Annotated in this window: 226 protein-coding genes, 2 tRNA genes and 4 pseudogenes; 102 read left to right on the forward strand and 130 right to left on the reverse strand. The window is 62.0% G+C overall.

Annotation, left to right across the window (positions count from 1 at the left end):
• Positions 1-422: 422 nt before the first annotated feature.
• From B5V02_RS18960 to B5V02_RS18970, 3 genes are all read right to left on the reverse strand, one after another.
• Positions 423-677, reverse strand: a complete 255-nt coding sequence (locus B5V02_RS18960; protein WP_167458563.1) for a hypothetical protein — start codon at positions 675-677, stop codon at positions 423-425.
• Positions 678-1,009: 332 nt separating this feature from the next.
• Positions 1,010-1,441 carry a YybH family protein gene (locus tag B5V02_RS18965; RefSeq protein WP_111545665.1) on the reverse strand — a complete coding sequence of 144 codons (432 nt, stop codon included), beginning with the start codon at positions 1,439-1,441 and terminating at the stop codon, positions 1,010-1,012.
• 103 nt (positions 1,442-1,544) lie between these two features.
• Positions 1,545-2,159: a hypothetical protein gene (locus tag B5V02_RS18970; RefSeq protein ID WP_146606093.1), complete on the reverse strand. Its 615-nt coding sequence runs from the start codon at positions 2,157-2,159 to the stop codon at positions 1,545-1,547.
• A gap of 90 nt (positions 2,160-2,249) precedes the next feature.
• On the opposite strand from B5V02_RS18970, the gene B5V02_RS18975 reads away from it, so the two are divergent.
• Together B5V02_RS18975 and B5V02_RS18980 are read left to right on the forward strand one after the other, a co-directional pair.
• Positions 2,250-2,531 carry a helix-turn-helix domain-containing protein gene (locus B5V02_RS18975; protein ID WP_111545667.1) on the forward strand — a complete coding sequence of 94 codons (282 nt, stop codon included), beginning with the start codon at positions 2,250-2,252 and terminating at the stop codon, positions 2,529-2,531.
• A 121-nt stretch (positions 2,532-2,652) separates the two neighbouring features.
• Entirely contained in the window at positions 2,653-3,015 is a 363-nt protein-coding gene (locus tag B5V02_RS18980) for a c-type cytochrome (protein ID WP_245446017.1), read from the forward strand.
• 18 nt (positions 3,016-3,033) lie between these two features.
• Here the strand turns inward: B5V02_RS18980 and B5V02_RS41150 are convergent, their stop codons facing one another.
• The gene (locus tag B5V02_RS41150) at positions 3,034-3,231 is read right to left on the reverse strand and encodes a hypothetical protein (protein WP_146606094.1); all 198 of its coding nucleotides are present in this window, start codon (positions 3,229-3,231) and stop codon (positions 3,034-3,036) included.
• A gap of 512 nt (positions 3,232-3,743) precedes the next feature.
• Between B5V02_RS41150 and B5V02_RS18990 the strand changes: the two genes are divergently transcribed.
• The 3 genes from B5V02_RS18990 to B5V02_RS19000 all read left to right on the forward strand — a co-directional run bounded on the left by B5V02_RS18990 (position 3,744) and on the right by B5V02_RS19000 (position 6,361).
• Complete coding sequence (locus tag B5V02_RS18990) at positions 3,744-4,151, forward strand: nuclear transport factor 2 family protein (RefSeq protein ID WP_111545670.1); 408 nt, start codon at positions 3,744-3,746, stop codon at positions 4,149-4,151.
• A 423-nt stretch (positions 4,152-4,574) separates the two neighbouring features.
• Positions 4,575-5,141 (forward strand): polysaccharide biosynthesis C-terminal domain-containing protein, encoded by a 567-nt coding sequence (locus tag B5V02_RS18995; RefSeq protein WP_111545671.1) that lies wholly within the window; start codon positions 4,575-4,577, stop codon positions 5,139-5,141.
• A complete protein-coding gene (locus tag B5V02_RS19000; protein WP_111545672.1) occupies positions 5,135-6,361 on the forward strand; it encodes a glycosyltransferase family 2 protein in 1,227 nt (408 codons plus the stop codon). The genes B5V02_RS18995 and B5V02_RS19000 overlap by 7 nt, the downstream gene beginning before the upstream one ends.
• 58 nt (positions 6,362-6,419) lie before the next feature.
• Here the strand turns inward: B5V02_RS19000 and rbsK are convergent, their stop codons facing one another.
• Genes rbsK through B5V02_RS19015 form a run of 3 tightly spaced genes read right to left on the reverse strand, consistent with a single transcriptional unit; the run spans position 6,420 to position 8,891 of the window.
• On the reverse strand, positions 6,420-7,349 hold the full coding sequence (rbsK, locus tag B5V02_RS19005) for a ribokinase (protein WP_111545673.1): 930 nt from the start codon (positions 7,347-7,349) through the stop codon (positions 6,420-6,422).
• Between the two features lie 4 nt (positions 7,350-7,353).
• Complete coding sequence (locus B5V02_RS19010; RefSeq protein ID WP_111545674.1) at positions 7,354-7,806, reverse strand: RbsD/FucU family protein; 453 nt, start codon at positions 7,804-7,806, stop codon at positions 7,354-7,356.
• Between the two features lie 26 nt (positions 7,807-7,832).
• Positions 7,833-8,891 (reverse strand): ABC transporter ATP-binding protein, encoded by a 1,059-nt coding sequence (locus B5V02_RS19015; RefSeq protein ID WP_111545675.1) that lies wholly within the window; start codon positions 8,889-8,891, stop codon positions 7,833-7,835.
• Positions 8,892-9,185: 294 nt separating this feature from the next.
• Between B5V02_RS19015 and B5V02_RS19020 the strand changes: the two genes are divergently transcribed.
• The 3 genes from B5V02_RS19020 (at position 9,186) to B5V02_RS19030 (ending at position 12,988) form a co-directional block, all read left to right on the forward strand.
• On the forward strand, positions 9,186-10,850 hold the full coding sequence (locus tag B5V02_RS19020) for an ABC transporter substrate-binding protein (RefSeq protein ID WP_111545676.1): 1,665 nt from the start codon (positions 9,186-9,188) through the stop codon (positions 10,848-10,850).
• Positions 10,851-10,943: 93 nt separating this feature from the next.
• Complete coding sequence (locus B5V02_RS19025) at positions 10,944-12,065, forward strand: carbohydrate ABC transporter permease (protein WP_111545677.1); 1,122 nt, start codon at positions 10,944-10,946, stop codon at positions 12,063-12,065.
• Between the two features lie 5 nt (positions 12,066-12,070).
• Positions 12,071-12,988, forward strand: a complete 918-nt coding sequence (locus tag B5V02_RS19030) for a carbohydrate ABC transporter permease (protein WP_111545678.1) — start codon at positions 12,071-12,073, stop codon at positions 12,986-12,988.
• A gap of 47 nt (positions 12,989-13,035) precedes the next feature.
• On the opposite strand, the gene B5V02_RS19035 is transcribed toward B5V02_RS19030, so the two are convergent.
• The gene (locus B5V02_RS19035) at positions 13,036-13,773 is read right to left on the reverse strand and encodes a creatininase family protein (protein ID WP_111545679.1); all 738 of its coding nucleotides are present in this window, start codon (positions 13,771-13,773) and stop codon (positions 13,036-13,038) included.
• A gap of 3 nt (positions 13,774-13,776) precedes the next feature.
• Entirely contained in the window at positions 13,777-14,343 is a 567-nt protein-coding gene (locus B5V02_RS19040; protein ID WP_111545680.1) for an SIS domain-containing protein, read from the reverse strand.
• A gap of 176 nt (positions 14,344-14,519) precedes the next feature.
• On the opposite strand from B5V02_RS19040, the gene B5V02_RS19045 reads away from it, so the two are divergent.
• Positions 14,520-15,542, forward strand: a complete 1,023-nt coding sequence (locus tag B5V02_RS19045) for an aldo/keto reductase (RefSeq protein WP_111545681.1) — start codon at positions 14,520-14,522, stop codon at positions 15,540-15,542.
• 94 nt (positions 15,543-15,636) lie between these two features.
• Here B5V02_RS19045 and B5V02_RS19050 read toward each other — a convergent pair whose 3' ends face one another.
• The 4 genes from B5V02_RS19050 to clpP all read right to left on the reverse strand — a co-directional run bounded on the left by B5V02_RS19050 (position 15,637) and on the right by clpP (position 21,128).
• Positions 15,637-15,909, reverse strand: a complete 273-nt coding sequence (locus tag B5V02_RS19050; protein WP_027143628.1) for an HU family DNA-binding protein — start codon at positions 15,907-15,909, stop codon at positions 15,637-15,639.
• 299 nt (positions 15,910-16,208) lie between these two features.
• Positions 16,209-18,620, reverse strand: coding sequence for an endopeptidase La (gene lon / locus B5V02_RS19055; RefSeq protein ID WP_111545682.1), 2,412 nt, complete (start codon positions 18,618-18,620; stop codon positions 16,209-16,211).
• 306 nt (positions 18,621-18,926) lie between these two features.
• Entirely contained in the window at positions 18,927-20,201 is a 1,275-nt protein-coding gene (clpX, locus tag B5V02_RS19060; RefSeq protein WP_111545683.1) for an ATP-dependent Clp protease ATP-binding subunit ClpX, read from the reverse strand.
• Between the two features lie 297 nt (positions 20,202-20,498).
• Positions 20,499-21,128: an ATP-dependent Clp endopeptidase proteolytic subunit ClpP gene (clpP, locus tag B5V02_RS19065; protein WP_111545684.1), complete on the reverse strand. Its 630-nt coding sequence runs from the start codon at positions 21,126-21,128 to the stop codon at positions 20,499-20,501.
• A gap of 331 nt (positions 21,129-21,459) precedes the next feature.
• Here clpP and B5V02_RS19070 point away from each other — a divergent pair, with 331 nt between their 5' ends.
• The gene (locus B5V02_RS19070; protein WP_111545685.1) at positions 21,460-22,050 is read left to right on the forward strand and encodes a hypothetical protein; all 591 of its coding nucleotides are present in this window, start codon (positions 21,460-21,462) and stop codon (positions 22,048-22,050) included.
• Positions 22,043-22,237 carry a hypothetical protein gene (locus B5V02_RS19075; RefSeq protein WP_111545686.1) on the forward strand — a complete coding sequence of 65 codons (195 nt, stop codon included), beginning with the start codon at positions 22,043-22,045 and terminating at the stop codon, positions 22,235-22,237. The genes B5V02_RS19070 and B5V02_RS19075 overlap by 8 nt, the downstream gene beginning before the upstream one ends.
• A 23-nt stretch (positions 22,238-22,260) precedes the next feature.
• Here B5V02_RS19075 and B5V02_RS19080 read toward each other — a convergent pair whose 3' ends face one another.
• Complete coding sequence (locus tag B5V02_RS19080; protein ID WP_111545687.1) at positions 22,261-23,364, reverse strand: NAD(P)/FAD-dependent oxidoreductase; 1,104 nt, start codon at positions 23,362-23,364, stop codon at positions 22,261-22,263.
• A 118-nt stretch (positions 23,365-23,482) separates the two neighbouring features.
• Between B5V02_RS19080 and B5V02_RS19085 the strand changes: the two genes are divergently transcribed.
• From B5V02_RS19085 to B5V02_RS19095, 4 genes are all read left to right on the forward strand, one after another.
• Positions 23,483-24,733, forward strand: coding sequence for a cytochrome P450 (locus B5V02_RS19085; RefSeq protein WP_111545688.1), 1,251 nt, complete (start codon positions 23,483-23,485; stop codon positions 24,731-24,733).
• 135 nt (positions 24,734-24,868) lie between these two features.
• On the forward strand, positions 24,869-25,555 hold the full coding sequence (locus tag B5V02_RS19090) for a hypothetical protein (RefSeq protein WP_245446019.1): 687 nt from the start codon (positions 24,869-24,871) through the stop codon (positions 25,553-25,555).
• Positions 25,556-25,665: 110 nt separating this feature from the next.
• A complete protein-coding gene (locus B5V02_RS41685) occupies positions 25,666-25,824 on the forward strand; it encodes a hypothetical protein (protein ID WP_245446021.1) in 159 nt (52 codons plus the stop codon).
• 34 nt (positions 25,825-25,858) lie between these two features.
• A complete protein-coding gene (locus B5V02_RS19095) occupies positions 25,859-26,575 on the forward strand; it encodes a transporter substrate-binding domain-containing protein (protein ID WP_111545900.1) in 717 nt (238 codons plus the stop codon).
• 69 nt (positions 26,576-26,644) lie between these two features.
• On the opposite strand, the gene B5V02_RS19100 is transcribed toward B5V02_RS19095, so the two are convergent.
• The 7 genes from B5V02_RS19100 to B5V02_RS19130 all read right to left on the reverse strand — a co-directional run bounded on the left by B5V02_RS19100 (position 26,645) and on the right by B5V02_RS19130 (position 31,712).
• Positions 26,645-26,989: a cupin domain-containing protein gene (locus B5V02_RS19100; protein ID WP_111545689.1), complete on the reverse strand. Its 345-nt coding sequence runs from the start codon at positions 26,987-26,989 to the stop codon at positions 26,645-26,647.
• Between the two features lie 6 nt (positions 26,990-26,995).
• Entirely contained in the window at positions 26,996-28,276 is a 1,281-nt protein-coding gene (locus B5V02_RS19105) for an O-acetylhomoserine aminocarboxypropyltransferase (RefSeq protein ID WP_111545690.1), read from the reverse strand.
• A 144-nt stretch (positions 28,277-28,420) separates the two neighbouring features.
• A complete protein-coding gene (locus tag B5V02_RS19110; protein WP_111545691.1) occupies positions 28,421-28,942 on the reverse strand; it encodes a CoA-binding protein in 522 nt (173 codons plus the stop codon).
• Positions 28,929-29,693, reverse strand: a complete 765-nt coding sequence (locus B5V02_RS19115; RefSeq protein ID WP_111545692.1) for a GNAT family N-acetyltransferase — start codon at positions 29,691-29,693, stop codon at positions 28,929-28,931. The genes B5V02_RS19110 and B5V02_RS19115 overlap by 14 nt, the downstream gene beginning before the upstream one ends.
• The gene (locus tag B5V02_RS19120; protein WP_111545693.1) at positions 29,690-30,466 is read right to left on the reverse strand and encodes an AAA family ATPase; all 777 of its coding nucleotides are present in this window, start codon (positions 30,464-30,466) and stop codon (positions 29,690-29,692) included. The genes B5V02_RS19115 and B5V02_RS19120 overlap by 4 nt, the downstream gene beginning before the upstream one ends.
• Entirely contained in the window at positions 30,466-30,888 is a 423-nt protein-coding gene (locus B5V02_RS19125; RefSeq protein WP_111545694.1) for a VOC family protein, read from the reverse strand. The genes B5V02_RS19120 and B5V02_RS19125 overlap by 1 nt, the downstream gene beginning before the upstream one ends.
• 2 nt (positions 30,889-30,890) lie before the next feature.
• Positions 30,891-31,712 (reverse strand): enoyl-CoA hydratase, encoded by an 822-nt coding sequence (locus tag B5V02_RS19130; RefSeq protein ID WP_111545901.1) that lies wholly within the window; start codon positions 31,710-31,712, stop codon positions 30,891-30,893.
• 218 nt (positions 31,713-31,930) lie between these two features.
• Here B5V02_RS19130 and B5V02_RS19135 point away from each other — a divergent pair, with 218 nt between their 5' ends.
• Complete coding sequence (locus tag B5V02_RS19135) at positions 31,931-32,377, forward strand: PaaI family thioesterase (protein ID WP_111545902.1); 447 nt, start codon at positions 31,931-31,933, stop codon at positions 32,375-32,377.
• Positions 32,378-32,428: 51 nt separating this feature from the next.
• Here the strand turns inward: B5V02_RS19135 and B5V02_RS19140 are convergent, their stop codons facing one another.
• On the reverse strand, positions 32,429-33,013 hold the full coding sequence (locus B5V02_RS19140) for a TetR/AcrR family transcriptional regulator (RefSeq protein ID WP_111545695.1): 585 nt from the start codon (positions 33,011-33,013) through the stop codon (positions 32,429-32,431).
• Between the two features lie 91 nt (positions 33,014-33,104).
• On the opposite strand from B5V02_RS19140, the gene B5V02_RS19145 reads away from it, so the two are divergent.
• The 3 genes from B5V02_RS19145 to rpsI all read left to right on the forward strand — a co-directional run bounded on the left by B5V02_RS19145 (position 33,105) and on the right by rpsI (position 34,736).
• Positions 33,105-33,506, forward strand: coding sequence for an SRPBCC family protein (locus tag B5V02_RS19145; RefSeq protein WP_111545696.1), 402 nt, complete (start codon positions 33,105-33,107; stop codon positions 33,504-33,506).
• Positions 33,507-33,787: 281 nt separating this feature from the next.
• Complete coding sequence (gene rplM, locus B5V02_RS19150) at positions 33,788-34,252, forward strand: 50S ribosomal protein L13 (protein ID WP_111545697.1); 465 nt, start codon at positions 33,788-33,790, stop codon at positions 34,250-34,252.
• A 1-nt stretch (position 34,253) separates the two neighbouring features.
• A complete protein-coding gene (gene rpsI, locus B5V02_RS19155; RefSeq protein WP_111545698.1) occupies positions 34,254-34,736 on the forward strand; it encodes a 30S ribosomal protein S9 in 483 nt (160 codons plus the stop codon).
• Between the two features lie 96 nt (positions 34,737-34,832).
• On the opposite strand, the gene B5V02_RS19160 is transcribed toward rpsI, so the two are convergent.
• Positions 34,833-35,732 (reverse strand): LysR family transcriptional regulator, encoded by a 900-nt coding sequence (locus B5V02_RS19160; RefSeq protein WP_111545699.1) that lies wholly within the window; start codon positions 35,730-35,732, stop codon positions 34,833-34,835.
• A gap of 91 nt (positions 35,733-35,823) precedes the next feature.
• On the opposite strand from B5V02_RS19160, the gene B5V02_RS19165 reads away from it, so the two are divergent.
• Positions 35,824-36,696 (forward strand): aldo/keto reductase family oxidoreductase, encoded by an 873-nt coding sequence (locus B5V02_RS19165; protein ID WP_111545700.1) that lies wholly within the window; start codon positions 35,824-35,826, stop codon positions 36,694-36,696.
• A 184-nt stretch (positions 36,697-36,880) separates the two neighbouring features.
• Here the strand turns inward: B5V02_RS19165 and B5V02_RS19170 are convergent.
• Positions 36,881-37,938: pseudogene (locus B5V02_RS19170) on the reverse strand (glycerophosphodiester phosphodiesterase family protein).
• Between the two features lie 205 nt (positions 37,939-38,143).
• Complete coding sequence (locus tag B5V02_RS19175) at positions 38,144-39,352, reverse strand: acyltransferase family protein (protein ID WP_111545701.1); 1,209 nt, start codon at positions 39,350-39,352, stop codon at positions 38,144-38,146.
• A 124-nt stretch (positions 39,353-39,476) separates the two neighbouring features.
• Between B5V02_RS19175 and speB the strand changes: the two genes are divergently transcribed.
• From speB to B5V02_RS19195, 4 genes are all read left to right on the forward strand, one after another.
• Positions 39,477-40,484, forward strand: a complete 1,008-nt coding sequence (speB, locus tag B5V02_RS19180; protein ID WP_111545702.1) for an agmatinase — start codon at positions 39,477-39,479, stop codon at positions 40,482-40,484.
• Positions 40,485-40,514: 30 nt separating this feature from the next.
• Positions 40,515-41,441 (forward strand): N-acetyl-gamma-glutamyl-phosphate reductase, encoded by a 927-nt coding sequence (gene argC, locus B5V02_RS19185; RefSeq protein ID WP_111545703.1) that lies wholly within the window; start codon positions 40,515-40,517, stop codon positions 41,439-41,441.
• Positions 41,441-42,280: an aminoglycoside phosphotransferase family protein gene (locus B5V02_RS19190; RefSeq protein ID WP_111545704.1), complete on the forward strand. Its 840-nt coding sequence runs from the start codon at positions 41,441-41,443 to the stop codon at positions 42,278-42,280. The genes argC and B5V02_RS19190 overlap by 1 nt, the downstream gene beginning before the upstream one ends.
• Before the next feature lie 78 nt (positions 42,281-42,358).
• Positions 42,359-42,682, forward strand: a complete 324-nt coding sequence (locus B5V02_RS19195) for a hypothetical protein (protein WP_167458564.1) — start codon at positions 42,359-42,361, stop codon at positions 42,680-42,682.
• Positions 42,683-42,701: 19 nt separating this feature from the next.
• Here the strand turns inward: B5V02_RS19195 and B5V02_RS19200 are convergent, their stop codons facing one another.
• Positions 42,702-43,793 (reverse strand): COX15/CtaA family protein, encoded by a 1,092-nt coding sequence (locus tag B5V02_RS19200; protein WP_111545903.1) that lies wholly within the window; start codon positions 43,791-43,793, stop codon positions 42,702-42,704.
• A 193-nt stretch (positions 43,794-43,986) separates the two neighbouring features.
• Between B5V02_RS19200 and B5V02_RS19205 the strand changes: the two genes are divergently transcribed.
• The gene (locus tag B5V02_RS19205; RefSeq protein ID WP_111545705.1) at positions 43,987-44,202 is read left to right on the forward strand and encodes a DUF2842 domain-containing protein; all 216 of its coding nucleotides are present in this window, start codon (positions 43,987-43,989) and stop codon (positions 44,200-44,202) included.
• A gap of 22 nt (positions 44,203-44,224) precedes the next feature.
• Here the strand turns inward: B5V02_RS19205 and B5V02_RS19210 are convergent, their stop codons facing one another.
• Positions 44,225-45,283, reverse strand: a complete 1,059-nt coding sequence (locus B5V02_RS19210; RefSeq protein ID WP_111545706.1) for a polysaccharide deacetylase family protein — start codon at positions 45,281-45,283, stop codon at positions 44,225-44,227.
• A gap of 91 nt (positions 45,284-45,374) precedes the next feature.
• Here B5V02_RS19210 and B5V02_RS19215 point away from each other — a divergent pair, with 91 nt between their 5' ends.
• Positions 45,375-46,604 carry a GNAT family N-acetyltransferase gene (locus B5V02_RS19215; RefSeq protein ID WP_111545707.1) on the forward strand — a complete coding sequence of 410 codons (1,230 nt, stop codon included), beginning with the start codon at positions 45,375-45,377 and terminating at the stop codon, positions 46,602-46,604.
• Positions 46,605-46,708: 104 nt separating this feature from the next.
• Here B5V02_RS19215 and B5V02_RS19220 read toward each other — a convergent pair whose 3' ends face one another.
• Entirely contained in the window at positions 46,709-47,422 is a 714-nt protein-coding gene (locus tag B5V02_RS19220; protein WP_111545708.1) for a GntR family transcriptional regulator, read from the reverse strand.
• A gap of 263 nt (positions 47,423-47,685) precedes the next feature.
• Between B5V02_RS19220 and B5V02_RS19225 the strand changes: the two genes are divergently transcribed.
• The 6 genes from B5V02_RS19225 to B5V02_RS19255 all read left to right on the forward strand — a co-directional run bounded on the left by B5V02_RS19225 (position 47,686) and on the right by B5V02_RS19255 (position 53,681).
• Positions 47,686-48,774 (forward strand): ABC transporter ATP-binding protein, encoded by a 1,089-nt coding sequence (locus tag B5V02_RS19225; RefSeq protein WP_111545709.1) that lies wholly within the window; start codon positions 47,686-47,688, stop codon positions 48,772-48,774.
• Positions 48,775-48,808: 34 nt separating this feature from the next.
• The gene (locus tag B5V02_RS19230; RefSeq protein WP_111545710.1) at positions 48,809-50,098 is read left to right on the forward strand and encodes an ABC transporter substrate-binding protein; all 1,290 of its coding nucleotides are present in this window, start codon (positions 48,809-48,811) and stop codon (positions 50,096-50,098) included.
• Positions 50,099-50,358: 260 nt separating this feature from the next.
• Positions 50,359-51,270 (forward strand): ABC transporter permease, encoded by a 912-nt coding sequence (locus B5V02_RS19240; protein ID WP_111545711.1) that lies wholly within the window; start codon positions 50,359-50,361, stop codon positions 51,268-51,270.
• Position 51,271: 1 nt separating this feature from the next.
• Positions 51,272-52,090 carry an ABC transporter permease gene (locus B5V02_RS19245; protein WP_111545712.1) on the forward strand — a complete coding sequence of 273 codons (819 nt, stop codon included), beginning with the start codon at positions 51,272-51,274 and terminating at the stop codon, positions 52,088-52,090.
• Between the two features lie 2 nt (positions 52,091-52,092).
• On the forward strand, positions 52,093-52,839 hold the full coding sequence (locus B5V02_RS19250) for an aspartate/glutamate racemase family protein (RefSeq protein WP_167458566.1): 747 nt from the start codon (positions 52,093-52,095) through the stop codon (positions 52,837-52,839).
• Positions 52,840-52,844: 5 nt separating this feature from the next.
• Entirely contained in the window at positions 52,845-53,681 is an 837-nt protein-coding gene (locus B5V02_RS19255; RefSeq protein WP_111545714.1) for a GNAT family N-acetyltransferase, read from the forward strand.
• A gap of 45 nt (positions 53,682-53,726) precedes the next feature.
• On the opposite strand, the gene B5V02_RS19260 is transcribed toward B5V02_RS19255, so the two are convergent.
• Entirely contained in the window at positions 53,727-56,036 is a 2,310-nt protein-coding gene (locus B5V02_RS19260) for a GumC family protein (RefSeq protein ID WP_111545715.1), read from the reverse strand.
• Between the two features lie 258 nt (positions 56,037-56,294).
• On the opposite strand from B5V02_RS19260, the gene B5V02_RS19265 reads away from it, so the two are divergent.
• From B5V02_RS19265 to B5V02_RS19280, 4 genes are all read left to right on the forward strand, one after another.
• On the forward strand, positions 56,295-56,858 hold the full coding sequence (locus B5V02_RS19265) for a polysaccharide biosynthesis/export family protein (protein ID WP_013532220.1): 564 nt from the start codon (positions 56,295-56,297) through the stop codon (positions 56,856-56,858).
• 11 nt (positions 56,859-56,869) lie between these two features.
• Positions 56,870-58,000, forward strand: a complete 1,131-nt coding sequence (locus B5V02_RS19270; RefSeq protein WP_111545716.1) for a glycosyltransferase family 4 protein — start codon at positions 56,870-56,872, stop codon at positions 57,998-58,000.
• A 96-nt stretch (positions 58,001-58,096) separates the two neighbouring features.
• Entirely contained in the window at positions 58,097-59,632 is a 1,536-nt protein-coding gene (locus tag B5V02_RS19275; protein ID WP_111545717.1) for an undecaprenyl-phosphate glucose phosphotransferase, read from the forward strand.
• Entirely contained in the window at positions 59,629-60,900 is a 1,272-nt protein-coding gene (locus tag B5V02_RS19280) for an O-antigen ligase family protein (protein ID WP_111545718.1), read from the forward strand. The genes B5V02_RS19275 and B5V02_RS19280 overlap by 4 nt, the downstream gene beginning before the upstream one ends.
• Positions 60,901-60,944: 44 nt before the next feature.
• On the opposite strand, the gene B5V02_RS19285 is transcribed toward B5V02_RS19280, so the two are convergent.
• Together B5V02_RS19285 and B5V02_RS19290 are read right to left on the reverse strand one after the other, a co-directional pair.
• Positions 60,945-61,247: a hypothetical protein gene (locus B5V02_RS19285; RefSeq protein WP_146606095.1), complete on the reverse strand. Its 303-nt coding sequence runs from the start codon at positions 61,245-61,247 to the stop codon at positions 60,945-60,947.
• Positions 61,248-61,326: 79 nt separating this feature from the next.
• Complete coding sequence (locus tag B5V02_RS19290) at positions 61,327-61,506, reverse strand: hypothetical protein (RefSeq protein WP_111545720.1); 180 nt, start codon at positions 61,504-61,506, stop codon at positions 61,327-61,329.
• A 188-nt stretch (positions 61,507-61,694) separates the two neighbouring features.
• Between B5V02_RS19290 and B5V02_RS41690 the strand changes: the two genes are divergently transcribed.
• Complete coding sequence (locus tag B5V02_RS41690; RefSeq protein ID WP_245446023.1) at positions 61,695-62,123, forward strand: hypothetical protein; 429 nt, start codon at positions 61,695-61,697, stop codon at positions 62,121-62,123.
• 77 nt (positions 62,124-62,200) lie between these two features.
• Here B5V02_RS41690 and B5V02_RS19300 read toward each other — a convergent pair whose 3' ends face one another.
• The 5 genes from B5V02_RS19300 to B5V02_RS19320 all read right to left on the reverse strand — a co-directional run bounded on the left by B5V02_RS19300 (position 62,201) and on the right by B5V02_RS19320 (position 64,921).
• Positions 62,201-62,662 carry a phasin gene (locus tag B5V02_RS19300; protein ID WP_111545721.1) on the reverse strand — a complete coding sequence of 154 codons (462 nt, stop codon included), beginning with the start codon at positions 62,660-62,662 and terminating at the stop codon, positions 62,201-62,203.
• A gap of 341 nt (positions 62,663-63,003) precedes the next feature.
• Positions 63,004-63,450 carry a c-type cytochrome gene (locus tag B5V02_RS19305; RefSeq protein WP_111545722.1) on the reverse strand — a complete coding sequence of 149 codons (447 nt, stop codon included), beginning with the start codon at positions 63,448-63,450 and terminating at the stop codon, positions 63,004-63,006.
• Between the two features lie 376 nt (positions 63,451-63,826).
• Positions 63,827-63,903: transfer RNA gene (locus B5V02_RS19310), tRNA-Pro, on the reverse strand.
• Positions 63,904-63,999: 96 nt separating this feature from the next.
• Positions 64,000-64,461, reverse strand: a complete 462-nt coding sequence (locus B5V02_RS19315) for a YbaK/EbsC family protein (protein ID WP_111545723.1) — start codon at positions 64,459-64,461, stop codon at positions 64,000-64,002.
• 175 nt (positions 64,462-64,636) lie between these two features.
• Positions 64,637-64,921 carry a helix-turn-helix domain-containing protein gene (locus tag B5V02_RS19320; RefSeq protein WP_111545905.1) on the reverse strand — a complete coding sequence of 95 codons (285 nt, stop codon included), beginning with the start codon at positions 64,919-64,921 and terminating at the stop codon, positions 64,637-64,639.
• Between the two features lie 283 nt (positions 64,922-65,204).
• Between B5V02_RS19320 and B5V02_RS19325 the strand changes: the two genes are divergently transcribed.
• Positions 65,205-65,819, forward strand: a complete 615-nt coding sequence (locus B5V02_RS19325; RefSeq protein WP_111545724.1) for a hypothetical protein — start codon at positions 65,205-65,207, stop codon at positions 65,817-65,819.
• A 188-nt stretch (positions 65,820-66,007) separates the two neighbouring features.
• On the forward strand, positions 66,008-66,205 hold the full coding sequence (locus B5V02_RS40130; protein WP_146606096.1) for a hypothetical protein: 198 nt from the start codon (positions 66,008-66,010) through the stop codon (positions 66,203-66,205).
• A gap of 176 nt (positions 66,206-66,381) precedes the next feature.
• Here B5V02_RS40130 and B5V02_RS19330 read toward each other — a convergent pair whose 3' ends face one another.
• From B5V02_RS19330 to B5V02_RS19360, 7 genes are all read right to left on the reverse strand, one after another.
• A complete protein-coding gene (locus tag B5V02_RS19330) occupies positions 66,382-66,684 on the reverse strand; it encodes a hypothetical protein (RefSeq protein ID WP_111545725.1) in 303 nt (100 codons plus the stop codon).
• Positions 66,685-66,778: 94 nt separating this feature from the next.
• Positions 66,779-67,318 carry a MerR family transcriptional regulator gene (locus B5V02_RS19335; RefSeq protein ID WP_111545726.1) on the reverse strand — a complete coding sequence of 180 codons (540 nt, stop codon included), beginning with the start codon at positions 67,316-67,318 and terminating at the stop codon, positions 66,779-66,781.
• 132 nt (positions 67,319-67,450) lie between these two features.
• Positions 67,451-67,774 carry an integration host factor subunit alpha gene (locus tag B5V02_RS19340; RefSeq protein ID WP_111545727.1) on the reverse strand — a complete coding sequence of 108 codons (324 nt, stop codon included), beginning with the start codon at positions 67,772-67,774 and terminating at the stop codon, positions 67,451-67,453.
• Positions 67,775-67,877: 103 nt separating this feature from the next.
• Positions 67,878-68,849 (reverse strand): beta-ketoacyl-ACP synthase III, encoded by a 972-nt coding sequence (locus tag B5V02_RS19345; RefSeq protein WP_111545728.1) that lies wholly within the window; start codon positions 68,847-68,849, stop codon positions 67,878-67,880.
• 9 nt (positions 68,850-68,858) lie between these two features.
• Positions 68,859-69,929: a phosphate acyltransferase PlsX gene (gene plsX / locus B5V02_RS19350; protein WP_111545729.1), complete on the reverse strand. Its 1,071-nt coding sequence runs from the start codon at positions 69,927-69,929 to the stop codon at positions 68,859-68,861.
• A gap of 113 nt (positions 69,930-70,042) precedes the next feature.
• On the reverse strand, positions 70,043-70,591 hold the full coding sequence (locus B5V02_RS19355; protein ID WP_111545730.1) for a YceD family protein: 549 nt from the start codon (positions 70,589-70,591) through the stop codon (positions 70,043-70,045).
• A gap of 3 nt (positions 70,592-70,594) precedes the next feature.
• Positions 70,595-71,137, reverse strand: coding sequence for a ubiquinol-cytochrome C chaperone family protein (locus B5V02_RS19360; RefSeq protein WP_111545731.1), 543 nt, complete (start codon positions 71,135-71,137; stop codon positions 70,595-70,597).
• 114 nt (positions 71,138-71,251) lie between these two features.
• Between B5V02_RS19360 and B5V02_RS19365 the strand changes: the two genes are divergently transcribed.
• Entirely contained in the window at positions 71,252-71,767 is a 516-nt protein-coding gene (locus B5V02_RS19365; RefSeq protein WP_111545906.1) for an outer membrane protein assembly factor BamE, read from the forward strand.
• Between the two features lie 223 nt (positions 71,768-71,990).
• On the opposite strand, the gene B5V02_RS19370 is transcribed toward B5V02_RS19365, so the two are convergent.
• From B5V02_RS19370 to B5V02_RS19445, 16 genes and pseudogenes are all read right to left on the reverse strand, one after another.
• Entirely contained in the window at positions 71,991-74,132 is a 2,142-nt protein-coding gene (locus B5V02_RS19370) for a sodium-translocating pyrophosphatase (RefSeq protein WP_111545732.1), read from the reverse strand.
• A gap of 239 nt (positions 74,133-74,371) precedes the next feature.
• The gene (locus B5V02_RS19375; protein WP_111545733.1) at positions 74,372-75,121 is read right to left on the reverse strand and encodes an ABC transporter permease; all 750 of its coding nucleotides are present in this window, start codon (positions 75,119-75,121) and stop codon (positions 74,372-74,374) included.
• The gene (locus tag B5V02_RS19380; RefSeq protein ID WP_111545734.1) at positions 75,118-76,056 is read right to left on the reverse strand and encodes an ABC transporter ATP-binding protein; all 939 of its coding nucleotides are present in this window, start codon (positions 76,054-76,056) and stop codon (positions 75,118-75,120) included. Before B5V02_RS19380 ends, B5V02_RS19375 begins: the two co-directional genes overlap by 4 nt.
• Positions 76,053-77,216, reverse strand: coding sequence for an ABC transporter permease (locus B5V02_RS19385; RefSeq protein WP_111545735.1), 1,164 nt, complete (start codon positions 77,214-77,216; stop codon positions 76,053-76,055). Before B5V02_RS19385 ends, B5V02_RS19380 begins: the two co-directional genes overlap by 4 nt.
• A 55-nt stretch (positions 77,217-77,271) precedes the next feature.
• Entirely contained in the window at positions 77,272-78,183 is a 912-nt protein-coding gene (osmF, locus tag B5V02_RS19390; protein WP_111545736.1) for a glycine betaine ABC transporter substrate-binding protein OsmF, read from the reverse strand.
• Between the two features lie 177 nt (positions 78,184-78,360).
• The gene (locus B5V02_RS19395; protein WP_111545737.1) at positions 78,361-79,578 is read right to left on the reverse strand and encodes an MFS transporter; all 1,218 of its coding nucleotides are present in this window, start codon (positions 79,576-79,578) and stop codon (positions 78,361-78,363) included.
• Positions 79,575-80,075, reverse strand: coding sequence for a transcription antitermination factor NusB (gene nusB / locus B5V02_RS19400; RefSeq protein ID WP_111545738.1), 501 nt, complete (start codon positions 80,073-80,075; stop codon positions 79,575-79,577). Before nusB ends, B5V02_RS19395 begins: the two co-directional genes overlap by 4 nt.
• Before the next feature lie 5 nt (positions 80,076-80,080).
• Positions 80,081-80,536, reverse strand: coding sequence for a 6,7-dimethyl-8-ribityllumazine synthase (gene ribH / locus B5V02_RS19405; protein WP_111545739.1), 456 nt, complete (start codon positions 80,534-80,536; stop codon positions 80,081-80,083).
• A gap of 231 nt (positions 80,537-80,767) precedes the next feature.
• Positions 80,768-81,069: pseudogene (locus tag B5V02_RS19410) on the reverse strand (type II toxin-antitoxin system TacA family antitoxin).
• A gap of 83 nt (positions 81,070-81,152) precedes the next feature.
• Positions 81,153-81,770, reverse strand: coding sequence for a riboflavin synthase (locus B5V02_RS19415; RefSeq protein WP_111545740.1), 618 nt, complete (start codon positions 81,768-81,770; stop codon positions 81,153-81,155).
• An 11-nt stretch (positions 81,771-81,781) separates the two neighbouring features.
• The gene (gene ribD, locus B5V02_RS19420; protein WP_111545741.1) at positions 81,782-82,900 is read right to left on the reverse strand and encodes a bifunctional diaminohydroxyphosphoribosylaminopyrimidine deaminase/5-amino-6-(5-phosphoribosylamino)uracil reductase RibD; all 1,119 of its coding nucleotides are present in this window, start codon (positions 82,898-82,900) and stop codon (positions 81,782-81,784) included.
• 2 nt (positions 82,901-82,902) lie between these two features.
• Complete coding sequence (gene nrdR, locus B5V02_RS19425) at positions 82,903-83,382, reverse strand: transcriptional regulator NrdR (RefSeq protein ID WP_111545742.1); 480 nt, start codon at positions 83,380-83,382, stop codon at positions 82,903-82,905.
• A 173-nt stretch (positions 83,383-83,555) separates the two neighbouring features.
• The gene (locus B5V02_RS19430; protein WP_425374408.1) at positions 83,556-84,191 is read right to left on the reverse strand and encodes a hypothetical protein; all 636 of its coding nucleotides are present in this window, start codon (positions 84,189-84,191) and stop codon (positions 83,556-83,558) included.
• 74 nt (positions 84,192-84,265) lie between these two features.
• Positions 84,266-85,579, reverse strand: a complete 1,314-nt coding sequence (glyA, locus tag B5V02_RS19435; protein ID WP_111545743.1) for a serine hydroxymethyltransferase — start codon at positions 85,577-85,579, stop codon at positions 84,266-84,268.
• A gap of 176 nt (positions 85,580-85,755) precedes the next feature.
• On the reverse strand, positions 85,756-85,977 hold the full coding sequence (locus B5V02_RS19440) for a hypothetical protein (RefSeq protein WP_245446025.1): 222 nt from the start codon (positions 85,975-85,977) through the stop codon (positions 85,756-85,758).
• Positions 85,978-86,046: 69 nt separating this feature from the next.
• Positions 86,047-87,300 (reverse strand): L,D-transpeptidase family protein, encoded by a 1,254-nt coding sequence (locus B5V02_RS19445; RefSeq protein ID WP_111545744.1) that lies wholly within the window; start codon positions 87,298-87,300, stop codon positions 86,047-86,049.
• A 373-nt stretch (positions 87,301-87,673) separates the two neighbouring features.
• Here B5V02_RS19445 and B5V02_RS19450 point away from each other — a divergent pair, with 373 nt between their 5' ends.
• Together B5V02_RS19450 and B5V02_RS19455 are read left to right on the forward strand one after the other, a co-directional pair.
• Positions 87,674-87,931 carry a hypothetical protein gene (locus B5V02_RS19450; protein WP_146606097.1) on the forward strand — a complete coding sequence of 86 codons (258 nt, stop codon included), beginning with the start codon at positions 87,674-87,676 and terminating at the stop codon, positions 87,929-87,931.
• A gap of 63 nt (positions 87,932-87,994) precedes the next feature.
• The gene (locus B5V02_RS19455; RefSeq protein ID WP_111545746.1) at positions 87,995-88,207 is read left to right on the forward strand and encodes a hypothetical protein; all 213 of its coding nucleotides are present in this window, start codon (positions 87,995-87,997) and stop codon (positions 88,205-88,207) included.
• Between the two features lie 120 nt (positions 88,208-88,327).
• On the opposite strand, the gene ldtR is transcribed toward B5V02_RS19455, so the two are convergent.
• The 3 genes from ldtR to B5V02_RS19470 all read right to left on the reverse strand — a co-directional run bounded on the left by ldtR (position 88,328) and on the right by B5V02_RS19470 (position 90,544).
• Complete coding sequence (ldtR, locus tag B5V02_RS19460) at positions 88,328-88,843, reverse strand: transcriptional regulator LdtR (protein WP_111545747.1); 516 nt, start codon at positions 88,841-88,843, stop codon at positions 88,328-88,330.
• Between the two features lie 238 nt (positions 88,844-89,081).
• The gene (locus B5V02_RS19465; RefSeq protein WP_111545748.1) at positions 89,082-89,504 is read right to left on the reverse strand and encodes a DUF6163 family protein; all 423 of its coding nucleotides are present in this window, start codon (positions 89,502-89,504) and stop codon (positions 89,082-89,084) included.
• Entirely contained in the window at positions 89,501-90,544 is a 1,044-nt protein-coding gene (locus B5V02_RS19470) for an enoyl-CoA hydratase/isomerase family protein (RefSeq protein ID WP_111545749.1), read from the reverse strand. Before B5V02_RS19470 ends, B5V02_RS19465 begins: the two co-directional genes overlap by 4 nt.
• A 1-nt stretch (position 90,545) precedes the next feature.
• Here B5V02_RS19470 and B5V02_RS19475 point away from each other — a divergent pair, with 1 nt between their 5' ends.
• The 4 genes from B5V02_RS19475 to B5V02_RS19490 all read left to right on the forward strand — a co-directional run bounded on the left by B5V02_RS19475 (position 90,546) and on the right by B5V02_RS19490 (position 94,045).
• The gene (locus B5V02_RS19475; RefSeq protein ID WP_245446026.1) at positions 90,546-91,193 is read left to right on the forward strand and encodes a pyridoxamine 5'-phosphate oxidase family protein; all 648 of its coding nucleotides are present in this window, start codon (positions 90,546-90,548) and stop codon (positions 91,191-91,193) included.
• A gap of 33 nt (positions 91,194-91,226) precedes the next feature.
• The gene (locus B5V02_RS19480; RefSeq protein ID WP_111545751.1) at positions 91,227-92,054 is read left to right on the forward strand and encodes a DUF2066 domain-containing protein; all 828 of its coding nucleotides are present in this window, start codon (positions 91,227-91,229) and stop codon (positions 92,052-92,054) included.
• A 99-nt stretch (positions 92,055-92,153) separates the two neighbouring features.
• Positions 92,154-93,185, forward strand: a complete 1,032-nt coding sequence (hemB, locus tag B5V02_RS19485) for a porphobilinogen synthase (protein ID WP_111545752.1) — start codon at positions 92,154-92,156, stop codon at positions 93,183-93,185.
• Between the two features lie 215 nt (positions 93,186-93,400).
• The gene (locus tag B5V02_RS19490; RefSeq protein ID WP_111545753.1) at positions 93,401-94,045 is read left to right on the forward strand and encodes a dihydrofolate reductase family protein; all 645 of its coding nucleotides are present in this window, start codon (positions 93,401-93,403) and stop codon (positions 94,043-94,045) included.
• Positions 94,046-94,109: 64 nt separating this feature from the next.
• On the opposite strand, the gene ppk2 is transcribed toward B5V02_RS19490, so the two are convergent.
• Positions 94,110-95,030: a polyphosphate kinase 2 gene (gene ppk2 / locus B5V02_RS19495; protein ID WP_111545754.1), complete on the reverse strand. Its 921-nt coding sequence runs from the start codon at positions 95,028-95,030 to the stop codon at positions 94,110-94,112.
• Between the two features lie 264 nt (positions 95,031-95,294).
• On the opposite strand from ppk2, the gene B5V02_RS19500 reads away from it, so the two are divergent.
• Positions 95,295-96,338, forward strand: coding sequence for an aldo/keto reductase (locus B5V02_RS19500; protein ID WP_111545755.1), 1,044 nt, complete (start codon positions 95,295-95,297; stop codon positions 96,336-96,338).
• Positions 96,339-96,482: 144 nt separating this feature from the next.
• On the opposite strand, the gene B5V02_RS19505 is transcribed toward B5V02_RS19500, so the two are convergent.
• Positions 96,483-97,454 (reverse strand): glycosyl transferase family 90, encoded by a 972-nt coding sequence (locus B5V02_RS19505; RefSeq protein ID WP_111545756.1) that lies wholly within the window; start codon positions 97,452-97,454, stop codon positions 96,483-96,485.
• A 196-nt stretch (positions 97,455-97,650) separates the two neighbouring features.
• Here B5V02_RS19505 and B5V02_RS19510 point away from each other — a divergent pair, with 196 nt between their 5' ends.
• Positions 97,651-97,803: a hypothetical protein gene (locus B5V02_RS19510; RefSeq protein ID WP_111545757.1), complete on the forward strand. Its 153-nt coding sequence runs from the start codon at positions 97,651-97,653 to the stop codon at positions 97,801-97,803.
• A 54-nt stretch (positions 97,804-97,857) separates the two neighbouring features.
• On the opposite strand, the gene B5V02_RS19515 is transcribed toward B5V02_RS19510, so the two are convergent.
• Complete coding sequence (locus B5V02_RS19515) at positions 97,858-98,091, reverse strand: DUF982 domain-containing protein (RefSeq protein WP_245446028.1); 234 nt, start codon at positions 98,089-98,091, stop codon at positions 97,858-97,860.
• A 129-nt stretch (positions 98,092-98,220) separates the two neighbouring features.
• A complete protein-coding gene (locus B5V02_RS19520; RefSeq protein ID WP_111545759.1) occupies positions 98,221-98,886 on the reverse strand; it encodes a GntR family transcriptional regulator in 666 nt (221 codons plus the stop codon).
• 183 nt (positions 98,887-99,069) lie between these two features.
• Here B5V02_RS19520 and B5V02_RS19525 point away from each other — a divergent pair, with 183 nt between their 5' ends.
• Positions 99,070-100,326 carry a multidrug efflux MFS transporter gene (locus tag B5V02_RS19525; protein WP_111545760.1) on the forward strand — a complete coding sequence of 419 codons (1,257 nt, stop codon included), beginning with the start codon at positions 99,070-99,072 and terminating at the stop codon, positions 100,324-100,326.
• A 42-nt stretch (positions 100,327-100,368) separates the two neighbouring features.
• A complete protein-coding gene (locus tag B5V02_RS19530; protein WP_111545761.1) occupies positions 100,369-100,743 on the forward strand; it encodes a DUF423 domain-containing protein in 375 nt (124 codons plus the stop codon).
• A 15-nt stretch (positions 100,744-100,758) separates the two neighbouring features.
• On the opposite strand, the gene B5V02_RS19535 is transcribed toward B5V02_RS19530, so the two are convergent.
• Entirely contained in the window at positions 100,759-100,908 is a 150-nt protein-coding gene (locus B5V02_RS19535) for a hypothetical protein (protein ID WP_111545762.1), read from the reverse strand.
• A gap of 62 nt (positions 100,909-100,970) precedes the next feature.
• Positions 100,971-101,114, reverse strand: coding sequence for a hypothetical protein (locus tag B5V02_RS19540; protein WP_111545763.1), 144 nt, complete (start codon positions 101,112-101,114; stop codon positions 100,971-100,973).
• Between the two features lie 157 nt (positions 101,115-101,271).
• Here B5V02_RS19540 and B5V02_RS19545 point away from each other — a divergent pair, with 157 nt between their 5' ends.
• Positions 101,272-102,351 (forward strand): LacI family DNA-binding transcriptional regulator, encoded by a 1,080-nt coding sequence (locus tag B5V02_RS19545; protein ID WP_111545764.1) that lies wholly within the window; start codon positions 101,272-101,274, stop codon positions 102,349-102,351.
• A 15-nt stretch (positions 102,352-102,366) separates the two neighbouring features.
• Here the strand turns inward: B5V02_RS19545 and B5V02_RS19550 are convergent, their stop codons facing one another.
• The gene (locus tag B5V02_RS19550) at positions 102,367-103,659 is read right to left on the reverse strand and encodes an OpgC family protein (protein ID WP_111545765.1); all 1,293 of its coding nucleotides are present in this window, start codon (positions 103,657-103,659) and stop codon (positions 102,367-102,369) included.
• Between the two features lie 201 nt (positions 103,660-103,860).
• Here B5V02_RS19550 and B5V02_RS19555 point away from each other — a divergent pair, with 201 nt between their 5' ends.
• Positions 103,861-104,532 (forward strand): alpha/beta hydrolase, encoded by a 672-nt coding sequence (locus B5V02_RS19555; RefSeq protein WP_111545766.1) that lies wholly within the window; start codon positions 103,861-103,863, stop codon positions 104,530-104,532.
• Positions 104,533-104,801: 269 nt separating this feature from the next.
• On the opposite strand, the gene sthA is transcribed toward B5V02_RS19555, so the two are convergent.
• A complete protein-coding gene (gene sthA / locus B5V02_RS19560) occupies positions 104,802-106,190 on the reverse strand; it encodes a Si-specific NAD(P)(+) transhydrogenase (protein ID WP_111545767.1) in 1,389 nt (462 codons plus the stop codon).
• A 210-nt stretch (positions 106,191-106,400) separates the two neighbouring features.
• Between sthA and B5V02_RS19565 the strand changes: the two genes are divergently transcribed.
• From B5V02_RS19565 to B5V02_RS19575, 3 genes are all read left to right on the forward strand, one after another.
• Positions 106,401-106,871 carry an RDD family protein gene (locus B5V02_RS19565; protein ID WP_111545768.1) on the forward strand — a complete coding sequence of 157 codons (471 nt, stop codon included), beginning with the start codon at positions 106,401-106,403 and terminating at the stop codon, positions 106,869-106,871.
• 140 nt (positions 106,872-107,011) lie between these two features.
• Positions 107,012-107,776, forward strand: a complete 765-nt coding sequence (locus B5V02_RS19570) for an arginyltransferase (protein ID WP_111545769.1) — start codon at positions 107,012-107,014, stop codon at positions 107,774-107,776.
• Positions 107,777-107,896: 120 nt separating this feature from the next.
• On the forward strand, positions 107,897-108,793 hold the full coding sequence (locus B5V02_RS19575; RefSeq protein WP_111545770.1) for a DMT family transporter: 897 nt from the start codon (positions 107,897-107,899) through the stop codon (positions 108,791-108,793).
• Between the two features lie 45 nt (positions 108,794-108,838).
• Here B5V02_RS19575 and B5V02_RS19580 read toward each other — a convergent pair whose 3' ends face one another.
• Together B5V02_RS19580 and parC are read right to left on the reverse strand one after the other, a co-directional pair.
• The gene (locus B5V02_RS19580; protein ID WP_111545771.1) at positions 108,839-110,053 is read right to left on the reverse strand and encodes an AI-2E family transporter; all 1,215 of its coding nucleotides are present in this window, start codon (positions 110,051-110,053) and stop codon (positions 108,839-108,841) included.
• Positions 110,054-110,332: 279 nt separating this feature from the next.
• Positions 110,333-112,585: a DNA topoisomerase IV subunit A gene (parC, locus tag B5V02_RS19585; RefSeq protein ID WP_111545772.1), complete on the reverse strand. Its 2,253-nt coding sequence runs from the start codon at positions 112,583-112,585 to the stop codon at positions 110,333-110,335.
• A gap of 327 nt (positions 112,586-112,912) precedes the next feature.
• Between parC and B5V02_RS19595 the strand changes: the two genes are divergently transcribed.
• The gene (locus B5V02_RS19595; RefSeq protein WP_111545774.1) at positions 112,913-114,103 is read left to right on the forward strand and encodes a hypothetical protein; all 1,191 of its coding nucleotides are present in this window, start codon (positions 112,913-112,915) and stop codon (positions 114,101-114,103) included.
• Positions 114,104-114,218: 115 nt separating this feature from the next.
• Here B5V02_RS19595 and aspS read toward each other — a convergent pair whose 3' ends face one another.
• The 4 genes from aspS to B5V02_RS19615 form a co-directional block, all read right to left on the reverse strand.
• The gene (aspS, locus tag B5V02_RS19600; protein ID WP_167458573.1) at positions 114,219-116,009 is read right to left on the reverse strand and encodes an aspartate--tRNA ligase; all 1,791 of its coding nucleotides are present in this window, start codon (positions 116,007-116,009) and stop codon (positions 114,219-114,221) included.
• 167 nt (positions 116,010-116,176) lie between these two features.
• Positions 116,177-117,457: a D-tagatose-bisphosphate aldolase, class II, non-catalytic subunit gene (locus tag B5V02_RS19605; RefSeq protein ID WP_111545908.1), complete on the reverse strand. Its 1,281-nt coding sequence runs from the start codon at positions 117,455-117,457 to the stop codon at positions 116,177-116,179.
• Entirely contained in the window at positions 117,457-118,443 is a 987-nt protein-coding gene (locus tag B5V02_RS19610; protein WP_111545776.1) for a tagatose kinase, read from the reverse strand. The genes B5V02_RS19605 and B5V02_RS19610 overlap by 1 nt, the downstream gene beginning before the upstream one ends.
• The gene (locus B5V02_RS19615; protein WP_111545777.1) at positions 118,440-118,628 is read right to left on the reverse strand and encodes a hypothetical protein; all 189 of its coding nucleotides are present in this window, start codon (positions 118,626-118,628) and stop codon (positions 118,440-118,442) included. The genes B5V02_RS19610 and B5V02_RS19615 overlap by 4 nt, the downstream gene beginning before the upstream one ends.
• A gap of 124 nt (positions 118,629-118,752) precedes the next feature.
• On the opposite strand from B5V02_RS19615, the gene B5V02_RS19620 reads away from it, so the two are divergent.
• From B5V02_RS19620 to rnd, 8 genes are all read left to right on the forward strand, one after another.
• Positions 118,753-120,072: an ABC transporter substrate-binding protein gene (locus B5V02_RS19620; RefSeq protein ID WP_378925362.1), complete on the forward strand. Its 1,320-nt coding sequence runs from the start codon at positions 118,753-118,755 to the stop codon at positions 120,070-120,072.
• Positions 120,073-120,108: 36 nt separating this feature from the next.
• On the forward strand, positions 120,109-120,276 hold the full coding sequence (locus B5V02_RS40655) for a hypothetical protein (RefSeq protein WP_167458567.1): 168 nt from the start codon (positions 120,109-120,111) through the stop codon (positions 120,274-120,276).
• Positions 120,277-120,312: 36 nt separating this feature from the next.
• Positions 120,313-121,083, forward strand: coding sequence for an L-iditol 2-dehydrogenase (locus B5V02_RS19625; RefSeq protein WP_111545778.1), 771 nt, complete (start codon positions 120,313-120,315; stop codon positions 121,081-121,083).
• 38 nt (positions 121,084-121,121) lie between these two features.
• On the forward strand, positions 121,122-122,132 hold the full coding sequence (locus B5V02_RS19630; protein WP_111545779.1) for a zinc-dependent alcohol dehydrogenase family protein: 1,011 nt from the start codon (positions 121,122-121,124) through the stop codon (positions 122,130-122,132).
• A gap of 154 nt (positions 122,133-122,286) precedes the next feature.
• The gene (locus B5V02_RS19635; RefSeq protein WP_167458575.1) at positions 122,287-123,294 is read left to right on the forward strand and encodes a LacI family DNA-binding transcriptional regulator; all 1,008 of its coding nucleotides are present in this window, start codon (positions 122,287-122,289) and stop codon (positions 123,292-123,294) included.
• 47 nt (positions 123,295-123,341) lie between these two features.
• Positions 123,342-123,761: a hemin receptor gene (locus tag B5V02_RS19640; RefSeq protein ID WP_111545781.1), complete on the forward strand. Its 420-nt coding sequence runs from the start codon at positions 123,342-123,344 to the stop codon at positions 123,759-123,761.
• Between the two features lie 112 nt (positions 123,762-123,873).
• Positions 123,874-125,118, forward strand: coding sequence for an MFS transporter (locus B5V02_RS19645; protein WP_111545910.1), 1,245 nt, complete (start codon positions 123,874-123,876; stop codon positions 125,116-125,118).
• 75 nt (positions 125,119-125,193) lie between these two features.
• Complete coding sequence (rnd, locus tag B5V02_RS19650) at positions 125,194-126,345, forward strand: ribonuclease D (protein ID WP_111545782.1); 1,152 nt, start codon at positions 125,194-125,196, stop codon at positions 126,343-126,345.
• Between the two features lie 221 nt (positions 126,346-126,566).
• On the opposite strand, the gene B5V02_RS19655 is transcribed toward rnd, so the two are convergent.
• Genes B5V02_RS19655 through guaB form a run of 3 tightly spaced genes read right to left on the reverse strand, consistent with a single transcriptional unit; the run spans position 126,567 to position 129,087 of the window.
• Complete coding sequence (locus B5V02_RS19655) at positions 126,567-126,986, reverse strand: MAPEG family protein (protein WP_111545783.1); 420 nt, start codon at positions 126,984-126,986, stop codon at positions 126,567-126,569.
• 24 nt (positions 126,987-127,010) lie between these two features.
• A complete protein-coding gene (locus B5V02_RS19660; protein ID WP_111545784.1) occupies positions 127,011-127,634 on the reverse strand; it encodes a hypothetical protein in 624 nt (207 codons plus the stop codon).
• On the reverse strand, positions 127,585-129,087 hold the full coding sequence (gene guaB, locus B5V02_RS19665; protein ID WP_111545785.1) for an IMP dehydrogenase: 1,503 nt from the start codon (positions 129,085-129,087) through the stop codon (positions 127,585-127,587). Before guaB ends, B5V02_RS19660 begins: the two co-directional genes overlap by 50 nt.
• A gap of 117 nt (positions 129,088-129,204) precedes the next feature.
• Here guaB and B5V02_RS40135 point away from each other — a divergent pair, with 117 nt between their 5' ends.
• Both B5V02_RS40135 and B5V02_RS19670 read left to right on the forward strand, forming a co-directional pair.
• Positions 129,205-129,474: a hypothetical protein gene (locus B5V02_RS40135; protein ID WP_146606098.1), complete on the forward strand. Its 270-nt coding sequence runs from the start codon at positions 129,205-129,207 to the stop codon at positions 129,472-129,474.
• 58 nt (positions 129,475-129,532) lie between these two features.
• The gene (locus B5V02_RS19670; protein ID WP_146606099.1) at positions 129,533-129,754 is read left to right on the forward strand and encodes a hypothetical protein; all 222 of its coding nucleotides are present in this window, start codon (positions 129,533-129,535) and stop codon (positions 129,752-129,754) included.
• Positions 129,755-129,987: 233 nt separating this feature from the next.
• On the opposite strand, the gene B5V02_RS19675 is transcribed toward B5V02_RS19670, so the two are convergent.
• Both B5V02_RS19675 and B5V02_RS19680 read right to left on the reverse strand, forming a co-directional pair.
• The gene (locus tag B5V02_RS19675) at positions 129,988-130,584 is read right to left on the reverse strand and encodes a hypothetical protein (protein WP_111545787.1); all 597 of its coding nucleotides are present in this window, start codon (positions 130,582-130,584) and stop codon (positions 129,988-129,990) included.
• Position 130,585: 1 nt separating this feature from the next.
• On the reverse strand, positions 130,586-131,197 hold the full coding sequence (locus B5V02_RS19680; protein WP_146606100.1) for a hypothetical protein: 612 nt from the start codon (positions 131,195-131,197) through the stop codon (positions 130,586-130,588).
• A gap of 555 nt (positions 131,198-131,752) precedes the next feature.
• On the opposite strand from B5V02_RS19680, the gene B5V02_RS40140 reads away from it, so the two are divergent.
• From B5V02_RS40140 to B5V02_RS19700, 3 genes are all read left to right on the forward strand, one after another.
• Positions 131,753-132,253, forward strand: coding sequence for an HK97 family phage prohead protease (locus B5V02_RS40140; protein ID WP_146606101.1), 501 nt, complete (start codon positions 131,753-131,755; stop codon positions 132,251-132,253).
• Positions 132,254-133,480: 1,227 nt separating this feature from the next.
• On the forward strand, positions 133,481-133,900 hold the full coding sequence (locus tag B5V02_RS19695; RefSeq protein ID WP_111545791.1) for a hypothetical protein: 420 nt from the start codon (positions 133,481-133,483) through the stop codon (positions 133,898-133,900).
• A 30-nt stretch (positions 133,901-133,930) separates the two neighbouring features.
• Complete coding sequence (locus tag B5V02_RS19700) at positions 133,931-136,645, forward strand: hypothetical protein (protein WP_111545792.1); 2,715 nt, start codon at positions 133,931-133,933, stop codon at positions 136,643-136,645.
• Between the two features lie 5 nt (positions 136,646-136,650).
• Here B5V02_RS19700 and B5V02_RS19705 read toward each other — a convergent pair whose 3' ends face one another.
• From B5V02_RS19705 to B5V02_RS19730, 5 genes are all read right to left on the reverse strand, one after another.
• Complete coding sequence (locus B5V02_RS19705; RefSeq protein WP_111545793.1) at positions 136,651-137,400, reverse strand: hypothetical protein; 750 nt, start codon at positions 137,398-137,400, stop codon at positions 136,651-136,653.
• Positions 137,387-137,992 (reverse strand): hypothetical protein, encoded by a 606-nt coding sequence (locus B5V02_RS19710; protein ID WP_111545794.1) that lies wholly within the window; start codon positions 137,990-137,992, stop codon positions 137,387-137,389. The genes B5V02_RS19705 and B5V02_RS19710 overlap by 14 nt, the downstream gene beginning before the upstream one ends.
• A gap of 450 nt (positions 137,993-138,442) precedes the next feature.
• On the reverse strand, positions 138,443-138,865 hold the full coding sequence (locus B5V02_RS19715) for a hypothetical protein (RefSeq protein WP_146606102.1): 423 nt from the start codon (positions 138,863-138,865) through the stop codon (positions 138,443-138,445).
• 601 nt (positions 138,866-139,466) lie between these two features.
• A complete protein-coding gene (locus tag B5V02_RS19725; RefSeq protein ID WP_111545797.1) occupies positions 139,467-139,910 on the reverse strand; it encodes a DUF669 domain-containing protein in 444 nt (147 codons plus the stop codon).
• Complete coding sequence (locus B5V02_RS19730; protein WP_111545798.1) at positions 139,907-140,716, reverse strand: PriCT-2 domain-containing protein; 810 nt, start codon at positions 140,714-140,716, stop codon at positions 139,907-139,909. The genes B5V02_RS19725 and B5V02_RS19730 overlap by 4 nt, the downstream gene beginning before the upstream one ends.
• Positions 140,717-140,834: 118 nt before the next feature.
• On the opposite strand from B5V02_RS19730, the gene B5V02_RS40145 reads away from it, so the two are divergent.
• On the forward strand, positions 140,835-141,170 hold the full coding sequence (locus B5V02_RS40145; protein WP_146606103.1) for a hypothetical protein: 336 nt from the start codon (positions 140,835-140,837) through the stop codon (positions 141,168-141,170).
• Between the two features lie 116 nt (positions 141,171-141,286).
• Positions 141,287-143,158 carry a primase-helicase family protein gene (locus B5V02_RS40150; RefSeq protein ID WP_146606104.1) on the forward strand — a complete coding sequence of 624 codons (1,872 nt, stop codon included), beginning with the start codon at positions 141,287-141,289 and terminating at the stop codon, positions 143,156-143,158.
• A 458-nt stretch (positions 143,159-143,616) separates the two neighbouring features.
• On the opposite strand, the gene B5V02_RS19750 is transcribed toward B5V02_RS40150, so the two are convergent.
• On the reverse strand, positions 143,617-144,048 hold the full coding sequence (locus B5V02_RS19750; RefSeq protein ID WP_146606105.1) for a hypothetical protein: 432 nt from the start codon (positions 144,046-144,048) through the stop codon (positions 143,617-143,619).
• A 660-nt stretch (positions 144,049-144,708) separates the two neighbouring features.
• On the reverse strand, positions 144,709-146,013 hold the full coding sequence (locus B5V02_RS19755) for a tyrosine-type recombinase/integrase (RefSeq protein WP_342633870.1): 1,305 nt from the start codon (positions 146,011-146,013) through the stop codon (positions 144,709-144,711).
• A gap of 90 nt (positions 146,014-146,103) precedes the next feature.
• Between B5V02_RS19755 and B5V02_RS19760 the strand changes: the two genes are divergently transcribed.
• Positions 146,104-147,528 carry a DHA2 family efflux MFS transporter permease subunit gene (locus B5V02_RS19760; RefSeq protein ID WP_111545804.1) on the forward strand — a complete coding sequence of 475 codons (1,425 nt, stop codon included), beginning with the start codon at positions 146,104-146,106 and terminating at the stop codon, positions 147,526-147,528.
• Between the two features lie 113 nt (positions 147,529-147,641).
• Here B5V02_RS19760 and B5V02_RS19765 read toward each other — a convergent pair whose 3' ends face one another.
• Both B5V02_RS19765 and B5V02_RS19770 read right to left on the reverse strand, forming a co-directional pair.
• On the reverse strand, positions 147,642-148,415 hold the full coding sequence (locus B5V02_RS19765) for an RlmE family RNA methyltransferase (RefSeq protein WP_111545805.1): 774 nt from the start codon (positions 148,413-148,415) through the stop codon (positions 147,642-147,644).
• A 58-nt stretch (positions 148,416-148,473) separates the two neighbouring features.
• Entirely contained in the window at positions 148,474-149,823 is a 1,350-nt protein-coding gene (locus tag B5V02_RS19770; protein WP_111545806.1) for a Ppx/GppA phosphatase family protein, read from the reverse strand.
• A gap of 378 nt (positions 149,824-150,201) precedes the next feature.
• On the opposite strand from B5V02_RS19770, the gene B5V02_RS19775 reads away from it, so the two are divergent.
• Both B5V02_RS19775 and B5V02_RS19780 read left to right on the forward strand, forming a co-directional pair.
• Positions 150,202-151,134, forward strand: coding sequence for a lysylphosphatidylglycerol synthase domain-containing protein (locus B5V02_RS19775; protein WP_111545807.1), 933 nt, complete (start codon positions 150,202-150,204; stop codon positions 151,132-151,134).
• A 174-nt stretch (positions 151,135-151,308) separates the two neighbouring features.
• Positions 151,309-151,382: transfer RNA gene (locus B5V02_RS19780), tRNA-Gln, on the forward strand.
• A 161-nt stretch (positions 151,383-151,543) separates the two neighbouring features.
• Here the strand turns inward: B5V02_RS19780 and B5V02_RS19785 are convergent.
• Positions 151,544-152,371: a hypothetical protein gene (locus tag B5V02_RS19785; RefSeq protein ID WP_111545808.1), complete on the reverse strand. Its 828-nt coding sequence runs from the start codon at positions 152,369-152,371 to the stop codon at positions 151,544-151,546.
• A 734-nt stretch (positions 152,372-153,105) separates the two neighbouring features.
• Here B5V02_RS19785 and B5V02_RS19795 point away from each other — a divergent pair.
• Positions 153,106-153,546, forward strand: a complete 441-nt coding sequence (locus B5V02_RS19795) for a hypothetical protein (RefSeq protein ID WP_146606106.1) — start codon at positions 153,106-153,108, stop codon at positions 153,544-153,546.
• 8 nt (positions 153,547-153,554) lie between these two features.
• Here B5V02_RS19795 and B5V02_RS41695 read toward each other — a convergent pair whose 3' ends face one another.
• Positions 153,555-153,890, reverse strand: coding sequence for a hypothetical protein (locus tag B5V02_RS41695; RefSeq protein WP_245446033.1), 336 nt, complete (start codon positions 153,888-153,890; stop codon positions 153,555-153,557).
• Between the two features lie 639 nt (positions 153,891-154,529).
• Entirely contained in the window at positions 154,530-154,790 is a 261-nt protein-coding gene (locus B5V02_RS19805) for a hypothetical protein (protein ID WP_111545811.1), read from the reverse strand.
• A 348-nt stretch (positions 154,791-155,138) separates the two neighbouring features.
• On the opposite strand from B5V02_RS19805, the gene B5V02_RS19810 reads away from it, so the two are divergent.
• Positions 155,139-155,309: a Flp family type IVb pilin gene (locus B5V02_RS19810; protein WP_111545812.1), complete on the forward strand. Its 171-nt coding sequence runs from the start codon at positions 155,139-155,141 to the stop codon at positions 155,307-155,309.
• Between the two features lie 147 nt (positions 155,310-155,456).
• Here the strand turns inward: B5V02_RS19810 and B5V02_RS19815 are convergent, their stop codons facing one another.
• A complete protein-coding gene (locus tag B5V02_RS19815) occupies positions 155,457-155,678 on the reverse strand; it encodes a DUF768 domain-containing protein (RefSeq protein ID WP_111545813.1) in 222 nt (73 codons plus the stop codon).
• Between the two features lie 769 nt (positions 155,679-156,447).
• Between B5V02_RS19815 and B5V02_RS19825 the strand changes: the two genes are divergently transcribed.
• From B5V02_RS19825 to B5V02_RS19845, 6 genes and pseudogenes are all read left to right on the forward strand, one after another.
• Positions 156,448-157,635: a hypothetical protein gene (locus tag B5V02_RS19825; protein WP_146606107.1), complete on the forward strand. Its 1,188-nt coding sequence runs from the start codon at positions 156,448-156,450 to the stop codon at positions 157,633-157,635.
• A 57-nt stretch (positions 157,636-157,692) separates the two neighbouring features.
• Positions 157,693-157,803 (forward strand): annotated as a pseudogene (locus tag B5V02_RS42915) (sunset domain-containing protein); the annotation flags it as partial.
• The gene (locus B5V02_RS19830; RefSeq protein WP_146606108.1) at positions 157,800-158,153 is read left to right on the forward strand and encodes a hypothetical protein; all 354 of its coding nucleotides are present in this window, start codon (positions 157,800-157,802) and stop codon (positions 158,151-158,153) included. The pseudogene B5V02_RS42915 and the gene B5V02_RS19830, both read left to right, overlap by 4 nt.
• A 371-nt stretch (positions 158,154-158,524) precedes the next feature.
• Entirely contained in the window at positions 158,525-158,995 is a 471-nt protein-coding gene (locus B5V02_RS19835; RefSeq protein ID WP_111545816.1) for a nucleoside deaminase, read from the forward strand.
• Positions 158,996-159,271: 276 nt separating this feature from the next.
• Positions 159,272-160,951 (forward strand): hypothetical protein, encoded by a 1,680-nt coding sequence (locus tag B5V02_RS19840; RefSeq protein ID WP_111545817.1) that lies wholly within the window; start codon positions 159,272-159,274, stop codon positions 160,949-160,951.
• A gap of 39 nt (positions 160,952-160,990) precedes the next feature.
• The gene (locus B5V02_RS19845) at positions 160,991-161,266 is read left to right on the forward strand and encodes a hypothetical protein (protein WP_167458569.1); all 276 of its coding nucleotides are present in this window, start codon (positions 160,991-160,993) and stop codon (positions 161,264-161,266) included.
• 18 nt (positions 161,267-161,284) lie between these two features.
• Here B5V02_RS19845 and B5V02_RS19850 read toward each other — a convergent pair whose 3' ends face one another.
• Positions 161,285-161,971: a D-lyxose/D-mannose family sugar isomerase gene (locus B5V02_RS19850; RefSeq protein ID WP_111545913.1), complete on the reverse strand. Its 687-nt coding sequence runs from the start codon at positions 161,969-161,971 to the stop codon at positions 161,285-161,287.
• 291 nt (positions 161,972-162,262) lie between these two features.
• Here B5V02_RS19850 and B5V02_RS19855 point away from each other — a divergent pair, with 291 nt between their 5' ends.
• Complete coding sequence (locus tag B5V02_RS19855) at positions 162,263-163,321, forward strand: D-TA family PLP-dependent enzyme (RefSeq protein ID WP_111545818.1); 1,059 nt, start codon at positions 162,263-162,265, stop codon at positions 163,319-163,321.
• Positions 163,322-163,354: 33 nt separating this feature from the next.
• Here B5V02_RS19855 and B5V02_RS19860 read toward each other — a convergent pair whose 3' ends face one another.
• The 8 genes from B5V02_RS19860 to hutI all read right to left on the reverse strand — a co-directional run bounded on the left by B5V02_RS19860 (position 163,355) and on the right by hutI (position 181,294).
• On the reverse strand, positions 163,355-164,110 hold the full coding sequence (locus B5V02_RS19860) for a heme ABC transporter permease (protein ID WP_111545819.1): 756 nt from the start codon (positions 164,108-164,110) through the stop codon (positions 163,355-163,357).
• A gap of 142 nt (positions 164,111-164,252) precedes the next feature.
• Positions 164,253-166,034 carry a glucan ABC transporter ATP-binding protein/ permease gene (locus B5V02_RS19865; RefSeq protein ID WP_111545820.1) on the reverse strand — a complete coding sequence of 594 codons (1,782 nt, stop codon included), beginning with the start codon at positions 166,032-166,034 and terminating at the stop codon, positions 164,253-164,255.
• A gap of 516 nt (positions 166,035-166,550) precedes the next feature.
• A complete protein-coding gene (locus B5V02_RS19870; protein ID WP_111545821.1) occupies positions 166,551-175,139 on the reverse strand; it encodes a glycoside hydrolase family 94 protein in 8,589 nt (2,862 codons plus the stop codon).
• Between the two features lie 266 nt (positions 175,140-175,405).
• A complete protein-coding gene (locus B5V02_RS19875; protein ID WP_111545822.1) occupies positions 175,406-175,993 on the reverse strand; it encodes a HutD/Ves family protein in 588 nt (195 codons plus the stop codon).
• A gap of 11 nt (positions 175,994-176,004) precedes the next feature.
• Positions 176,005-177,675, reverse strand: a complete 1,671-nt coding sequence (hutU, locus tag B5V02_RS19880; RefSeq protein ID WP_111545823.1) for a urocanate hydratase — start codon at positions 177,673-177,675, stop codon at positions 176,005-176,007.
• Positions 177,676-177,702: 27 nt separating this feature from the next.
• On the reverse strand, positions 177,703-178,521 hold the full coding sequence (gene hutG, locus B5V02_RS19885; RefSeq protein WP_378925293.1) for an N-formylglutamate deformylase: 819 nt from the start codon (positions 178,519-178,521) through the stop codon (positions 177,703-177,705).
• Entirely contained in the window at positions 178,521-180,062 is a 1,542-nt protein-coding gene (gene hutH, locus B5V02_RS19890) for a histidine ammonia-lyase (protein WP_111545825.1), read from the reverse strand. Before hutH ends, hutG begins: the two co-directional genes overlap by 1 nt.
• On the reverse strand, positions 180,059-181,294 hold the full coding sequence (gene hutI / locus B5V02_RS19895) for an imidazolonepropionase (RefSeq protein ID WP_111545914.1): 1,236 nt from the start codon (positions 181,292-181,294) through the stop codon (positions 180,059-180,061). The genes hutH and hutI overlap by 4 nt, the downstream gene beginning before the upstream one ends.
• A 98-nt stretch (positions 181,295-181,392) precedes the next feature.
• Here hutI and B5V02_RS19900 point away from each other — a divergent pair, with 98 nt between their 5' ends.
• Together B5V02_RS19900 and hutC are read left to right on the forward strand one after the other, a co-directional pair.
• Positions 181,393-182,745, forward strand: a complete 1,353-nt coding sequence (locus B5V02_RS19900; protein WP_111545826.1) for a formimidoylglutamate deiminase — start codon at positions 181,393-181,395, stop codon at positions 182,743-182,745.
• Positions 182,742-183,482 carry a histidine utilization transcriptional repressor HutC gene (gene hutC, locus B5V02_RS19905; protein WP_111545827.1) on the forward strand — a complete coding sequence of 247 codons (741 nt, stop codon included), beginning with the start codon at positions 182,742-182,744 and terminating at the stop codon, positions 183,480-183,482. The genes B5V02_RS19900 and hutC overlap by 4 nt, the downstream gene beginning before the upstream one ends.
• 160 nt (positions 183,483-183,642) lie before the next feature.
• Here hutC and B5V02_RS19910 read toward each other — a convergent pair whose 3' ends face one another.
• Positions 183,643-183,987, reverse strand: coding sequence for a RidA family protein (locus B5V02_RS19910; protein ID WP_111545828.1), 345 nt, complete (start codon positions 183,985-183,987; stop codon positions 183,643-183,645).
• A gap of 238 nt (positions 183,988-184,225) precedes the next feature.
• On the opposite strand from B5V02_RS19910, the gene aztA reads away from it, so the two are divergent.
• From aztA to B5V02_RS19940, 6 genes are all read left to right on the forward strand, one after another.
• Entirely contained in the window at positions 184,226-185,044 is an 819-nt protein-coding gene (aztA, locus tag B5V02_RS19915) for a zinc ABC transporter ATP-binding protein AztA (RefSeq protein ID WP_111545829.1), read from the forward strand.
• Positions 185,044-185,919, forward strand: a complete 876-nt coding sequence (aztB, locus tag B5V02_RS19920) for a zinc ABC transporter permease AztB (protein ID WP_111545830.1) — start codon at positions 185,044-185,046, stop codon at positions 185,917-185,919. The genes aztA and aztB overlap by 1 nt, the downstream gene beginning before the upstream one ends.
• 42 nt (positions 185,920-185,961) lie before the next feature.
• Positions 185,962-186,903 carry a zinc ABC transporter substrate-binding protein AztC gene (aztC, locus tag B5V02_RS19925; RefSeq protein ID WP_111545831.1) on the forward strand — a complete coding sequence of 314 codons (942 nt, stop codon included), beginning with the start codon at positions 185,962-185,964 and terminating at the stop codon, positions 186,901-186,903.
• A gap of 153 nt (positions 186,904-187,056) precedes the next feature.
• Positions 187,057-187,479 carry a YeeE/YedE family protein gene (locus B5V02_RS19930; protein ID WP_111545832.1) on the forward strand — a complete coding sequence of 141 codons (423 nt, stop codon included), beginning with the start codon at positions 187,057-187,059 and terminating at the stop codon, positions 187,477-187,479.
• Between the two features lie 4 nt (positions 187,480-187,483).
• Complete coding sequence (locus tag B5V02_RS19935; RefSeq protein WP_111545833.1) at positions 187,484-187,921, forward strand: DUF6691 family protein; 438 nt, start codon at positions 187,484-187,486, stop codon at positions 187,919-187,921.
• Between the two features lie 68 nt (positions 187,922-187,989).
• A complete protein-coding gene (locus B5V02_RS19940) occupies positions 187,990-188,328 on the forward strand; it encodes a protein tyrosine phosphatase family protein (protein WP_111545834.1) in 339 nt (112 codons plus the stop codon).
• A 101-nt stretch (positions 188,329-188,429) separates the two neighbouring features.
• Here the strand turns inward: B5V02_RS19940 and B5V02_RS19945 are convergent, their stop codons facing one another.
• Complete coding sequence (locus B5V02_RS19945) at positions 188,430-188,897, reverse strand: Lrp/AsnC family transcriptional regulator (protein ID WP_111545835.1); 468 nt, start codon at positions 188,895-188,897, stop codon at positions 188,430-188,432.
• Positions 188,898-189,036: 139 nt separating this feature from the next.
• Between B5V02_RS19945 and hppD the strand changes: the two genes are divergently transcribed.
• Positions 189,037-190,149, forward strand: coding sequence for a 4-hydroxyphenylpyruvate dioxygenase (gene hppD / locus B5V02_RS19950; RefSeq protein WP_111545836.1), 1,113 nt, complete (start codon positions 189,037-189,039; stop codon positions 190,147-190,149).
• Positions 190,150-190,200: 51 nt separating this feature from the next.
• Here hppD and B5V02_RS19955 read toward each other — a convergent pair whose 3' ends face one another.
• The 5 genes from B5V02_RS19955 to hmgA all read right to left on the reverse strand — a co-directional run bounded on the left by B5V02_RS19955 (position 190,201) and on the right by hmgA (position 194,330).
• The gene (locus B5V02_RS19955; RefSeq protein ID WP_111545837.1) at positions 190,201-190,743 is read right to left on the reverse strand and encodes a DinB family protein; all 543 of its coding nucleotides are present in this window, start codon (positions 190,741-190,743) and stop codon (positions 190,201-190,203) included.
• A 4-nt stretch (positions 190,744-190,747) separates the two neighbouring features.
• Positions 190,748-191,041 carry a hypothetical protein gene (locus B5V02_RS19960; protein ID WP_111545838.1) on the reverse strand — a complete coding sequence of 98 codons (294 nt, stop codon included), beginning with the start codon at positions 191,039-191,041 and terminating at the stop codon, positions 190,748-190,750.
• 4 nt (positions 191,042-191,045) lie between these two features.
• On the reverse strand, positions 191,046-192,059 hold the full coding sequence (locus tag B5V02_RS19965; protein ID WP_111545839.1) for a fumarylacetoacetate hydrolase family protein: 1,014 nt from the start codon (positions 192,057-192,059) through the stop codon (positions 191,046-191,048).
• 91 nt (positions 192,060-192,150) lie between these two features.
• A complete protein-coding gene (locus B5V02_RS19970; RefSeq protein WP_167458577.1) occupies positions 192,151-193,005 on the reverse strand; it encodes an MBL fold metallo-hydrolase in 855 nt (284 codons plus the stop codon).
• Positions 193,006-193,016: 11 nt separating this feature from the next.
• Positions 193,017-194,330 carry a homogentisate 1,2-dioxygenase gene (gene hmgA, locus B5V02_RS19975; RefSeq protein WP_111545841.1) on the reverse strand — a complete coding sequence of 438 codons (1,314 nt, stop codon included), beginning with the start codon at positions 194,328-194,330 and terminating at the stop codon, positions 193,017-193,019.
• 100 nt (positions 194,331-194,430) lie between these two features.
• Here hmgA and B5V02_RS19980 point away from each other — a divergent pair, with 100 nt between their 5' ends.
• The gene (locus B5V02_RS19980; RefSeq protein WP_111545915.1) at positions 194,431-194,868 is read left to right on the forward strand and encodes a MarR family winged helix-turn-helix transcriptional regulator; all 438 of its coding nucleotides are present in this window, start codon (positions 194,431-194,433) and stop codon (positions 194,866-194,868) included.
• 8 nt (positions 194,869-194,876) lie between these two features.
• Here B5V02_RS19980 and B5V02_RS19985 read toward each other — a convergent pair whose 3' ends face one another.
• The 3 genes from B5V02_RS19985 to B5V02_RS19995 are packed head-to-tail and all read right to left on the reverse strand — an operon-like array spanning position 194,877 to position 197,802.
• Positions 194,877-195,494, reverse strand: a complete 618-nt coding sequence (locus tag B5V02_RS19985) for a DUF4304 domain-containing protein (protein WP_111545842.1) — start codon at positions 195,492-195,494, stop codon at positions 194,877-194,879.
• Between the two features lie 33 nt (positions 195,495-195,527).
• Positions 195,528-196,562, reverse strand: coding sequence for an L-threonine 3-dehydrogenase (tdh, locus tag B5V02_RS19990; protein ID WP_111545843.1), 1,035 nt, complete (start codon positions 196,560-196,562; stop codon positions 195,528-195,530).
• A gap of 52 nt (positions 196,563-196,614) precedes the next feature.
• Positions 196,615-197,802 (reverse strand): glycine C-acetyltransferase, encoded by a 1,188-nt coding sequence (locus B5V02_RS19995; protein ID WP_111545916.1) that lies wholly within the window; start codon positions 197,800-197,802, stop codon positions 196,615-196,617.
• A gap of 309 nt (positions 197,803-198,111) precedes the next feature.
• Here B5V02_RS19995 and B5V02_RS20000 point away from each other — a divergent pair, with 309 nt between their 5' ends.
• Both B5V02_RS20000 and B5V02_RS20005 read left to right on the forward strand, forming a co-directional pair.
• Positions 198,112-200,181: a putative bifunctional diguanylate cyclase/phosphodiesterase gene (locus tag B5V02_RS20000; protein WP_111545844.1), complete on the forward strand. Its 2,070-nt coding sequence runs from the start codon at positions 198,112-198,114 to the stop codon at positions 200,179-200,181.
• A 63-nt stretch (positions 200,182-200,244) separates the two neighbouring features.
• Positions 200,245-200,988 carry a polysaccharide deacetylase family protein gene (locus B5V02_RS20005; protein WP_111545917.1) on the forward strand — a complete coding sequence of 248 codons (744 nt, stop codon included), beginning with the start codon at positions 200,245-200,247 and terminating at the stop codon, positions 200,986-200,988.
• A gap of 156 nt (positions 200,989-201,144) precedes the next feature.
• Here B5V02_RS20005 and B5V02_RS20010 read toward each other — a convergent pair whose 3' ends face one another.
• Entirely contained in the window at positions 201,145-201,573 is a 429-nt protein-coding gene (locus B5V02_RS20010) for a MarR family winged helix-turn-helix transcriptional regulator (RefSeq protein ID WP_111545845.1), read from the reverse strand.
• Between the two features lie 115 nt (positions 201,574-201,688).
• Between B5V02_RS20010 and B5V02_RS20015 the strand changes: the two genes are divergently transcribed.
• Positions 201,689-202,096 (forward strand): hypothetical protein, encoded by a 408-nt coding sequence (locus tag B5V02_RS20015; RefSeq protein ID WP_111545918.1) that lies wholly within the window; start codon positions 201,689-201,691, stop codon positions 202,094-202,096.
• A gap of 132 nt (positions 202,097-202,228) precedes the next feature.
• Here the strand turns inward: B5V02_RS20015 and B5V02_RS20020 are convergent, their stop codons facing one another.
• On the reverse strand, positions 202,229-204,274 hold the full coding sequence (locus B5V02_RS20020) for an oxidoreductase (protein WP_111545846.1): 2,046 nt from the start codon (positions 204,272-204,274) through the stop codon (positions 202,229-202,231).
• Between the two features lie 193 nt (positions 204,275-204,467).
• On the opposite strand from B5V02_RS20020, the gene queF reads away from it, so the two are divergent.
• Entirely contained in the window at positions 204,468-204,929 is a 462-nt protein-coding gene (queF, locus tag B5V02_RS20025; protein ID WP_111545919.1) for a preQ(1) synthase, read from the forward strand.
• A 29-nt stretch (positions 204,930-204,958) separates the two neighbouring features.
• Here queF and B5V02_RS20030 read toward each other — a convergent pair whose 3' ends face one another.
• Genes B5V02_RS20030 through B5V02_RS20045 form a run of 4 tightly spaced genes read right to left on the reverse strand, consistent with a single transcriptional unit; the run spans position 204,959 to position 208,845 of the window.
• Positions 204,959-206,143, reverse strand: coding sequence for a mandelate racemase/muconate lactonizing enzyme family protein (locus B5V02_RS20030; RefSeq protein ID WP_111545847.1), 1,185 nt, complete (start codon positions 206,141-206,143; stop codon positions 204,959-204,961).
• A gap of 7 nt (positions 206,144-206,150) precedes the next feature.
• Complete coding sequence (locus tag B5V02_RS20035) at positions 206,151-206,759, reverse strand: hypothetical protein (protein WP_111545848.1); 609 nt, start codon at positions 206,757-206,759, stop codon at positions 206,151-206,153.
• 4 nt (positions 206,760-206,763) lie between these two features.
• Positions 206,764-207,243, reverse strand: coding sequence for a DUF3828 domain-containing protein (locus B5V02_RS20040; protein ID WP_111545849.1), 480 nt, complete (start codon positions 207,241-207,243; stop codon positions 206,764-206,766).
• 33 nt (positions 207,244-207,276) lie between these two features.
• A complete protein-coding gene (locus B5V02_RS20045; RefSeq protein ID WP_111545850.1) occupies positions 207,277-208,845 on the reverse strand; it encodes a trimethylamine methyltransferase family protein in 1,569 nt (522 codons plus the stop codon).
• A 92-nt stretch (positions 208,846-208,937) separates the two neighbouring features.
• Between B5V02_RS20045 and B5V02_RS20050 the strand changes: the two genes are divergently transcribed.
• Together B5V02_RS20050 and mutL are read left to right on the forward strand one after the other, a co-directional pair.
• Positions 208,938-209,840, forward strand: coding sequence for a LysR substrate-binding domain-containing protein (locus B5V02_RS20050; RefSeq protein ID WP_111545851.1), 903 nt, complete (start codon positions 208,938-208,940; stop codon positions 209,838-209,840).
• 65 nt (positions 209,841-209,905) lie between these two features.
• Positions 209,906-211,774, forward strand: a complete 1,869-nt coding sequence (gene mutL, locus B5V02_RS20055) for a DNA mismatch repair endonuclease MutL (RefSeq protein ID WP_111545852.1) — start codon at positions 209,906-209,908, stop codon at positions 211,772-211,774.
• Between the two features lie 188 nt (positions 211,775-211,962).
• Here mutL and B5V02_RS20060 read toward each other — a convergent pair whose 3' ends face one another.
• Positions 211,963-212,856, reverse strand: coding sequence for a DMT family transporter (locus B5V02_RS20060; RefSeq protein ID WP_111545853.1), 894 nt, complete (start codon positions 212,854-212,856; stop codon positions 211,963-211,965).
• Between the two features lie 91 nt (positions 212,857-212,947).
• On the opposite strand from B5V02_RS20060, the gene B5V02_RS20065 reads away from it, so the two are divergent.
• A complete protein-coding gene (locus tag B5V02_RS20065; protein WP_111545854.1) occupies positions 212,948-213,874 on the forward strand; it encodes a LysR family transcriptional regulator in 927 nt (308 codons plus the stop codon).
• 1 nt (position 213,875) lies between these two features.
• On the opposite strand, the gene B5V02_RS20070 is transcribed toward B5V02_RS20065, so the two are convergent.
• Complete coding sequence (locus B5V02_RS20070) at positions 213,876-214,262, reverse strand: cupin domain-containing protein (RefSeq protein WP_111545855.1); 387 nt, start codon at positions 214,260-214,262, stop codon at positions 213,876-213,878.
• A gap of 79 nt (positions 214,263-214,341) precedes the next feature.
• Positions 214,342-214,935, reverse strand: a complete 594-nt coding sequence (locus B5V02_RS20075; RefSeq protein WP_146606109.1) for a hypothetical protein — start codon at positions 214,933-214,935, stop codon at positions 214,342-214,344.
• A 125-nt stretch (positions 214,936-215,060) separates the two neighbouring features.
• Between B5V02_RS20075 and B5V02_RS20080 the strand changes: the two genes are divergently transcribed.
• Positions 215,061-215,294 carry a DUF2093 domain-containing protein gene (locus tag B5V02_RS20080; protein ID WP_111545857.1) on the forward strand — a complete coding sequence of 78 codons (234 nt, stop codon included), beginning with the start codon at positions 215,061-215,063 and terminating at the stop codon, positions 215,292-215,294.
• Between the two features lie 58 nt (positions 215,295-215,352).
• Here the strand turns inward: B5V02_RS20080 and lpxK are convergent, their stop codons facing one another.
• The 6 genes from lpxK to B5V02_RS20110 all read right to left on the reverse strand — a co-directional run bounded on the left by lpxK (position 215,353) and on the right by B5V02_RS20110 (position 220,957).
• Positions 215,353-216,378, reverse strand: coding sequence for a tetraacyldisaccharide 4'-kinase (gene lpxK / locus B5V02_RS20085; RefSeq protein ID WP_111545858.1), 1,026 nt, complete (start codon positions 216,376-216,378; stop codon positions 215,353-215,355).
• 1 nt (position 216,379) lies between these two features.
• Positions 216,380-217,696, reverse strand: a complete 1,317-nt coding sequence (waaA, locus tag B5V02_RS20090; protein ID WP_111545859.1) for a lipid IV(A) 3-deoxy-D-manno-octulosonic acid transferase — start codon at positions 217,694-217,696, stop codon at positions 216,380-216,382.
• Positions 217,693-218,484: a lysophospholipid acyltransferase family protein gene (locus tag B5V02_RS20095; RefSeq protein WP_111545920.1), complete on the reverse strand. Its 792-nt coding sequence runs from the start codon at positions 218,482-218,484 to the stop codon at positions 217,693-217,695. The genes waaA and B5V02_RS20095 overlap by 4 nt, the downstream gene beginning before the upstream one ends.
• Positions 218,485-218,489: 5 nt before the next feature.
• Entirely contained in the window at positions 218,490-218,735 is a 246-nt protein-coding gene (locus B5V02_RS20100) for a DUF4170 domain-containing protein (protein WP_111545860.1), read from the reverse strand.
• Positions 218,736-218,811: 76 nt separating this feature from the next.
• On the reverse strand, positions 218,812-219,627 hold the full coding sequence (locus B5V02_RS20105; protein WP_111545861.1) for a 3'(2'),5'-bisphosphate nucleotidase CysQ: 816 nt from the start codon (positions 219,625-219,627) through the stop codon (positions 218,812-218,814).
• Positions 219,614-220,957: a TldD/PmbA family protein gene (locus B5V02_RS20110; protein ID WP_111545862.1), complete on the reverse strand. Its 1,344-nt coding sequence runs from the start codon at positions 220,955-220,957 to the stop codon at positions 219,614-219,616. The genes B5V02_RS20105 and B5V02_RS20110 overlap by 14 nt, the downstream gene beginning before the upstream one ends.
• A gap of 76 nt (positions 220,958-221,033) precedes the next feature.
• On the opposite strand from B5V02_RS20110, the pseudogene B5V02_RS20115 reads away from it, so the two are divergent.
• A pseudogene (locus B5V02_RS20115) lies at positions 221,034-221,270 on the forward strand (VOC family protein); the annotation flags it as partial.
• Positions 221,271-221,282: 12 nt separating this feature from the next.
• On the opposite strand, the gene B5V02_RS20120 reads toward B5V02_RS20115, so the two are convergent.
• Positions 221,283-222,533, reverse strand: a complete 1,251-nt coding sequence (locus tag B5V02_RS20120) for an NAD(P)/FAD-dependent oxidoreductase (RefSeq protein ID WP_111545863.1) — start codon at positions 222,531-222,533, stop codon at positions 221,283-221,285.
• Between the two features lie 10 nt (positions 222,534-222,543).
• Positions 222,544-223,932 (reverse strand): aminotransferase-like domain-containing protein, encoded by a 1,389-nt coding sequence (locus B5V02_RS20125; protein ID WP_111545864.1) that lies wholly within the window; start codon positions 223,930-223,932, stop codon positions 222,544-222,546.
• Positions 223,933-223,937 lie beyond the last annotated feature (5 nt).

Raw genomic sequence — 223,937 nt, forward strand, 5'->3', positions numbered from 1 at the left:
GCCGGAAGGGCCTGTGTGCAAGTTTCCGGCAGCGCCCGACACAAACGGCGCGGCTGGAGGTTGGTTCCCTGATCAAATAAAAAAGCCCGCCACGGAGGAGTGATAGGTTCCTGACAAACCAACCAAGCCAGTGGATCAAACCTGCGACGGACGCGAGCGCCTAAGCCCGGGAGGTTCCGCGATCACACCATAGGCGTCTGCATCTCGGTTATATTAGCTAGTGCTTGTGGCGGACCTTTTCTGCGCCTTGGGCCGGCATCCCTACATCCCAACACCCTGCCCAACAGCGAGCCGCCGGGAAGTGAGGAGGCATGAGCAGCTTAGGCTTATGGGTCGTACTCGTGACAGCGACCATGGCGATCCTTTACCTGTTGTCGTATGTCGAGATCAGGATGTAGGGGCAGCAGCGCCAGGCGTGTGACTTAACTGCGCGGCGCTACCCAGCCGTAGGAGGCCGCACCGGACCCGTCAGACCATTGAATGAACGGCGCATCCTTGCCGGTGATGTCCTTGACCGTCTTCAACAGCGCCTCATGGGTGCTTTGCAGCGCCCGGTAATGCTCGCTGGTAGGCGATAGAAGCGGCTGGACGATGCTCTTGTGAAGGCGTTCCGCCTCCGCGAGGAAGCGCTCGATTTCAGCCTCTGAAAGCTGCTTGGAAAGTTTGGTTCTGGCCATTTGGCGATCTCCGTTGAAGGGGTTCGCCGCAACGAAAGGATTATATTCCTGATATCGGTGGCGCCGGCAAGTGCCGTCCTATTGAGGCTGCGGAAATAGAAGGAAATGCGTCAGGTCCGCTGCCGGGGAGACAGCGGACTCAAACTAGGGCCAAGAGGGGCAAGGCCCTATATGATCCCTGTGCGGGGGATCATCGTGATAACACCGGGCGAGATACAAACGTTCCGTCGGCTGAAAGATATATCGGCGAGGAGGCGAAGCCGGCATCATCGAAAACAACGAAATGTAGCGGCGCCCTTGCGGGGGCGAAGCTTTTGCGCACTTTGGTCTTTCTACTCCCCGACAATGGACGTCGGCGGGCGTGCCGAGGTTATCGGATCGGCATGACGAAGGACGATCCTCCACCCGCCTTCCTCCCGCCGGAATATGGTGGTGACTCGAAGCGCAATCGGCACCAGTTTGTTGCCACCACCGACCTTGGATTGGAGCCGCTCGACCTCGATGATGTATCCCAAGTCGGCCGTCGCATACTCCGAGATGCGATCAAAGCCGATGGCCTTGCCGTGCCGGTAATTGGTGGCGGCCCGTTCCATGATCTCTGCGGCCTTTCTCCATCCCTTCGCCGGCGGGCCAAAGGGATTGGCAATAATGACGTCGTCCTGTCGCGAGTAGAGGTTTTTCAAGGGCTCAGGATCGCCCTTTACGAAGGCATCCAGAGCCAGATGATCCTGCTCGATAAATTTCGTTAGGTCGGAGGCTAACATCGGTTCCTCCTGGAAAATCTTGCCGTTTTCGGCGGCGAAACAGCATACTCCTGCACGCTGACGCAAACAATCGGGGGATCCGACGCGACAGGCGCAGCGGCGTTCATACGACACCCCGTTTCCCGGCGACACGCGCTATGTCGTCCATGATGAAGTTGAAGTCCTGCCCGTCGTATTCCCAGACGCGATGCACCCGAACCTTGGCGGCAAGGTCGTGAAGCGTCGCGGCCGGACAGCGAAGGAGCGCGCTGGCCGCGTCCGAAGTGCGGTGCGTGGCCTTCGCATATGCTTTATCGAGCTTGCCAAAGCCCGTCTTGCGGCGAGCAGCAGCATCGGCCTTGTTATAGGCGCGAAGGGCCTCGGCATGTTCTACGCTGGCGCGGCTCGGTGGCATCTTTGCGAGATCAGCGACAGCGGTCTTGCGAAGCGTTTCGAGTTCCTCCGCTGTCATCTCGCCCATGACGGGTCGCTTACTCCTGACAGCCATATAACGTAGCTCGGCCGCATTCAGCGCCGGCTCCAAGGAGCGGAGCGTTGCCCATTCGGCATGGAATGCGGCTTCGAGTTCGGCAACCTGGCTGGTAGGTGCGGCGACAGATGGCTTCGTAGCCATTGCAGTTGCGGCGAGAGCGAGCCCCGCCCCGGTCAGATTGAGCAGGCGGCGGCGGTTGATATTGGGCATGCCTTCGGCGGCAGCCCGAACAGATGTGTTCGGCATGGGTTGAACTCCCTAATGGTGATATTTACACCACTAACGGTATTACCGGGGACTGTTGATGTCAATGACTTTTGGTGATAAAAACACCACATGAAGCCAGTTCAATGCCGTATGGGGCGCGCAGCCCTCAATTGGAGCACCCTCGACCTAGCCAAAGCGGCCGGTGTCGGAGGCAACACTGTCAATCGCTTTGAAGCTGGCCAGGACGCCCGTGTAAGCAGCGTGGAGAAGATCCGCGCCGCCCTCGAATCTGCCGGCGTCGAGTTCATCCCCGAGAATGGCGGCGGCGCTGGGGTGAGGCTAAGGAAGTCGGCGGCGCCCGCCGTCCTGCCCGACGGCGAGGCCGGCATCATCGAAAACAACGAAATGTAGGCGCGATTGCGGAGTATATCGTTTTACACAATCCCCAATTGCTGGACTCGCGCGATGCACCGGCAGTTAATTTCTGCGTCACGCCAAAGGGGAAAAGGCCGCGAACTGTGGGAGGACTTCGATGATCAAGAAACTTACTCGACACGTCCGGGCGCATAGTATGCGTGGTTTGATCCTTGGCCTGGCTGCCCTCGTGGTCACCTCGTCATTTGTGCAGGCAGCAGGCGACAGCATCGCCGGCCAGAAAGTCATGACGCAATGCCAAGTGTGCCACGGCAAGGATGGCATCGGCAAACTGTCTTACACGCCCAATATCTCCGGGCAGAAGTACGAGTATCTCGTCCACTCGCTGATGGCTTACAAGATCGGACAGCGCAAGAGTCAAATGATGTCGTCGGTCGTCAAGAACCTGAGCGATGAAGACATCGCCAATGTTGCGGCTTACTACGCCGCGATCAAGATTACCGTCGAAGCTCCGCAGTGACTGACACAACGTAGGTCGTCACCGGTCTGATTCCTCAAGTTGCGCGCGGCGCTTTTGATATCTGTTGGCGTGGCGCCCAAACCATCGCTTCCGTACCACCCGGTGTTGCCAGCCAAAGCGGCAAAGTTGAAAGATCACTGCGATGGCAAGGCCAATGAAGGGCAGAGCCATCAGTATCAATGCGATTTGAGCACCAGGCAGGGCCTCGGGCATCATCGGGCGTCCCTCCACCAGAGCCGCCGGGGGGCTAACCCCCAACACTTCCACCACCTGGCGACTCCCGTACCGGCAAAAGCCGGCGATGATCAGATAGCAAGAGCTGTGCCGGAAAGACGATGTTCCGAAATGGCACGCTGGCAAGGAGCCCCCCGACCAATTGGCTATCTCAGAACATCAATTTGCAATTGCGGAAGATTTCGAGCCACGCGGTCCCAGGGGTTCGGCTGTGTCGATTCCGCAAGGCCCCCCGGAGGGCCGCCAATGCGCGTTTCTGCCGGCCCGCTGTCCTACAGCGGAGAGACGCCTCGCGCTTCCTGGCGCCTCCTCGCTGGCCTGGATTAAGCGCGCCATCGCCCTTGCATGGGCGCAAGGTTGCCAGCCGGCTTCTGTTTCATGCACCACGTAGCGTCCGCACCGTGTCGGGGTGTATGTTGCTGATATGAGTTGGGCCGACGCCCTTCAGGCTCTCACGCGACCCAGCACGCTTGGATCAGCAACGGGAGGAAGTTATGGCAGACGTGACGCCAGGAAATCAGAACTCCGACCTCGTACGGCGCGGTTATGCGGTGTTCAACTCAGGAGACAAGGACACGCTCACGCAAATGATCGACGAGTCCTGCATATGGCATAGTCCGGGGAAGAGTTCGTTCGCCGGAAACTACAAGGGCCACGAAGCGATTTTTGGCTACTTCGGCCGGTTGGGGAGCGAAACTCGCGGGACCTTTAAATCCAATCTCTTGAACGTAACGGAGAGCGAGGACGGATCGGTGGTCGCCGTCCATCGCGATACCGGGGAGCGGAACGGCAAACAGATGGATGTGCTCTGTTGCATCGTCTTTGACATCAAGAACGGCAAGGTGATGGAGGGCCGGGAGTATATCTACGACCTCTACGCCTGGGACACATTCTGGGCATAAAGCCTCGAAAGCGACCCAGGCGCTTCCCCTTTCCTACACCTCCGAAGCGCCTCGCGCGTCCTGGGCGCTTCTAAGCAGCGGAAAGAGGTTCTGACCTGCCCTGTCACGCCGGAGGTCGCGGGTTCGAGCCCCGTCACTCGCGCCATTTCTCCCAAGGGTAACAAGCCCTTGGCTTTGGAGAAATGTCGACGTTGTTGTCAAAAAATCTTCCTGAATGAGGAGACTTGGATTGTTCGAATCCAAGTCCGATGGTTTGTAAGGCGACCTGACGCTGCCCGTGCGTTGGCCCGGAAGACGTATGGTATCCATGTGTCTGAGCACCAAGGAAACTCGTGCCTCGACTGTAAAAAATACCTCGGCTATGGAGCGTGCTCTCCAGTCACGACGATCCGATCCCAACCGGCCAACCTGCGGGAATCATTCATGAGCCACGATACGGATGCCCATCCAAATATTCTCGAATCCACACTTGCCGCGGCTCAGCAGGATCAACGCACTCTCGACGAGCAGCGGCAAAGCACTGCGCCTCTGGTAGACGGCATGTCGTTTTTCGACAGCATCCGACACAATGATGACCGCGGCAGCGTCACGGAGGTCTATGACCCGCGCTGGGGCTGGCATGCCGACCCGCTCGTCTTTTCCTACATCTTCACAATTCGCCCCGGGCTGGTGAAGGGCTGGGGCCTGCACAAGCTGCACGAGGATCGCTATTTTGTCGTCAGCGGCGAGTTGGAACTGGTCCTTTATGACCCTCGCCCCGAATCCAGCACATACGGCAAGATTTCGAAGGTTTACCTCTCCGGCGATCGTCCACGCCTGGTCAATGTTCCAAAGTTTGTCTGGCATGCCGACCGAAATATCGGAACGTCCGAAGTGGTCGTCATCAATTTTCCAACGATACAGTACGACCATTCAAATCCCGACAAATACCGACTGCCCATCGACACCGATCTCATTCCCTATGATTTCGGCAGTGCGAAGGGATGGTGAGCAAGCCGCGCATTTCCATCCTGATGCCGACGCATTCGCGCGTCGACGTCATCGGCTTGGCCATCCAGTCGGTGCTGGATCAGACTGTCGAGGACTTTGAGCTCCTGGTTGTCGGCGACGGCTGCGCGCCCGGCACGGCCGAGGTGGTCGACGCTTTTCAGGACGCCCGCATCCGCTTCTTCGATTTGCCCAAGGCGCCGAACTATGGCTACGCGAACCGCAATATCGCACTGCGCGAGGCACGCGGCGACCTGATTGGCTTTGCGGCCGACGACGATCTCCTGTTTCCGGATCATTTTGAGATCCTGGCGGATGGTCTCAAAGGTGGGGCTGCCATCGCGTACAGTCAGGCGCTGTGGGTTTCCACCGATGGCATCGCAGCACCTTTCCTGACCAATCTGGAGCTGGCCGACGAGTTCAGGGTGTTCACGGAGGTCGGCAACACGATACCTGCCAGTTGCTTCCTGTATCGGGCTGATTGCCTGCCTTCGCGAGATGTGTGGCCGGAAGACGTCGCATCGGCCGGGGATTGGCAATTATGGCGGCGACTCATGCGCGAGAACCCGCGCAATCCCCTCATTTATTGCCGCGTTCCAACCGTCCTGCATTTCAGCGCCAAGTGGAAGAACTCGCGTCACTCCCAGGCATCGCAACTGGCCACGTTTCTCGACATCGCCGACAGAGCGGGCTGGTGGCCTTCAGCCTTGCGCGTCTGGATACCGAACGCCAGCAAGGAACAATACGAGTATTCGCGCCTCATGCGCGCCGACCCCGCAGCCTGGAGCGAGCAGATTCGCCGTGCCGTCTGCGATCTGGTGGCACGGCTGGCCTGGGAGGATGTCCAAACGATGCGACCGATGCTTGCAGGCGCTGAGGCCGAGAAAGCGACGTTGCAGTCTGAAAACGCGAGGCTGCGCAATGAGCTGCGGTTGGCTCAGCAAGGCAATGCCGAGCTACAGCGGGCCGCTTCGGACGCGAGCAACAAGGAAGCTGCGTTGCAACCGGAAATCTCGAGGCTGCGCAATGAGCTCGATCTGGCTCACCAAAGCAACGCCGAGCTACGGAGCGCCGCTTCGGGTGCAAGGAATGAGAAGGACGAGATCGAACAAACGCTGCAAGCATGCCAAATGAAAATCGCAGCGTTGTATCAGTCCAGAAGCTGGCGCATCACGGGGCCCTTGCGCAGGATCTCCACAAGCTTGCGTTCGCAAAAATCATAGGGCTCAAAGTCTTAAGCACAGCTTGGTTTGACAGCGTCAGCGATCCACCAAGCCGATCTCACCCCTTGGCCAGCAGCGCCTCGACTTCTTGCAGCGTCGGCATCGACGGCGCGGTGCCGGGTCGCGTCACGGAAATACCGGCGACGGCGCAGGCGAAACGCACCGCCTGCAGCGGCTCCACGCCTCGCGACAGCGCGGCGGCGAGGCCACCGTTGAAGGCATCGCCCGCCCCTGTGGTCTCGACCACCGGGCCTGCATTGATGACGGGAACGTGCTCGGAGCGATTCTTCGAGTGCAAAAGCGCACCCTTGTCGCCGAGCGTGACGATGACGGTGCCGACGCCCTTTTCCAGCAGCTTTCCGGCGGCGGCGCGCGCCTCATCGATCGAGGAGACCTTCATCCCGGTCAGTTCCTCCGCCTCCGTCTCGTTGGGCGTGAGATAATCACACAGCGTGTAGATGCGGTCGGGAAGTCTTGCCGCCGGGGCCGGATTAAGGATGGTCGTCACCCCTGCCCCGCGTGCGATCTCCAGCGCCCGCAGCGCGGCTTCGATCGGCTGTTCGAGCTGGGTGACAAATACGCCGGCACTGCCGATCAGCCCGGCATTGGCTTCGATATCGGCTGGTGAGATCAACATCGCCGCGCCGGGGCTGACGATGATGGCGTTGTTGCCGGTCGTCTCATCGACGAAGATGTAGGCGGCACCGGTATAGCTTTCCGGCGTGTCGATGACGGCATTCTTGACGCCCGCCTGCGCCCAGGTTTGCCTCGCCATGTCGGCGAAAGGATCGACGCCGAGGCGGGTGAGGAAAGTGACGTCGGCGCCGAGCTTGCCGGCGGCGACCGCCTGGTTCGAGCCCTTGCCGCCCGGACCCAGCTTGAATGAGTTGCCGAGGATCGTCTCGCCCATGCGCGGCTGGCGATCGGCGCGATAGGCGGTGTCGGCGACGAACACACCAAGGATGACGACAGGCTTGCTAGAGGCCATGCCGCTACTCCGCGTCCGGCGGCACAACGCCCTTGCGGAAGGCGAAGCAGCCATAGAAGCGGCGCTCACCGGTCTGGATGACGCAATAGGCCTGCTTGGCACGCTCGTAGAAAGCGTAGCGCTCGACCGCAAGCATCGGCCACGATTTGCCTTCGGCCTTGTCGATTTCCTTCTGCACTTCCTTCTGCACGGGCGGAATCTCGTCCGGCTTGCCGACAACCTCCATGCGCGCGGCGGAGTCATCGACGAATGTATCCAGCGGGTAAAGCGACAGCACCGCCTTGACCACCTCGGCGGCCGGCGCATCGATGCGCAGCAGGCGGCCGAGCGCCGTCTGGCGCGCCACCGAATCGGACGGGAAGTTGGTGTCGGCGATGATCAAATCATCGCCATGGCCCATCGCCCGCAGTGCCTGCAGCACATCGGCATTGAGCAACGGATCGATCCCTTTGAGCATGGTATTCCTCGTAAAGTCGTTTGAGATCAGAGACGCTTGCCGGTCTCGGCGTCGAAAAGATGGATCTGGTCGAGCCGCGGCTTCAGCTTGAGCGTGTCGCCAGGCTTGAAGTCGTGGCGCTCGCGAAACAATGCCACCATCTCGCCTTCGCCGAAGCGCAGGAAGACCAGCGTTTCCGAGCCGGTCGGCTCGACCACCGAAATCTTCGCCGGCACGCCATCGGGATGGATCTCGAGATGTTCCGGCCGCACGCCGTAGACGACGGCCTGCCCGTCCTGCGCTCCATTGTCTGGTGCAATCGGGAACAGTGTGCCGGCGATCTCGACACCGGCTTTGTCGCCCTTGCGCATGACGCCCTTGAGCAGGTTCATCGAAGGCGAGCCGATGAAGCCCGCAACAAACAGATTGGCCGGCCGGTCGAACAGCTCCAGCGGCGCGCCGACCTGCTCGATGCGGCCGTCGCGCATGACGACGATCTTGTCGGCCATGGTCATGGCCTCGATCTGGTCGTGGGTGACGTAGATGGTGGTGGTCTTCAGCCGCTGGTGCAGTTCCTTGATCTCGGTGCGCATCTGCACGCGCAGCTTGGCGTCGAGATTGGACAGCGGCTCGTCGAACAGGAACACCTGCGGATTGCGCACGATGGCGCGGCCCATCGCCACACGCTGGCGCTGGCCGCCGGAGAGCTGCCGGGGATAGCGCTTCAGATAGGGATTGAGGTCGAGGATGTCGGCGGCGCGCTTGACCCGCTCGGCGACCACGGCCGGATCGGTTTTCCGCAGCTTGAGGGCAAAGGCCATGTTCTGTTCGACCGTCTTGTGCGGATAGAGCGCATAGTTCTGGAACACCATGGCGATGTCGCGCTTGGCCGGCGGCAAATGATTGACGATGCGGTCGCCGATGGCGATCGTGCCACCCGAGATGGTCTCCAGCCCGGCCACCATTCTGAGCAGCGTGGACTTGCCGCAACCCGAAGGGCCAACCAGCACCACGAACTGTCCGTCGGCAATGTCGACGCTGACTTCGTGCAGAACCTTGACCGTTCCAAACGCTTTGGCCACCTTGCTGATTGCGACTTGAGCCATATCTCCCCCATCGGCTCCATCGGCCGTAGACGCAGAAGCTAACCAACGCGACCGGTCAGGGCAAGTCAGTCTCTTATAGATAAAAACCTGTTCTCGTTGACACGGCGTTTGGTTGTGAGAATAGTGGTGGGCGCTGGTCCGAAAGCTGGTTGCCCGATCCGCAAAATCGGAACTTCAATCAAGCAGGTGGGGTCCTGCGTAGTTCGTTTCCGAGCCGGGAGAATCGTTGGCGCTCCAGCGTCCGACAAGGTTGGCCATATCCATTCACGCAGATGTTTCTGGGAGGAATAGTCGATGAGAACAGGTCTTTACGATAAACTGGTCCGTGCCGGCGCCACGAGGCGCGACATATTGAAGGGTGCGGCCAGTATGGCCGCAATCGCGGCCGCATCCGGCGCCGGGCTCGGCGCCTTGACGCGCCCTGCTTCCGCGGCAAGCGAACTGCGCTCGAAGATCCTGCAGATCCCGGGCGTTGGCAAAGGGCAGCCGACCGACGCCGATTTCCAGAAGGTCGGTGAACTCTGCCTCGAGGCGACCAAGGCCAACGTCAAGGAAGGCGAATTCGCCGGCGTCGAGCTGACCTTCATGGGCCTCAACAACCAGAACCTGCACAATGTGCTGTTCCGCGGCTTCCTGAAGCCATGGGAAGCCTACACCGGCGCCAAGATCAGCTGGATCGATCTGGCGCAGGCCGACTACAACGCCCGCCTGCAGCAGTCGATCGCTACCGGCACCGTCGATTTCGACATCATCGAGATGGGCGCGCCGTTCGAAGGCGATGTCTGCGGCAAGGGCCTCACGTCCGAGATGCCCGACTGGGTCAAGACGCAGATCGATTTCGACGACCTCGTCAACTACCTCAAGCCGCCCGTCGGCACCTGGGACGGCAAGCAGTATCGCGTGACGATTGACGGCGACGCGCACAACTTCAACTACCGCACCGACGTGTTCGCCGACGCCGACCTCGCCAAGGCCTGGAAGGATGGCGGCGGTGAAGGCGAGTGGGGCGTGCCGAAGACCTGGCAACAGGTCCAGACGGTCACCAAGTTCCTCAAGGGCAAGAAGTTCAAGGGCCAGGACGTTTACGGCTATCTCGATGCGCCCAAGCCCTGGGGCGGTTTCGGCTTCTACTTCCTTGGCAGCCGCGCCTCCGCCTATGCCAAGCATCCCGATGACAAGGCCTGGCTGTTCGACGCCGACACGATGAAGCCGCGCATCAACAATCCGGCCTGGGTGCGCGCCATCCAGGATGTCATCGACGCCTTGCCTTCGGAACCGGCCGACCAGATCAACGCCGACCCGAACACCACTGGGTTCCAGCAGTTCCTGGCCGGTACCGGTTCGATGATCCCCTGGTGGGGCGACATCGGTTCCAACGTCAAGACCAACGATTCCTCGGTCATCGGCGACGTCACCGGCTTCTCGATCCTGCCGGGTTCGGATGACGTCTATAATTCCAAGACAGGCGCCTGGGACAAGCTCGCCAGCGGGCCGAACTACTCGCCGAACTGCGCCTATCTCGGCTGGGGCGTCTATGTCATGGCGCGCGTCGATGCCGACGAAAAGAAGAAGAAGGCGGCATGGTCCGCTGCCGCCCATCTCGGCGGCAAGGACCTGTCGATCTGGACGGCCATGTATCCGTCGGGCTTCCAGCCCTACCGCAACTCCCACTTCGACATTCCGGAATGGGTGGCGGCAGGTTACGACGAGGCTTTCATCACCTCGTACCTCAAGTCGGAGGGCGACTCCTACAACCATCCCAACGCGGCGATCGAGCCACGCATCCCCGGCATCTTCCAGTACTACAGCGCCGCCGAGGACATCCTGGCCAACACCTTCGCCGGCAAGATGAAGGCGCAGGAAGGCGCCGATGCCATTGCGGCGGCCTGGGAGAAGCTGACCGACCAGATCGGCCGCGAAAAGCAGATCAAGCTCTACAAGGCGTCGCTCGGCATGTAGGCTGATACTATAGTGAACCAGGGTCCGGCGGCTCAGAGCCGCCGCCGGACCCTGACCGGCCGGCAAAGGGCCTTCTGTGAACGGACGGGACGCGTGGCTAACCAGACTTTGCCCACCAATGCGTGGCCGGCGGACGCCGCCCCTTACGATCTGATTTCACCGAGCCGCAAACGCTTTGGCTGGGCTTTGATGGCTGCTGCAACTCTCGGGCTGCTGGCGGTGATCGCGCTGGAGATCCTGTACAAGACCGAAGCCGACACTGTCGGCTTCGAAACCTGGCGCCCAGTCGTCTACGCCTATGTGCTGTGGGGCGTGGCAATCGGCATCGGCCAGGTGCTGACGCGCGGCGAGGATGGCCAGCGAGCGCTTTTCCTGCTGCCGGCGCTGTTGTTCACCATTGCCATGGTGATCTTCCCGACGCTGTTCGGTTTCTACATCGCGCTCACCGACTGGAACCTCAGCTCCTTCAGCGGCCGCAAATTCAACGGGCTCGCGAATTTCTGGCAGATGCTGAGCGATCCCTACTATCGCAATGCGCTGTTTAACATGGTGCTCTATGTGCTTGCCGTGCTGGTCGAATACGTGATTGCCTTCGGATTGGCGCTGTTGCTCAACTCGCAGATCCGGGCGCGCAAGTTTTTCCGCGTCGTCTTCCTGATGCCACTGATGCTGTCGCCGGTCGCGGTGTCGTGGATGGTCGGCAAGTCGCTGATGGAATATCGCTTCGGGCCGGCTTCTACACTGGCGCGCTATCTCGGCTGGGAAAACCCGGCCTTCTTCAGCGACCCGATCATCGCCCGTATCTCGATCATGGTGCTGGATGCCTGGACCTTCATCCCGTTCATGATGATCATGCTGCTGGCCGGCCTGCAGGCAATGTCGCGTGAGATACTCGAAGCGGCGCGGGTTGACGGTGCCAATGCGTGGCAGACCTTCTGGCAGGTCACTTTTCCGCTGATGCTGCCGGTGTCGGTGACGGCAGTGATCCTGCGCATCATCTTCAAGCTGAAGCTCGCCGACATCATCATCACGGTGACGTCGGGCGGCCCGGGCGGCGCCACTGATTCCGTGTCGAGCTTCATCTATCGCGAATATCGCGACCGCTCGAATGTCGGCTACGGAACCATGCTGGCGATGGTGTACCTGATCATCATCGTCGTATTCGTCACGTGGCTGCTAAAGTTCGCCAGCCGTTTCGTCCGCAATGTGAATTGAGCCAGATGAGCGTCCAGACCACCGAATACGTTGCATCAGAGATCCGCTCGCCGGCGAGCTTCTTCGCCAGCCGCGTTTTCATCTATGGCGCGCTCGTCTTCTGGGCGTTCATCTGCCTGTTCCCGATCTACTGGACGATCACGACCTCGTTCAAGACAGCGGTCGACGTCACCCAGGGCCATCTCATCCCCTTCGTCGACTTCCAGCCGGACTGGAAGGGCTGGCGCTCGCTCGGTCTGTCGCCGGACTCGATCTTCCAGACCTCGACCGTGCGCGAGGAATTCCTCAAGCGCTTCATGAATTCGGTGATCACCTCGGTCGGCGCATCGAGCCTCGCCATCGTCATCGGCAGCCTCGCCGCCTACGGGCTTACCCGCTACCGCTACCATTTCGCCTGGTTCAAGAACGAGGACATCTCGTTCTTCTTCCTGTCGCAGCTGATCCTGCCGCCGGTGGTGCTGGCTTTGCCCTTCCTGGTGCTCTACCGGGAAGTCGGCCTGCTCGACACGCGCGTCGGGCTGATCCTGCTCTACACGCTGATGGTGCTGCCGATCGTCATCTGGATCATGCGCGACCAGTTCAATTCCATACCTGTCGAGCTCGAGGAAGCGGCGCTCGTCGACGGGCTGTCGATCTGGGGCGCTTTCTTCCGCATAGTCATGCCGATCGCACTTCCGGGCATGGTCGCCGCCTTCATCCTGGCGATGGTGCTGTGCTGGAACGAGTATTTCTTCGCCGCCCTTTTGACCTCAACCGACGCCAAGACAATTCCGGTCATGGTGGCAAGCCAGACCGGCTCGCAAGGAATCAATTGGTGGTCGATGGCAGCGCTTGCCACGGCGGCAATAGCGCCATTGGCCGTCATCGGCATCGCGCTCGAACGTTATCTGATCATGGGCATGACTGCCGGAGCGGTGAAATAAACCGCTCCGTCTTCCCTTCTCCCCCTGTGGAAGAAGGGGGAGCCACACTAAGCCAAGAGCGTCGCGCGCAGATGATCCATGATCATGGCGACGCCCTTCTGCCCGAGCTCGGCAGAAGCATCCTTGGCGGTCGCCGTGTACCAGCTTTTGTTGTCTTCGAAGTGACTGGCATCGACAGCCTCCGGGCATAACGCCAGCATCAGCGAGGTCTCGCCGATGCCGGCATGGTCGAAGGGGTACTTCATTGCCGCCGACATCAGCGGATGCACCTGCACCCAGTTGAAGAAATTGCCGCCCTCGGCGTGCTCGGCATAGTAGCTGGCCATCGCCTCCGAGCCCCACCAACCCTCGCCGCGTTCCTTTTCAAGGAAGCGGAAGATAGCTTGCCGGCCGGCGGTCTTGAAGGCGAGATCGGTCGGCATGCCGGCGGCGAAATTCTCGGTCTGGTGGTGGATGATCGCGTGGATGTTGCGAAAGCCGATGCGCAGCAGGCTGTAGAACAGCTCTTCGCCGAAGGACGCCAGCGCGTTGCCGCCGACCTGCACCGAGCCACTGCCCTCCGGCGCCGCCACCGCGTAGCTCGCCGCGCCATAGTAGAAGGGCGGCAGGATGACGATGTCACGCTCCTTCTCGAACAGCTCCAGCATCTTGATGACGGCCAGCGTGTCCATGCCGACGGCCATGTGCTCACCGTGATATTCGAGCACGCCAAGCGGCAATGCGACCGGCCAGTTCTCGGCGATCGCCTTGCGGATCTGGTGTGGCAGCATCAGTTCGTAGCGCATGATCTATTCCATGTTGGTGTGGCGGGCGCGCATCGCTTCCGGCGACGCGCCGATCAAATCCCTAAGCTTCAGCACCATCACCTCGAACAGCAGGAACAGCGCGCCCTCGAACACCGAGCCCATTGGCAGCACCGACGTTTTTTTGGTCCCCTGGTCGTTGGCCATGGTCTGCGCCGGGATGAGCAGGCTGAAATCGGCGCGCTTTGCCGCGCTGCTTTCGGCTTGGGCGGTCAGCAGCAGGTTGATCGCGCCGGCGTCGTGCGCGACCTGCATCAAGGTCAGCACGGTCGAGGTTTCTCCCGGCCCTGAACTGGCCAGAAAGACATCGCCAGTCCCCAGCGGCGGCGTGTTCATATCGCCGACCACCGAGACCGGCAGGCCGAGATGATAGAGCCGCATGGCAAAGCCCTTGACCTGCAAGGCTTCACGCCCACAGCCATAGACGACGATCTGCCTGGCGTCGGCCAGCATCTTGCAGGCAGCGTCGATCCGGCTCTCGTCGACGTGTGCCAACACGCTGCCGAGTTCGCCAAGCGCGGTCTTGAACGGGTTTTCGTTGTTGCCGCTCACCGCAAACCTGCCATCGAAACCACCCTGGGGATTGCCGCTCTTGCTTCCATGAACAGCTTGATTTTGCTCATGCTATCAATCGCGAAAATACGTGTCCAACGGTCCGCGACGCTTTTGCCGAGCCAGAGGCATGATAGTGTCATGTCAGACAAATCAAGTGAGGCAAACAGCAGGATATGAAGACACGGCATTTCGACCGCATCGGCAATGGCGGCATCACTTTTACCGAGCTCGGCTTCGGCACCGCGCCGCTCGGCAACCTCTACCGTGCCGTCTCAAACGAGGACGCCAACGCCACGTTGGAGGCCGCCTGGGCGACCGGCTGCCGTTACTACGACACCGCGCCGCTCTACGGGCTCGGCCTGTCGGAAACGCGGCTCAACCCGTTCCTGCGCACCAAGAAGCGCGATGACTATGTGCTGTCGAGCAAGGTCGGCCGTATCATGCGCGCCTGCCCGCCAGAAGAGCGCACCGGCATCGGCAAATTCTTCGACACGCCGTCGCGTCGCGAAGTTTACGACTACAGCTATGACGGCGTCATACGTTCGTTCGAAGCCTCGCTCGAGCGCCTCGGCGTCGACCGTATCGACATCCTCTTCGTGCATGATGTCGACATCTTCACCCATGGCAGCAAGGAAGCGTCCGACCGGCGCATCGAGGAGTTCATGCGCTCGGGCTATTACGGGCTGCTGGCGCTTCGCGACCAGGGCGTGATCAAGGCGTTCGGTGGCGGCATCAATGAGTGGCAGGTTGCCCAGACGCTGGCCGAGCGCGGCGACTTCGACCTGTTCCTGCTTGCCGGGCGCTATACGCTGCTGGAACAGGAGGCGCTGGCATCCTTCCTGCCGCTCTGCCAGGCGCGCGGCATCGGCATCGTTCTCGGCGGACCCTATAACTCCGGCATCCTGGCAACCGGGCCGAAGCCGGGCGCTTACTACAACTACTCCGAGGCGCCACAGGATATCATCGAGCGCGTTGCCCGCATCGAGAGCGTCTGCAAGCGCCATGGCGTGAGGCTGATCGAGGCTGCCTTGCAATTCCCGCTACTGCACCCCTCGGTGGTCTCGGTGATCCCCGGTGGCCAGCGGCCTAGCGAAGTCGAGAGCAACCGTTCGTTGCTCAATGCGAAGCTGCCGTCGGCACTCTGGGCCGATCTCAAGCAGGAAGGCCTGATGCGCACCGAGGCGCCCACCGCATAGCTTGCTCCGGGGCGCGCGACCGCACGTCCCTCCGGGCACAAAAATGAAAAGCCGGGCAAGCCCGGCTTTTCAGGTCTCTGAAAGAAAAAGGCGCTTAGTTGACTGCGTCCTTGAGGCCCTTGCCGGCCGAGAACTTCGGCACGGTGCGCGCCGGGATCTGGACTTCGGCGCCGGTCTGCGGGTTGCGGCCGGTCGAAGCCGCACGCTTTGACACGGTGAAATTGCCAAAGCCGACAAGCCGGACATCGCCGCCCTTCTTCAGTTCGCCGGAGATCACGGAAAATACCGCATCGACCGCCGACTGCGCGTCACCCTTCGAAATGCTCGCGGCGTCGGCGACAGCGGACACCAGTTCGTTCTTGTTCATAAAAATTCCCTTCCATGAGAACACCGGAACTAACGACTCATCCGGCAGGAAACGGACTTTAGAAAGAAGCGTTGCCGCAACCAAGTCGAAAAGCCGGGAAAAAAGCGGAAAAAGCCCGGAATTCCGGGGTTTTTCACATGAAAAAGCCGGGCGCGAAGCCCGGCTCTCTGTTTGTGCACTGCAACTTTAGCGAAAACTAACGCACGGCCCCGAAAACCGCAGTCGGTTTTCGGAAAGGACCATGCGCAAGTCTCAAGTGTTAGAGCGTCCTTTGCGCGTCCAAGTGGACGCGCGGCGCTCTAATGTGCAAGCGTCTTGCCGGCATCATCCGTGCTGTCCGTCGTGACCGGAGGATTGACCGGTTCGACCCACTCGATCGGCTCCGGCATACGCACCAGTGCATGGCGCAACACCTCACCGACCCGTCCGACCGGAACGATTTCCATGCCGTTCTTCACGTTGTCCGGAATCTCCGCCAGATCCTTGGCGTTGTCTTCCGGGATCAGCACCTTCTTGATGCCGCCGCGCAAAGCGGCAAGCAGCTTTTCCTTGAGGCCGCCGATCGGCAGCACCCTGCCGCGCAGCGTGATCTCGCCGGTCATCGCCACATCGGCCTTGACCGGAATGCCGGTCAGCACCGAGACGATCGCGGTCGCCATCGCCACGCCAGCCGACGGTCCATCCTTGGGCGTCGCACCTTCCGGCACGTGCACGTGGATGTCGCGCTTGTCGAACAATGGCGGCTCGATGCCGAAATCGATGGCGCGCGAGCGGACATAGGAGGCCGCCGCCGAAATCGATTCCTTCATCACGTCGCGCAGGTTGCCGGTCACTGTCATGCGGCCCTTGCCGGGCATCATGACGCCTTCGACCGTCAGCAGTTCGCCGCCGACTTCCGTCCAGGCAAGCCCGGTAACGACACCGACCTGATCGTCAGCCTCGACCTGACCGAAGCGGAAGCGCGGAACACCGAGGTAATCGGCGAGGTTCGCCGCCGTGATGTTCACCGTCTTCTTCTTCGTCTTCAGGATCTCGGTCACCGCCTTGCGCCCGAGCTTCATCAGCTCGCGCTCCAGACTTCTGACGCCCGCTTCACGGGTGTAGGTCTGGATGATGGCGCGGATCGCGTCCTCGCCGACGGAGAACTCCTTCGGCTGCAGGGCATGGTCGCGCACCACCTTCGGCATCAGGTGCCGCTTGGCGATTTCGATCTTCTCGTCCTCGGTGTAGCCGGCGATACGGATGATCTCCATGCGGTCCATCAAGGGCGCAGGGATGTTCAGCGTGTTCGCCGTCGTCACGAACATCACGCTCGACAGGTCGTATTCGACCTCGAGGTAATGGTCCATGAACGTCGAGTTCTGTTCGGGATCGAGCACCTCGAGCAGCGCCGACGACGGATCGCCGCGGAAGTCCTGGCCCATCTTGTCGATCTCGTCGAGCAGGAAGAGCGGGTTGGACTTCTTCGCCTTCTTCATCGACTGGATGACCTTGCCGGGCATCGAGCCGATATAGGTGCGCCGATGACCACGGATCTCGGCTTCGTCACGCACGCCGCCGAGCGCCATGCGGATGAATTCGCGACCGGTCGCCTTGGCGATCGACTTGCCGAGCGAGGTCTTGCCGACGCCGGGAGGGCCGACGAGGCACAGGATCGGCCCCTTCAGCTTCTTCTGGCGGCTTTGCACGGCAAGGTACTCGACGATGCGGTCCTTGACCTTGTCGAGACCGAAGTGATCGGTGTCGAGCACGTTCTGCGCGAAAGCCAGGTCCTGCTTGACCTTGGAGTTCTTGCCCCACGGGATCGACAGGATCCAGTCGAGATAGTTGCGCACAACGGTCGATTCCGCCGACATCGGCGACATCGTCCGCAGCTTCTTCAACTCGGCTTCCGCCTTTTCGCGGGCTTCCTTGGAGAGCTTGGTCTTCTTGATGCGCGCCTCGATCTCGGCAGCCTCGTCGCGGCCGTCCTCGCCCTCGCCGAGCTCCTTCTGGATCGCCTTCATCTGCTCGTTGAGGTAGTATTCGCGCTGCGTCTTCTCCATCTGGCGCTTGACGCGCGAACGGATGCGCTTCTCCACCTGCAGGACGGAGATTTCGGCTTCCATGAAGCCCATCGCCTTTTCCAGCCGCTCCTTGACCGAGAGCGTGGCCAGCATCTCCTGCTTTTCAGGAATCTTGATGGCGAGATGCGAAGCGACCGTGTCGGCGAGCTTGGAATAGTCGTCGATCTGGCTGGCGGCACCCACCACTTCGGGCGAGATCTTCTTGTTCAGCTTGACGTAGTTCTCGAAGTCGGTGACGACCGAGCGCGCCAGCGCCTCAACCTCGACCTCTTCCTCTTCCGGCTCGACCAGCGCCGTGGCGCGGGCCTCGTGGAAGTCGGGGCGGTCGGTGAACGAGACGATTTTCGCGCGCGAGGCGCCTTCGACCAGAACCTTGACGGTGCCGTCGGGCAGCTTCAGCAATTGCAGCACATTGGCGAGCGTGCCGATGTCAAAGATGGCATCGGGCTCGGGATCGTCGTCGGCGGCATTCATCTGGGTGGCAAGCAGGATCTGCTTCTCCTGACCCATCACCTCTTCCAGCGCCTTGATCGACTTTTCACGCCCGACGAAGAGCGGAACGATCATGTGCGGAAACACCACGATGTCGCGCAGTGGGAGGACTGCGAAGACGCCGTCGCTGGGAGCCTTGGATATTTTGGCCATTGTCCAACCTTTCATGTCGCGGCCGCCAATCAGCCAACCGCGAATCTTATATTAACGACCGGGGATCGTTCCGCCTACCACCGTTTGTGACGGGAGTTTTACAGCACAGAAATCGGGCACCTCGGCCTTCTCCAATTAGTTGGATGCACGATCCACAAAGATCAAGGGGCCAGTACAAATCCACTCCTCCAACTTGCCCGTAAGTGACACATTTGCGACGGCAAGACCGGGCGCAGCCGCAAAACCCTGCGCGACAGCAAAACGGCGCCTTGCGGCGCCGTTTCAGAATTCCGCTGCGGGCTCATGTCAGGCGCTGACATTGCCCTTCTTTTCCTTCTGTTCGGAATAGATGTAGAGCGGCCGGGCGCTGCCGGTCACCACCTCTTCCGAAATCACCACTTCGCGCACGCCTTCGAGCGCGGGAAGTTCGAACATCGTGTCGAGCAGGATCGCTTCCATGATCGAGCGCAGGCCGCGCGCGCCGGTCTTGCGCTCGATGGCGCGCTTGGCGATCGCCGACAGGGCGTTCTCGTGGAAGGTCAGGTCGACATTCTCCATCTCGAACAGCCGCTGATACTGCTTGACCAGCGCGTTCTTCGGCTCGGTCAGGATCTGGATCAGCGCCGGCTCGTCAAGATCCTCCAGCGTCGCCAGAACCGGCAGACGGCCGACAAATTCGGGGATAAGGCCGAATTTCAAGAGATCCTCGGGCTCGACCAGGCGGAAGACATCGCCGGTGCGGCGATCCTCGGGAGAAGCGACGATGGCGCCGAAGCCGATCGAGGTTTTTCTGCCGCGATCCGAGATGATCTTGTCCAGCCCGGCGAAGGCGCCGCCGCAGATGAACAGGATGTTGGCGGTGTCGACCTGCAGGAATTCCTGCTGCGGATGCTTCCTGCCGCCCTGCGGCGGCACGGAGGCGACGGTGCCTTCCATGATCTTCAGCAGTGCCTGCTGCACGCCCTCGCCCGACACGTCGCGGGTGATCGAGGGATTGTCGGACTTGCGCGAAATCTTGTCGATCTCGTCGATGTAGACGATGCCGCGCTGCGCCCGCTCGACATTGTAGTCGGCCGACTGCAACAGCTTGAGGATGATGTTTTCGACATCCTCGCCGACATAACCGGCTTCGGTCAGCGTCGTCGCATCAGCCATGGTGAAGGGCACGTCGATGATGCGGGCCAGCGTCTGCGCAAGCAGCGTCTTGCCGCAACCGGTCGGGCCGATCAGCAGGATGTTCGACTTGGCCAGCTCGACATCGTTGTTCTTGCCGGCATGCGCGAGGCGCTTGTAGTGGTTGTGGACCGCCACCGACAGCACGCGCTTGGCGTAGGGCTGGCCGATGACATAGTCGTCGAGAACCTTGAGGATCTCCTGCGGAGTCGGCACACCCTCGCGCGACTTCACCATCGAGGTCTTGTTCTCCTCGCGGATGATGTCCATGCAGAGCTCGACGCACTCGTCGCAGATGAAGACCGTCGGACCGGCGATCAGCTTGCGCACTTCGTGCTGGCTTTTGCCGCAAAACGAGCAGTAGAGCGTGTTCTTGGTATCGCCGCTGTTGTTGCCGACCTTGCTCATTTTCCTGTCCTTTCATGGCCGCCCGCCGATGGTCTGGCTGAAAGGGCGCATACTCTATCTATCGCGGGAATCCGCCGCCACCAGTCTCCCGGCTTTCCCGCAACGCATTCCGTACGAAACACAAATCAGAAAACGTGGCAATGATTCGCGACAGCCCCGCATAAAGCTAAGCCGCCGAAACTCAACATAGCCTTAACGTAGGCAATCCTGTCCGCCGAGGGAACAGCCAATTGTGGCCGAAATGCCGCAAGATGCGCCAAAAGCGCGTGATGCCGCCATCCAACTGCCAACTAGCCCTTATGCCACAGCGCTTTCTGCCGCCTCGCGCGACGAAATGACCTTGTCGATCAGGCCGAAATCCCTGGCTTCGTCGGCGGTCATGAAATGGTCGCGGTCGAGAGTCTTCTCGATCTCTTCGTAGCTTTTGCCGGTGTGCTTGACGTAGACCTCGTTGAGGCGACGCTTCAGCTTGATGATGTCCTGGGCATGGCGCTCGATGTCGGACGCCTGGCCCTGGAAGCCGCCGGAAGGCTGGTGAACCATGATGCGGGCGTTCGGCGTGGCGAAGCGCATGTCCTTGTGGCCGGCGGTCAGGAGCAGCGAGCCCATCGAGGCCGCCTGGCCGATGCAGAGCGTCGACACGGCCGGCTTGATGAACTGCATGGTGTCGTAGATCGCCATGCCCGAGGTGACGACGCCGCCCGGCGAGTTGATGTAGAGGTTGATTTCCTTCTTCGGATTCTCGGCTTCGAGGAACAAAAGCTGCGCGCAGACCAGCGTCGCCATGCCGTCCTCGACCGGACCGGTGATGAAAATGATGCGCTCCTTGAGGAGGCGCGAGAAAATGTCGTAGGCCCGCTCGCCGCGATTGGTCTGTTCGACCACCATCGGAACGAGGTTCATGTAGGTTTCGACGGGGTTCTTCATGGATTGTCTCTTATCTCGCGGTGGGATTCCGGCGCCGGGAAGACAGGCAGATCGGGCAGAATCGGTTCTGGATCGTTGTTCTGTAAATAGGATGTCGGCTCATCCTTGTGCAAGGCCGACCCCTCCTAGCCATCTGGGTAAGTCGAATCAAGGTTACATTCGCGGGATTCATCGACCCCGCGTCGTCATCGTTCGGCGACGTCATCACGATCCGTAGCAATTTCTTAACCGCATTGCTTAACGAAATGCGGCAAATTCCCTTCCCCCAGACACCGCTTCCCCTACAATCCAACGTTGAACCGTCATTGTGCCGTTCAACAGGGGGAGTGTCATGTTCAGGAAAACCGCATGCTTCACCATTGCCGGGCTGACCATGCTCGGCACGATTTCTCAAACGGCGGCCGGCGGCCGCGCCGTCGAATGCTATGAACCGGTCCGCACGCCGGCTGTCTACGACACCGTGTACGAAGACGTGCTGGTCAGCCCGCCCGGCCAGCAGGTCGACTATGTTCCCGCTATCTATGGCACCCGCGAACGCGTGGTGATGACGGTTCCGGCACAAGTGACCTACGAGGTCGTGCCTGCCGTCACCCGCACCGTCTACCACACGGTCCAGGTCGATGATGGCGGCTATTCCTGGGAATGGCGCGTCATCCATGGCCGCAAGGTGCTGTGCAAGATCTGGCACAAGGCGCGCTACGGGCGTGTCGCCGAGACCGTGGTGATACAGCCCGAACGGACACGACGCATCGTCACCCCGGCACAATACGACAGCATTGCCGAGGAGGTGCTGGTGCAGCCGGAGCAAAGGCGCATCATCAATGTTCCCGCCTCCTACCAGACCGTCGCGCGGCGCGTGGTGGTCCGCGAAGGTTCATCCGGCTGGCGGCGCGTGCATATTCCCAGGCACTGCAATGGATAGCCTCGGCTGGATCGCCATCGCTTTCGGTGTTGCGGCGGCTTATCTCTTCCAGCGGTACAATCTGTACGATGCGGCGGCGCTAAGATGGAAAAGCCCGTCTGGACCCGATGAGTACTACGCTTATGCGGCGTTCTTCTTTTTTCTGACGATCGCGGGGGTAGCGCTTTTCTTTTACGCCTCCGGCTAGCGCGCTGTCTTACGAGGCTCCGTTCAGGCCACCTCCGCCCGCAGCCATGCCTTCAGGCCGGCGATGTCGCCATCACCAATGGCGGCGGCAACGCGCCGGCCGACCGCCGCGCCGAACTTGTAGCCATGGCCGGAGCAGGCCGAGACGATCAGGCATCTGCCCTTCTCATGCGCCAGGAATTTCTCGTCGGCGGTGAAGGTGTAGGCGCAGGTGACGACCTCGGCCACGTCGTACTCATCGATGCGGGCGATCGGCGGTGAAAACAGGTTGCGGATCGCCTCGCCCTCGCCCGGCACCGGGTCACGGTTCCAGTCGGCGTCGCTGGTCGGCACCCTGTGCAGCCCGGAACCGAATTTCATCCCGGCGCCGCCGGAGGGCGGGATCACGTAGCCGTCGACCGTGCCGCCTATATCGAGGACGACCGGTGCTGCCTGCCAGGCCGCCTTGAGGTCGGCCGGCGGTTCGACATAGGCAAGTGCTGTCCGATAGGTCTTCAACTCGCCGTCCAGTTCGGGGAACAGTTTCAACGCCCAGGCGCCGGCAGCGACGACGATGCGATCGGCCTGCATCGTTTCGCCGCTTTCGAGCACGACGTGACCGGCTTCGGTATCGACTTCGACGACCTTGCTGTTTTCGTAGACATTGGCGCCGTTGGTCCGCAGCCATTTGGCGAGGCCGGAGGCGATCTTGCGGCAATGCAGCGCGCCGCCCTCGGTCGAAAAATAAGCATAGCGGAACGAGCCGTCTTCAAGGAACGGCCAGCGTTCCACGGCTGCATCTGGCTCCAGCAATTCGAACGGAAAATTACCCTCCTCCAGGCCCTCGCGGTATTCCTCGGCCTCGTCGCCCGGCTCGCGCGAAATGCAGACAAAGCCGCGCGCATCGAGGTGGCTTTCGCCGAGATCGGCCCACATCTCGTCCCAGGCCTGATACGCCTCGGTGATCAGCCGGCCATAGCCGGTACCGGCCCGATAGGCACGGCGAATGATGCGGTGATGGTCGCCCGATGCCGCCAGCGGATTGGGGATCGGCCCCTGCTCGACGATGGAAACGCTGTGGCCGGCCTTGACCAGCGACCATGCGGTGGAAAGACCGGCAATGCCCGCGCCGACAACGATCACATTCATCCGTTCAGTCTTTCCGCAGCCGTATCGGCTGGCTCAACGCATTGGGCCGCCAACATTAGTTCATTGGCCGCAACATACGGTCTGGAACCAGGCTGGCAAGCCGCGCTATTGGTCCGGCATGACCAAATTGACGCCCCCCACCCTGGCCTTTGATCCAGCCACTCGCCACCTGAGGCTCGACCCGCATGAGCCGGCCTTTTTTCAAAATCCTTACGAGGCCTATGCCTTTCTGCACGGCGCATCGAATGCATTCTTCTGGGAAGAGTTCGGCTTCTGGTGCTTTGGCGGCTTCGACGACGTCAACCGGCTGCTGCGCGACCGTCGCTTCGGCCGCCAGAACCCGGCCGGCATTCCGGACAGGCGCGGTATCGGACAGGATCGAACCCATCTCAGGGCGTTCGACGGCATCGAAGCCAATTCGTTGCTGGAGCTGGAGCCACCGGTGCACACGCGGCTGAGAACATTGGTCAACCGTGCCTTCGTCTCGCGCCAGGTCGAACGGCTGCGGCCGCGTGTCGAAGCGCTCGCCAACGAACTCATCGACCGTTTCGAACCGCACGGAGCCGTCGACCTCCTGCCCGCCTTCGCGGCGCCGCTACCGATCACCATCATTGCCGAAATGCTCGGCGTGCCGGTCGAGATGGGGCCGCAACTGCTCGACTGGTCGCACCAGATGGTCGCCATGTACATGCATGGCCGCACACGCGAAACCGAGGAGACGGCCAACCGCGCCGCAGGCGATTTTGCCGATTTCCTGCGTGGCTATGTCACCGAGCGGCGCAAGAACCCCGGTGATGACCTGCTGTCGCTGCTGATCTCGGCGCAGGAGGACGGCCAGAAACTGTCGGAGGACGAGATGGTATCCTCGGCGATCCTGCTGCTCAATGCGGGCCATGAAGCGACCGTGCATCAGACCGGCAATGCCGTGCGCTCGATCCTGGCGCAAGGTGGCGATCCGCGCCGCTTCTTCGGCTCACCCGAAGCGACCGCGGCGACAGTCGAGGAATGCCTGCGCTTCGATGCGCCGCTGCATATGTTCACGCGCTACGCCTATCAGGAGATCGAAATCGCTCCCGGCATCGTCGTGCAGCCTGGCCAGACGATCGGGCTGCTGCTTGGCATGGCCAATCATGACCCACGCGCCTTCGCCGAACCGCTCGCCTTCAGCCCGGATCGGACGGACCAGAAGAATGTGTCCTTCGGCGCCGGCATCCATTTCTGCATCGGTGCGCCGCTCGCCCGGCTCGAATTGCAGGTGTCGCTGAAAACTTTGTTCGACCGCCACCCAAAGCTCCATCTTGCCGAACAGCCGCGGTTCCGCGACACTTACCACTTCCATGGGCTGGAAACGCTCGCCGTCGGCTTCTGACGATCGCGGGCCTGGGGCTGCGATATGAGGGTGTTCTCGAGACCGGCGACGGCGTTCGCGGTGGCATTGCTTTGCGCATGCCTGGGGGTGGCGCACGCCCAACAACAGCCGGAAAACATCCCATGGGAAAACAGCGTGGCGATCGCCCAGAAAATGGCGGCCGGTCTGCTGGAGCGGCAGACCGGATCGAAGGGCTTCCCGCCGACATCCTTTGCGGTCGAGGTTGATCTCAACCTCGACGGCTTTCCGGAGATCTTCGCCTATCGCCATAAACCGGACTGCGACGGCGTCCATTGCGGCAACTTCCTGTTTGTCCTCGAAGGCGACAGCTATCAGGAGGTCCTCGGCGACATTCCCGGTGCAAGACTAGTGCCGCAGGACAAGATCGGGCTCAGCGCCTTCAAGCGAAACGGTTTTCTCGACATCCAGTCCGACCAGATGATGATCGGTTGGGACGGCAAGCGCTATGTCGACGCCTCCACATTTCCTGCCTCGTCGCTCGATGGCGCCGCCTTCATGGCGGCTTGCCGGAAAAGCAAATCCAACGAGCAGCCGGCGGAAGGCGAAGCGGAACGCGTGAGCGCTGCCTGCGAATGCCAATTCAACCGGTTTCAGGTAACCGGCTTCACGCAGCCCGATCTCGACACGTACACCGCGTCGCTGGGCGAGAATTTCGAATATCCGACGGGCGCGAAAGAGATTGCCTGGCAAGCCCTTCTGAGAATGCCGAGGATGTCGGCACCGGCTGCGATGTCGCCAGCGGCAAGAGCCAATGGCCGCCGGCCTATTTCAATCATGGCGACCAGCCGCAGCAGAAGCTGAACTTCGAGGGCTTCCTCGATGCCTATCCGGCACAGGATTTCATCCTCACCAACCATAAGATTGGCTCACCGGACCGTGCGCTCAGCCTTTGCGGCTGCCTTGCGCGCGAGATGCCCCCCCAGGGCATCAGCCAGGAGGGGCTCGATCTCCTGGTGCAGTATTATCGCAACGAGATTTCCGACGCCGAGATCGAGGCACAGGACGCCGAGGTCCTGACCTTCCACGACAAGGCGTCGGAGGCTTGCCTCAGCCAGTTCCCGGCGAAATAGGATGGCGACGGTTGTCCAAACATATGACCGAGACATGACTGCGTTGAAATTCGCCTTCCTGGAAGAGCCGCCATTCTGCTTTACTGGTGCGTTGGGCGAGGTCTCAGGCTGTGACGTCGAGCTTGCGCGCAGGCTCGGTGAAATGCTCGGATTGGCGAGCTTCAAGCCGATCGAGACCGAATTCGCTGAATTGCTGCCAGGGCTGGTCGAGGGCCGCTGGACCATGACGACCGGCTTGTTCGTCTCCGAAGAACGCAAGCGGCTTGTCGACTTCACACGGCCGATCTGGGCGCTGCAGGATGGGTTGCTGGTCGCGAAAGACAATCCGCGCGGCTTTCGCGGCTACCAATCCATTGCCAGGGACCGGACGGCGTTGCTTGGCGTCATAACCGATCAGGTCCAGCATCTCACGGCGCTTCACAACGGAATTGCGCCTGAGCAGATCAGGATGTTTGCAACGCAGGCCGATGCGGCGGACGCAGTGGCCAACGGCATGGTGCACGCCTATGCCAGCGTTGCGATGGCGCATCGGGGCTATCTGACCCGGCGGCCCGAAATGCCGCTTGGCCTTGTCGGGGTTCCCGCCAGCGAAAAACAGCCATCGGCCGGTGCCTTCGCGATCGCCAAGGGCAACAGCGCCCTGCTCCGGAGCATCGATGCTTGCCTCGATGCATTGCTGGGCGGCGACTGGCACCGGCAGATGATGGCGCGATACGGATTTTCGGACAGCGATATCGATCGCGTCGTCTGATCCGCCCTGGAAGCCTGTTTTTATGCATGTCGTTCTCCCAAAACCGGGGCCACTTTTGGGCGACATGCATTAGAGCTTGATCACATACTCCTTGCGCGTCGTTTCAAGCACTTCCCAGCTGCCCTTGAAGCCGGGCCTGAGCACAAAGCTGTCGCCGGTTTTGACGGTGCGCGCCGCGCCGCCTTCTTCAGTGACGACCGAAACGCCGGACAGGATGTGGCAGAACTCCCATTCGTCATAGACGATGCTCCATTTGCCCGGGGTCGATTCCCAGACGCCGGCATAGAGGCCGCCGTCCCGCTCCTCGACATTCCAGGTGCGGAATTTCGGATCGCCCGAGATCAGCCGGTCTGGCGCCGGCGCGCCAGATTCGGGTTCGACGTTTTTGGTGTCGACGGAAAGAAATGCGGTCATGATCGATCAGACCTTGGCAAGCGCCTGTTCGAGGTCGGCGACGATGTCGTTGACGTCCTCGATGCCGATGGAAAGCCGCACCGTGTCCGGACCGGCTCCGGCCTTGACCTTCTGCTCGTCGGAAAGCTGGCGGTGCGTGGTCGAGGCCGGGTGGATAACCAGCGACTTGGTGTCACCGACATTGGCCAGGTGCGAGAACAGTTCGAGCGCCTCGACGAACTTGACGCCGGCGTCATAGCCGCCTTTGAGGCCGAAGGTGAACACGGCGCCGGCGCCTTGCGGCGAGTATTTTTTCTGCAGCGCGTTGTTCTTGTCGCTCGGCAGGCCAGGATAGTTCACCGAGGCGACCTTGGGGTGATTGGACAGCCAGGCGGCGACTGTCACGGCATTGTCGCAGTGGCGCTGCATGCGCAGCGGCAAGGTTTCCAGGCCGGTCAGGATGAGGAAGGCGTTGAACGGCGAGATCGCCGGGCCGAGGTCGCGCAGGCCGAGCACGCGCGCGGCAATGGCGAAAGCGAAATTGCCGAAGGTTTCGTGCAGGACGAGGCCGCCATACTCAGGACGCGGTTCCGACAGCATCGGGTACTTGCCCGACTTCGACCAGTCGAAGGTGCCGCAGTCAACGATGGCGCCACCGATCGAATTGCCGTGACCGCCGATGAATTTGGTCAGCGAATGGACGACGATGTCGGCGCCGTGCTCGATTGGGCGGATCAGGTAGGGCGAGGCAAGCGTGTTGTCGACGATGAGCGGCAGGCCGTGCTTGCGCGCGATGTCGCCGATCTTCTCGATGTCGACAAAGGTGCCGGCCGGATTGGCCAGGCTCTCGATGAAGATCGCCTTGGTCCTGTCATCGATCTGGCTCTCGAAGGTCGAGATGTCATTGATGTCGGCCCAGCGCACCTCCCAGCCATAATTCTTGAAGGCATGGCCGAACTGGTTGATCGAACCGCCATAAAGCTTGTTGGCGGCGACGAAATTGTCGCCAGGCTGCATCAGATTGTGGAACACAATCACTTGCGCGGCATGGCCGGAGGCGACCGCAAGCGCCGCCGTGCCGCCTTCGAGGGCCGCGATGCGCTCTTCGAGCACTGCCTGCGTCGGGTTCATGATGCGGGTGTAGATGTTGCCGAAGGCCTTCAGCCCGAACAGCGAGGCGGCATGATCGGCATCGTCGAAGACGAAGGAGGTCGTCTGGTAGATCGGCGTGGCGCGGGCGCCGGTGGCCGGGTCGGGCTTGGCGCCGGCATGGACGGCGAGCGTATTGAAACCGGGCGTGCGGGTCATAAAAGCCTCCCTTTTTGAAACTCTTGAAATGGCCGGGCATTCTTGGCGAAGCCCGGGCGCGAATGCAAAGAAGAAAATGCCCTTCGGCGAATGATCTGCGGCCGAAACGCGAGAAAATGCACCGACTTACGGAATAATTTGCTTCTACTTTTGGCGCACACCAAAACTCTGGAATCCGGGGCGCATCAGCGGCTTTTTCGACGACAAGACGCCGGAATTGACGCCGGTCCAGCCGATCTCGCCGGACAGCTTGCCATATTCGATCTTCGGGCAGCGGTTCATCACCACCTTGATGCCTGCGGCCTCGGCGCGCGCGGCTTCCTCGTCATGGCGCACGCCAAGCTGCATCCAGAGGACTTTCGGCAACGGATCGAGCCGCAACACCTCATCGACGATGCCCGGCACGGCTGTCGCCGCGCGAAAAACGTCGACCATGTCGATCGGTACGGGAACGTCGGCCAGCCTGGCATAGGTCATCCGGCCGAGGATCTCCTTGCCGGCCTGGCCGGGGTTGATCGGGAACACCGAAAATCCCTTGGCTAGCAGATATTTCGCCACGAAATAGCTTGGCCGCACATCATTGGCGGACGCGCCGACCATGGCGATGGTCTTCACCGAATTGAGGATGCCGGCAATGTAGGTGTTGTCGTAACTATCGTGGTTCATGCGGCTTCCTGCGGTAGTGATAGCGGTAAAGTTCACGGCTGAATCCAAGCGAAGCATAGAGCGCACGGCCCGGCGCATTGTCGGCCACCACCTGCAGGCATGCGGCGTGAGCACCTGCCCGTCGCGCCCAGTCGATCAGGCCGCCAACGGTCTTGCGGCCCAGACCTTGCTGCCTGAACCGGCCGTCGGTTTCAACCGATTCCACCACAAGCAGGCCATCGCGGATGACGCCATAGGCCAAGGCGGCAATTTCGCTGTCGCGTTCATAGGACACGAACGCCCGATCGCCGTCGATCAGCCCGGTCATCTCGCGAAAGACGCGGCGATCGGCGTCATCATAAGTGCCCATGCGGAACCGCGCTGCGAGCCAGTCCTCGCCTGGCACCTCGGAAAGCACGACCTGCCCGTCGCGGACTTCCGCGAGGTCACCGATCCCGGCATAGAGATGGATTGTCCCGCCTTCCAGTTGGTAACCGCGGTGGTCGAGCGCGACTTCGAGCTCGTCGGCGATATCAGGCACCCGGAGCAGCGGCGTCTGGCCATGGCCGACGTAGAAGGACTCGGCGGCGTCGATCACCTTCTCAGGCGCGCCGCGCTTGCCACGCAACGGGTTCGCGGAATTGGTGCGCCGGATCCTGCCGCCCGAGCGCCGCAGAAGCCAGCCGCCCGCGACAGTCTCGACGGCAGCCGGCCAGCCTTCGCGACAGGCCTGCTCGATGCGCCAATTGAGGTCATCGTCGCAGACCGTCACGCGTCATCCTCCCTCAGCGCTTCCTCCATAAACGCCTGCGGATCGGTGCAGAAGTCGCGCATCATGCGAAAATGGTCGGTATCGCTGAAATCGGTCGGGTCGAGACCGAAGCGGCTGATGCGGAACAGCCGCGCGCCGGGGCAAGCCATCAGCAGTGGCGAGTGCGTCGCCATGATGACTTGCGCGGTGCCCGACTGGTCCATCCGCCGCAGCATTTTGAGCAGCTCGATCTGGCGCGACGGCGAGAGCGCGCTCTCGGGTTCGTCGAGGATGTAGATGCCTTGCCTGCGGCAGCGCTCCTCGAAGAAGCGGATGAACCCCTCGCCATGCGACCAGGACAGGAAGTCCGGTGGCGCCCCGCCAGATTCCCTAGCTGCCTCGTCGAGGTAACGGGCAACGGAATAGAAGGATTCGGCGCGGAAGAACCAGCCGGCGGTGACCTTCGGCAGCCAGTGGCAACGAAAACTGTCAGCCAGCGCGGCACCGCTCTTGTCGATGGCACGAGAATGGTCGACCGGCCTGTAGCCCTTGCCACCACCGGCTTCGTCGTAACCGGCGAGCGCGCCGATCGCCTCGAGCAGCGTCGATTTGCCGGTGCCGTTCTCGCCGACGATGATGGTGATCGGCGTGGTGAATTCGAGTTCGAAATCGTGGCCGCGAAACAGCGGCAGGTTCCAGGGGTATTTTTCCCAATCCTCGACCCGCGCCGGGTCAAGCAGGATGCGCTTGAGGTAGGGTGCCTTGAGCCGCGTCAGCTGCTTGCGATAGGCCATCAGTCAGGCAGGGAAATCGTGCCGTCTTCCGCGATCGGAAAGGCCGGATTGTGCGCCACTTCCCAGACATGCCCGTCGGCATCGGCGAAATAACCGTACCAGCCGCCCCAGAAGGCACGGCCGGCCGGCTTGACGATACGTCCGCCGGCCTTCTCGGCCATGGCAAGCACCTCGTCGACTTCGGCATCGGAGCGGGTGTTGTAGGCGAGGTAGACGGCGGATGGCGCCCCGGCAAAGGCAATGCCGGAATCCTCCTCGGCGCTGGCGCGCGGGAACAGGCCGAGAATGGCGCCGCCCATCTGGAAGAAGGCGACACCGTCGGTGATGCGGGCATGACGGGTCAGGCCCATCGCCTCGTAGAAGCGCACGGCGCGGTCGAGATCGTCGGTCGCGATGGTGACGATGGAGATGCGCGGTTCCACGACTACTCGTCCGTCCATTCCGGCTTGCGCTTGCCGATGAAGGCGCCAATGCCCTCCTCCGCGTCACGCGCCAGCATGTTCTCGACCATGATCCGGCCGGTATAAGCATAGGCGTCGGCCAGTCCCATCTCGGCCTGCGCGTAAAACGCTTCCTTGCCGGTCTTGATCACCAAAGATGATTTGGAAGCAATGGTTTGCGCGTATTTGGTGACAATCTGATTCAGATATTCGCGTGGCACGACGCGGTTGACCAGGCCGAACTCCTTGGCGGTTGCCGCATCGATCGTCTCGCCGGTCAACAGCATTTCCATCGCATGCTTGCGCGAGACGTTGCGCGACAACGCCACCATCGGCGTCGAGCAGAACAGACCGATGTTGACGCCTGGCGTGCAGAAGGTCGCTTCATGCGACGCGATCGCCAGATCGCAGCTGGCGACGAGTTGCAGCCCGGCGGCGGTGGCCAGGCCGTCGACTTCGGCAATCACCGGCAGGGGATGACGCACGATCGCCTGCATCAGCGTGGCGCAAGCCGCAAAGGTCTCTGCGAAGAAGGCCTTGCCACGATCGGCGTCGGCGCGCCGCGCCGTCATTTCCTTGAGATCGTGGCCAGCGCAAAACACCTTGCCGGCCGCCGACAGTACAATGACGCGAACCGCCTTGTCGGTCTTGGCACGCTCGAGTTCAGTCGTCAGCGCCGCCATCGCCGCCAGCGACAAGGCGTTGGCGGGCGGATTGGCGAGCGTGAGGCGCAGCACGCCCTTGTCCAGTTGTACGACAACCGGACCGTCAACGGCGGCAGGCTTGATGGCAAGGATTTCAGCCATGGTCGTTTCTCCGCGATTCTGGATCATGGTTGGATGCTTCAATCTTCAATCTAGTATGCCATCACGCTTCGTCCAACACCCTCAAACAGATTGCTGGCACAAGCGACAAGGCTGCCCTGCATTTGTCCCGATGGCTTAGGATTGTCATCAATGACGGCTGACCGGTGTTGCCAGAATACCCAGCCGCGTTCAAACAGGCGCACACAATGGAGACCGCCATGCCCGCCCAGAGCAATCTCAAGCCGGTGCTGACGGCGGCGGAAGTCAATGCGCTGATGGCAACCGTCTATCCCCAGCTCAACGACCAGTTCAAACATTACGAGGCGATCGACGTGTTTCCGGGCGGTTGCATTGTGCGGCTCAATGCCGACGAGCGGCACCTGCGTCCCGGCGGCACCGTATCCGGTCCGTCACTGTTCACGCTGGCCGATATCGGTGGCTATGTCTGCGTGCTCTCCCATGCCGGGCCAGACGCGCTTTCCGTTACCGTCAATCTCGACATCAACTTCGTTCGCAAGGCCGAGGCCGGGCCGATCGACGGCCATTGCCGCATCCTGAAGCTCGGAAAGAGCCTGATGGTGTTCGACATCGACATCGTCGCCGGCCGGGACGGACACACTGTGGCACACGCCACCGGCACCTATTCGATCCCGCCGAAGCGGTAGACGAATTCCTCTCGCCAATGTTTCCCAACGCAGGACCATCTGCGTCTGCTGCTATGCGTCTGCCGACAGCCCCAGGATTCGTAGCACCGTCTCGCGAATGAGGCGGCGCAAGTTTGCAGGTTTATCAAGATGGCTGGCGACCAGCAGTCCGTCGTTGGCAACAGTCAGGACATCGGCCGTGGTTTCGGGGTCCAGGCACCCGTCGGCTTCAAGCAGACCGAGCAGGAGGTCTCGCTTCCATTGCCTATGCTCGTCAATCGCCTGCCGTACTGGATGGCTCGGCTCAGGATATTCGGCGGCAGCATTCAGAAACGGGCAGCCGCGGTAGCCAGGCTGAGCGGCGGCGTCCGCAACGAGATCAAAAATAGCCAGGATCGAATCCCGCGCCGATCGCTCGCTGATCTTATCGATCATGGCCCTCCCTTGCCGGCTTTGGCCCTGAATGTAGGCGCGGACGAGTTCGTCCTTGGCCGGAAAGTACTTGTAGAAAGTGGCCTTGGCCACGCCCGCCTCGGCGATGATCCGGTCGATGCCGACCGCGTGCACGCCCTCGGCATAGAACAGGTTCGTGGCGGTATCGAGTATGCGGTTGCGCGCAGCACTCTCCCGGCCGATGTCAGTAGCGTGGTCCACCATATCGAATACCCTTTGACGTCAACCCTTTTCCGCCATACAGACAGATTTGTCTAGTAGACAAATCTGTCTGCTCTTGAACGAGAGGTGCCAAATGGGATCAGTTATCAGGGAAATGATAGTCGACGCATCGCCGGAGAAGGTCTGGCACACCGTAGGCAACTTCGCCGAGGGGCCGCGACTAACGACGCCAGATATTTTCGTGGACTGCCGGTTGATCGAGCCCGACTTGAGGCAAATGACCTTCGCCGACGGCAAGATCGTGCGGGAGAGGCTCATCGCCCGCGACGAACCGGCGCGCCGCATCGTCTGGGCGTGGCAAGGGGAAGAGGTAAAGCACGACAACACCTCGATGCAGGTCTTTGCCGAGAGTAATGGACGCAGCCGGCTGGTATGGATTCATGACACATCGCCGGACGACCTTTGCGACTGGCTTGCCGTCGCGATGGACCAGCTTGCGCCCGAGATACGCCGCTCGCTCGAAAGAGCCAACTGAAGACCCCAGCCGGCCAAGGGACGTTCCGGCCATGCCCCGGAACATCCATTCTTGAGGTATTATAATACCTCACTACTAACCCATTGTTTTTGCCTGATCTTTTTGGAATATTCTAGAAACTGCGGACTTGACGTGCCCCCTCACCCTCGCCTATAAGCCCTCACGAAGCAGCGGCCCGCAAAGGCCGCCGTTTTGTTATTGGCGGCGAGCAAGCGCTTTTCGCCAATCCAAGCAACAAGAAACGCCTTCCGTTGTGAAGGTCCGAACCGAAAGCAGAAAACATGACAACCTTTTCGCAGAAGCCTGCGGATGTGGTGAAGAAGTGGATCCTGATCGACGCCGAGGGTCTCGTCGTCGGCCGTCTCGCCACTGTCATCGCCAATCATCTTCGCGGCAAGCACAAGCCGACCTTCACCCCGCATGTCGACGACGGCGACAACGTCATCGTGATCAATGCCGACAAGGTGGTGTTCACCGGCAAGAAGTTCACCGACAAGGTCTATTACTGGCACACCGGCCACCCCGGCGGCATCAAGGAGCGCACCGCGCGCCAGCTGCTCGAGGGTCGTTTCCCCGAGCGTGTCGTCGAGAAGGCCGTCGAGCGCATGGTGCCGCGTGGCCCGCTCGGCCGTCGCCAGATGAAGAACCTGCGCGTCTATGCAGGTGCAGAGCATCCGCATGTCGCCCAGCAGCCCGAGATTCTCGACGTGGCCGCGCTGAATTCCAAGAACAAGAAGGTCGCATAAGATGGCTGAGCTTTCCTCGCTCGCAGAACTGGGCGCCGCCACCGGCAACACCAACACCCAGCCGGCAGCCCCCGTCCACGTCCAGAAGCTCGACAAGTCGGGCCGCGCCTATGCCACCGGCAAGCGCAAGAACGCCATCGCGCGTGTCTGGGTGAAGCCGGGTTCCGGCAAGATCGTCGTCAACGACAAGGAATTCGCGACCTATTTCGCGCGTCCGGTCCTGCAGATGATCCTCAACCAGCCGATCATCGCCGCCAACCGTTCGGGCCAGTACGACATCGTCGCCACCGTCATCGGCGGCGGCCTCTCGGGCCAGGCCGGCGCGGTGCGTCATGGCATCTCCAAGGCGCTGACCTATTACGAGCCGACGCTGCGCGCCGTGCTCAAGAAGGGTGGCTTCCTGACCCGCGACAGCCGCGTCGTCGAGCGCAAGAAGTACGGCAAGGCGAAGGCCCGCCGCTCGTTCCAGTTCTCGAAGCGCTAAGCGCACCGCAGCTTCAGACAATCAAAAGGCCGCCTCCGGGCGGCCTTTTTCTTTTGGGGTGACGGCGCCGGCGCAGTTCATGCCTGGCGCCAGGTCTCAGGGTCTGCCGCCCTTGATGAAGTCGATGAACGCCCGCAGCGGGGCCGGCACGAGGCGCCGGCCGGGATAGTAGAGGAACGGCCCGGAGAAGTTCTGCCACCACGGTTCGAGAATGGGCTCAAGCGCGCCGCTCTCGAAGTGAGGGCGAAGCCAGCCCTCGAAGAGGCCGATGATGCCGGTGCCGGCTATGGCCGCATCGACGGCCAGATCGGTCGCCCCGCCGATCCGCACGATCAGCGGCCCCGTCGGATCGATCCGCACCACCTCACTGTTGCGCTCGAACTCCCACGGCAACATCGCGCCGCTGGCAAAGCGGCCGCGCACACAGGCGTGGCCGAGCAGGTCGCTCGGGTGTTCTGGCCGCCCATGGCGATCGAGATAGGCGGGGCTGGCGGCAGTGGCGAAGCGTTGCACGCGCGGTCCAATCGGCACCGCGATCATGTCCTGTTCCAGCCGCTCGTCATAACGGATGCCGGCGTCGCAGCCGGCCGCCAGCACGTCGACAAAGTTCTCATCGGCGATCACCTCCAGCCGGATGCCGGGAAAGGCGGCGAGGAAGCCCGGAACAATGTCGGGCAATATCAGCCGCGCGGCACTGACCGGCACATTGAGACGCAACGAGCCCGCCGGCCTGTCGCGGAAGCCATTCACCACGTCGAGGGCCGCCTCCACCTCCGACAGCGCCGGGCCGAGCCGCTCCAGCAGGCTGAGACCTGCCTCGGTTGGGACAACGCTGCGCGTCGTGCGGTTGAACAGTCTGACGCCGAGCTGCACTTCCAGGCGACGCACCGCCTCGCTCAAGCCGGAGGCGCTGCCGCCGCTGGCACGCGCACCGTCGCGAAAGCCGCCGGCGCGGGCCACCGCCACGAAGGCGTTCAGATCACCGAGGTCCATCATTGTGCGCAATTCCGTACAGCCTGTGTGGATTGTACCTGATTATCACGAAGTTGAGCAGCGCCTATCTTTGTCTCCTCAAAGGAGATCACTCATGTCTGATATTCAACAGGCCGGCACCTTCACCCTTGGCAGCCATACTGTGAAGCGGCTTGGCTACGGCGCCATGCAACTCGCCGGACCCGGTGTGTTCGGCCCGCCCAAGGACCATGACGCGGCAGTGGCGGTGCTGCGTGAAGCCGTTCTGCAGGGGGTCGACCACATCGACACCAGCGACTTCTATGGCCCGTACGTCACCAACCGGCTGATCCGCGAGGCGCTGGCGCCCTACCCCCAGGATCTCGTCATCGTCACCAAGATCGGCGCCCGGCGCGGCACGGATGGATCATGGCTGCCGGCCTTTTCCGCCGAGGCGCTGACCCAGGCTGTGCACGACAATCTGCGCAATCTCGGGCTCGAGGTGCTCGACGTGGTCAACCTACGGATCATGTTCGATACCCATGGTCCCGCCGAAGGGTCGATCGAAGCGCCGCTCACCGTGCTGGCCGAGCTTCAGCGGCAGGGCCTGGTCAGGCACATCGGGCTGAGCAACGTGACATCGACTCAGATCAAGGAAGGACGCCGGATTGCCGAGATCGTCTGCGTGCAGAACCAGTACAATCTGGCGCATCGCGGCGACGACGCCCTGATCGACGACCTCGCCCGTGACGGCATTGCCTATGTGCCGTTCTTCCCGCTCGGCGGCTTCAATCCGCTGCAGTCTTCGACGCTGTCCGACGTGGCGCAGCGCCTCGGCGCCACCCCGATGCAGGTCGCGCTCGCCTGGCTGCTGCGTCGCGCGCCCAACATCCTGCTGATCCCCGGCACGTCTTCGGTCGGGCATTTGGAGGAAAACCTCGCCGCGACAGAACTTGCGCTGCCAGAGGATGCGCTCAGGGAATTGGACGGCGTGGCAATGGCGGCCTGACGGCAAACGACGCGCTGCGCAGTTTCACTCGCGCAAGGCCGCCATCTCGGATTTCCTAGAGCGGTTCATCGTTTCACGGAAACGCAGAACCGCTCTATCTCTCTTTGTTTTGGCGCAATTCCCTAAGGGAAAGCGCTACGCGCTTTTCCCGGGAAAACCGTTTCACACTTTTCCTGGAATTACTCTAATTGATGCTCGCCGTGTTGGCGGGCTCAGCCGGCCGCGCCTCGTCGGCATAAGGCACGCGGTAGCCATTCGCCGCCAGCCAGTCGATTGCCGCCTTCGGCTCGTCGGTCTGGATGATGGTGGCGCCGCGGTCGGCCCAGAAGCCCCAGCTTTCGCGCGGCAGGCTGGCCTTGACCGCCAGTTCGTCGCCGCGGCCGCCGGCCAGGAAGCCGCCCGGCTTGTTGACGATGGCGTAGGTGTCGGCCCAGATGTGCCAGTTGCCACGCACCGCGGCCGCGCGCATGCGCGTGCTGAACAGCGGTCCGCCGGTCTCGGTCAGCGTCTCAGCGCCGGCCCGCCAGTTGATCAGCTCGGTCGCGCGCGGCGAGAAGACGTGGTCGACCGTCTCGGCGAAAGCGGCATCGTGCACCGCGTCGTCAGCGATGATCGGCATGAACTGGAAGCCACCGCCAATGGCATCCATGGCGGCCTTCACCGTGGCAATCCGGGTGGCGTTCCACAGGTTCTCCTTGACGATGACCTGTTCGGCCATGCCGAGATCGCGAGCCACCGCAATCATGCCGGAGAGGTCGCCGACCTCGAGCTTGTTGTCGAGGTTGATGAGGATCCTGTCCCTGGTCGCCAGCAGCATCTCGCGCAGCGTCGAAACTGTCTCATTGGTGGCGACGCCGGTACCCTCAACCACCAATCGGCAGGTCTTCAGTTCGGCCAGCGTGCGCTTGACCACCTCACCTTGCAGGTCGTGGTGCGGTCGAGCCAGCTGTCATGCATGATGACGAACTCACCGTCCTTCGAGCGCCTGATGTCGACCTCGACGATTTCGGCGCCCATGGCGATCGAGCCTTGCACGGCCGCGATCGAATTTTCCGCATAGAGCGTCTTGCCGGCCTGCATGCTGCCGGCGCGATGCGCGGCGATCATGACGTGGTCGCGCCACTGGTTGGCCTGTTCGAAGCGGTCGAGAATCTGCCTGGCGCGGGTTTCGCCGGCCAGGGACTGGCTTGCGGAGGCCGCAAGTGCCGCGGAAAGCAGAAGGCTCAGCCAGAGGGTTCGCATCGAGAATCGCTCCTTGCCGGATCGAAACCCGGATAGGCGATGCCCGTGACAGCTCGGTGAACGAAGCCGGCTAGAGGATGTCTTGTTTGAACATGATCTTTTCCGAAAACCGGCTTCCACTTTTCGGGATCATGCTCGCGGGATCTCTGGTTTGAGCATGATCCTTTCCGAAAACCGGCTTCCACTTTTCGGGATCATGCTCGCGTCAAATGCGTTTCGAGAGCCGGCGGAACCAGGCCAAGGCCGGCATTTCGACGAAACGCCAGGTGATCCAGGAGGCGGCGATGGTGGCGAGAAGCATGACGACGATCGCCACGGCGCCTGTCCAGCCGGCGCCGAAGCCCGTCGCGGGCTGGCCGCGCAGCACGATGTCACCGATCAGGCCCAAGCCGAGCTTGCGCTCGACGAGCCCGGCGACGTTGATCATGCGCGCCTGGACGAAGATGTGGACCATGTAGATCGAATAGGACAGCGCGCCCAGCGTCAGCATGAACGGGGTCCTGAGCAAGGCGCTGATCCAGCCGCCTTCATGGGCGAAGAGAAACAGCGCCAGCGCGAACACCAGGGGTGCCGCGATGCCGAAATCATTGTCGCCCGCCAACGAGACAAAAAGCACGATGACGGCGACCATGACGATCTCGGCAAGCGTCCAGGCCATGCGCGGGCCGCCCTTGGCCAGCGCCTGTCGCGCCCCTGCAATGGAATCATGCTGAAACCAGGCAAGCAAGGCGCCGAGCGAGAAGCCGTACAGGCAGCGGATGAAGCCGAAATCGAAGGACACATCCATATGATGGGTCGAGAAGCCAAGCAGGAACAGCGGCGCGGTGACGGCAGCGCCGACGAACCATATCCAGGCGCTCGCTCCGGCGGCGAAGACCACACCCGCAAACAGGAGATAGGCGAAGAACTCCGCGGAAATGCTCCAGCTTGGCGCATTCCAGGTCAGCTGATCCTCGAAGCCGACGCCTTGCAGCAAGAGAAGATTGGCAAGCAGACTCCTAGGGTCGAAGCCACCGGTGAAGGGAGCAGCCCCGGTGCCATGCAGTTGCGGCAACATCAGCCGCAGCAGCTCGAAGCCGGCAAAGGCGACAAGCATGAGCAGGTGCAGCGGGTAGATGCGGCCGAAACGGACCAGGGCAAAGCGGGCGACCTCTTCCGGCTGGCTCAGCCGGTTGCCGTAGCTGCTGGCGATGACGAAACCGGAAAGGACGAAGAAGAAGTCGACGAAGAGGTAGGACGAACCGATGAAGGCGCTTTGCGAAATCGTCGAACCGGTCGGGAAGTGAAACAGCGCCACCAGCAGCGCGCAGATACCGCGCCACGAATCGAGAACCAGGAAGCGTTCGCCGGCGATCGTGCCGGTGTGGGTCGACACCACGGCGCGGGGAGGATTAAGAAACGCCGTCTGCGTCATGGTGATACAAATCCTGTTTTGTCATGGCACTCCAGGGGCGCCATTTCGTCTCGCCAAGCTGTGACTGGCATCTTCCGTGCCGGTTCTGTAGTTGTTGCACCCCGATGAAAAACGAGGATCCGTAATGGCGACCAACAACATCGACCATGCCTTCACCGCCCGCTCCAAAACGGGCGCTGCCCTCGAGCCGACCTATTCCGGCGCGCTGTCTTTCATGCGGCGCAAATACACGAAGGACGTGAAGGGCGCGGACGCTGTGGTATGGGGCATTCCCTTCGACGCCGCCGTCACCAACCGGCCCGGCGCCCGCTTTGGGCCGCAGGCGATCCGCCGCGCCTCGGCGATCCTCGACAATGACCCGCAATACCCGTTTTCACGCGATCTGTTCGAGCATCTCGCGGTGGTCGACTATGGCGATTGCCTGCTCGACTCAGGCAACCACCAGAAGACGCCCGGCACGATCGAGCGCGAAGCGGCGAAGATCCTCAAATCCGGCGCCTTCCTGTTGTCGCTCGGTGGCGATCATTTCGTCACCTGGCCGCTGCTCAAGGCGCATGCCGCCATCCACGGCCCGCTCGCCCTGGTGCAGTTCGATGCCCACCAGGATACCTGGCCGGACGATGGCAAACGCATCGACCACGGATCCTTCGTCGGCCGCGCCGTCAAGGAAGGCATCATCGATCCCGACCGCTCGATCCAGATCGGCATTCGCACTCATGCGCCCGACACGTTCGGCATCAAGATCCTCTACGGCCACGAAATCGAGGAGATGCGCGCGTCCGACATCGCGTACGCCATCGTCGACCGCACCGGCGGCAAGAAGACCTACCTCACCTTCGACATCGACTGCCTCGACCCGGCCTACGCGCCCGGCACCGGCACGCCGGTTGCCGGCGGGCCGTCCTCGGCAAAAATCCTGTCGACGCTGCGCCAGCTCAACCAGATCGATATTGTCGGCGCCGATGTCGTCGAGGTTGCGCCGGCCTATGATCACGCCGATATAACGGCGATTGCCGGCTCGATGGTGGCGATGCAGTATCTCGGTCTGCTGGCCGAACGAAAGGCCCGGCTTGAAGAGCTGAACAACGGCAACCACAACGGTGCCGCGGTGAATCACGGTCAGGGCATATAGTCTTGAAATATCAGGGAATTTGATCAGGCAATGAAACCGAAAATCTTCATCGACGGCGAGCACGGCACCACTGGTCTGCAGATCCGGGCGCTGCTTGCCGAGCGCGGCGATCTGGAGATCATCTCCGTTCCCGCCGAGCGCCGCAAGGAAACGGCCGCGCGCGCCGAGTTCCTCAATGCCGCCGATGTCGCGATCCTGTGCCTGCCCGATGACGCGGCGAAGGAAAGTGTCTCGCTGATCGCCAACGACACCACCAAGGTCATCGATGCGTCGACCGCGCATCGCGTCGCCGAAGGCTGGGCGTATGGCTTCGCCGAGATGGACAAGGCGCAGGCAAAGACAATCGCCTCGGCCAAACGCGTCGCCAACCCCGGCTGCTGGCCGCAGGGACCGATCGCGACACTGCGGCCGCTGGTCACCGCCGGCCTGCTGCCGGCGGATTTCCCGATCACCGTCAACGGCATTTCCGGCTATTCGGGCGGCGGACGGCCGATGATCGAGGACTATGTCGCCAAGGGCGAGGATGCCTCGGAGTTCCTGCCCTATGGCCTGACCTTGCAGCACAAGCATGTGCCGGAACTCAGGGCCTATGCCAGGCTGTCGCATGATCCGATCATGCAGCCGGCGGTCGGCAATTTCGCACAAGGTATGATCACGGTGGTGCCGCTGCAGCTTGGCGGTCTCGACCATGTGCCGACGGGTGCGGAGCTTCACGCGGCGATTGCCGACCATTTCGCCGCCATCGAGGGCGGTGTGGTCGAAGTGGCGCCCTATGCGCATCTGGAGCGCATGCCGGACATCGATCCGGAGATCTACAACGGCACCAACCGGATGAAGGTCTACGTCTTCGCCAACGACAAACGGGCGCAGGCGCTGCTGCTGGCGGTCTATGACAATCTCGGCAAGGGCGCCTCGGGTGCCGCCGTGCAGAACATGGACCTGATGCTCGGCCTCTGATGGACGCGCCTGTCTTTCCGACGCGCTGGAGGGTCAGCGCGCCCGAACTCATCGCCGAGACCTTTTCGAGCCGCATCTGGAAGGTGCGACGCGAGGATGGTTCGCCGGCAATCGTCAAGGCGCTCAAGCCTTTCGATGACGTCGCCGACGAATTGCGCGGCGAGCATTATCTCGCCTGGCGGCGCGGCGAAGGCGCGGTCCGCCTGCTTGGCCGTGACGGCCACAGCATGCTGCTCGAATATGCCGGTGAAACCCTGCTGCAACAGGTTCTCGGCGAACAGGGCGACAACGCCGCGACCGCAATCGCGGCGGATGTGATGGCAAAACTGTTTTCGCCTTGGAAAGACCCCTTCCCGCCGGAGCTTCAGCCGCTCAGCGAGCGGTTTTCAAGCCTGTTCAGGAAAGCCGCGACCGACCGCGACGCCGGCCATGACAGTCTCTATGTCGAGGCCGCCGTCATCGCCGATCGGTTGCTGGCCGATCCACACGATATCAGGCCCCTGCATGGCGACCTGCACCACGACAACATCCTGCATGGGCCGCGCGGCTGGCTGGCGATCGATCCGAAGGGCGTTCTCGGCGATCCCGGCTTCGACGCAGCGAACATGTTCTACAACCCGCTCGACCGGGACGAGCTTTGCCTCGATCCTGAGCGCATCGCGCATATGGCCGAAGTCTTTGCCAGAACGCTCAGCCAGACCCCGCGCGCCATTCTTGATCACGCCATCGCCTATGGCTGCCTGTCGGCGTCCTGGCATCACGAGGACGACAATCCGGTCGAGGAGAACCGCGAGTTGTCGATCGCGGCGGCGATCCGGGCGGTGCGGCCAATTTTCTGATCTCGGAGGACGGCGCCGGTTACGGCTTGTTCACCGTGATGGGCTACTCACGTGGCGTGGCTCCATCAGGGATTTGTCATGGTCAGCGCAATTTCGGGTTCCTCTCAGGCAACCCAGTATTCCTCTTCCAGCTCATCGAGCAATGCAGCCCAGGAGGCCGCGCTCGAAAAGCAGATCCAGGACTTGGAAGACCAGGCCAAGACGATCAAGGATCAGGTCCAGGCCGCCCAGGTGCAGCAGGATATCGCTGTCGCCCAGGCCAAGCTTGACGCACTCAGGGCCGCCGACGCCGACAAGGCTGCCAAGGCCGCTCAGAGCCAATCAACGCCATCCGCCGCCGCTTTGCGCCAGGCGGAGTTCGACGGCGAGAAGACGACATCGTCAAACGAATTCTGGATGTAACCGGCAGATCGGCTCGGGATCAGCTCCTGAGCGCGATTTCGTGCGGCAAGGGATAGGCACCCTTGGTGCCGCGCCAATGCGCGGCGGCAAAGCCCAGCACGATGAGCGCAAACCCTTGATGGGTCAGCGCCATGTGCAGCGGCACATGCATCAGCAGCGTGCCGATGCCGATCGAGGCCTGCACCAGCACCAGCACAAACAGCAGTGTCGCGCGGCGGGCATGCGTTGTTTCAGGCAGCCGCCGACGCGTGGCGATCATGTGCCACAAGGCGACAACGAACACCGTATAGGCGCCGAGCCGATGGACGAATTGCACCGTTTTCGGGCTTTCGAAGAAATTGCGCCACGCCGGCTCGAGGATCAGCAAATCACCAGGGATCAACTTGCCGTCCATCAGCGGCCAGGTGTTGTAGCTCAGGCCGGCGTCGAGCCCGGCGACCAGCCCGCCGAGATAGATCTGGATCAACGCCAACAGCACGATGAAGCCGGCCAGCCTCTGCGTCGACCGATCGGCGGCAGGTTCGGAATGCGGCGCCAGCCCACGCGCCACGACCATGGTCGCGGTAAAGATCAGCGCTGCCAGCGTCAGGTGGGTCGCCAGCCGGTACTGGCTGACCGAGACCCGGTCGACCAGTCCCGAGGCCACCATCCACCAGCCGATGGCGCCTTGCAGGCCGCCAAGCAAAAGGATGCCCGCGAGTTTTGGCCCGAGGCCTCGTTCGATGCGGCGCGTCGCCCAGAAAAACAGCAGCGGCAAGCCAAACACCATGCCGACGCTGCGCGCCAGGATGCGGTGCACCCATTCCCACCAGAAGATCGACTTGAACGCCTCGATGCTCATGCCCTTGTTGAGCTCGGCATATTGCGGGATCTGCTGATAGAGTTGGAATTCCTCTTGCCACTCGGCGTCGTTGAGCGGCGGTATCACGCCGTGGATCGGCTTCCACTCCGTGATCGACAGGCCGGCACCGGTAAGCCTGGTGGCGCCACCGACCAGCACCAGCGCAAACAGCACCAGCACCACCACATAGAGCCAGCCGCGCAGCAGCGCCCGGTTGTGCAGGTCGCGGTCGCGGGCCGCGAAAGGCGCGGCAGCTGATATGGCAGCCATGATCTTGTCCCGGCAGGTTGGTTTCGCGGATTGGTGGACCATCGCACCCGTGCTGGCAAGACCAGGCGGCGCGGCACGCCGTCGCGCCGCGTCTCACCGGTTGCACAGGATCGCGTCAAGGCCTATGCGAAGCCAACACTGAGCTCGCCGGGACCTCCGAGTTTCCCGGCAGTCCTGGACCAGGAGGCCAACCATGCCCGTGCGCCTGAAAAAGCTGATCGGAACGTTTCTGCTGGTGGCGCTGGTCATCATCTATGCGCTGGTCGCATCGATCGTCGCGGTCGCCCAGTTGTCGGAGTCGGGCCCGTGGGTGCATTTCCTGTTCTTCCTGCTCAGCGGCCTGCTCTGGGTGCTGCCGGCGATGGGCATCATCAAATGGCTGATGCTGGAGCCGCGGGCGAAGCGCTAAACTGGAACCCGGCCGGCTGTCGTCAGATGGTGACGACCATCTTGCCGGCGTTGGCGAGCGGCGTCGTCACGCCCGACAGCATGGTGCGGATGTGGGCGAGGCTCTGATAACGGCCGTTGACTGAAATGCGCGGCAAGGCATGCAGGAACCCGGCATGTTCGGCGCGCAGCACGCCGTGGCGCGTGGTCACGGCGGAGGTGTAGCCGGCGTCTCGGGCAAAGCCCACTTCGCGGCAGCCTACCGCGCTGGCATAGCCATAAGGGTAGGCGAAATGGCTGGGCTTTTCGCCGAGTTCAGCCTGCAACATGCCATGCACGGCGCCGATCTCGTGCCGCGCATCGGTTTCGGAGAGCCGCTTCAGATTGCTGTGGTTGATCGTGTGGGCGCCAATCGTCACCAGCGGATGCGCGGCGATGCTGCGGATTTCGTCCCAGTTCATCAGTGTCCGCAGCCGCGGGCCGTCGGTGTCAACGCCATTTGAGCGAGCCAGGTCACGCAGCACGGCCTGCAGGTCCTCCTCGCGGACTTCGGAGGTGAGATAGGCGTGCAGGCGTATATTGGCCTGTAATTTCTTCGCAGGGGTCGAGCAATCGATCGTCAGGGGACCATTCGGTCGCGTCAGAGTGAGGCTGTCGCGCACGGCGACGATGTCCTCGACCACATCCCACCACAAATCGGCGGTGCCGTTGATCAACCCGGGCGCGACATAGATGGTCATCGGCGCGCCGTGCTTCTCCAGCACCGGCAGCGCCTCTGTCATGTTGTCGCGATAGGCGTCATCGGCGGTGATGGTGGCGAACTCGCCACCCTTGCCGCCTGCCTTGATGCGCTCGACCGCTTCGTCCATGGAGACGAAGGCATAGCCGCTCGCCTTCATGTCGGCGATCACGGCATCGAGGAAGCCAGGCGCGATGTTCAGATGCCGGTTGACGCTGTCAGGCTTTTCGGGCGTCGCGGTCACGCGGTGCAGCATCAGTATGGCGCCAATGCCGCCGATGAACGGCTTGGCCAACGGTGCAAGACCGGTATAACGGGCGACGTTCAGCGCCAGTTTCCGGATTGCCTCGCCCCCGTCGATCATTCATTCACCTTTTGCGCCTAGGCTGATCCAAGCACGGAATGCGCCTACGCGAACCCCCAAATTGCGATCAATACGCCCTAAGGATTGAGGTATGGTTGACGCAACAGCGTCATTTGACGGCAATCGGCTCGCTGCGACCGAGGCGTCGCAGCGCGCCTTGCCAGGGGATCAGGCCGGCCTGTCAATTTCGGTGACGTCGACGGAAGGGCTCGCGGCCTATGCCGGGTTCTGCCGCTCGGCCCTGTTTGCGCCGGCGCAGAGTGCCGGCTGGATCCTCAACTGGGCCGAGCAGGTCGGGCCGAACCTGCTCGTTGCGACGCTGAGCGCCGAAGGCAGGCCGGTTTTTGCGCTGGCCCTGGAGGTCACCGCGAAAGGTCCGTTCCGCGTCGCCCGCTTCATGGGCGACCGCCACGCCAACGGCAACTTCGTCGCCGCCGATCCGCAATGGCTGGCCATTGCGGATATCCCGGCCATCCGATCTATGTTGGCGGCCATCGCCAAGGCACGCCCGGACATCGATCTCATCGATCTCGAGCGGTTGCTGCCCGATCTCGACGGTGTCGCCAATCCACTCGCCCTGCTTGACCATTTTGCCAGCCCAAACCTGTCGCTGGCCGTTGATCTCGGCGGTGGCTTCGATGCGCTGCTGTTGCGCGCCAGCGGCAAGCGCAAGCGCAAGAAGCACCGCTCGCAGATGCGCAAGTTCGAGGCCGCCGGCAGTCATCGCCGCATCGAGGCCCCTACCCCGGACGAGGTGGACAGGCTGCTCGATGCCTTTTTCGAGATGAAGGAACTCCGTTTTCGCAAGATGGGCATCGCCAACGTCTTCGGCGACGAGCAGGTGCGCGGCTTCTTCCGCGCGCTGTTCACGGACGCACTTGCCGAGGACAAGCCCTCCTTCGTGCTGCACGGGCTCGAAGTGGCCGGCAAGCTCCGCGCCGTCACCGGATCAAGCCGCTCGGGCAAGCGCCTGATCTGCGAGTTCGGCGCGATCGCCGAGGATGATCTCGGCCACACCAGTCCCGGCGACTTCCTGTTCTTCGACAACATCCAGGAGGCCTGCGAGACCGGTTTTTCTGTCTACGACTTCTCCGTCGGCGACGAGCCTTACAAGCGGCAATGGTGCGATATCGAAACCCAGCATTTCGAGGTGCTGATCCCCTTGACCCTGAAGGGTCGTGTGCTGGCGCTGACGCTTCGGCAAGGCGCAGGGCTCAAGGCCTTCATCAAGAACAGCCCGACGATCTGGAAGCTGACCAAGATGCTGCGCCGCAAGGCTGTCGGACAGGCAGCGCCTACGACCGGCGAGGATGAGAGCTAAAGCGCGTCGCGTCGAAACGGATTCATGCGACGCGCTTTAGCCTTTGTTTCTATGCATGTCGTTGTCTCAAAACCGGGGCCACTTTTGAGCGACATGCATTAGCTTCAGAAGTTGAGGGCTTCCCGGAGCGCCGGGCCGGCTCTGACACGCAGATCGAGATCGGCCTCGATATGGTCGATGTGGTGCAGCATCAGCCGGCTCGCCAGCCCGCAATCGCCGTTCTCCAGTGCACCGACAATTTCCGTGTGCTCGCTATGGCCGCAGGCTGATACGCCAGAACGCCCGTAAAGGGCGATGACCAGCGACGAGCGCGCCACCAGCTCCTCCATGAAACGCTGCAGGATGGCATTGCCGGCCACCGAGGCGAGCAGCAGGTGGAAATCGCCCGACGCTTTGATTTCGGCACGCCGCGCATTGGGACCGCGCTCGGCGATGAAGCGACCTTCCTCGTCGAGCTGCGCCCGAAAAGCGGCGATGTCAGCAGCGGTGACGCGCCCGCATGCGGCAATGGCGATGCCCGGCTCGATCAGCCGGCGCGAGGCGAACACCTGGCGCGCTTCCTCGGGCGAAGGGTTGGCGACGAAGGCGCCGCGGTTGCGCTCGGTGCGCACCAGGCCTTCGAAGGACAGCATCTGCAGCGCTGCCCGCGCCACGGTGCGGGAAACGTCGAACAGCGTGCCGACCTCGCCTTCCGACAGCTTGGTGCCGGGCGCCAGTCGGCGGTCGACGATGGCGTCGCGCAGCTGGTCGCGGATCGCCTGGGCGCGGTCCTGCGTGGCACTGTCTGTGGCGGAATAGATCTGGTCGGCAATGTTCATGGCGGAAATCTTCCTGTCTCCTTCTAACGCGACTCGTCATCCGCACACGAGAGGCAAAGTGAACACGAAGCCAAAAAAGATTGCATACGATTTTTGTGCATATCGCTGACAATCGCCCATAATTTGTGCAACGCACAAACCAGCCCGCTCAGTGGGCAGCAGGCAAAAATCCCGATTTTCCCGACAATTCAATCGCTTGGACGTCCGCGCGGCGATTGGCACGCATGATGCATTGGTTAGTGCGACCAAACGGGGAAGCCTGAATGTCCAAAGCCGCCGAAATCGACATTGTGTCCGTTTCGAAAGTCTATGGAACGACGACCGCCGTCGAGGATATCAGCCTGAAGATTCCGGCCGGTACCTATTGCTGCCTGCTCGGCCCCTCCGGCTGCGGCAAGACTTCGACGCTGCGCATGATCGCCGGCCATGAGAGCATTTCGTCGGGCGATGTCCGTCTCGGCAACACCGTCGTCACCGACCTGCCGCCGGCCAGGCGCGGCACGGCGATGATGTTCCAGTCCTATGCGCTGTTCCCGCATCTCGACCTCATCGACAATGTCGCCTTCAGCCTCAAGATGAAGGGCGTCGACAAGGAACAGCGCCGCGCCAAGGCGCTGGATATGCTCAAGCTGATGCAGATGGAGGCTTACGCCACACGCCGCCCCGCGCAGCTTTCCGGCGGCCAGCAGCAGCGCGTGGCGTTGGCGCGGGCACTCATCACCGACCCGGAGGCGCTGCTGCTCGACGAGCCGCTGTCGGCGCTCGATCCGTTCCTGAAGATCCGCATGCGCGCCGAGCTGAAGAAGCTGCAGACCTCGCTCGGCATTACCTTCGTCCACGTCACCCATAGTCAGGAGGAGGCGATGGCGCTCGCCGACCTGATCGTGGTGATGAATGACGGCCGCATCGAGCAGGCGGCGCCTCCGCGCGACGTGTTCGAGCGACCGGCCACCGCCTTCGTGGCGCGCTTCATGGGCGACCACAACGTCATCTCGGGCCGCGTCACCGGCAGCAGAGACGGCATGGTTGTATTCGACATCACCGGCGGCGGCTCGCTCGCTGCCAGCGGCCAGTTGCAGGAGGCAGGAGCACCGATCGACATCGCCATCCGCACCGACCATGTGCGCATCGGCGCCGCACCCTCGCCCGGCCTCGGCTTCACCGGCCTCGTCTCCAACATCGAATATCGCGGCGCCACGGTGAAGCTCTCCGTTACCGGCGCCGGCATCGACGATTTCACCGTCATCGTCGACGATTCCGACTTCTTCGCCAAACCCGTCGCCATCGGCGACGCCGTACCGCTCGCGTGGGATTCCGAGGACGCCATCGTCCTCGGCCGCCTTCATTCATGACGTCAACGAAGCAAAACAAGACAGGGGAATAAGCATGACAAACACCAAGCAAACCAAGACTGGCATTTCGCGCCGCTCGCTGCTCAAGACGGGTGCGGCCGCCGTCGGCCTTGCCGCCGGCTCGGGCGTCATCACCGGTTTCCCGACCACCTGGGCGCAGTCCAACATCACGCTGCGCCAGTTCGGCACCGGCGTGTCGAACCTCAATGCCATCGCCGACAAGTGCAAGGCCGACCTCGGCATCACGCTGGAGATGACAGCGACCGATTCCGACGCCGCCGCCCAGCGCGCCGTGACCCAGCCCGACAGCTATGACATCGCCGACATCGAATACTGGATCTGCAAGAAGGTGTTCCCGAGCGGCGTGCTGCAGCCGATGGATGTCAGCAAGCTGAAATATTACGACGAGCTGGTGCCGCTGTTCAAAACCGGCAAGCTCACCCCCGACAGCGTCATTGCCCAGGGCACCGCGCCGCACACGGTCGGCTATGTCGAGGCGCAGGACTCAAAGACCTTCGCCAAGGCGCCGACCAACTGGTTCACCATGGTGCCGACCATCTACAACGCCGACACGCTGGGCATCAGGCCCGACCTCGTCGGCCGCGACATCACCACGTGGGCCGACATCATGGACCCGGCCTTCAAGGGCAAGACCGCGATCCTCAACATCCCATCCATCGGCATCATGGATGCGGCGATGATCATGGAAGCGATGGGCAACATCAAATATGCCGACAAGGGCAACATGACCAAGGAGGAGATCGACAAGACCATCGACTTCCTGATCAAGGCCAAGCAAGGCGGCCAGTTCCGCGCCTTCTGGAAGTCCTTCGACGAGAGCGTCAACCTGATGGCGTCGGGCGAAGTCGTCATCCAGTCGATGTGGTCGCCGGCCGTGGCCGCCGTGCGCTCCAAGGGCATTGCCTGCCGCTTCCAGCCGCTCAAGGAAGGCTACCGCTCATGGGGCGGCGGCCTCGGCCTTGCCGCACACCTCAAGGGCGCCGAACTGGACGCGGCCTATGAATACATCAACTGGTACACGTCAGGCTGGGTCGGTGGCTATCTCAACCGCCAGGGCTACTACTCGGCCAACATGGTCTCGGCCAAGAAGTTCATGTCCGAGGACGAGTGGGGCTACTGGATCGAGGGCAAGCCGGCCAAGGGCGAGATCAAGGCACCCGACGGCACCGTCATGGAAAAGGCTGGCGCCGTGCGCGATGGCGGCTCCTTCGAGGAGCGCATGGGCAAGGTCGCCTGCTGGAACTCGGTGATGGACGAGGACCGCTACATGGTGAAGCGCTGGAACGAGTTCATCGCGGCGTAGGGGTAAAGGCAGCCCGTCAACTGGACATGCCTCATTCCTTCGCGTCCCCCTCTGTCCTGCCGGACATCTCCCCCCTCAAGGGGGGAGATTGGATGTCGCTTTGGTTTTCGCCAATCTCCAACTTTGTGGAAAGAGGCAATGGGGCTGAAACTGCCGATCTCCCCCCTTGAGGGGGAGATGTCCGGCAGGACAGAGGGGCGCGCGAAGTATCTCAGCCTGACAAATCGCTCTCTCGCCACATCACTCCGAAGGTATTCCAGATGACTGTGGCTCTCAAACGCCCCGCAATCGCCGCCGCCAAGCCGGCCAGGCGCCGCCGGCTCTCGCTCAGCGCCATCACGCCCTACCTCCAATCGGCGCCGCTGGCCATCATCCTCGGTGCGTTCCTGCTTCTGCCCATCATCATGATCGTCGTCGTCTCCTTCTGGGACTACGACTTCGCGGCCATGTATCCGGATTTGCTGACCACCAACTATTCCGACGTGCTGGGCTCCTGGGTGACCTGGAAGACCTATCTCAACACCATCAAGTTCGCAGCCATCGTCTGGGCGCTGACCTTGTTCATCGGCTTCTGGGTCGCCTATTTCCTTGCCTTCCACATCCGCACCACCGCCATGCAGATGGTGCTGTTCCTGGTCTGCACCGTGCCGTTCCTGACCTCCAACATCATCCGCATGATTTCGTGGATCCCCGTGCTCGGCCGCAACGGCCTGATCAACTCAACGCTGGTGCAGTTGGGCCTGGTGCCGAAGCCCATCGAATGGCTGCTCTATTCCGAATTCGCCGTGGTGCTGGCCATGGTCCATCTCTACACGCTGTTCATGGTGACGCCGATCTTCAACACGCTGATGCGCATTGACAAGTCGCTGGTCGAGGCCGCGCGCGATGCCGGCGCGTCCGGCTGGCAGGTGCTGTGGAACGTCATCATTCCGCTGGCCAAGCCCGGCATGGCGATCGGCACCATCTTCGTCGTCACCTTGGTGATGGCCGACTTCTCCACAGTCCAGGTGATGTCGGGGGGACAGAGCGCGTCGGTGGCGCTGATGATGAAGAACCAGATGTCGCTGCTGCAATATCCGGCCGCCGCCGCCAACGCCGTGGTGCTTCTGGTGCTGGTGCTTTTGATGGTCGCCGGCATCCTGCGCATCGTCGATATCCGCAAGGAGCTTTGACGTGAGCCACGAAAAACGCACCCTCGAATTCTACGTGCTGGCGGCCTTCTTCACGCTGTTCGTGCTGTTCCTCTACGGACCGCTGTCGGCGATCCTGATCCTGTCCTTCCAGGGCGAAACCGGCGGCCTCACCTTCCCGCTCAACGGAGTTTCGCTGCACTGGTTCGCCAACCTGTTCGAACGCCAGTCGGTCGGCGATTTCGGCGGCAGCTTCAAGCGCTCGCTGGTGCTCGGCCTCATGGTGATGGTCGTCACCGTCGCGGTGTCGCTGCTCGCCGGTCTTGCCTTCCGCCAGAAGTTTCGCGGTGCCACCGCGCTGTTCTACCTGGCGGTCGCCAGCCTGGTCGTGCCCTCGATCATCATTTCACTGGGCATCGGCGTCGTCTTCCAGCAGATCGGCTTTCGCCCGGCCTGGTACACTTCGGCTTTCGGCGCGCATCTGACCTGGACGCTGCCCTTCGGCGTGCTCATCATGTTCGCCGTCTTCAACCGTTTCTCGCCCGCCTATGAGGAAGCCGCGCGCGATCTTGGCGCCTCGTCCTGGCAGACCTTCGCCCATGTCGTGCTGCCGATGATCGCGCCGAGCCTGATCGGCGTCGGCCTGTTCGGCTTCACCTTGTCCTACGATGAGTTCGCCCGCACGCTGATGACCTCAGGCACCTTCAACACGCTGCCGCTCGAGATCTACGGCATGACCACCAACGTCACGACGCCCGTTCTCTACGCGCTGGGCACGGTGACCACGGTGTTCTCCTTCCTGGTGATCCTGGCGACTCTGGGCGCCATCCTCTATGTCGGCCGCCGCCGGGCGCGAGCCTGAACATGCAGATCCTTGTGGTGAATCCCAACACAACGGCGAGCATGACCGAGACCATCGGTGCGGCGGCGCGCGCAGTTGCCGGCGCCTGGACGAAAGTCGTTGCCGTCACCTCGTCCATGGGACCGGCCTCGATCGAAGGCTATTATGACGAGGCGCTCGCCGTGCCCGGCCTGCTGATGGAGATCGCCGCCGGTGAGCGTGCCGGCGCGCAGGCGGCGATCATCGCCTGTTTCGACGATACAGGCCTGGATGCCGCGCGCGCCATGGCCAACATCCCCATCATCGGCATTTGCGAGGCGGCCCTCAGCATGGCGTCCTTCATCGCCCAGCGCTTCACCGTCGTGACCACCACCGAACGCTCCCTCGTGCCGGTGGAGGGGCTGGTGCAGCGCTACGGCATGGCGGGACGGGCGCGTGTGCGGGCGGCAGACATTCCAGTGCTTGCACTTGAAGATCCGGCATCGGGCGCGATCGGGAAGCTGCGCGACGAAATCGCCCGGGCCGTCGAGGAGGACAGGGCCGAAGCCATCGTGCTTGGCTGCGCCGGCATGGCGGATCTTGCCCACCGGCTGCAGGCCGAATTCGGCCTGCCTGTCATCGACGGTGTCGGCGCGGCGCTGAAGCAGGCCGAGGCGCTGATAGCGCTCGGCCTTTCGACATCGAAGCGCGGCGCCTATGCGAGCCCGCTGGCCAAGCCCTACCGTGGCATGCTGAAATCCTTCTCCCCCGGAGCCGTCGCCGCGGAGTGAGCACAATGAAGCCGACCATCCGCACGCTGTCGCTGCATGAATTGGAGGTTCTCATCGACTGGGCGGCGGCGGAAGGCTGGAACCCTGGTCTTGAAGACGCGGCGATGTTCCAGGCTGCGGATCCCTCGGGCTTTATCGGCGCCTTTGTCGGCAACGAAATGGTCGCGGCAATCTCGGCAGTGGCCTATGGACGCAAATTCGGTTTCATCGGCCTCTACATCTGCCGGCCGGACAAGCGCGGCAAAGGCTATGGCAAGGCGGTGTGGAACGCCGGCATGGACAGGCTTGCAGGGAGGACCATCGGCCTCGACGGCGTCGCCGAGCAGCAGGCCAACTACAGGCGCAAGGGCTTCGAACCCGCCTACGAAACCATCCGCTATAGCGGCCGTGCGGCAGGCCCGGCGGTCAGGGCCGACGGGTTGCGCACGGTGACGACTCAGCTCGTCCCCGACATCATCGCTTATGACGCATCTTGTTTTCCGGCACCCCGGCGAGCCTTCCTGCAGCGATGGCTGCAGGCGCCGCATCACGGGCTGGCGGCGATTAGTTCGCGCGGCACCACCGGCTATGGTGTGGCTCGGCCGTGCCGATCAGGCTTCAAGATCGGCCCGCTGTTTGCCGACAGCATCCACACCGCGCTGCAGCTGCTGCACGGACTGGCGGGTGCCTGCGAGGGCGGCGACCTGCACATCGACGTTCACGCCGAGAACGCCGGTTTCATTGAAACGCTCGAGGCGGCCGGCTTTGCGCCGACCTTCAAGACCACCCGCATGTACAAGGGCCCGGCCCCGGAGCTCGGCCTGCAGCGGTTGTTCGGCGTGACGACCCTGGAATTGGGGTAGATCAGGCGGACCCTGAGAGGCTTCCGCCGTGGGTTTGCGGCTCTTTCAGGCCGCCGAGCGCCGTCCCGGCACCGGATTGCCGGGCGGTTCGTGGCCGAGCGGCGTCACCAGCGTCAGGTCGGGATAGCCGCTTTCGATGAGCTTGACCGCGGCCTGCGTCACTTCATCATCCGGCTCCAGCATGGACAGGAACACCTCGGTGGCATCGCCGGCCAGACGGCTGATGCCTTGCGCGTCGGCCGGTCCGCATTCGACCACGACCAGATCATAGGCTGTGGTCAGCGACTGCATGATGATCGGCAGCCGGTCGGCGGCGCGCATGGCGCGGACCGGATCGGCGGTGCCAACGGGAATGACATGGCAGTCCGAATAGAGATCGGCATGGATGACGTCGCTGAACTGCGCTTCCGAAGCGAGCAGGTTGGTGATGCCGGGGAAAAGGCCGCTGTCCAGCATCGGCCGCGAGGCGGCTCCCGAAGCGGTAAGGTCCAGCAACAGGACGCGCAGGCCGGCGTCGGCGACCTCGCGTGCCACCAGGACCGCCGATGCGGCTGCCTCGTCGCCCTCCGGCGAGACGAATATGGCGCGCGCCGCACCACTGGCGATCAGCTTTTCGGCGGCCTTCTCAACGTCGATCTCACCCAGGGTGGAACGCGCCGGTTCGGCATCGACAGCCGTCTGCTCTGCTGTCGCCGCATCGGGCATCGCGACCCTGTCAGGCGCTTCGGCCGTATACGTATAAGGCGCAACGGTCTCGGGCATTGCAGTGGCATAGGGCATCGCGGATGTGTAGGGCTCAGCCCTCGCGTCAGCCGGACGTCCTCCCATCTCCGGGCGAAGGATCGGGTCCTGGAGGACGGCGTGCTCCTGGCGGACAGCCGGCATCGCGATCCTATCAGGCGCCTGAGCTACATGGGGCATAGCGACCTCATCGATCCGCTCGAAGCGGGAACCGGTCGCCGGCCGCATGGCACGGCCAGAAAACAGCTCCCGCAGAAGCGTCGCGATCGCCATGATAAGCAGCGACGCGACGAAGGCGGCACCGACGATCGGCAGGACCTTCGGGAAATAGGGCTCGGACGGCACCTGCGCCAGAGAAACCACCCGGGCATCGACGGGCAGATAGTTGCGGTCCTTGCGCGACGCCGCGCTGAGGTAGTTGGCCTGGTACGATTCGAGCTGCTGGCGCTTGGCGGCCGCATCACGCTGCAAGGCATCAAGTTCGACCTGCTGTTCGCCGGCGCGGGCCGATGCGGCCTTCAGTGTGTTGACGTCGGCGACGAGCTGGTTCTCACGAGCCTGCGCGGTCTGCGCCTGGGTCATCAGACCCTTCATGAGCTTTTGCGCCTCGTTGCGGATCTGGCCGTCGAGGTCGACAAGCTGAGACTTCAACGCCCGGATGCGCGGATGATTGTCGAGCAAGGTGGTGGAAAGATCGGCGATGTTGGCCCTGAGCTCGACCTGCCGCTCGCGCAGGCGCTGGATCAGATCGGAAGACAAGACCTCAGGCACGGCATCGAGCGAACCGCCGCCCTGCAACGCCTGGCGCACGCTGTCGGCGGTCGCTTCCGCCGAGGCGCGGTTGGCGCGCACACGCATCAGCTCGCTCGACAGTTCGGAAAGCTGCTGCGTGGCAAGCACCGAATTGTTGCCGCCCATCAGAAGGTCGGATTGCGCACGGTAGCTGGCGACCTTCGCCTCGGCAGCTTTGACCTGCTGCTGCAGGTCGGCGATCTCCCGCGCCAAGAAATCAGCGGCGGCATTGTTCGATTCGAGCTTGGCAGCCCCTTGCCCCGAGATATAGGCGGCTGCAATGGCGTCTGGTACGGCGGCCGCGAGCTTGGGATCTTCCGATGAGAACTCAATGGCGATGATGCGGGTCTTCTCGACACTGTAGACGTTGAGCTTCTCATGCATTTTCTTGAGAACGCGCTCTTCCGTCGGAATTTCCATCGGATCGCTCTTCAAGCCGACGAGGACCAGAGCGCGGATCAACGGCGACATGTGGAGTGCATCGTCGAACTCGGGCAGTTTCTCCAGATTGAGCTTTTGCGCGACCTGCTTGAGGATTTCGTTGGAGGAAATTATCTGGACCTGGGTGGCAACGCCTTGTTCATCGAGAATCGGCTTGTCGGCGTCGTTGTTGCTGGCCGGCCGCGTATAAACGGATTCACGCGGAGCGATCTCTACCTGCGTCTGAGCCTTATAGTGGCGCGTGGCAAACGAGGCGAGCGCGAAAGCCGCTCCGGTCACCACCAGTGCGACAACGAGGATGCGCAGCCAGTTCCTCGCCAGGCTGGCGAAGAGCTGCCTGAGATCGACGTCGACATCTGCGGCCGCGGACTGAACGGACATGCATCCCTACTCCGATACTGGGTCAGGACACACCGTAAACAACTATGGTAACTCAGCCGTTAAGATCGCAGTAAGCTTGCATTAGGGTTTACTGGCGAGCGACAAACAAAACCGCCAAAAAATCGTAAAACTCTTGCCGATGCGCGCTGCACCGGCCGCTCCCTTTACCGGCCATTAACCCTAACAGGATGATAACGGACCTCGATCCTAGAGTTTGCTGCGACGCTGCAGCGACCAGTCGAAGGTACCTGTCCGGCCATGAAAAGCACTGCTTCCCTCTTTCGCGCGCTGCTTGCCGTATCGATGCTCGCCGGCTGTTCCAGCTACCGGCCGACACCGGCAGCCTTCCACGAGGTGCTCGACCAGCCCTATCGTCTTGGCGCCGGCGACCGCGTCCGCGTCACCGTGTTCGAGCAGGACGGGCTGACCAACACCTACAGCGTCGACCAATCCGGCTACCTCTCCTTCCCGCTTGTCGGCGCCATACCGGCGCGTGGTCACACCGCGCAGCAGATGGAAAAGGAAATCGCCGACAAATTGCGGCAAGGCTATCTGCGCGATCCCGACGTTTCGGTCGAGATCGATCGCTACCGGCCGATCTTCGTCATGGGCGAAGTGGGTGCCGCCGGCCAATACTCTTACGTCCCCGGCCTTACGGTGCAGAAGGCAATCGCCATTGCCGGCGGTTTCACACCGCGCGCCAACCAGGAAAGCGTCGACATCACCCGCGACATCAACGGCAAGGTGATGACCGGCCGCGTGGTCACGTCCGACCCGCTGCTGCCTGGCGATACCGTCTACGTCCGCGAACGCCTGTTCTGACGAACCAACACGTGGCGGACAAGCTCAGGATCGTCCATTGCTTTCGCTCACCCGTCGGAGGAATTTTCCGCCATGTGCGCGACCTGACCGAGGCGCAGGTCACCGCGGGACATTCCGTTGGCATCGTCTGCGATTCGACGACGGGCGGCGAGTTCGAGGAACTTCTGTTCGAGCAGATGAAAGATATGCTGGCGCTCGGCATCCATCGCACGCCGATGCAGCGCCATGTCGGGCCGGGCGACCTCGCGTCGGCCTGGCGCACCTACAGGATCATCAAGGAATTGCGGCCGGACGTGTTGCACGGGCACGGCGCCAAGGGTGGCGCCTATGCCCGTCTGTTCGGCTCATTGTTGCGGGTATCAAGGTCTCGCGTAGCCCGCCTTTATTCGCCGCATGGCGGCTCTCTCCACTATGACGAGAACACGACCACCGGAAAGCTGTTCTTCGCGCTCGAGCGCTTCATGGCGCGCTTCACCGACTACCTGCTGTTTGTCTCCGACTACGAAAGGCGAACCTATCGCCGCAAGGTCGGGGAGCCGCCGATCCCCAACACCCTGGTCTATAACGGATTGCGCGCCGCCGAATTCGAGCCGGTGATTGCCGCTCCCGACGCAGCCGATCTGCTTTATATCGGCATGATGCGCGACCTCAAGGGGCCCGACATCTTCATCGATGCGCTGGCCAACGCCGGCCCCCAGCTCGGCCGCGCGCTGACCGCGGTGATGGTCGGTGACGGCGACGACCTGCCCCGCTACCACGCCCGGGTGAAGCGACTCGGACTTGAGAGACACGTCCGCTTCCTGCCGCCGATGCCGGCCAGGGAAGCCTTCGCGCTGGCGGAGCTCGTCATCGTTCCCTCGCGCGCCGAAGCCATGCCCTATATCGTCCTCGAAACGCTTGCCGCGGGAATGCCGATGATCGCCACGTCCGTCGGCGGCATACCGGAGATTTTCGGCACCGGCTCCCCTGCCCTGATCCGGCCCGACCCGGTCGAGCTTGCCGACAGGATGCGCCAGGCGCTGGCCGACCCCGCCACCTATCGCAAGCTGATGCCCGATGGTGCCAGCCTCAAGGCGCGCTTCGGCGCCGACGTGATGGCCGCCGACATCGAGAAGGCCTACTTCGCCGCGCTCGATAAATAGGGCCGCGGCCCCAAGCCGTTTCAAAGCCACCCGTTGTTTCAAGGGTTTCTTAGCTCTCTTTTGCTATTCACCGTAGGGAAGCTTGCGGAAAGCCCCATGAACGAGATCGATCCCGCGCGCCGCTTTTCAGCAGAGGCGGTGCGGAAATTCGACGGCCCGGCCGATGGCAACACGCCCGGCGGCATGAACGATGTCGCCCGCCAGGTCGCTTCGCAGTACAGGCGCGATACCATGTCGCCGATCATGGTCAGTGGCGTGCTGCGCATGGTCGAGTTCGGCTTGCTGTTGCTGTCCGGGCTCGGCGTCTATTTCCATTATGTCGGGTTCTTCAACTATCTCGCCTGGCAATATCCGCTGTCGATCGCGGCGTCGTCGTTCCTTGCCGTGGTGCTGCTCGACGTCACCGACTGTTACCAGATCGTGGCCCTGATGCGGCCCATTGCCAATTTCGGCCGCGTGCTGCTGGTCTGGGCCGGCACTTTCGCCCTCATGGCGCTGACGGCGTTCGTCATGAAGATGTCGGAAGACTATTCGCGCCTCTTGTTCGGCACCTGGTTCGTCATCGGTTTCGTTCTCCTCTTCGGCCTCAGGCTGGTGATGTCGAAGCTGATCCGGCGCTGGGCGCGCGATGGCCGCATGGAGCGGCGCGCCGTCATCGTCGGCGGCGGCAAGGCGGCCGAAATCCTGATCCGCTCGGTCGAAAAGCAGCCCTACAACGACATCCGCATCTGCGGCATCTTCGACGATCGCGGCGACAGGCGCTCGCCACCCATCGTCGCCGGCTATCCCAAACTCGGCACCATTTCGGAATTGATCGAGTTCGCCCGCATCGCCCGCATCGACATGCTGATCGTATCGCTGCCGCTGACCGCCGAATCGCGCGTGCTGCAGCTGTTGAAGAAGCTGTGGGTGCTGCCGGTCGACATCCGGCTGTCGGCGCATTCCAATGCGCTGCAATTTCGCCCCCGCGCCTATTCCTACATCGGCTCGGTGCCGATGCTCGATATCTTCGACAAGCCGATCAACGACTGGGATTCAGTCGCCAAGCGCGCCTTCGATATCGTCTTCAGCCTGATCGGCATCGTCGTGTTCTCGCCGGTGATGCTGGCGACCGCCATCGCCATCAAGCTCGACAGCAAGGGGCCGGTGCTGTTTCACCAGAAGCGGCACGGTTTCAACAACGAAATCATCGAGGTCTACAAGTTCCGCTCGATGTATACGGACAAGGCCGATCCAACCGCCAAGCAGACGGTGACCAAGAACGACCCGCGCGTCACCCGCGTCGGCCGCTTCATCCGCAAGACCTCGATCGACGAGCTGCCGCAGTTCTTCAACTCGCTGCTGGGTTCGCTGTCGCTGGTCGGCCCGCGCCCGCACGCCATCGCCGCGCAGTCGCACAACCTTCTCTACAACGAAGTGGTCGACGGCTATTTCGCACGCCACAAGGTCAAGCCCGGCGTCACCGGCTGGGCGCAGATCAATGGCTGGCGCGGCGAGATGGACACCAACGAGAAGATCCGCATGCGGACGGAGTATGACCTCTACTACATCGAGAACTGGTCGCTGCTGTTCGACTTGCGGATCCTGTTCCTGACACCGGTCCGGCTGCTCAACACGGAAAACGCCTATTGAGCGCGATTTCCCAGGAGCTGCCGCAGGCCGCGGTCAATGCCAAGCTGATCGCGCTGATTTCCTCGGCCGCGGTCTTCGTCGGCATATTCCTGTCGGGCTTCGTCATCAGCGAACCGGCGCCTTATGAGCTCTACATGGCCGGGCTGATCGCCATCTGGGCTCTCTTTGGCCTCAGGGTGTCGCGCGCGGCAATGCCGCTCCTGGTGCTGCTGGTGACGATGAACATCGGTGGCATGATGGCGATGACGCAGATGGCGGACCTCGCCAACACGCCGCTCTATCTCTCCGTCTCGCTGTTTCTCGCCTTCACCGCCGTGTTCTTCGCCTCGGTGACCGCGGTGCAACCCAGCCTCTACCGGCTGATCTTCTTCGCCTATGTCGTGTCGGCGGTGATAACCTCGCTGCTCGGCATAGCCGGCTATTTCCACGCCTTTCCGGGCGCCGAGATGTTCACCAAATACGACCGTGCCGCCGGCGCCTTCCAGGACCCGAATGTGTTCGGCCCGTTCCTGGTGCTGCCCGGCATCTATTTGCTCTATTTGCTTTTGACCGGACCGGTCTCACGCATGCCACTGCTGGCGGTGCCGTTGCTGATCATCACGGCCGGCATCTTCTTTTCCTTCTCGCGCGGCGCCTGGGGCATGTTCGCCGTCTCGGCTGTCCTGCTCACCGGCTGCCTGTTCCTGCAGAGCAACAGCGGCAAGTTCCGGCTGCGTGTTGTCGTCATGAGCATCGCCGCCGTTGCGCTGCTGGTCATCGCGATGATGGTCATCCTGCAGCTTCCCGGCGTGTCGGAAATGTTTTCCAGCCGCGCCCAGCTGGAACAGAGCTATGACACGGCCCGCCTCGGCCGCTTCGCCCGCTACACGATCGGTTTCCAGATGGCGCTGGAGCATCCGTTCGGCATCGGCCCGTTGGTCTTCGGCACGATCTTCGGCGAAGACACCCACGACATCTGGCTGAAGACGCTGATGGACTATGGCTGGCTCGGCTTCGTGTCGTTCCTGACGCTCGTCGCCTGGACGATATCGGCCGGATTCCGCATCCTGCTGCGCGACCGGCCGTGGCAGCCCTATCTGTTGTGCGCCTATGTCGCCTTCATCGGCAATATCGGGCTCGGCACCTTCATCGACATCGATCACTGGCGCCATGTCTATCTGCTGCTCGGCCTGATCTGGGGCGCCATCGCGCTGGAGTATCGCCATCAGCGCTTGTTGCGGCCGGACCCGATTCGAGGCGATGGCCGCCGCGATTTGAAATTTGGCTGATCTGGCGGGGCCTTTGGCCAGGGCGGGCGCCGCGTTGGACTTTTTCAGTCGCTTATTGTGGACGTCTTGAATCCAGCGTCGGCGTTGGTGTCGATTTCAGTCAGATACTCGCGAATGATCCTCACGGTGTCATCCATGCCTTTGGCGAAGTCATGGATTTTTTGTGCGTCGTCGGCAGTTGCGCTCGCAGCAGAAGCCTTGATGCCGTCGGACATCACCGAGACACTTTTGATTATGCGGTCTCGGTCGGGGTGCCTGGCAATGAGCTGCGCCACAAGCGCTTGCAGCACTATGATTGATCCTGAAGATTGGGTAGGTACGTCGCCGGAAAGATGCTGAGTAGCCATTCTATGATCCTCCTCATTCACGACACGCATCAAGAGGCAGCCCTACAACGTCGACTGCAATAGCAGGAAGAACATCAAATCAGTTGGCGGGTTTGGGAGGCTCTCTGTCGTGGTCCAAAATAGAAGCGATCCCCCTTAATTTCATCATCGCCTCATCGATCAGTCGCCGGGATGGCTGTCCTTGTGCCGCGTCTCTAGCGCTCGCCAGATGACCTCTTACGATCTGCATTATCTCCTGGGCGGCTTCTTTCTTGTCCATACTACGCATTCCTGCGAGATGATGAAGGTAGTCTTGCCTGTTATCATGCCACGACCGCAGGCCGGTCGGCAACGGAACTATATGCCTGCCGCTTGGCTTCTCCCGCGGCGGGCACAATAGGAAGGATACGCATTCCGGGTTCCTTGGAGGGTTGAGCCGACTGGATTCGGAATCGCCGACGTGCGCGGATGGAGATTGAAAAGTCCCTTCGTTTCGACGCTGGCCGATGGTCTCTTGGCGACGTTGATGAAGTGAGGCGATCAGCCGAACGACGGAAAATCATTGACGCGCTATCGGACGCCACCGCTGTCATGAGTCCCGCCGAAATAGCAGCCGCAACCGGCCTCAAAGTCGACAGCGTCAACGATAGCGACCAACTTCAAACTGGAACTTCGCCGCTAAGTGCTCGTTCCTCGAGAGTGGAGAACGCAGAGATGGCCAAAAAAAAGAAAACGACCGATACGAGCCGGGTTAAGAAGGGTGCAGAACTTGAAGTTGAGCACCTGACCGAAGTGACAGACGTGACGCCCAAACAGGCGCGGACGCTGCTTCGCAAGCACGGCGCGGACTGGCAAAAGCTGAAGGACGAAGCCGAAGATATGAAGGAAGAGGACTGACAAGTGCATAGGTAGTCACGGCTCTCCATTAGGAGAGCCGTGACGCCCCGCCCCGCTCTATCCGCCCCAAGAAAAAGCTAGGCGACTTTAAGTTCCTTGACCGCCTTCTCGAAGACGGACTTGATCGGCTTGGATACGTCCTCGACGGCTTTGGTCGTGACGGCCTGAAGTTCCCTGGCCTGCTCGACGGCACTTTCAACCTGCTTGCGGACGAAGGCGGTCTGCAGTTCAACGAATTCGGAAGGCGACTTCACGGCAATTAGGGCTTCGAAATGCGAGAAGGCGGCTTCAGTATTGGCGCGCAGAACGGCAATTGTCTTCAGCGACAGGTTGCTGGAAGCGGCTTTGGCGGATGCGAAGCTCGTCTCGAGAGCCTTCTGGGTCATCTCCGAATCCGCCTTGAATTTGGCGAGAACTTCTTTCGACTGCTCGACGCCCTTTTCTGTGAAAGCACTGACCTGCTCAATGGCCTTGGATGCATCAAAAGCGGGGTACGCGTTGTCGATAAATTCAGCGGTCTTTTCAGTGGTCTTGGACATCGTTCCATCCTTCGGTGAGGGGGCGACTTTTAAGAAGCCTTCGCATTTGTATTAGCATTACCTAACGGAAGCTTGTGTGCAATGCAACATCTTTGTTGCGCTGCACCATGATATTAGACCACCCGTCCCGCACAGAGCGGAAACGGACTGCCCGGCCCCGCCGGTTCCTCAAAATGGGATGACCGCTCATGACCACGACCACCCGCAAGAAATGGTAGCCGCCGCAGATTCCATCCTGAAAGCAAACCCTGAGAAGCGAAACACAGTCCGCCAGCGCGGACAGCTTCTCCGGTGTAAGGATGGCGGCCGGCACAAACGGCGCGCTGGCGAGGCCATGCAGATCAGGGCAGCGGAACCGGCGAGTCAGCGAGCGTTCGCAGATAGGCGATCACGTTCAGCCGGTCGGCTTCATCGGGCACGCCGCGGAAGTCCATGTTCACGCCGGGCGTGGTCAGCGACGGACCAGCGAGGAAGATGTTGAGATCCTCGTAGGTCCAGGACCCGTCCCAGGCCAGCAGGGTCTTGGAGTAGCGGTCGAACTTCATTGAGGCCTTGTCGCGTCCGACGACGTTCCACAGGTTCGGCCCTATGGTGGAATTATCCTTTGGCCGTACGACATGGCAGGGGGCGCAGGTGGAGGCAAAGAACGTCGCGCCCTTTGCAGGGTCGCCGGCCGCCAGCTTGGCGGAAATCGGCTCCGGTTTCAGGATGACGACTCCATGGGCCTTGAGGTAGGCGGCGATGTCGGCATGGTCGTCGTGCTTGGCAAGGTGGTAGGGCGTGATGATGCTTGGCCGCTGGGCGGGCGCCTACAACCGTATTCCATCAAAGTCTAGCGACTGGAACAACGCACTAGAAAGCACCTGCGGTAACAGTTGATTCAACCATCGCTGGTATATTTCGGAGTGTCAGTAGCGGCTCCGACAGTGGGCGGGCGCTGAGTGCCGGAGCCGCCTGCGCAGTCCGGTTGGGGTTTGACCGCGCCGTCCTATTCTGGGACAGCGCGGTCAATGATTCGTTAAAATTTCCTTGGAACTAATTAAGCGCATGCTAACCCCGTTGAGGCGCTCGCTCGGCTTCGGTGGGCTTTTTCTTCGGTGGCTACAATGTGGCTAGAAATTTTATAGCCACCTCTGGGGGAAATGACTAAACTTTTGATCTTCTTGGTCGGAGTGGCCGGATTCGAACCGACGACCCCTTGACCCCCAGTCAAGTGCGCTACCGGGCTGCGCTACACTCCGGACCGGTCGCGATGTATCGTGATAACCCCGCTCGGGTCAACCGAAATTCGGCGACTATCGCGCCGATGCGATCGCGGGTGCCGGCGAACCCCTGACCTACCCCTGGCAGACATCGACCCATTCGGCGCCGGTGAGGTCGATCATGCGCTGCGGGCTAAGCCGCACGGCGGCGTTGGTGGCGCCGGCGGCAGGCACGACCTCGTCGAATTCGCGCAGCGACACGTCGCAGTAGACCGGCAGCGGCGCCGGCAGGCCAAACGGGCAGACACCGCCGACCGGGTGGCTGGTTGCTTCGACAACCTCCGCGGCGTCGAGCATGCGCGGCTTGCCGCCGAACTGGTCCTTGAACTTGCGGTTGTCCAGCCTGGCGATGCCGCTGGTCACCACCAGCATGGTGCGATCACCGACGCGCAGGCAGATCGTCTTGGCGATCTGCGCCGGCAGCACGCCATGCGCCTCGGCCGCCAGTGCCACCGTCGCCGAGCTCGCTTCGGTGACGATGACATCGATGTCGGGCGCGCGGGCGGCGAAGAAGGCACGAACGGATTCCAGGCTCATTTCGAAAACCCATAGTTCAGGACTTGATGGACGGCGGATCGGGTCGCCGCGGGTATAAACACGTGCGGCACACAAATCGGCAAGCCCCAGGCTGGGCAGGAAGGCTGCGGCACCAACAAGAACAAACCCGCCAAGGGGTGCCCTTGGCGGGTTGTCGGGCAGGCCTGATCTCGAACTATGCCAGGGATCGACCTTGCGCGGCCGGCGTGTGCACAGTCGAAGCGATCAAAGCATCCTGGGGAAGTCGAAGCGCGGACACAATACGACGCAGCTTCGACGGGTCGGTCACCTTGCCGCTCTCGATATCTTCAATCTCGTCGGTAGCCAGACCGCATGTCAGGGAAAGCTTTTCCACACTGTAGCCGCGGGTCTCCCGCATTGCTCTGAGGGTGCTGTAATCTGGCCCGATCTCATTGGCTACCGGTTCGGAGAGGGCTTCGCGTTTTGCAGTGTTGGGCATTGGCAACTCCGTAAGCTGAAAGAGTTTGATCAAATGACGAAGTTGCCTGAGACGATCGGGAAGATGCCCGCTCGCCAGCGATTTGCCAAGTACCAATCGGACCGTCACGCTATCGTGATTCAAGCGCCCTGCGCAGCAGGATCGCGCACACGTCGCGATCAAGTTGTTTTGACCGTCCAATCGCCCTTTTTTCGGCAGTTTCGCCGCGCCCGTTCGTTATCCCAGAGTTGCTGGCCTGAAAACCATCCGGTTCCAGCCAGCCCGTCCCGGAAGGATCTCTGCAATGAACTTGAAGACACTCATCGTCGTGCTCGGCACGATTTCCAGCCTTTCCGCTGTCGATGTCGGCGCCGCTCGAGCGGCGGACACGTTGCGCGTGCGCGGCACTGTGGCCAGTTTCGAGCCATCGCTGCTCACCGTGAAAACCCGCCAGGGCGATACTTCTGCGATCAAGCTCAGTGCCGGCTGGAAGATCTCAGGCGTCGCCAATGCATCCGTCAAGGATATCAAGCAAGGCGACTTCCTCGGCATCGCCTCCGTATCGAAAGCCGATGGCGGCAGCGGCGCGCTGGAGGTGGTGGTCTTTCCAGCCGCTTTGAAAGGCACTGGTGAGGGCGACCGCCCCTGGGACCTGCAGCCAAACAGCCGCATGACCAACGGCACCGTGGCCGACGTCACCGATATAAACGGTCGAGCCGTCACGCTGACCTATGACAATGGGCAGACGAAGAAGATTTCGATACCCGACACCACACCTGTCGTGACCTTCGCGCCTGCCACGCCGACCGACCTCAAGCCGGGCGCGACGGTCTTCGTTACCGCCCAGCGTGAGGCTGACGGCACGCTCAGTTCCGGCCGCGTCGTGGTCGGAAACAATGGCGTGGTTCCGCCGATGTAGGCGGAAGAGACGTTAAAGCAGGCTTTTCGGCCTTGGCGATGATGATGTGCAAGCCCGGTTTCCGTGGAAACAGTCCAGAAACAAAATTCTACAATCGGGAAATACCGAGGAAAAAATTCAGGAGCGTAATCCCGTTCGCGGCGATCGGGTCATCGACCCGATTCACCTGCTAAAAAAGGAAACGATCCATGAAGAAGTCCCTCCTCTCGGCCCTCGGGCTTGCAGTTGCACTTGCTTTCACGGTGCCGGTGATCGGCGCCACGAGCGCGGATGCGGCCGCGATGGCAACGCATCATCGTCACCACCATCATCATCCCTACCATCCCGTCCATCACCGCCATCACTACCATCATCATCACCACCACGTGACGATGAAGAAGGCCTAAGCATACCAGACTGCCAACGAGAAGACCGGCCTTGGCTTGTTGTTCAAGACTGGTCTTCTCGTGGTACTGCGATACGATTCGGCGCTTTCAAAATCATTGCGCTGGCCGCCCCGAAAGGAAAGCCGCCATTTTTCTTTTCTCGAATTCCCTGTCCGACGACCGGAGATTTTGCTCCCTCAGCGCCGGCTGAACAGCAGGCTGGCAACGAGACCGACCACCACAAGGCCGACCGCAGCGGCCGCCGCCGGATGGCCGCGCGCCGATTTCTCGATCACCCTGCCCTGTTTGCGGATGGCCGGCATCGCATCCCGCAGACGCCCTGCAAGATCGGAATAGGTGTCGAGCGCGGCATCGCGACCGTCTTCGTAGTAGGCACCGCTCCGCCGGAACACTGCCTTCTTCAGGCTGGCCAATTCCCTGGTGAGAGCCGCGACCTGCTTGTCGAGGTCAATGTCCGAGAGGGTCGAAAATGATGCCATGACGTGTTTCCTTGCATTGCAGAAGGAAACGTAACGCCTCACCGGAAGACGGGTTCCGGTTTTCGAAATATCGACGTCGCTCCGTGCGGAGCGATCAGCGCACCTGATCGAGCAGGCGCTTGCATTCCAGGAGGTCGAACAGCGCCTCCTGCAGCAAGGCGCGATTGTCGCGTGAGAGTTTCGACACGTCCGGCTGAACCGGACCTTCCTCATCGCTCTTGCCCAGGCCGAAAAAGCGGCGGCTGGGTTTGACGCGCGGCTGGCCAACCAGTTCGTCATCCATGCCGCGTGGCTGGGCTGCAGGCGTCAGCGGCACTTGATCGGCCTGCTTTCGCTGCGAGATCGCCTCGACGGCGGCCATGTCGCCATTGCCGATGGCGACCAGGAAATGATTGCCGTTCTCGCGCAGCAGCTTCTGCACGCCCTTGATGGTGTAGCCCTGGTCGTAGAGCATATGGCGGATGCCCTTGATCAGTTCGACATCCTGCGGCCGGTAGTAACGACGGCCGCCACCACGCTTCATCGGCTTGATCTGGTTGAAACGCGTTTCCCAGAAGCGCAGCACATGCTGCGGCAGGTCGAGATCTTCGGCGACCTCGCTGATGGTACGAAAGGCGTCGGGGCTCTTGTCCATGGGCGAATCCTCACGCTGGACGATGATCCGGCTTACCTGCCGAATCGGGTCTCATTTCAGCGGTTTGTGAAACAATATTCAAGCCCGGCGTCATGACGCGGCACCGGTTTTCAACCGCGCAGATGAACGAAGCTACTTGCCGCCTTTGGCCTTGCCGCTTTGATGCGACCGCAAGATGCGGCTCTTCAGCACGTTCGACGACTTGAAGGTCATCACCCGGCGCGGCAGGATCGGCACCTCTTCGCCAGTCTTGGGGTTGCGGCCGATGCGCTCGTTCTTGGAACGGACGTGGAATGTCGCGAAGGACGACAGCTTCACCGTCTCGCCACGGACGATCGCTTCGCAGATCTCGTCCAGCACCGCTTCGACAAGTTCGGCCGATTCAGTGCGCGACAAGCCGACCTTCCGGTAAACAGCCTCGGCAAGGTCGGCGCGCGTAAGTGTCTTTCCCCCCATGCGACCGTCCCATCAGCTCAAAACATAAAATTCGGCACAACAACGGCAGAGCCTAAGTAATTGATCCGGCAAGGTCAAGGACCGAAACCGGACCGTTCGGCACTTACCAACGAACCAGAACAGCACCCCAGGTGAAGCCGCCACCCATCGCCTCCAGAAGCACGAGATCGCCCTTCTTGATGCGGCCGTCGGCGACGGCCACCGCCAGCGCCAGCGGCACGGAAGCAGCCGAGGTGTTACCGTGCAAATCGACCGTCACCACCACCTTTTGCTCGGCTATCCCGAGCTTCTTGGCGGAAGCGTCAATAATGCGTTTATTGGCCTGGTGCGGCACGAACCAGTCGAGATCATCGGCTGATATGCCGGCTTGTGAGAACGTCGCCTCGATGACGTCGGTGATCATCCCGACCGCATGCTTGAAGACTTCGCGGCCCTCCATCCTGAGTTGGCCGACCGTGCCCGTGGTCGACGGCCCGCCGTCGACGAAGAGCTTGTCCTTGTGGATACCGTCGGAGCGCAGGCTGGCCGCCAGAACGCCACGATCGGCGATCGCGCCAGCCCCCTCGCCGGCCTCCAGGATCATGGCACCGGCGCCGTCGCCGAACAGCACGCAGGTCGAGCGGTCGCTCCAGTCGAGGATGCGCGAGAATGTTTCCGAGCCGATCACCAGGACGCGCTTGGCCAGGCCGCCGCGGATGTAGAGATCGGCGGTGGCTACCGCATAGACGAAGCCGGAGCAGACCGCCTGCATGTCGAAAGCAAAACCGTGATGCATGCCGAGCCGGTTCTGGATTTCGACGGCGGTGGCCGGAAAGGTATTGTTGGGCGTCGAGGTCGCCAGCACGATCAGATCGATGTCGGCAGGCGTCAGACCGGCATTGGCAAGCGCGGCACGCGCTGCCGCCTCCCCCAGCGACGCCGTCGTCTCGTCATCGCCAGCGATATGGCGCTGGCGGATGCCGGTGCGTTGCGCGATCCACTCGTCGGAGGTTTCCACCATGCCTTCGAAATCGGCATTCTTCATGATTCGGCGGGGCAGCGCGGCGCCCGTGCCGCGCACGACTGATCTGATCAAAGTTCTTTCCTATTCCTTTGCGTCGATAACGACGTCGGCTTTCCTAGATGTCAGGGCATGCGGGTTGCGCGCATGGAACAGGTCAAGGTCGGCCTCGATGCGGTCGAGCAGATTGTTACGCACCATATCATAGCCAAGCTCGATCGCTGCGGCGAAGCCGTCCGAATCGGCACCGCCATGGCTTTTCACCACGATGCCGTTCAGCCCCAGGAAGACGCCGCCATTGGAACGGCCGACATCCATCTTTTCGCGCAAGCGATCGAAGGCGCCCTTGGCGAAGACATAGCCGATCCTGGCCATCAAGGTCCGGCTCATCGCCGCGCGCAGGTAGCCAGAGATCTGGCGCACCGTGCCTTCCGCCGTCTTCAGCGCGATATTGCCGGCAAAACCTTCGGTGACGACAACGTCGACCACGCCCTTGCCGATGTCGTCGCCCTCGACGAAACCGTGATAGTTCATCGAGGCCATATTGGCCTCGCGCAGCATGCGCCCGGCCTCCTTGACCTCTTCCTGGCCCTTGATCTCCTCGACCCCGACATTGAGCAGGCCGACGCTGGGCCGGGCAACGCCGAAGACCGAGCGCGCCATGCCGGTGCCCAGAATGGCAAAATCAATCAGCTGATGCGCATCGGCGCCGATGGTGGCGCCGACGTCCAGCACCACGCTCTCGCCGCGCAACGTCGGCCAGAGTGCCGCGATCGCCGGGCGATCGATGGTCGCCATGGTGCGCAGGCAGAATTTCGACATCGCCATCAGCGCGCCGGTATTGCCGGCAGAAATGCAGGCGTCCGCCGTGCCGGCCTTGACCGCTTCGACGGCCTTCCACATCGACGACTTCCAGCGGCCATGGCGCAGCGCCTGGCTCGGCTTGTCGTCCATCCTGACCGCTATCTCGCAGTGGAAGAACTCGCTGACCTCGGCCAGCTTGGGAAATTTGGCCAGTTCGGGGCGCACGACGTCCTCACGCCCGAAGATGACGAAGCGGATGTCGGGACGGCGGGTCGCGACCGTCATGAGCGCTGGAATGACCACGGCTGGTCCGTGATCGCCGCCCATGGCATCGATGGAAATCCTGATCACGCGGTATTTATCTCACGGTTAGGCGGCAGGTCGCTTTAGTGATCGCGAAGGTTCGGCGAAAATAACGGTTTTGGGCTGCCGCACAACCGACTTTTCCGTCGCGGGCGAGGTTTTCAGGATTTTCCCAGCAAGGATCGCAGTTTTTGCTGAAATTCATTCTCCGCCGGTTCGGTCTCGCCGCCGGCATCCAGAGACGCGCCCTGCTTGCGCGGATAAGGGTCGATCGCCAGTCCGAAGAACTGTTCGGCGAGTGCGCCGACGTCGATCGTGTCGCCGGAAAATGTTTCGGGACCGTCCGGTCCGTCCGCGTCGAGCAGGATCTCGCCGCCGCCATCGAAACCCTGCCGTCCGAGCTTGGAGTCCTCGGGCAGCAACAGTGCTTCGATCGGCTCGTCGATATGAGCTTCGACAGGGTCGAGCGTGACGATGCAGGCCTGGGTGATGTCGGCTTCGACACGACCGCTAACCTTCACGCCATTGCGCTTCCATGAGGTCACCAGAAGCTCGGCGCGATAGGCTTCGACCGAAAGCAGCTCGTGCTCCACGGCCAGCGCCGCGCGCTGCGCGGCGTCGGCCTCGATCACCACCGGCAAACCCTTCTGCGGCAGACGGGCGATGTTTGCGCGGAACGATACCGGGCTTTGCGGGTCAATGTGTTTCATCGATCAACCTCCGTTGGCGACGGGAAACGCCACCGTGCCGGAGACAATCGATTCGGATGGCTGTGCGGCCAGCTGATTGCAGGCGTCGGTGACATAATTGGCCAGCAGCGACGCTTCCGGCCAGGCGCCGGCGTCGGGCCGGACATTGCGGGCAAGGGCAGCGGTGAGCCCATCATGGTCGTTTCTTTCCAGGGCATCGTCATAGGCGGCGGTTCGACCATAAAACATCTTGGCCAGCTTTTTCATGCGTTTGGGCACGCCGACATCGCCAATGCCCAATTCCCGCAGGGAGTGGTCGACATCCAGGAAGAACTCATCGATCAGCACCTGCGCGACCTCTTGCGCCACGCCGCCCTCACCGCGCAACCGATGCTGGAACAGGAACATGTGCAGCGACACCATCTCGAAACGGCCAAGCGGCGTGTCGGGTACATTCCAGTGGGAATAAAACACAGTCTGCCGCGCCGCTGCCACGATTTGTGCGTAAAGCGCCTCGGTGATAGCGCGGTTGGCATGGCGTTCGCGGCCAAAAAAGCGCTGGAACATTGGGGATGGTCTCCCGGGGACCGTTTGTTGAAGTGGCCTTGTTGCATCGGCCTGCAAGCTGGTTTACCGGTTTTGCGGCCCAGCGCAAGTTGCGGCCAGTTAATGGAGTTGTTGTTGCGCGCGCTGAATTTCAAGTCGACCTTCTCGTCCCGGCCCGCCGGTGCGATTTCGCTGCTGGTGATTGTTTCGGCGCTGTCCGCCTGCCACACCTCCAAGATGATCGGTGACCTCAGCCCAAGCGAAACCCTCACCCAGGGCTACGTCATCGACCAGCAGGCGATCGACCTGGTGCCGGTCGGCTCGAGCCGCGAGCAGGTGCTTCTGGCGCTCGGCACGCCATCGACGACGGCGACCTTCGACAACGAGGCCTTCTATTACATTTCGCAGACGCGCAAGCGCTACGTCGCCTTCGACAAGCCGCACCTCATTGACCAGCATGTGCTGGCGGTCTATTTCGGCCCCGACAGTCGCGTCACCCAGATCGCCAATTACGGATTGAAGGACGGCAAGGTGTTCGACTTCATCTCGCGCACCACGCCGACCGGCGGCAAGGACCAGAACTTCCTCAGCCAGGTCATCAACGGCGCCAGCAAGCTGGCCCCAGGCGTCCCAGGCGGCGGCACTCCCTGATCTCAGACCTGCCTTCCCCCTCGAGGAGAGCAGCACCGTCTCAGGCGACCAAAAACCCGCGGGAGCAATCCTGCGGGTTTTTGTTGCCGGGATCAGTCGGGCAAGGCTCGCAGCGAGGGCCTAGACGAAGGGACGAACTGAAAGGCGACCGTGTCATCACCGCAACAAAAAACCCGCGGGGATCGCTCCCCGCGGGTTTTGTCTCGGAGACTTGGGCGATCGCTTAGCCGTGCGCGAGCACGGCCAGCAGCAGCAACGCGACGATGTTTGTGATCTTGATCGCCGGGTTGACGGCCGGACCGGCGGTGTCCTTGTAGGGATCGCCGACCGTGTCGCCGGTCACCGAAGCCTTGTGCGCTTCGGAACCCTTGAGGTGCTTGACTCCGTCCTTGTCGACAAAGCCGTCTTCGAAGGACTTCTTGGCGTTGTCCCAGGCGCCGCCGCCGGAGGTCATCGAGATGGCGACGAAAAGGCCATTGACGATGACGCCGAGCAGCGAGGCGCCGAGGGCGGCAAAGGCGGACGCCTTCGAACCCGAGATCAGCAGCACGCCGAAATAGACGACGAGCGGCGCCAGCACCGGCAGCAGCGACGGGATGATCATCTCGCGGATCGCCGCCTTGGTCAGAAGATCGACCGCGCGGGCATAGTTCGGCTTCGACGTGCCGGCCATGATGCCCGGATCCTCGCGGAACTGCTTGCGCACCTCCTCGACGATGGCGCCCGCCGCACGGCCGACGGCCGTCATGGCGATGCCGCCGAACAGATAAGGGATCAGGCCACCGAAGATCAGGCCGGCGACGACGTAGGGGTTGGAGAGATCGAAGGAGATTTCGCCCATGCCCTGGAAGTACGGATATTTGTCGCCATTGGCGGCAAAGAACTTCAGGTCGTTCGAATAGGCGGCAAACAGCACCAGCGCGCCGAGACCGGCCGAACCGATGGCGTAGCCCTTGGTCACTGCCTTGGTGGTGTTGCCGACCGCGTCGAGAGCGTCGGTGGAGTGGCGCACTTCCTTGGGCAGGCCGGCCATTTCGGCAATGCCGCCGGCATTGTCGGTGACCGGGCCGAAGGCGTCGAGCGCAACGATCATGCCGGCGAGGCCGAGCATCGTCGTGACCGCGATCGCCGTACCGAAGAGGCCGGCGAGCTGATAGGTCGAGATGATGCCGGCGACGATGACGATCGCCGGCAGCGCCGTCGATTCCAGCGAGACCGCAAGGCCCTGGATGACGTTGGTGCCGTGACCGGTCACCGACGCCTGGGCGATGGAGTTGACCGGCCGCTTGTTGGTGCCGGTGTAGTATTCTGTGATCACCACGATCAGACCGGTCACCACGAGGCCGATCAGGCCGCAGATGAACAGGTTCTTGCCGGTGACGGCCATGCCGGCAACCATGCCGATCTCGCCCCAGCCGAGGGTAACCGAGGTGGCGACGCCGAGGCCGACGATGGACAACAGGCCGGTGACGATCAGGCCCTTGTAGAGTGCGCCCATGATCGAGCCGTTGGAGCCGAGCTTGACGAAGAAGGTGCCGACGATCGAGGTCAGGATGCAGGCGCCGCAGATGGCGAGCGGATAGAGCATCGCCGCACCCAGAACGGCGGTGCCGCCGAAGAAGATGGAGGCGAGAACCATGGTGGCGACGACGGTCACCGCATAGGTTTCGAACAGGTCGGCGGCCATGCCGGCGCAGTCGCCGACATTGTCGCCAACGTTGTCGGCGATGGTGGCCGGGTTGCGCGGATCGTCTTCGGGAATACCGGCTTCGACCTTGCCGACGAGATCGCCGCCAACGTCGGCGCCCTTGGTGAAGATACCACCGCCGAGACGGGCGAAGATCGAGATCAGCGAAGCGCCGAAGCCGAGCGAAACCAGCGAGTCGATGACGATGCGGTCATTGGGCTGAAGGCCCATGAAGTGGGTGAGGATGAGGTAGTAGATCGACACGCCGAGCAATGCCAGCCCAGCAACCAGCATGCCGGTGATGGCGCCCGACTTGAACGCGATGTCGAGACCGGCGGCGAGGCTGTTGGAGGCCGCCTGCGCGGTACGCACATTGGCCCGCACCGAAACATGCATGCCGATGAAGCCGGCGGCGCCCGACAGGACGGCGCCGATCAGGAAGCCGACCGCGGCTGTGATGGAAAGCAGCCACCAGGCGAGCACGAGCACGACGACGCCGACCATGGCGATGGTGGTGTACTGGCGTGCCAGATAGGCCTGCGCGCCCTCGCGGATGGCCGCGGAGATTTCCTGCATGCGTGCATTGCCCTGATCGGCCGCGAGGACCGAACGTGTCGCCCAGATGGCGTAGAGGACAGAAAGCAGACCGCAGGCGATGACGGCGGAAATAATTGTCATTGCCGGATTTTCCTCGATTGATGGCCCAAAAGAACCCCTCCCTGGGCCGTTGAGACAAAGACCGGATCCCGTGCACGGAATCCGCCTCTTCGCAGCGGTGTATGCGAAACAGGGCTGCGAACGTCAAGATATTGTTCGGTTTTTGCCCGGCTTTCGCCCAAAAGGCATAGGGCACGATACCGCCGCCTCCGGCATTGTCCTATTAGATCGATTGAAATCGTCCTAGACGCGGCACGTGGCTACTCGGCCTCGCGGCCCATGCGGCGCGCCGTGTAGCGTTCAACCGACGACAGACCGTCATAGATCAGCACGGCAAGAGCTGCCACGATCAGGCCGCCCTGCAGGATGAAGGCGAGGTTGTTGGACAACAGGCCGGCGATGATGACCTCGCCCAACGTCTTGGCGGCAACGGTCGAGCCGATGGTGGCGGTGGCAAGGCTGATCACCACCGACAGCCTGATGCCGCCCAGGATGATCGGGGCGCTGAGCGGCAGCTCGACCTTGGTGAGCCTTTGCCAACCGGTCATGCCAGCACCGCGCGCCGCCTCCATCACATTGGCCGGCAATGTCGTCAGGCCGGTCAGCGCATTCTCGAAGATCGGCAGCAGGCCATAGAGAAACAGCGCGATCAGAGTCGGTTTTTCGCCGAAGCCGACCGCCGGCACGGCAAGCGCCAGCACCGCCACCGGCGGAAAGGTCTGGCCGATGTTGACCAGGCTGCGCGACAGCGGCAAGAATTCGACGCCGGCCGGCCTTGTGACCAGGATGGCCAGTGCGACCGCGACGATGGTTGCGGCCACAGTAGCTATCAGCACGATGCGCAAATGCAGCAATGTCAGCGTCAGCAAGCTGCCCTGATTGTAGATCACCGGCGCATTGTTCTCGGTCAGCGGCTTCAGCAGCGGTTCGAACCAGTCGGGATTGGTGACAAAGGCAATGAGCAGCACCACCAAAGCAAGCCTGAGCAGCGATGGAAGCCAGGCTTTCATGCCGGCCTCGCCGCGCGCTTCACCAGACCGTCGACGGTGACGCGGCCAAGCGGCTTGCCGTCGGCGCCTTTGACCGGCAGCGCCGGCCGGCCCGACCACAACAATTCAGCCAGCGCATCGCGCTGGCTGGCATCACCGGGGATCGCCTCGCCTTCGGCGGAGCCCTTCTCCACGGCGTCGCGCACGCGGCCGAGCGACAAGAGCCGGAACGGCCTTTCGCTGGCGCCGACCAGGGTCTCGACGAAGGCGCTGGCCGGGTTTGCCAGGATCTCGGCGGGCTTGGCGTATTGCACAAGCTTGCCGGCATCCATGACAGCGATCTTGTCGCCCATGTGCACGGCCTCTTCCATGTCGTGGGTGACGAGGATGATGGTGGTGCCGAAGCGCTTCTGGATCGCCAGCAGATCCTCCTGCGCCTTGGTGCGGATGATCGGGTCGAGCGCGCCGAACGGCTCGTCCATCAACAGCACGTTGGGCTCGGCGGCGAGCGCGCGGGCAACGCCAACGCGCTGCTGCTGGCCGCCGGACAGTTCGTGCGGGTAGCGCGGGCCGAAGGCTTCGGGATCAAGCTGGTAGAGCGTCATCAACTCGTCGACGCGGGCTTTGATGCGGGCTTTGTCCCAGCCGAGCAGCACCGGCACGGTGGCAATGTTCTGCGCCACCGTGCGATGCGGAAACAGGCCGTGGCCCTGGATAGCATAGCCGATGCTGCGGCGCAGTTCGTAACCGGGCAGCGAGCGATTGTCCGCGCCATCGAGCTTGATGACGCCAGCCGTCGGCTCGACCAGCCGGTTGATCATGCGCAGCAGCGTCGTCTTGCCGGAACCGGACGTGCCGACGATGACAGCGATGGTGCGTGGCTCGATGATCATCGAGACATCATCGACCACCGTTGTCGCGTCATAGCGCTTGGTAATGCCTTCGATCTCGATCATGCCGTTTCAACCCTGCGCTTGGTGGCGGTCATTTCGATCACCGCGTCGAGAATGATGGCCGCGGCAAAGGCGAGCGCTACCGTCGGCACGGCGCCGAGCAGCACCAGATCCATCGCCGTCTGGCCAACCCCCTGGAAAACGAACACGCCGAAACCACCGCCACCGATGAGCGCGGCAATGGTGGCGAGGCCGATGTTCTGCACCAAAACGATGCGGATGCCGGTGAGGATCACCGGAAATGCCAGCGGAAACTCGACGCCGAACAGGCGCTGCCTGTCGGTCATGCCCATGCCGCGCGCCGCGTCGTTGGCAGCGCGCGGCACGCCGGCGAGACCGACCACGGTGTTGGCCACCACCGGCAGCAGTGAATAGAGGAACAGAGCGACGAAAGCCGGCGCCGTGCCGATGCCGCGAATACCGAGCGCGGCGGCTCCCGGCACATGCGTGGCGACCCAGCCGAGCGGCGCGATCAGCAGGCCGAATAGCGCTATCGAGGGAATGGTCTGAATGATATTGAGCACGTTGAGCACGCCGGCGCGCAGCTTTTCGACACGATGGCAAAGGATACCAAGCGGCAGGCCGACGATCACAGCCGCAGCCAGCGAACCGAGCGCCAGCGTCACATGCTTGGAGCCTTCGGCCCAAAAACTGTCAGCGCGGTTGGCGTATTCCTTGAGGATCGACAGATTGTCCCAGCTTCCCGAAATCAACAGCAGGCCGATCGCCAAAGCCGCTACGACAAGCACGCCGATCCGCCCCAACGGCGACAGGTTCAGCCGTGTCAGCACGTCGGCTAGCAGAAGCGTGAAGGCAAAGATCAGCATCCAGAAACCGGAGGCCGGCGACACTCTCGCAAAGGTGTTGCCGGCTGGCGTGAGATATGTGCCGGCGACGCCGATCAGCAGCGCTAGCGCGGCAAGTGCCACGACGCTCGCGGCAAGGCGCAGGACAAGCGGCGTCCTGAACAGCGCAATGAGCGCGGCTATGACAACGATGGCGAGCAGTAGCGTCCCGGTGGCCGTCGGCAGCGCCTCGAGAATCGAGCGCGCCTGGCCGGGAACGATGCGGTTGGCGCGGAACGTGGCAAAGGGCGCGGCGAAAGCCGCATAGGCTGCTATCGCGGCGATGACCACGCCGAGCTTGTCGAACCGGATCTGCACGCCCTCCCCCGTCAGTCGATCCGACGCGCCACGAATGCGGCGCGCCGGGATCGTCCTACTTCAGGAAGCCGTTCTTTTTCAGGAAGTCCTCGGCGACGCCCTTGACCGGCTCACCGCCGACCTGCACGCGACCGTTCAGCTCCTGCAGCGTGACGAGGTCGAGCTTGGCGAAGACCGGCTTCAGCAGCGTCTCGATCTCGGGATGTTCCTTCAGCACCTTTTCGCGGATGATCGGCGCCGGCTGGTAGACCGGCTGCACGCCCTTGTCGTCGTCGAGCACGACCAGACCGGACGGCGCGATGCCGCCATCGGTGCCATAGACCATGGCGGCATTCGCCCCGCTGGTCTGGTTGGCGGCGGCTGCGATGGTTGCCGCCGTGTCGCCGCCCGAGAGCGTGATCAACTGGTCCGGCTTCAGCGTGAAGCCATAGGTGGTCTGGAAGGCCGGAAGTGCGGCCGCCGAGTTGACGAACTCGGCGGAGGCCGCCAGCACCACCTGGCCGCCGCCCGCGACATACTTGCCGAATTCGGTGAGCGTGGCGAGCTTGTTGGTCTCGGCGACCTCCTTGCGCAGCGCGATCGCCCAGGTGTTGTTGGCCGGCGACGGCGACAGCCAGACGATCTTGTTGGCGTCGTAGTCGAGCTTCTTGGCAGTCTCATAGGCCTTTGCGGCATCCTTCCAGACCGGGTCGTCGGCCTTCTCGAAGAAGAAAGCGGCGTTGCCGGTGTATTCGGGATAGATGTCGATCTCGCCGGCGGTGATAGCCTTGCGCACCACCGGCGTGCCGCCGAGCTGGATCCGGTCGGTGGTCTTGATGTTGTTGGCGTTGAGAACGAGCTGGATGATGTTGCCGAGCACGCCGCCCTCGGTGTCGATCTTCGAAGAGACAACCACCTGGGCACTGGCGGAAGCCGCGGTGATGCCGAGCGCCAATGCCGCGCTGGCCAAGACCTTGACTGAAAACATTGTGAAAATCCCTTGCTGTGAACCGGAATGCGGCGGCCGCATATGAGCATGGCTTCAGCCACCAGTCGGGGCACACGGTTTCATAACAATAGGCACAGAGGCAATAATTTTGTTCGGGCGCCGCAAATTCGGCAGGCACCATGTTGACAGGGCGTGTCAGGCAAGCAGCGGCTGGGATCAGGCGTCGGCCTTGCGAATGCCCGTCAGCTTGAGCGCGCCGAGGGCGACGAAGCACAAAACGGTGACCGGAAAGACCATCCAGTTCAGCATGGTCCAGCCCCAGGCATTGTAGACCATACCCGACATCAGCGACGCGCAAGCGACAGAGCCGAACAGCACGAAGTCGTGGAAGCCCTGCACCTTGCCCTTTTCCGACGGCCGGTAGCTGGCCGCCACCATCGCCGTGGCGCCGATGAAGCTGAAATTCCAGCCAAGGCCGAGCAGGATCAGCGACGTCCAGAATTGCCACAGCGCCAAGCCCGACAGAGCGACGATGGCGCAGCCGATGAGCAGGATCAGGCCGGTGGCGACGATGCGTTCGGCACCAAAGCGATGGATCAGCGAGCCGGTGAAGAAGCTCGGCGCGAACATCGCCATGACGTGCCAGGAAATGCCAAGCGTCGCATCGTCCTCCGACAGACCGCAGCCAACCATCGCCAGCGGGGCGCCGGTCATGACGAAGCTCATCAGCGCATAGCTGCCGACGGCGCAGAACAGCGCCGCGACGAAGCGCGGGTGGGTAACGATTTCGGCCAACGGTCTGGCGTCGTTGTCGGCGATCTCCACCTTGCCGGATGCCTTCGCCGGCAGGCGCAGGAACGACAGGATGATAGCACCGACCGCCGCCAGCGGCAGGATGGCGGCGAACGAACCGGCAAACATCACCGGCGCGAACGATTCACGGGTGAAGATGACGATCTGCGGCCCGAGGATGGCGGTGACGATGCCGCCGGCCAGCACAAAGGAGATGGCGCGTGCCTTGAACGGCGGCGGCGCATTGTCGGCGGCGGCAAAACGGAACTGCTGCACGAAGGCGCCGCCGACGCCGATCACCAACAGGCCGAAGGCAAACAGCCAGAAGCTGCCGTGGAAAAGCGCCGATGTAGCGACCAGCCCGCCAAGCGCAGTGACGATCGTGCCGGTCATGAAGCCGCCGCGTTGGCCCATGCCGCGGATGATGGCCGCCGCTGGCAGTGCGCCGAGCGCCACGCCGATGTTGAAGCCGGTGATCGGCGCCGTTGCCAGCGACTTGTCGGGACCAAGCAGATATTGCCCGGCCAGCGCCCCCATGGAGATGGCGATGGGGGCAGCAGAACCGATGATCGCCTGCGAGGCGGCGAGGATCAATGCGGTGCGACGCGCGTCCGTGCCTGCCTCGATGGCGATTGCTGTCACGATGCGTCCTTGCCGCGCCCCTCGCCACGCACCCGGCGAGACACACGGTCAAGCACGGCATTGACCAGCTTCGGCTCGTCTTCCTCGTAGAAAGCCTTGGCGATATCGACATATTCGGAAACGATGACTGCGACGGGGACATCCTCGCGCTTCATCAGTTCGTAGACGCCGGCGCGCAGAATGGCGCGCAGCGTCGAATCGAGCCTCGACAGCGGCCAATCCTCGGTCAGTGCCTGGCGTATGATCGGATCGACGGTCTTCTGGTTCTCGACGACACCGGCGAGAATGGCGCGAAACCATTGCGCATCGGCCTCGCGGTAGAGCGCGCCGTCGACTTCCTTGCCGAGACGAAAGGCCTCGTATTCGGCGGTGATCTCGAAGACGCCGCTGCCGGCGACATCCATCTGATAGAGCGCCTGCACAGCGGCCAGCCGGGCAGCGCCGCGCTTGTTGGCGTGGCGTACCGGTGGTCGATCCTTGTCTCCGGATTGCGTCACGCCGGTCAGGCTCCGAGCCGTTTCTTGACGGCGATCATGCTCAGCGCGGCACGGGCGGCAAAGCCACCCTTGTCGCCTTCCGTGCGCCGGGCGCGCGTCCAGGCCTGTTCGTCGTTTTCGGTGGTCAGGATGCCGTTGCCGATGCAGATCGATTCCTGCACCGACATATCCATCAGGGCGCGTGCGGATTCGTTGGCAACGATATCGAAATGGTGCGTCTCGCCGCGGATGACGGTGCCGAGCGCGACAAAGCCGTCATAGTCGGCGCCCTCACCCTCGGCGGCATCGAGCGCGAAGGAGATCACGGCCGGAATTTCCAGCGCGCCCGGCACGGTGACGACATCGTACTTGACGCCGGCTTCGTCGAGCGCAGCCTTGGCGCCTTCGAGCAGCGCGTCCGCCAGATCATCATAGAAGCGGGCTTCGATGATCAGCAGCTTGAGTTTCTTGTTCTTGGGCATTTTGCGTCACGTCTCCGGCAGAGCCGGTGACTTAGGCCGAAGCCCGTTTGATCGCAAGCGAAGATGTTGCGCGTGTCCGGTTTGCCGCGGAAGTCCGTCTGCCTGCGACCATTTTTTGTCATCTGAACAGTTCGGCAATATCGGCCGTCCTGTTATGCTGCGGGCCAAGCACCTCAACCCGCAGGGCTTCCCCAATCGACCCGCCCACCCCGGTGGACTCGTCCACCCCGGTCAGGCGCCGGTGGCCCGGCAATACCGGCTCACAGTGTCGCGCAGGCGGTCGTTGACGGGCCGGGGATTGATCAGAGCATCGACGAAGGCTCACTGTCGCGGACGGATAGATCGAGGCGCTGGTGCTCCTCGATGGCCCGTAGAGCAGCTTCCTGCACGCTGGTCAGCACGAAATCCGTCACCGTCCGGCCCTGAAGTGCGGCGGCCTGTTCGATAAGATTCTTCTGGTCGGCCGTGACCCGTGTTTCCAGACGCTCACCACGGACACGGCCGCGAGACGTATTCAAGGCAGATGGGGTCATTATCGTTCTCTTGACAACAATGTACGGCCAATGGCCGGAAGCTTTCAAGATTGTCGTCGAAGAGCGATTGGCGACAGGAGGCGTCAAAGCCCCTCTTTCGCGGCCTCCACCAGCCGCGCCGCGTAGCGGGCCATGGTGTCGATCTCGAGATTGACGCGGTCGCCGACCTGACGCTCGCCCCAGGTGGTCACGGTCAGCGAATGGTGGATCAAAAGCACGTCGAAGCGCGTGCCTTCCACCTTGTTGACGGTGAGCGAGGTGCCGTCGAGCGCGACCGAGCCCTTCGGTGCAATGAACTTAGCAAGATCGCGCGGTGCTTCGAGGGTAAAACGCACCGCGTCCCCTTCGTCCTTGCGCTCGATGATCTCGGCCATGCCGTCGACATGGCCCGAAACGATGTGCCCACCAAGTTCGTCGCCGATCTTCAGCGCTCGCTCCAGATTGATCCGCGAGCCCGATTTCCAGCCCATCGCCGTCGTCAGCCTGAGCGCCTCTTCCCAGGCCTCGACCTCGAACCAGCGCGCATTCGTGCCGCTGTTGGGCAAGGCCGTCACCGTCAGGCAGACACCGCCGCAAGAAATCGAGGCGCCGATGGCGATCGTTTCGGGATCGTAGGCGGTGTCGATGCGCAGTCCCACCCCTTCCCTAAGCGGCTTGACAGCCGCGACAGTGCCGACATCGGTCACAATTCCGGTAAACATCGGTGTTGATCCTAAAGATCTCTGAACCACTCTGCATAACTGTCTTCGCCGAAACGCATATCGCGGAGCTTGCGAAATCCTGCCAGGATATGGTCGGCATCGATGGGCGATGCAATGCCGTCAGCGCCGATTGCTTCCGGCCCCTGGAACAGCACGATGCGGTCGACCAGCCCCTCGGCCAGGAAAGCGCTCGCCACCTTGGCACCGCCCTCGACCAGGACACTGGCCATGCCGAGCGCGGCCAGATCCTCGAGCAGTTCCGGCAGTGCGACGCCGCCCTCATGTGTTTCGGTGCCGATGAAGCGCACCCCGGCGCGTTCCAGCATGGTCCGCCGCTGCGGATCGGCCTCCAGGCAAGCGGCGACATAGAGCGGCACCCGGTCCACGCCCGAAACCAGCTTCGAGGCCTCCGGCAACCTGATCTGCCGGTCGAGCACGATACGGGCCGGCGAACGGTTCTCCAGCCCGGGCAAGCGCACCGTGAGAGCGGGATCATCCTCAAGGGCGGTGCCGATGCCGATCAATATGCCATCGGCCTCGGCCCGCATCAGATACACTTCGCGACGGGCGATATCGCCGGTGATCGTCACCTGCCCCCCGCCTTCCCTGCCGATCCTGCCATCGCTGGAAAGCGCAAGCTTGAGAATCACTTCGGGGCGTTTTCTCAACGATCTAATCAAATAACCGGCCATCTGTTCGGCGGCTTCCGCCGCCAGAACCTTTTCGACCACCTCGATCCCGGCGGCGCGCAGGATCGCGTAGCCCTTGCCGGACACGCGCGGATCGGGATCGCTGGCGGCGCCGACGACGCGCGCGACACCGGCGTTGACCAGCGCATTGGCGCAAGGCGGCGTGCGGCCATGGTGGGCGCAAGGTTCCAGCGTGACATAGGCGGTGGCGCCGCGCGCCAGTTCGCCGGCCTCGGCCAGCGCCTCGGTCTCGGCATGCGGACGGCCGCCGACAGCGGTGACGCCGGTGCCGACGATCATCGGGCCATCCCCGTCGTCGCGCACGATCAGCGTGCCTACGGAAGGGTTGGTCGCGGTGCGCCCGGCATGCTTCCGCGAAAGGCGGAGTGCCGCCGCCATGAAACGGCGATCAAGGCCGGCCTGTCTATCGCTTGCACTCATGCTCAGCTGGCGTCCTCTTCACCCTTGATTTCGTCCCCCTTGAGCTCGCCGAGCAATTCGTGGAAATCCTTGGCCTCGCGAAAATTGCGGTAGACCGAGGCGAAGCGGACATAGGCGACATCGTCGAGCGACTTCAGCGCGTCCATGACCAGCCGACCGACCTCGCCGGATGCCACTTCGGTCTCGCCGGAGCTTTCGAGCTGGCGCACGATGCCGGTCACCGCGCGGTCGATGCGCTCGGGATCGACATTGCGCTTGCGAACGGCGATCTCCACCGAGCGCAACAGCTTGTCGCGGTCGAACGGCACTTTGCGACCCGATTTCTTGACCACGACGAGGTCGCGCAACTGCACGCGCTCGAAGGTGGTGAAGCGGCCGCCGCAATCGGGGCAAACGCGCCGCCGGCGGATCGCGGCGCCATCCTCGGCGGGGCGCGAATCCTTCACCTGCGTATCTTCTGACTGGCAATAGGGACAGCGCATGGAGAAGCCTTTGGTTGGCGAATCTGGTGAAGCGAAAGGCTTAGAGGTTTTTGCAACGATGGCAAAGTATCGGCAACAGCTCCTCGCCCCTCAGAGCCCTGACCCCTGAGAGATAGCGAGGCGCAAGCAAGATTGCCAGCGCCGCCAGGCAGCCGGACAGCGCGCCGATGCCGTCAGGGGGCGACGTCGGTGGTCGGAAACCCACATGATGCGCCGAGGCTTCGATAGGCCTTGGTGAAGCCGTCCATGGATATGCTTCCAACCGGCGCGTCGCCAAAGGCCACGTCAAGCACCGATACGCGGCGCATGACACGCAACAGCGCCAGGCTGGTCTTGGCCTGATTGTCCACGGTCCAGCTGAGCCGGCCGCTCACGGCGGCGTCGGAATGGAGCTTTGCGGCGACGTGGCCCTTGTCGTCGCCGAAGCTTGCCGCGACCGATTTGCCCGGTGGCAGCGCCTTGTTATCGACCGCAATGGTCAGGGACGGGTAGGCATCCGGCGGCAGCGCATCGCCGTTCGTGATGATGAGCGTCAGGGTGCCGCTCTCGCCGCCCGCACCGATAAAGGCGGTCGAGGCCGCGCAGGTCTTGCGGATATCCTCGCCGGTATCGACCTCGTCGACCAGGGTCGACCATCTGCCGAAGGTTTCAAGCTTGGGTGCCGCCGGCGCGGGCGCCGCGGGTGCGGGCTGGGCAGGTGCGGCCTGGGCGGGAGCGGTTTGCGCCAGGGCGACGCCGGAGAGCGGCAAGGCAATCAAGGCGGCCAGGGCGCCGGCGAAGGCAAGGTCGGCAAGACGAACAATTCGCATCATCAAGGCTCCTGTCGCAGCCTTGCCGCGACGGCGCTTGTCCGTCGCGGCAAGGTGATGAGACCTCAATCTCGTCAGCCGAGATAGGGATAGAGCGGGAAACGATCGGTCAGCGCCACCACCTTGGCCTTGACCGCCGCTTCGACAGCGGCATTGCCCTCGTCGGAATTGGCGACTTTGAGACCATCCAGCACTTCGGCGATCAGCTTGCCGATCTCGCGGAACTCGGCCTGGCCAAACCCGCGCGTTGTGCCGGCCGGGGTGCCAAGGCGCACGCCCGAGGTGACGAAAGGCTTTTCCGGGTCGAACGGAATGCCGTTCTTGTTGCAGGTAATGTTGGCGCGGCCGAGCGCTGCCTCGGCGCGCTTGCCGGTGGCGTTCTTGGGGCGCAGGTCGACCAGCATCAGATGGTTGTCAGTGCCGCCGGAGACGATATCGAGACCGGTTTCCTTGAGGCTGGAGGCGAGCGCCTTGGCGTTGGCGGCGACGCTCTCGGCGTAGACCTTGAAGCTCGGCTTCAGCGCTTCGCCGAAGGCGACCGCCTTGGCGGCGATGACATGCATCAGCGGGCCACCCTGCAGGCCGGGAAACACCGCGGAATTCATCTTCTTGGCGATTTCCTCGTCATTGCACAGGATCATGCCGCCGCGCGGGCCACGCAGCGACTTGTGCGTGGTCGTGGTCACCACATGGGCGTGCGGCAGCGGCGACGGATGCACGCCGCCGGCGACCAGGCCAGCGATGTGGGCCATGTCGACCATCAGATAGGCACCAACCGCGTCGGCGATCTCGCGAAAACGCTTCCAGTCCCAGACGCGCGAATAGGCGGTGCCGCCGGCCAGGATCAGCTTCGGCTTGGTCTCGTGGGCGGTCTTCTCGATCGCGTCCATGTCGAGCAGATGGTCATCCTGGCGCACGCCATAGGACACGACCTTGAACCATTTGCCGCTCATGTTGACCGGCGAGCCGTGGGTCAGATGGCCGCCCGAATTGAGGTCAAGGCCCATGAAGGTGTCGCCGGGCTGCAGCAGCGCCAGGAACACGGCCTGGTTCATCTGGCTGCCGGAATTCGGCTGGACATTGGCGAAGTTGCAGCCGAACAGCTTTTTCGCCCGCTCGATGGCCAGTTCCTCGGCGATGTCGACGAACTGGCAGCCGCCATAGTAGCGCTTGCCCGGATAGCCTTCGGCGTATTTGTTGGTCATGATCGAGCCCTGCGCTTCCAGAACGGCGCGCGAGACGATGTTTTCAGAGGCGATCAGCTCGATCTCGTGGCGCTGGCGACCGAGTTCGTTGCGGATGGCGCCGAAAATCTCCGGATCGGCATCGGCAAGCGTGGTTTCGAAGAAGGATTCGAATTTGTTCGACACTGCCGCTGCTGTTGCCATGGCCTGAAATCCTCGGTTCGGGGCAATTTTTGATTTATGCATGTCGTTGTCCCAAAACCGCTGCACACTTTTGGGCGACATGTATTCGCCGCGCCATTAACACAGTTGTTTTCGCCCCGCCACGTTTGCGGCGCGAAATTTGCTGGCCGGATTGCGCCAACCAGGCAACGAGTGGGCTATTTCCGTGCCTGGCGTCCCTTCAGCAAGGCCTCGGTAAGCGTGGTCTCGGTGAACAGCGCCCGCGCCGCATGGTCATTGATCTGGCCGCAACGCAGCATGGCGCGCACGGCCCCGATGCCGGCGAGCCTGAGCTCCAGTTCCAGCCGACCGGCTTCGCGTGCTTCGGCGCGCGCTTTCGCCGGAGGCGGCAATGCGGCGCCGGTAGCCGGCGACAACACGCAACGGCACCCGAGCAACGAAAAAGGCCGCCCCCAACCGGCGGCCCTTTCTGTAAAAGAATCAGTTATTTAAAGCGACGAGGTGATCTGCAGCTCGTTGGCGCCGTCGAGCGCGTAGACGTCGTCGCGGAACTGCACCACGCCCGGGCCCGTCGACCAGGCCGAAAGATAGAGGAAATGCACCGGCACCGGGTTGGTAATCTGGATCGGGGTGTTTTCGCCGGTCTTGATCGCCGCCTCGAAATGCTGACGGTCCCAGCCGGGCGTGTCGCGCAGGATCCAGGTGACGAGGTCGCGCACATTCTGCACGCGCACGCAGCCCGAGGAATCGAAACGCATCATCTTGCCGAACAGGCTCTGCTGCGGCGTGTCGTGCATGTAGACGCCGTCGGGGCTCGGGAAATTGATCTTCACCGACGCCATGGCGTTGCCCGCGCCCGGATCCTGGCGGAAGCGATACTTGGCGGCGTCGTCGGTCGACCAGTCGACATTGAGCGGGTCGACTTCGCTGCCGTCCGGCGCGAACAGGCGAATATGGCTGTCCTTCAGGTAGTTGGGGTCCTTCCGCATCAGCGGAATGATATCCTTGCGCACGATCGAGACCGGCGCGTTCCAGTACGGATTGACGATGATCTCGTTGATCTTGGAATTGACGATCGGCGTCTGGCGATCGATCTTGCCGACGATCGCGGTGTGTCGAAGCACGACGCGGTCGTTCTCGACGGCTTCGACCTGCGCGGCCGGAATGTCGACCAGAACATAGCGGGTGCCAAGCGTGCCGGCCTTCTCCTTCAGCCGCTGCAGATTGGTCTGCAACTGGCCAAGCCGGATCTGCGCCGAAACGTTTATCGCCAAGTAGGTGTATTTGCCCATCGAGCCGTCGGCGGGCAGGCCGTGACGCAACTGGAAGCGCTTGACCGCCGAATCGACATAGGAATCGAAGGCCGTCGAAATTCCGGCGCTCTGCGACAGGTCGCCAGAGACCATCAGCCGCTTGCGCAACGGCACGACATCGGGATCATCGACGCCGAGCTGCAATTTCTTGGTCGCCGGGACCTCTACCCAGCCGCCCTGACCGGCAATGTTCTGATATTGCGCCACCGCCTGCTCGGTAAAGGCGACGGTCTGCGCGCTGAAGATCGGCAGCGTCGAGGCCACCTTGCCGCCCTCGCTGGCGCGGGCATCGAACTGGTCGTCCCAATTGCCGCGCGCCGAGGATTTCAGGATATCACCGATCACATCCTGCGCATTGGCGCCGCCAGCGACCACCGCGGCTGCGAGCGCGGAGGCTCCGGAGAGGAAAAAACGGCGGCTGGTTCTCATGGACGTTCCAGACATTCTTGTAGCGTTCGATCTGCTGTATCAGGTTATCAGGGCGACTTGCCCTCACTCTAAAGTTGGCAATCTTAACAATTAGCCAACCATGGTCCGTATCAGTGCGGCCACAAACGCTCGAGGCACGATACGGTTCCGGGTGAATGCACGGCCTTCACCACAGCCTCACCGGCATCCTCGGTTCCATTGGAATATGGCGGCAACGTGGCCTTGGCCCGCGATTTGCATCGGGCGACGCAGCGAAATGAAAAGCCCGTGCTTTTTCGGTACCGATCCGCGATCGCCGGCCGCGATATCGGCTGATGAACCACAAGCTCTTGATGGTACACTGACAAGCTAGTCCAACATGGGGAACGAGACCATGCCTGGTGCCCTTTCAGTCGTCCTGGCATTCGCATTGGCCGGAGGTCCGAACGGCAGCACTCCGACACCGGAGGAAACGGTTGCCTATTTCGTGCACGGCCTGGAACAGGGCGCGATCCCCAAATACGGGCAGCAGGCCGACGAACCGCTGAAGCAGGTGTCCCGATCGCCAGCGGTCTTCACCAGCACTAGCCCCAATGAGGTCGGCGACAAGATGGAGACGCTGAGGTTCACGGTGACGAAACTCAGCGATTGAACGTACAAGGCCGAACAGCAGTTCGAGGAAGACGGCGCCATCTACTACCGCCTGGCCTACGAAATGCGACTTGGCGGCGTAACCGCCCTATCATTCGACAATCCGCCGGCAACCATCGCGCTGAAGGGGCTGGTGAAGACATGCACGACCGACACCGAGGGCAGTTGCGACCTGATGCGCGAGCCCGAAACAATCGGCCCATTCTTCGGCGAGCCCGGCCAGGCCGAACAGGCGCTTGCCTATTTTCACGAGAAATTCTGCCCGCTGAAGCCGTAGCCCGAAAGGATGAACGGCCAAAACCAAAAGAAAGGGCCGATGCCTTTCGGCACCGGCCTTGACCAGAGGTCGACATTTCGGCCGCGCTTCTGTGGCGCGGGCCAGATTCGATGCGGCGTCTTACATCCGATAGGCGATGGTGTCGTTCCAGAAGCGGTCGAGCCGCTGCAGGGCGCGGTTCATCTGCTTGAATTCTTCGGTGTTGATGCCACCGACCTGCTCGATCGAGCCGACATGGCGCTCATAAAGGCCGGCGACCACGTCCGCCACTTCGCTGCCCTTCGGCGTCAGCGAAACCCGCACCGAACGGCGATCGATGCGTGAGCGCTGGTGGTTGATGAATTCGAGGTCGACCAGCTTCTTCAGATTGTAGGAGACGTTCGAGCCGAGATAATAGCCACGCGAACGCAGCTCGCCGGCGGTCAGTTCCGAATTGCCGATGTTGAACAGCAGCAGCGCCTGGATGGCATTGATGTCGGAGCGCCCGTTGCGGTCGAATTCGTCCTTGATCACGTCAAGCAGGCGGCGGTGCAGCCGCTCTACAAGCTGCAGCGATTCCATGTACAGCGAGCGGATAGCCTCGCGGCGGTCGTCGGATACGTTGGCGGTCTTCGCCGCCGGACGCGAATTGATCATTGTCTTTGCCTCTCGTTTGTCGCCCTGGTGATTTTTTGTTTTTCACCTTGATCGCGACACTATCGAATACTCATAAAATTCGACTTAAACGCTAGGGCTAACAAGAGCTTACCGGTAAGAGGTTTCGAAAGAGGCTTAACGAACGGTCACCCGAGCAAGGATAATTAACCTAAAGATTTAGCCAACAATCGCGGGGCTGAATTGAGGCAGCCGCCAGGTCGCCAATGCGCTCAAGGGCTTAGTGCCGCACCGGTCGTTTCTGCAGCCAGATGGTCACGCGGAAAACGATATAAAGCAGCGCCACGGCCGCATGCGAGATGACGATGAGGGTGCGGTGGCCGAAAAGCTCGGGAAAACCGGCATACATGACGGTCTCTGTCACCGCGCAGATGAACCAGATCACCGGCCCCCAGGACGCCAGCATCCACAGGCCGGCGGCGGCGAAGGGAAAAAACACGGCGAGCGTCACCGCCGCCACCTGCCAGTGCACCGGCATCAGGTCGAAGCGCCACAACGGGCCCGGATAGAAGCCGATCAGCTTGATCCAGTAGAGGATGCCAAACAGCAGGCAGTAGCCGGCGACGACGCGCTGGAACCAGGCGAAGATCACCTCCACCCCGGAGGGCTGCAGCACGACGCGTCTGGAGGTCACCTCGCTCACAGGTCGAGCTCCCGGTCGCCGAGCGAGGCGAAATAGGCGTCGACATCCGCCTCGCTGACCGCACCGAGGTTCGCCGGCCGCCATTGTGGCTTCGAGCCCTTGTCGATGATGGCGGCACGAATGCCTTCGTAGAAATCGTGGCCGGCCAGCATCCGGTTGAGGATGCGGAACTCCATCTTCATGCAGGCGTCCATGGACAGGGTCAGCCCGGCGCTGATCTGGCGCCAGGCGACGCGCAGGCTGGTCGGCGAGCGCGTCCGGAGCGTCGCCAGCGTCTTTGCCGCGAACTCGTCGCCGCCTGCCGTCCGCTCCAGGCTGTCGATGACGGCCTTGAGGGATGGCTGTGAAAAATGACGGACGATCGCTTCCAGCGTCGGCCTGTCGGTCTCACGTTTTGCCTGGACGAAGAAACCGCGCAGCACCGATTCCGGATCGCCGGTCAGCGTCAGCCGGTCAAGGAAGCCGCGCTGGTCCTCGGCCTTGATGGTGTGGGTGGCCAGCCCCGACCACAGCGCGTCGCCATAGCGGATGCGATTGCCGGTCAGCGCCAGATACATGCCGAAGGAGCCGCCGAGATCGGGCAGCAAATGGCTGGCGCCGACATCCGGGAAAAAGCCGATGCCGACCTCCGGCATGGCGAACTGGGCATTCTCGGTCATCACCCGGTGCGAGCCGTGGAAGGAGATGCCGACGCCGCCGCCCATGACGATGCCGTCGATCAGGGCGACGTAGGGTTTCTTGAAGCTGTTGATGCGGGCGTTGAGCCGGTATTCATCGGCGAAGAATTCGACCGGCGGCTTTCCCGCCCGGCCGGCCTCGTAGATATGCAGGATGTCGCCGCCCGCCGAAAACGCCCTGCCCTCGGCCTTGACGAGGACGACATCGACGCCCTGGTCGGTCTCCCAGGCGGCAAGAGCAGCGTCGAGCGCCCGTATCATGCGATGCGTGACGGCATTGAGCGCCTGCGGTCGTGTCAACGTGACGACGCCGGCCCGGCCCAGATGTTCGAAGCGGATCTCGTCGCCTCCGCCAAAATCCATCGTGAAAGAATCCCTCCCCCGCGCCGCCGGGATTGAAGTGCTAAAGCGTGGCGCATGGGTGCGTCAATGCCAAGCCCGACCATCGTGCGCCTGTTTGGATCTCTGGAGAGGCAAGGCGCATCCTTTGCGTCCCTGCCAAATGGGTGCAACTTGTCCGCCTGTGAGGCTATCGAGAGACAATTTGGCGATGCCGCGAACGTTCGACCCGGACGATGTTCTAAGTCGCCCGCTGATGGCGAATTTGGCGACCGTCAGCGCGGACGGCGCGCCGCGCAACGCGCCGGTATGGTTCATCTGGGAGGACGGTGCGATCTGGCTTCTCGGGTCATCGGATGGAAGCGCGGTAAAGCATCTCCTGAGAGACCCGCGCTGCGCGGTGGAAATTGTCCACTTCGACAACAATGCCGGCATCCTGCTGCATCTCGGGCTGCGCGGCGCCGCCACCATCGAACCGATGTCGCCAGACCGCTTCAATCGGCTCCTTCACAAATATCTCGGACCCGAAGCAAGCTGGAATGAATGGTTCATCGACAACGTGGCCCAGATCGAACATCCTGACGGGCGCATGATCAGGCTTGCCCCTGTCAGCATTTTCACCAACAACGTATCGTTCTTCAGAACCGGCCCTGACTTCGCATGGCCGCCATAAGTCGACGACGGTTTTCGAAGCGGACGGTGAGCCATGCCTCGGTTTTTGCGCCTTGCCCTTGTTGTGGGGGGCCTGCTGGCCCTCTACGCCGCCAATGGTCCGGCCAGGGCAGCTAATGTCGAGGATCTCTACCAATCACAGACTATCGTCACCGGCCAGGGCGAGCCGAACCGCCAGGCCGGCTTCAAGATCTGCCTCGATGCGGTTCTGGTCAGGGTTTCCGGCGATCAGCGCCTGGTGGCGAAACCCGAGATGACGGAGCTGCGCGACAAGGCCGGCAGCTTTGTCACCGGTTTCCGCTATCGCGACCGCATGGAAGGCATTCCGGTGCATGACGAACAGGGCACGCACGACCGGCCGCACGACCTTTATTGCCAATACACGCCGGCGACGATTGACCCGGTGCTGGCTTCGCTCGGCAGCAAGCCTTGGCTGGCCGAACGGCCGACGCTCTCGGTCGTCCTGGCTGTGGACGACTCGCGCCGACATTTTGTCCTTGCCAGTGATGGGGACGAAAATCCGTACATGATAGAGTCTTTTCAATCGGCCGCCGGCCCCATGGCGATGTCGATTGTCGTTCCGAACAAGGCGACACTCGCCAAGGCCGAACTCACTTTCGAAGAGGTGGGTCCTATCTCACCCGAACTGCTAGGCAGTGTTGCAAGAAGTATTGGCAGCCGCCAGGTCTTGGCTGGCAGCATCGTGTGGAGCGACAAGGAACTGGGCTGGATCGCCGATTGGCGGCTTAATGAGGACGGGAAGACCTATCATTGGCAAGTGCGCGGCGTTAGTTTCGACGAAGCGTTTCGTGTCGCCATGCGGGGTGCTGCTCAGATCCTTTCGGGCAATGGATCGCCTTGACAGGCCGTGCTGCCCTCAGCGCGATTTGCTGGCACAAACGTGTCGCATTGGTCAGCGGCAAGGGCTCATGGTAAAAGCCACCGACCCGGAGTTTTGGCGATGAACAAATTCACCCCGACAAAGCCAGCCGGCGCGCGCAGCGTCGACGACATCACCGGCAGCCGCCGCTTGCGCCGCATGCGCAAGGCCGACTGGTCGCGCCGTCTCGTGCAGGAGAACCGGCTTTCGGTCGACGACCTGATCTGGCCGATCTTCGTCGTCGACGGCAAAAATGTGCGCGAGCCGATCGCCGCCATGCCGGGCGTCTTCCGCCTGTCGATCGATCTCGCCGTCAAGGAGGCGGAACGCGCGGCAAAGCTCGGCATTCCGGCACTCGCCACCTTCCCCAATGTCGATATCTCGCTGCGCGATCAGACCGGCTCGCACATCCTCGACCCCGACAACGTCATCAACCGCGCCACCCGGGCGATCAAGGACGCGGTGCCGGAGATCGGCATCATCACCGATGCCGCGCTCGACCCGTTCACCAGCCACGGCCATGACGGCATCCTGCGTGACGGCATCATCGTCAATGACGAGACGGTGGAACAGGTGACCGCGGCGGCCGTCATCCAGGCGGCGGCCGGCGCCGACATCATCGCGCCGTCCGACATGATGGACGGCCGCATCGGCGCCATCCGCGACGCGCTCGACGCCAACGGTTTCCAGGACGTGGCGATCATGTCCTACGCGACCAAGTTCGCCTCGGCCTTCTACGGCCCTTACCGCGAGGCGGTCGGCACCGCCGGCCTGCTCAAGGGCGACAAGAAGACCTATTACATCGACCACGCCAATTCCGACGAGGCGGTGCGCGAGGCCGAACAGGACATCGCTGAGGGCGCCGACATGCTGATGGTCAAGCCCGGCCTGCCCTATCTCGACATCATCCGGCGGCTGAAGGATGAATTCCAGATGCCGACCTTCGCCTACCAGGTGTCGGGCGAATATTCGATGATCAAGGCCGCAAGCGCCAATGGCTGGATCGATGGCGAGAAAGCGATGCTGGAATCCTTGCTCGCCTTCAAGCGCGCCGGCTGCGACGGCATCCTGACCTATTTTGCGCCCGAAGTGGCGGCGATGCTGAAGGGATAACTTCTTTTCCCGCCGATGGCCGATCGCGGCGAACAGTGCCGGCGGTCTCCTGGATATCCATGACAGTTTCCAGCTTCCCGACCAAGGAGCAGAGCGCGAGGGTCGTTTGACCAATCCCCTGACTTGTTTGCGCTTAAAAAACCGCTTGCAATTCGCAATCAGTTTGCTACGAAACAACTGCTTGCAAATTACAACTGATTATCGAGGAGGCTCTCATGTCCAAACTTCGAGTCAATGCTTTCAGCCTGTCGCTCGACGGCTATGGCGCTGGTCCCGATCAGGATCTGCAAAATCCGCTCGGTGTTGGCGGGGAAGCCCTGCACAAATGGGCTTTCAGCACCCGCACCTTCCGCAAGATGTTCGGAGAGGAAGGCGGCGCGACCGGCACTGACGAGGATTTTGCGGCGCGCAGCATGGAGAATCTCGGCGCCTGGATCCTCGGCCGCAACATGTTCGGGCCGATCCGGGACGAATGGCCGGATGATAGCTGGAAGGGCTGGTGGGGCAACAACCCGCCCTACCATGTGCCGGTGTTCGTACTGACCCACCACAAGCGGGCATCCTTCACAATGGAAGGCGGCACGACCTTCCACTTCGTCACCGACGGCATCCATTCGGCGCTTGAACAAGCGAAAGCAGCGGCTGATGGCAAGGACGTGCGGGTCGGTGGTGGCGTCGCCACCATCCGGCAATATCTCCAGGAGAAACTGATCGACGAGATGCATCTGGCGATCGCGCCGGTGCTGCTTGGCGCCGGCGAGAACCTTTTTGCCGGCCTGGACATGCCCAAGCTCGGTTACCTCTGCAGCGAGCAAGTTGCCACCCCGCTCGCCACCCACGTGGTCATCAAGCGGGCGTAGATCGCGAAACCCTTGGTGCAGGCCCTTTCTCCCCGTCACTATACGGGGAGAAGGGAACCCTACCTCAGTACTTCTCCGGCACGTAGAGTTCGCGCGGCAGCGTCTGGCGTTCGTACTCGGGATTGAAGACACGCTCGGGCAGCGTGATCTCCTCGTGCGGCACCTCTTCATACGGCATCTGCTTGAGCAAATGGTCGATGCAGTTCAGCCGCGCCCGCTTCTTGTCGTTGCCCTCGACGATGAACCAGGGCGCTTCGGGAATGTTGGTGCGGGCGAAGGTCTCTTCCTTGGCTTTGGTGTACTGTTCCCAACGCACGCGCGACTGCAGGTCCATCGGCGACAGTTTCCACTGCTTCATCGGATCGTGGATGCGCATCAGGAAGCGCATCTGCTGCTCCTCGTCGGTGATCGAGAACCAGTATTTGACCACGGTGACGCCCGAGCGGACCAGCATCCGCTCGAACTCCGGCACGTCGCGGAAGAATTCTTCGACCTGATCGGGCTCGGCAAAACCCATCACCCGTTCAACGCCGGAGCGGTTGTACCAGGAGCGGTCGAACAGCACGATCTCGCCGCCGGCCGGCAGATGCGGCACATAGCGCTGGAAATACCATTGCGACTTCTCGCGCTCGGTCGGCGCCGGAAGGGCGACGACACGGCAGATGCGCGGATTGAGCCGCTGGGTGATGCGCTTGATGACGCCGCCCTTGCCGGCGGAGTCGCGGCCCTCGAAGATCACCACCAGCTTCTTCTTGTGATAGGCGACCCAGGATTGCAGCTTGATCAATTCGGACTGCAATGTGATCAGGTCGCGAAAATACTGCATGCGATCGATCGATGGCGGATGCGAGTTCTTGTAGATCTTGGCGATCTCCATCGACAGTGCCGGCTCCGACATTTCGAGCTCATAGTCCTCGTCGAGCGTGTCGGCGAGCTCGGCTTCAAGCCAGTCCTTGGCGGGAGAATTCTGTCTTAGCTCGGTCATATCAGTTGCTCCGCTTGCAAGCCCTGTCCATCCACGTCCGGCGCCCAAACCCCTGGCCTGCGTCCCGGAGTGGCAACACCTGAGCCGACTTCAATATAGACCGGCAATGACGGTTTTATTGCAGACTGGAGCGAGACTGCCGCCACTGCAAATTCCGCGAGGCATGATCGATCCATCGTCGTGGCATGGCGACAAGCGGTCTAAATTGTCCTACAAATATCTTTCCCCAAAGCCCCCTTCCCCAATGCAATCGCGAGGACTGACATGGAATACCGCACCCTCGGCCGTTCCGGCTTGAAAGTTTCGACACTGACCATGGGCACCATGACCTTCGGCGGTGCCGGCGCGTTTTCGGCTGTCGGCAAAACCGACCTCGACGAGGCGCGCCGGATGATCGACCTTTGCATCGATGCCGGCATCAACGTCATCGACACCGCCAATGTCTATTCGAACGGCATCTCGGAAGAGATCATCGGCGAAGCGCTCGGCGGCAAGCGCAAGGGCGACGTGCTGATCGCCTCCAAGGCGCGGATGCGGATCGGCAACGGTCCCAACGATGAAGGCCTGTCGCGCTATCACCTGATCCGCGAATGCGAGAAAAGCCTGAAGCGGCTGAAGACCGACGTCATCGACATCTACTTCCTGCACGAATGGGATGGCACGACACCGCTCGAGGAAACCATCGCCGCGCTTGATACGCTGGTTGCCCAGGGCAAGGTCCGCTATGTCGGCTGCTCCAACTATTCCGGCTGGCAGGTGATGAAGGCGCTGGGCATCAGCGACAGCCATCACCAGCCGCGCTTTGTCACCCAGCAGATCCACTACACGTTGGAAGCGCGCGAGGCGGAGTATGAATTGCTGCCGATTTCGGTCGATCAGGGGTTGGGCGTGCTGGTCTGGAGCCCGCTTGCCGGCGGATTGCTCTCCGGCAAATACCGCCGCGACAGCCCGACCGCCCGCCAGCTCGCCGGCTGGTCCGAACCGCCGATCCGCGACGAGGACCGGCTCTGGCGGATCGTGGACGTCCTTGTCGAGATCGGCACGCAGCGCGGCGTGTCGGCAGCGCAGGTGGCGCTGGCCTGGCTGCTCGGCCGGCCGGCGGTCAGTTCGCTGGTGATCGGCGGCAGGACCGAAACGCAGTTTCGGGACAACATCGCGGCGGCAAGCCTGGCGCTCACCAGCGAGGAGCGTGACCGCCTCGACGCGGTCAGCCGGCCGCCTTTGCTCTATCCCTACTGGCACCAGCAACTGACGGCAAAGGACCGCTTCGGCGCCGCCGATCTGGTTCTCGATCGCAGCGGCGTGTGAGCACAGGTTTCGATGGCCCGGCGGACGATGCCCGCCGGGCACTTAAAGCGCATCGCCTCGAAACGGAATCATGCGACGCACTTTAAGTCTTTTGTTTATGCATGTCGTAGTCTGAAAACCGGGGCCACTTTTGAGCGACATGCATCAGCCCGTGATATAGCCCCAGACCTCGGGATCAGGCTCGATCTGGCCGCTGAGCACAAAGTATTTGTAGAGCACGAGCAGGGAGATCGCCTGCTCGGCCTTCTCGTTGGCGAATGTCCGGCAATAGGCATTCGCCGCCGCAATGATGCGTTCGGCCGCTGCCGGGTGCTGTTCGAAATAGCGCACCTTTTCGGCAAGGTCGGCGAAATCCGGGTCGAGCGGTACATAGTGGACGTTGGCCTCGAGTTGCTTCTCCCCGAACCATGTCTCGTATGTCGGCGGCAGCATCAGGCAGAGCGAATTCGAATTCATGATCCATTTGAGATTGGTCGCCACGTCATTGCCTTCGAGCGAGACGATGTAGCGATAACGCTGCTGCTGGCTGATGCTGAGAAATGGCTTGCTATACTCGGCCGGCGCGTATGACTTGTGTGAGCCGGCGTCGCAAAACGGCAGATCGCGCACGGCATCCAGAAATCTTGTCCGTATCGGATTGTTGAGATCGCCGCGCCAGACCACGGCCGGGAGCTTGTCGGCGAACGCGGTTGCGTCGGCAGGCATGTGGAAGTGCCGGAACTTGTTGAATTTCAGAATGATCGCATTGCTGTTGTCGGCATGGATCGGCCGATTCTTGACGAGCGACGGCACCTCCGGCACGTCGACAACATCGCCGAATTGCAGGTCGATGAGCAATTTGGGGTCGAAATACCGGGCAATCTCCTTGAGGTCGTAATAGTACATGCTCGGTACGAAGGGCAGATTGTCGATACGCACTGCCGCCGGGCTGGGCGAAAATGCGTCCTGCAGCTTGTTGTAGTAGTTCAACCGCTGGCGAACCGAACCGTCCGCAAGCAGGGATTTTTCGAGGCGACCCGCCAGCCGCCGGCGGAACAGCGCCTGCGGCGCGATATCGCGCGCGACGTTTCGCGCATAATAGAAAACCCTTGCCGTCGTTCGCTGTATGGTGGCCATAGTTCACTTGATCAAAACAAACGCGCAGCTCACGATGCGTTGGCGCCCCGGTCCCCTACACCATTGTGCCGTGCATCTTGCAAGCCCCGGACCATCATCGACGCCAACGGCCGGGCACGATCGCTTCAGCTGTTGTGTTTGACGGCTAATGCTCCTAGGCAGGGTCAGAGCCGCAAGGCAGTGAAAAGGAGCCGATATGGCGCGACCACCAAACTACGATCACGAACGCAAGGAACGCGACCGCCAGAAGGCGGCCAAGAAGGCTGAAAAGCTGGCGGCCAAGGTTGCCGCGCGCGAGCGTTCGAAGCCCGAAGACGAGACTGAAACCGAAACCGAAACGGCAAAGTGACGGCAAAAGGCCCGCGCATGCGGGCCGTGCCTCATTCCAGATTGTCGCCTTGGATCAGGCCGGGGCCTTGTCGCTGACAAAGACGTCCACTTCGCGCGCTGCAGCAATGAAGGCGCGCCTGGCGTTCATCGCCGGCTTGTCGCCGGCCAGCGCATCGTGACAGGCCTGCAGGGCCGCGCGATGCTTGGGGCTGCGCTTGCCGGGCCAGCTGTTGAGCAGGTAATCGGAAGCCTCACGAGCCGTTCGCAAGAGTTGAGTGCTTCCCGCCGAGACTGACTTGACGGTCACGGGTGTTTCAAATCGGTTGTTTTCCATCGCCGCTCTTACGCCATCAGTGCCCGTGAAGCGAGGCCGAAAGTGCACGGCGCGCGCGGACGCCGCCTTTTGCGCAGCGCGTACCTTGCCCTGCACAACGCCCTAAGCAGCGATCACGGCAAAGCCCCTGGCGCGAAGACCACGCCGATCGTTGGCCAGCGACGTCACCAGCCGGTCGCGGCTGCCGACGATGTGGGCCGAAAGCAGGCGCGCGGCCTTATCGGCATCGCCAAGGCGTGCCGCTGCCAGAATGGCGCGATGTTCGGCCCAGGCGCGAGCGAGGGCCGCCTCGTCGCGAACCTCCAGCCAGCGGGCCCGCGACAGACGCGTCATGGCATCGCGGACCGCCCGGAACAGGAATTCATTGCCTGACAGCCGCGCCAGCTCGATGTGAAAATCCATGCCGATACGATGCCATTCCTCGCGCGGCGTGTCGGTGTCGCAGGAGTCGAGCATCGCCTCGATGACATCGACAGCGCTCCGGTCCGCCAAGGCGCATGTCAGGCGAAGGGCTGCAACCTCGACCGCCTCCCGGTAGACGGCGATCTGCTCGAGCTCGGCCAGATTGATGGGCGACACGGTCCAGCCACGGCCGTCCCTGCCGACCAGGCCCTCGGTCTCGAGCCGCAACAGCGCGGCCCTGACCGGGGTTCGCGAGGCGCCGAAGCGGCTTTCGATCCAGCGCTCGGTCAGTTTCTCGCCGGGACCGATCTCGAGGCCCAGGATCATCTGCCGAAGCTGTTTTTCGACGCTCTGCATCTGCGACATTGTCGTCTCCGTTTTCTGGTCATTGCCGGCGATCGGCTTGCTGGCGGCATCTTCCGATCACGTTTGAGAGGGGTCGCATTGACAGCACCCACGCTTGCGTCCATGACGGATACCATCTTGGTATCCCAAAACGGTATCCGCAGCAACCCGCCGACACTGCATTGCTCGGACAGGACATATGACATGCAGAACACGCCCCCGGCGATCGACAGCACCTACAACATCCATTGGCGGCGCAATCTGTTCGTGTGCTTTGCCGGGTCGTTTTCGACGCTTATCGCCATGACGCTGCTTTTGCCGTTCCTGCCGCTCTATATCGAGCAGCTCGGCGCCCAAGGCCACGCGGCGATCGTGCAATGGTCGGGGATCGCCTATGGCGCGACCTTCTTCGCGGCGGCACTGGTCGCACCACTCTGGGGACGTCTAGGCGACCGTTACGGCCGCAAGGTGATGCTGGTTCGCGCCAGCTTCGGCATGGCCATATGTATGTCGCTGACTGGTATGGTGCAGACCGGATGGCAGTTGGTGCTGCTGCGGCTGCTGATCGGTTTTGCCGGCGGTTATTCCTCGGGATCGACCATCCTGGTCGCCATGCAGACGCCAAAGGAGCGTTCCGGCTGGGCACTGGGCCTGCTGTCGGCCGGCATCACCGGTGGGGCACTGGTCGGCCCGCTGGTTGGTGGCGCCCTGCCGCCGCTGATCGGCATCCGCGCCACCTTCCTGTTGTCCGGCAGCGTCATCTTCCTGGCATTCCTGGCGACCACGTTTCTGATCAAGGAGAATCCCCGACCGAAAACGAGAGACGCCGCATCGAAGCAGAAGCAGAAAGGCGGCTGGGCACAAATTCCCGACAAGCGGCCTGTTATCGCGATGCTGGCGACCGGCATGCTGTTGAGTTTCGCCACCATGTCGATCGAACCGATCATCACCGTCTATGTGCAGCAGCTGATCGAAGACCAGAGCCGCGTCACGCTGATCTCGGGCGTCGTCATGTCGGCGGCAGCGCTTGGCGCCATCCTGTCGGCTTCGCGCCTCGGCAAGCTCGCCGACCGCATCGGCCATTGGAATGTCATCATCGGCGCGCTTGCCGTCTCGGCGCTGCTGCTGATCCCGCAGGCCTTCGTCACGCAGAGCTGGCAACTCATCGGCCTGCGCTTCCTGATGGGCCTGGCGCTGGGCGGGCTCTTGCCCTGCATCACCAGCGTCATCCGCCACAATGTTCCCGACGGCGTCGGCGGCAATGTGCTCGGGCTCTCGATCTCCGCCCAATATGTCGGACAGGTCGCCGGCCCCTTGCTTGGCGGTTTTGCCGGTGGCCATTTCGGCATGCGCTCGGTGTTTCTGGGCACATCCGTCTTGATGGCCGGCGGCGCGGTGTATAATTGGCTGGCGCAATCGCGCCGCGAGCAGGACATGCTCGCCAATGCCGGCAAGCCCTGACCGAATCGGGTCGCATGCCTTGAACGTCACGGAGCCCCAGACATGAGCACGGCCGAGCAATCTTACGGCAACAGCGGCCGTATCCTCGTCCTGGCCGGCGGCCTCTGTGGTGCCGCCGGCGTGGCGCTTTCGGCCGCGGCGGCGCATCTGGGCGGGGCCTTTGTCGGCACTGCCGCATCCTTCCTGCTCATGCATGCGCCGGTTTTCCTCGCGACCGGATTGCTTGGCACGAACCGGACGCTGCGCATCGGCAGCCTGATCCTGCTGGTTGGGCTTCTGTTGTTCTGCGGCGATCTGCTGGCCCGCGATTTCCTCGGCTCGCGGCTGTTCCCGCTGTCAGCGCCGATCGGCGGCACCTTGCTCATCGCCGGCTGGCTGGTGATCGCTGGCTCGGCGCGGGTGCGCACGCGTTCCTGATCAGACCGGATCCGATCAATCCTGCCGGCGCTCGGGCTGGACAAGCAATTCGCGATTGTGCCGCCGCAGCCTCGCCAACCGATGCCTCTCCGGCCGTTCGGACGCTGGCGCGATGCCCCAGTAGTTGCGGTAGATGTCTTCGAACAGATAGCTCACGGGATGCATGATATGCGCTCCTTTCAGTATTTGAATCGATCCAATCGACAGGCGCGAAAAAGCAACCCCGATCAGCTCCGCTTGCGCTCCACGAGGAACCGCAGCTCGTGAACCCATGGGCTGGCCCTGTCGCGGCGCTTCTGGGTCGTGGCGGTCGAGCCGATGCTCCAGTCGTTGCGATAGATGTCTTCGAAGAGATAGTTGACGGGATGCATGACACATCTCCCTTTCCTTGAATTGAATCGATCCAATCATATGGGCTGCTGTTTCTTTGGATCGATTCAAATATACACCTCGGCCGACCTTCGATCAAGCCACAATTTGAACCGATCCAACGAAAGTGTTAGATGGAAATGAATTCAGGAGACGAAGATGGCGCCATTGACCTCTGGAAAGACAAGACCGGTCCGGCTGGCAGACATTGCCAAAGCGGCCGGCGTGTCGCACGGCACCGCGTCCAACGTGTTCGCCCGCCCGGAGATCGTGCGCGAGGAGGTCCGCGAACGGGTCAAGGCGGCAGCCGAGGCAATGGGATATGGCGGACCCGACCCAAAAGGCCGACTGCTGCGCGCCGGCAAGGTCAACGCCATCGGTGTCGCGACCGCGGAACCATTGTCCTATTTCTTCGACGATCCTTTCGCCCGGGTGATGATGGCCAGCATCTCGCAGGCCTGTGACGCGACCGGTGCGGGAATCTCGCTGGTTTCCGCCGCCAACAACGAACAGCTCGCCTGGAACATCCAGAGCGCGCTGGTCGATGGCTTCATCGTCTTCTGTGTCGACGGCGGTTCAAGGCTGGTCGAACTGGCGCGTGAACGCAAGCTGCCCTTTGTGGCGCTCGATCTCGATTCAGACGACGACGAGGCGGTCGCGGCGATCGGTGTAGACAACATCGCCGGCGCCGGCCTGGCGGCGCGCCATCTGACCGAACTTGGGCATCGTCGCTTTGCCGTGCTTGCCCTGCCCTGTGCGGACGACGGCTTCGGCCCGACCACGCAGGCGCAAGTGGAGCTGGCGCTCTACTCCGGTACGCGAGACCGCCTGCGTGGCTACTTCGCTGAACTCGCCCGCGTCGACATCGACGTCTCGAAGGTGCCGATCTACGAAACCGTCAATGACGAGGAGAGTGTCTGGGCCGGCCTCGACCATATTTTTGCCGGCGCCGAGACACCGACTGCTATCCTGGCAATGTCGGACAGGATCGCTTTGCATGCACTGGACTGGCTGCGGCAGCATGACATCACTGTACCCGGCGACGTTTCGATCGTCGGCTTCGACGGTGTCCCGGAAGGAGCGGTTTCCAAACCGCCGCTGACCACAATCGTCCAGCCGATCGCCGAGATGGGCCGCCTTGCCGTCAAGGCGATCCTCGAAAACGACGGCACATTCAGTCGGCAATCGCTGCCGGTCGACCTCATGGTGCGGGCCTCATCCGGCCCCTCGCCCGCCTGAGCCGCCTGACGCCTCTCATCGGCCCATTCTTGTTGCCATCGACGACATGCCGAAGGACGCTTGGACGGGCGGTGCGGCGTTGTGAGCCGGCCTGCTTTTCCCGGACCAGCCAAGGCTCGAAAGCCATTCGAGATAGTAGGCAAGCGCAAACTGCATGGCTATGCCGGCGGCAATCAACAGGCTGTCATAGGCAAGCCCGCCCGGGTTGATCTGCTTCAGCACCTGCGCCGTCAGGGCGAGCACCGTGCCGGCAATGAAAACCGGCAGCGATCGTTTGCCCAATATGGCAAGCGGATGATCTCGCCCGGTGCGGAACAGGTTCGAGATGGCGGGGAATGCCACGATCAGGTAGCTCACCGCCAGGATATGCAGCAGCCTCGGCAGTGCCAGGAACGTCTTGTCGAAGCCGGTCAACACGGGAGGCAGGCCCAACCAGGAGATCTGCCCCCAGAGCGGGCTATGCACCCAGACCAGCGCCGTGGCGGTGTAGGCCAAAGCCGCGCCAACCAGCCAGCGATTGACCGGGATGGTGCCGCCGCGACGCACATGCAGCGTGCCTGCCAGGCCGATGTTGAACAGGAACTGCCACGACAGCGGGTTGAGAAACCAGAAGCCGGGCTCGGGATAGTTCGGTGGCGCGATCTGGTAGATCCCCGCGACCAGCCACAGCGCACCGGATGCGACCAGCGCCGGCAATGGCCGGTAGCTGACGAAGAGCAGGAAGACCGGCGCCAGCAAGAGCAGCACTGCATAGACCGGCAGGATGTTGTTGTAGCCGAGCTGGTGGCCAAGCGTCACGATGCCGACCAGCACTTGCGGCGTATTCTTAATCAACGGCTCGATGTTGATCATCGTCAACAGCTCCGGTCGCCTGGCGAACACGGCCGCCGCGCAGAAGATCGCCATCACCACCATAGTGGTGACGATGTGGGCGGCATAGAGCACGCCAGCGCGGCGCCACATCTTCAACGTTGCCAGCAGCCTGTTTCCTGGCTGGAATTTCTTGCCATAGGCGAGCGCGACCGAGACTCCGGAGATCAGCACGAAGACCTCTGCCGCGTCTGAAAAGCCGAAATTCTTGTAGGTCAGATACTCGAAGGCGGTACCCGGCACGTGGTCGACGAAGATGGTCAGCAAAGCGAGAGCGCGAAGCACATCGATGCGCGTGTCGCGCTCCGTGCGATCCGGGACGCGCTCGGTGCGATCCGGTCGCATATCGCGATCCGGGATATGCGTGCCGCGATCCGAGACACGCGTATCGCGGTCTGGGACACGCGTGCCGCGGTCCGGGGAAAGTTGGGTGGTCATCGACAAAAGGCCTCAAAGCTGGTTGTTCATGCCGGCAATGCGACCCCCGGCGCACCGCTTCGATTCCTCCGCAGGAATGATATCGGCGAAGAAACGGACGGTAATGCGCCCGGTTCAATCAACTTTCGCGGAGCTTGAAAATATTGCGTTTTGAAGCCGGCAAACTGACCGGAACCGTCATGAAATCAAAAGGATGAGGCCATGACCGAAGAGACCTCACAAGATGGTGCGTTATTGCGTGATCTCGCCTTCCGCTACCGCCTATACAACCCCGCGGATTCAACTGGCGAATGCTTCTTCCTGCTGCATGGGTCGGGTGTCGACGAGACGACATTGGTGCCGCTGGCACGAGAGATCGCGCCGCACGCCACGCTGATCGCCGTGCGCGGCCGCATCGTCCAGGAGGATGGTTTCCGCTGGTTCGCACGCGTCACGCCGACGCGCTTCGAACAGCAGAGTATCCGCACCGAAACCAACGCCTTTGCAAGCTTCGTCGCTGACGCCGCGACACATCACGGGCTCGATCCCTCTCGCACGACATTCCTCGGCTATTCGAACGGCGCCAATATGGTTTCGAGCCTGATGCTGCTGCATCCGGGCCTTGTCGAACGCGCCGCGCTGCTGCGGCCGATGCCGGTGCTCGACGACGTGCCGGCGACGGATCTGTCAAGCGTGCGGGTGCTGATCGTCGCCGGTGCCGCCGACCTTACCTATGCGCCCTTCGCGCCGGCTCTGGTGACATTGCTCAGCCAGCATGGCGCCGACCTCGACGCCCGGATTGTTCCATCGGGTCATGAGTTCGGCAGTGCCGACGCGGCAATCGTAAGGCAATGGCTGAAGGCAGTGCCGCGCCCATCGCGCAAAGCTGATTGACGGCGGAAGCCATCATCTCGCAGCCATGCGCACTTCCGCTCTCGTAACTGTGCCTGATGGCCGCCAGCCCGATAGTGCGACAGGGCCGAGCGCAGCAGCGGATAAGATTGAGCGGCGGCGTCCAGCGCCTCCCCGGTGTTCGGATCGCTGATTATCAGCCGGGGTTGGTGTGGATCGCCGGTGCCGCGCTCTAGCTGATATGCCTGCCGCTGCTCGCCGCCGACCTGCCGCGGCGGGTACCGGCGCCTGCCTCCGAATGAACTGTCTGCCTACCCTCGCCCCATCCGGTTCCAGGCGTCCAGCCCTGCAATCTTGTAGGCTTCGGCGAGTGTCGGATAGTTGAACGTGTTGTTGACGAAGAAGTCGACGGTGCCGCCGAGATTGATCACCGCCTGGCCAATGTGGATGAGCTCGGTGGCGCCCTCGCCGATGATATGCGCGCCGAGCAGCCGGCGCGTCTCGATCGAGAACAACAGCTTCAGGAAGCCGGTGTTGACGCCCATGATGTGGCCGCGCGAGGTCTCGCGAAAACGCGCCACGCCGACCTCATAGGCGGCCCCACTTTCACGCACCTGCTCCTCGGACTGGCCGACCGTCGAGATTTCCGGCACCGCGTAGATGCCATAGGGAAAGGTTTCGGGTGGCGGCGGCAAGGGCACGCCGAAAGCATGACAGGCCGCCACCCTGCCCTGCTCCATCGAGGTCGAGGCCAGGCTCGGAAAGCCGATGACGTCGCCGGCGGCATAGATGTTGGGCACGCTGGTCTGGAACGTATGCGGATCGACCTTGATTCGCCCCCTTGAGTCGGCGTCGATGCCGACGATATCCAGCCGCAGGCTGCCGACATTGCCGGTGCGACCGGCGGCATAGAGCACCACCTCGGAGCGAATCGTGCGGCCATCGGTCAGTTCGACCTCGGCGGCGTCCGGCTTGGAGCGGATCTCCTTCACCGCACTGCCCAGCCGGATTGTCATGCCGCGATCGCGCATCTGATGGATGAAATCGTCGACGATCTCGCGGTCGACGAAATCGAGAATGGAGTTGCGCGGCTCGACCAGCGTCACCGGCACATCGAGCGCGGAAAAGATCGTCGCATATTCGACGCCGATGACGCCGGCGCCGATCACGGTCAGCGTACGCGGCAGACGATCAAGCTCCAGCATCTCGTCGCTGTCGAAGATTCGGGTCTTGTCGAAGGGCACGTCGCGCGGACGGTGCGGCCTGGTGCCGACCGCGATCAGTGCATTGGCAAAACCAACCTCGCTGTAGTCGTCGGTGTCGGTGGTCAGGCTGACCTTGTTGGGGCCAAGAAACTTCACGTCGGCGCGGGCGCTCTTGACCGTGTTGCGCATGAACTGGTGCTGCAGCACCTCGACCTCGTGGTCGAGCGTCTTGTGCAGGCGCTCGACCAGATCGCCGACCGAAATATCCTGCTTGACCCGGTAACCGCGCCCATAGAAGCCGCGCTCGCGCCAACCGGAGAGATTGAGCACGGTCTCGCGCAGCGTTTTTGATGGAATGGTGCCGGTATGCACCGAAACACCGCCGAGACGCCGGCCACGGTCGACCACCAGCGCCGATTTGCCGAGCTTGGCCGACTGCACCGCAGCGCGCCGCCCCGACGGGCCGCTGCCGATGACCAGCATGTCGTAGTCCATGTTGCCCCGTCCCTCTGCCCCTGGGCGCTTTGTTGCGCCGCAGCAAGCTAATGCCATCCGCGCCGCAAATTCAACCGATTCAGATTGCGTCTCTTACCGCTCATGCCTTGCGCGCCGCAAAAAGCTCGATCTTGATTCCGCCGCGGGCCTTCACCATTTCATTGCTGAGCGGCCCGCACCCTATGTCGGGCCCTGTTACGAGGAAATGACATGAACGCGCGCGTTCTCGACGGCGAAATCATCACCACCATGCTTGACGATGTCAGGGCCTTTGACGGCGTGCGCTCGCGGCGCATCGTGGCCTTCGTGATCGACTATATGATCGTCGCGCTGCTCACCATTCCATTCGCCATACTGGTGTTCTTCCTCGGGCTTTTGACACTCGGTCTTGGCTGGATGCTGTTTGGCGTCCTGGTGCCGGCCGTCGCCATCCTCTACATCTGGAACACGCTGGGCAGTGCCGACCAGGCCACCACGGGCATGAAGATGATGGGCATCCGGCTCGACCGGCTCGACGGGAGGCCGATCGACGGTCTCACGGCCGTCGTCCATTCGGTGCTTTTCTGGGCCGGCAACGTCATCCTGTCGCCGCTGGTCCTGCTGGTGACCTTGTTTGCCGATCGCAAGCGCACGCTGCACGACCTTTTGCTCGGCACCGTGGTCAGCCGGACGGGCCGCTAAAACGGTGCTCTGAAGAGCCGTCACAGCCGATTGAGTGTAAATGTGAAGGCGTCTAGTCGACCACGCCCTCACAATCCTGTTGAATTTTTCGCCATCCGCGCCAAAGGTAGAGGGATTCGAAGGAGTGTTTCCAAGGCTCGATGACGCAGCATCCGACCCAGTCGCCGCAGTTCTTCCTGACCGCGCCGTCGCCGTGCCCGTATCTTGACGGCCAGTTCGAGCGCAAGGTGTTCACGCACCTGGTTGGCGACAAGGCGGCGGAGATGAACGACCTCTTGACGCAAGGCGGCTTCCGGCGCTCACAGAACATCGCCTACAGGCCGGCATGCGAGACCTGCCGCGCCTGTGTTTCGGTACGCATCCTCGCCCAGGAATTTACCGCCAGCCGCAACATGAAACGGGTGCTGCAGCACAATTCCGACCTCGTCGGCCACATGCACAATGCCGAGCCCTCGACCGAACAATATTCACTGTTCCGCAGCTACCTTGACGCCCGCCACCGCCGTGGCGGCATGTCCGACATGACGGTGCTCGACTATGCCATGATGGTCGAGGATACCCATGTCGACACCAAGGTGATCGAGTACCGGCGGCGCGGGCCCGACACCTTCATCACCGGCAAGGGACAGGGCGAGCTGATCGCGGTGGCGCTCACCGACAAAATGGCCGACGGCCTGTCGATGGTCTATTCCTACTTCAATCCTGAGTTCGAGGAGCGGTCGCTCGGCACGTTCATGATCCTCGATCACATTGCCCGCGCCCGGGCGATGGGCCTGCCCCATGTCTACCTGGGGTACTGGGTCAACGGCTCGCGCAAGATGAATTATAAGATGCGCTTCATGCCGCAGGAGCATCTCGGCCCGAAAGGCTGGGAGCGCTACACCAACGAAGCGGTTTCACGCTGAGTTTTTCCACGGTCCACACTTAAACTGTTTCAAGGCAGGGGATGCTGGTCTTTCAGCCGCTTGGCTGGAGAGTGCGCCATTGCGCCGGTCCCGTCTGCACTTCATTGCGAAAGTTGCCGCATGTCTTCCCATCACGACCACCAGAAGGGCTTACTGATAACCGCCATCGGCGGGCTGACACTGACCGTCGACATTCCGCTGATCCGGCTTGCCGACGGTGGCGCATGGTCCATCATGTTGCTGCGCACCGGAACCACCTTCGTCGCGGCCATGATCATCTGGTCGGTATGGCGCGCGCTGAGCCGGAATGCCCCGCAGCTCATTCCTGGCTGGCCCGGCCTTGTCGTGGCGATATGCTACGGGCTGACGGGGGTGACCTTCGTCACCGCCGTCTATCACACCTCGACGGCCGACCTGGTGTTCATCCTGGCTTTCAACACCGTGTTCGCGGCGCTGTTGTCCTGGATATTCCTGAAGGAGAAGCCACAGCTGGTGACGATCGTGGCGATGCTGATCATGATTTTCGGCGTGCTGGTCATCGTCGGAGGGTCGGTCGGCACCGGGCATCTGTTCGGCGATTTCATGGCGCTGTGCTCAGCCTTCTTCGTCGCCGTGGCCATCACCATCTCGCGCGCCAGCGGCAAGGATATGGGCTTCACGGCCCTGGTCGGCGTCCTGCTGCCGCTCGTGCTGGCGGCGTTCATGGTCACCGGCGAAGGTTTCCACGTGAACGCGCCGTGGTGGATCATCTTCAACGGCGCCGTCATCATGCCGATCTCGTTCTTCTGCCTGGCCAACGGCCCGAAATACATTTCGGGGCCCGAAGTGGCGATGTTCTACCTGCTCGAAACCGTGCTGGCGCCGGTCTGGGTGTGGATGATCTTTGCCGAGACCCCGACCCGCAACAGCCTGATCGGCGGCGTAATCCTGATCGTCACCTTGATCGCGCATTCGCTCTGGCAATTGCGCGAGGGCCGCAAGCGCCGGGCCGACCTTGCGGTGCATCATCCGGTCTAAGGTAGGTCGATATTCAGGTGATGCCGGTCTGCAAACGGCGGCAGGTCAGGCGCTGGCTTTCTTCACGACGCTGGGTTCGGGCAGAACCTCGATCTGCGGGCCAGCCTCGATTTCGACCGGGGGGTCCGGCACGATTTCGTCGGTCAGTTCCACCTCGCGCAGCCACTCGCGCCAGATCGCAACCAGCAGGGCCATCAGCACCGGGCCGATGAACAGGCCGAGAAACCCCATGGTCTTGACGCCGCCGATCAGGCCGAAAAAAGTCGGCAGGAAGGGTAGTTTTATCGGCCCGCCGACCAGCTTCGGGCGCAATGTCTTGTCGACGATGAACAGCTCGACCGCACCCCAGAGGAACAGCGCCAGACCGGCCATCGGCGAACCGCTGGCGGCGAGGTAGATCGAGACCAGCGTGAAGGACAGTGGTGCGCCGCCGGGGATCAACGCCATGACGCCGGTCAGCGCACCAAGCGTTACCGGCGATGGCACGCCAGCCAGCCAGTAGGCGATGCCCAGCACCAGCCCCTCGCCAATGGCGATGACGGTCATGCCGGTCACGGTCGAAGAGATCGTCGCCGGCACGACGCGCGAGATCCGCTCCCATCTGGTCGGCAGGATGCGCTCGCCGAGGCGGTCGATCTGGCCGGCAAAATGCTCGCCGTCGCGATAGGCGAAGAACAGCGCGATCATCATGAACAGCAGCGTCAGGAGCAGGCCGAAGGCGCTGCCGCCGGCGGCAAGGACACCGCGATAGATGCTGCCGATATTGGCGCCGCTGACCAACTGGATCAATTCGCCAATGCCGCCGGGGTGGCCAAAATTGGTCGTCCATTGCTCGTTCAACCACTCGCCCACGACAGGCATCGTGGCGATCCATTGCGGCGTGACGGCACCGTGCCGGTTGGTCTCGATCGCCCAGCCGACCCACTCGCGCACCTCGTTGATGGCGTAGGTGCCGGCAAGCGCGATCGGCACCACCAGGAAGGCGAGGATGAACAGGATGGCAAAGGTCGCGGCGATGGTGCGGTTGCCGCCAACGGCAACAAGCAGGCGCCGGTAGAGCGGCCAGCTGGCGAAAGCGATGACGAGCGCCGCCAGCACCGGAAACAGGAAGCCGTGGAAGAAATAGACGCCGGCGGCGACGATCAGCACCAGCAGCCAGCGCGCCGCCGACAGCGGCGGAATGACGGCAGACCGCAGCGGCGTCGACAGGCCGAACAGGCGCTGCTGCCGTTCCGGTTTCTGGATTTTTGTTTCCTTCAAACGCCCGCCTCTCCCAAACACCTTTCCTGCTTATGCACGGATATAGTGCAGCAATCGTGACGACATTCCAAATGGTGATGAAAGCACTTTCCTTCTCCCCCTGTGGGAGAAGGTGGATCGGCGCGCAGCGCCGAGACGGATGAGGGGTGCTGGAAGAAACGAGGCGTCGGCTGTCATGTCGCCGATCCGGACAACGATGCGCCAAGCTGGAACACCCCTCATCCGACCGAGGTTTGCTCGGCCACCTTCTCCCCAAGGGGAGAAGGAAGAGCCGCTCAACTACCCAAACTTCCCTGTCCGCGGAAACCCCTTCGGCACCATGCGGCCGGCCGAGGCGCGGGCGCCGATCCATTCGGCCAGTTCCTCGCGCGATCGGGTGAAGGTGCGGTCGGCTGAATCCTGCCAGGACAGGCCACTCTCCAGAGTAAACGGCTTGAGATCGAGAAGGCCGCCGTCCTTGTATTTCTGCAGACGAACGCCCTTGCCGCGGCCCATCTCCGGGATTTCGGAGAGCGCGAACACCAGCATCTTGCGGTTCTCGCCGACGATGGCGAGATGGTCACCGGTGATCGGGATGCAGCGCTTGGCCTCATCCGGCGCCTTGACGTTCATCACCTGCTTGCCCTTGCGGGTGTTGGCGACGACTTCCTCCTCCGGCACGATGAAGCCATTGGCGTCATGCGAGGCCAGCAGCAGCTTGCGCTTCGGATCGTGAACGAAGGCGGTGACGATGTCCTGGTCATTGTCCATGTCGACGATGATGCGGATCGGCTCGCCATGGCCGCGGCCGCCGGGCAGCCGGTCGGCACCGATGGTGTAGAACTTGCCGCCGGTGGTGAAGACCAGCACCTTGTCGGTGGTCTGGGCATGGAAGGCGAGCTTGAGGCTGTCGCCCTCCTTGAAGGTCAGCGTCGAGAGATCGGCCAGATGCCCCTTCATCGCCCGCAGCCAGCCCTTTTCCGAGACGACCACGGTGACCGGCTCGCGCTCGATCATGGCATGGGCGATGTCGGTCAGGTCGTGCTCGGGCGCGTCGGCGAACTGGGTGCGGCGCTTGCCGAGCTCGGTCTCAGGGCCGAACTTGTCGCGGATGTTGGTGACTTCCCACTTGATCGTCGCCCATTGCTTCTCGTTTGAAGCAAGCAGCGCCTCGATCTGCGTCTTCTCGGCGCTCAAGCCGTCGAATTCCTTGCGGATTTCGAATTCTTCCAGCTTGCGCAGGGCGCGCAGCCGCATGTTGAGGATGGCTTCGGCCTGGGTGTCGGTGAGCGACCAGCGGGCCATCATCACCTGCTTGGGCTCATCCTCCTCGCGGATGATCCTGATCACCTCGTCGATGTTGAGATAGGCGATCAGGTAGCCGGTGAGGATCTCCAACCGTCTTTCGATCTCGCCGAGGCGATGTTTCGAGCGGCGAACAAGCACATCGCGGCGATGCTCGAGCCATTCCTGCAGCACGCCCTTCAGCGACAGAACGTTGGGCACCTTGCCGCGCGACAGGACGTTCATGTTGAGCGGAAAGCGGCTTTCGAGCTCGGTGAGCTTGAACAGCGATTCCATCAGGATGCCCGGGTCGACGGAGCGGCTCTTCGGCACCAGCACGACGCGGATGTCCTCGGCGCTCTCGTCGCGGATATCCTCGAGCAGCGGCAGCTTGCGCGCCATCAACAGCTCGGCGATCTTCTCGATCAGCCGCGCCTTCTGCACACCGTAAGGGATTTCGGTGACGACGATGCTCCAGGTGCCCCTGCCCTGGTCCTCCTGGATCCACTTCGACCGGACACGAAAGCCGCCGCGCCCGGTTTCATAGGCTTCGAGGATAGAGGCGCGGCTATCGACAATGATGCCGCCGGTCGGAAAATCCGGGCCCTGGACGAAGTCCATCAGCTTGGCCACCGGCGCGTCGCGATGCTCGATCAGGTGAAGGGCCGCGTCACAAAGCTCGGCCGCGTTATGGGGCGGGATCGATGTCGCCATGCCCACTGCAATGCCGGACGAGCCGTTGGCCAGCAGGTTCGGAAAGGCGCCGGGCAAAACCACCGGCTCCTCGTCTTCTTCGTTGTAGGTTGCGCGAAAATCGACGGCGTCTTCGGTGATGCCGGACAACAGCTCGGTCGCCACGTCGGTCATGCGCGCTTCGGTGTAGCGCATGGCGGCGGCGTTATCGCCGTCGATGTTGCCGAAATTGCCTTGCCCGTCGACCAGGGGGTAGCGCATCGAAAAATCCTGCGCCAGCCGCACCAGCGCGTCGTAGATCGACTGGTCGCCATGCGGGTGGAACTTGCCCATCACCTCGCCGACGATGCGGGCGCATTTGGCAAAGCCCTGGTCGGGGTTCAGCCGCAGCAGGCGCATGGCGTGCATGATGCGGCGATGGACCGGTTTCAGTCCGTCGCGCACGTCGGGCAGCGCCCGGTGCATGATGGTCGACAGTGCATAGGCCAGATAGCGCTCTTCCAGCGCCTTCTTCAGATCGACCGGTTCGATATGATCGCCACCGCCATTTTCAGGCGGCAAAAGCCTTTTTCCCATGGGCTGGGACTAGCCGAGCGGGTGATTCGCGGCAAGGGGCTGACAGATGCACCGGCCCTTCTGCAACATGAAACCGTACGCCAAAGGATGTCGGCCAACATCAGCCTGTTACATGCGGCCTCTATGGCCAAGCACGATGATATCAGGCGACCGGCTCTTCATGACAAATTCACCGGTTTGCGCAAAGACGGTGGGATCGAGTTTGCCTTTCACCGTGATTTTCGACCATTGTGCCGGGACACGCCTTTTTCCCGTCCAGTTCGTCACGGAATGGTGATGGCGCAAAGAATTGAAAAACAATTTCAGGACACTCTCAGGGACCTTGCGATGACAATCAAACGCTCAACTCTCCAGAAATTCGCCTTTTCGACGTTTCTGTTCACATTGCCGCTCAACGCGGCCCTCGCCCAGGACGCAGCGGTTGCCGATCGGCTGAAGGCAGCACTTTCCGCCCAGGGCGTCGACATCTCCTGGACCGGCGTGACCGGCGACAACACCAGCATGGTGCTGCAGGGCGTTGCCATCAAACCGGCGGCGGAAAAGGAAGCGCTCACCATCGGCGACGTCAAACTCGAGGGCGTCACCGAGGCAAATGGCGGCTATGATATTGCCACCGTGTCGACGTCGGCATTCGAACACTCAAAGGACGGTGTCACCCTCAATCTCAGCCCCTTCGTCATCCACGACATGACGGTTCCGGCCGACGGCTCCACCGGCCCGCTTGGCTCGCTGATGATGTACAAGTCGGCCGAACTCTCAAACATGACGGTCAAGGTCGCCGACAAGACCGCCTTCTCCATGGACGGGCTTGCCGTCGAGATCACGCCGCCGGCGGACGGCAAGGCGATGGAATTCACCGCCAACACGGAAAAGTTCAACGCCGACCTGACGCTGGTCGACGATCCCAAGTCCAAGGAAGTCATCAACGCGCTCGGCTACCAGAACATTTCCGGCAATCTCGAGATGGCCGGCACCTGGCAACCCGCGGACGGCAAGATGGAACTGTCGAAATATGACATTTCCGTCGAGAACGCCGGCACGCTCGGCATGACCTTCGATCTCGGCGGCTACACGATGGATTTCATCAAGTCGCTCCAGGAAATGCAGAAGAAGATGGCGGCCCAGCCCGAAGGCGCCGACAATTCGGCGCAAGGCATGGCCATGCTCGGCCTGTTGCAGCAGCTTTCGTTCAACAGCGCCTCGATCCGTTTCGATGACGATTCGCTGACCAACAAGGTGCTGGACTATGTTGGCAAGCAGCAAGGCATGTCGGGCAAGGACATCGCCAACCAGGCCAAGGCGATCGTGCCGTTCGGCATGGCGCAGCTGAACAATCCGGAGCTGACGGCGCAAGTGACGGCCGCGGTCAGCAAGTATCTCGACGATCCGAAGAGCCTCGAAGTCTCGGCCGAGCCGCCGGCATCGGTGCCGTTCGCGCTGATCATGGCGGGCGCCATGTCCAACCCGCTAGACCTGCCGAAGACGCTCGGCGTCGCCGTCAAGGCCAATGAAGACTGATCGAAGCGACCTCAATACGCGAAAAAGCCCGGCAGCGATGCCGGGCTTTTTCATGGGATTAGCGAATCGAAAGAATCGGTTCGGGCGGTTCTTTCAAGTATCGCCCGAAGCGCGATCAGGCGTCCTTCTTGGGCACCGCAACGCGCAGCGCCAGTTCGCGAAGCTGCTGCGGACTCGCTTCCGAAGGTGCATTCATCAACAAATCATAGGCCTGCTGGTTCATCGGGAACATGGTGACCTCGCGCAGGTTCTTCGCCCCGACCAGCAGCATGACGACGCGGTCGATGCCGGCAGCCATGCCGCCATGCGGCGGCGCGCCGTATTGGAAAGCGCGGTAGAGGCCGCCAAAGCGCTCCTCGACCGTCGCACGATCCAGCCCGACCGTCTCGAACGCCTTGACCATGGTTTCGGGCAGATGATTGCGGATACCGCCCGAGGCGATCTCGAAGCCATTGCAGACCATGTCGTACTGGAAGGCCTTGATGCCGAGCAGATCGTCGCCATTCAGCGCATCGATGCCGCCTTGCGGCATCGAGAACGGGTTGTGGGCGAAGTCGATCTTCTTCTCCTCCTCGTTCCATTCGAAGAACGGGAAGTCGACGATCCAGCACAGTTCGAACCGCTCGCGGTCGACAAGGTTCAGTTCCTCGCCGGCGCGAGTGCGTGCAGCACCCGCGAAAGACACGAACTTCGTCGGATCACCGGCAACGAAGAAGGCGGCGTCGCCATCGGCAAGGCCGAGTTGCTGGCGGATCGCCTCGGTGCGCTCCTCGCCAATGTTCTTGGCCAGCGGACCGGCGCCCTCGATCTTGTCGCCTTCCTTGCGCCAGAAGATGTAGCCCAGCCCCGGCTGGCCCTCGCCTTGCGCCCAGGAGTTCATGCGGTCGCAGAATGCACGACTGCCGCCGGTCTTGGCCGGAATGCCCCACACCTCGGCCTTCGGGTCGTTGGCCAGGATGTTGGCGAACACCTTGAAGCCGGAATCGCGGAAGTGGTCGGAGACGGCCTGCATCTCGATCGGGTTGCGCAGGTCCGGCTTGTCGGAACCGTATTTGCGCATGGCGACCTCATAGGGGATGCGCTGGAATTTCTGCGTCACCGGCTTGCCGTTGGCGAAGGCCTCGAAGACCCCGCGCATCACCGGTTCCATGGTCGACAACACGTCGTCCTGTTCGACGAAGCTCATTTCGAGGTCGAGTTGGTAAAATTCGCCCGGCAGACGGTCGGCGCGCGGGTCCTCGTCGCGGAAACAGGGCGCGATCTGGAAATAGCGGTCGAAGCCCGACACCATGATCAGCTGCTTGTATTGCTGCGGTGCCTGCGGCAGCGCGTAGAAAGTGCCGGGATGGATGCGCGACGGCACCAGAAAGTCGCGTGCGCCTTCCGGCGACGAGGCGGTCAGGATCGGCGTCGAGAATTCGGTGAAGCCGACCTCGCCCATGCGCTTGCGCATCTCGGCGATGATTTTTGTCCGCGCGATGATGTTCTTGTGCAGCGTCTCGCGGCGCAGGTCGAGGAAGCGGTATTTCAACCTTATATCCTCGGGATAGTCGGGCTCGCCGAACACCGGCAGCGGCAATTCCTTGGCCGCCGACAGCACCTCGATCTCGCGCGCGAAAATCTCGATCTCGCCGGTCGGCAGGTTGGCGTTCGTGGTCTCGGGCAAGCGCGCCTTGACCTCGCCGTCGACGCGGATGACCCATTCGCCACGCACTGTCTCGGCAACCTTGAAGGCCGGCGAATCCGGATCGGCCACGATCTGGGTCAGGCCATAATTGTCGCGCAGATCGATGAAGAGCAGGCCGCCATGATCGCGCACGCGATGCACCCAGCCAGACAGGCGAACGGTCGAGCCGACGTCGCTCTTCCTCAACTGGGCACAGGTATGGCTGCGGTAACGGTGCATTGTCATTGGTAAGGTCCGGGGTGCTGGGTTGCGGGCCGAAGCATCACAGCCCGGCCCTGAAAATTTGCGCGAAAAGCGCATGGGAGGCCGGATTTGTCAAGGCGAGCGGCGCCGGGCGCCGACCGACAGGCGCAGCAAGCCCCGTGGCTAGCGACGGCGCAACAGATTCAGGCGGCGTCCCCACGGCAAGCCGCGTCGTAGTCGGCCAGCACCTGGCCGATCGCGGCATGAGGAATAGCCTCGGGATTCCCGGCAGGCCCGAGCTCGGCCGGCACCATCGGCAGGAATTGTCGCATCAGCGTTTCGGGAATGCCGACGCCGTTGAGCACCTCGCGCAGGCGGCCGACGGCAACGCCGGCAGTGGGGTTGCTCCAGTAATAGCGGATGCGGTCGCTGTAGCTGTAATGCCGCTGGAGGTAGAGGCTCGCGTCACTGCCGTGATAGTGACTGTGCCAATGGCCAGGTGCGGCCAGCATCACGCGCTCCATCGTGCGGGCCAGCGACCTGTCGCCATAATCCGCGACCATTTCGGATGCGATCAGGTCAAGCCCGTAAAGCGCCTCGCGCAGGGCGAATGTCAGGCCCGGGCCGACCTTGAGGATGGGAAAGCCGTTGCCGACAAGGGCAGTCAGCGCCGCACGGCTCTGATAGTCGGTGGAATGCGCCTCGTAGACGAGCGACAGTTCCTCATCGAGCAGTCCGGTCAGCGCCCTCGACGCCTCCGGCATGTAGGCGACGACGTTCTGGCTGCCGAATTCGACGCCCGGCTGCACGACCAAGGCGATGACGCGGCCAAATGCTTCAGTCAGGCCTTCCCGGGCAAAGATCTCGCGATGCACGTCGATCGTGCGGCGCGCCGCTGACGCTTCGGTGGGCTTCAGGTCGCTGATCGTGTGATCGACGCCGCCCGGGGCGGGAACCTCGGTTCCGATGATGTAGACCGGCAACGCACCACCGCGCGCGCGCGCCGCCTTTTCAGCCGCCTTGGCCAGCCGTACAGCCCGCATGGCGATCGTCTCGTCGTCCAGCGCAGCCGGCTCGCCGGCGCATCCCATCGATGCGTCGAGATGGATCTTGCTGAAGCCGGCCCAGACATAGGCGGTGACCATGGCTTCGGCCTTGCTCATCGCTTGTGCGACCGGCTCCGCGCGCCACGGGTTCGGTCCAAGATGGTCGCCACCGAAGATGATGCGTGAGGCCTCTAGTCCTTCCCTGCTGGCGATCTCCTGCACGAAGGCGATGAACAGGTCCGGGGTCATCCCGGTGTAGCCGCCGAACTGGTTGACCTGGTTGCAGGTTGCCTCGATCAGAAGCGTGGTTTCCGTGTCCCTGACGGCGCGCCTTATGGCCGTCTGGATTACCAGCGGATGGGCCGAGCAGATCGACGTGATGCCGTAAGGCGATCCATTTCTGCGGGCAGTGGCAAGGCCTGCAAGCGGATTGGCCATCATGTCGCTCTCTGTGTCCCGGCGATGAAGTCGTCAAGCACGTCGAAGCCGGCGATGCCCTCCATAGGCCCGCGCCGCGTGACGTTGCGGGCGCCGGCGGCATTGGCATAGAACAGCGCCCTGCCGGGCTCCATTCCCTTGCGCCGGCAGGTCAGGTAGGTCGCGCCGAAACAGTCGCCGGCTCCGGTTGGGTCAACTTCCTCCACCAGGAAGCCGGCGCAGTCGATCCTGCTGCCATCGGCGGCGAACCGGGACGAGCCGGCAGCCCCTCGCTTCAGCACGATCTCGCCGACGCCCCTGGCGATCAGCGCCTTCACCGCCTGGCATTCATCGTCTACCCCTGCCGTGGTGAGCAACTCTTCGCCGGACGGCAGTAGGAGATCGGCATCGTCGACCAGGGCTGAAAATTGCGCGCCGTCGGCGCCGTCGATCAGTTCCTTGCGCACATTCGGATCGAAGGAGGTCGAGCCGCCGCGGGCGCGCACCGCCTTCGTGGCATAGGCGACGATCTCCCTCAGCCCGGCTACGGACAGGGTGGATCCCATGACATGCAGGTGGCCGGCCCTGTCCGCCAGTTGGCGCACTTCCGCGGTGAGACGGATTTGCCCGGCGGCGGATTCGGCGATGTTGTAGACGAAGTCGCGGCCGCCATCGGGCCTGTAGCGAACGAAGGCGCTTCCTGTCGGGTAGCGGTCGCTGACGGCGACGGCGGACACGTCGACGCCGTCGCGCCTGAGCCTTTCCAGATTGATCGTGCCAAAATCGTCGCGGCCGACGCAGCCGATGAGCCCGGCGCCACCGCCCAGCCTTGCGACCTGATCGATGAAGATGGCAGGAGCGCCGCTCGGGTAAGGGCCGACCAGCGCCAGCGGTTCGAGGAAACCCAAACCCCGGTCCGTCGCCATGATCTCAACCAGGATTTCGCCGGCGGCAATCGTCGGACCCACGGATTCGAACGCGATCTCCCTTCGGCGGGAAAGGCTCATTCCTGCAATTCCTTCTCTCCCCAGCCGGAGCGGACGCGGATCGTGTCGGCGTGCGGGTTGTGCGACAGCTCCTGACTGTAGCCGAGGTAATTGGCGTCGCGAGCGAAGTCAATACAAACTGCACGCACGTTCACTTTATTTGCTACGCACGTGGCTTTCCTGCCGCAGAAAATACGAGCTGCCATCCGTCGAACCTGGGCCGGGCGCCAAATATCAAGCCCTATGCAGCTTGACTTGGATGTTTTCAAGCGCAATAAAATATATACGCATGTTCACTTACACATGCGCATTCGTAAAGGAGGAGACGAAATGCCAATTGGTAAGCGTATTGGAACTCTCGCCGCGTCGCTCGCAGCTTCGGCACTGACGGCGAGTACCGCCCTGTCCGCGGAAATCACGGTTGCGACGGTCAACAATGGCGACATGATCATCATGCAGAAGCTGTCGCCGGAATGGGAGAAGGCGACGGGAAACAAGGTCAACTGGGTGGTGCTCGAGGAAAACGTGCTGCGCGAGCGGGTCACCACCGACATCGCCACCAAGGGCGGCCAGTTCGACGTGCTGACGATCGGCGGCTATGAGACGCCGATCTGGGGCAAGAGCGGCTGGCTGACGCCGCTCAACGATCTCGGCGACGACTATGATTATGACGACCTGATCGCGCCGGTGCGCAGCGGCCTGACCGTCGACGGCAAGCTCTACGCCGTGCCGTTCTACGCCGAAAGCTCGTTCACGCTCTACCGCAAGGATCTGTTCGACGCCGCCGGCCTAAAGATGCCGGAGCAGCCGACCTATGACCAGATCACCGAATTCGCCGACAAGCTCACCGACAAGTCGAAGGAACAGTATGGCCTGTGCCTGCGCGGCAAGCCGGGCTGGGGCGAGAACATGGCCTTCCTCGGCACGCTGGTGAACACGTTCGGCGGCCGCTGGTTCGACATGGACTGGAAGCCGCAGCTCAATTCGCCGGAGTGGAAGAAGGCGATCGGCTGGTATGTCGATACGATGAAAAAGGATGGACCTCCGGGCATCAGCTCCAACGGCTTCAATGAAAACCAGACGCTGTTCGCCTCGGGCCATTGCGCCATGTGGATCGACGCCACGTCGGCGGCGGGCCGCGTCTATGATCCCAAGCAGAGCAAGGTTGCCGACAAGGTTGCCTTCGCCAAGGCACCGGTGGCGGTCACCCCCAACGGCTCGGCCTGGGGCTGGGCATGGAGCCTGGCCATCCCGGCGAGCTCCACCAAGGCGGATGCCGCCAAGTCGTTCGTGAAGTGGGCGACCTCGAAAGCCTATGTCCAGCGCGTCGGTGAGACCGAGGGCTGGGTCGCCGCACCTCCGGGAACACGCAAATCCACCTATGCCAGCCCGGACTACCAGAAAGCGGCGCCTTTCGCCGCAACGGTGCTTTCGGCGATCGAATCCGCCGATCCGACCAAGCAGACCAAGGACCCGGTTCCCTATACCGGCATCCAGTTCGTCGCCATCCCCGAATTCCAGGGCATCGGCACCGAGGTCGGCCAGGCGATTGCCGCCGCGGTCACCGGTCAGCAGTCGGTCGACGATGTGCTCAACGGCGCCCAGACCGCCGTGGAGAAGACGATGACGGAGGCAGGCTACATCAAATAGGCGGTTCAAGCCCAGACAGGTGAGCCAGGAGGCGGAATGAGCACAGCCTCCTGGCGATCCGGGCCTGAAAAGCCTCCCATTGCAGCAGGCCTGGAGGATGCACGGATCCGCCACAGCGGGTCCGTGCGTTTCTCAGGCGGCGTCAAGGATCCGATGGGACACGTCTCCCGTGACGTCGCGCCGGTCGCCATCCGGGCGCTCTGACAGCGTTTTCAAAAACTCGCGGAATTGGAATTGGAAATGAAACTGAACAACAAGATTGCCCTCATAACTGGCGGTGCGCGCGGCATTGGCCTGGGTTTCGCGCAAGCCTATGCGCGCGAAGGCGCCAAGGTGGTGATTGCCGATATCGACATCGAGCGTGCCACGCGGGCCGCCGCCGCGATCGGCCCGGCGGCCAGCGCCATCCAGCTTGACGTCACCGACCTCGGTGCGATCGACAGGGTCGTGGCGGAGGTCGACCGCGATTTCGGCGGCATCGATATCCTCGTCAACAATGCGGCCATTTTCGACATGGCGCCGATAACCGACATCACCGAAGCGAGCTATGATCGGGTGTTCGCCATCAATCTCAAAGGGCCGCTGTTCATGATGAAGGCCGTGGCCAATGTGATGATCGCGCGCGGCCGTGGCGGCAAGATCATCAACATGGCGAGCCAGGCCGGTCGCCGCGGCGAGGCGCTGGTAACACTCTACTGCGCCTCCAAGGCAGCGATCATTTCGGCCACGCAATCGGCGGCGCTGGCGCTGGTCAAACACGGCATCAATGTCAACGCGATCGCGCCCGGCGTCGTCGACGGCGAGCATTGGGATGTTGTCGATGCGCACTTCGCCCGCTGGGAAGGCCTGAAGCCGGGCGAGAAGAAGGCGGCCGTGGCCAGATCGGTTCCGATCGGCCGTTTCGCACAGCCCGAGGATATTGCCGGGCTCGCCGTGTTCCTGGCCTCGCCCGACAGCGACTATATCCTGGCGCAGACCTACAATGTCGACGGCGGCAACTGGATGAGTTGATGCGCCCCAGCCGCGCCATCCGGACAAGGGAGACTGAAATGAAGGCCATCCGATTTACCGCTGCAGGCGTTGCCGGCATGGCGGAGCTTGAGATGCCCGCAATCAAACCGGGGCATGCCCTGGTACGGGTCCGCTCGGCCGGGCTTTGCCATACCGACATCGAGGTGCTGCATGGCCGCTACGGCGAAGGCGCGTTTCCGCTGGTCCCCGGCCACGAATATGCGGGCACCGTCGAGGCGGTTGCCAGCGATGTCACCAGCGTCAAGCCGGGCGACCGGGTCGCTGTCGATCCCAACATCCCGTGCGGGCATTGCCCGGCCTGCAGGAAGGGCCTGACCAATCTGTGCGCCAGCCTGAAAGCCTATGGCGTGACCGAGAATGGCGGCTTCGCCGAGTTCAGCATGGTTGCCGTCGACCATCTGCATGGCATCGGCGATCTCGGTTTCGCCACGGCGGCGCTCGCCGAGCCGCTCGCCTGTGTTCTCAATGGCCTCGGTGCCGCCGGGCTCGGGACCGGCAACAGCACGCCCGGCACCGCGCTGGTCTTCGGCGCCGGGCCGATTGGCCTGCTGCTTGCCCTCTCGCTCAGGGCCAAGGGCGTCAAGAGCGTGGCGGTCGCCGATATCAGCGAACCGCGCCTCGCCTTCGCTGAGGCGCTCGGGCTGGAGCCGCTGGTGTCCGCATCGGCGCTGTCAGCGCGGGCGCGGAGCTTCGATTTCGTCGCCGACGCCACCGGTGTCGCCAAGGTGGTCGAAGGCATGATCGGCTTCACCGCCGATGGCGGCACCGCGCTCATTTTCGGGGTCTGCGCGCCCGATGCCAGGATCTCTGTCGCCCCGTTCGAGATCTTCCGCCGGCAGATCAGATTGGCGGGGTCGCATTCGTTGAACCGGAACATCCCGCAGGCACTCGACATTCTCAGCCAGGACGACGGCACGATGGCGAGGCTTGTCAGCCATCAGCTGCCGCTTTCCGAACTGTTGCCATTCTTCGCCAAAGGCAGCGGCGACCCAACGACAATGAAAGTACAGTTTTCCTCGGAGGCGTAATTTCAAACAGTACAGCCGCGCCCATGGACCAAAGGTGGTCTCCTGCGCTCGGAAAGAAACATCCAACCTCCTTTCCGCGAAAAGGTGACTCAAGTAGACAGTGGCGACGGCAATACGAGCAGGGAGCCTATGAATGGCAAAGACGATCAGGACGATGGAGGACTTCTCGGCCTTTGTCGGCTTGTCTCGCACGACGGTTTCCAAATATTTCAACGACCCCAGCTCGGTAAGGAAGAACACTCGAAACGTGATCGAGGCCGCGCAAAGGAAGTCCGGCTTCCGGCCGAGTATGTTCGCCGTCAATCTCAATCGCCGCCGCAGCAACATTCTCGGCGTCATCATTCCGAATTCGACGGATCCGTTTTACATGGCGCTCACGCGCCGCATTGAAACGATTGCCAACGAAGCCGGCTTCCTGGCTTTTGTTCTGTCTTCCGACGGACGAGCCGAAATGGAAGATCAGGCGATCCAGACGTTCAAGTCGATGAACATTGCCGGTGCCATCATCGCGCCGCTCGGCGTGCAGTCCCATCACCGGATCCTGGCGGAACTCGGATCTAGCATCCCGCTGATCTATGTCGACTCGCCGCTTGACGAGACCTCCTCGTTCGTCGGTACCGACAACAGGCAGAGCTTCAGGCTCATCGTCGATTATCTCTGCAGATCCGGCGAGCCGCCCTGTTACTTCGCCATGCCGTTGGTCAACAACAACGCCCAGGCCAGACAGGACGCCTATGTCGAGGCCATGCAGCAGTTCAAGATGACGCCTGAAATCGTGCCCGTGGTCGACGCGCGGTCGTGGGATTTCGAGAAATTCGGCTTTGACGAAGCGCTTCGCATCCTGAAGGGGCAAGGTTTTCCGACCAGGACCGTGCTTTGCGCCAACGACCGTGTTGCCTTCGGCGTGATCGCGGCCGCGTATCAGCTGGGCCTGAAGGTGGGCCATGGGGCGGATTGCGACATGCGCGTCGCGGGACACGACGACCATCCCTTGTCGCGCTACGCCTGCCCGCCGATCACCACGGTTGCGCAGAACTACAACGAGATCGGCCGCCTGGCCATCGAACTTCTGCTGGAGAGGCTGGATGAAAAATCCTCGGCCAAGCCAGAAAGCGGACGCATCCTGCTCAACGCCGAACTGATGCTGCGAAGCTCGGCCTGAGGTGTTTCCTACGACTGTGCAGCCATCAAACGATTTGGAGATGCTCAGTGCCAAAACGCACTCCGCCAGCGGGCGTTGGGCCACATAATGGCCGCGAATTGGAAATGATGCTTCGGGGCGACAAGCCAATGGCCTTGTTCTCGGCGGAACCGGGCATGGACACGGAAGATGTTGGTGACGCGCATTTCAAACCGTTTGTCGACGAAGGCCGTATCCTGAAGTTCTCCCATATTGATCCTGGAACGTCTGTAGAAGAGCGCCGCTACTGCCTGCCGACAGAAGAGTGGCGCTGCAAGCTCAGCCTGCTGATCGCTCGACTGTGCCGTAGCGGAGAGGCCTTCGATGTCTTCACATCGAATGATTTGGCGAGGCTGGAAGGCACTCTTCTTGGCTACCCAAAGGAGAGTGTTGAAGCGTTCATTGCACATGCAGCGTCGCTGAAAATGCTGAATTCCAAAACAGATTGAACGACCGCTTGCCGGACCGGGCCGAATTCAACCTATGCCAGCTGGAATTGCTGCTGGCATTGGCGGAGACGATGGTTCAAGAAGGATCAACGACAAGCGGTTGTTTTCCTTCATGTCCTCCATCCGCCCGCTGATCCCGCTCCTGCTCGCCGCTGGCATCCTGCTCGGCGGCAATGGACTGCAGAGCACGCTGATCGCGTTGCGTGGCGCGCAGGAAGGGTTCTCAGCCTCCGACATCGGGTTGATAGGCACCTTCTATTTCGCCGGCTTCCTGCTCGGCTGCCTGGCCATTACCCGCATCATGAAGGCAGTCGGCCATATCAGGGCATTTTCAGCGCTGGCGGCAATCGCCTCGGCCGGCACCCTGTTGCTGGTGCTGGTTCCCAATCCGGTGATGTGGTGCGCGGTGCGCTTTGCCGGCGGCTTCTGCTTTGCCGGCCTGTTCACGATCGTCGAAAGCTGGCTGAATTCCGGCGTCAGCAATCGCGACCGGGCGCGCGTGCTGGCGATCTACCGGATGGTCGACACCGGTTCGGTGACCGGCGCCCAGTTCCTGATCCCGATCTTCGGCGCCGGCGGCTTCACCATCTTCGCCATCATGTCGATCATGATCACGCTCTCGCTCGTGCCGGTCTCGCTCGGCGACCGCTCGAACCCGACGCCGCCCGAGGACGTCAAGCTCGACCTGGCGCGCGTCTGGCGGATTTCACCGCTGGGCTGCTTCGGCTGCATCGCCGTCGGCGTCACCAACAGCGCCTTCCGCACGTTGTCGCCGGTCTATGCCGAGCAGATCGGCATGTCGGTTGCCGATGTCGTCACCTTCGTCAGCGTCGGCATCTTCGGCGGCGCCATCATCCAGTATCCGCTCGGCTACCTCTCCGACCGCTGGGACCGGCGCCGGGTACTGCTGATGACGACCTGCTGCGCGATGTTTTCAGCACTGGCGCTGGTCTTCATCGCCGGCAGCAATCCGCTGCTCAACTTCGTCATCATCTTCATCTTCGGCTGTTTCGCCATGCCGCTCTATTCGCTGTCGGCGGCGCATTCCAACGACCGCGCCGACACCGGCGAGTTCGTGCTGATCAATGCGGCCTTGATGCTGTTTTATTCCTTCGGCGCCATTGGCGGGCCGTTCGCCGCCTCGACCGCGATGCAGTATTTCGGACCGAGCGCGCTGTTCGTGTTCAGCGCCGTGGTCTATGCGATCTTCATCGCCGTCATCCTCTACCGGATGCAGGCCCGCTCCGGCGTGCCGGCAGGCAAGCGCAGCCGCTTCACCGCGCTCCTGCGCACATCGACGATTTTCGCGCGGCTGGCCAAAAGAAACGGCGATTCCGATGGGCCGGGAACCTCGTGACGATGGCGCCACAGCTTGACGAAAGCGCTTCCGGCTGAAATCTAGGAAGACCTTACTCCTGTCAAAAGCGATTTGATGCACGTCATCACCACCCAGAAAGAACTCGAGACCGTTCTCGCCGCTTTCGAAAAGTCGGATTTCGTCACCGTCGACACCGAATTCATTCGAGAAACGACGTTTTGGCCGATCCTGTGCCTGATCCAGATGGCCGCACCCGGCGTGACGGCACTGATCGATCCGCTGTCGCCCGACATCGACCTGAAGCCGTTCTTCAAGCTGATGGCCAACGAGGCGGTGGTCAAAGTCTTCCACGCCGCGCGGCAGGACATCGAAATCATCGTCCATCTCGGCGATCTCGTTCCGCATCCGGTGTTCGACACGCAAGTGGCGGCGATGGTGTGCGGCTTCGGCGACAGCGTTTCCTACGATCAGCTCGTGCAGCGGATCACCGGCGCGCGGCTCGACAAGTCATCGCGCTTCACCGACTGGCGCCACCGGCCGCTTTCCGACAAGCAGCTCGACTATGCGCTGGCTGACGTCACCCATCTGATCGAGGTTTATCAGCACCTCAGCGCCGAGCTCGAGCGGGAAAACCGCGCTCACTGGCTGAACGAGGAAATGGAGGTCCTGACCTCGCGCGAGACCTATGATCCGCATCCCGAGGACGCCTGGAAGCGGCTGAAGATGCGGCTGCGCAAACCGCAGGAACTGGCGATCGTGCAGGCCGTGGCGGCATGGCGCGAACGCGAGGCGCGCGAACGCGACGTGCCGCGCGGCCGCGTGCTCAAGGACGACGCGATCTACGAGGTCGCACAGCAGGCGCCGCGCGACGCGGCAGGCCTTGGCAAGCTGCGCACGACGCCGAAAGGCTGGGAGCGCTCGTCGACGGCGACGGCTCTGCTTGGCGCGGTCAACGCAGCACTTGCCTTGCCCAAGGAGCAGATGCCGAAGCTGCCGAAGAATTTCCAGCCGCCCGAGGGCTCGAGCGCGGCGGCGGAGCTGTTGAAAGTACTGCTCAGGATCGTCGCCGAAAAGGAAGGCGTCGCCTCGAAAGTGCTGGCCTCCAGCGACGACATCGACCGCATCGCGGCCGAGGGCGAGGAGGCCGACGTGCCCGCCCTGCAAGGCTGGCGGCGCGCGGTGTTCGGCGAGACAGCGCTGAAGCTGGTGCGCGGCGAGATCGGCTTCAAGTTCGACAAGCGCAAGATTGCGGTGTTCGACCTCTAGGCGCCTGTCAGCGCGGACTTCCCTTCTCCCCCTGTGGGAGAAGGTGGCCGAGCGAAGCTCGGTCGGATGAGGGGTGTTGGACGGATCGCAATGCTGAAGGCATAAGCGCTTAAAATCATTCAGTATTTTAACGCAGCGTGTCTTCCAGCCTCCGTCTCGGCGCTACGCGCCGATCCACCTTCTCCCATAAGGGGAGAAGGGTAGCCAACGGCGGCGCAGCTTCAAACCAATCCGAGCAGATGCAGCGCGAACCAGATCCAGGCCAGCGCCAGCACAATCGCGCCGAGGAAGAAAGAGCGGCTGCGCAGCCGCAGATTGTTGCTGGTCAGGTGAACCCAGGCGTGGAAATAGCGCGACGCGACAAAAATCCACATCAGCGCCAGGGTCAGGTAGTTGACGCCGTTGGTCACGTGCAGCGTCAGGCACAGCACGTAGAACAGCACCGGCAATTCGAACTGGTTGATGAGATTGCTGGCAACGGTGATGCTGGAGGCCGGCTCGGCCGAGCGCACCTTGTACTGACCGGCCTTGGCTTCACCTGACCTGATCGCGCCGTATCTGCGGCGACCCAGGACGATGTAGACGATATAGATCAGCAGCACATGCGCCAGAACAGGCCAGAAGATCGTGGTCTGGTTCATGAAGTGCCCCTGCCCCGTTTGGCGTCAAGCCTGGTGTTTCTGGCCCGCCAGCCAGAAAGCGGCGATGACGATCAGCGGGATGGCGAGAAGCGCGAATTTGGTGACGATCAGCGCCGAGGCGAGAGACAGCGAATCCGGATTGGCCGACAGGAAATCGGACAGCAGGCTCGCCACCGCGATGTTCTGGGCATAATCGGCCAGCGTGTAGGGCAGCACCAGAATCAGCGCGAAGATCGACTGCATCTGCCCCGGCAGCACGCGGAAATTCTTCAATCGCCGGCCGGTGGCAAGGATCAGGCTGACCAGCGTCAGCGACAACAGCGCCGGGAACAGCAGATCGAAGGTCAGATAGTGCCAGACGAGAATGATCTCGCCACCGCGCCGGCCGAGCGCCGTCAGCCAGGCCATGCCTTCGTCCGGCGTGAAACCGAGAAAGCGCATGTCGAGTGACGCCAGGCCGCCGCTCAACTGGCGAAAATAGAAGAATTCCAGCACTGTCATGGCGATAAAGACCGCCGCCGACAGGAAACAGAGCGCGGCCGCGTGGCGCGACAGCCGCAGGATCGTTGCGGCCAGGCTCCGCCAGAGCCCGTACGGATCAGGCTCCGCCGGGATAGTTCGGGCTTTCGCGGGTAATCGTGACGTCATGGGCGTGGCTTTCACGAAGTCCGGCGTTGGATATGCGTACAAAGGTGGCGCGTTCGCGGAAATCGGCAAGGTCGCGACCGCCCACATAACCCATAGCGGCTTTTAGCCCGCCTGCAAGCTGGTGTAGCACGCCGGACACAGGTCCTTTGTAGGGAACCTGCCCCTCGATGCCTTCCGGGACCAGCTTCAGCGTGTCGCGCACCTCGGCCTGGAAGTAGCGATCGGCGGAGCCGCGCGCCATGGCGCCGACCGAGCCCATGCCGCGATAGGCCTTGAAGGAGCGGCCCTGGTGCAGATAGACCTCGCCCGGGCTTTCATCGGTACCGGCCAGCAGCGAGCCGATCATGGCTGCACTGGCGCCGGCGGCGAGCGCCTTGGCGAGATCGCCGGAATATTTGATGCCGCCATCGGCGATCACCGAGACGCCTGATTTGTTCGCCATCTCGACCGCCGACATGATGGCCGAAAGCTGCGGCACACCGACACCGGCAACGATGCGGGTGGTGCAGATGGAGCCCGGGCCGATGCCGACCTTGACGGCGTCCGCGCCGGCGTCGATCAGCGCCTGCGTGCCTTCGGCGGTGGCGACGTTGCCGGCCAGGATGCGAACCGAGTTGGAGAGCTTCTTGGCGCGCGTCACTGCGTCCAGCACCCGCTGCGAGTGACCATGCGCGGTGTCGATGACCAGAAGGTCGACGCCGGCATCTATGAGGCGTTCGGCGCGCTCGAAACCGTCATCGCCGACGCTGGTGGCGGCGGCGGCGCGCAAGCGGCCCTGCGCGTCCTTGGTGGCGTGCGGGTTGAGCTGCGACTTCTCGATGTCCTTGACGGTGATCAGCCCGACGCAATTGCCCTGCTTGTCGACGACGACCAGTTTTTCGATGCGGTGCTGGTGCAAGAGGCGCTTGGCCTCGTCCTGGTCGACATTCTCCTTGACCGTGATCAGGTTCTCACGGGTCATCAGTTCGTAGACTTTCTGCGCCGGATCGGACGCAAAGCGCACGTCACGGTTCGTCAGGATGCCGACCAGCCGACCGACCTTCTGGCCGCCGGTGCCGCCATTCTCGACCACCGGAATGCCCGAAATCGAATAGGTGCGCATCAGCGAAAGCGCGTCGGCAAGGGTGGCGTCGGGGCCGATAGTGACGGGATTGATCACCATGCCGGATTCGAACTTCTTGACCTGGCGCACCTGCTCGGCCTGCTCGGCCGGGGAGAAATTGCGGTGGATGACGCCAATGCCGCCGGCCTGGGCCATGGCGATTGCAAGCCGCGCTTCGGTGACGGTGTCCATCGCCGCCGACAGGATCGGCACATTGAGGTCGATGTCGCCGGCAATGCGCGTGCGGACATCGGTCTCGCCAGGCATGACCTCGGAATGACCGGGCTGCAGCAGCACGTCGTCAAAGGTGAGCGCCAGCGCGCCGGTGGACGTTTCGATGATTTTTGCCATGGCCAGTCCTCGGAATACAGAAAAAGCGCTTGACCGGAATGGACAGCGCCGACTCGTCTTCTTCCCTTTCAGGATTGGCGCTGGCTCGTAACACGTCCCGCCGCGGATGAAAAGCCGATGATTTCACGCTCCCGGAAAGGTGACGTCTTTGCCGAAAAGAACGCCACCTACGGTTGCCGGTCGCACAAAAGTGACTGCAAATTAATGCGACATCCCAGCGAAGGCATGGTAACCGCCCGCCTCAAGGCCGACATGCAACCGGCAACGCAACATTCAAATCTGGACGCGTTCCTTGAACCGCACCATCCCGCTCATACTGGCGGTCGCTCTTTTCATGGAAAAAACGAACTGACCAACGATATCAAGGGCTTCCTACGGTCGAGGTGACGCTTCCATAAGCAGGTTCATAATTGACAATCCGCCACGAATCCGGATGCTCCTGCACATGGCACGCCTAACCACAGCACAAACCCTGACCATGCTCGGGCTGACCCACCGCAACAGTCTACGCAATCGCAACCTGCACCCTACCCGCATCAACGGGCGTAACTACTACGACAAGGATGAGGTTCAGCGACTGGCAGACGGCTATGTCATCTACACGCAGCCAAGCCCAACGGCCTCAGACCCGGAATACATGGCCCGCATCACAAACGGATTTACGTAACCGTCAATTTGGCGAAAGTCCCGCGAGATTTCACACGTCGAAACGATGCCAATGACGGAGACCCCGCGCCCGCCTTGCTTCGTTCAATGACTCCGTTCGATGCTCCCAGTACTGGCGATGCGCATCCCAAGAGGTGACGCCCTTCCTTGGTCGGATAAACGGCTCGCCAACCCAGCGAGCGATCCAGCCATAAGCTTGCCCCGGTAGCACCCAGCGATAAAGCAGGTTCGGCCTCACCAACCCCTCCCAAACATCGGCCACTCACGCATAGACCTGGCAGTACCGACTGCAGCCACAACCGGACCGCGATCAAGCTCCTGCTGACGAGCCTTCATGGCCTTTGCCTCTGCCCGTGCCATTTCGAGTTCGGCTTGGGTTACGTTCTCACCTGGCATCGATCTCTTGTGCACCCGGTTGATGACCTCAGGACCATCATCCACCTCGTGTTTGGCGCCGATCATGACACCGGGGTTCGCCACCACAGCCGCTGCAGCTACCTCGGCCGTGACAAGGTTAGGGATTTGACGGCCACAAGGAACGAGCATCATCTCTTCCTCGATCATGACTTGATATGTCTCGCCAGTCGGATGCCAGCGCGTGCCCTCCCCTAGGAACAGCTTCGTTGGAACCCTCACTATGTCCACATTGACCACGGCATCAGCCACGACCTCTTCTTCAACCTCAACGCCTAACACGAGTGGGTCTAGCTCATGGGTCCAGAACGTGGCCTGAACGCCATACTCGTTCTCATCCAACTCATCGTTGCGTATCTCGCGGACCTTGCGAGCCAGTGCAGCCGGGGATGTGAGCAGGTTCCAGCCGTTGGCCACGTCACACAACCTTACCGGACGGGGGTTTCTTCAGAGGCGCGCCGGCCTTGCCAGCCGACTTTTTGGCTAGCTCTTGCTCGACGACCAAGCCGTTGACCTTCGCGCCGAGCAGGCCCAACAGTGTTTTAACAAAGGCCTCATCTATTTCACCGCGACCGTACGCCTCTAGTGCAGCGTCAATCGCATCGACAGGGGCCAGTTCGGTCAATTGCTTTGCATCGGTCATTGAATTGGGCACGGCATGAGGGCCAACAGCCCGCTTCACGATCTCATTGGCTATGTCGACCTTTTCGCCAACCTTGCCAGCTTGCTGCATGGCCTGCTCCAAGACCTCGAATGCCTGCCTCAACGATGACGCAGCACGGGCGCGCACGTATCGCTTAGCCTCGCCAATTGACATGGCGTTGTGTGCAGCACCGGCAGCTTGCAGGAAATATTGGTGCCTCTTGTCGTTGTATTCCTTGAGTGCGCGGGCATTTGCGGCCTTGATTGCGTCATTCATGGCCACTGTTTCTTCGAGCGACATGTTTAGGCAGCAGGTTTCGAACCACTTCTCACGCATATCTGCCGTGAAAAGCTCAATTGGCTTAACCCGTCTTGCGTCGAAATTCATCCTAAACATGGTACAACCACTCGTGTTTGCAGTATATCTTTACGTGTATACAGTAAAAATTCGGCAACGTCAAGGTTATCCCTTGACAACGCCCGAAAAATATGCAACGTTGTTGCATCCGCTGCGCGTTCCTTTGGATTCTCTCCTCCGCTGCGCGGATAGACTGCCCTAAGCGTTGATCTCCTGGTGTGATCGCGGATAGGGCAAACGGCATTGATCTCAACGGCCCCTTGGCGGGCTTATGTTCAATGTTGGTGCTTTGATAGTGCGCCCTATCTGCGATCCTCATCAACGCTCTTGCAGCAATGAGAAGGATCGCAAACTATGAGATACGAGGATCTGCCTAAGCGCGGGGACATGATCTATATGAACATGCCCATGCAGCCACTCCCAGGTATGGGCACACCAGTCAGCCCCACGGCTGCACTGGAGATGAAGATAGATTTGCTCAAGGCAAAGATCGCTCACAAGTCGAATCCAGTCGATTTGGAGTATGAGCGTCGTTGCCGCGAGTCAGCCCATTATAAGCGCAGCCTTGGCCACAGGGGTTAGCCCGTGCTTCTGGTGCGCGGTTGGGCCAGCACGTCTGCGATTGACGCGGAAGACCACTCTTTTGCACCTGAGGCAATCCGCTGGCCACAATTCAATGTCGGCGGCTCGCTAATCTCCCCACCGATTGAGCTGCTCTACCATCACCGTGGGGCTCCTGTTGGCAAGATCATCACTTTGGCACGTCGAGCTACAAAGGATGGCTCGTTAGGGCTTTGGATTGAAGCTTCAGTTAGCCCCGAATACACATACCTGCCGTTCTCAGGGTTCAGTGTTAGAACCAAAATCGAACGCTATGAGATCAAGCACAGGGATGTTGGCCCATACGCGTTGGTCAAATCGGCCTTTCTTTTGGAAGTGAGTTTGGTGAGAGAACCTTGCAACCCCGATTGCCTAGTCACGGAGAGAGAAGAGTTCTGTGAAGTGACTCCCTACACAATTGAGGCAATCAACAAACTTAGATCACTTCAACAGCTAATCGAAAAACTGCAGAGGGCAAACAAATGAATGACTCAGCCATCAGACATGCACTGTCACGAGATAACTTGGTTCGCATAGCCGAAGCAACGAAGATCGCTCCGCATATCCTTCAGCGTATCATTGACGGCGATTACCTGCCGAGCCCCGAAGAGATAGACGCACTAGCGGGATACTTCCGTGGCGAATACTCGATGACAGGTATGGATTCTAGTTGGACGCGTAGGCCTAACCCAAACACCACCACAGGCCCGCTTCCGCTGGCAAGTTATGTGCAGCCAGCAGATAAGGTCAAGTACGACCCATTCGGAGCGCCGCCAATGTTGAAGAAGGGACCGAAACCAACAGGTAACGGCGCTCTTGAGGACGGGTTCACAGGGACAGGTCAAAAGGTTGCCACAGGGGCGAAGCGTTGACAGGAGAAAGTGCGATGATTTGCCGTGCAACGCGCGTGAACGTGATGGATGCAATGCAGCAATACGTGGAGCTGTTCATCAAGTTGTACTGCCTGTCAGGTATCGCAACAGCGTTCCTTTACGCCATGATGCCTCAACGTCAATGGTCGGGATTCTTGTCGTGCCTACTTGTGGCTCCGCTGGTTTGGTTCCTTACCGTGCGAGTTTATTGGAGGCAACGATGACCATAAAGTGTGACCCACCTTGTGACCCCAGCATAGGCCAACCACTCCCGCCAGTACCATGGCCTGATCGGAGACGATACGATGTCAGGAGGACGCGTTCAGTACCTCTTATCCCCCGCGAGCCGCACACCAAACCCGCGGAGACACAGACCGCCGAAGTGTCAGCCGGGCCAACTGTGCCAGCGGTCACCGGTCTACGGTCAGGGCCAAGCGATGCACCGAACCTGCCTGCTGATCGGAACGGTTCTCGTGTGCAAGGTGAACTGACCAATGCTCCAGGCGAAGTAGGCGGTGTGTCTTTCTTCCGGACAGACATCCCAGCATGCGACTTTGGCCCTTGCGATCCCAACCTTGCGCAACCTCTGCCGCCGGTTCCGTGGCCCGACACCCCGCCCCCGTTCTTTGTCGGCATGACACAGGAAGAGGCTGATCTGCGTTACGTGAGGCTGAATCCAAAGGAGGACTCAAATGAACCCGTTTCTGAAGGCATACCTATTCTCTCGCCCGAACGCGACTGACGCTCAGCTCGCAGACTATTTGTTCTACCATCATTTCACGATCTACAAGAGCCTCGATGCTGCCCGCAAAGAGGTCGAGCATTACAGGAGTTTATCCATATGACACAGATGCGGATCAACTGCTTCCCAGGTGGTGGCGGGTTCACGATGAGTCCAGTGCCAGATGGGCATAAACCGCAAGAGCATTGTCCTGGCTATGGCGATCAACCTAAGTTTGGTTATAGCGACGATGGCGTTAGCCAGACACTGACCAGTCTCGAACCGAATGTGATCAGTGCAAGCAAGCAACTTGTCTGGACCATCGTTGTCAAAGGAACAAGATTCAACCGTAACACCTCGATTGTCCACTTCGACGGTCAGCCGGTACAGACGGACTATGAGACGCCGACAGCGTTGCGGGCAACAGTTGTGGACAGCTTTGGTACCTTCAAGTCTGGGCGACACTCGATATCTGTTGTGGACCTCGGCCGCGAAACTGACCCGCTGTATCTGATCTTGAACGACGGGCACGCTGCATAACTGCCCACTCGTGTTTGACGAGGAACTGACATGGCATCGTTTACTGAGCAAGCCACGCTTCTGGTCGTCGATAAGTCGTCGGCGAAAATCAAGAAGATCAATTCCGAGCTGGCCAAGCTCCTCGCCACGGCTAACAAGCTCAGCCATCTATCAATTCGGATGAACGGTCTGAGCAAGGCCACGACTGAAGTTAAGAAGCTGAATACCGAACTAAGCCACATTGGTCGACGCCCGATTAATCTGCGGGTGAACCTCCAAGGTACGCAGCAGGCCCGGTCACAGCTCAATTCCCTTACCAAGCCACGTGGTATCCTTGCGGGCTTAAACGTCAGTGGGTTCGGTATCGGCCGTTCGATTGCACGAGGATTCTGGGCTGGCATTGGTGGGCGGCTGTCAGGCCGTCTTGAGAGCGTTATTGGTGGCGCAGTTGCGCGTGGCGGCAGAGCGCAGGATGTTGCTCAGTTTACCTTTGAGTCATTGCCGCTTACGCCACAGGAGCGAACCGTATCAACGCAAGCGATTGACGATCTGGTCAAGTCGCAGAGGACGCTCAATCGCGCACAAACCGAGCTGCTGTACGCTGAAATTGCTCCCTCGTTCGTCACGCCACAGGGTGGGGTCAATGTGGCAGCTACCCGGATGGCAGAGGAAGGGCTCATTAAGATAATCGAGCAGCAGACAGCGCGAGGGATTCCATTCGATCAGGCACGCTCATATGCGTTAGACTTCACCAAGGCAGCTGTCTCCGCAGGGCGATTCCAGGATGCAGCGGGTCAAATGAACCCGGCTAAGATGAAGGACTTCTTCGACACAATCAGTGCAGGCACAACAGTGATTGGTGAGGAGTTCACTGGCCCGAATATCCGCTCACTGCTGGCGAATGCGCCGAACCTTAAGCAGACACTAAATACTCAAGGCCTCGAAAAATTGCTGCTCCTTGGCGAGGAGGATCGTTCTAGGATCGCGGTCGCGATTGAAACGCTTCGTGCAAACCTAACGCCGTCGCCTGCAACGATGAATGTTCGCCAGAGAAAGTTCAACATGGCGACCGGGTTCTTCAATGCGCAGGGTGTTGCACCACCGGAGTTCCAGAAGGCGTTCGGTCAAGATCCGTTCAAGGCCATGACTGACTTTGTCGTTAACAATCAGGACAAGATTGATAAAGCGGCAGGTCGGCACATCAATCTGCAAGATCGCGCCGATGTGCAGTGGTTGGGCGCGGCGATGTTTATGAACCGCAACGCACAGTTTGCCTTTACCCAGGCATTGAACCAACGTGCGGCAATGGGTGGTCAGCTTGCCTTTATGGAGGCGGCTCGCAAGCAAGAAATCAATACCACAAAATCGTTGGTCCTCGCGCAAGCGCGGCTGCAATCGTCATTCGATGGCCTTGCTGGCCAAATGGTTCGCATGGCTGAACCGTTGTTGCTTCCAGTTATGGATGCGATGACCAAGGTACTTTCGACAACAGCTGAGGGTAAGGTGCCATCAGCCGCCGATCTCGCGGCACTTGGTGTGATGCCACTCGGCCTGAAAGCGTTGCTCGCAAGCGGCGCACTTACCACAGTTGGTGTCACTGCTGGAATAGCTGGTCTAGCCTCGACCAATGAGAACACACGTTTGCTTGGTGCAATTGCGGTCAACACTGCTGCCACGGCATCAAACACGAGTGGTGGATTATTTGGTGACAAGGCTGCTGGTGCGGCAGGTATCCTAGGCTGGTTTAGAACAGCCGGCATTGGTATTAGCGGCATACTGGGCATTTCAAGCATTATAGCTAATCAACGTGGTACTCCGGCTGGCACATATCAACCTGGGCGTAGTCAAATTGCTGATTGGATAATGGGACTTCGACAAGCTGCCATTGCTTCCCAAACACCGGAAGGTCAACGACAACTTCAAATCGCCGCGCTCGAACGTCAGTTAGCTACGCAGAAGGCCAACGCCGAACGAGTTGCCAGTGAAAGCGGAGGTCCGGGTGGTGGAAGGTTCTTTGAGCAGGCGATGACGCAGCTTGCGGAAACCAGAGCAAAGCTAGATGCACTGACACAGAAAGGCGTACCTGTCACGGAAGCAACTTCCTCTGTGGCCGAGGATCGCATAACCCGCGCTAGGGTCGCTTTGAACGCCAAGCATACGGCCGAGCAGCAGAAGGGTTTTGAAGCCCTTGGCATTAGCCGTCGCAAACTGCAGGAAAGCGCTGAGAAGGAGTTTGGCGGCAAGGAGGGTATTCGTCAGTTTCAGATCAAGGTCGGCGCATTCGTTGACGGACTCTTCGGTCCACAAACGCTCGACATTGCGAAAAGGCATCGTCTCGCCCGCATTGACGAACTGTCTACTATCAAGGATCAGCAAGCCCCGGCAGCCCTTGCTGCCCCTGTGGCAACGAACGTCGCACATATCGCTGCAGCTGCCACTGAGGCCATGAGCAGACGCCAGCAGATGGAGCAATTGACTAAACCGAGTGAAGGCTTCCAGCAAGGTATGCTCATGCTGGATCAGGGTACGACTGCAATCGCAGCAGCCTTCGATATCGGCACAACGAAAGTTGCCACAGCGGGCACATCAGCAGGGCAGTCGATTACAACCAGCGTTACTGGGGCTGGTTCTGCAATCGCAGCAGCCTTCAATACTGGCGGGGCTAGCGCCGCGGCTCAGATACGTGCCGCATTGTCCACAGGCGTCAATGTTAGGATGCCCACGGCCCCTGCCGTCGATACGGGCGCACAGACGGTCGTGACCTAACGCCATCAGTTAAGGGCGAGCACGACGTTGTTCACCAAGTCGGTTATCACATCATCAGCTTGCGATTGGACGATGACGACAGACGCTGGGTGGGCGGCTGTGTTGCGCCTGTCCAACTTCTCCTTGAGTATCTTGATGATGCTGCGTCCTACGATGCCAGCAGTGTTGCATATTTCGATCACCTCGAACTCTTTGAGTTCCTCCAAGAAGTCGTCATAGGACGAAATCGCAAGACCGGCCCTTTTTGGATAGCGTTTGCCTATGGCCGTGTTGAAGTCGCTCAGCCGCTTCGGGTCGTTCAGAATCCAGTGGAGCAGGTGGCTGTAGGCGAGGTTCCAGGTCATGACGATACAAGCGCGGTACGCCTCAATGCGATAGCACTTGATCGCCTCTGCCAAGAAGTTCTTCTCGGCAACATCGGGCACCTTGCCGGGCAGATCGGTCAGCAGCTTGCTTACCTGCACCACGCTGTGATGGGTGCCATATTTCGCGTCGAGTTCGAGGCGGACGGTGCGCTGCAGCTTGTATCCGCTCTTCTGCTTCAGCAAATCCTTGTAGTCGACCATTCTGGGGAGGTACTTGCTGACCTGAGGCGGGTCGAGATGCAGAGTGGTGAAGCAGCTGCGGACGTCAGCGCTATCGAAAACGTCTTTGCCTTCGTGGGTGTGAAGGAACCACGCGAACAGACGAATCTGTAGGCGTGGTGATGCCTTGTCGAAGTCGGCGACCTGACTGGCGAAGTCAGCCAGCTCCATTGGTACTGCCAAGTTTGTTCACGTAGTCCAGACCAAGGTGATTGATCTCGTACTCACTGCTCTCATTCCTGCTGAAATATTTCCGCGACTTCAGTTCACGAAGCGGCTGCCAGAAATCAGGGATGTTGATAGGCCATGCCATCGAGCGGAAGCAGGTGTAGATGTGGCCTGCAGCTACGCCATCGATACCGCGATGCTCCTTCAACCAAGCGGCAGCGATTAGATATTTTTTATGCTGGCTCTTCGCATCCTTTCCCTGCGCAAACGACGCAAGCGACATATGCCTATTCATGTCGATATCCACGACGTCCGGCGTCTTTGGAACTTTCCGAGTAGTCCGTGGCTTCGCGGGCCGGACATCAATAATTTCGCTCTCCTCGACATCATCAATCTCGGGCTCGATTTCGACCTCAGCTTCCTGCGGAGGCGGAGTGGCAGCAAGACGTTTCATGACCGGAGAGGCGGGGCCCCGGAGCGCGTTCTGAATAGCTTGGGTAATCTGCCCGATGTCACCGTCTGCTATTTCTGCTTCAACCATGACGAAGCGAATACGGGACGTGCCCGATACCTTACCGCTAGAGTTCTTGGCCATATGCTATCCTTCTAAGATTCAAGTAGGAGTGAAAGGCCAATACGCTTACCTGAGGTTGTCGGCAAGCGTGTAGGTTGCCAATTTGTTCTTCAATCACCAATATTTTTCAGCGGCGGTCTTACTATCGACGCCAGACCCGTTTCAACAAATGGGATGAACACGGTGCTGGTAGCGGTGCTTGTCGATGCACTTCTTGCTGCAGCATATCTGGTTCGCGCGGTACGGCTGGAATGGCTCGCCGCATTGCTTGCACTTACGTACCTTCAGTTTTTTCGGTTTGAGACCGTAGACAGGCATCGATGTAGCTCCCGAAAGCGCGACCCCTACAATCGTTTTCGACCGTATCAACGTGCGTATGCGTTCAAATGAATGCCACGCGGAGAACCCCTGCGTACGTGTCAAGAAGACCCTATGTAGGGTGACCCGAGGGGTCTATTTGCGATCACGCAATCACTGTGCTGACCGCCATTTGTGACTGCCGATTTGATCAAGCAATTGGGGCTCGACCGCCTTGGGCTGCTCTACGACCTTGGGCAATGCTACAGGGGCGGGTGCCAAAGCGGATAGCTGTTGCCGATCAGGCCAAATCGCCATCAACACTCTACGCCCGAACGCTATCAACACCGACCAGACGACCGAGTTCAACAGGAACATATAGCCATCCCAATTGCTCGGTATCGCTTCTGGATTAAATGCTGACATTGTCTGAAAGACCTGAGAGGCCGTTACTGACTGAAGCTGTTCGACCGTGACCCCTTGACCTAGCAGGTACACAGCCGCCGCGAGTTCATCGACCTGCGGGAGAATGACAGAGAATGTTGGCAAAGCAGTTATTGCCGCCGACACCCACCACATTGCAGTTTTGCGTTTCATTTCCATTGACTCCTTTATTTGCATGTAATTGTCACATAGCAAATAGTAGTTGTCAAAGTCTCCTTTTTGATACTACTTCGGCATCGTCGCCCACAGTTGAGCTTCGGTAAATACTTGCTGACCATTGTAGTAATATCCTGGAGCGATCGGATGGGGTAACAACCCCGACGTGGGACTACCCTTGCTCGCAGTTCGGATACGAGTATTCATCAATCTCAACATATATTTTGCATAACTGACGATTTATTTCGGCGTTATTGCCGTGTTAATTTCTACCGTGCTGCAACTTGGCACACGCTATCAGCACCAGCTCTGCGGCTCTCTTCATCTCCTTCGGGAGGTCCGGCATGAGAGCAAGTATGTCGTGGTAGGTCTCGCGAGGATCATCTATACATAGATTCGGCTGGTCGCAGTTGATGATTAGGTCCACGGTCTGGCGAAGCTTGTGTTTCGCTAAGGCTTGCTCTGCTTCTTCCTGTGAAATTGAATGCACTGGCCAGTCAATGACCTGTGGGCGCATTGGATAAATCCTTTCGGGGTTGGGGAGACCGTATCATAACGCAACATTGATCGGCAACGCAAAATGTTCCTTTGCGCCGTATCAGTTAAACTTGACGATTGTAGTCGTGCTGACAGTCACTTTTGGTGTGCGCTTGCGATACCACTGGATAAGACTTGTGCGCCCGATGGTAATAATATCAATCTCAAGCGGGATACCATGTAGTTCAGCCGCGCTCGAACCTATCTTCAGCACATTCACCGCATGACAGATGCCGGATAGTCGCCCGTATTCATTATCGCTGATTTCGGGATTCGGATCCTTGCAGTGCAACTGATCCTCGATTTTGATACCCGCATACTCACACTCAATCAGCATGAATGTGATGGCGTAATACTTACGGCCCTGAGGCGTGTGCTTCTCTGCCGTTTCGACAATCACGGCAGGGTATCGCCCTGTCGGAATATAATCGTCCTTGTTGGTCACTGAGCGCATGGTCACTTGTTGCGGGTCATCGGCCCAGCTTGGGATCGGTGGCAGTTTCATGACTTACTCCAGTCTAATGTTACACGCCCACTCGTGTTTGCTCGTTGAAGTATCTGCAATGTTTTATCTGGATCGTACTTGCGCTTCGTGTCATCGAGCTTGTCCCAGTCACGGTCGATCTTGTCGCGACTAGCGTCATTATACTTCGATCCTGTGCGCCCCCATTCATGGAGCAATGTTTTGCCCGCGTAGCTGCCCCCTGTCGCGCAATGAACGGCAGCAAGGGCCTGAAACCAATCGTGCCATGAACAGTTCGGATCGATGAGCCTCAGTGCCCCACGGAGATAATCGATTGGGAGCAAACACGAGGGGGTTATCGCTTGGCCATTGGCCGGGTGAAGGTTCAGGCGATCGGCCAAACCGCATAGGTGATCGCTCGCATCCGCGATGGGTAACGTGTTCAGGGCAAGGCCCGTCACGGTGAAAAATCCGCTGTCAGAAAACAGTTCGATTCCGTAGATGTGCCGGATGCCTTTTAGGCGTTCCTTGGCCTCACGGTTGATGGTGACAATGGCATGACCGCCTTCGCGTGACGGGCTCAATTCGCAATGTGTGAATGTCAGCAGTTGCGGCCAGAACGGATGCGTCAGATCATCGAAATCGAGACAGCCGAGATCGTCGTCAATGTGCGGGACATACCCCCTGCCCGCGAACGCGCATGGGAGTTTCGCCCACAATGCATCGACCTGCGCCAACGTGCCAGGCTGACCATCTGTCAAACCCCAATGACCATTGATGCCGTACGGGATCTTGTTCCCATCAGACAAGCAATACAGCATCCATCTGTGGCGATCAGCGCGGTTCATGGCTCCAACATTTCGTTGGCGACGATGATCATCATACAATATATCCCCTTGAGATGTCAAACGGAATCATGTATAATTATCGAATTGATTGCATCTGTACTATGAATGGAGTCAATCTATGTCACAAATGCCGCTTGATTTAGTGTCGATGACGGAGCATCTTCGTGCCCTTGTAACCCGACACCCCGACAAGTCGAGGCTGTCACTTGAATGTGGCGTTACCTATCCACGCCTCGGCTATCTTGTGCGCAATCCCGGATCGCTGATGCGCGCCGATGATCTGCAGAAGCTGATGACGTACTACGGCTTCGACGTCACTATTGGTTCGCCTCCATTCCCGCCTGAAGGCTGGAGGGAACATCCGACGGCGCCGGGTTGGTTTTATAAAGGCCAACGCGTTTTGACCGAGGCTCAGTTACGTGCCGAGGTTGCCCAAGCTGTCGTGGCTGAGTAAGATGACGGCTATGGAAACGTGCGTGAAGCCTCGCTCTGGCAGCGTGGTCCACCCTTATCGGCAAAAACTGGCCCTTGGTGGCGGCAACTTGCCCTCGTGTTTGAAGCGAGGTCGCTATGATGGCCGACACGCTGGTTTGCCCGCATTGTAAGCAAAATCACGCTGCTGAAGATTGCCCAAAGGCGTTCGAATACAAGCTTTACGAGGTACGGCCTTTACCACCGCCTCCTCCTGCGGAAGGGCCAGCCTTCCCCGCGGTTAAGCTGCCGACATCAGATCAGCTGATGCAGGGGCTTGAGCAGCTTCAGGGCAATCCTGGGGCTGCTGAAATCAAGCGCCTATGTCAAACGGCTGCATCGCTTTATAAGCGTGAGCCGGCGGCGCAGGATGAGTTCATAACCACCCTCGTCGCGAGGTCAGGCGTCGGTAAGCGAGTCATTCAATGCGAGCTTAAAGTTGCGATTGCCGAACTCACCAAGCAGAAAGTTGAACAAGGCGATTGCGATCCGCTTAAGTGGCTTCCATGGTGTCAAGCGCAATTTCGAATTATCCGGAATTATGGCAGCAAGCTAGCTGTCGTTCCAAAGCTTAAATCTAGTGACGACTCTGTTCGCCCCCCAATGGGAAAACGAGCCTTCGAAGATAGCAATCTCGGACGTAAAGTTCATATCGGTTTTAAGGATGACGGCACCCCAGTTTATAAGCCTGTTCACGAATGGTATCTTCAGCATCCAGAAGCCGATTGTTATGAGACCCAGATTTTCAAGCCGGTACACGGCGACAAATCGGATGAGTACAATGTTTGGCAAGGTTGGCCATGGTCTCGCCCCGAGCAAGTTTACACATGTCATAGTTGGCCATGTGTCGGTGATAAGGCCGAAGATGGCTCAATACATTGGCCGCGCATTCAACACTTTCTTCGTCACGTTGTTTGCAGCAGTAACGACGAACATTTTAAGTATCTAGTTAAATGGCTGGCTCATTGGGTCCAGTTTCCACTCGAATACAATACGACCGTCATCGGCATTCGCGGTGAGCCAGGTGTAGGCAAGACTAAGCTGCTGCAATTGGTGCGGGCCTTGATCGGAGCCGATTACAGCCACATCTTTACGAACCCAGAGTCGTTGAAACGTAACTTCAACGCGATGATGCTGTATCGGCTGTTTCTAGGGTTCGACGAAGCCTTTACAGTGGGTGACAAGGTCGCGGATGCGATATTTAAGAATCTCGTGACAGGCGACGTATTTACCGTTGAGAAGAAGTTTCTCGACGCGTTCGAGGCCCGCAAGTTCTTTCGGATGATCTTCGCATCGAATGAGCAGTGGTTCATGAATGCCGATTTCGGCGACCGACGTCAGTTCTTGCTGACCTGTTCAAACACGAGGCAGAAGGATAGCAAATATTTCATGGCCCTAGACGATGCAATGGGGCCGGATGGCGAGATGTGGGCGTTCTTCGAGTTTCTGCAGAAAATGCCGCTGTCAGACTTTGATCTCAGGGCCATACCGCAGACCGACACGCTAATGGCGCAGAAGATAAACAGCCTCAGGGGCAACAATAGAGTGCTGCACTCGTTGCTCGAAGCTGGTCTGTTACCCTTGGGCCGCCATGGGCCATCAATGCAGGTGGATGCGAGATCGTTTGACGCGGATTTGGAAGAGTCGTGGGTTGAAGCGCATTACGTGCCGACTCAAGCGTTCATGGAGGTACTGGTTCAAAGCGGATACGATTTTAGGATGGATACACGTAGTGCCGGCAAGATATTGGCCATCATTGGCGGCGGAGGAAGTTTCGCTGGACCTTACAAGGGGCATGTGAGGCATGAGGGTGGGTTTTTGAGCAATGACCAGCGTATGCATGAAGGCAAGAACCTGACTGGCCGGTGGGTTGGGCCGTTGTGGCTGTCGAGGCATTTGGCTGAGAAGCATTACAAAGTACGCGGTTTGGATTGGGGGGCATCAGCGAATGAGTGGTCGAATTGGGATTAAGTGTACGGGCTTCCCTAGGGGTACAGGGGATAGGGGGGCGCTTTTTCAACCGTTATGAAAAAAAACAAGATATTTTACCGGGTTTTCCGGGGTTCCCTCGTGTGTAGTTGATTTTTTACCCCTATTACCCCTATTACCCCTATGCCATTGAAGATATTGAACAATTCCTGTAGGGGTCTACTTTGAGAATTCCCTAGGAAGTCCCTAGGCGTGCCTAGTGCGATTGTGGCAACGGTTTACACCATCTGATCTTAAGGCAACACCCTGTATCACCTTTCACGGTAAGTGTTAGCTTACCTTTCCCACGGGCTTCCTCAAGTTTCAGCGTCGGCAATTTGCTCGGCAACGCAGCAGCCAATGTCGCCTGTCGCAGATACGGATCAACTCCTGCCTCAGCTATGGATGTGCCTACCACTCGTGTTTGACAGAGACTCTCCCGCAGGCAAGCATAGCGACACTTAGGGTCTGCGAAAGCCGCTCACTGCCCAGCCGATGGCTGCGCCGACCACTAACAGGACAAGCGGCGGGACAATGGCTAGCCAGCTGAGGGTGAAGGCTGCTTCCGTAACGTCCTGACCTGCTCTGATCTCCGCCTCAACCAGCGTGAGCATCTGCAGGCTATGGCGTTCTTCCGCACTGAGCGACCGCAGAAAGTTATCTATCTTGGACCTGTCGCCTGCTTTCGCTGCAACATCATACTCAGCTTGCTTTGTCCAAGCCGCTTGTGCCTCGGGCAATTCACGCTGCGACTGCCAACCCCCCGTGATTGCTGGCAGAACTTGCCAGAGTGGAACCTTGGTCACCAAGGGCAATCCGATTGCGAAAACGAGCATCACCCATGCAGCGGAGGCGACGAGCCACAGCCGCCAAAAACCGCGTCGCATATTCATCGCCCGTACCTCCTGTGGGCCGAGACTAGCACAGAACTCGCGTCAACACAGGCGAGCCCTCTCGGTACAGGAGTAAGTGTCGCGAGATTGCACAGCGACTTATGCATCAACTTATGGAAGCGTGGCTGTCGTGCCGTGGAGCCCTTGGCCTCTATGCGTCTGAGGCATCAGGTACATGTTCGTTGTGAACAAAAGGCCGTAGTTTCGAGCTGGAGCAGTGTGAAGGCATTTACTCGCGAGCAGTGTGGAAGGCATTTACTCGCGCAGCGATTCGGGGCATCTTTGCGCTCTGGGTAAAAAGGGAGGGTTGAATGCGCCGTATAGGACTGCCCATATCGGTGTTTTTATTTATGACAACTTCTTCATTTTCACAAATTGGCGCGCCTGTTAATTCAATGTCCGAAGGAATAACCCAGTGTATAAATGAGTCTAGTCAAAGTAATACGACTAGATTATATAAAGGGCGAATTTACTATAGTTGCTCTGGGCAGATAGGTAGCTGGTTGTACGACTATTTAGCTGATTCGACTACAACTAAGGAAGAAAAATACCGAGGTGGAATTTTTAGGGCGCGGCATTATGGCACCTTGAACTGTTTTCAGCATGTCGAAAACGCGGATGGCTCACCCGCGTCCGGCGTTCACTGTGAAGTCAATATGGCTAGCCCTGACTAGAGTTACCCACGAACGCTGCCCAAGCCTCTAAGCAGGCTCTACGCTGCGCGATGAAGTCCGATCGCTGATAGGCCCTGGTCGTCGCGGTGCCAATGATGTGGCCGAGGCAACGTTGCGCCAACTCGTCAGTGAAGCCACCGGCCTCGACGCACCAGACAACGAACGATGTCCGGAACCCATGCGGATCATATTCCCCGTTGAGCAGGCCCTTGAAGATGTGCTGACTGATCGGGCGGCCCTTCTTGCAGCCTTCAAACACGAGGTCGTCAGGCTTACCTACAGGGCCAAGGACGGCCAATGCCTGCGGACTCAATGGTACGATGTGCTCGCGTCGTGTTTTGTAGCGTTCGGCAGGGATCCGCCAGAGGCCAGCGGCAAGGTCAACCTCCCGCCAGCGCATCTCCCTGACCTCGACTTGGCGCGCCGCCGTTAGGATCGTGAACCTCAGGGCGTTGGCCGCATAGCCTGTAAGGCCCGCGTAGCAAGTAGGGACGTCGGCCCAAGGCATTGCCTCATGCGACCGCGTCACCCGTTTGACCCTTGGTAGGACGTGCTCGAGGTGCCCGCGATACCTGGCAGGGTTGAGCCCTTGCGGCATGTAGCCCTTGACCATGGCGTAGTCGATGACGCGTTCAAGGAACGAGCGCAGGTACGGCCCAGTCGGCGTGTGCCAGACTGGCTTCAGCCAACGCTCGATATCCGCGACCGTGACATTGCTCAGGGGAAAAGCGGTTTCACATCGCTGCCCCTCCCTAGGCGAGGCGGCCCGCACATTCGAAATTTCTGATTTTTGGATCCCATTTTGCACCGTGACGCTGAGTGTCAAATGGTTCGCAACGTAACCCCGATACCGTGCAGCCCCAGCAGCATTCCACTCGGATGACTTCGCGACAATGTACTCCTCGCAAACCTCCTGCAGTGTCCAAACCTTTGGAGGCACCACCTCGACTGCCACCTCGTGTTTGACGGCTATCGGATCATTACCATTCGCCAATATGTCTCGTGCCTTGTCAGCGGCCCGCCGTGCATTGGCAAGCGACACAGCTGGGTAACCGCCCAGCCCGAGTTCGCGCCTCCGCTTACCGTCTGCCGGCGATGACGTATAAATGAACAGCCAAGCCCTACTTTTGCCTTGCACCCTCAGATATAGCCGATCCCCATCCCCATATATGCCGGACGCAATTTTGGTCCGCTTCAACCATGTGTCAGTCAGTTTTCCCATGCCCATACCACTCGTGTTTGACGCCCAATCATACGAAAACCCGCTTATGAAAACAAGGAATGCTTTCATAAGCAGCGTCAATGTTCGCCTATGTGCACCGAATGTGCGGCAAATGTGCAAAGATGTGCAACCCCATATGCAGCAAGGGTTTGACCTAAAATGAGGCTACAAACCCTGCCCCTGATTCTCGCCGTTGCATTGTTCATGGAAAACATGGATTCGACCGTTATCGCCACGTCGCTGCCGGCGATTGCCGTCGACATCCACACCAGCCCGATCGCGCTGAAGCTGGCGCTGACGGCCTATCTGGTGTCGCTGGCGATCTTCATTCCGATCAGTGGCTGGATGGCCGACCGCTTCGGCGCCAAGAATGTCTTTCGCGCCGCAATCGCGGTCTTCATCGTCGGCTCGATCGCCTGCGCGCTTTCCGGTTCGCTGCCGGCCTTCGTGGTGTCGCGCTTCCTGCAAGGCATTGGCGGCGCCATGATGACGCCGGTCGGGCGACTGGTGCTGGTGCGCGCGACCCCGAAAAGCGAACTCGTCGCGGCGATGTCCTGGCTGACCGTTCCGGCGCTGGTCGGGCCACTGGTCGGGCCGCCCGTCGGCGGCTTCATCACCACTTATTTCACCTGGCACTGGATCTTCCTGATCAATGTGCCGATCGGCCTGATCGGCATCTGGCTGGCGACACGTTTCCTGCCGGAGACCGAACCAACGCAGAACCCGCCACTTGATTTCATTGGCTTCGTGCTGAGCGGGCTGGCGGCATCCGGCGTGGTGTTCGGCCTGTCGGTGGTCAGCCTGCCGTATCTGCCGCCGATCGTCGGCATCATCACCGTGGCGGTCGGCCTGTTGTCGGGGGCGCTCTATTTGCTGCACGCGCGCCGCGCCAAAAATCCGCTGCTGGCGCTCGAATTGTTCCGCAATCAGGTGTTCCGCTCTTCAGTGCTCGGCGGCTCCCTGTTCCGCATCGGCATCGGCGCCGTGCCCTTCCTGCTGCCGCTGATGTTCCAGATCGGCTTCGGACTGACGCCCTTTCAGTCAGGCATGATCACCTTCGTCTCGGCGATCGGTGCCATCGGGATGAAACTCGTCACCGCGCTGATCTTCCGAGCCGCCGGGTTTCGACGCGTGCTGGTCATTGGCTCGCTGGTCGCTGCAGCGTCGATTGCCGTCAACGGGCTGTTCACACCCGAGACACCCTATCTGCTGATGCTGGCCATGCTTCTCGTCGGCGGCTTCATCCGCTCGATGTTCTTCACCGGTGTCAATGCGTTGGCCTATGCCGAGGTTTCGGCTGAGAACACCAGCAAGGCGACGCCGATCGCCGCCGTCTTCCAGCAGCTTTCGATCGCGCTCGGCGTGGCGCTGGCCGGCGGCATCCTGGAAGTGTCGACGTCGATCCATGGCGGCCCGCTTTCGCTGGACGACTTCCACATCGCCTTCTTCATCGTCGCGGCTGTATCGGCGGCGGCGGCGCTGTCGTTCGTGCGGCTGGCGCCCGATGCCGGCAACGCCGTCTCCGGCCATGGCCGGCTGAGCACGCCCAAGACGCTGGAAGCAGTGAGCCCGCCGGGCAATTGAAGCGGCTGGCTTAAAGCGCGTCGCGTCGAAACGGATTCATGCGACGCGCTTTAAGTCCTTGTTTCTATGCATGTCGTTGTCTCAAAACCGGGGCCACTTTTGAGCGACATGCATTAGGCTTCGGGCTCGCCCTGCCCTTCGCTATCGCTGCGGGCGCTCGAAGCCTCCTCCGATCCGCCTGACGGCGGCTCTCGCCCTTTGAAATCCTTGGCCAACAGATAAAGCTCGACCGATTCGTCGCGCGACGCCGGCGGCTTGACGTGATGGACCGAGCGGAAGTTGCGCTTGAGCATGGAGAGCAGTTCGTTTTCGGCGCCGCCCTGGAAGGTCTTGGCGAGGAAATGCCCGCCTGGCTTCAGGACCGACAGCGCGAAATCGGCCGCCACCTCGCACAGATGCATGGTGCGGATATGGTCGGTTCTCTTGTGACCGGTGGTGGGTGCCGCCATGTCGGACAGCACCACATCCGGATCGCCGCCCAGCGCCTCGGCCAGTTTCTGCGGCGCCAGCGGATCGAGGAAATCCATCAACAGCACCGGCGCACCGGGCACCGCATCCATTTCCAGATAGTCGATGCCGACGACATGCGGCTTGTCGGCCGTCGATTTCGTGCGCGCCGAGGCAACCTGGCACCAGCCGCCGGGGGCGGCGCCGAGGTCGATCACCTTCATGCCGGGTTTCAGGAGATGATGCTTGTCGTCGATCTCGATCAGCTTGTAGGCCGCGCGCGAGCGATAGCCGTCCGCCTTGGAGCGCTGGACATAGGGATCGTTGATGTGGCGCTGCAGCCAGCGGCGCGACGATTCCTTCAGGCCGCTCTTTTTCTTGATCCGGGTCTTCAGCACGCGAATGCTGGCAGACCCTGGTTTTTCCGGTTTCTTGGTCATTGGTTAGTTTCTTGTTTGAGCATGATCTTCTCCGAAAACCGGACGCCACTCTTCGGGATCATGATCTGCCACGCCCATCGTTGCGCCAGACGCCGTCATCGGCCATCAGTTCGCTCAATATGCCCTCGCGCAGGCCACGGTCGGCGACGCGCAGCCGCTCCGACGGCCATACCGCGCGGATCGCTTCGAGGATAGCACAGCCGGCCAGCACCAGATCGGCGCGATCGGCGCCGATGCACGGGTTGGCGCAGCGCTGCTGGAAATCCCAGCCGACCAGTTTTTCGACCATGCGGTCGACGCTGTCGCGGTCCATCCACAGGCCGTCGACCCGCCGGCGATCATAGCGTTCGAGGTCAAGGTGGACGCCGGCCAGCGTCGTCACCGTGCCCGACGTGCCGAGCAGATGGAAATTCGGGCTGGCCTTCAGATGGCTCAACCGGTCACGGCCGTCGAAGCTGGCCAACCGGCGGGCGACGTCGTCGACCATGGCGGCAAAGATCTCGCGTGTCACGGTGCGGCCGCCGAAACGCTCTGCCAGCGAGACGACGCCGACCGGCAGCGACGTCCACGATACGATATGATGGGCGAGCTGCGGCGAACGGCGGCCGGCGAGGTCGATCAGCGCGATTTCGGACGAACCACCGCCAATGTCGAACAGGACGACGCCTTGCGTGTCGCGCTCGACCAGCGAACCGCAGCCGGAAACCGCCAGCCGCGCTTCTGTCTGACGATCGATGATCTCGAGCTTCAGGCCCGCCTCGCGCTCGACGCGATCGAGGAATTCGACGCCGTTTTCAGCCGAGCGGCAGGCTTCGGTGGCGATCAGCCGGGCTTTTCTGATCTTGCGGTTGCGCAATTTGTCGCCGCAGATCTTCAGCGCCTCGACGGCGCGGTCCATCGCCGGCTGGCTGAGCCGGCCATTGGCGGTGAGCCCCTCGCCCAGCCTGACGATGCGCGAAAAGGCATCGATGACGCGGAACTGGCCATGCCGCGTCGGCACGGCAACCAGCAGCCGGCAATTGTTGGTGCCGAGGTCGAGTGCCGCAAACACCGGAAGCTCCTGCAGCGGCGGCCGACGGGCGCCCTGTTCGTGCCGCGCCGGCGCAACGGCGGGCAGGACCACGGAATCGGGCAGCCTGGTCGCTTCTGGCGCCGAAGTGGCGTTGCCGGGCACAGGCAATCGATTCTCTGAGGGATGCGCCTCGTCGCGCGCAAAAACCTTGCGCCCGCGCCTTCGCTTGCGCCGCTTCTTGGGCTTGCCCTTCTGGTTATGGGATGCGTCGCCCGCCTGCCCATTGGCGGAGCGGGACTCCGTCGGGCGGCGTTGCCGCCACGAGCCAGCGGGCCCTGGGGAAGCGCTGGACGCGCCCACCTCCGGCGCGCCGGCGCCGGTGTCGCGGTCTTCCACTGTCGTTCCTTCCAGCGCCGCGCGAACCGATGACGGACGCAGCAGGCGCTTTGACGTGTTTTAAGTTGCCGCCAGACTAACAGTGCCGCGCCCGATCACCAAGAGCCGCATGCTGAATTTTGCCGGCTGGGCGCGCCAACCGCCTTTCCGGCCGCGCTGCGTAATGTACCCGTAAGCCTGGATTGGTAGGCGCAACACCGGCTGGCGTCCCGTTTGGCCGCCGTCGACGCAGACAAATCTGCCGGCTGCCGCTACGCAAAGCGTTCGCGGTTGAATAGCCGGCTTCAATGAGGCATTTCTGAAATGAGCGGAAGAATCCGGCGCGACCGGCCTCTCGACAGAAAAGGAAGCGGATCCGCAACGCATGGCAGTCAGGCAATGAACTGGAGACGCTATTTCTGGCCGGTCATCGGCATTGCGGCTGTGATTTTCTCATTGCTGCTGCTCTGGCACGAACTGCGCGGCATCTCGCTCGACGACGTCTGGGACGGCATTGCAGCGATTCCAGCTCGCGACTGGATCCTTGCCGCGCTGTGTTCGGTCGTCGCCTACGCCTCGCTCGCCGGCTACGACCACATCGCGCTCTTGCATATCGGCAAAAAAGTGTCGTGGCTGTTCGTCACGCTCTGCTCTTTCACCACCTATGCGCTGTCGCACAACATCGGCGGCTCGGTGTTCTCCGGCGCCGTCATCCGCTACCGCGCCTATGGCACCAGGGGCCTGACCGGTCAGGATGTCGGCGTGCTGGTGGCGATCTGCTGGATCACCTTCGTGCTGTCGACGATCCTCGCCTCCGGCCTCGTATTGGTCTTCGAGCCTGAGATCCTCGACCGATTTTCCGGCATTGCCCATCACGGCTTGTCGGAAGCGGCGGGGATTGTGATGCTGCTGCTCGTCGCCGCCTACATCTTCGGCAGCTGGCTGCATCTGCGCCCGCTGAAGATCGCCAGCTTCCAGCTGCACTATCCGGCGCTGCCGATCGTCGCGCGACAATTGCTGATCGGCCCGATCGAGCTGCTGGCGGCAACCGCGATCATCTTCTTCGCCCTGCCCGTGGCCCACAATCCCGGTTATTTCGTCGTTCTCGGCGTCTTCCTCGTCTCGTTCTCGATCGCGCAGATCTCGCATGCCCCGGGTGGGCTCGGCGTGTTCGAGGTCGTGTTCCTGGCGGGGCTGTCCGACATGGATCCGGTCGGCGTGCTGGCGGCCCTGCTGGTGTTTCGGTTGTTCTACCTGATCATCCCGCTGTTGCTCGGCCTGGGTATCGTGCTGTTCTTCGAACGATCGCAGTTCAGCCGCAGCGAGAGTTGAAGCGCAGGTTTGGACTCCAGACCGGCGCGCGAAGCCTGAACATGACATCTGAAACCGGCTGACGAAACCTGCCATTGAACCGCTCAGCAGGCTTGACTATTTTCCGCTGGCGGCTACAAGGCAGCGCTCAAGCGGCTTGGCCGCTCGGCCTGCGCGGTTCATGACCACGCCTGCTGGGGAATAGGTTAACGGTAGACCCACGGACTCTGACTCCGTTAGTCCTGGTTCGAATCCAGGTTCCCCAGCCAAGCAATTTCAAGCACTTAGCTGCCAAAATCGCGAAAAACTATGTTGCTAGCCTCGAAATGCGTAGCAACATAAGCCCTTGATTTGTAAGGCGTGGTAACGGGCGGAGGCTGCGAATAGCAACATGCTTAGCAACATGGCTGCGGCAACATGCGCGCGAGGCTTACTTCCCCCTCAACGCCAACCTATATCGGTAAGGGTTCGCCGGATCGATTTCGGCTTGTGGAATTAGGGCAATGGTCATCATTGGAGGGAGGCGACTTTGATAGCCCTCCAAGATTACCCTCTCGCCAAAGTCTAGAAGGAAATTCTCCCACCCAACCAGCTTTTCCTCTACGTCCACAAAAGCCTCGGTGACGACGATTGTGCGGCGCCAACGGGGCGCCAGAACTCTGCCATGCTCGATTGTGAAATTTTTGATCTCAAGATTGCCTGATTTGGAATTGGGGTCGTTGGAGTGCTCGGCGGCATTTCGCCACTTAATGACTTCGCCCACGTGAGCGTCGGCAAATGTGAGGAGATTTGTGATTCCCGCATCCTTGCCCAAGGTGCTCTCCGCCCACACCACTGCTTGGGCAACCTTCGTCTTGCCGCCTTCAATTTTTGTCCACAATGAGCCAGCGTCAGGCTTGAAGGCCGTCGTCTTGAACAGTCGGAGGATTAGGCCGGCGACGGAATGCAGGTATTGTTTTGCAGATAGCAGAAACGCCTGTGCATCAGTTTCGAGGCCAATGGCATAAGGGATCGCGTTTATCCCCTTCCCTCGGTCGGCAATCGCCTTTTCTTGTCCGGCCGTGACACTGGCCTGAACCCTCAGGCGGGCCTGGTGACATTCCATCAAAGCCTGCTGGCACCGCCAAATCTCGCCGAACACTTCCTCTTCGTCGTCTGTAGCGCTGAACCTCAAGGCCGACGCCTGTGATGTCAGGCGCGCAACTATTGGTTCGCTGGTCCCGTAATTCGCGACTTGCTGGAACGTAAAGGGGCTCATGGTTGCCTAGAGGCCTAAGATGCCCCTGAGTCTGGCTACGGCTTTGTCATGACCGCGAGCCAAGAAGTCATCTATCTCGATTTGCTTTGAGCCTTCCCGTTTGTCGAATCCTCTAACGGCGACGTGATCCCATTCGTGCTCGACGTAACGGGTGCCGTCTGCCTCCTCGACCAAATACCACCAGTCCTCGTATTGGCCGAGGTGCCCCTTCTCAAGTTTATATAGCAAGGTTCTTGGCAATTCCGTCTCCGAGTCCCTTCGATCCTCTTGCGATCATAGACGAAGCATTGACGAGAAAAACCCCGCCGAAGCGGGGCTTTGTCGTTTTGTCTGTGATTAGGTCTTGCCCGCCGCTACCGCACCGCGGCCGGACACAGCCCCGTATCACGCAGTAGGCAATCCCCACACGGCAAGCTACCCGGTACGACGTCGACTAAAAAATCCGCCAGGACCATTCTATCCCGGCAAGGATCCACATTCATAAAGGACCGCACGCCGTACACCTCGCGCCCTTTGGTGGTCCTAACCCGCCCCATTACTAGCGACGGCATAGATTGGTCTTTGTGTGAGGGCAGGATGTCATCGAGTTAGACCCTGGCACCGACGATCCGAAGAAGCTACGGGCCATAGACGAGTATCGGGCCAAGAAGGTGGAAGAATTTGCGGCCAAGAAAGCCCGTTGACTTCCTTTACCGTCACAGGTCTGCTGACAGGGATTTGTGAGGGGGGCTTACTTGAACGCTGTTCTAAAGGGATTGGTTGCCCTAGCTTGCTGCGTGGTGATCGCTGGCGGCTCTTTCTGGAGTGTCAACAAGTTTTTCGCCATGCGTAAGGCAGAAGCACCCGGGGTCAATCTTTTCGCCGATGGCTCCTACAGCAATCTCGATGAAGACGACATTACGCTCCTCACGAAAGCCGTCACGAGAGACTTCTTCGATCCTGACTCCGCTAAATTCTATGCGGTCAACTACAGCGAAAAGGACAAAATCAGGAATAAGGCGACGATTTGCGGCTACGTGAACGGCAAAAATAGGATGGGTGGGTACATTGGCATCCAGCCATTTTTTTACGATCGAGAGCAGGGCACCGTGACCATGCTACCGGTTGAACTTAAAGACACCGCAGCCGATACGTTCCTGCAGCTGGTTGAGGCCTTAGGATGCCCGCGTCCGTAGGATAAACACTACCGCCTCTTCACCTTCGGCGTGAGCTCCTCGATCCGCACCTTGTCGCCGATCTCCTTCGCCGTCGCCAAGGCCTTCGCCTTGTCCTTTGTAGTCAGTACGGTGCGCCATTGCGGCTTCTCGAACAAGCTAACGACGTAGGTAGGGGGCTGTTCGGCCGCGTGTTGCCTGACATCACCTTTCAAACCCTGCGCAGCTTTAATCACGGCCTTGCGGCTGTTACCGTGTTTTACGATCAACTCCCAAGCCAGGTCCGGAGTCAAACCGTTCTCCGAGGCGAAATATTCGACCTCATGGTCGTGAATAGCATCCTGCCTGCGCTTATCGCCGGCCATTTGAGCCTCCGCTCTGCCCTGTTTGAGCTACGAGCGCCAGTTTGGCAGCCTAATGCTACCGTGGTGCAGGGGATGCTTGGGTGAAGCGAGCCGCACCGGCCATTGCGGGTCAGTCTTTTTGGGATCGTCCCCCGCATTGCCAAAGCTAAATGCATATTAGCAATAGCTCAATTAAGACTGAAGTCCCTAAGTCCCCCGACCAAAGGTCGGCTTCCAGTCGCGATTGCTCTTCGCCTGGATGCCTTCGTAGTCGGGAATGACTGTGAAAACACCGGCCGGCGTTCACGGCCCGCCGACTGACCGGCATCTATCAAATGTGATTAGCCAAACCGAACCGAAAGTGTACAGGGGAGAATGCCTCCTACCAGAACCCTGCTGGAGTACACCATCATCGCTGCGCTGATCGGGGCGACAATATGGATCGGCTTTATCTAACTGGTCAGAGATACCAACGCTCTGACATCTGGTCCTGGCATGTCGTCACTAATTTAGCATTCTCTTGACTACCGTTCCGCTTTAGAATGCGGCGATGATCTCGGAGCGAAAGAAGACAGTGATCGTGGTTGCCATTATCGTCGCCACGGCTGCCTTTTTTGGTGTCTTGGTCTCGATCATTGTACAGCTATCGACCGCCCCGACTTAAGCGCTTGGACGCGCGACCCAGCCGTAGGGGGGCCGTACCGGACCCGTCCCGAACCATTGAATGAACGGCGCATCCTTGCCGGTGATGTCTTTGACCGTCTTCAACAGCGCTTCGTGGGTACGCTGGAGCGCCCGGTAATGCTCGCTGCTAGGCGATAGAAGCGGCTGGACGATGCTCTTGTGAAGGCGTTCCGCCTCCGTCAGAAAACGGTCGATTTCAGCCTGTGAAAGCTGCTTGGAAAGTTTGGTTCTGGCCATAGGCGATCTCCGTTGAAGGGGTCGCCGCAACGGGAGGATTATATTCCCAAGTGCTTCCTGCTTGGCAAGAGCCTACGCGATCACACCATGTCCTTTCGAGGTAGATTAGCCGATTTGTATATGCGGCGAGCCCCAAATCAATGGGACCGCCAGGTCGGCGTCTGTTCAGGCAATTCTCCCCCAAAGGAGAGGACGCCGGCCCCAACCTTGCGGAGACAGCGAGCTCGCAGCGACGAGCTGCAAAGGTCGCTCGTCCGGCGTCGACCGGTTAAAAACCAACCATGTTTGTTTACCCGCTAGAAATTAGCTGTCGCTAATCTTCGATCAAACAGTCGGGGCTTGAAAAAAATGCAACTGGTAGCGAAATTTCTGCGTGACGAATCCGGCGCAACAGCCATCGAGTATGGTTTGATCGCGACGCTCATTGCTTTGGCAATTATCGTTGGAGCGGGCGCGTTAGGCAACGCGCTCAATGCCCAGTTCACGACGGTTGGCACTACCGTAAACAGCGCTTCATAAGGAAGTCGTTGCTGCGCCACGGTCGAGAAGCTGACAGGCCGAGAGACTGCTGGATCAGTCCCGTTCGGCCCCGTCCGGGCGATCTCCGTTAAAGGGGGTCGGCGCAACGAAGGATTATATTCCTTTTACGGATCTCGCTGGCAAGGGCTATTCGGGCAAGCCTGGCTCATGATGCACGATTGCATCGAGGATTGTGCGGTAGAGGCTGTCGACCTCTTCATCGATCTCTTCCCGCCTGATCCCAATGGACTTTGCATCTGCGAACAATTTGTGGGTGAGCTCATCAACGGAAATGACATCCGCCTTCGTCGTCTCAGGGATGTTGTTACTCAGCCATTGATCTAGGAAGTTGACTCCGTGTGTGCTCATCGTGCCATAAGCTCGATCGTGGGTTTAAGTTCCGCGCTCGCCTTGGCTCCTCTTGGCTAGGGGCGCTCCTGCCTCAACCGCGCTGTTTGCACTGAGGAAGAAATCGATGCTCGCTAAGAGAACCGCGATTGCTCTGCTTTCTTGCCTGGCCATTTCGGGCTGCGGTATGGCCAAAGCCGCAAGGGAAACCGGGCAGACGTTCGACAAGTATGGATGCCTTGCTCGTGACTTCAAAGGCCAGCCCCCCTGCGAACCTGACAATGCCGCAGCGCCCTGACGGGGGGGAGGCAGAGCACGGGCCAACGTGGTGTGCCCGGTAATGTTTGCAGCACGATCAAGCTCGGACCATCAGGCCCTTTTTCAGTGCGGCGCATCGCCCGCAAGCAGATATCGAAAGCCGTTCGGTATCTCCAGCGAACGCGGGCGAGAATGGCACGGATGTCGAGTAAAGCCCCCTGAAAGAATGATGGCCACCCGCACTTAGCCTTAATTGAGTGACTGCTGACGTGGATGTAAATTCACTGGCGCGGGACCTCCCGCAGTGGCCGGTGCAAGCTTAAAATCCGGCACCCGCCGTCGACTGCGGATGTACCAGCGACGGCGGGAGCAGGCGTTGGCCCTTACTCTTCCCTGAAATCCTGCAGCGAGGCATGCCGCAAGGCTTCCTCGCCCCGCAGGTGCTTAACGCGGCCGATCAGCCTCGGCTTGACCCATTGCGTCGCCGGCCGCTTCATGCCCTTCGGCGCCGTCCCTGCGAGGGTCTGGACGCGTGACGCCGGCACGCTTACGCATGGAATGCCCCGCAACATCGAATTTGATTCAATATCGCACGGTCGTTTCCGTTCCGTTAGCTGTTGCTGAAATGCCGAGCCAAAAAGCGAAGCCTCGGCATCTGCTCTCGGTCATCTTTGCGTTGATCAGATTGGAACTTCGCCATTTACTGAACTCGACTCGCTTTGCATTCGATGGTTTGTTTGCTTGTCAGACGAGCCATGGAGAGAACGCAGACATGAGCCCCTCCAACAACGAAGAAGCGATTCAAAGGGATGATAAGTGGCTACTTTCCACCATCTTTAAGATCAGCGACCCTGACGATCTGACACCATTCTTACAGAGCTTCTGCAATGCACTGCCGGAACGACCACTAATCACGGAAATTAGTGAAGCTGAAGCTTTACTCAACACACAAGGCAATAAAGTGAAGACCTACTGCCTTAAAACCGCGATTGGCCTGTTGCGAGCAATTAAGACAACAAAAGGTAGATTGGCTTTCCTGAAAACTGCCCATGCATGCATTCCAATCGAGTTGGAGCGCACCATGGAACATATCGGGTACTCAGAGTACGCCGGCACTGTTGGAACCGAGATGCTTCGAGAAATATCGAAGCCAAAACCGATTCATTTTCACGCAAGGTTCACCCACCCGAGTATGGGGCTCGAGGAGCCTGAAGGTTGTTGCTTTCTGTTTCGACTAGAAGATCAATCCGAGCTCTTTCTGATAATATCTGAGAGCGGCACTATCCTTACGGAACCCGAACCGCCATTTCAAATCATTGCCGAAAAGTCAAAAGAGGACACAGAAAAAGCACTGGCGGATTTTCACGCGAGAAATCGCGAAGAACTCGATCCGAGGCGCGCTTTGGCTACCGTGGGAGAGGCAGTGCCGGTTTACACGCGCAAAGACTACCCTCTTATCCGGGAGCTTCCTGGCGCCGACGATATGCCAGCGACTTGGGAAGAGTGGCGCGTAAATTTAGAAGAGCGAGCGAAGGAGCGTGGGTTTGCCCGCTACAACGTGCGAATTAGACCCGACCTGTTCAAAGCATGGCTGGACGCCAATTCGCTTTTGGCGTCAGACCTTTCAAGGAAACGCTACGCCCAGAATCTGTATGATGATGGGCTAGAGGCTCGACTAAATGCCTTAGAACAGGAGAGGGTTGCCCAGGATATTGCTTAGAAGAGAACGGGCTTAAAATAAACCGCCACCTCCTCGGTGAGAGAGAGGGGCGTTGGTCCCCGCCAGAGATATTATTCACAGACGATCATCAGACCGGAGTTCGGCGAGCGGTGGTTCTGCAGCGAGGCTGAGGCGATGGCGGCCGGTTGGCGGAGGGCGAGACGGTGACCGCGACCGGAGAGAGGCCGCCGCCTCCGGTTGTTCCGGTCTTCACGCCAGAGGATTACCCCCTTATCCTTCAGCTTCCCGGCACCGACGATTTGCCCTCGACTTGGGCTGAGTATCACAGGATTTACGATGCGAAGCATATGGAGAGCTTGGAGGGGCTCAGCTACGTTCCCATGGTCATCAAACCTGATTTGTTCAAAGCTTGGTTGGACACCAATTCGCAGGTGGCTTCGGAACACTCCACACAGCTCTTCGCCCAAGAGCTGCTTGATGCGCGCAACGCGAAATATGAGGCTCGCCGAGAGGACGAACGTGCCCGACGGTTGAAAACCTATAGCCCTGATCGATGAAAAGCCCGCCACGGGAGCGACCTGCGGCGGGCTTTCGGAGCGGCTACATCCCTGGGGAATCGACCACTTGTAATTGTATTGTAAACTGCGTGATCGCATTAGCCTATGGTGTGATCGCGGAAGCTTATCTTCGGGCTCGGCTTCGGCGATTGCCTTGCCTTCCCGATTAGTTTCTTTGTGCGGCGTTTGATTTTCAAAGTGGTGACCTTCCACTTTGAAATCTTCGCTGCGCCAGCCGCCTCCTCGCCCACCGACCTTGGAGCAGGTGGAGGCTCAAGCGACGGTTGCTCTTGCCAATCGCGTCCCTTGGCAGCAATCTCGGCTCAAACAGCCGCTCATCGGGTGGATGTCGGCGTGATGGGATTTTTGCCATGACCCGCGATCAGATGCTCGCCCACCTCCGCGCCGCCGGTGAAGTCGCGCGCGAGGCGGCGGCGCATGGGCACCATCCCTTCGGCGCCGTCCTGGTCGGGCCCGACGACCGCATCCTCATGCGCCAAGGCAATATCGACACGCTGCATCACGCCGAGACCGAGCTCGCCCGGCGCGCCGCGGCAGCCTATCCGGCGGATTTCCTGTGGACCTGCACGCTGGTCTCGACCGGCGAGCCCTGTGCCATGTGCACCGGGACGCTCTATTGGGCGAATATCGGCCGCTTGGTCTATGGTTTCGAGGAGGCGAAGCTCCTCGCCGAGACCGGCGACCACGCCGAGAACCCAACCATGAGCCTCGCGGCGCGGACGGTCCTCGGCTCCGGCCAGAAGCCAATCGAGGTCGTTGGCCCCGTCCCCGAGATCGAGGACGAGCTCCTCGCCCCGCACCGCACTTTCTGGAAGCGCTGACGCGGTGGCCGAGGGCTGCCAGTCCGTAGGCGGTTTCCGCAAGCACCACTGCGGCTCCCGATAGCCCCAATGTTCGATGCCGACGAGATCAGATCCGTCGAACCAGCACGCGACATTCAACTTTGCGAAGTGAAGCTAACGAGTTGGCAAGGCAACTGGTCCCGCCCAACGGTGCTGCCTTGGTGTTGCCATACGCGCCCATCCCGCACACATTGATAGCAACCTTTCCGGTTAGAGCCCCCCGGCCAGCCGCCAAGCACGCCTGCACGAGAACCCATGGACCACTTCAACCTCGGCACCTACCGTCGCCCCATTTCCACCCTGTCAGCTGAAACCCAGCGCTGGTTCGATATCGGGCTCAACTGGTGCTACGGCTTCAATCATGAGGAAGGCATCAAGTGTTTCGAGAAGGCACTCGAAACGAACCCAGATTGCCCAATGGTGCATTGGGGCATCGCCTATGCCGCTGGGCCTTTCTACAATCTGACCTGGAAGGAGCATGGCGAGGCCGAGGCCGACAGCGCGACGAAGCGTTGTTTCGAGCATGTCCGGCTGGCGCGCGCCAATGCGGCTTCCGCCAGCGAGGTCGAAAGGCGGTTGATCGAGGCACTCGCCAGCCGCTTCCAGAAGCCGCATCGGGTAACACTGCCGGAATTCGAGCAGTGGGATGACGCCTACGCCGCCGCGATGCGGCGGGTCTACCAGGACTTTCCCGACGACCATGACGTGATGGCGCTGCTGGTCGAGGCGCTGATGATGCGCACGGTGCGGCGCCTGTGGAACCTCAAGACCGGCGCGCCGGCAGCGAATTCGGACGTGATCGAGGCGCTCGAAATTTGCGAGCGGTCGATCCGGCTTGCCGACGAGGCCGGCATTGCACAGCATCCGGCGATCGTCCATCTGCATATCCATCTGCTGGAAATGTCCACCATGCCTGAACGCGGCATGCGCTCGGCGGACCTGCTCGGCAAAATGTGTCCCGATGCCGGGCACATGAACCACATGCCGGGGCACATCTATGTGCTGTGCGGTGAATACGAGAAGGCGAAGCTTGCCAGCGAGAAGGCGGTTCGCGCCAACGACCTCTATCTCGCCTATGCCGACGAGCCGACCTACTACCTGCTCGGCTGCTGCCACGACCTGCATCTGATGATGTTCACCTGCATGTTGCTCGGCCAGTCCAGGCCCGCCCTGTGGGCCGCCGACAAGGTGCGCAGCCTGGTGACGCGCGACGTGGTCAGCCTTCCCGACCGGCCAAAGCTTACCCAGACGGTGGAAGGCTACCACGCCATGAAATCGCATGTTGAGGTGCGCTTCGGCTGCTGGCGGGAGATCATCGACGAGCCGGTGACCGAAGAGCCCGGCCTCTATGTGCTGACAGCCGCCATGCAGCACTACGCCAAGGGTGTGGCGCATGCGACGCTGAGGAATTTTGTCCAGGCGGAGCGCGAGCGCGAAAAATTCCACCGGCATCTGGAAGGCATTGCGCCCGAGCGGCGTTTCCTCAGCAACCCGACCCGGGCGTCGCTGGCTGTCGGCGCGGCTCTCCTCGATGGTGAGCTTGCCTATCACCAGGGCCGACATGACGAAGCCTATGGCCATCTGCGGCAGGCGGTCGAGCTTGACGACACTCTGTCCTACACCGAGCCGTGGGCGTGGATGCATCCGCCGCGCCATGCGCTGGCGGCGCTGCTTCTCGACCAAGGCCACGCGCAAGAGGCCGAACAGGTCTACCGCGACGATCTGGGCTTGAGCGGCAAGGTGCAGCGCTGCGCCCAGCATCCGAACAATGTCTGGGCGCTGCACGGGCTGGTGGAATGCCTGAAGCGGCGCGGCGAGACCGAAGAACTGCCGGCGCTGCAAGCACGCCTCGCCGTGGCGCTCGCCAAGGCAGACGTGCCGATCAGCTCGTCCTGCTTGTGTCGTACGAGCGTGCAGCATGGCTGCTGCCACTGAGGACAAATATGCACGGAAGCGCTCGAAAAAGAGGCCACCATGAACACGTCGCTATCCGAACTCGAACTTCAGGAGATGGAGGCCCGAGCCGCTGCGGCGCAGGCCGGGCCATGGAAATCACGGGTCGAAGGCCGGGACTTTCTAGGCGGATCGAATTTCATTCAAACCGGCGAAGGAAAGGATCGAGGCGAAGACATCGAACTTAGCGGCGCTACCGTCGCGGACCAGGATTTCATGGCCGCCGCGCGCCGGGATGTTCCTCGCCTCATCGCGGAAGTGCGCAGACTGCGCACGCTTCTCAATCGGACAAACTAGAAGGCGCCCGAGCCTTCTTCAGCCCAGCCACTTCTCATAGTCGGACACCAGCAGGTGCACCGGGGCGACGTCCTCGTCGATGTTGGAGAAACGGCCGATCGGTTCGCGAAACACATTGTCGGTGAGATCGTCATTGACCGTCGACACTTCGCCGATCAGCACATCCTTGCCCTCGGCCCAGAAGGCGTGCCAGACGCCGGGCAGCAGCGTGACGCTCTGGCCCGGGTCGAGCTTCAGGAGCCCGCCTGCCGGCAGCCTGTGGATGGTTCCGTCGACAGGCACCGAGACTTCGGCCTTGGGATCGATACCACCGTCGCGATCGTGCATGAACAGTTCCAGCACCAGCTTGCCGCCACCACGGTTGATGATGTCCTCGGCCTTGATGTTGTGGCGGTGCATCGGCGACAGCTGGTCCTTGCGCGAGATCATGATCTTCTCGGCATAGAGCATGCCCATGCCCTTCTTCATGTCCTCGTAGCGACCGTTGCGAACGGTGAACAGGAACAGGCCGAGCTCCTTGAACTTCTCCTGGCCGTAGTCGGTGATGTCCCAGCCGAGCCGCGAGCTGAACACGGCCGAGGAGTCGACCTGGCGCGCCTTCGCCTCCTCAGGCGACCAATAGGCGAAGGGCGGCATGATGTAGCCGAACGAGCGGATGAAAGCGTCGGCTTCGCGGATGATGTCGTTGATGGCAGAGCGTTTCATGGTCATGGTCCTTCGTGTCGACTTTTCTAGCGCGGTTCACCGTTTCACGGAAACGCTGAACCACTCTAGCTCCTTGTTTTGACGCAATTCCGGGCGGAAAACCGGTTCCCACTTTTCCTAGAATTGCTCCAGCAAATCGCATAGCCGAAGCCCGATCCGGTGTCGATCCATCTTGCCGCCCTGCCCTGCCTTGCGGCTTGGTGCATGGACCACAGATCCGCTGCGCTGGCCGGGTGACATCACGCGCTTTCAGGGTCATAAACCCTGCGGATTTCCATGGGGTGACAGACGATGCCGACCATCCACGACCTCGATACGCCATCGATCCTGATCGACGCCGCGCGCGCCGAAGCCAACATTGCCCGCGCCCAGGCCCATGCCGACAAGAACGGACTGAAGCTTAGGCCGCATATCAAGACGCACAAATTGCCCTATTGGGCGAAGAAGCAGGTGGCGGCCGGCGCCGTCGGCATCACCTGCCAGAAGATCGGCGAGGCCGAGGTGATGGCCGACGCCGGCCTGACCGATATTTTTCTTCCTTATAACATCCTTGGGCGGGCCAAGCTGGAGCGGCTTCTGGCGCTGCACGGGCGCGTCACCCTGTCGGTGACGGCAGACAGCATCGACACGATCGAGGGGCTGGCGGCGACCTTCACCGATGCCGGTCATCGTCTGCCGGTGCTGGTCGAGTGCGACACCGGCATGGGCCGCTGCGGCGTGCAGACGGCGGATGAAGCGGTTGCGCTGGCAAGACAGATCGACAAGGCCGGCGGCCTCGCCTTCGGCGGGCTGATGACCTATCCGGCGGCCGGCCGCGCGGCGGAGGCCGAAGCCTGGCTTGCCGACGCCAGGCAGACGCTGGCCGCCTCAGGCCTCGCCTGCGACCGCATCTCTAGCGGCGGTACGCCGGACATGTGGCGCTCCAGCGCTGCATCGGTCGTCACCGAATATCGCCCGGGAACTTACATCTATCTCGACCGCTATCAGGTCGCCAAAGGCGTCGGCACTCTCGACAATTGCGCGCTGACCGTGCTGTCGACGGTCGTCAGCCATCCGACAGAAACGCGCGCCATCCTCGATGCCGGCAGCAAGGCGCTATCCAGCGACACGCTGGGGCTCGCCGATTTCGGCGAACTGCTCGGCGTCTCGGGAGCGCGGGTGACGAGCTTGAGCGAGGAGCACGGCAACGTCACGCTTTCGGGGGGCGGCAAACTGCGCATCGGCGAACGCGTCCGCGTCGTGCCCGATCATTGCTGCGTCGTCACCAACCTGTTCAACGAGGTCAATCTGATCGACGGCGACAAGGTGCTGGAAACATTGCCGGTGGCAGCGCGCGGACGGATGGGATGACCGGCTTCGTCAGATACAGGTGAATTAAACTGGTTACCGCTCAGCCTGCCGTGCCGCCACACGGCGCATGGCAATGACCCTGCGGCGGCGGATTTCCGTGCGCATTGCCATCAGGTGCAGCGCGAAGAACAGCGCCGTGAAGCCGACGGCCATCACCAGCAGCGGCCACAGCAGGCTGGGGTCGATGGTCGGCCCGCCGAGCCTGAACACCGAGGCCGGCTGGTGCAGTGTGTTCCACCAGTCGACCGAGAATTTGATGATCGGGATGTTGATGAAGCCGACCAGCGTGATGATGGCGGCGGCCCAGGCGGCGCGGCCGGCATCGTCGAGCGCCCGGGTCAACGCGATGATGCCGAGATACATCAGGAACAGCACGAAGACCGAGGTCAGCCGCGCATCCCAGACCCACCAGGTGCCCCACATCGGCTTGCCCCAGATCGAGCCGGTGATCAGCGCCAGCGCGGTGAAGACAGCACCTATGGGCGCCGCCGATTTCAGCGCCACATCGGCCAGCGGATGGCGCCAGACCAGCGTGCCGAGCGCCGAGATCGCCATCAGCGTGTAGCACATCATGGCGAGCCAGGCGAAAGGCACGTGGATGTACATGATGCGAACGGTGATGCCTTGCTGGAAATCCTCAGGCGCGGCGAAGCTCATATAGAGCCCGACGGCAAGGATCAGTGCGGCGATGGACGCCAGCCATGGCACAACCCTGTCGGCCAGCCCGACAAAGCGCGTCGGGTTGGCAAGATCCATCCAGCCGGTCAGGCGTGAAGTCGTGTCGCTCATGCGGTTCTACATAGACCGCCGGCGCGTTTGGGGCAATCGAGCGGTGGTGTCGCAGGCTGGCGAAGCAGCGGGGTGGCGGCGCCTGTACCCCACCGGACCTTCGGTCCGACCTCCCCACAAGGGGGAGGTAGAAGAACGCAGATCAGGCAGCGGCTTCCTGCTGCTGCTGCACGGTGCGGCTGAGGCGGCGAACCTCCTCGTCGTTGAGCAGGCCGCCGGCGCGCAGCAGGCTGGCAAAGCGGCCATTGCGGATCGACAGTTCGGCGAAGCCGCCCATCTCGATCACCTTGCCCTTGTCCATGAACACGACCAGATCGGCGTCGCGAACAGTGGTCAGGCGGTGGGCGATGATGAAGGTGGTGCGGTCGCGCCGCAATTCGTCGATCGCTTCCTTGACGCGGTCCTCGGTCTCGACGTCGAGAGCGCTGGTCGCCTCGTCGAGCACCAGGATCGGGGCGTCCTTCAGCACGGCGCGGGCAATGGCGATGCGCTGACGCTCGCCACCCGACAGCTGGCCGCCACGTTCGCCGACCAGCGTGTCGTAGCCATTGCTCTTGGACAGGATGAAGTCCTGCGCGGCAGCCGCATTGGCGGCGGCATGGACCTCGTCATTGGTCGCGTCAGCCCGGCCGACGCGGATGTTGTCCTCGATCGAGCGGTTGAGCAGGCCCGCATCCTGGAACACGGTGGCGATCGAATGACGCAGCGACTTGCGGGTCACGGTGCGGGTGTCGACGCCGTCGATCAGGATACGGCCATGAGACGGCGAGAAGACGCGCTGCAGCAGATTGATCAGCGTGGTCTTGCCGGCGCCCGTCGGTCCGACGATGGCAACGGTCTGACCAGCCTCGACCTCGAACGACACGTCGTCGATGCCTTGACCCGAATTGGCGAATTCGAAGCCGACATTCTCGAAGCGGACATGGCCGGTGACGTTGGTGAGATCGCGTAAGCCGTCCGGCTCGGCGGCATCGGCCGCGGAGTCCTCGAGGTGGTAGAAGTCCTCGAGCTTGGCGCGGGCTTCCGAAATCTGGTTGGCGAAAGCCGACATCTGGTCGAGCCTGGCGATCAGCAGCGTGGCAAAGCCGGTGAAGGCGATGACGTCACCGATGCGCAGCTGGCCATGGGTGACCAGATAGGCGCCGATCAACAGCACGACCATCATCGAGATCGTCGACGACAGACGGTGCAGTGCATTGGCCATCGCCCACCAGTCGAGCACCGGGTTCTGCGCATCGAGCAGGTTCTTGACATAGCGGCGCAGCGTGTCCGCCTCGTGGCCGAGGCGGTTGTAGCTCTGCAGCACGGCGACATTGGAGACCGAGTCGGTCACATGCGCGAACACCTGATGGTAGTGCCGCTCGACGGCGGCCTGGCCTGCCTTGGTGCGCTTCATCACCAGCCGGCCGATGCCGACATAGAGAGCGCCGAGCGCCAGCAGCACCATCGACATGCGCAGATCCATGCTGATTGCCGTCGGGATCAGCAGGAACAGCGCGACCGCTGTCGACAAATGCTGGCGCATGAATTCAAGCCACAGGCTGAACAGCGTCTCGACCGCACGCAACAGGGTGTGCAGGGCATTGGAGGTGCCGCGCTGGTGATGCCAGGCAAGCGGCATGGTGATGACACGCTCGAACGACTGGCAAAGCACCTCGCTGCGCCGCTTGTGGGCAAAGCGATCGGCGCCGCGCGCCACCAGAACGAAGGCCACGATGTTGAAGGCGCCGAGGCCCGCCCACAGGGCAAGCGTGGCAAACACCGAGCCGCGTTCGGAAATCGCATCGATCACCCGTCCGAACATGATCGGCTCGAGAATGGCGATAATCGCGAGAGCGATGTTGGCCGAACAGATCAACGCGACGCGTTTCCTGTCCGCGGCCAGATAACCAAGCGCTCGCCAGTAGATTTGCAGAAGGGTCACCCCAGTTACTCCGCCATGCTGTTTATTGTGCACTGCATCATTTGACTCGTATCGGTTGATACGTCGCAAAACAATGGCCGTGTACCTCTTCAGTTCCCTCAGAGCGAACAAAAGATGGCGACGTTCCGAAATCTGCCGTGATCACCTAACGGTTTGAGAAGACAGGTAAAATGTCAGGCATGCGGCGAAATCATGGCAGTTCGTACGTGCTGCCACAATTTTAATCAGCAACGATGCCGGGCGGATGACCAGGGCCGAAATCGCCCTCTGCACAGTATAGCGCGAAACCAAGCGGCCTCGCGCGCGCCAAGGGCAACGAGATGCCAAGCCCCGCCGCCTGGGGCGGCGCACGCAGTGCGCATCAAGCCTTTGATTTTATGGGCTTCTCAGCGGCATGCTCTTCGGCCAAGCCGAGGGCAAATGCCGGGCGCCATGGCGCCTTTCATCCTGTCGTGGTCCCGAAAAACCGCGCCCTCCCGGGCTTGAGCCCGAGAGCATGGTTTTGGGCAACATGCCTCAAGCCGGGATCCTGATGACGACGTCGGTGACTTCGCCATCCTTCAGTTCGACTGCCGAAACCTTGGTCTTTGCCCCATTCAGCTCCAGCGAAACCGCCTTGGCTTTTTTGTCGCGGATGACGCGAACCCTGAGTTCCGCTCCCAGCATCTTGAGGGTTGCCGAGTACCCGTCCCAATGACCGGGGAGCTTTGGCTTGAACTGAACACGCTTGCCGCGCCGTTCGATGCCGAGAATTCCTTCGACCGCAGCCCTGTAGAGCCAGCCGGCCGAGCCGGTGTACCAGGTCCAGCCGCCACGGCCGCCCTTGTCGTCCCCGGCATAGATGTCGGCCGCCACCACATAGGGTTCGACGCGATAGTGCTCGGCCGAGGCCTCGTCGGTCGCATGGTTGACCGGGTTCAGCATCGAGAAACAGCGATAGGCCTCGTCGGTCCGCCCCATCTCGGCAAGCGCAATGACGAACCAAGTGGCGGCGTGGGTGTACTGGCCGCCATTTTCGCGAACGCCGGGCGGATAGCTTTTGATATAACCCGGCTCCTTGTCCGTCTTCGAGAAAGGCGGCGTGAACAGCTTGACGATCTTGAGCTTGTCGTCGACGAGCAGTTTGGTCGCCTGCTCCATCGCCGTCGTCGACCGTGCCGGATCGCCCTCTCCCGAAAGCACGCTCCAGGACTGGGCGATCGAGTCGATCTTGCACTCCTGCGAGGTCCGCGATCCCAATGGCGTGCCGTCGTCGAAGCTGCCGCGCCGGTACCATTCGCCGTCCCATGCCGTGCTTTCAAGCGCACGCTTCAGCGCATCGGCATGCTTTGCCCAGGCTTGCGCGCGCTTGGCATCGCCTTCGGTCTTGGCAATTGCGGCGAAGTCGCCCAGCGTCTTCAGCAGGAACCAGCCGAGCCAGACGCTCTCGCCCTTGCCGTGCTCGCCGACGCGGTTCATGCCGTCGTTCCAGTCGCCGCCGAGGATCAGCGGCAGCCCGGCGGGACTGCTGCGCTTGATGGCCAGGTCGAGCGCCCGCGCGCAATGGTCGTAGAGCGACGCCGTCCTCTTCGAAATTTCCGGGGTGAAGAAGGCATCGTGCTCGCCCTCGTCCAGCGCCTGCCCATCGATGAAGGGCAGTTGCTCTTTCAGGATGGTGGCATCGCCGGTGACCAGCAAATAGCGCGCCGTGGCGTGGGCCAACCAGACCACGTCGTCGGAGATCGTGGTGCGCACGCCGGCCCCGGTGCGCGGCAGCCACCAGTGCTGCACGTCGCCTTCGGGGAACTGCCGCCGCGCCGCGTTGAGGATCTGGTCGCGTGCCAGTTGCGGGTCATGCGCCAGCAATGCCAGCGTGTCCTGCAATTGGTCGCGGAAGCCGAACGCACCGCTTGCCTGGTAGAAGGCGGAGCGGGCGCGAATGCGGCAGGCCAGGCTCTGATATGGCAGCCAGTGGTTGACCATGGCGTCGAGCGCCTTGTCCGGCGTGTCGACCTGGATGGTGTCGAGGAAGCCGCGCCATTCGCGCTCATTGTCGGCAAGCCGCTGGTCGAAATCCCTAGCCCGATGCTCCTGCACCAGGGCGCCGGCCTCCTCGACGGACTCGGCATCGCCGAGCAACCAGAGCAGCGTGACGTCGCCACCGGCCGGGATCTCGATGTCGCGGGCAATCGCCGCGCAGGGATCGTCTCCGGCCTCGACACGACCCGACAACGCCGCACCGCTCAGCACTGCCTGTGGAAGCTCGCTGGAGCCGTGTCGGCCGAGAAACTCCGAGCGGTCGGTCGTCACCGAATGCACGCCGCCATCGGCGGCCAGAAACGCCACCCGCTCGCTGAAATCGAGCCCGTAGGGGTTTTGCGCCAGCAACGCACCGGTTGCAGCGTCGCGGGACGGGACGATGGTTGCCGCGCTGCGCGATCGATGCCCGCCGAGCACCCATTCGGCATAGGCGTAGACCCGCAGCCGCGCCGGCACCGAGCCGGAATTCTGGATGCGCAGCCGCGAGATCTTCACCGGGTCGATCGGGTCGACGACATGGGTGAGGTCCATCGACAACGACCCGCGCTTCGAGCGGAAGGTCGAGAAACCCTGGCCGTGCCAGGCCTCGTAGGTCATCGAGGGATCGCGCACCATGGCGGCGAGCGGCGAGAACGCCTTGCCGCTGGCCTGATCGTAGATGTAGAGGCCCTCGCCCGGCCGGTTCGAGACCGGATCGTTCGACCATGGCGTCAGCTGGTAATCGCGGCTGTTGCGGCTCCAGGTGAAGGCGGCACCCTCGGCAGAGGTGTGGAAGCCGAACGAAGCGTTGGAGACGACGTTGATCCATGGCTGCGGCGTGGTGCGCCGGCCAGCCAGGCGCACCACATAGTGCCGCCCGTCGCCGTCGAAACCGCCAAAGCCATTCCATTGGCTGAGCCCGCTTCCATCGGCGCTGACATCCGCCACGGCCTGCGAGGCAAATGCATGCGCCATGGGCGCCAGCGACGGCAATTCGCGCGCAACCGTCAATGCTGCCGGCTGCAGGGCGTCACGCGCCTGGAGGGCCGCAGCCTCGGCCCGCTCGATCTGGTCGAAGATGGTGCCATTGCGCGTGTGCAGGACGACGCGGGCGACGGCGAGCAGCGTCTTGTAGGTGGTCTCGTCCATGAGGTCGCGGCGCACCGCGAAAATGTGCTGGCGAGGTCCGAGTTCCTTGCCGCGCAGGCGGCTGTTTTCGCACAGCGTCTCGACCGCCCGCTGCAGGTCCTGGACATAGGAGGACGCCTGCTCGTTGACGACGACGAAGTCGATCATCATGCCGCGGGTGCGCATGTATTCCTGGAAACGCAGCGCCTGGGCGACGATTTCGAGATCGGCGACGTCGCCGATCCTGACCAGGAAGATCGGGAAATCGCCCGAAATGCTGGTCGGCCACAGGCTCGACTGCTTGCCCAGCCCCGAGGCGATGGATTCGGCCGGAAGCCGCAGAAACGGATCCGGATAGATCAGATAGCGCGCCAGCTTCTGCACATTGGCGGCATCGGTCAGGCTGAGGCCCATATGGCGGGTCTGCACCTGGCTGCGCGTCCAGGCGAGCATGGCCTGGCGGGCAAAACTCTCCGGATGGTCGAGCCGGGCAATGGCCTCTTCCAGCTCGGCGCGGCTGGCGCCGACGACGGTCCAGAAGGTCAGCGATATCTTCTTGTTGGCGGGCACGCGCACCTGGCGGCGCAGCGCGGCGACGGGATCGAGCGTGAAGCCCGAATGGCCACCGAGCCTGGCGCCGGGATCGAAGGCGGCCGCGTCGACGATGGTGCGGCCACGGCCGATGAAGGCGCGCCGGTCGGTCTCGGCTTCGGCATCGCGCGCCGATCCGGACGGATCGGTGACGAAATGCACCATGGCGATATCGGGCTCGCTGGTCTCCCGCTTGCGCCGCGTGGCGAAGATCTGCGCGTTGTTCGATGCGATTTCGGTTTCGACGAACATCTTCGAGAAGGCCGGATGGGCGTTGTCCGACGCCTCCAGGCCGAGCACCAGTTCGGCAAAGGAGGTCACTTCGATGTGACGGTCGGACGGCCCGTCATTGTAGAGCGTGACCCGACGACCCTCGCCGTTGCCTTCCGAGATGACGATGCATTCGACCTCGGAGCGCAACGTGCCCACCGATTTGACGAAGCTCGCCTTGTCGTCGGAGAACAAGGTCTGCGCCTTTTCCTCGGCCGCACGCTTCGGCTCAGCCGTCGCCGACCACCAGTCGCCGGTGCCGGCGTCACGCAGGAAGATGTAGGAGCCGAGCCGGTCCTCGGTCGGATCCGGCTGCCAGCGGGTGACGGAGAGATCGCCCCAGCGGCTGTAGCCCGAGCCGGTCGCGGTGACCATCACCGAATAGCGGCCATTCGACATCACACTGGTCGAACGCAGCGACCGCAACGGATCGAGCACGATGCGGGTGTCGGGGCTCTCGACTTCGGTCTCGTCCTTGGAGCGTTCGTCGGCCTCGGTCCTGACGGTCGCGGTCGGGATGTCGCGTGGCGCCCTCTCCTGCAGCAGCAATTCGGCCGATTCGATGACCGGATCACTGTGGAAGCGGTCGCGCATGCGGCCTTCGAAGATGGCGTCGGCGACCGCCACGATCGACATGCCTGAATGGTGGGCCATGTAGTTCTGCACGACCACATGATCGGTACCTTCCGGTACGCGCTGCGGCGTGAAGTCGACTGCGTCGTAGTAACCGTGGCGGCCAAGTGCGCCGATCTCCCGCAGCCGGGCGAGATTCTGCACGGCTTCGCGCGGGTTGAACTGTGCCGCGAGCACTGTGGCGTAGGGCGCGATCACCGTGTTCTGACCAAGGCCGCGCTTCAGGCCGAGCCCAGGCACGCCGAAATTGGTGTACTGGTAGGTCAGTTCACGGTCGCGGGCGTTGTAGGCCGCTTCCGAAATGCCCCACGGCACGTTCTTCTGGCGGCCATACTGGATCTGGCGCTTGATGATCAGCTTGCTGGTCTGGTTGAGAATGCTGCCTTGTGGCTCCTTCATCACCAGCGGCGGCATCAGATATTCGAACATCGAGCCGGACCAGGACATCAGCGCGCCCTTGAAACCGATCTCGACGATCGGCCGGCCAAGCCGGAACCAGTGCTCGGTGGGCAGGTCGCCCTTGGCGATGGCGAACAGGCTGGTCAGCCGCGCCTCGGAAGCCATAAGGTCGTAGCAGCTTTCGTCGAGCTGATGTTCCTCGACCCGGTAGCCGATCGACAGCAGCTTGCGTTCGGGTCGCATCAGGAAGGAGAAATCCATCTCGAAGGCGAAACGGCGTGTGCGCTCGCGCAGGGTGAGCAGCTTGGCGCGCAGCGCCTCGACGGCATTGTCGTCGCTGTGCGCGTCATGGACATGCGCCTCGCAGGTGGCCTCGAGCCTGGCCGCCCAGTCGACGATGACGTCGCTCTGGGCCGACGCCGCCTCGGTGTGGATGGCGGTGGCGAGCTTGCGGATCTCGCCGGCCAGCACGGCCAGATTGATGGTGCGGATCGAGGCCATTTCCGGCTGCGCCTTGATGGTGTCGACCGCGCGCCGCATGCCGTCGAGACGATCGGCGAGGCGCTGGCGCAAGGGCCGCAGCTGGCGGCGGTCGTCGGGCAGCTCATCAAGGCTCTCGCTGAGGATGGTCACCGTGTCGAGAATGCCTTCGAAATCGCCCTGGAGATGGACGGAAGGGGCTTCCGCCCATTCGGCGCAAGCCGCCGCCACCGCCACCAGATGGCCGGCAAGATTGCCGCTGTCGACAGCCGAGATGTAAAGCGGATAGAGCGGCTTCAGCGTCGTCGTGTCATACCAGTTGAAGAGGTGGCCGCGGTCGCGCGGCATGCCTTCGATCGTCGTCATGGTGGCGTCGATGCGGGTGATGGCGTCGGACAGGCTGATCCAGCCGAAGTCACGGGCAGAGACGACAGACAGCAGATAGACGCCGATATTGGTTGGCGAGGTGCGCGGCGCCACCACGGGCGCCGGGCTTTCCTGGAAATTGTCCGGCGGCAGATTATGATGCTCGGCCGTCACGAAGCTTTCGAAATAATGCCATGTGCGCCGCGCCACCGTGCGCAGCGCATGGATGTCGGCGGCCGAGATGTGCAGCCGATCCTCGGTTTCAGCGGAACGGCTGATCCAGGCGGCGATGGCTGGAGAAGCGATCCAGAACAGGGCGAAGAAGAAGGCGACGAAAGCGCCGGTGGAATCGGCCAGCACCGGTATGGCGAGGCCGACGAAGCCGATGATCACGGCGCCATACATCATGCCGTAATAGGAGCCGAGATCGTTGTCGCCGCTCTTGTGCGCCTGCGAGGCGGTGCGCCATTCCAGCAGGTTCTGGCGGCTGACGAACAGCCGGTAGAGCGTTCGGATGATGGCATCGCCCATCATCCAGGCGTTATGCGCCATCAGCACGATCTTGAGCGCCACCATGGCGGTACCGAAGGCGGCGTCGCGCGCCAGGGCCGAGAAATGGCCGCGCGGCGTCTGGTCGCCGCTCTTGGGCAGGATGGCGTTGACGACGTCGAATGTCGGCGCCATGAACAGGCTGAGGATCAGCAAGGCCTGCCATTGCGCGGCTTGCGTGAAGGGCAGCAGCGTCCAGCCGGCGATCGCCGCCATCACCCAGAAGATCGGCGTCAGCGAACGGCGCAGATTGTCGATCATCTTCCAGCGCGACAGGGCCGGCACGCCGGAGCGCGGATCGAGCATGAAGCCGAGAAGCTGCCAGTCGCCGCGTGCCCAGCGATGGTGGCGCGAGGCGTCGACCGAGTAGCGGGTCGGATAGTCCTCGACCAGTTCGACGTCGGTGACCAGCGCCGAGCGCGCCAGCGCGCCTTCCAGCAGATCGTGGCTGAGGATGGTGTTTTCCTCGATGCGGCCCTGCAGCGCGGCCTCGAAAGCGTCGACGTGATATAGGCCCTTGCCGGTGAAGGACCCGTCGCCGAAAACGTCCTGATAGAGATCGGACACGGCAAAGACATAAGGGTCGAGGCCGCGATTGGCCGAGAAGACCCGCTGGAAAAACGACGCATCGTCGCCGCTGGTCAGCGACGCGGTGATGCGCGGCTGCAGGATCGCGTAGCCGGCCGTGACAACGCGTTTGGCGGCATCGAAATGCGGGCGGTTGAGGGGATGGCAGAGCTTGCCGACCAGGGTCGCGACCGCGTCGCGGGTGGTGCGTGTATCGGCATCGAGCGTCATCACATGGACGACGTTTTCCGGCAGCGGCACGTCGAGCGGCAGGAATGTGGTGTCGCTGTCGCCGCGCAGCAGAAGGTCGAGCTCGTGCAGCTTGCCGCGCTTGCGCTCCCAGCCCATCCAGGACCCTTGCGCGGCATTGAAGAGCCGGCGCCGGTGCAGGATGTAGAAACGCGGCGCGCCTTCAGAGGGATAGCGGGCGTTGAGGCGAGCGATCTCGGCGCGGGCGAATTCGAGGATTTCGGTATCCGCCGCATCGATCTCGGTCTTGCTGTCGGGCCAGTCCGACAGCAACGCGAAATGGATTTCATCCGCCGTGTTGGCGAGATGATGCACCTCGATATTACGGATGTTTTCCTCGACGTCGTCGCGTGAGCCGATCAGCGACGGCACCACCACCAGCGTGCGCGCCTCGGGCGGTACGCCGTGCCTGTAATCATAGCCGACGAGGCGCGTCGGTTTCAGGAACAGCGATACGACGGTGTTGAAGAAGGCGAGCGCACCCTCGCTGGCCGGCACGGCAAACAGCGCCAGCATCAAGACGATCGACGGCACCGACAGGCCGAGATTGGCGAGCGCGTTACCGGAGAGGACGAGAAGCAGAGCCGTCAGCGCAAACACCGGTACGACGATGCCAAGCCATCCGGTCTTTCGGAAGGTGCGTTTGGCCGTCTGGCTGATGGTCGGCCGGTAGCCGATCGCCTTCTCCAGTTCCAGCCGGCGCGGACCGACGAGAAAGAAACCGACATCGGTGTGGGCGGATGCAACTGGCGCGGCATCGACTTCACCGTCGCCTGGCATGGTCTCGCTGGCGGCGTGACCGGCCAGTTCGATGCCCTTCTCGGCGACGCGATATTCCGAAAGGTCGGAGCGGCGCGCCAGCTCCTCGATCGCGGTCCGGTACTGGTCACGCGAGAAGAAGTCGAGCGCGGCGAAATCGGTGCGTTCGCGCAGCACGGTGTCGATGCGGCTGACGCCTTCGAACCACACCGTCCAGTCGACGTCGTTGATGAGGCGCAGCCCGCGGATGATGTTTCCGGTCGTCACATTGCCGCTGGACAGCGTGTGATGTTCGGAAATGATGATTTCCTCGGCGTCGGAGCCGGTCTTTTCGAGCTCGCCTTCGAGCCATTCCAAGGCCTTGCCGGCATTCTGCGATCCATCGCGCAAGCGGTAGAGCAGCTGGGTGGCGAAGGTGGTGTCCTGCGCATGAGCGCTGAATTTGGACAGGATCGCCTGCCGGTCAGGGCTGTCGTCGGTCGCCAGAACCTTGTCGGCGACATCGTTGGCGATCTGGCGCATCTGCCGGGTACGGTTGACCCTGACCGCCAGCCGGCGGAGATTTTCGATCAGAACGAAGCGCAACAGCGACGGCAGCGCCCAGAGTTCGCCGATCTTCAGCGGCTCGAGCGACTGGAAGCCCTGGACGATGGACTTGAACATCGTCGCCGAGACGGAACTGTCCGAATGCGCCACATAGGTCCATGCCAGCGCCAGCGCGCGCGGCACGCTGCCGCCATCGGGCAGTTTCAGGCTGGGCAGCTGGCGGTAGAAGCGGCGCGGCAGATCGCGCTTGACCTGGAAAATGGTTTCTTCGACCAGATAATTGTTGTCGAGCAGCCACTGCGCCGCCGGCGTGATCGTCTCGCCCCGCGCCTGCGCGGCATTGGTCGAGCGGTAGACTTCCAAAATCTTCTTGGCGCTGTCGCGGATGCGGGCCTGAAAATCGAACGGCGTCAGGCCGAACAGATCGGTGAGGTCGCCTTTTGCCAGGCTTTCGCCAAGCAGGCGAAGACGCTCTTCGGGCAGGAAATTGGATCGTATCGGCTCTTCCGTGATGGCCGGGAAGCTCGCGCTCGTCTTCTCTATTTGGGCAGGGGTCGTCTGAATATTCATTGAAAATTCCGTATGCGGACACTGAGCGGCGTCACCGCCACGGCAATGGCCCTAAAACCGATTCAAATGCAATTGGTTGCATAATCCCACTTGCTGAAAGTTTATTTCCGCACCACGACAGGGCGTCATCTCTCAGCAAAATTCCAAGACGAGCGCCCCTCTTCCCGCCAGGTCCGATCGACGGGGAGGATTCAGGCTTTTTCGTGATGCCGCCAGCAGCTTACGCTATATTTCGCGGGCACCGCGATCATGTTTGGAAACAAGCGTTAATCGTTGCCGGATATGCCGCCGATCCGAATGACGAACAGCGTCGTCTCCTGGGTGGGCTCGACACGAATGTCAGCGATGTTCGGACCGTCCAGCAACGCGTCCAGCGGCCCGAGGCGAACCGGCTCGGCAGCAAACACAAGAACCTCACCGCTCAGGCACAGGACGAGAGTGGTTCCCATCTCGGCCCGGATCGCCACCGGAGCGGAAATCACGAGCCGTTCGACCGAATGCACCATCCGGCCGCGGCGGGTCATGACATTGAGATCGGTGATCGGCCCGCCAATCAGCGCCGCCGCTGTCGCCACGTCCGCCGGGAATGAAAAAGGGACGGTCGCCGGCGTTATAGTGGCCTGCCGCCGGCCGGCAATATCGAGGACGACGCCCTCGCCTTCGAGCACCGCAAGCGTGCGGTCGATCCCGGCAAATTGCGAGAACGGCCCGCTGCCTTCGACGCGCGCCATCGAGACGCGCCAGTCGAAGTCATCGAGCCCGGCGTCGGCAGGCGAGACGGCGACCTCGGTCGTCACCCCGCCGCCGTTCTTCCACGGCATGGGCTTGTATTCGGCTGCCCGCAGGACGCGCATCGGTCAGTCCATCACCCGAGAATGCCGGGCAGGTTGAGCTGATGCTCCTTTGCGCACTCGATGGCGATGTCGTAGCCGGCATCGGCGTGGCGCATGACGCCGGTCGCCGGGTCGTTCCACAAGACCCGCTCGAGGCGCCTGGCCGCTTCGCGTGTGCCGTCGGCGACGATGACCATGCCGGCATGCTGCGAGAATCCCATGCCGACACCGCCGCCATGGTGCAGCGACACCCAGGTGGCGCCCGAAGCCGTGTTGAGCAGTGCGTTGAGCAGCGGCCAGTCGGACACGGCGTCCGAGCCGTCCTTCATCGATTCCGTCTCGCGGTTCGGCGAGGCGACCGAGCCGGAATCGAGGTGATCGCGGCCGATGACGACAGGCGCCTTGAGCTCGCCCTTGGCCACCATTTCGTTGAAGGCGAGGCCAAGCCTGTGCCGATCGCCGAGGCCGACCCAGCAGATGCGCGCCGGCAGGCCCTGGAAGGCGATGCGCTCACGCGCCATGTCGAGCCAGTTGTGCAGATGGGTGTTGCCGGGCGTCAGTTCGCGCACCTTGGCATCGGTCTTGTAGATATCCTCGGGATCGCCCGACAGGGCTGCCCAGCGGAACGGGCCGATGCCGCGGCAAAACAGCGGACGGATATAGGCTGGCACGAAGCCGGGGAAGGCGAAAGCGTTCTCGAACCCCTCCTCCTTGGCCACCTGGCGGATGTTGTTGCCATAGTCGAGCGTCGGCACGCCGGCGTTCCAGAACGCCACCATCGCCTCCACATGTTCGCGCATCGAAGCGCGGGCGGCTTTTTCAACTGCCTTCGGGTCGCTGACGCGCTTCTCACGCCACTCAGCCATCGTCCAGCCCTTGGGCAGATAGCCGTTGATGGGGTCGTGGGCCGAGGTCTGGTCGGTGACCATATCGGGGCGAATGCCGCGCCTGAACATTTCCGGAACGATCTCGGCCGTATTGCCGAGCAGGCCTACCGACTTCGCCTCGCCTGCCTTGGTCCAGCGCTCGATCATCGCCATCGCCTCGTCGAGTGTCTCGGCCTTCTCGTCGACATAGCGGGTGCGCAGGCGGAAATCGATCGAATCCGGGTTGCATTCGATCGCCAGGCAGCAGGCGCCGGCCATGACAGCGGCGAGCGGCTGGGCACCGCCCATGCCGCCGAGACCTCCGGTCAGGATCCACTTGCCCCTGAGATTGCCGCCATAATGCTGGCGCCCAGCCTCGACGAAGGTCTCGTAGGTGCCCTGCACGATGCCTTGCGTGCCGATGTAGATCCACGAGCCGGCCGTCATCTGGCCGTACATCATCAGGCCCTTCTTATCGAGCTCATTGAACTTTTCCCAGGTCGCCCAGTGCGGCACCAGGTTGGAGTTGGCGATCAGCACGCGCGGTGCGTCCGGATGGGTGCGGAAGACGCCGACCGGCTTGCCCGACTGCACCAGCAAAGTCTCGTCATCGGCGAGCGTCCTCAACGAGGCGACGATGCGGTCAAAGTCGTTCCAGGTGCGCGCCGCCCGGCCGATGCCGCCATAAACAACCAGCTCGTTGGGGTTTTCGGCGACGTCCGGGTCGAGATTGTTCATCAGCATGCGCAGCGGCGCTTCCGTCAACCAGGAGCGGGCGCTGATTTCCGTGCCGCGCGGGCTGCGGACTTCGCGGATGTTGTGGCGGGGATTGTTCATGTCGTCACTCCAGAAAAGGATCGAATGTCAGACGCGCGCCCAAGATGTTGCGCTCTCAAGGATTTTCCGCAGCGTGGCGCGGATCGGTGCTGCAAACTCAGCATCGTAGGGAACCGGCCAATTATCGGGCGTGCCCTTTCCCTCGGGCTCACGCATGTAGCCGCGGTTGGAGAGTTCCATCTGCAGCGCATGGACACCCTGTTGCGGCTGGCCGAAATGACGCGTGATCCAGCCACCCTTGAAGCGGCCGTTGACGACAAAGGTCTCGCTGGTTTCGGCCATGATCTGGCCGACCATCGCCTGCAAGGCCGGATCGGCGCTCTTGCCGTCGTTGGTGCCGAGATTGAACACCGGCAGCGTGCCTTCGAACAGACGCGGCAGGACCGAGCGGATCGAGTGGCAATCATAGATGACGATCTTTTCGTGCAGCCCACGCAAGCGGCCGATCTCGGCCTGCAAGGCGGCATGATACGGCGTGAAGAATTTCTCACGGCGTTCGTCGATCTCCGACGGTCCTGGCTCTTCGCCTTCGCGGTAGAGCGGATCGCCATCGAAGGTTTCGGTCGGGCACAGGCCAGTGGTTGCCTGGCCGGGATAAAGCGACGCTCCGGACGGATCACGGTTGACGTCGATGACGGTGCGCGAAATCGCCGTATGAACGACGGTCGCGCCAAGATCGCCAGCGAAGTCATACAGCTTGTCGATCCACCAGTCGCAGTCGCGGCGACCGAGCCAGGGCGACACCAGCCGGTTGTCGAGGCCGGCGAGGTCGATGCCGGTATGCGGGATCGACACCAGCAGCGGAGCTGTGCCGGGCGTGACGGTGAGCCAGGAGGGTGCGGTCATCATGCAGTTCCCGAAATCGACGGCAGCGCCACTGCGCTCGCTGCCTTGATGGTCGCACCACTGCGCACCATGGCGATGGCTTTTTCCATATCAGGATGGAAATGGCGGTCATTGTCGAGATGCGGCACCTCGGCCCGGACCAGCTTACGCACCGCTTCCAGGGCAGCGCTCGACGCCAGCGGCGCATGGAAATCGCAGCCTTGCGCGGCGGCCAGCAATTCGATGCCGATCACCGCCGTCGCATTCTCGACCATGCCGATCAGCCGGCGCGCGCCATGCGCCGCCATCGAAACGTGGTCTTCCTGGTTGGCCGAGGTCGGGATGGAATCGACGCTGGCCGGATAGGCTTTCTGCTTGTTCTCGGAAACGAGGGCCGCCGCCGTCACCTGCGGGATCATGAAACCGGAATTCAAGCCGGGCTTCGGCGTGAGAAATGCCGGCATGCCGGACAGCGCGGGATCGACCAGCATGGCGATGCGGCGTTCAGACAGCGAGCCGATCTCGCAGACCGCGAGCGCAATCATGTCGGCGGCGAAGGCGACCGGCTCGGCGTGAAAATTGCCGCCGGAAAGTGCGGTATCGTCCTCGGCGAAAATCAGCGGATTGTCGGTGACGCCATTGGCCTCGGTGCCGAGCGTGTCCGCCGCCTGGCGCAGAACGGTGAGTGCCGCGCCCATGACCTGCGGCTGGCAGCGCAGGCAATAGGGATCCTGCACGCGCTCGTCGCCAACCCGGTGCGATTCGCGAATGGCGCTGCCGGCCATCAGATTGCGCAGCGCGTCCGCCGTCTCGATCTGGCCGCGATGCTTTCTCAGCGCATGGATGCGCGGATCGAAGGGAGCGTCGGAGCCCTTTGCCGCGTCGGTCGACAAGGCGCCGGCGACCAGCGCCGACTGGTAGAGCACTTCTGCCTCGAACAAGGCTGCGAGCGCATAGGCCGTCGAAAACTGCGTGCCATTGAGCAGTGCCAGACCTTCCTTGGCGCCGAGCGTCACTGGCTCCAGCCCGTGCGAGACAAAGGCGACTTTGGCCGGGAAGCGGCCGTGCGGGGTGAAGCATTCGCCGACGCCGATCATCACCGCCGTCATATGCGACAGCGGGGCAAGGTCGCCGGAGGCGCCGACCGAGCCTTGCGCCGGCACCACCGGGATGACGTCGTTGGCCAGCATCGCTTCGAGCAACTCGATGGTCTGCGGCCGCACGCCGGAGGCGCCCTGCGCCAGGCTGGCCAGCTTCAGCGCCATCATCAGCCTGCAAACAGCGACCGGCATCGGCTCGCCGACGCCGGCGGCATGCGACAGCACGATGTTGCGCTGCAAGGTCTCGAGGTCCCCGGTGGGGATGCGGACGCTGGCGAGTTTGCCGAAGCCGGTGTTGATGCCATAGACCGGCTCGCCCTTGGCGACGATCCTTGCGACGGCCTCGGCGCTCGCCTTGATTTTTGGCCGGCAGGCGTCGTCAAGCTTGGGCACGGCGCCACGGTAGATGGCGCGCCAGTCTGCCAGCGTCGCATTGCCGGGCTTCAGGGTCAGTTCGGTCATTGTCCTCTCCAGATGCGGGCATGCAGCGGGTTGAAGCCCATGCGGTAGACGAGTTCGGCGGGGCGCTCGATGTTCCAGATCGCCAGATCGGCGGATTTTCCGGCTTCCAGCGTACCCGTTTGTCCCAGCAGGCCGAGCGCGCGGGCGGCCTCGCGGGTGACGCCGGCCAGGCATTCGTCGACGGTCAGGCCAAACAAGGTCGCCGCCATGTTCATGGTTAGAAGCAGCGAGGTCAGCGGCGAGGTGCCGGGATTGTTGTCGGTGGCGACAGCCATTTTGACGCCGTGCTGGCGAAACAGGCCGACCGGTGGCTTCTTGGTTTCACGAATGAAGTAGTAGGCGCCGGGCAGGATCGTCGCCACGGTTCCGGCCTTTGCCATTGCCGCGGCGCCCGCCTCATCGGTGTATTCGAGATGATCGGCCGACAGCGCACCATAGCGCGCGGCAAGTTCGGCGCCATGCAAATTGGACAGCTGGTCGGCATGGAGCTTGACCGGCAAGCCTGCCGCCTTGGCGGCATCGAAGACGCGCGTCATCTGCTCCGGGGAAAAAGCAATGCCCTCGCAAAAACCGTCGACGGCATCGGCCAGCCCCTCGGCGGCAACCGCCGGAAGAATTTCTTTTGCGACCAGATCGATAAAGGCGTCCTTGTCGCCCTTGGCTTCCGGCGGCAGTGCGTGGGCGCCGAGGAAGCTTGTGCGGATCGTCACCGACCGCTCACCGCCCAACCGCCGTGCGGCACGCAGCGACTTCTTTTCGTTTTCCAGATCGAGCCCATAACCCGACTTGATCTCGACGGTGGTGACGCCCTCGGCGATCAGTGCATCGAGACGCGGCAGCGATTGCGCGACCAGATCGTCTTCGCTGGCGGCACGCAAGGATTTGACCGAGGAGACAATGCCGCCGCCGGCCCTGGCGACCTCTTCATAGGTGGCGCCGGCCAGCCGCATCTCGAACTCGTTGGCGCGGTTGCCGGCATGGACCAGATGGGTATGGCAGTCGATCAGGCCGGGCGTGATCCAGCGCCCCTCGCAATCGATCGTCTCGGCGCCTTGGGCCAGCGTTGCGGGCATCCCCGACTCGGGACCGGCGTAGACAATGCGGCCGTCATGCGCGGCGACGGCGCCGTGTGCGACGACGCCAAGTCCGGCAGAACCCTCGGCCATGGTCGCCAGACGCGCATTGCGCCATAGACGAAGACCCCCTGCCCAGCTTTTGCTCTCTGCAGCCATCATCTTTTCCGTTTCAATCGGTGGCGATTATGTATATACATATTGAAACGCACTGCAAGTGCCATCATCGCATACGAGACAGGGAACCGGAGAGAAAAGTGACTGATATCTTCGCGGAACAGGCGCTCCTTCCCAATGGCTGGCACAGCGATGTGCGGATCACCTTGGCCAATGGGCGCATAACGACCGTCGAGCCGGCAGCCACCGCCGTGGCCGGCGACGAACGCCACGCGATCCTGCTGCCCGGCATGCCCAATTTGCACGGCCATGCCTTCCAGCGCGGCATGGCCGGATTGGCCGAGCTTCGCGGCCCTTCCGCCGACAGTTTCTGGAGCTGGCGCGAGGTGATGTACCGCTTCGCCCTGTCGATGACGCCCGACCAGGTCGAGGCGGTTGCCGCGCAGCTCTATGTCGAGATGCTGGAGGCCGGTTTTTCGCGCGTTGGCGAATTTCACTATCTGCATCACGACCGCGACGGAAAACCCTATGCCAACCTTGCCGAGATGGCCGAACGAATCGCGGCCGCGGCCGGCAAAACGGGCATCGGCCTGACGCTGCTGCCGGTGTTCTACGCGCACTCGTCTTTCGGAGGCGCTGCGCCAAACGAAGGTCAACGGCGTTTCATCAACGATGTGAATCGGTTCTCCAGGCTTGTTGAGAAATGCCGCGAATCGGTTCGTGCGTTGAATCAGGCTGTCGTCGGCGTTGCTCCGCACAGTTTGCGCGCTGCGACACCTGAGGAATTGACTGAGGTGGCCGCCATGGCGCCGGATGGGCCAATCCATATCCACGTCGCCGAGCAGGTGAAGGAAGTCGAGGATTGCCTTGCCTGGTCGGGCGCGCGGCCGGTGGAATTCCTGCTGGCCAACGCGAAAGTAGACCAACGCTGGTGTCTGATCCACGCCACCCACATGACCGACGCGGAAACGGTCGGGATGGCCAGGAGTGGAGCGATCGCCGGCCTTTGTCCGATCACCGAGGCCAATCTCGGTGACGGCACTTTTGCAGCGCCGCTGTTCAGAGAGCATGGCGGCCGCTTCGGCGTCGGCTCCGATTCCAACGTGCTGGTCGGCCTGCCCGACGAGTTGCGCCAGCTCGAATATTCGCAACGCCTCGCCCATCGCGCCCGCAATGTGCTGGCTGTGGCCGGCGGCTCGACCGGCCGTGCGCTGTTCGATGCCGCGCTCGACGGCGGCAGTGTCGCCCTTGGGGCAGGCGCCTCGCAAATCGCCGCCGGCGCATCCGCCGATCTCGTCTCCCTCGACGCCGGCAATCCCTCGCTGGCCGGCAAGACCGGTGACGCGATCCTCGATGCCTGGATCTTCGCCAATGGCAGCAAGGTCGACTGCGTCTGGGTGCATGGCAACAAACAGGTCAGCGGCGGCCGGCATGCAAGGCGCGAGGCCATCACCGATCGGTTTCGCAGCGTGATGACGGCGCTTTCGGCATGAGCGTGATCGAGACAGCGGATGCGGAAGGCGGCGTCTCGCTGCACCAGCGCATCCTGTCCGACATCAGCGAAAAGATCCTTTCCGGTGCCTGGGCGCCCGGCCATCGCATCCCGTTCGAGCACGAACTGAGCGCGCAATACAATTGCTCGCGCATGACGGTGAACAAGGCGCTGTCGCAACTTGCCAAGGCGGGGCTGATCGAGCGGCGGCGGCGCTCCGGCAGTTTTGTCCGCCAACCGCAGTCGCAAGCGGCAGTGCTGGAGATCCATGACATCCGGGTCGAGGTCGAAGCACTCGGCCTGCCTTATCGCTACGAGCGCGTGGCGCGGCACAAAAGGCGCAGCGACGCCGAGGACCGCGCCTTGCTGGAGCTCGGCGCCGCTGGGCCGGTGCTGGCACTGGAATGCCGGCATTTCGCCGGCAAGCGGCCGTTCGCGCATGAGCAGCGGCTGATCAACCTGGCCGCCGTGCCTGAAGCGGTCGACGAGGAATTCCTGGCCATCGCACCCAGCCCGTGGCTGATCGGCCGCGTGCCGTGGAGCGAGGCCGAGCATCGCATCCGTGCGGTTGGCGCCGACAAGCGGATCGCCGCGGCGCTCTACATCGCAACCGGCGCACCTTGTCTGGTGGTCGAGCGTCGGACATGGAGCGCCGAACATCCGGTCACCCATGTGCGCTTCACCTACGCGGCCGACAGCCACACGCTGGTGGCGCGATTCAGGCCGTCGCAGGGGTAGCACCACACCTTCTCCCCTTGTGGGAGAAGGTGGATCGGCGCTTTAGCGCCGAGACGGATGAGGGGTGCTGGAAGGAATGAAACATTAGAATATCGAACGATTTTAGATGTTTAATACTTCGACGTAGCGATCCTTCCAACACCCCTCATCCGGCCGCGCCTCAAATCGCCGCTGTAACAATAATCTCGACCAGATATTCCGGTCCGGCGAGCTTTGCCTCGCCGGTGGCGCGGGCTGGCGTGTTGCCTTGCGGCACCCACTTGTCCCATTCCGCGTTCATCTCGGCAAAGGTGCCCATGTCGGCCAGCCAGATGATCGCCTGCAGGATCTTGGTCTTGTCCGAACCAGCCTTGGCCAGCAGTTCGTCGATAGCCGCCAGGATATCCCTGGTCTGCGAGGCGACGTTGCCGCTCGGCTGACCAACCTGGCCGGCCAGATAGACGGTGTTGCCGTGGATGACGATCTGGCTCATGCGCGGGCCAACATCGATGCGACGAATGCTCATGGGAGGGTTCCTTCCTTTGTGGTCGCGCTTCTTTAGAGTTGCGGCCGGCTCCGGGCAAGGTCGCGCAACCAATCCCTTGGCGAATCCCCTTGGGCCAACCGCGTATGATGTCCAGACACGGCAAGTTGACCCGGCAGCCGCAATTCCGCCCGATTGGCTTGTTGACTAATGTAATAACATCACATATCCAATCGGCCGCTGCCAACAGCCGGATTTCGCTGCCCCCACGGATCGCAGAATGACAAATACCTGCCTGACCTTCCGAGACCTGACGCTTGGCTACGGCAGCCACCCGGCGATCCATCATCTTGACGGCACGATTCGCAAAGGCTCGCTGACTGCCGTGGTCGGCGCCAACGGCTCCGGCAAATCGACGCTGATGAAAGGCATTGTCGGCGTCCTGAAGCCGATGGCCGGCGAGGTGATCCGCGCGCCTGGCGTGCGTGCGGCCTATCTGCCGCAGCAATCGGAACTCGACCGCTCCTTTCCGGCGCGGGTGGTTGACCTGGTCTCGCTTGGCCTGTGGCCACGGCGCGGCCTGCTCGGCCGCCATACCAGGGAAGATCGCGATTCCGTCAGCCAGGCGCTGATGGCCGTCGGCCTCGGCGGCTTCGAAAAGCGGCCGATCGACACGCTGTCAGGCGGCCAGTTGCAACGCACGCTGTTTGCGCGTGTCTTGCTGCAGGATGCCGACCTCATCCTGCTCGACGAGCCGTTCAATGCTGTCGACGCCAAGACGGTCGGCGACCTGATCGCATTGATCAAGCATTGGCATGGCGAGGAGCGCACCATCATGGTCGTCGTCCACGATCTGGATCTGGTGCGCCAGAATTTCCCCGAAACGCTGCTGCTTGCCCGCCAGCCGATTGCCTGGGGCGAGACCAGGGAAACGCTGAAGCCGGAGAACCTGTTGCGCGCCCGCCGCTTCCACGAAGCCTGGGAAGAGAATGCGCCCTGGTGCGAGCCAGACGAGCATACTCATGACCACGACCATCATGGCCATGCTCATGATCATGATCATGAGCATCACCACGGCGCCGGACCGAGGGCCGCCTGATGGACACGCTTTACGGTCTTTTCATCGCGCCCTTTGCCGATTTCGGTTTCATGCAGCGAGCGCTGATCGGTTCGCTGATGCTGTCGCTCGGCGCCTGCCCGGTTGGCGTCTTCCTGATGCTGCGGCGCATGAGCCTGTCCGGCGACGCCATGGCGCATGCCATCCTGCCAGGTGCCGCCGCCGGTTTCTTGTTCTACGGGCTGGAGATTTTGCCGATGACCATCGGCGGCCTGATCGCCGGCGTCATCGTGGCGCTCGGTGCCGGCGCCGTCTCCCGCTTCACCATCCAGCGCGAAGACGCCTCGATGGCGGCCTTCTATCTCATTTCGCTCGCCATCGGCGTTTTGATGGTGTCGATCCGCGGCTCCAGCGTCGATCTCATGCATGTGCTGTTCGGCACCGTGCTGGCGCTCAACGACGAAGCGCTGACGCTGATCGGCGGCATCGTGGCTGTGACTTTGGTCAGCCTCGCCATCTTCTGGCGGGCGCTGGTCGCCGAATGCCTCGATCCGCTGTTCCTGCGCTCGGTCAGCCGGCTCGGCAGCCCGGTGCATTTCATCTTCCTCGGCCTCGTCGTGCTCAACCTCGTCGGCGGCTTCCAGGCACTCGGCACGCTTCTATCGGTCGGGCTGATGATGCTGCCGGCCGCCGCCGCCCGTTTCTGGACCGTGCGCGTCGAGCCGATGTGCGTGCTGGCGGTGCTGATCGGCTTTGCCTCCTGCATCGCCGGGCTGCTTATGTCCTATCACGCGTCGCTGCCGTCCGGCCCGGCCATCATCCTGTCGGCCGGCGTCGTCTATTTCGCCTCGATCCTGTTTGGCACGCGCGGCATTCTACGCGCCCGCATCATCCATCACCGTCACAGAACGGCCTGATCCCCAACCCGCCCCTAAAAGCCCCGAAAAGGAGACCCGCCCATGCTGAAATCGATCCGCGCCGCACTGGCGATGAGTGTTATAACATTAACTGCCATGGGCGCATCGCCGGCCTTTGCGGCACCGCTGAAAGTGGTCGCCAGCTTCACCATCATTGCCGATTTTGCCAAAAATGTCGGTGGCGACCGCATCGATGTCACCACCATCGTCGGGCCAGATGGCGACGCCCATGTCTACGAGCCAAGCCCGGCCGACGCGGTGGCGATGGCCAAGGCCGACATCGTGCTGGTCAACGGCCTGCATTTCGAAGGTTTTCTGCAGCGGCTGGTCGATGCCAGCGCCACCAAGGCCTCGATCGTCACCTTGACCAAGGGCGTGACATCGATCGATTTCAAACCTGAATTCGCCGACGCCGACGCGGCCGAAGGTGCGGGCACCGGCGGCGGCAAGACGGTCACCGATCCGCACGCCTTCCAGTCGATCGCCAATGCCAAGATCTACGTCAAGAACATCGCCGAAGCCTTCTGCGCGGCTGATGCCGATGGCTGCGTCAGCTACCAGACCAATGCCGCCGCCTACACCAAGAAGCTCGACGCGGTCGAAGGCGAAGTGAAGGCCGCGATCGCCTCGATCCCCGAAGCGAAGCGCGTGGTCATCACTTCACATGACGCCTTCGGCTATTTCGAGCACGAATACGGCCTGACCTTCCTCGCCCCGCAAGGCATCTCGACGGACTCCGAGCCGTCCGCCGCCGATGTCGCCAAGCTGGTCACTCAGGTGAAGCAGGACAAGGCCGCGGCGATCTTCGTCGAAAACATCACCAACCCGCGCCTGATCGAGCAGATCGCCAGCGAGACCAGCATCAAGGTGGGCGGCACGCTCTATTCGGACGCGCTGTCGCAGCCCGACGGCCCGGCCTCGACCTATATCGACATGATGCACAACAACATCCGTCAGATCAAAGGCGCCATCCTCGGTAGCTGACGCGGTTCCTCCCCGAAAGGCGGAGCCGTTCTCCGCCTTTCTTTTCCGCTCTGGCCAGCTTGAGCTGGATTCTTCGCCGGCAATGTCTATCTGCGCTATGATGTCCATCCGCGCGAAGATGCGGATCGACCGCAGATCGAAAGCCGCATTGCCATGACAGACTTCACGCCTTTCCAGTCGCTGCTTGGCGGCGCCCTCATTGGCCTGTCGGCAGTGCTTTTGATGGCGCTGCACGGTCGGATTGCCGGGATGACCGGCATCCTGACCGGTGTCATCCCGCCGCTTTCTCCTGAATGGCGCTGGCGGGCCGCCTTTCTCGCCGGCGCCGTGGCAGCGCCGCTTCTCTATCAGATTGTCGGCGGACACATCGCTTTCAGCGTGCCTGTGCCGACGCTGGCACTTGTCGTCGGCGGCTTCCTGGTCGGCATCGGCGTGCATTTCGGTGGCGGCTGCCCGAGTGGACACGGCATTTGCGGCATAGCAAGGCTGTCGCCACGCTCGATCGTCGCTGTCGCGACCTTCATGATCGCCGCCTTCGCCACCGTCTTCATCATCCGCCACGCGATCGGAGGCTGAGCCCGTGAACAAGCTCGTCTCGGCATTCCTGATCGGTGGGGTTTTCGGCCTTGGCATCGCCGTGTCCGGGATGATCAATCCAGCCAAGGTGCTGAACTTCTTCGATATCGCCGGCACCTGGGATCCAAGCTTGATCTTCGTCATGGGTGGCGGACTGGCGGTCGCCTTCGCCGGCTACCGCCTGATATTCCGCCGCCGCAAGGCGCCGCTGTTCGAACCATCTTTCGCGCTGCCGACGAAGCGTGCCATCGACACCGAGCTGGTCGGCGGCGCCGCTGTCTTCGGCATCGGCTGGGGCATTGCCGGCTTCTGCCCGGGCGGTGCCATCCCTGCCCTTGGCCTTGGCTATTCACAAACGGCGATCTTTGTCGCGGCGGTGATCGCCGGAATCGTCGTGGCGCGTTTCGCCCGGGCGCGGCTTGCTCAGCCGGCTGCAGCATAGGATTCAGTTGCCGACCACATCAGAGAGTGGCAAGACTTCTCGCCAAATCAGATTGCGAGGATGCTGCCATGGAATATCGCGAAATCAGCGAGGACTATTCGGTCTCGGGCCAGATCCAGCCCGAAGACGTCGCCGCCATCAAGGAAGCCGGCTTCAAGAGCGTCATCTGCAACCGGCCCGATGACGAACAGCCTGGCCAGCCTTCGGCCGACACACTCAAAGCCGCGGTCGAGGCCGCTGGCCTGGCCTTCCGCTACATCCCCGTCATCAGCGGCCAGATCACGGCCGAGAATGTCGAGGACCAGGCCGAGGCGTTGGACGAGCTCGACGGCCCGGTTTTCGCCTACTGCCGCTCCGGCGCCCGCTGCACCAATCTTTACGGGTTGATCCAGCAGTCGAAGGGGTGAGTGGCTGAAATCAAGTTTCGCACGGTGGCGATCCTTCACGCCCCTTCTGTCCGGCAGGACAGAGGGGGCGCTGTCTCTTCAGCATTTCGAACGAAATCTGCCTAAATCGGCAGCGCGCCGGTTTCCTTGAGCGTTTCGAGCACGATCGCCGTCTTCACATGCTGAACGGATTCGTGCGGCAAGAGCACGCCGTTGACGAACTCCGATAGCGACTTCAGGTCGGGCGTCACCACTTTCAGGATATAGTCCATCTCGCCGGTCAGCGCGTGCGCCTCCTGCACCTCGGGCAGCCGCGCCACCAGTTCGCCGAAGCGCCTGGCATTGTCGCGGTTGTGGGTGGCCAATGTCACCGAGATGACGTTGACCAAGGAAAACCCGAGTTTGTCGCGGTCGAGCACGGCGTGATAACCCTTGATGTAGCCGTCCTCCTCGAGCCGCTGGCGGCGGCGCGAGCATTGTGACGCCGACAGGTTCACCCGCTCCGACAAATCATTGTTGGTCAGCCCCGCATCGTCCTGCAAAAGCGCCAGTATCTTGCGGTCAAACTGATCAATGCGCGTCTCATCCATGGATTTAGTCTTCATCATGCACGCTTCACGCATGAATTGATCATTTCAAGCGTTTGAATGCAAGCACCATGCGCGTGCTCCGCGCTATGATGGCTTGAGATGGGCCTTTTCAGGCCGAGCCAGCTTCCGGAGAAATATCATGGGTCCCTTCCCGCACGACGCCCCGCCCGCTGAGATCAGCAAGGACAACCCGGCCGGCACGGATGGATTCGAGTTTGTCGAGTTCGCGCATCCGGAGCCGGAAAAGCTCGCCGAACTGTTCACCCGCATGGGCTATGTCGCGGTGGCCAAGCACCGCACGAAAGACATCACCGTCTGGCGCCAGGGCGACATCAACTATGTCGTCAATGCCGAACCGGGCTCGCACGCGATGAAGTTCGCCGACAAGCACGGTCCCTGCGCTGCCTCGATGGCCTGGCGGGTGGTCGATGCCAAGCACGCTTTCGACCACGCCGTCTCCAAGGGCGCTACCCCTTACGAAAGCGACGACAAGGCGCTCGACGTGCCGGCCATCGTCGGCATCGGCGGCTCGCTGCTCTATTTCATCGAGACCTATAGCAAGAAGGGCTCGGTCTATGATGCCGAGTTCGAGTGGCTGGGCGCACGCGACCCGAAGCCGCAAGGCGTCGGCTTCTACTATCTCGACCACCTCACCCACAATGTCTATCGCGGCCAGATGGACAAATGGTGGGATTTCTACCGCAATTTGTTCGGCTTCAAGCAGATCCATTTCTTCGACATTGACGGCAAGATCACCGGGCTGGTCAGCCGCGCCATCACCTCGCCTTGCGGCAAGATCCGCATTCCGCTCAACGAGTCCAAGGACGAGACCAGCCAGATCGCCGAGTATCTGAAGAAGTACAATGGCGAAGGCATCCAGCACATTGCGGTGGGCACCGACGAAATCTACGCCGCCACGGACAAGTTGGCCGAAAACGGGCTGAAGTTCATGCCCGGCCCGCCGGAAACCTATTACGACATGTCCTATGACCGCGTGAACGGCCATGACGAGCCGATCGAGCGCATGAAGAAGCACGGCATCCTGATCGACGGCGAAGGCGTCGTCGACGGCGGCATGACCAAGATCCTGCTGCAGATCTTTTCGAAAACCGTGATCGGGCCGATCTTCTTCGAGTTCATCCAGCGCAAGGGCGACGAAGGTTTTGGCGAGGGCAATTTCCGAGCGCTGTTCGAATCGATCGAGCAGGACCAGATCAAGCGCGGCGTGATCAAGGTGCAGGCGGCGGAATAGAGTTCAGGTCGGGCGGATAGGACATGACCCATCTTCGGGTCATGTCCTAAATCAGATCTCGAGCCCCAACCGCTCGACCTCTTCTCTCCTCAACTTCGCATCATAATCGAGCAGGAACTCGTCGAGTTGCGGCGGCTTGACCGAGGTGCCGGACAGCATTGCATGCACCTGGCCGCGATGATGGATGTCGTGCAGGAAGACATGGGCGAGGATGTCGCCGATGCGCTCGGGGATCATGCCGTCCTCGCGCCGGTCGGTGACAACCTGCCGATCGAGATCGGCTGCCGAGAGCCGGTCGCAAAAAGCGATCAGGCGCCGGTCGGCGGCGACCTGGGCTACAAACAACGCCTGTGGCTCCTCGATCGGCACGAAATCGTCATGGGCGGCAGCGCCGACACCGCCCTCTTCGAGAAAATCGAGATAGAGAAGATCGACCGCAAGGATGTGGTTGAGCGTTGCCTTGATAGAGGGAAAGAAGCTGGTTCGCTCGGCTGCGAATTCGCCGGGCTTGAGCGACAATACGGCGCGATAGAGCCGATCATTCGACCAGAGATTGTTGGCGGCCATGCGGCGCAGATGATCCAGCAGGTTCATGGCTTTATCCAATTGACCGGACCAGATTCAAGCCTGCCCACAGAAGCACAAATCCGGCAAGAACGACCAGCAGGAGCCGGTTCATGCGCCGCCGCATGGCTTGCGTTTCCTTGTCCCGCGCGACTTTCATATTGGTGATGGTGTGGAACATCATCGCCTTGCGCGGAAAGCCGCTGCGGTTGGTCAGGTCCGGCGAGCGGGCCTCGATGCGATAGCTCAGCCGGATCGCCAGGATGAACACCGCCAGCATGGCAAGCGCCCAGACACAAGCCAGCAGATAGAATGCCTCCCCCGTCATTCCCTCACCTCTCGTATGTCTCGACCTTCTGCTCGATAGCGCCGAAGATCGAATGACCCGTCCTGTCCTTCATCTCGATGCGCACCGTGTCGCCGAAGCGCAGGAACGGCGTTTTGGGTGCGCCTGATACAATGGTCTCGATCATGCGCAGTTCGGCGATGCAGGAGTAGCCGGCGCCGCCAGCCGAGACAGGCTTGCCCGGCCCGCCGTCGAGCTTGTTGGAGACGGTGCCGGAGCCGATGATCGTACCGGCAGCCAGTGGCCGCGTTTTCGCAGCGTGGACGATCAGCGCCGGAAAATCGAAGGTCATGTCGACGCCGGCATTGGCCCGGCCGAACGGCTTGCCGTTGAGGTCGGCAAGCAGCGGCAGGCTGACCTTGCCGCCATCCCAGGCGTCGCCCAGTTCATCCGGCGTCACCGCCACCGGCGAAAAGGCCGAGGAGGGTTTTGATTGAAAGAAGCCAAAACCCTTGGCGAGTTCCGGTCCGGTGAGTGCGCGCAGCGTCACGTCGTTGACCAGCATCACCAGCCGGATCGCGGCACGCGCCTCATCGAGGCTGGCGTCCATCGGCACATCGTCAACGACAACAGCGACTTCCCCTTCCATATCGATGCCCAAGGCCTCGTCAGCCATGCGGATCGGGTCGCGCGGCGCAATGAAGGAATCCGAGCCGCCCTGGTAGATCAGCGGGTCGGTCCAGAAACTTGCCGGCATCTCGACCCCGCGCGCCTTCCGCACCAGCTCGACATGGTTCACATAGGCCGAGCCATCGGCCCATTGATAGGCACGCGGCAACGGCGAATGGGCATCATGCTCGTGGAAGCGCTCCGACGGCATCGCATTGTTTTCCAGCGATTCCGCTATTGTCGCGAGATGCGGCGCGATGCGGTGCCAGTCGTCGAGCGCCGCCTGCAGCGTGCGCACCAGGAACGAGGCATCGGTGAAGCGTGTCAGGTCGCGCGAGACGACGACGAGTTTTCCGTCGCGCGTCCCGTCCTTCAGTGTGGCAAGCTTCATGCGGTTTCCTCTCCTTGTGCAGCTTTCTCGCTGCTTTGGATTTTTGTTTTACGCATGATCTTGTCCGAAAACCGGTTTCCACTTTTCGGGATCATGCGAGCTCTACAACAAGGCCGTCGCGGGCGATCGTCAAGTCGCCGGCCCATGTTTTCCTGACAGCGGCGATCCAGTCGGCCTCGACGATCCCGGGATCGTCGGCCGGAATGAGGTGGTTGAGCACCAGCCTCTTCACGCCGGCATCGCTGGCGATGCGCCCGGCCTCCTCGGCAAAGCTGTGGCTGGCGAGCAGATGTTCTTTCAGCCGCGCGCCATTACCGGTCTTGGCCACCAGCCGCTCGATGCCTTCCTCCAGCATGGCTTCGTGGACGAGGATATCGGCGCCTTGGGCAAAATTGGCGAGCGGCGGGAAGAAGGCCGTGTCGGCGGAGAACACCACGCTTTTCCCGCCATGTTCGAAGCGCAGGGCGAAGCAGTCGGTCACCGGCGGATGGTCGACCCGCAAAGCTGAAACCTTGAGGCCCCGTTGCTCGACAACCAAGCCTTCGGCGAATTCGTTGATCGAAACCAGCTCGCGAATATCCGGCCGGCCCTCGTCAACGATGCGGATCTCGATGTCGAATTCCATCGCCTGACAAAAGCGCCGCCAGTAATGGCCGGTGCCGGGCGGGCCGAACACGCTGACCGGCGAGGCCAGACCGGCCGTCCAGGCGGTGTGGACCAGCGGCCCGAGTTCCAGCACATGGTCGGAATGCAGATGCGTGATGAAGATCAGGTCGAGCGCCTTCAGGGTGATGCCGGCATCGACCAGAGCCCGCGTCACGCCAAGCCCGCAGTCGACGACAATGGTCCGGCCACCGATCTGCAGCAGCGACGAGCTCGGCCACGGTCCGCCGGGCCGCAGCGCCGGGCCGCCCTTCGAGCCCAAAAGCACCAGCCGATCCGGCATGGACTCGCTGCTCAAGACCAGTCGCCCTCGGGCGTGCCGTTGAAGCGCTTCTTCAGGTCGGCCCAGCAGTCGATGTAATTGTCCTGCCGGGTTTCGAGTTCGGCGCCATAGCGGGTCAACATCTGCGGAAAACGGGTCTCGAACATGAAGGCCATGGTGTTGTCGAGCTTGACCGGTTTCAGGTCCGCGCGCGAGGCCTTTTCGAAGCCAGGCGCATCCGGCCCATGGGCCAGCATCAGATTGTGCAGGCTGATGCCGCCGGGGACAAAACCTTCCTCCTTGGCGTCGTACTGGCCATGGATCAGCCCCATGAACTCGCTCATGATGTTGCGGTGATACCAAGGCGGACGGAACGTGTCCTCCGCCACCAGCCAGCGCGGCGGGAAGATGACGAAGTCGATGTTGGCGGTGCCTTCTTCGCCGCTTGGCGCCGTCAGCACGGTGAAGATCGACGGGTCGGGATGGTCGAACAACAGCGCGCCGACCGGCGAAAAGGTCACCAGATCATATTTGTAGGGCGCGTAGTTGCCGTGCCAGGCCACGACATCGAGCGGCGAATGGCCGATCTCGGTGACATGGAAATTTCCGCACCATTTCACGATCAGCCGGCACGGCGTTTCCTTCTCCTCGAACCAGGCGCAAGGCGTCTTGAAATCGCGCGGGTTGGCCAGGCAATTGGCGCCGATCGGGCCACGGTCCGGCAGCGTCAGCTTGGCACCGTAGTTCTCGCAGACATAGCCGCGCACTTCGGCATCGACCAGCTCGACCTTGAAGACAAGCCCGCGGGGCAGCACGGCAATCTCGCCGGGCCTAAGCTCGATCACGCCCATCTCGGTGACGAAGCGCAAAGCGCCGACCTGCGGCACAATGAGCAACTCGCCATCGGCGTTGAAGAAATGATCGTCGACCATAGAGCGGTTGGCGACATAGACGTGGGCCGCCATGCCGGTTTGCCCGAGCACGTCGCCGGCGGTGGTTATGCTGCTCATGCCGGCGATGAAATCGGTCGGCTCTTTCGGCATCGGCACCGGGTTCCAGCGGTACTGGCCAAGCGCCAGCTTGTGGTCGCCGACATTGGGAGCGCTTTTCCACAAGGGATAGTTCGCCGGCTTGAAGCGGCCGGTGTGCTTGACGCTCGGCCGGATCCGATAGAGCCAGGAGCGCTCATTGGTGCCGCGCGGGGCGGTGAAGGGCGAGCCGGAAAGCTGCTCGGCATAGAGGCCATAGGCCGGCCGCTGCGGCGAGTTCCGCCCCTGCGGCAACGAGCCGGGCAGCGTCTCGGTTTCGAAGTCGTTGCCGAAGCCCGGCATATAGGAAAAGGCCATTGCTTCCTCCCGGAATGGATCTCAATTGACCAAACTGGTTTCATTTGTAACCATCGAAAATGTAACTATCAATGCCAATGCTTCCGCCGGGATATGCAACATGGAACCGGAAATCCTCGACCTGGAAAACTTCCTCCCCTACCGGCTCTATCGGCTTGCCGACGCCGTCAGCCGGGAATTCGCGGGGATATACAAGGACAGCCATGGCCTGACCCGGCCTGAATGGCGCACCCTTTCGGGGCTTGGCCAGCACGGCACGATGACCGCGACAGCACTCGGCGAGCAATCGGCGATGCACAAGACCAAGGTGTCGCGCGCCGTCGCCGAACTCGAACGGCGGCGCTGGCTGACCCGAACTCCTGATGAAAACGACCGCCGCGTCGAGCATCTGACGCTGACCAAAGCCGGCCTTGCCGCCTATGCCGAGATGGTGCCGCTAGCGAAAGCGTTCGAGCGGGGGTTGCTGGCGAAGCTGAACGCCGGCGAGCGCGCGGCGATCGCGGAAGGATTGGCTGCGCTCGAAAGAAACCTGGCCTAGACCAAAAATTAAATAGCAGTTGGTGGTGCACCTAACTTGAAGTAAGTGCGCTCGGCTTCGATCATCTCCATCACTTGGCTCCGAAACGCTACTGCGTCATCGACGTGAGCCAAGAGCGACTTCGCTCGCGATGCTACGGGCTCCCGTACGCTCTGAAGCATAAATCTAGCCGTGCTGAGATCACCGGCCAAGCCTGCCGCCACACCAGCGTGGAAAGCAGCCCAGACGCCATGTTCACCCGATTTCAATTCGTCTACCAAGGTCGTAGCTGCTGTGGGTAAAGAGGCGAACATCGATTGATGAATCTGGTCAACTTCAGCCGCCTTCCTGGCCATTTGACCGGCCAACGGAAGAAACTGCTCAGGGGTCTCGAACTCAACGAACGAGCCGACGCGCTCACAGCGATCGAAGGTCAATGTGTGCCTTAACGAACCCCAAAGCCAGTGAACCGCTACGTTCAGGTAAGAGCCTTTCGACCAAGAGCTGGGTTGAAACTCGACGACACTTAGCCAGAAACCACGATCAGCAATCCAGGTTCGCGATTGACCCTTCCGCCGAAATCCGGAGGGTTGCAATGCGATCTTTGCCTGCGAGGCAATGATACGTCCGTGCTCGTTGTCCGCCATCTTGCACCCCACACAAAGCAATGGGCTGGCAACCTACCAGTCCATCACCACCTTGCCGGAACTGCCGCTGCGCATCGCATCGAAGCCGGTCTGAAAGTCGTCGATGCCGATGCGGTGCGTGATCAGACCCGAAACATCGAGCGGGCCCTGCACCAGCGCGATCATCTTGTACCAGGTCTCGAACATCTCGCGGCCGTAGATGCCCTTGAGATGCAGCATCTTGAAGATGACCTTGTTCCAGTCGATCTCGAAGCCGGTCGGCGCAATGCCGAGAATGGCGATCTTGCCGCCATTGTTCATGGTGTCGATCATGTCGCGGAAGGCGGGGGCGGCGCCCGACATTTCGAGGCCGACGTCGAAACCCTCGGTCATGCCGAGCATCGGCATGACGTCGCGCAGCTTTTCCTTCGAGGCATCGACGACATGCTGCACGCCAAGCTTTTTGGCCAGCGCCAGCCGCACCGGGTTGATGTCGGTGATCACCACCTTTCGCGCACCGACGCATTGCGCCACCAGCGCGCCCATGATGCCGATCGGCCCGGCGCCGGTGACCAGCACGTCCTCACCGACCAGATCGAAGGACAGAGCGGTGTGAACCGCATTGCCGAGGGGATCGAAGATCGCGGCTATCTCGTCCGGCACGTCGTCGGGGATCGGCACGACATTGTGCTGCGGGATCGCCAGATACTCGCCGAAGGCGCCGGGACGGTTGACGCCGACGCCGAGCGTGTTGCGGCACAGATGCCCCCTGCCCGCGCGGCAGTTGCGGCAATGGCCGCAGACGATGTGGCCTTCGCCCGACACGCGCTGGCCAACCTTGTATTCGGTGACCGCGGCGCCGAAATCGGCGACGGTGCCGACGAATTCATGGCCAGTGACCATCGGTACCGGCACCGTCTTTTGAGCCCACTGGTCCCAATTGTAGATATGAACGTCGGTGCCGCAGATCGCGGTCTTCTTCACCTTGATCAGCACATCGTTGGGGCCGATCTCCGGCACCGGCACCTCTTCCATCCAGATGCCCGGTTCGGCCTTGGCCTTCACCAGCGCCTTCATCATGTTCGACATGCTTTTGTCCCTTGAATCTCTTGTTCCGGAATCGCTTTGCGATTCCGGCCTTTCAGGAAATCACCCCGAGTTCGCGCCCGACGGCGCCGAACGCCTCGACCGCCCGGTCGATGTCGGCACTGGAATGCGCCGCCGACATCTGCGTGCGAATGCGCGCCTGGCCCTTCGGCACCACCGGGAAGGAAAAGCCGATGACGTAGATGCCGCGCTTCAGCATGCGCGCCGCCATCTCCAGCGCCAGCGTCGCGTCGCCCAGCATTACCGGAATGATCGGATGATCGGCCCCGGCCAGCGTGAAGCCGAGCTTGCCCATTTGTGACCTGAACCGCGCCGCATTGGCATATAGGCCCTCGCGCAAGGCGTCGCCATTGCGGATCAGGTCGAACACCTTGATCGAAGCGCCGGCGATCGCCGGCATCAGCGTGTTGGAAAAGAGATAGGGCCGCGAGCGCTGGCGCAGCCAGTCGACCACCTGTTTTTTGCCTGAGGTGTAGCCGCCGGATGCGCCGCCGAGCGCCTTGCCGAGCGTGCCCGTGATGATGTCGACCCTGCCCTCGACGCCGCAATGCTCGGCCGAGCCACGGCCGTTCTGGCCGACGAAGCCGACCGCATGGCTGTCGTCGACCATCACCATGGCATCGTATTTGTCGGCGAGGTCGCAGACACCCCTGAGATTGGCGATGATGCCATCCATGGAAAACACGCCGTCGGTGGCGATCAGCCGAAAGCGGCAGTCCTTCGCCTCCTTCAACCGCGCTTCGAGGTCGGCCATGTCGTTGTTGGCGTAGCGGAAGCGTTTTGCCTTCGACAGCCGCACGCCGTCGATGATCGAGGCGTGGTTCAGCGCATCGGAAATGATCGCATCATCCTCGCCGAGCAGTGTCTCGAACAGGCCGCCATTGGCGTCGAAACAGGAGCCGTAGAGGATGGTGTCCTCCAGGCCGAGGAAGGATGAAATCGTCGCCTCGAGCTGTTTGTGCTCCTCCTGCGTGCCGCAGATGAAGCGCACCGAGGCCATGCCGTAGCCGTAGCGGTCCAGCGCCTGGCTGGCCGCCGCGCGCAGGTCGGCGCTGTCGGCGAGGCCGAGATAGTTGTTGGCGCAGAAATTAAGCACCTTCTGGCCGCCGACCTCGATCTGCGCCGACTGGGTCGAAGAGATCACCCGCTCGGATTTATACAGGCCGGCCGATTTAAGCCCCGCGAGTTCGCTGTCGATGTGAGAGAGAAATGCTGCGGTCATGATCGGGCCTCGTTCGATGTGGGCCGACTGTCGTCCGGCCCGCGCGAAAAATCCATCGTAAAAACGACCGGATCGGTGGCAAGCGGTCCTGATGTGGATCGTCATGCGGCCGCAGAAGCGACGCCACGACAATGGTGCTGACCGACGACCGCTCAAATGCCGACACAGCGCTAAACGAGCCGATAACCATTTCACGATCTTTCCGCGTCTCCCCCTTGCCGGCCGGCTGTCGATTTCCACACCTGTTAACGTTTGCAAGCCAATGGTCCCCGCAGCAGGAATCCGTTGGCGAGAGGGCCGCCCCCGAACATGTCGCAGCAGCCGGTGCAAACCATTTCAGGCAAGCTCACATTGCTGATCAAGGCTGGCTACTGGCTGGCCCTGCTGATCATTGCCGCCATGGTGATAGCGTCCTTCATCCTGCTGCAGCAGATGATGGCCACCCAACAGCACAACCACACCTTGCTCGACATCGTCGGCACGCAAAAGACGCTGTCGCAGCGCATCGTCTTCCTTGCCGGTGCAACGGGCGCTTCATCGCGCGACAAGCAGCCGGCGCTGGTCAGTGCGCTCAAGCAGGCGACGGCGGAGTTCGAGACGAACTACGATCTGCTGCTCGAACGGACGAATGCCGACCCGATGTCGCCGGCCCGTTTGGACCCGAAATCGATCGAGAGCGTGCTGTTCGCCAAGCCGTTCCATCTCGATTATTTCTCGGTAGGCCTTGTCGCCAATGGCAAGCGGCTGATTTCATCCTTTGAATCCCAGCTGACGGGCACCAGTGACGGCTACAAGGGCAGCGGCGAGCGCGTCAATCTTGATGCCTCTGTCGCCAATGCGACCTTGTCGGGCTACGCAGCACTTGGCCAGCGCATCAGCGCCGATGCCTACGAGCGCTCCGAGAAGCTGCTCGCGCTTCATCGTACGCTGTTCTACGCCACTCTCGGCGTCATCGTGCTGGTCGCGCTCTTCATCTTCAGGCCGATGTCGAACGCCATCTTGCGCAAGACGCATGAGCTGATCGACGCGCGCAATTCCATGGCCTTCATCGCGGTGCATGACGGCCTCACCGGCCTGCACAACCGCACGTTCCTAACCGACCATTTCGATACGCTGATCAAGGGCACGCAACGGCGTCGCGAGCGCCTCGCCGTCGTCCAGCTCGACCTCGACCGGTTCAAGCAGATCAACGATACGCTCGGCCACGCCGCCGGCGACTATGTGCTGGTCGTCACGGCGCAGCGCATGCGCGATTCCTGCCGGGCATCGGACCTGTGCGTACGGCTGGGCGGCGACGAGTTCGTCATGATCCTCGGCGGCGCCGGCGGCACCGAAGACATCAACATGCTGGCGCGGCGCATCCTGGCTCACATCAACGAGCCGATCATCTTCCAGGGCACGACCATTCTTCCGGGCGCCAGCGCCGGCATCGCCGTCTACCCGATCGATGCCGACAATGCGCAAGATCTGCTGGTCCACGCCGATCTGGCGCTCTACTCCGCCAAGAAGCTGGGAGGCGGCAATTTCTCGTTCTTCTCCGAGGAGTTGCGCCGCGAGCTCGACTATCGCAAGCAGCTCGAGCACGACATCAAGGTCGCCATTTCCGAGCGGGCGTTCCAGGTCTATTTCCAGCCGCAGGTCTCGCTGACCGACGGCACGATCAGCGGCATCGAGGCGCTGGTGCGCTGGAACCATGCCGAGCGCGGTATGATCGCACCCGGCGAATTCATTCCGGTCGCCGAAAAATGCGGCTTCATGCCGGAGATCGGCCGCATCGTCATCACCAAGGCGATCAACGAAGCCGCCGAATGGAACCGCGCCGGTATTGCCTTCGGGCGGCTTGCCGTCAACGTTTCAGGCACCGAACTGCGCGAGCACGATTTCGATGCGTTTCTGTTCGAGACGCTGGAAAAGGCCGGGCTGCCACCGCAGAAACTGTCGCTGGAAATCGTCGAATCCGTCATTCTTGATGACGAGAAGACCGGTATCGCCGCCAAGCTGCGCCACATCAGGGCCGCCGGCGTCCATCTTGAACTCGATGATTTCGGCACCGGCTACGCCTCGCTCAGCCATGTCAACCCGAACGAGATCGACCGGCTGAAAATCGACCGCCGCTTCGTCCAGAACATCCATGAGAATGGCGACAACTCGAAGATCGTGCGCGCCATCACCGAGCTGGCGCGTGGCCTTGGCATCTCGATCGTTGCCGAAGGTGCTGAAACCGAGGCCGAGCTCGATTCGCTGATGGCGATCGGCTGCGACCAGGTGCAGGGCTATTCCATCGCCTTCCCAATGCCGCACGACAAGGCGCTGGAATGGCTGACGGCGCGGATGCCGAAGAAGGCCAAGCTGACGGTGCTGCAGGGAAGCCTGGCGTAGGCCTTGCCTTGACAACCCGTCATGGACATGGCGGCCTATCGTGATCGCAACCGGATAGTGCGGATGACGACACCGTTTCGGTTTGTCCTGGTGGCACTGTTGACCCTTGCGTTCCCCGCATACGGGGCGGATCGAACCATTTATCTCACCTTTGACGATGGCCCGCTGAACGGCACCAGCAACATCCTCGACGTGCTGGAAGCCGAGCAGGTTCCGGCGACCATGTTCATGGTCGGCATGCATGCGCAAGCGAGCGCCGCCAACGAGGCGCTCGTCCAGCGCGCCAAACAGCTTCCGCTGGTTACGCTCGGCAACCACAGCTACAGCCACGCGAACAACCGCTACCAGCATTACTACGCCGACACCGAAGGCGTCGTCGCCGACATGATGCGGGCAAACGCGGTGCTCGGCCTGAAGCCGGTGGTGCACGCCCGGCTGCCGGGGCGCGACGTGTTCAGGCTGCCCTCGATGTCGAAGAACGACACCTCGCTCGGCCTGGCCCAGGAGGGCCGCGAGGAGCCCGACTATGAGTTTGTCGCGGCCTCAGGCTTCTATCTCTACGGCTGGGACCACGAATGGGTGCACAAGGACAGCGGCGAGCCGGTGCAGAGCGCCGACCATCTGGTCAGCGAGATCGATCATCTGTTCGGCTATGGCCGCTTCGTCAAGCCGCGCAAGCTGATCCTGCTGATGCATGACGAGATGTTCCAGGACAGTTTCGATGGCAAGACGAAGCTTACCAACCTGATCACCGCGCTGAAGCAGCGCCACTACACCTTTGGGGCAATCAAGAGCTACGACGACTAAGCCTCGCCTGCTTTAAGGTGTGTTGAGATTCAGGTCAGGCCGAGCCGAAAACGGTGGCTTTCGAGAACCGGAGCGGAGCGTACTTTTCGTACGTGAGCACCGGAAGCGCAGAAGGCCAGCGTTTGCAGGCCGGCATCACCTGAATATCGACACACCTTAGCTTTCCACATTGGCCCGCAAGGCTGCCAGCACCTGTGCAAACTCCGCCAGCCGCTCGTCGGGCAACCCCACCCGCAGCCGCTTGTCGAAGACAAGCGCAGCCTTGCGCAATGTCTCGAACATCGCTTCCCCCGCCTCGGTCAATTCGACCAGGTGAACCCGGCGGTTGACCGGATCGCGGCGGCGCGTCAGCAGGCCCTGCGCCTCCATCGCGTTGAGATGATGGGTCAACGTCGCGCCCTGGATGCCGATCATACCGGCAAGCTCGCGCTGGTTGGCAAGCGTGCTCGACTTGACCGACAGCAGAGTGAGCCAGACAGGCAGCGTGCCGCCGGCTTCGACCAAAGCGGCATCGAAGGCCTGGGCGACAAGCTTGGCGGTGCGGCCGAGATTCATGCCGACTGGCGGGCGTTCAAAGGGCGTCATCGTCAGACACTAGAACAAGGGAAAGGCCGATGGAACTGGCTGCGGTTATACATTGACACCTAACCGTTAGATATCTAACTATATGGCAATGGCGGGCGAAAGAGGAGATCCGGGCATGCAGTACGTCTACATCGTCGTTGTCGGCCTTCACGTCATGGCCGGTGTTTTCTGGGCAGGCACAACGATCACGCTGGCGCGCGATCCCGATATCCGGGCCGAGCGCTTCATCCAACCGCAGATGGGCGCGGCCGGCATGGTTTTCCTGACCGGAGCGCTGCTCTGGTATTTCTTCCACGGCGCCTATTTCGGCTCGATGGAAATGGTGCTGGCGCTTGGCATCATGGCCGCTTTCGCCGCCGCGGGTGTGCTCGGCGCAATGGTCCGGGCGCCCAGCAGGCGGCTTGCCGGCGCGAATGCGGAAACCGAAACGCAACTGCGCGCCAGAATGGCGACGGGCGAACGCATTGCCGCGTGGCTGCTGGTCGTTACCGTGCTGTGCATGGCCGTCGCCAGGATGGTCTGAGACGCAGCAACTCGCAGAATCGTACGTTGTCTGGCGACAAGCCAATGACGTGCGGGCGCGCGGTCAGACCGACGTACACGGGCTCTCGTACGCAGGTCCGACCGCGCGCCACCAATTTCGCGACGATGATTTTCAGATCCGCAGACCGAACCTGATGCCGTCATAGATGGCGGCGTGGATGTTGCGCGAGGCGACCGCGTCGCCGATGCGGAACAACACGAAGCGCGCTTCTGGATTGCGTGCAGGAAAGATGTCGCCGCCGCTCACCAGCCGCTCGTAGTCCACCGCGCCGCCATTCTTCGACAGCGGCTTCAGGGACAAATAGAGATCGTCGAGCGGCAGCGTGCCGTGCTCGACCACCACCTGGTCGACCCTGCGCTCGCCGCGCCAGCCGTCGGCGAAATCTGAAGCCAGTTCCGCGACCAGCTGATTGCCTTCGCGCCGCACCGACCGCAGCCGCGTGTTGATGGTGATGGTGACGCCCTTTTCCTGGAAGGCGCGCATGTAGGGCACGTGGTTCATGCCGCCCATTTCCGGGGCAAAGAAGCGCTCGGGCGAGACAAGTTCGAGTTTCGAGCCGGCATTGGCGATCAGTTCGGCCGCGCCCATGCCCTGATGGCCGCCATTGTCGTCAAAAAGCAGTACATTTTCCGCCGGCTTGACGCTGCCGGCCATGATGTCCCAGCTCGAAGTGACGAGATTGTCGCCCGCCGTCAGCGGCGGGTTCTGCGGCAGGCCGCCTGTGGCGACCACCACCACGTCAGGTGACAGCGCCAGAACGTCATCCTTCTCCGCCCAGGTGTCATAGCGGATCTCGACGCCGAGCCGGTCGAGTTCGGCCAGGCGCCAGTCGACGATGCCGATCAATTCCTTGCGGCGCGGATTCTGTGTCGCCAGCCGAATTTGGCCGCCGGCCTGGCTCGACGCTTCGAGCACCGTCACCTTGTGGCCTCTCTCGGCTGCGACCCGTGCAACCTCCAGCCCGCCGGCGCCGGCGCCGACGACGACGACGTTGCGCTTCGGTCCTTCGGTCCTAGCGATAATGTGCGGAATGTTGGCCTCGCGGCCGGTCGCCGCATTATGGATGCACAGCGCTTCGCCGCCTTCGTAGATGCGGTCGAGACAATAGGTGGCGCCGACGCAAGGGCGTATCTCATGCTCGCGGCCCTCCATCACCTTGCGGATGATGTGCGGATCGGCGATGTGGGCACGGGTCATGCCGACCATGTCGAGCTTGCCTGTGGCGATGGCGTGGCGCGCGGTGGCGACGTCGGAAATACGCGCCGCATGGAAGGTCGGGAATTTTGTCGCCGCCCTCACCTCGCCGGCGAAATCGAGATGCGGCGAAGAGCGCATGCCGGTCACCGGGATGACCCTGGTCAGCGCCGCATCGGTCTCGATCGAGCCGCGGATGATGTTGAGGAAATCGACCTTGCCGGAACCGGCCAGCCGCCTGGCGATCTCGACGCCCTCCTCTTTCGACAGGCCTTTCTCGAAATCCTCGTCGGCGACCATGCGGATGCCGACGACGAATTTCTCGCCGACCGCGGCGCGCACGGCATCGAGCACCATGTTGGTGAAGCGCAAGCGGTTGTCGAGCGAGCCGCCGAACTCATCGTCGCGCTGGTTGGTGGCCGGTGACCAGAAGCCGTCGATCAGATGGCCGTAAGCCTCGAATTCGATGCCGTCGAGGCCTGCGGCCTGGCAGCGCTGGGCGGCCGAGGCATAGTCGGCGACGATGCGCTCCATGTCCCAGTCCTCGATGGTCTTGGGGAAAGCGCGATGCGCCGGCTCGCGCACCGGCGAGGCCGAGAGCACCGGCAGCCAGTCTGCCTTGTTCCAGCCGGTGCGGCGGCCGAGATGGGTGATCTGGATCATCACCTTGCAGTCATGCTCGTGGCAGGCGTCCGCAAGCTCAGCCAGCCACGGCACGATCCTGTCGTCATAGACATGCAGATTGCCGAAGGCGGCCGGACTGTCGCGCGAGACGATGGCCGAACCGGCGGTCATGGTCAGTGCCATGCCGCCCTTGGCCTTTTCGGCATGGTAGAGGCGGTAGCGTTCTTTCGGCATGCCGTCTTCCGAATAGGCCGGCTCATGGCTGGTCGACATGACCCGGTTCTTCAGCGTCAGATGCTTGAGCTGATAGGGCTGGAGAAGCGGATCGTTGCTGGTCATCGTCTTCCTGCTGTTTCAAATTGTGCTGAAGCAGCATGGGCTGCTTCAGATCTTATTTAATCATCGAATTCATCCGAAACCGCTGCGCACTTTTCGGTCCGATGCTCCTATTTAATCATCGGATTCATCTGAAAACCGCTGCGCACTTTTCAGTCCGATGCTAATGAGCGGCAAAATCGAAGGAATGCTGCCCATGACCGTCACCAAGAACCTCACCCAGCTCGGCGCACACGTCGAGACGCCACAGAGCCCCGATCAGGCGGTCCTGGAGACCGTGCCGTTCGCGCGCGGCGACGGCCCACCGGCCATCGTGCGCTTTACCTGCCCGGAATTCACCTCGCTGTGCCCGGTCACCGGCCAGCCGGATTTCGCCCATATCGTCATCGACTACGCACCCGATGCGTTGCTGGTGGAATCGAAGTCGCTGAAGCTGTTCATGACCTCGTTTCGCAACCACGGCGCCTTCCATGAAGAATGCACCGTCATGATCGGCCGCCGCATCGTGGCGGCGACCAAGCCGCTGTGGCTGCGCATCGGCGGCTACTGGTTTCCGCGCGGCGGCATTCCGATCGACGTCTTCTGGCAGACCGGCGCGCCGCCGGAAGGCACCTGGCTGCCCGACACCGGGGTGGCGCCCTATCGCGGGCGCGGCTGAGCAAGCACGTCTGGACGATCGGGACTGCATCAGTTGAGGGGCAGACGCCGGTAGCGGCCGGGCATGGCCGGGTCACTGAAATGGTGCATCGGGCCATGCTCGGCGAAGTGCTGGGACCAGCGTTTCATTGCGGCGGGGTCGAGCTCGACCCCCAACCCGTGGCCTTCCGGCACACGCACCGTGTTGCCGGTCTGCCGGAACGGACCGTCCTTGATCACGTCGCCGATCTGCCAGGCAAACAGCGACTGCGACGCTTCGGTGATCCACTGCGTCGCCGCCACGACATGCAAATAGGCCGATGTCATGATGCCCAAATCATTCGAGTAGCACCAGAAGCCCTTGCCCATCGCTTCGCAGGCGGCGATGAATTTCAAGGTTTTCGATAGACCGCCGAGGGCGGCGAAATTGCAGACGAAGTAATCTGGAGCGCCGAGCGCTACTGCCCGCCTGAGATCCGGAGTGTGCGTGGAAAACGGAATGCGCGAGTGCTGGCGCAGCGCCGCCATCTCCTCGAAGGTGGCGACCGGATCCTCGTAGTTGCGGATGTTGAACGGCTCGATCTCGCGCAGCACCCAGCGCGCCGTGGTCAGCGACCATTGCATGTTGGAATCGAGCTTGATCTGCGCCTTTTCACCCAGCGCTTCGCGCAGCATCCGCACGGTCCTGATTTCAAGCTGTGGATCGCCCATGATCAGCTTGCCCTCGAAGATCGTCGAACCATGCTCTTCCCGCATCTTCAGGCAGTAATCGACGATCGCTTCGGGCGTCATCTCGCCGCCCGCGCCATTCTGTGCCGCGCGAAAGGAGAAATATTCCGAAAACGGAATGTCCTTGCGCACCGCGCCGCCAAGCACCTTGTAGAGCGGCATGCCGAAGACCTTGCCCCTGATATCCCACAGCGCCAGTTCGACGGCGCCAAACGCCACCGAGGCGGCGTTCTCGCCAGTATTGGCGGTGATCTGCCACGGCGGCACGCAGCGCGCCTCGCAATCGGCAATGTCGAGCGGATCGGCACCAATCAGCGCCGGCGCGATCTCGGCTTTGATCACCTCGCCGAAGTGCCACCACGGGGCCTCGCCCAGTCCGACCACGCCTTGGTCGGTCTCGACCTCGATGATCGACTTCGAGGCGCCGCCATAGAGACCGGCCGTCCACCAGAACGGCGCGTCGAGCGGAACGTTGACGTGGGTGACACGGATATTGGTGATCTTCATTGGTTCCCTACTCGCACTGATATTGGCTGAGCGCCCATTCGCCGGTCACCGACAACAGGTCCGATATCTTCCAGTCGCCGTCGACCTTCCTGAACTTCCATTCCAGCCGGTGCGGATTGCCGGCGACGACGAAGGCGACAATGACCTTGGCCTGGTCGCCATTGATCGCTTCAAGCGTCTTCAGGCTCTTGTCGATCTCGGCCTTGTCATAGTCCGCATTGTCGAGCGCCATGTTGGGGTCGAGGCATTCGCCCTGTCCGGATTTGCGCAAGGCGTCGCTCTTGTCGAGAACGGTTTTCGCCGGATCGGTGAAATGGGTGCGCTGCGCCGGATCGAGTTCGAGCCCGACCTGATCGTAAAACGGCCGCACCACCGCTGTCGGCGATCCCGGCTGGATCGGCGCGGCGGGCTCGCTGGGCGGCCATGCAACTGGTGGCGTTGCGGGTTCCACCGCACCACCGGGCGCATTTGCCGGCGGCGCACCGCTGTCGCCTGTCGCATTGTCAGTCGGAGCATTTGCCGGCGGCGCACCGAACAGCCCTTGCGCGGCAGCGGTGCTCAGACCCGCCGCCAGCAGGCACACAGTCGACAGTGCCAGGAACGGGCGACGGGCCATCGCATCACTCCGGCGTCTGGCCGGCCAGGCATTCCAGTGCGCTGAGCTTCCAGTCGCTGGTCTTGGAGGCAATGTCCGATATCTTCCACTTGCCGTCGATCTTCTTGAGCGACCAGACCATGTCGCGTTTGGAACCATCGCCTTCCGAAAAAAGGCTGAAGGATGCTGTAACCTCGGCGTTGTCACCATCCAGCTTCTCGGCCAGTTTCAGCGTTTTCGAGACAGTCTTCTGATCGAAATCCTGCGCGTCCAGGCCAGGATCGAAATCGATGCAGGCGACCTCGTCCGGGTTCTTTTTCGTTGCCTGGTCGTTCAGGTTGAACAGGTTCGTCACCGGCTCGGTGAACCGATCCCGGTATTGCTCGTCGGCCTCGAATTTGACCGCCGGCACATAGAAGAACTTCACCGCGTCGGACGCTGGTCCGGCGAAGGTGGCTGAGGGCAAGGCTATCGAAAGGGCGGCAACGAGCACTGTCCGTCTCATGCAGAATCTCCGGCTTTTGATGGCTTGAAGCTATCAATACCACGCATCCTGCATATCGGCTTTTTTGCGACTCATGAAGTCCTGCAACGCCTCGTCTATCCCCGGATCGAGCGGCGGCGCCTGATATTCGGCCAGAGCCTTTTTCCAGCGCCGGTTGGCGCGGATGGCGGCATCTTCCGATCCGGCAGCCTCCCATTTCTCATAGGGCTCGTTGTCGGCGATCTCGGAATCCCAGAATGCCGTTTCGTAATTGGCCAAGGTGTGGGCCGAACCGAAGAAATGGCTGCCTGGCCCGACTTCCCTGAAAGCGTCGAGCGCCAGCTGGTTGTCGTCGATCTTGACGCCATCGAGGTAGGTGTGCAACGCGCCGCAGAAGTCGGCGTCCATGACGAATTTTTCGTAGGACATCGACAACAGCCCGTCGAGGAAGCCGGCCGAATGCAGGATGAAGTTGGCGCCGCAGTGCACGGCCGCCAGCATCGACATGGTGCCTTCGTTCATGGCGTGTGCGTCGGGCAGCTTCGAGGTGGTGAAATTGCCGGAGCATCTGAGCGGCAGGTTCAGCCGCCGCGCCAGTTGCCCGATGACCATCGAGCCGATCGCTGGCTCGGGCGTGCCGAAGGTCGGCGATCCCGAACGCAGCGACATCGACGACAGGAAATTGCCGAAAATGACCGGCGCGCCCGGCCGTTCGAGCTGGGTCAGCGCGCAGCCGGCCATGGTTTCGGCGAGAGACTGGGCAATGGCGCCGGCATTGGTCACCGGCCCCATGGCGCCGCCGAGGATGAAGGGCACGATGACCGCCGCCTGGTTGGCGCGCGCATAGGCGCGCAGCGCCGTCGTCATCGTCGCGTCCCAGACCAGCGGCGAGTTGACGTTGACATTGCCGAGGATGACGCAGTTGCGGTCGACGAAGTCGCGGCCGAAGACGATGCGCGCCATGTCGATCGAATCCTCGGCGCGGCTCTCGGCCGTCACCGAGCCCATGAAGCCGCGATCGGAATATTTGATGTGGCTGTAGACCATGTCGAGATGGCGCTTGTTGACCGGCATGTCGACCGGCTCGCAAATGGTGCCGCCGGAATGGTGCAGCCAGGGCGAGGACTGCGCCAGCTTCACGAAGTTGCGGAAATCCTCGATCGTGCCGTAGCGGCGGCCCTTGTCGATATCCATGACGAAGGGCGAGCCATAGGCCGGCGAGAAGACAACGCTCTTGCCGCCGATCTCGACCGAATTGGCCGGATTGCGCGCATGCTGGGTGAAGCTCGCCGGCGCGGTCTTGAGGATTTCGCGCAGCATGCCGGGTTCGAATTTGACCAGCACGCCATCGATCGAGGCCCCTGCCCGCTTCCAGTGCGCCAGGGCCACCGGGTCGTCACGGAATTCGATGCCGATCTCGGCCAAGATCCGGTCGGCGGTCGCCTCGATGCGCAGCAGGTTTTCTTCCGACAGGATGTCGTAGGTCGGGATGTTGCGAACGATGTAAGGCCGGCTGAGCCCCTCGGAGCCATGCGAACGCAGCTCACGTCGGGCGACGCGGCCACCGCCTCGTTCGCGGCGTTTGGCGGGTTCGATCGTCGTCTCGGCGGCCGGTGCGTTCATGGCAACTCCATTCCACTCATTGAGACCAGACTAATTGGACAAAATGCTGATGTGACGCTGGAAAATCCTGATCTCTTGTATAAGCTGAGCTTATGCGAAGCCTGCGCCACCTCTTGCCCTCCGCCGGCAGCCTGATCGTCTTCGAGGCGGCCGGACGGCTGTCGAGTTTCACCGCCGCCGGGCGCGAGCTAGGCATGACGCAGGCCGCCGTCTCCTATGCGGTGCGCGGGCTGGAAGAACAGCTCGGCGCGCAGCTGTTCCAGCGCCGCCACCGCCAGGTCGTCCTGACCGAGGCCGGCGAGCGCTTCCATGCCGACGTGTCGCTCGGCCTTTCGCACATCCGCAAGTCGGCGGAGGACCTGCGCCTGCAGGCGACCGGCGGTCATGTGACGCTGGCCGCATCGACGGCCTTCGGTTCCTTCTGGATGATGCCGCGCCTGCAGCAGTTCCGTGACGAATTGCCGGGCATCGACCTGCGCATCCAGACCGCCGACCGCGACCTCGACATCATCGCCGAAGGCATCCCGCTCGGCGTGCGCGGCGGCGAACCCCGAGACTGGGCGGACTATCATTCGCTGGCGCTTGCCGACGAGGAAATCTTCCCGGTGGCCGGCGCAAGCTATCTGGCGAAGTTCGGCCTGCCGCAGACCGTCGAGCAACTGGCCACGCACCGTCTCATCCATCTGGAGGAGCCCTATCGAGAGGCAGCCAGTTGGGACGAATGGTTCGAGTCGGCCGGCGCCAGCCTAAGCGATGCCGCGCGGGGCCTGCGCATCAACGACTATGCCCTGGTGATCCAGGCCGTGATGGAAGGGCAAGGCATCGCGCTCGGCTGGCGGCATCTCGCCTCGCGGCTGCTGGCATCGGGCCTGCTGGTGCCGGTGACGGATCATGTGATGAAGACCGGCAAGGCATTCTATGTCGTCTGGCCGAAGAACCGCGAACTCAGCGACAATGCCCGCAAGGTGCGCGACTGGCTGGCCGCGCAGGCGTGAGGAGGTGCTGTCCCGCCGGCATCGAAAGCTTCCGCATCTGCTCCGAATCCGCCTATAGTGCTCCCATGCCCATTCGCCAGCTTTCCGAAACGATGATCAACCAGATCGCCGCCGGCGAAGTCATCGAGCGTCCGGCAAGCGTGGTCAAGGAACTGGTCGAGAATGCGCTCGATGCCGGTGCCGGCAAGGTAGAGATCGTCACCGCCGGCGGCGGGCTGAACCTGATCCGCGTCACCGATGACGGTTCCGGCATTCCCGAACCGGAGCTGGCGCTGGCAATTGCGCGTCACTGCACCTCCAAGCTCACCGAGGACATACACGATATCCGCTCGCTCGGTTTCCGCGGCGAGGCGCTGCCGTCGATCGGCTCGGTGTCGCGGCTGTCGATCCGCTCGCGCACGGCAACAAGTGACAGCGCCGCCGAGATCGGCATCGAGGGCGGCCGCGTCTTGCCCGTCAGGCCGGCGGCCGCCAATCGCGGCACCACGGTCGAGGTGCGCGACCTGTTCTTCGCCACGCCGGCAAGGCTGAAATTCATGAAGGGCGAGCGCGCCGAAAGCTCGGCCACCAGCGACGTGGTCAAGCGCATCGCCATCGCCTTCCCCGCCGTGCGTTTCACGCTGGCCGGCTCCGACCGCTCGACATTGGAATTGCCGGCGACGGACGACAGCGCGGAGGGCAGCCTGCGCCGCGTCGCCCAGGTGATGGGCGCCGACTTTCCCGACAATTCCATTGCCATCGACGCGATGCGCGAAGGCGTGCATCTGACCGGTCACGTGTCGATCCCGTCCTTCACCCGCGCCAACGCGCTGCAGCAATATGCCTATGTCAATGGCCGGCCGGTGCGCGACAAGCTGATTGCCGGCGCCATTCGCGGCGCCTTCGCCGACGTCTTGCCGCGCGACCGCCATGCGGTGACGGTGCTGTTCCTGACGCTCGATCCGGCCATCGTCGACGTCAACGTCCACCCGGCCAAGGCCGATGTGCGCTTCCGCGATCCCGGACTGGTGCGCGGGCTGATCGTCGGCGCCGTCCGGCAAGCACTCGCCGATTCCGGCATCCGCGCCGCCACCACGGGGGCCGCCGGCATGATGGCGGCGTTCCGGCCTGGTGCCGCATCCTACGGCCACGGCGGGCCCGCCAATGGCCACCGCAGCTACGAAGCATCATATCATGCCTCCGGCTCGGCCGGTTTCGATCCGGCGCGCTCGCCGCAGCGGCCGCTCGACATGGGTTTTGAGGGCTTCGATCAGCGCGGTTTGCGTGAAAACGAACAGGCAGCGTTCGATGCCGGCCCGCTTGCCAGCGCCGACGCGCGCGCCGGGCAGAGCGAAGCGGCCGAGACGCTGCTTGGCGCGGTGCTGGGTGCTGCGCGCGCGCAGGTGCACGAGAACTACATCGTGGCACAGACCAGGGATTCGCTCATCATCGTCGACCAGCACGCAGCGCATGAGCGGCTGGTCTATGAGGCGCTGAAGAATGCGCTGCATTCGCGCGCCGTGCCATCACAGATGCTGTTGCTGCCGGAAATCGTCGACCTGCCGGAAGAAGATGCCGAACGGCTGGCGATGCATTCCGAGACGCTGGCCCGCTTCGGCCTCGGCATCGAGCGTTTCGGCCCGGGCGCCGTCGCGGTGCGCGAAACGCCGTCGATGCTCGGCGAGACCAATGTCCAGCAACTGGTGCGCGACCTCGCCGACGAGATCGCCGACAACGACACGGTCGAGACGCTTAAAGGACGGCTGGACAAGATCGCGGCGACCATGGCCTGCCACGGCTCGGTGCGCTCCGGCCGGCTGCTCAAGGCCGAGGAGATGAACGCGCTGCTGCGGCAGATGGAGGCGACGCCGGGTTCCGGCACATGCAACCACGGCCGCCCGACCTATATCGAGCTCAAGCTCGCCGACATCGAAAGGCTGTTCGGGCGAAGGTAGTAGAGGACCGCACGGCGCAGACCCCCACCCGGATCTTCGGTCCGACCTCCCCACAAGGGGGAGGTAGTGAGCTAGCCTTACCCTCCCCCTTGTGGGGAGGGTCGCTGCGAAGCAGCGGGGTGGGGGTCCGAAAAGAGCCGCTTTTTAGCGGCTCTTTTCGGGTCAAAGAACGACTCCAACTGTCTGATTCACCTCTTCAAATTCACCACGATGACACCGCCGAGCGCCAATGCACCGCCGAGCATGCCGAGCAGCGTCGGCACTTCGCCCAGCCAGAAGAAGCCGATCAGGGCCGACATCGGTGAAACCAGATAGAGGAAGTTCGAGGCGCGTGCGGCCGGCAAACGAGACAGCGCGGTCGCCCAGGCGGCATAAGCGATCAGGCTGGGCACGATGCCGAGAAAGATCACGGCGCCAAGGCCGGCGGTGTTGGCAACCGCAGCCTGCGCAAAGCCGCTCGGCAGAAACGGCGACAGGCAGAGCGCGCCAAGTATCATGTTCGAAGCCGAAATGGTCAGCGGGTGGTGGCGGGCGAAGAGCGGCTTCTGGACGATGGTGTTGACGGCCGAGCAGAGCGCCGAACCCAGCACCAGCAGCGCGCCTGCGTTAAAATGCAGGCCATTCCCATCGCCGACGGCGATGATGCCGATGCCGGCGAAGGAAATGGCGGTGCCAGCCCAGGCCCACTTCGAGAAGCGTTCGCCGAGCAGCGCCATTGCCATGATGGCGGTGAAGATCGGGCTGACGTTGATGATGAAGCCGGCGGCGCCGGCCGAGACGGTCAGTTCGCCGAAATTGAGCATTGCCGTGTACAGCGCCACGAAAATGGCACCGCCAAAGACCAGGCGCCACAATTCGTCGAGCCTGGGCAGTGCCGGGCGCTTGACGGCGAGGAAGATCGCCGCCGGCACCGCGGCGATGGCAAAGCGCAACGCACCGAGTTCCAGCGGCCCGAAGGCGGCAAGGCCAGCGCGGATGGCCGGAAAGGCAGAGGCCCAGCCAACCACCGTCAGCGCCACGGCCACGGCTGCCGTGGTGTCCATCCGTTGTGTCGGATTCAACGTGCTGGTCATTGCGCTCATCTCACTGTCCTCGTGTTCTCGTGCCCTGAAATGCAGAAAACGCCTTTTCGGGCGGGTTGACAAACGACCAAATCGAGGATCAGCTGTGACTATGGATCACAGCTCCGACACAATGGTGCCACTCGAAACGCTGCGCGCCTTCGACGCGGCGGCGCGAACGGGCAGCTTTTCGGCCGCGGCCGAAAAGCTCAACATTACCCATGGCGCCGTCAGCCGGCAGATCGCCAAGCTCGAGGACTGGCTGGGTTTGAAAGTGTTCGATCGCGGCGCGCGCGGTGTCTCGCTGACGATCGAAGGCAACAGGCTGCATCTGCGCACGGCGGAAGCTTTCGCGCTGATATCGACCCATTCCGATCGCTGGGTCGAGCCGCGTGGTACCGCCGTGGTGCGGCTGACCTCGATCCCCTCGGTCAGCGGGCTGTGGCTGATGCCGCGCATGGCCGCACTGGAGAACAATCCTTCCAAGCTGCGCATCGTGCTCGATGTCGATATCCGTCAGGCCGACCTTGCCGACGAAGGCATCGACCTGTCGATCCGCTGTGGACGCGGCGGCATTCCGGGCCGCGTCTCGGTGCAGCTTTTCGAGGAACATGTTTTTCCCGTCGCCTCGCCCGAGCTTGCCCGCGAGATCGGCCGCGGCGACCCTGCCCGGCTGCTCAAATTTCCACTGATCAACGATTCCGACGCTTCGGCCTGGCGCGCCTGGTTTGCCGCGCAAGGCATGGATTACCGCCCGCGCCCGCAGGACCGGCGCTTCGAGGACTATAATCTTGTGCTCGACGCCGCCGCCTATGGGCTCGGCATCGCGCTGGCGCGCCCACCCCTGACAGGGCATCAACTGAAGTCGGGCCGCATCACCGCTGTCGACGAGCGCACAGCGCTCAATCCGGTGTCCTACTGGCTCGACCGGCCGATGGGACGGCCACGTGCCGCAGCGGCAGAACTGGCGCGCCGTATCGCGGTGCAGGCAGGACTTGGCATGGAAAAGATGGAAGCCTTTATCGAGGCTGAAGGCTAGGTCAGGCCTCGCCGTCCAGCAGGAGAATGACGGCGTCGAACGGCACCTGGCTCGGAACCTCGCTCCAATGACCCTTGCCTTGCACATCTTCCATCTGCCAGACCGATCCGGCCTCGACGAGACGGACCTCGCCATCGCTCGCCGTGACCTTCAGCGCTCCAGCCATGCAAAACAGGATCTGACGATGCGGTGACTGATGCAACTCGCCGACCCATCCGACCGGTATGCGGATCGCGACATAGCCCTTGGTCGGCATGACCGGCGAGACCAGAAATGGAAGGGCCGGCGGCGCAAAGCGGGTCTCCTTCAACGGCAGGTCGAACTGGCTGAAGTGACTTTCGCCCGTCGCATTCTCGGTCAAATGCAGCACGTCGAATGCAGCACTCATTGCGCCCCCTCTTTGAATGTTCCAACGAAATTCTAATTCCAGCTCTTTCAAAAGCCAAGACACGTTTCCGTCCGGCCGCTTAGCGAAGCACCAACAGGACAAACCCTACGATCGCAGCGGCCAGCAACCCGGCCGCAAGCGACATCAGTCCAACGCTCATCTGCCTATTTTCAAGCCGCGCCGCATCGTTTGGCCGGGAGGCCGCCTGCCCTTGCTCCGCCGCTGCTTCGACAACGGCAGCGCGGCGGAGGGGCGAAACCCCGGGTGCGAGAAGCGGCAGCCATGGCGGGGATGCCGGCCTTGCAGTTCCACCATCATCGGCCTTTACCAGAGGCACAGCCAAACCGCGTTGTGCCTCGTCGTCGTCCGATCCGGGTCGCCTCGCCGCGGCTATCGCGGGTGCGACATCGCTCACCGCATCCGACTCGGCCAATGCCAGATAGGCCTGCATGATCTCAGCCGACGCTATCTGCTGCGTCTTTCCAGCCGTTGCGGGCAACAGCATAGGCAGTGCCGGCGCTGCCGGTTGCAAAGGCGCGCCCGATGGTGCCGGCGACGCCACCAGCGCCTTCACCAGTGCCGTTTTGACCGGATCGGCCTTTGCCGACGGCACGGCCTGCGGCGTCATGGCTTCCCTAAGCAGGGCGGCAAGACGAGCGGAGGAAATGTCCATAGTGCCCCGACAACAGCATTTTTCCACCCAAGAATACGGGCTCAACGTTGTCTCAGGCTTGTCACATGCTTGACCTTGCCGCCATTTTATGGCGATGAAATCCTCATGAACCTTGGCGCCGCTGCATGATGAACCGTTTCGAAGGCCCTGGCGGCAAGGAAGCCCGTATCCGCTATCTCGATGGCGACTTCCAGGTTACCAGCCCGGGCGCTTTCGTGCGCTGCGCGGTGACCGGCGAAAGCATCCCGCTCGATGAGTTGAAATACTGGAGCGTCGCCAGGCAAGAGCCCTACATCAACGCCGCCGCTTCGCTGCGCCGCGAAATCGAGGTGCATCCGGAGTTGCGCAGCCGGGGTTGATGTTTGCGCACGTCGTTGTCGCAAAACAGCAACGCACTTCAGAACGACAGACGGTGGATCAGCCCTTCAGCTTGCGTTGGCGCCAGGCATCCAGCGTCTCGTCGATGATGCGTTCGGGCACGCGATCAAGCTCGAAAACCGTGTTGATTTCCAAGACCTCGAGCCGGTCGAGAAAGTTCTGCGGGGCGCCGTGCCGCAGCCGGGCGGCGTCCTTGGCGGTGGTGATGAGGCCGAGCCCTTCGGCACGCGCAGTCGCCGCCAGTTCGGCAAGCTCGTCCTCGCCGTAGAAATGATGGTCCGGAAACGGCCGCGTCAAAGCCAGCTCGCCGCCGGCCTCGCGCACCGTGTCGAAGAATTTTTCGGGATGGCCGATGCCGGCGAAGGCGAGGAACCGCTTGCCGGCAAGCCCCTGCTTGCCGTTCGGTTCGGTATGGGCCTCGAAGATCGGGCGGGCGGCGCGTGCCGCCTGGCGGACCACGGCGTCGGCGGCGGTGCCCTCACCCATCTTCAACAGCCCGCTGGTGAAGACCAGTTGGTCGACGATCTTGGCCCTAAGCGGGCCGCCCGGAATGACGCGGCCATTGCCGATGCCGTAGCGCGCATCGACGACGACCAGCGCATAGTCGATGTGGATGCGCGCGCTCTGAAAGCCATCGTCCATGATCAGGAAATCGCAGCCATGCCTTTCCAGCAGCAGCCGGGCGCCGGCGGCGCGGTTCGGCGTCACCGCCACTGGCGCGTGTTCGGCCAGGAGCAGCGGCTCGTCGCCGACATGCCTGGCGCTGTCGTGATGGGCATCGACGACATGCGGCTCGGCGAAGGAGCCGCCATGGCCGCGCGACAGGAAACCGGGTTTGAGCTGCATGCGCTTGGCCTGTTCGGCCAAGGCGATCGCCACCGGCGTCTTGCCGGTGCCGCCAACGGTGAAATTGCCGATGCACAGAACCGGCGCCTCGATCTTCTCGCGCCGGGCCCGCCGCATGCCGCGGCCGGCGGCGAGGGCATAGATGGCCGACAGCGGCGACAGTGCCAGGACCCGCCAGTCCGGCTCTTCCCACCAGAATGGTGGTGCTTCGGAAGCCACCCTAGCGCCCGTTAGCGCCCTTCAGGCGCGACTTGACGACCAGTGGCTGGATGTAGGGCTCGAGCGATTTCAGCGTGCGCGCCAGCGCGCCGCGCATCTCGTCGACGGTCGCCACACCCGCCGCCATCATCTCGTGACGCGCCACTTCGTTGGTCAGCAGGAAATTGACGGCGCCGGCCAGCATGTCGCGATCGCGCACCAGCTTGGCGCCGCCGCTGTCGAGCAGGCGCTGATAGGCTTCGCGAAAATTCTGCACATTGCGCCCTGCGAGAACCGCCGTGTCGAGCATGGCCGGCTCGAGCGGGTTCTGGCCGCCCTCCGAGGTCAGCGAGCGGCCGACAAAGGCGATTTCGGTCAGTCGGAGATAGAGCCCCATCTCGCCGATCGTATCGCCAAGCAAGATGTCGGTGTCGGCAGCGATCCTGTCGCCCTTGCTGCGCCGCGCCACCTTCAGGCCCATGCCGGAAATCTGTGCCGCGAGCGCCTCGGCGCGATCGGGATGGCGCGGAACGACGATCGTCAGGAGACCATGGTGACGTTTGTGCAGCATCGCATGAACCTCGGCGGCGACCACCTCCTCGCCGTCATGGGTCGAGATCGCCGCCCAGGTCGGGCGGGCGCCGATCTGCCGCCGCAACGTCGCCAGCACCCGTTCGTCGACAGGCGGCGGCGCGGTATCTGACTTGAGGTTGCCCGACACGGTGACCGGGCGGGCGCCGAGCGAACGGAAGCGCTCGCCATCGACATCCGACTGGGCCACGACATGAGCGAGATTCTCGAACAGCGCCTCGGCGATGTTGGCCCGTTTCTTCCACGAGGTGAACGAGCGGTCGGACAACCTGCCATTGACCAGCACCTGCGGCACGCGGCGCGCGCCAAGCTCGAGGATGGTCATCGGCCAGATCTCGGATTCGGCGATGATCGCCAGATCCGGCTGCCAGTGATCGAGGAACCGGCTGACCGCCGGCTTGAGGTCGAGCGGCACATATTGGTGGATGATGCGATCACCGAGCCGCTCGTCGGCGACCTGCGCCGAGGTGACCGTGCCGGTGGTCAGCACGATGTTGACACCGTAGTCGAGAATGCTTTCGACCAGCGGCACGACGGCTATCGTTTCACCGACGCTCGCCGCATGGATCCAGATCACTGGCCCCTCGGGGCGCGGACGGCCGGCGACGCCGTAGCGCTCGCGGCGGCGGCTGCGGTCTTCCTTGCCGCGCGAGGTGCGCCAGGCGACATAGGGCCCGACCAGCGGATAGGCCGCGGCACCGGCGAAACGGTATGCCGACAGCATGGCTCGCGCCCAGCGACCGCTCATCGCTGACCATCCACGAGACGGTAGGCCTCGGCGGTCGCGGCATTGAGCGCGACCGTGATTTCCTGGCGCTTGCGCTCCATTTCGGCTTCATCGGCGCCGGCCGGCACGAAGATCGGCGTGCCGATGACGATCGACGAGCGGCCGAACGGCAGGTTGATGGTGGTCTTGTCCCAGCTCTTCTCGAGCACCTTGCGGCGGCTGGTGGTGATGGCGACGGGCAGGAGCGGCCGACCGGACAGGCGCGCCAGGAGAACGATACCAAGCCCCGCGTCACGCGGCGTGCCGTGGGGAATGTCGGCGATCATGGCGACGTTCTTGCCTGCGGCAAGCGACTTTTTCAGGGCGATGAGCGCTTTTGCCCCGCCCTTGTCGAGATGCCTGGCATTTTCACGCCCGCCCGAACCGCGCACCGCCTCGATGCCGAATTTCTGCAGCATCAGCGCGTTGAGCTCGGCATCGGCACTGCGCGAGACCATGGCGACCAGCGGCTTGCGCTTGGGATAGTAGGCTGGGGTCAGCAGATGCTGGCCGTGCCACAGGGCGATGATGCCGGGCTCGAACTCGGTGTAGGCGCCGCCCGAAAACCGCGCCGATCCCTCGACGACGCGATTGGTCAGGCGCACCAGCCGCACGAACTGGGCGAACAGGCCGGCGATGGCGTTCTTGACGAATCGTGACTGCGCCAGCGGTTCGCGAATCTTGCGCCAGAAGGCCTTGGTCGTCCGGCTGCGCCCCCTGCCCGCGGGCGTGGCCTTGGTGGCTGGCTCTTTCGCCAGGTCATGCTCCATCGAAGTCAACCGACAGCCTTGTTGTCGGGGTCCAGCAGCCGGTGCAGATGAACCACGAAATAACGCATGTGGGCATTGTCCACGCTGGCTTGCGCCTTGGCTTTCCACGCCGTGTGCGCGGATTGATAGTCCGGAAAGATACCGACAATGTCGAGCCCGTCGAGATCGCGGAATTCGGTGCCGCCAAGCTTCTTCAGTTCGCCACCGAACACCAGGTGCAACAGCTGTTTTTTTCCGTCTTCCGCGGCCATGTCGGTCCTTCACATATCGTGAGTTTGTGACAGGTCTAGACCAAAGCCGTCGACTTTGGAACCTTCGAAAACGCTTTCACGCATCCAGCCCGGCAATGACGCCGGCGAGCACGGCCAGCAGTTCACCGCTTCCGGCGGCGAGCGCGCCATGGCGGGTCACCTCGCCGGCATAGAGCGGCGCGCGGCCATGCTGGTCGAGCAACTGGCCGCCGGCCTCGCGCAAAATGAGATCGGCGGCGGCAATGTCCCAGTCATGCGCGTTCGGCTTGACGAAAGTGGCATCGAGCGCGCCATTGGCGATCATGGCCAGCCGATAGGCGAGCGAAGGGCTGTAGGGCGCCCGCTTCAGCCGCGCCTGCCAGTCGGCCGGCATCAGGTCGGTCAATTGCTTCAGCCCGGAAATCTCGGCCGTATCCGCCAGCTTGCGTACCGCGATGCGCTTGCCGTTGCGGAAGGCGCCCTGCCCGGGCAGCGCCCAGTAGGTCTCGTTCATCGCCGGACATTCCAGCACGCCGGCAAGCGTGCGGCCATGCTCGACGACGGCAACGCTGACGCACCAGGTGCGCTGGCCTTCCAGGAAGCCGCGCGTGCCGTCGATCGGGTCGACGACGAAGGTGCGGCGCGCCGAAAGCCGCACCGGATCGTCGGCCGTTTCTTCCGACAGCCAGCCATAGTCCGGCCGCGCCGCAAGCAGCGTTTCGCGCAGATAGGCGTCGGCGGCATGGTCGGCTTCGCTGACCGGCGATGTGCCGCCCTTCATCCAGACTTGCGGGTTGTTGCCGAAATAGCGCATGGCGATGACCCCGGCCTCGCGGGCAGCATCGCGCAGCAGTGGCAGATCCCCAGTGGTTCCGGGAGGGGCACCGGCAGAGATCAGGTCATGCTCCGGCAAGGGTCATGCCTTCGATCAGGAGCGTGGGGGCGGCGGTGCCGAAATTGCGGTCGAGGTCATCAGCCGGCACCATGTTGAGGAACATGGTCTTCAGGTTCGAGGCGATGGTGACCTCGGCGACCGGATAGGCAAGCGCCCCATTCTCGATCCAGAAGCCGGAAGCGCCACGACTGTATTCGCCGGTGACCATGTCAACGCCCTGGCCGAACACTTCGGTGACGTAGAAACCGGTCTTGAGCGACGCGATCAGGTCCTCGGGCGACCGTTCGCCCGGTTCGATGGCGAGATTGGTCGAGGATGGCGAGACGGAGGAGCCGCCGCGCGCGCCGCGCCCATTGGTGACGAGGCCCAGCTCGCGCGCGGCCGATGTCGACAGGAACCAGTGGTTGAGCACGCCTTTTTCGACCATCAACAGCTTTTCGCCCTCGATGCCTTCGCCGTCGAACGGGCGCGAGGCCTGGCCACGCTGCCTGAGCGGCTCGTCGGTGACGGTGATCGCGGATGCGGCCACCTGCTTGCCCATCATGTCGCGCAGGAACGACGTCTTGCGCGCGACGGAGGCACCGTTGATGGCGCCGGCAAGATGGCCGGCGATGCCGCGCGCGACGCGCGGGTCGAACACCACGTCGATCGGCCCGGTCGCCGCCTTGCGCGCGCCGATGCGGCGCACGACGCGTTCGCCGGCCTTGCGGCCGATGTCTTCAGGCGCATCGAGATCGGCAAAATGTTGGCGCGACGAGAATTCATAGTCGCGCTCCATGCCGGTGCCCTCGCCGGCAATGACGCTGGCCGAGCGCGAGAAACGCGAGCCGACATAATGGCCGAGGAAGCCGTGCGAGGTGGCCAGCACCAGGCCGCCGAGGCCGGCACCGGCGCTGGCGCCAGCGGAATTGGTCACGCCCTTGACGGCAAGTGCCGCCGCTTCCGCCGCAAGTGCTGCTTCCTTCAATTGATCGGCCGACACCTCGGTGGCGTCGAACAGGTCGAGATCGCGGGTCTGTTTCACAAGCAATGCCGGGTCGGCCAGCCCCTGATAGGGGTCCTGCGGCGACACTTTCGCCATCGCCACGGCACGCTCGGCCAGGGCTGCTGGATCGGACGCGGCGGTTGCCGAGACGCTTGCCACCCGCCCATCGACGAAGACGCGCAGCGAGACATCCTCGCTCTCGGCCGATTCGGTGCCCTCGACCTTGCCGAGCCGCACCGACACACCGGTCGAGCGGCTGCGCACGGCCACCGCGTCGGCGGCGTCGGCGCCAGCCTTCTTGGCAGCTTCGACCAAAGCCGCGACGCGATCGGTCAATTTTGCTGCATCTGATATATCGGTCATGCGCGTGATCCTGCTGGCGCGGCGAGCTTTGGCCGCTGCCACCCATCTATTGTTCCGGTCCGGCTTGTGCAATGGCATAGGCTTCAATCAAAATGCATCGGCGCCTTTCCATCTCGCCTTCCCGGTCCGTGATCTCGATGAAACCCGCGTTTTCTATGGCGAGGTGCTGGGCTGCGCGATCGGCCGCTCATCGGCGACCGGGGTCGATTTCGACCTGTTCGGCCATCAGATGTCGGCTCATCTGCGGCCACAGGCCGCGCCAGCCGCCAGCGACGTCAGGGGCGACGGCATTTTCGTGCCGATCCCGCATTTCTGATCCGGTCGATCAACGACCGAAACGACCCGCCGCAAAGGGTGCGAGGCGCGCCGGGTCGCCGCGTCCGCCGATCAACTCGGCGACCAGACGCGCCGTGATCGGGGCGAGCGTTAGGCCGAGATGGCCATGGCCGAAAGCATGGATCACGCGTGGGCTGCCGTGCGAAGGGCCGATGACCGGCCGGGAATCCGGCAGCGACGGGCGGAAGCCTAGCCATTCCGATGAAGGTGAGCCGAGCTTGGGAAAGAACTGCCTGACGCCGCGGTCGAGCAGCGCCAGCCGGCGCGGATTTGGCGGCGCGGCAAGCCCGCCGAGTTCGACGGTTCCGGCGATCCGCAGCCGGCCGGCCATCGGCGTCATGTAGAAACCGAGATCGACGGGACAGACAGGCCGGGTCAGCAACAGCGCTTCGGTCCGGAATTCCAAGTGATAGCCGCGCTCGGTCTCGAGCGGGACATTGTCGCCGGCCTGCGCGGCCAGTGCGCGCGACCGTGCGCCGGCGGCGATCACCACCGTACCCGCCTTGATGCCAAAGCCGGGACCGCTGAGCCGGACAGCGCCGGTCTCGACTAGCAGTCCGGTTATATCAGCTCGCTTCACCGAGACGCCGCGGGCGGTCGCCGCACCGAGCAGCCGCTGCATCAGCGTCTTCGGATCGGTGACGTTCGTCGAGTCCGGGAAGTACAGACCACGCGTTCCGCTCGCCGGCAGGCCAGGCTCAAGCGCCGCCACCTCATTTGGCGTCAGAATCTCCTGGTGAACACCGAAGCCGGCGCGCATTGCCCGGCCACCGGCCCCGGCGGCAAAATCGCTTTCGCGGCGATAGAGATAGAGACAGCCATTGCGGCGCAGCAGATCCTCCAGGCCGGCCTCCGTCACCATCTCCTCCCAGGCCGGCAAGGCGTCGGCCAGCAGTCCGGCAAGCGCCAGCGCATTGGCGCGGGTGGCCGCCGGCAGCGACTGCCGCACGAATTGAATCAGCCACGGCGCCAGTTGCAACAGCGCCGGCCAGCGCAGCGAAAACGGGCTGTCGGGATCGAGCAGCAATTTCGGCAGCGCACGCAGCACGGCCGGATTGCCAACCGGCATACAGGCATATTCGGCGATCGTGCCGGCATTGCCGAACGAGGCGCCGGAGCCCGGCTCATTGGGATCGATGAGCAGGACTTCGCGCCCCTCGGCGGCAAGGCGGAGCGCCGTCGCCAGCCCGACAACGCCAGCGCCAACAATGGCGATTTCGACGGTTTCAGAAGCTGACAATATTGGATTCCTAAACGAAGCCGGGCAGCTGCAAATGGCCGGCCGCGAGCAGTCCAGCCATCGTGGTCAATGCGGTGCGCAGATCGTCCAGCGAGCGAGCGGCGCCGACATTGATGCGGACCCCATGCTGGACCGGTTCGCGGCCGACAGCGAAGGCATCGCCGGGCAGGACGGCCACGCCGCGCTCCAGGCAGGTGCGGGCGAAACCGGCGCCCCGCCAGGGCTCGGGAAGGCGCAGCCAGGCATGGGTCGAGGTGGCATGGCTCTGGACATCGTAGCGGCCGAGGATTTCGCTTAGCACCGCCTGGCGCTGGCGCAGTTCCTGCTTCTGGGCCTCGATGATGCGGGCGGCCGTGCCTTCCTCGATCAGCCGCGTGCCGATCAGCGCCGTCAACGGACTGATGCTCCAGCAATTGATGCGCAAAGCCGCCGCGACCTGGCCGGCTATGGTGCGTGGCGCGATGACGAAGCCGAGGCGCAGACCTGGCGCCAGGCATTTCGACAAGGCGCCGATATGCACGGTCAGTTCGGGCTCGATGCTGGCCAGCGATGGCGGCGGATTGTCCGCCAGCGGCCGATAGACGTCGTCCTCGATGATGAGGACGTTGTGGCGCCGGGCGACCGCCACCAGTTCGTGCCGGCGCTGTTCGCTGAGCGTGATGGTGGTCGGATTGTGCAGCGTCGGCACCAGGAACACCGAGCGTGGGCGCAGTTGCGCGCAGGCTGCCTCGAATGCGTCGGGCCGCATGCCGCCACGGTCCATGCTGACGCCCCGGAGATCGAGCCCATGCACGCGACACAGCGCGTTGATGCCCTGATAAGTGACCTCGTCAGCGAGCACGACCTCGCCCTGCCTGGTCACCGCGCCGAGCACGCAGTCCAGCCCATGCTGGGCGCCGGCGGCCAGCACCACGCGGCCGGGATCGCCGTCGCCGGCCACCGGCCGCATCCATTCTGCAATCGCCGCCCTCGCCCATAGCGGTCCCTCGGGCGGATGATAGTCCTGCAGCGTCGGGTAATAGCGGTCCTTCGACAGGCGCGGCAAAAGCAGCGCCAGGGCGTCGAGATAGGCCGAGGTTGCCGGCCGGTTGACGGAAAGGTCGATGACGCCGGTGTCGTCGCTCGGCGCCGAGACGAAGCCCGGCCTCTCGCCGGTGTCGCGGGCGGCGACCGTGGTACCGCGCCCCGGCCGCGCTTCGAGCAGGCCGCGCTGCTGCAGCGTCGACAGGGCGCGCGTCACCGTGGTGACGTTGATGCCCAGCGCCCGCGCGATCTCGCGCTGCGGCGGCAGCCGGTCGCCGACGGCAAGCGTGCCGGCAGCGATGCGTGCGGCAATCGCATCGGCAAGGCGGCGATAGACCGGACCTTCATCCGAGGCGAGCTGGAGGTCTTGGAGCATGCGGC

It is taken from the genome of Mesorhizobium kowhaii (assembly GCF_003253745.1).
GTDB classification, from domain to species: domain Bacteria; phylum Pseudomonadota; class Alphaproteobacteria; order Rhizobiales; family Rhizobiaceae; genus Mesorhizobium; species Mesorhizobium kowhaii.

Excerpts from the sequence above, each read along its gene's own strand:
- B5V02_RS19835 (WP_111545816.1), top strand. The coding sequence starts at position 158,525 with ATGACCCGCGATCAGATGCTCGCCCACCTCCGCGCCGCCGGTGAAGTC.
- B5V02_RS19020 (WP_111545676.1), top strand. The coding sequence starts at position 9,186 with ATGAGAACAGGTCTTTACGATAAACTGGTCCGTGCCGGCGCCACGAGG.
- B5V02_RS18970 (WP_146606093.1), bottom strand. The coding sequence starts at position 2,159 with ATGCCGAACACATCTGTTCGGGCTGCCGCCGAAGGCATGCCCAATATC.
- ldtR (WP_111545747.1), bottom strand. The coding sequence starts at position 88,843 with ATGATCAATTCGCGTCCGGCGGCGAAGACCGCCAACGTATCCGACGAC.
- B5V02_RS19535 (WP_111545762.1), bottom strand. The coding sequence starts at position 100,908 with ATGCATCCCGTGAGCTATCTGTTCGAAGACATCTACCGCAACTACTGG.
- B5V02_RS19010 (WP_111545674.1), bottom strand. The coding sequence starts at position 7,806 with ATGCTCAAAGGGATCGATCCGTTGCTCAATGCCGATGTGCTGCAGGCA.
- B5V02_RS19285 (WP_146606095.1), bottom strand. The coding sequence starts at position 61,247 with ATGGCTACTCAGCATCTTTCCGGCGACGTACCTACCCAATCTTCAGGA.
- B5V02_RS19645 (WP_111545910.1), top strand. The coding sequence starts at position 123,874 with ATGTCCTCCATCCGCCCGCTGATCCCGCTCCTGCTCGCCGCTGGCATC.
- B5V02_RS20040 (WP_111545849.1), bottom strand. The coding sequence starts at position 207,243 with ATGAGACGGACAGTGCTCGTTGCCGCCCTTTCGATAGCCTTGCCCTCA.
- B5V02_RS20000 (WP_111545844.1), top strand. The coding sequence starts at position 198,112 with ATGTCGCAGCAGCCGGTGCAAACCATTTCAGGCAAGCTCACATTGCTG.
- B5V02_RS18980 (WP_245446017.1), top strand. The coding sequence starts at position 2,653 with ATGATCAAGAAACTTACTCGACACGTCCGGGCGCATAGTATGCGTGGT.
- B5V02_RS19505 (WP_111545756.1), bottom strand. The coding sequence starts at position 97,454 with ATGGCCACCATACAGCGAACGACGGCAAGGGTTTTCTATTATGCGCGA.
- B5V02_RS19755 (WP_342633870.1), bottom strand. The coding sequence starts at position 146,013 with ATGAAAGCATTCCTTGTTTTCATAAGCGGGTTTTCGTATGATTGGGCG.
- waaA (WP_111545859.1), bottom strand. The coding sequence starts at position 217,696 with ATGAGCGGTCGCTGGGCGCGAGCCATGCTGTCGGCATACCGTTTCGCC.
- B5V02_RS19070 (WP_111545685.1), top strand. The coding sequence starts at position 21,460 with ATGTTCAGGAAAACCGCATGCTTCACCATTGCCGGGCTGACCATGCTC.
- B5V02_RS19210 (WP_111545706.1), bottom strand. The coding sequence starts at position 45,283 with ATGATCGACGGGGGCGAGGCAATCCGGAAACTGGCGCTGAACGTCGCC.
- B5V02_RS19840 (WP_111545817.1), top strand. The coding sequence starts at position 159,272 with ATGGACCACTTCAACCTCGGCACCTACCGTCGCCCCATTTCCACCCTG.
- B5V02_RS41690 (WP_245446023.1), top strand. The coding sequence starts at position 61,695 with ATGGAGATTGAAAAGTCCCTTCGTTTCGACGCTGGCCGATGGTCTCTT.
- B5V02_RS19035 (WP_111545679.1), bottom strand. The coding sequence starts at position 13,773 with ATGCGCTACGAACTGATGCTGCCACACCAGATCCGCAAGGCGATCGCC.
- aztA (WP_111545829.1), top strand. The coding sequence starts at position 184,226 with ATGACAAATACCTGCCTGACCTTCCGAGACCTGACGCTTGGCTACGGC.
- osmF (WP_111545736.1), bottom strand. The coding sequence starts at position 78,183 with ATGTTTTCAGTCAAGGTCTTGGCCAGCGCGGCATTGGCGCTCGGCATC.
- glyA (WP_111545743.1), bottom strand. The coding sequence starts at position 85,579 with ATGGCAACAGCAGCGGCAGTGTCGAACAAATTCGAATCCTTCTTCGAA.
- B5V02_RS19510 (WP_111545757.1), top strand. The coding sequence starts at position 97,651 with ATGGCGCGACCACCAAACTACGATCACGAACGCAAGGAACGCGACCGC.
- B5V02_RS20020 (WP_111545846.1), bottom strand. The coding sequence starts at position 204,274 with ATGACCAGCAACGATCCGCTTCTCCAGCCCTATCAGCTCAAGCATCTG.
- ribD (WP_111545741.1), bottom strand. The coding sequence starts at position 82,900 with ATGAGTGCAAGCGATAGACAGGCCGGCCTTGATCGCCGTTTCATGGCG.
- B5V02_RS19995 (WP_111545916.1), bottom strand. The coding sequence starts at position 197,802 with ATGACCGCAGCATTTCTCTCTCACATCGACAGCGAACTCGCGGGGCTT.
- B5V02_RS19810 (WP_111545812.1), top strand. The coding sequence starts at position 155,139 with ATGCAACTGGTAGCGAAATTTCTGCGTGACGAATCCGGCGCAACAGCC.
- B5V02_RS19255 (WP_111545714.1), top strand. The coding sequence starts at position 52,845 with ATGAAGCCGACCATCCGCACGCTGTCGCTGCATGAATTGGAGGTTCTC.
- guaB (WP_111545785.1), bottom strand. The coding sequence starts at position 129,087 with ATGGCAAAAATCATCGAAACGTCCACCGGCGCGCTGGCGCTCACCTTT.
- B5V02_RS19870 (WP_111545821.1), bottom strand. The coding sequence starts at position 175,139 with ATGAATATTCAGACGACCCCTGCCCAAATAGAGAAGACGAGCGCGAGC.
- B5V02_RS20100 (WP_111545860.1), bottom strand. The coding sequence starts at position 218,735 with ATGGCCGCGGAAGACGGAAAAAAACAGCTGTTGCACCTGGTGTTCGGT.
- hutH (WP_111545825.1), bottom strand. The coding sequence starts at position 180,062 with ATGACCGAACTGACCCTGAAGCCCGGCAATGCGACGCTGGCAGACTGG.
- queF (WP_111545919.1), top strand. The coding sequence starts at position 204,468 with ATGACCGTCACCAAGAACCTCACCCAGCTCGGCGCACACGTCGAGACG.
- B5V02_RS19615 (WP_111545777.1), bottom strand. The coding sequence starts at position 118,628 with ATGGCAGCTCGTATTTTCTGCGGCAGGAAAGCCACGTGCGTAGCAAAT.
- B5V02_RS19290 (WP_111545720.1), bottom strand. The coding sequence starts at position 61,506 with ATGGACAAGAAAGAAGCCGCCCAGGAGATAATGCAGATCGTAAGAGGT.
- B5V02_RS19140 (WP_111545695.1), bottom strand. The coding sequence starts at position 33,013 with ATGGTGGACCACGCTACTGACATCGGCCGGGAGAGTGCTGCGCGCAAC.
- B5V02_RS19000 (WP_111545672.1), top strand. The coding sequence starts at position 5,135 with ATGGTGAGCAAGCCGCGCATTTCCATCCTGATGCCGACGCATTCGCGC.
- B5V02_RS19760 (WP_111545804.1), top strand. The coding sequence starts at position 146,104 with ATGAGGCTACAAACCCTGCCCCTGATTCTCGCCGTTGCATTGTTCATG.
- B5V02_RS19955 (WP_111545837.1), bottom strand. The coding sequence starts at position 190,743 with ATGAACCTGCTGGATCATCTGCGCCGCATGGCCGCCAACAATCTCTGG.
- B5V02_RS19470 (WP_111545749.1), bottom strand. The coding sequence starts at position 90,544 with ATGGATTTTGGCGGAGGCGACGAGATCCGCTTCGAACATCTGGGCCGG.
- B5V02_RS19710 (WP_111545794.1), bottom strand. The coding sequence starts at position 137,992 with ATGGCCAAGAACTCTAGCGGTAAGGTATCGGGCACGTCCCGTATTCGC.
- B5V02_RS19205 (WP_111545705.1), top strand. The coding sequence starts at position 43,987 with ATGCCCGTGCGCCTGAAAAAGCTGATCGGAACGTTTCTGCTGGTGGCG.
- B5V02_RS19275 (WP_111545717.1), top strand. The coding sequence starts at position 58,097 with ATGAACGAGATCGATCCCGCGCGCCGCTTTTCAGCAGAGGCGGTGCGG.
- B5V02_RS19015 (WP_111545675.1), bottom strand. The coding sequence starts at position 8,891 with ATGGCTCAAGTCGCAATCAGCAAGGTGGCCAAAGCGTTTGGAACGGTC.
- B5V02_RS19540 (WP_111545763.1), bottom strand. The coding sequence starts at position 101,114 with ATGCATCCCGTCAACTATCTCTTCGAAGACATCTATCGCAACGACTGG.
- B5V02_RS19230 (WP_111545710.1), top strand. The coding sequence starts at position 48,809 with ATGACAAACACCAAGCAAACCAAGACTGGCATTTCGCGCCGCTCGCTG.
- B5V02_RS40655 (WP_167458567.1), top strand. The coding sequence starts at position 120,109 with ATGAGCACAGCCTCCTGGCGATCCGGGCCTGAAAAGCCTCCCATTGCA.
- B5V02_RS19330 (WP_111545725.1), bottom strand. The coding sequence starts at position 66,684 with ATGGCATCATTTTCGACCCTCTCGGACATTGACCTCGACAAGCAGGTC.
- B5V02_RS41685 (WP_245446021.1), top strand. The coding sequence starts at position 25,666 with ATGCCCCCCCAGGGCATCAGCCAGGAGGGGCTCGATCTCCTGGTGCAG.
- B5V02_RS19415 (WP_111545740.1), bottom strand. The coding sequence starts at position 81,770 with ATGTTTACCGGAATTGTGACCGATGTCGGCACTGTCGCGGCTGTCAAG.
- B5V02_RS19430 (WP_425374408.1), bottom strand. The coding sequence starts at position 84,191 with ATGCGAATTGTTCGTCTTGCCGACCTTGCCTTCGCCGGCGCCCTGGCC.
- parC (WP_111545772.1), bottom strand. The coding sequence starts at position 112,585 with ATGGGAAAAAGGCTTTTGCCGCCTGAAAATGGCGGTGGCGATCATATC.
- B5V02_RS19530 (WP_111545761.1), top strand. The coding sequence starts at position 100,369 with ATGAGCACGGCCGAGCAATCTTACGGCAACAGCGGCCGTATCCTCGTC.
- B5V02_RS19630 (WP_111545779.1), top strand. The coding sequence starts at position 121,122 with ATGAAGGCCATCCGATTTACCGCTGCAGGCGTTGCCGGCATGGCGGAG.
- B5V02_RS19940 (WP_111545834.1), top strand. The coding sequence starts at position 187,990 with ATGGAATATCGCGAAATCAGCGAGGACTATTCGGTCTCGGGCCAGATC.
- B5V02_RS20060 (WP_111545853.1), bottom strand. The coding sequence starts at position 212,856 with ATGAGCGCAATGACCAGCACGTTGAATCCGACACAACGGATGGACACC.
- B5V02_RS19910 (WP_111545828.1), bottom strand. The coding sequence starts at position 183,987 with ATGAGCATTCGTCGCATCGATGTTGGCCCGCGCATGAGCCAGATCGTC.
- B5V02_RS19315 (WP_111545723.1), bottom strand. The coding sequence starts at position 64,461 with ATGAGCCTGGAATCCGTTCGTGCCTTCTTCGCCGCCCGCGCGCCCGAC.
- B5V02_RS20125 (WP_111545864.1), bottom strand. The coding sequence starts at position 223,932 with ATGCTCCAAGACCTCCAGCTCGCCTCGGATGAAGGTCCGGTCTATCGC.
- B5V02_RS19360 (WP_111545731.1), bottom strand. The coding sequence starts at position 71,137 with ATGTTCCAGCGCTTTTTTGGCCGCGAACGCCATGCCAACCGCGCTATC.
- ribH (WP_111545739.1), bottom strand. The coding sequence starts at position 80,536 with ATGCCCAAGAACAAGAAACTCAAGCTGCTGATCATCGAAGCCCGCTTC.
- B5V02_RS19570 (WP_111545769.1), top strand. The coding sequence starts at position 107,012 with ATGACGCAGCATCCGACCCAGTCGCCGCAGTTCTTCCTGACCGCGCCG.
- B5V02_RS19340 (WP_111545727.1), bottom strand. The coding sequence starts at position 67,774 with ATGGGGGGAAAGACACTTACGCGCGCCGACCTTGCCGAGGCTGTTTAC.
- B5V02_RS19375 (WP_111545733.1), bottom strand. The coding sequence starts at position 75,121 with ATGAAAGCCTGGCTTCCATCGCTGCTCAGGCTTGCTTTGGTGGTGCTG.
- B5V02_RS19165 (WP_111545700.1), top strand. The coding sequence starts at position 35,824 with ATGTCTGATATTCAACAGGCCGGCACCTTCACCCTTGGCAGCCATACT.
- B5V02_RS41695 (WP_245446033.1), bottom strand. The coding sequence starts at position 153,890 with ATGGCCGGCGATAAGCGCAGGCAGGATGCTATTCACGACCATGAGGTC.
- B5V02_RS19200 (WP_111545903.1), bottom strand. The coding sequence starts at position 43,793 with ATGGCTGCCATATCAGCTGCCGCGCCTTTCGCGGCCCGCGACCGCGAC.
- aztB (WP_111545830.1), top strand. The coding sequence starts at position 185,044 with ATGGACACGCTTTACGGTCTTTTCATCGCGCCCTTTGCCGATTTCGGT.
- B5V02_RS19095 (WP_111545900.1), top strand. The coding sequence starts at position 25,859 with ATGACTGCGTTGAAATTCGCCTTCCTGGAAGAGCCGCCATTCTGCTTT.
- mutL (WP_111545852.1), top strand. The coding sequence starts at position 209,906 with ATGCCCATTCGCCAGCTTTCCGAAACGATGATCAACCAGATCGCCGCC.
- B5V02_RS40135 (WP_146606098.1), top strand. The coding sequence starts at position 129,205 with ATGATTTCACGCTCCCGGAAAGGTGACGTCTTTGCCGAAAAGAACGCC.
- B5V02_RS19085 (WP_111545688.1), top strand. The coding sequence starts at position 23,483 with ATGACCAAATTGACGCCCCCCACCCTGGCCTTTGATCCAGCCACTCGC.
- aztC (WP_111545831.1), top strand. The coding sequence starts at position 185,962 with ATGCTGAAATCGATCCGCGCCGCACTGGCGATGAGTGTTATAACATTA.
- rbsK (WP_111545673.1), bottom strand. The coding sequence starts at position 7,349 with ATGGCCTCTAGCAAGCCTGTCGTCATCCTTGGTGTGTTCGTCGCCGAC.
- ppk2 (WP_111545754.1), bottom strand. The coding sequence starts at position 95,030 with ATGACCGAGCTAAGACAGAATTCTCCCGCCAAGGACTGGCTTGAAGCC.
- B5V02_RS19160 (WP_111545699.1), bottom strand. The coding sequence starts at position 35,732 with ATGATGGACCTCGGTGATCTGAACGCCTTCGTGGCGGTGGCCCGCGCC.
- B5V02_RS19265 (WP_013532220.1), top strand. The coding sequence starts at position 56,295 with ATGAAAAGCACTGCTTCCCTCTTTCGCGCGCTGCTTGCCGTATCGATG.
- B5V02_RS19670 (WP_146606099.1), top strand. The coding sequence starts at position 129,533 with ATGGCACGCCTAACCACAGCACAAACCCTGACCATGCTCGGGCTGACC.
- B5V02_RS19705 (WP_111545793.1), bottom strand. The coding sequence starts at position 137,400 with ATGGAGCTGGCTGACTTCGCCAGTCAGGTCGCCGACTTCGACAAGGCA.
- B5V02_RS19575 (WP_111545770.1), top strand. The coding sequence starts at position 107,897 with ATGTCTTCCCATCACGACCACCAGAAGGGCTTACTGATAACCGCCATC.
- B5V02_RS20050 (WP_111545851.1), top strand. The coding sequence starts at position 208,938 with ATGCGAAGCCTGCGCCACCTCTTGCCCTCCGCCGGCAGCCTGATCGTC.
- B5V02_RS19220 (WP_111545708.1), bottom strand. The coding sequence starts at position 47,422 with ATGAACATTGCCGACCAGATCTATTCCGCCACAGACAGTGCCACGCAG.
- B5V02_RS20015 (WP_111545918.1), top strand. The coding sequence starts at position 201,689 with ATGCAGTACGTCTACATCGTCGTTGTCGGCCTTCACGTCATGGCCGGT.
- B5V02_RS19100 (WP_111545689.1), bottom strand. The coding sequence starts at position 26,989 with ATGACCGCATTTCTTTCCGTCGACACCAAAAACGTCGAACCCGAATCT.
- B5V02_RS19045 (WP_111545681.1), top strand. The coding sequence starts at position 14,520 with ATGAAGACACGGCATTTCGACCGCATCGGCAATGGCGGCATCACTTTT.
- B5V02_RS19970 (WP_167458577.1), bottom strand. The coding sequence starts at position 193,005 with ATGCCGGATCGGCTGGTGCTTTTGGGCTCGAAGGGCGGCCCGGCGCTG.
- B5V02_RS19730 (WP_111545798.1), bottom strand. The coding sequence starts at position 140,716 with ATGAACCGCGCTGATCGCCACAGATGGATGCTGTATTGCTTGTCTGAT.
- B5V02_RS19335 (WP_111545726.1), bottom strand. The coding sequence starts at position 67,318 with ATGGACAAGAGCCCCGACGCCTTTCGTACCATCAGCGAGGTCGCCGAA.
- B5V02_RS19370 (WP_111545732.1), bottom strand. The coding sequence starts at position 74,132 with ATGACAATTATTTCCGCCGTCATCGCCTGCGGTCTGCTTTCTGTCCTC.
- hemB (WP_111545752.1), top strand. The coding sequence starts at position 92,154 with ATGAACAAATTCACCCCGACAAAGCCAGCCGGCGCGCGCAGCGTCGAC.
- B5V02_RS41150 (WP_146606094.1), bottom strand. The coding sequence starts at position 3,231 with ATGATGCCCGAGGCCCTGCCTGGTGCTCAAATCGCATTGATACTGATG.
- B5V02_RS19965 (WP_111545839.1), bottom strand. The coding sequence starts at position 192,059 with ATGAAGCTTGCCACACTGAAGGACGGGACGCGCGACGGAAAACTCGTC.
- B5V02_RS19110 (WP_111545691.1), bottom strand. The coding sequence starts at position 28,942 with ATGAACCACGATAGTTACGACAACACCTACATTGCCGGCATCCTCAAT.
- B5V02_RS19450 (WP_146606097.1), top strand. The coding sequence starts at position 87,674 with ATGCCTGGTGCCCTTTCAGTCGTCCTGGCATTCGCATTGGCCGGAGGT.
- B5V02_RS20110 (WP_111545862.1), bottom strand. The coding sequence starts at position 220,957 with ATGACCGATATATCAGATGCAGCAAAATTGACCGATCGCGTCGCGGCT.
- hutC (WP_111545827.1), top strand. The coding sequence starts at position 182,742 with ATGAGCGTGATCGAGACAGCGGATGCGGAAGGCGGCGTCTCGCTGCAC.
- B5V02_RS19765 (WP_111545805.1), bottom strand. The coding sequence starts at position 148,415 with ATGACCAAGAAACCGGAAAAACCAGGGTCTGCCAGCATTCGCGTGCTG.
- nrdR (WP_111545742.1), bottom strand. The coding sequence starts at position 83,382 with ATGCGCTGTCCCTATTGCCAGTCAGAAGATACGCAGGTGAAGGATTCG.
- B5V02_RS19625 (WP_111545778.1), top strand. The coding sequence starts at position 120,313 with ATGAAACTGAACAACAAGATTGCCCTCATAACTGGCGGTGCGCGCGGC.
- hutU (WP_111545823.1), bottom strand. The coding sequence starts at position 177,675 with ATGAACAATCCCCGCCACAACATCCGCGAAGTCCGCAGCCCGCGCGGC.
- B5V02_RS40130 (WP_146606096.1), top strand. The coding sequence starts at position 66,008 with ATGAAGAAGTCCCTCCTCTCGGCCCTCGGGCTTGCAGTTGCACTTGCT.
- B5V02_RS19980 (WP_111545915.1), top strand. The coding sequence starts at position 194,431 with ATGGAACCGGAAATCCTCGACCTGGAAAACTTCCTCCCCTACCGGCTC.
- B5V02_RS19300 (WP_111545721.1), bottom strand. The coding sequence starts at position 62,662 with ATGTCCAAGACCACTGAAAAGACCGCTGAATTTATCGACAACGCGTAC.
- B5V02_RS19525 (WP_111545760.1), top strand. The coding sequence starts at position 99,070 with ATGCAGAACACGCCCCCGGCGATCGACAGCACCTACAACATCCATTGG.
- B5V02_RS19030 (WP_111545678.1), top strand. The coding sequence starts at position 12,071 with ATGAGCGTCCAGACCACCGAATACGTTGCATCAGAGATCCGCTCGCCG.
- argC (WP_111545703.1), top strand. The coding sequence starts at position 40,515 with ATGAAACCGAAAATCTTCATCGACGGCGAGCACGGCACCACTGGTCTG.
- B5V02_RS19130 (WP_111545901.1), bottom strand. The coding sequence starts at position 31,712 with ATGGCTGAAATCCTTGCCATCAAGCCTGCCGCCGTTGACGGTCCGGTT.
- lon (WP_111545682.1), bottom strand. The coding sequence starts at position 18,620 with ATGGCCAAAATATCCAAGGCTCCCAGCGACGGCGTCTTCGCAGTCCTC.
- hmgA (WP_111545841.1), bottom strand. The coding sequence starts at position 194,330 with ATGGCCTTTTCCTATATGCCGGGCTTCGGCAACGACTTCGAAACCGAG.
- B5V02_RS19135 (WP_111545902.1), top strand. The coding sequence starts at position 31,931 with ATGCCCGCCCAGAGCAATCTCAAGCCGGTGCTGACGGCGGCGGAAGTC.
- B5V02_RS18990 (WP_111545670.1), top strand. The coding sequence starts at position 3,744 with ATGGCAGACGTGACGCCAGGAAATCAGAACTCCGACCTCGTACGGCGC.
- B5V02_RS19120 (WP_111545693.1), bottom strand. The coding sequence starts at position 30,466 with ATGGCCTATCGCAAGCAGCTGACGCGGCTCAAGGCACCCTACCTCAAG.
- B5V02_RS19555 (WP_111545766.1), top strand. The coding sequence starts at position 103,861 with ATGACCGAAGAGACCTCACAAGATGGTGCGTTATTGCGTGATCTCGCC.
- B5V02_RS19725 (WP_111545797.1), bottom strand. The coding sequence starts at position 139,910 with ATGAAACTGCCACCGATCCCAAGCTGGGCCGATGACCCGCAACAAGTG.
- B5V02_RS20005 (WP_111545917.1), top strand. The coding sequence starts at position 200,245 with ATGACGACACCGTTTCGGTTTGTCCTGGTGGCACTGTTGACCCTTGCG.
- hppD (WP_111545836.1), top strand. The coding sequence starts at position 189,037 with ATGGGTCCCTTCCCGCACGACGCCCCGCCCGCTGAGATCAGCAAGGAC.
- B5V02_RS19695 (WP_111545791.1), top strand. The coding sequence starts at position 133,481 with ATGACACAGATGCGGATCAACTGCTTCCCAGGTGGTGGCGGGTTCACG.
- B5V02_RS19240 (WP_111545711.1), top strand. The coding sequence starts at position 50,359 with ATGACTGTGGCTCTCAAACGCCCCGCAATCGCCGCCGCCAAGCCGGCC.
- B5V02_RS18960 (WP_167458563.1), bottom strand. The coding sequence starts at position 677 with ATGGCCAGAACCAAACTTTCCAAGCAGCTTTCAGAGGCTGAAATCGAG.
- B5V02_RS19260 (WP_111545715.1), bottom strand. The coding sequence starts at position 56,036 with ATGTCCGTTCAGTCCGCGGCCGCAGATGTCGACGTCGATCTCAGGCAG.
- B5V02_RS19080 (WP_111545687.1), bottom strand. The coding sequence starts at position 23,364 with ATGAATGTGATCGTTGTCGGCGCGGGCATTGCCGGTCTTTCCACCGCA.
- B5V02_RS19545 (WP_111545764.1), top strand. The coding sequence starts at position 101,272 with ATGGCGCCATTGACCTCTGGAAAGACAAGACCGGTCCGGCTGGCAGAC.
- B5V02_RS19380 (WP_111545734.1), bottom strand. The coding sequence starts at position 76,056 with ATGATCGAGATCGAAGGCATTACCAAGCGCTATGACGCGACAACGGTG.
- B5V02_RS20030 (WP_111545847.1), bottom strand. The coding sequence starts at position 206,143 with ATGAAGATCACCAATATCCGTGTCACCCACGTCAACGTTCCGCTCGAC.
- rplM (WP_111545697.1), top strand. The coding sequence starts at position 33,788 with ATGACAACCTTTTCGCAGAAGCCTGCGGATGTGGTGAAGAAGTGGATC.
- B5V02_RS19145 (WP_111545696.1), top strand. The coding sequence starts at position 33,105 with ATGGGATCAGTTATCAGGGAAATGATAGTCGACGCATCGCCGGAGAAG.
- aspS (WP_167458573.1), bottom strand. The coding sequence starts at position 116,009 with ATGCACCGTTACCGCAGCCATACCTGTGCCCAGTTGAGGAAGAGCGAC.
- B5V02_RS19250 (WP_167458566.1), top strand. The coding sequence starts at position 52,093 with ATGCAGATCCTTGTGGTGAATCCCAACACAACGGCGAGCATGACCGAG.
- B5V02_RS19945 (WP_111545835.1), bottom strand. The coding sequence starts at position 188,897 with ATGGATGAGACGCGCATTGATCAGTTTGACCGCAAGATACTGGCGCTT.
- B5V02_RS20095 (WP_111545920.1), bottom strand. The coding sequence starts at position 218,484 with ATGGAGCATGACCTGGCGAAAGAGCCAGCCACCAAGGCCACGCCCGCG.
- clpX (WP_111545683.1), bottom strand. The coding sequence starts at position 20,201 with ATGAGCAAGGTCGGCAACAACAGCGGCGATACCAAGAACACGCTCTAC.
- B5V02_RS19680 (WP_146606100.1), bottom strand. The coding sequence starts at position 131,197 with ATGAATTTCGACGCAAGACGGGTTAAGCCAATTGAGCTTTTCACGGCA.
- B5V02_RS19620 (WP_378925362.1), top strand. The coding sequence starts at position 118,753 with ATGCCAATTGGTAAGCGTATTGGAACTCTCGCCGCGTCGCTCGCAGCT.
- B5V02_RS20070 (WP_111545855.1), bottom strand. The coding sequence starts at position 214,262 with ATGAGTGCTGCATTCGACGTGCTGCATTTGACCGAGAATGCGACGGGC.
- B5V02_RS19595 (WP_111545774.1), top strand. The coding sequence starts at position 112,913 with ATGACAATCAAACGCTCAACTCTCCAGAAATTCGCCTTTTCGACGTTT.
- B5V02_RS19355 (WP_111545730.1), bottom strand. The coding sequence starts at position 70,591 with ATGAAACACATTGACCCGCAAAGCCCGGTATCGTTCCGCGCAAACATC.
- B5V02_RS20065 (WP_111545854.1), top strand. The coding sequence starts at position 212,948 with ATGGATCACAGCTCCGACACAATGGTGCCACTCGAAACGCTGCGCGCC.
- B5V02_RS19660 (WP_111545784.1), bottom strand. The coding sequence starts at position 127,634 with ATGACGTCACGATTACCCGCGAAAGCCCGAACTATCCCGGCGGAGCCT.
- B5V02_RS19225 (WP_111545709.1), top strand. The coding sequence starts at position 47,686 with ATGTCCAAAGCCGCCGAAATCGACATTGTGTCCGTTTCGAAAGTCTAT.
- B5V02_RS19445 (WP_111545744.1), bottom strand. The coding sequence starts at position 87,300 with ATGAGAACCAGCCGCCGTTTTTTCCTCTCCGGAGCCTCCGCGCTCGCA.
- B5V02_RS20075 (WP_146606109.1), bottom strand. The coding sequence starts at position 214,935 with ATGGACATTTCCTCCGCTCGTCTTGCCGCCCTGCTTAGGGAAGCCATG.
- B5V02_RS40145 (WP_146606103.1), top strand. The coding sequence starts at position 140,835 with ATGTCACAAATGCCGCTTGATTTAGTGTCGATGACGGAGCATCTTCGT.
- B5V02_RS19565 (WP_111545768.1), top strand. The coding sequence starts at position 106,401 with ATGAACGCGCGCGTTCTCGACGGCGAAATCATCACCACCATGCTTGAC.
- B5V02_RS18965 (WP_111545665.1), bottom strand. The coding sequence starts at position 1,441 with ATGTTAGCCTCCGACCTAACGAAATTTATCGAGCAGGATCATCTGGCT.
- B5V02_RS18995 (WP_111545671.1), top strand. The coding sequence starts at position 4,575 with ATGAGCCACGATACGGATGCCCATCCAAATATTCTCGAATCCACACTT.
- speB (WP_111545702.1), top strand. The coding sequence starts at position 39,477 with ATGGCGACCAACAACATCGACCATGCCTTCACCGCCCGCTCCAAAACG.
- B5V02_RS19320 (WP_111545905.1), bottom strand. The coding sequence starts at position 64,921 with ATGCCCAACACTGCAAAACGCGAAGCCCTCTCCGAACCGGTAGCCAAT.
- B5V02_RS19075 (WP_111545686.1), top strand. The coding sequence starts at position 22,043 with ATGGATAGCCTCGGCTGGATCGCCATCGCTTTCGGTGTTGCGGCGGCT.
- sthA (WP_111545767.1), bottom strand. The coding sequence starts at position 106,190 with ATGGACTACGACATGCTGGTCATCGGCAGCGGCCCGTCGGGGCGGCGC.
- B5V02_RS19050 (WP_027143628.1), bottom strand. The coding sequence starts at position 15,909 with ATGAACAAGAACGAACTGGTGTCCGCTGTCGCCGACGCCGCGAGCATT.
- B5V02_RS20010 (WP_111545845.1), bottom strand. The coding sequence starts at position 201,573 with ATGACGCCCTTTGAACGCCCGCCAGTCGGCATGAATCTCGGCCGCACC.
- hutG (WP_378925293.1), bottom strand. The coding sequence starts at position 178,521 with ATGACCGCACCCTCCTGGCTCACCGTCACGCCCGGCACAGCTCCGCTG.
- B5V02_RS19875 (WP_111545822.1), bottom strand. The coding sequence starts at position 175,993 with ATGCGCGTCCTGCGGGCAGCCGAATACAAGCCCATGCCGTGGAAGAAC.
- B5V02_RS19455 (WP_111545746.1), top strand. The coding sequence starts at position 87,995 with ATGCGACTTGGCGGCGTAACCGCCCTATCATTCGACAATCCGCCGGCA.
- B5V02_RS19215 (WP_111545707.1), top strand. The coding sequence starts at position 45,375 with ATGGTTGACGCAACAGCGTCATTTGACGGCAATCGGCTCGCTGCGACC.
- B5V02_RS18975 (WP_111545667.1), top strand. The coding sequence starts at position 2,250 with ATGAAGCCAGTTCAATGCCGTATGGGGCGCGCAGCCCTCAATTGGAGC.
- B5V02_RS19750 (WP_146606105.1), bottom strand. The coding sequence starts at position 144,048 with ATGAATATGCGACGCGGTTTTTGGCGGCTGTGGCTCGTCGCCTCCGCT.
- B5V02_RS19930 (WP_111545832.1), top strand. The coding sequence starts at position 187,057 with ATGACAGACTTCACGCCTTTCCAGTCGCTGCTTGGCGGCGCCCTCATT.
- B5V02_RS19520 (WP_111545759.1), bottom strand. The coding sequence starts at position 98,886 with ATGTCGCAGATGCAGAGCGTCGAAAAACAGCTTCGGCAGATGATCCTG.
- B5V02_RS19960 (WP_111545838.1), bottom strand. The coding sequence starts at position 191,041 with ATGACGGGGGAGGCATTCTATCTGCTGGCTTGTGTCTGGGCGCTTGCC.
- B5V02_RS19715 (WP_146606102.1), bottom strand. The coding sequence starts at position 138,865 with ATGAAACGCAAAACTGCAATGTGGTGGGTGTCGGCGGCAATAACTGCT.
- B5V02_RS19655 (WP_111545783.1), bottom strand. The coding sequence starts at position 126,986 with ATGAACCAGACCACGATCTTCTGGCCTGTTCTGGCGCATGTGCTGCTG.
- hutI (WP_111545914.1), bottom strand. The coding sequence starts at position 181,294 with ATGGCTGCAGAGAGCAAAAGCTGGGCAGGGGGTCTTCGTCTATGGCGC.
- B5V02_RS19550 (WP_111545765.1), bottom strand. The coding sequence starts at position 103,659 with ATGACCACCCAACTTTCCCCGGACCGCGGCACGCGTGTCCCAGACCGC.
- B5V02_RS20045 (WP_111545850.1), bottom strand. The coding sequence starts at position 208,845 with ATGAACGCACCGGCCGCCGAGACGACGATCGAACCCGCCAAACGCCGC.
- rpsI (WP_111545698.1), top strand. The coding sequence starts at position 34,254 with ATGGCTGAGCTTTCCTCGCTCGCAGAACTGGGCGCCGCCACCGGCAAC.
- B5V02_RS19490 (WP_111545753.1), top strand. The coding sequence starts at position 93,401 with ATGTCCAAACTTCGAGTCAATGCTTTCAGCCTGTCGCTCGACGGCTAT.
- B5V02_RS19785 (WP_111545808.1), bottom strand. The coding sequence starts at position 152,371 with ATGAGCCCCTTTACGTTCCAGCAAGTCGCGAATTACGGGACCAGCGAA.
- B5V02_RS19860 (WP_111545819.1), bottom strand. The coding sequence starts at position 164,110 with ATGAGCGACACGACTTCACGCCTGACCGGCTGGATGGATCTTGCCAAC.
- B5V02_RS19190 (WP_111545704.1), top strand. The coding sequence starts at position 41,441 with ATGGACGCGCCTGTCTTTCCGACGCGCTGGAGGGTCAGCGCGCCCGAA.
- B5V02_RS19500 (WP_111545755.1), top strand. The coding sequence starts at position 95,295 with ATGGAATACCGCACCCTCGGCCGTTCCGGCTTGAAAGTTTCGACACTG.
- B5V02_RS19855 (WP_111545818.1), top strand. The coding sequence starts at position 162,263 with ATGCCGACCATCCACGACCTCGATACGCCATCGATCCTGATCGACGCC.
- B5V02_RS19325 (WP_111545724.1), top strand. The coding sequence starts at position 65,205 with ATGAACTTGAAGACACTCATCGTCGTGCTCGGCACGATTTCCAGCCTT.
- B5V02_RS20080 (WP_111545857.1), top strand. The coding sequence starts at position 215,061 with ATGATGAACCGTTTCGAAGGCCCTGGCGGCAAGGAAGCCCGTATCCGC.
- clpP (WP_111545684.1), bottom strand. The coding sequence starts at position 21,128 with ATGAAGAACCCCGTCGAAACCTACATGAACCTCGTTCCGATGGTGGTC.
- B5V02_RS19700 (WP_111545792.1), top strand. The coding sequence starts at position 133,931 with ATGGCATCGTTTACTGAGCAAGCCACGCTTCTGGTCGTCGATAAGTCG.
- B5V02_RS19815 (WP_111545813.1), bottom strand. The coding sequence starts at position 155,678 with ATGAGCACACACGGAGTCAACTTCCTAGATCAATGGCTGAGTAACAAC.
- B5V02_RS19175 (WP_111545701.1), bottom strand. The coding sequence starts at position 39,352 with ATGACGCAGACGGCGTTTCTTAATCCTCCCCGCGCCGTGGTGTCGACC.
- B5V02_RS19195 (WP_167458564.1), top strand. The coding sequence starts at position 42,359 with ATGGTCAGCGCAATTTCGGGTTCCTCTCAGGCAACCCAGTATTCCTCT.
- B5V02_RS19635 (WP_167458575.1), top strand. The coding sequence starts at position 122,287 with ATGGAGGACTTCTCGGCCTTTGTCGGCTTGTCTCGCACGACGGTTTCC.
- B5V02_RS19985 (WP_111545842.1), bottom strand. The coding sequence starts at position 195,494 with ATGGCGGACAACGAGCACGGACGTATCATTGCCTCGCAGGCAAAGATC.
- B5V02_RS19605 (WP_111545908.1), bottom strand. The coding sequence starts at position 117,457 with ATGGCCAATCCGCTTGCAGGCCTTGCCACTGCCCGCAGAAATGGATCG.
- rnd (WP_111545782.1), top strand. The coding sequence starts at position 125,194 with ATGCACGTCATCACCACCCAGAAAGAACTCGAGACCGTTCTCGCCGCT.
- B5V02_RS19105 (WP_111545690.1), bottom strand. The coding sequence starts at position 28,276 with ATGACCCGCACGCCCGGTTTCAATACGCTCGCCGTCCATGCCGGCGCC.
- B5V02_RS40150 (WP_146606104.1), top strand. The coding sequence starts at position 141,287 with ATGATGGCCGACACGCTGGTTTGCCCGCATTGTAAGCAAAATCACGCT.
- B5V02_RS19850 (WP_111545913.1), bottom strand. The coding sequence starts at position 161,971 with ATGAAACGCTCTGCCATCAACGACATCATCCGCGAAGCCGACGCTTTC.
- B5V02_RS20035 (WP_111545848.1), bottom strand. The coding sequence starts at position 206,759 with ATGGCCCGTCGCCCGTTCCTGGCACTGTCGACTGTGTGCCTGCTGGCG.
- B5V02_RS19480 (WP_111545751.1), top strand. The coding sequence starts at position 91,227 with ATGCCTCGGTTTTTGCGCCTTGCCCTTGTTGTGGGGGGCCTGCTGGCC.
- B5V02_RS19610 (WP_111545776.1), bottom strand. The coding sequence starts at position 118,443 with ATGAGCCTTTCCCGCCGAAGGGAGATCGCGTTCGAATCCGTGGGTCCG.
- B5V02_RS19775 (WP_111545807.1), top strand. The coding sequence starts at position 150,202 with ATGAACTGGAGACGCTATTTCTGGCCGGTCATCGGCATTGCGGCTGTG.
- B5V02_RS19845 (WP_167458569.1), top strand. The coding sequence starts at position 160,991 with ATGAACACGTCGCTATCCGAACTCGAACTTCAGGAGATGGAGGCCCGA.
- B5V02_RS19805 (WP_111545811.1), bottom strand. The coding sequence starts at position 154,790 with ATGGCCAGAACCAAACTTTCCAAGCAGCTTTCACAGGCTGAAATCGAC.
- tdh (WP_111545843.1), bottom strand. The coding sequence starts at position 196,562 with ATGTCGAACATGATGAAGGCGCTGGTGAAGGCCAAGGCCGAACCGGGC.